The sequence below is a fragment of the Streptomyces rapamycinicus NRRL 5491 genome, assembly GCF_024298965.1.
Classification (GTDB): domain Bacteria; phylum Actinomycetota; class Actinomycetes; order Streptomycetales; family Streptomycetaceae; genus Streptomyces; species Streptomyces rapamycinicus.
Map to the genome: position 1 here is coordinate 1663663 of NZ_CP085193.1, position 228911 is coordinate 1892573.

At 72.0% G+C, this 228911-nt stretch carries 199 protein-coding genes and 2 pseudogenes (2 of these 201 only partly in view); 102 read left to right on the top strand and 99 right to left on the bottom strand.

Translation table 11 applies throughout. From position 1 onward, the window contains the following. Positions 1-1063, top strand: partial view of a precorrin-2 C(20)-methyltransferase gene (locus LIV37_RS06700; RefSeq protein WP_020866339.1) — the 3' portion only. The gene continues 536 nt to the left of window position 1, outside the view; only the last 1063 of its 1599 coding nucleotides appear in the window; its start codon lies beyond the left edge, outside the window; it ends in the stop codon at positions 1061-1063. Positions 1064-1096: 33 nt separating this feature from the next. On the opposite strand, the gene LIV37_RS06705 is transcribed toward LIV37_RS06700, so the two are convergent. After that, on the bottom strand, positions 1097-1855 hold the full coding sequence (locus LIV37_RS06705) for a cobalt-precorrin-6A reductase (protein WP_020866340.1): 759 nt from the start codon (positions 1853-1855) through the stop codon (positions 1097-1099). Positions 1856-1914: 59 nt separating this feature from the next. Between LIV37_RS06705 and LIV37_RS06710 the strand changes: the two genes are divergently transcribed. After that, on the top strand, positions 1915-3063 hold the full coding sequence (locus tag LIV37_RS06710) for a cobalt-precorrin-5B (C(1))-methyltransferase (protein ID WP_020866341.1): 1149 nt from the start codon (positions 1915-1917) through the stop codon (positions 3061-3063). A gap of 192 nt (positions 3064-3255) precedes the next feature. On the opposite strand, the gene cobM is transcribed toward LIV37_RS06710, so the two are convergent. From cobM to LIV37_RS06775, 13 genes are all read right to left on the bottom strand, one after another. Continuing rightward, positions 3256-4026, bottom strand: coding sequence for a precorrin-4 C(11)-methyltransferase (gene cobM, locus LIV37_RS06715; RefSeq protein WP_020866342.1), 771 nt, complete (start codon positions 4024-4026; stop codon positions 3256-3258). After that, positions 4023-5318, bottom strand: a complete 1296-nt coding sequence (gene cbiE, locus LIV37_RS06720) for a precorrin-6y C5,15-methyltransferase (decarboxylating) subunit CbiE (protein ID WP_243146390.1) — start codon at positions 5316-5318, stop codon at positions 4023-4025. Before cbiE ends, cobM begins: the two co-directional genes overlap by 4 nt. A gap of 85 nt (positions 5319-5403) precedes the next feature. Continuing rightward, positions 5404-6228: an acyltransferase gene (locus tag LIV37_RS06725; RefSeq protein ID WP_020866343.1), complete on the bottom strand. Its 825-nt coding sequence runs from the start codon at positions 6226-6228 to the stop codon at positions 5404-5406. Between the two features lie 136 nt (positions 6229-6364). Next, complete coding sequence (locus tag LIV37_RS06730) at positions 6365-7123, bottom strand: (2Fe-2S)-binding protein (RefSeq protein ID WP_020866344.1); 759 nt, start codon at positions 7121-7123, stop codon at positions 6365-6367. Beyond that, complete coding sequence (meaB, locus tag LIV37_RS06735; RefSeq protein WP_020866345.1) at positions 7116-8114, bottom strand: methylmalonyl Co-A mutase-associated GTPase MeaB; 999 nt, start codon at positions 8112-8114, stop codon at positions 7116-7118. Before meaB ends, LIV37_RS06730 begins: the two co-directional genes overlap by 8 nt. Continuing rightward, the gene (gene scpA, locus LIV37_RS06740; protein ID WP_121825751.1) at positions 8114-10342 is read right to left on the bottom strand and encodes a methylmalonyl-CoA mutase; all 2229 of its coding nucleotides are present in this window, start codon (positions 10340-10342) and stop codon (positions 8114-8116) included. Before scpA ends, meaB begins: the two co-directional genes overlap by 1 nt. Next, positions 10339-12225 carry a methylmalonyl-CoA mutase small subunit gene (mutA, locus tag LIV37_RS06745; protein ID WP_121825750.1) on the bottom strand — a complete coding sequence of 629 codons (1887 nt, stop codon included), beginning with the start codon at positions 12223-12225 and terminating at the stop codon, positions 10339-10341. The genes scpA and mutA overlap by 4 nt, the downstream gene beginning before the upstream one ends. A 231-nt stretch (positions 12226-12456) precedes the next feature. Continuing rightward, entirely contained in the window at positions 12457-13692 is a 1236-nt protein-coding gene (locus LIV37_RS06750) for a cytochrome P450 family protein (protein ID WP_020866348.1), read from the bottom strand. 194 nt (positions 13693-13886) lie between these two features. Beyond that, a complete protein-coding gene (locus tag LIV37_RS06755) occupies positions 13887-15104 on the bottom strand; it encodes an MAB_1171c family putative transporter (RefSeq protein WP_020866349.1) in 1218 nt (405 codons plus the stop codon). Then, positions 15064-15726 carry an ImmA/IrrE family metallo-endopeptidase gene (locus LIV37_RS06760; RefSeq protein ID WP_020866350.1) on the bottom strand — a complete coding sequence of 221 codons (663 nt, stop codon included), beginning with the start codon at positions 15724-15726 and terminating at the stop codon, positions 15064-15066. The genes LIV37_RS06755 and LIV37_RS06760 overlap by 41 nt, the downstream gene beginning before the upstream one ends. Then, the gene (locus LIV37_RS06765; protein WP_020866351.1) at positions 15713-16240 is read right to left on the bottom strand and encodes a helix-turn-helix domain-containing protein; all 528 of its coding nucleotides are present in this window, start codon (positions 16238-16240) and stop codon (positions 15713-15715) included. The genes LIV37_RS06760 and LIV37_RS06765 overlap by 14 nt, the downstream gene beginning before the upstream one ends. Positions 16241-16519: 279 nt before the next feature. Then, positions 16520-16690, bottom strand: coding sequence for a hypothetical protein (locus LIV37_RS06770; protein WP_020866352.1), 171 nt, complete (start codon positions 16688-16690; stop codon positions 16520-16522). 181 nt (positions 16691-16871) lie between these two features. Beyond that, positions 16872-18491, bottom strand: coding sequence for an FAD-dependent monooxygenase (locus LIV37_RS06775; protein ID WP_251983272.1), 1620 nt, complete (start codon positions 18489-18491; stop codon positions 16872-16874). A gap of 115 nt (positions 18492-18606) precedes the next feature. Here LIV37_RS06775 and LIV37_RS06780 point away from each other — a divergent pair, with 115 nt between their 5' ends. The 4 genes from LIV37_RS06780 (at position 18607) to LIV37_RS06795 (ending at position 24727) form a co-directional block, all read left to right on the top strand. Next, positions 18607-19203 (top strand): TetR/AcrR family transcriptional regulator C-terminal domain-containing protein, encoded by a 597-nt coding sequence (locus LIV37_RS06780; protein ID WP_020866354.1) that lies wholly within the window; start codon positions 18607-18609, stop codon positions 19201-19203. Positions 19204-19453: 250 nt separating this feature from the next. Beyond that, positions 19454-21778, top strand: coding sequence for a glycosyl hydrolase family 95 catalytic domain-containing protein (locus LIV37_RS06785; RefSeq protein WP_121825749.1), 2325 nt, complete (start codon positions 19454-19456; stop codon positions 21776-21778). A 119-nt stretch (positions 21779-21897) separates the two neighbouring features. Continuing rightward, entirely contained in the window at positions 21898-23457 is a 1560-nt protein-coding gene (locus LIV37_RS06790; protein WP_020866356.1) for a bifunctional phosphatase PAP2/diacylglycerol kinase family protein, read from the top strand. 97 nt (positions 23458-23554) lie between these two features. Then, positions 23555-24727, top strand: coding sequence for a DMT family transporter (locus tag LIV37_RS06795; RefSeq protein WP_121825748.1), 1173 nt, complete (start codon positions 23555-23557; stop codon positions 24725-24727). Between the two features lie 37 nt (positions 24728-24764). Here the strand turns inward: LIV37_RS06795 and LIV37_RS06800 are convergent, their stop codons facing one another. Then, on the bottom strand, positions 24765-25031 hold the full coding sequence (locus LIV37_RS06800) for an Lrp/AsnC ligand binding domain-containing protein (RefSeq protein ID WP_274596689.1): 267 nt from the start codon (positions 25029-25031) through the stop codon (positions 24765-24767). 211 nt (positions 25032-25242) lie between these two features. On the opposite strand from LIV37_RS06800, the gene LIV37_RS06805 reads away from it, so the two are divergent. Further along, positions 25243-26019 (top strand): Rossmann-fold NAD(P)-binding domain-containing protein, encoded by a 777-nt coding sequence (locus LIV37_RS06805; RefSeq protein WP_148717867.1) that lies wholly within the window; start codon positions 25243-25245, stop codon positions 26017-26019. On the opposite strand, the gene LIV37_RS06810 is transcribed toward LIV37_RS06805, so the two are convergent. Further along, positions 25925-26812 (bottom strand): NAD(P)-dependent oxidoreductase, encoded by an 888-nt coding sequence (locus tag LIV37_RS06810; protein WP_020866360.1) that lies wholly within the window; start codon positions 26810-26812, stop codon positions 25925-25927. The two genes, LIV37_RS06805 and LIV37_RS06810, sit on opposite strands and share 95 nt — an antisense overlap. Before the next feature lie 142 nt (positions 26813-26954). On the opposite strand from LIV37_RS06810, the gene LIV37_RS06815 reads away from it, so the two are divergent. After that, a complete protein-coding gene (locus LIV37_RS06815; protein ID WP_121825746.1) occupies positions 26955-27290 on the top strand; it encodes a winged helix-turn-helix transcriptional regulator in 336 nt (111 codons plus the stop codon). Between the two features lie 98 nt (positions 27291-27388). After that, the gene (locus tag LIV37_RS06820; RefSeq protein WP_121825745.1) at positions 27389-28729 is read left to right on the top strand and encodes an MFS transporter; all 1341 of its coding nucleotides are present in this window, start codon (positions 27389-27391) and stop codon (positions 28727-28729) included. A gap of 24 nt (positions 28730-28753) precedes the next feature. On the opposite strand, the gene LIV37_RS06825 is transcribed toward LIV37_RS06820, so the two are convergent. Then, a complete protein-coding gene (locus tag LIV37_RS06825; RefSeq protein WP_020866363.1) occupies positions 28754-29221 on the bottom strand; it encodes an ATP-binding protein in 468 nt (155 codons plus the stop codon). A gap of 225 nt (positions 29222-29446) precedes the next feature. On the opposite strand from LIV37_RS06825, the gene LIV37_RS06830 reads away from it, so the two are divergent. The 3 genes from LIV37_RS06830 to LIV37_RS06840 are packed head-to-tail and all read left to right on the top strand — an operon-like array spanning position 29447 to position 31418. Next, on the top strand, positions 29447-30304 hold the full coding sequence (locus LIV37_RS06830) for a helix-turn-helix domain-containing protein (protein ID WP_020866364.1): 858 nt from the start codon (positions 29447-29449) through the stop codon (positions 30302-30304). Positions 30305-30306: 2 nt separating this feature from the next. After that, positions 30307-30603, top strand: coding sequence for a DUF397 domain-containing protein (locus LIV37_RS06835; RefSeq protein ID WP_020866365.1), 297 nt, complete (start codon positions 30307-30309; stop codon positions 30601-30603). Continuing rightward, positions 30600-31418: an SAM-dependent methyltransferase gene (locus tag LIV37_RS06840; RefSeq protein ID WP_020866366.1), complete on the top strand. Its 819-nt coding sequence runs from the start codon at positions 30600-30602 to the stop codon at positions 31416-31418. The genes LIV37_RS06835 and LIV37_RS06840 overlap by 4 nt, the downstream gene beginning before the upstream one ends. Positions 31419-31466: 48 nt before the next feature. Here the strand turns inward: LIV37_RS06840 and LIV37_RS06845 are convergent, their stop codons facing one another. Beyond that, on the bottom strand, positions 31467-32879 hold the full coding sequence (locus LIV37_RS06845) for a sensor histidine kinase (protein WP_020866367.1): 1413 nt from the start codon (positions 32877-32879) through the stop codon (positions 31467-31469). Continuing rightward, positions 32879-33583 (bottom strand): response regulator transcription factor, encoded by a 705-nt coding sequence (locus LIV37_RS06850; protein WP_020866368.1) that lies wholly within the window; start codon positions 33581-33583, stop codon positions 32879-32881. Before LIV37_RS06850 ends, LIV37_RS06845 begins: the two co-directional genes overlap by 1 nt. A 174-nt stretch (positions 33584-33757) precedes the next feature. On the opposite strand from LIV37_RS06850, the gene LIV37_RS06855 reads away from it, so the two are divergent. Continuing rightward, entirely contained in the window at positions 33758-35020 is a 1263-nt protein-coding gene (locus LIV37_RS06855; protein WP_020866369.1) for a glycosyltransferase family 4 protein, read from the top strand. Between the two features lie 28 nt (positions 35021-35048). Here LIV37_RS06855 and LIV37_RS06860 read toward each other — a convergent pair whose 3' ends face one another. The 7 genes from LIV37_RS06860 to LIV37_RS06890 form a co-directional block, all read right to left on the bottom strand. Further along, complete coding sequence (locus LIV37_RS06860; protein WP_020866370.1) at positions 35049-36527, bottom strand: SDR family NAD(P)-dependent oxidoreductase; 1479 nt, start codon at positions 36525-36527, stop codon at positions 35049-35051. A gap of 90 nt (positions 36528-36617) precedes the next feature. Continuing rightward, positions 36618-37724, bottom strand: coding sequence for a pyrroloquinoline quinone biosynthesis protein PqqE (gene pqqE, locus LIV37_RS06865; RefSeq protein WP_020866371.1), 1107 nt, complete (start codon positions 37722-37724; stop codon positions 36618-36620). After that, on the bottom strand, positions 37721-38008 hold the full coding sequence (gene pqqD / locus LIV37_RS06870; RefSeq protein WP_020866372.1) for a pyrroloquinoline quinone biosynthesis peptide chaperone PqqD: 288 nt from the start codon (positions 38006-38008) through the stop codon (positions 37721-37723). Before pqqD ends, pqqE begins: the two co-directional genes overlap by 4 nt. Further along, on the bottom strand, positions 38005-38736 hold the full coding sequence (pqqC, locus tag LIV37_RS06875) for a pyrroloquinoline-quinone synthase PqqC (protein WP_020866373.1): 732 nt from the start codon (positions 38734-38736) through the stop codon (positions 38005-38007). Before pqqC ends, pqqD begins: the two co-directional genes overlap by 4 nt. Beyond that, entirely contained in the window at positions 38733-39632 is a 900-nt protein-coding gene (gene pqqB / locus LIV37_RS06880) for a pyrroloquinoline quinone biosynthesis protein PqqB (protein WP_020866374.1), read from the bottom strand. The genes pqqC and pqqB overlap by 4 nt, the downstream gene beginning before the upstream one ends. A 10-nt stretch (positions 39633-39642) precedes the next feature. Beyond that, complete coding sequence (gene pqqA, locus LIV37_RS06885) at positions 39643-39786, bottom strand: pyrroloquinoline quinone precursor peptide PqqA (protein ID WP_020866375.1); 144 nt, start codon at positions 39784-39786, stop codon at positions 39643-39645. A gap of 61 nt (positions 39787-39847) precedes the next feature. Next, positions 39848-41683: a discoidin domain-containing protein gene (locus LIV37_RS06890; RefSeq protein ID WP_020866376.1), complete on the bottom strand. Its 1836-nt coding sequence runs from the start codon at positions 41681-41683 to the stop codon at positions 39848-39850. Positions 41684-41966: 283 nt separating this feature from the next. Between LIV37_RS06890 and LIV37_RS06895 the strand changes: the two are divergent. The 3 genes and pseudogenes from LIV37_RS06895 to LIV37_RS06905 all read left to right on the top strand — a co-directional run. After that, positions 41967-43187, top strand: a pseudogene (locus LIV37_RS06895) (glycoside hydrolase family 27 protein); the annotation flags it as partial. 80 nt (positions 43188-43267) lie between these two features. Further along, positions 43268-44074: a hypothetical protein gene (locus LIV37_RS06900; protein WP_020866378.1), complete on the top strand. Its 807-nt coding sequence runs from the start codon at positions 43268-43270 to the stop codon at positions 44072-44074. 11 nt (positions 44075-44085) lie between these two features. Then, positions 44086-45168: a PQQ-dependent sugar dehydrogenase gene (locus LIV37_RS06905; RefSeq protein WP_020866379.1), complete on the top strand. Its 1083-nt coding sequence runs from the start codon at positions 44086-44088 to the stop codon at positions 45166-45168. 55 nt (positions 45169-45223) lie between these two features. Here LIV37_RS06905 and LIV37_RS06910 read toward each other — a convergent pair whose 3' ends face one another. Genes LIV37_RS06910 through LIV37_RS06920 form a run of 3 tightly spaced genes read right to left on the bottom strand, consistent with a single transcriptional unit; the run spans position 45224 to position 49077 of the window. Then, a complete protein-coding gene (locus LIV37_RS06910; RefSeq protein ID WP_020866380.1) occupies positions 45224-46369 on the bottom strand; it encodes a glycoside hydrolase family 88/105 protein in 1146 nt (381 codons plus the stop codon). Positions 46370-46396: 27 nt separating this feature from the next. Then, entirely contained in the window at positions 46397-47683 is a 1287-nt protein-coding gene (locus LIV37_RS06915; protein WP_020866381.1) for an NAD(P)/FAD-dependent oxidoreductase, read from the bottom strand. Next, positions 47680-49077, bottom strand: coding sequence for an MFS transporter (locus LIV37_RS06920; RefSeq protein ID WP_020866382.1), 1398 nt, complete (start codon positions 49075-49077; stop codon positions 47680-47682). The genes LIV37_RS06915 and LIV37_RS06920 overlap by 4 nt, the downstream gene beginning before the upstream one ends. Before the next feature lie 167 nt (positions 49078-49244). Here LIV37_RS06920 and LIV37_RS06925 point away from each other — a divergent pair, with 167 nt between their 5' ends. The 9 genes from LIV37_RS06925 (at position 49245) to LIV37_RS06965 (ending at position 59215) form a co-directional block, all read left to right on the top strand. Then, positions 49245-50459, top strand: a complete 1215-nt coding sequence (locus LIV37_RS06925; protein ID WP_020866383.1) for a CdaR family transcriptional regulator — start codon at positions 49245-49247, stop codon at positions 50457-50459. Between the two features lie 199 nt (positions 50460-50658). Then, the gene (locus LIV37_RS06930) at positions 50659-52017 is read left to right on the top strand and encodes a glutamine synthetase (RefSeq protein WP_020866384.1); all 1359 of its coding nucleotides are present in this window, start codon (positions 50659-50661) and stop codon (positions 52015-52017) included. A 3-nt stretch (positions 52018-52020) separates the two neighbouring features. Continuing rightward, on the top strand, positions 52021-53199 hold the full coding sequence (locus LIV37_RS06935; RefSeq protein WP_020866385.1) for an amidohydrolase family protein: 1179 nt from the start codon (positions 52021-52023) through the stop codon (positions 53197-53199). 270 nt (positions 53200-53469) lie between these two features. After that, positions 53470-54261, top strand: coding sequence for an SDR family NAD(P)-dependent oxidoreductase (locus tag LIV37_RS06940; RefSeq protein ID WP_020866386.1), 792 nt, complete (start codon positions 53470-53472; stop codon positions 54259-54261). 386 nt (positions 54262-54647) lie between these two features. Beyond that, complete coding sequence (locus LIV37_RS06945; RefSeq protein ID WP_020866387.1) at positions 54648-57053, top strand: GH92 family glycosyl hydrolase; 2406 nt, start codon at positions 54648-54650, stop codon at positions 57051-57053. Positions 57054-57137: 84 nt separating this feature from the next. Further along, positions 57138-58202, top strand: a complete 1065-nt coding sequence (locus LIV37_RS06950) for a zinc-dependent alcohol dehydrogenase family protein (protein WP_121825744.1) — start codon at positions 57138-57140, stop codon at positions 58200-58202. A gap of 101 nt (positions 58203-58303) precedes the next feature. Next, positions 58304-58561: a GntR family transcriptional regulator gene (locus tag LIV37_RS52035; protein ID WP_243146389.1), complete on the top strand. Its 258-nt coding sequence runs from the start codon at positions 58304-58306 to the stop codon at positions 58559-58561. A 103-nt stretch (positions 58562-58664) separates the two neighbouring features. Then, on the top strand, positions 58665-58976 hold the full coding sequence (locus LIV37_RS06960; protein WP_020866389.1) for a GntR family transcriptional regulator: 312 nt from the start codon (positions 58665-58667) through the stop codon (positions 58974-58976). Further along, the gene (locus tag LIV37_RS06965; RefSeq protein ID WP_243146387.1) at positions 58973-59215 is read left to right on the top strand and encodes a hypothetical protein; all 243 of its coding nucleotides are present in this window, start codon (positions 58973-58975) and stop codon (positions 59213-59215) included. The genes LIV37_RS06960 and LIV37_RS06965 overlap by 4 nt, the downstream gene beginning before the upstream one ends. Before the next feature lie 16 nt (positions 59216-59231). Here LIV37_RS06965 and LIV37_RS06970 read toward each other — a convergent pair whose 3' ends face one another. Both LIV37_RS06970 and LIV37_RS06975 read right to left on the bottom strand, forming a co-directional pair. Next, positions 59232-61325 carry a 3-hydroxybutyrate oligomer hydrolase family protein gene (locus LIV37_RS06970; RefSeq protein ID WP_020866391.1) on the bottom strand — a complete coding sequence of 698 codons (2094 nt, stop codon included), beginning with the start codon at positions 61323-61325 and terminating at the stop codon, positions 59232-59234. 225 nt (positions 61326-61550) lie between these two features. Beyond that, positions 61551-62858, bottom strand: a complete 1308-nt coding sequence (locus tag LIV37_RS06975) for a CitMHS family transporter (RefSeq protein ID WP_020866392.1) — start codon at positions 62856-62858, stop codon at positions 61551-61553. A 144-nt stretch (positions 62859-63002) separates the two neighbouring features. Here LIV37_RS06975 and LIV37_RS06980 point away from each other — a divergent pair, with 144 nt between their 5' ends. The 4 genes from LIV37_RS06980 (at position 63003) to LIV37_RS06995 (ending at position 66880) form a co-directional block, all read left to right on the top strand. Then, on the top strand, positions 63003-63944 hold the full coding sequence (locus tag LIV37_RS06980) for a LysR family transcriptional regulator (RefSeq protein WP_020866393.1): 942 nt from the start codon (positions 63003-63005) through the stop codon (positions 63942-63944). A 123-nt stretch (positions 63945-64067) separates the two neighbouring features. Further along, complete coding sequence (locus LIV37_RS06985; protein ID WP_020866394.1) at positions 64068-65282, top strand: CaiB/BaiF CoA transferase family protein; 1215 nt, start codon at positions 64068-64070, stop codon at positions 65280-65282. Then, on the top strand, positions 65272-66192 hold the full coding sequence (locus LIV37_RS06990; RefSeq protein WP_020866395.1) for an HpcH/HpaI aldolase/citrate lyase family protein: 921 nt from the start codon (positions 65272-65274) through the stop codon (positions 66190-66192). The genes LIV37_RS06985 and LIV37_RS06990 overlap by 11 nt, the downstream gene beginning before the upstream one ends. Before the next feature lie 103 nt (positions 66193-66295). Continuing rightward, a complete protein-coding gene (locus LIV37_RS06995) occupies positions 66296-66880 on the top strand; it encodes a dihydrofolate reductase family protein (RefSeq protein ID WP_020866396.1) in 585 nt (194 codons plus the stop codon). A gap of 586 nt (positions 66881-67466) precedes the next feature. On the opposite strand, the gene LIV37_RS07000 is transcribed toward LIV37_RS06995, so the two are convergent. Together LIV37_RS07000 and LIV37_RS07005 are read right to left on the bottom strand one after the other, a co-directional pair. Further along, positions 67467-68105, bottom strand: coding sequence for a TRADD-N-associated membrane domain-containing protein (locus LIV37_RS07000; RefSeq protein ID WP_020866397.1), 639 nt, complete (start codon positions 68103-68105; stop codon positions 67467-67469). Between the two features lie 96 nt (positions 68106-68201). Then, complete coding sequence (locus LIV37_RS07005) at positions 68202-69371, bottom strand: helix-turn-helix domain-containing protein (protein ID WP_121826196.1); 1170 nt, start codon at positions 69369-69371, stop codon at positions 68202-68204. A 403-nt stretch (positions 69372-69774) separates the two neighbouring features. Between LIV37_RS07005 and LIV37_RS07010 the strand changes: the two genes are divergently transcribed. Then, positions 69775-69933: a hypothetical protein gene (locus tag LIV37_RS07010; RefSeq protein WP_020866399.1), complete on the top strand. Its 159-nt coding sequence runs from the start codon at positions 69775-69777 to the stop codon at positions 69931-69933. 70 nt (positions 69934-70003) lie between these two features. On the opposite strand, the gene LIV37_RS07015 is transcribed toward LIV37_RS07010, so the two are convergent. After that, positions 70004-71560 carry a serine hydrolase domain-containing protein gene (locus LIV37_RS07015; RefSeq protein WP_020866400.1) on the bottom strand — a complete coding sequence of 519 codons (1557 nt, stop codon included), beginning with the start codon at positions 71558-71560 and terminating at the stop codon, positions 70004-70006. 109 nt (positions 71561-71669) lie between these two features. On the opposite strand from LIV37_RS07015, the gene LIV37_RS07020 reads away from it, so the two are divergent. Continuing rightward, the gene (locus LIV37_RS07020; RefSeq protein WP_121825741.1) at positions 71670-72890 is read left to right on the top strand and encodes a sensor histidine kinase; all 1221 of its coding nucleotides are present in this window, start codon (positions 71670-71672) and stop codon (positions 72888-72890) included. Continuing rightward, positions 72881-73528, top strand: coding sequence for a response regulator (locus LIV37_RS07025; RefSeq protein ID WP_020866402.1), 648 nt, complete (start codon positions 72881-72883; stop codon positions 73526-73528). Before LIV37_RS07020 ends, LIV37_RS07025 begins: the two co-directional genes overlap by 10 nt. Positions 73529-73533: 5 nt before the next feature. Here the strand turns inward: LIV37_RS07025 and LIV37_RS07030 are convergent, their stop codons facing one another. Then, positions 73534-74745 (bottom strand): glycosyltransferase, encoded by a 1212-nt coding sequence (locus tag LIV37_RS07030; protein ID WP_020866403.1) that lies wholly within the window; start codon positions 74743-74745, stop codon positions 73534-73536. Between the two features lie 224 nt (positions 74746-74969). Further along, the gene (sigJ, locus tag LIV37_RS07035; protein WP_020866404.1) at positions 74970-75860 is read right to left on the bottom strand and encodes an RNA polymerase sigma factor SigJ; all 891 of its coding nucleotides are present in this window, start codon (positions 75858-75860) and stop codon (positions 74970-74972) included. 186 nt (positions 75861-76046) lie between these two features. Between sigJ and LIV37_RS07040 the strand changes: the two genes are divergently transcribed. The 4 genes from LIV37_RS07040 to LIV37_RS07055 all read left to right on the top strand — a co-directional run bounded on the left by LIV37_RS07040 (position 76047) and on the right by LIV37_RS07055 (position 80609). Next, positions 76047-77882 carry a glycoside hydrolase family 9 protein gene (locus tag LIV37_RS07040; RefSeq protein WP_254807091.1) on the top strand — a complete coding sequence of 612 codons (1836 nt, stop codon included), beginning with the start codon at positions 76047-76049 and terminating at the stop codon, positions 77880-77882. 115 nt (positions 77883-77997) lie between these two features. Next, positions 77998-78333, top strand: coding sequence for an ArsR/SmtB family transcription factor (locus tag LIV37_RS07045; RefSeq protein ID WP_121826195.1), 336 nt, complete (start codon positions 77998-78000; stop codon positions 78331-78333). Between the two features lies 1 nt (position 78334). Beyond that, positions 78335-79039: a cation efflux transmembrane domain-containing protein gene (locus tag LIV37_RS07050; RefSeq protein WP_020866407.1), complete on the top strand. Its 705-nt coding sequence runs from the start codon at positions 78335-78337 to the stop codon at positions 79037-79039. A gap of 148 nt (positions 79040-79187) precedes the next feature. Further along, positions 79188-80609: an IS4 family transposase gene (locus LIV37_RS07055; protein ID WP_121825740.1), complete on the top strand. Its 1422-nt coding sequence runs from the start codon at positions 79188-79190 to the stop codon at positions 80607-80609. A gap of 51 nt (positions 80610-80660) precedes the next feature. On the opposite strand, the gene LIV37_RS07060 is transcribed toward LIV37_RS07055, so the two are convergent. Further along, entirely contained in the window at positions 80661-81149 is a 489-nt protein-coding gene (locus LIV37_RS07060) for a glutathione peroxidase (RefSeq protein ID WP_020866409.1), read from the bottom strand. 159 nt (positions 81150-81308) lie between these two features. Between LIV37_RS07060 and LIV37_RS07065 the strand changes: the two genes are divergently transcribed. Beyond that, positions 81309-82076 (top strand): DUF3761 domain-containing protein, encoded by a 768-nt coding sequence (locus tag LIV37_RS07065; RefSeq protein ID WP_243146386.1) that lies wholly within the window; start codon positions 81309-81311, stop codon positions 82074-82076. A gap of 61 nt (positions 82077-82137) precedes the next feature. On the opposite strand, the gene LIV37_RS07070 is transcribed toward LIV37_RS07065, so the two are convergent. Next, positions 82138-83052, bottom strand: a complete 915-nt coding sequence (locus LIV37_RS07070; protein ID WP_020866411.1) for a YceI family protein — start codon at positions 83050-83052, stop codon at positions 82138-82140. A 408-nt stretch (positions 83053-83460) separates the two neighbouring features. Between LIV37_RS07070 and LIV37_RS07075 the strand changes: the two genes are divergently transcribed. The 6 genes from LIV37_RS07075 (at position 83461) to fxsT (ending at position 94657) form a co-directional block, all read left to right on the top strand. Next, entirely contained in the window at positions 83461-85362 is a 1902-nt protein-coding gene (locus tag LIV37_RS07075) for a sigma-54-dependent Fis family transcriptional regulator (RefSeq protein ID WP_020866412.1), read from the top strand. 66 nt (positions 85363-85428) lie between these two features. Beyond that, a complete protein-coding gene (locus LIV37_RS07080) occupies positions 85429-85986 on the top strand; it encodes a hypothetical protein (protein ID WP_020866413.1) in 558 nt (185 codons plus the stop codon). Positions 85987-86055: 69 nt separating this feature from the next. Further along, positions 86056-87237 carry a phosphorylase family protein gene (locus LIV37_RS07085; protein ID WP_121825739.1) on the top strand — a complete coding sequence of 394 codons (1182 nt, stop codon included), beginning with the start codon at positions 86056-86058 and terminating at the stop codon, positions 87235-87237. 384 nt (positions 87238-87621) lie between these two features. Further along, on the top strand, positions 87622-89118 hold the full coding sequence (locus tag LIV37_RS07090; RefSeq protein WP_020866415.1) for a VMAP-C domain-containing protein: 1497 nt from the start codon (positions 87622-87624) through the stop codon (positions 89116-89118). After that, positions 89115-90296, top strand: a complete 1182-nt coding sequence (locus tag LIV37_RS07095; protein WP_020866416.1) for an AAA family ATPase — start codon at positions 89115-89117, stop codon at positions 90294-90296. The genes LIV37_RS07090 and LIV37_RS07095 overlap by 4 nt, the downstream gene beginning before the upstream one ends. Further along, positions 90293-94657 (top strand): FxSxx-COOH system tetratricopeptide repeat protein, encoded by a 4365-nt coding sequence (fxsT, locus tag LIV37_RS07100; RefSeq protein ID WP_121825738.1) that lies wholly within the window; start codon positions 90293-90295, stop codon positions 94655-94657. The genes LIV37_RS07095 and fxsT overlap by 4 nt, the downstream gene beginning before the upstream one ends. Positions 94658-94746: 89 nt before the next feature. On the opposite strand, the gene LIV37_RS07105 is transcribed toward fxsT, so the two are convergent. From LIV37_RS07105 to LIV37_RS07115, 3 genes are all read right to left on the bottom strand, one after another. Continuing rightward, a complete protein-coding gene (locus LIV37_RS07105; protein ID WP_121825737.1) occupies positions 94747-96597 on the bottom strand; it encodes an HEXXH motif domain-containing protein in 1851 nt (616 codons plus the stop codon). A gap of 6 nt (positions 96598-96603) precedes the next feature. Then, on the bottom strand, positions 96604-96777 hold the full coding sequence (locus LIV37_RS07110) for a hypothetical protein (RefSeq protein ID WP_020866419.1): 174 nt from the start codon (positions 96775-96777) through the stop codon (positions 96604-96606). 162 nt (positions 96778-96939) lie between these two features. Further along, on the bottom strand, positions 96940-97284 hold the full coding sequence (locus LIV37_RS07115) for a DUF4232 domain-containing protein (protein WP_020866420.1): 345 nt from the start codon (positions 97282-97284) through the stop codon (positions 96940-96942). A 49-nt stretch (positions 97285-97333) separates the two neighbouring features. Here LIV37_RS07115 and LIV37_RS07120 point away from each other — a divergent pair, with 49 nt between their 5' ends. Further along, positions 97334-97687 (top strand): hypothetical protein, encoded by a 354-nt coding sequence (locus tag LIV37_RS07120; protein ID WP_243146385.1) that lies wholly within the window; start codon positions 97334-97336, stop codon positions 97685-97687. A 284-nt stretch (positions 97688-97971) separates the two neighbouring features. Continuing rightward, a complete protein-coding gene (locus tag LIV37_RS07125) occupies positions 97972-98391 on the top strand; it encodes a LysM peptidoglycan-binding domain-containing protein (RefSeq protein ID WP_020866422.1) in 420 nt (139 codons plus the stop codon). 88 nt (positions 98392-98479) lie between these two features. Here the strand turns inward: LIV37_RS07125 and LIV37_RS07130 are convergent, their stop codons facing one another. Further along, a complete protein-coding gene (locus LIV37_RS07130; protein ID WP_037952439.1) occupies positions 98480-98749 on the bottom strand; it encodes a DUF1876 domain-containing protein in 270 nt (89 codons plus the stop codon). Positions 98750-98781: 32 nt separating this feature from the next. After that, a pseudogene (locus LIV37_RS07135) lies at positions 98782-99429 on the bottom strand (phosphoribosyltransferase); the annotation flags it as partial. A 79-nt stretch (positions 99430-99508) separates the two neighbouring features. Here LIV37_RS07135 and LIV37_RS07140 point away from each other — a divergent pair. Together LIV37_RS07140 and LIV37_RS07145 are read left to right on the top strand one after the other, a co-directional pair. After that, a complete protein-coding gene (locus LIV37_RS07140) occupies positions 99509-99748 on the top strand; it encodes a hypothetical protein (protein WP_020866425.1) in 240 nt (79 codons plus the stop codon). After that, positions 99745-100503, top strand: coding sequence for a DUF72 domain-containing protein (locus LIV37_RS07145; protein ID WP_121826193.1), 759 nt, complete (start codon positions 99745-99747; stop codon positions 100501-100503). The genes LIV37_RS07140 and LIV37_RS07145 overlap by 4 nt, the downstream gene beginning before the upstream one ends. A 56-nt stretch (positions 100504-100559) precedes the next feature. On the opposite strand, the gene LIV37_RS07150 is transcribed toward LIV37_RS07145, so the two are convergent. The 4 genes from LIV37_RS07150 to LIV37_RS07165 are packed head-to-tail and all read right to left on the bottom strand — an operon-like array spanning position 100560 to position 104876. Continuing rightward, positions 100560-101384: a carbohydrate ABC transporter permease gene (locus LIV37_RS07150; protein WP_020866427.1), complete on the bottom strand. Its 825-nt coding sequence runs from the start codon at positions 101382-101384 to the stop codon at positions 100560-100562. Continuing rightward, on the bottom strand, positions 101381-102289 hold the full coding sequence (locus LIV37_RS07155; protein WP_020866428.1) for a carbohydrate ABC transporter permease: 909 nt from the start codon (positions 102287-102289) through the stop codon (positions 101381-101383). Before LIV37_RS07155 ends, LIV37_RS07150 begins: the two co-directional genes overlap by 4 nt. Continuing rightward, positions 102286-103716: an extracellular solute-binding protein gene (locus LIV37_RS07160; RefSeq protein ID WP_020866429.1), complete on the bottom strand. Its 1431-nt coding sequence runs from the start codon at positions 103714-103716 to the stop codon at positions 102286-102288. Before LIV37_RS07160 ends, LIV37_RS07155 begins: the two co-directional genes overlap by 4 nt. 32 nt (positions 103717-103748) lie before the next feature. Then, the gene (locus tag LIV37_RS07165; RefSeq protein ID WP_020866430.1) at positions 103749-104876 is read right to left on the bottom strand and encodes a carbohydrate kinase family protein; all 1128 of its coding nucleotides are present in this window, start codon (positions 104874-104876) and stop codon (positions 103749-103751) included. A 126-nt stretch (positions 104877-105002) separates the two neighbouring features. Between LIV37_RS07165 and LIV37_RS07170 the strand changes: the two genes are divergently transcribed. The 8 genes from LIV37_RS07170 to LIV37_RS07205 all read left to right on the top strand — a co-directional run bounded on the left by LIV37_RS07170 (position 105003) and on the right by LIV37_RS07205 (position 113829). Beyond that, complete coding sequence (locus LIV37_RS07170) at positions 105003-105764, top strand: DeoR/GlpR family DNA-binding transcription regulator (RefSeq protein ID WP_020866431.1); 762 nt, start codon at positions 105003-105005, stop codon at positions 105762-105764. Further along, a complete protein-coding gene (locus LIV37_RS07175) occupies positions 105761-107113 on the top strand; it encodes a 6-phospho-beta-glucosidase (protein WP_020866432.1) in 1353 nt (450 codons plus the stop codon). Before LIV37_RS07170 ends, LIV37_RS07175 begins: the two co-directional genes overlap by 4 nt. Before the next feature lie 278 nt (positions 107114-107391). Then, positions 107392-108153 carry a DeoR/GlpR family DNA-binding transcription regulator gene (locus LIV37_RS07180; RefSeq protein WP_020866433.1) on the top strand — a complete coding sequence of 254 codons (762 nt, stop codon included), beginning with the start codon at positions 107392-107394 and terminating at the stop codon, positions 108151-108153. Positions 108154-108206: 53 nt separating this feature from the next. Beyond that, on the top strand, positions 108207-109556 hold the full coding sequence (locus LIV37_RS07185; protein ID WP_121825735.1) for an ABC transporter substrate-binding protein: 1350 nt from the start codon (positions 108207-108209) through the stop codon (positions 109554-109556). Next, entirely contained in the window at positions 109553-110518 is a 966-nt protein-coding gene (locus LIV37_RS07190; RefSeq protein ID WP_185057950.1) for a carbohydrate ABC transporter permease, read from the top strand. Before LIV37_RS07185 ends, LIV37_RS07190 begins: the two co-directional genes overlap by 4 nt. Continuing rightward, positions 110515-111393: a carbohydrate ABC transporter permease gene (locus LIV37_RS07195; protein WP_020866436.1), complete on the top strand. Its 879-nt coding sequence runs from the start codon at positions 110515-110517 to the stop codon at positions 111391-111393. Before LIV37_RS07190 ends, LIV37_RS07195 begins: the two co-directional genes overlap by 4 nt. Next, a complete protein-coding gene (locus tag LIV37_RS07200; protein ID WP_020866437.1) occupies positions 111390-112379 on the top strand; it encodes a zinc-dependent alcohol dehydrogenase family protein in 990 nt (329 codons plus the stop codon). Before LIV37_RS07195 ends, LIV37_RS07200 begins: the two co-directional genes overlap by 4 nt. A gap of 79 nt (positions 112380-112458) precedes the next feature. Next, positions 112459-113829, top strand: coding sequence for an NAD(P)/FAD-dependent oxidoreductase (locus tag LIV37_RS07205; protein WP_020866438.1), 1371 nt, complete (start codon positions 112459-112461; stop codon positions 113827-113829). 27 nt (positions 113830-113856) lie between these two features. Here the strand turns inward: LIV37_RS07205 and LIV37_RS07210 are convergent, their stop codons facing one another. Then, a complete protein-coding gene (locus LIV37_RS07210; RefSeq protein ID WP_020866439.1) occupies positions 113857-114624 on the bottom strand; it encodes an HpcH/HpaI aldolase family protein in 768 nt (255 codons plus the stop codon). A gap of 213 nt (positions 114625-114837) precedes the next feature. On the opposite strand from LIV37_RS07210, the gene LIV37_RS07215 reads away from it, so the two are divergent. Beyond that, positions 114838-115635, top strand: a complete 798-nt coding sequence (locus tag LIV37_RS07215; RefSeq protein WP_243146384.1) for a DeoR/GlpR family DNA-binding transcription regulator — start codon at positions 114838-114840, stop codon at positions 115633-115635. A gap of 140 nt (positions 115636-115775) precedes the next feature. Here LIV37_RS07215 and LIV37_RS07220 read toward each other — a convergent pair whose 3' ends face one another. Further along, positions 115776-116339, bottom strand: a complete 564-nt coding sequence (locus tag LIV37_RS07220) for a snapalysin family zinc-dependent metalloprotease (protein ID WP_020866441.1) — start codon at positions 116337-116339, stop codon at positions 115776-115778. Positions 116340-116497: 158 nt separating this feature from the next. Here LIV37_RS07220 and recQ point away from each other — a divergent pair, with 158 nt between their 5' ends. After that, on the top strand, positions 116498-118378 hold the full coding sequence (gene recQ / locus LIV37_RS07225) for a DNA helicase RecQ (RefSeq protein ID WP_020866442.1): 1881 nt from the start codon (positions 116498-116500) through the stop codon (positions 118376-118378). Between the two features lie 213 nt (positions 118379-118591). On the opposite strand, the gene LIV37_RS07230 is transcribed toward recQ, so the two are convergent. Both LIV37_RS07230 and LIV37_RS07235 read right to left on the bottom strand, forming a co-directional pair. Then, positions 118592-120745 (bottom strand): OmpL47-type beta-barrel domain-containing protein, encoded by a 2154-nt coding sequence (locus LIV37_RS07230; RefSeq protein ID WP_243146476.1) that lies wholly within the window; start codon positions 120743-120745, stop codon positions 118592-118594. A 62-nt stretch (positions 120746-120807) separates the two neighbouring features. Further along, positions 120808-123285, bottom strand: a complete 2478-nt coding sequence (locus LIV37_RS07235; protein WP_373920597.1) for a ThuA domain-containing protein — start codon at positions 123283-123285, stop codon at positions 120808-120810. 223 nt (positions 123286-123508) lie between these two features. Between LIV37_RS07235 and LIV37_RS07240 the strand changes: the two genes are divergently transcribed. Beyond that, entirely contained in the window at positions 123509-124522 is a 1014-nt protein-coding gene (locus LIV37_RS07240) for a multicopper oxidase domain-containing protein (protein WP_020866445.1), read from the top strand. Positions 124523-124588: 66 nt separating this feature from the next. Here the strand turns inward: LIV37_RS07240 and LIV37_RS07245 are convergent, their stop codons facing one another. Further along, the gene (locus tag LIV37_RS07245) at positions 124589-125782 is read right to left on the bottom strand and encodes a S1 family peptidase (protein ID WP_020866446.1); all 1194 of its coding nucleotides are present in this window, start codon (positions 125780-125782) and stop codon (positions 124589-124591) included. Between the two features lie 142 nt (positions 125783-125924). Next, positions 125925-126635, bottom strand: a complete 711-nt coding sequence (locus LIV37_RS07250) for a FadR/GntR family transcriptional regulator (RefSeq protein WP_020866447.1) — start codon at positions 126633-126635, stop codon at positions 125925-125927. A 232-nt stretch (positions 126636-126867) separates the two neighbouring features. On the opposite strand from LIV37_RS07250, the gene LIV37_RS07255 reads away from it, so the two are divergent. Next, positions 126868-128142, top strand: a complete 1275-nt coding sequence (locus LIV37_RS07255) for an SLC13 family permease (protein ID WP_020866448.1) — start codon at positions 126868-126870, stop codon at positions 128140-128142. Positions 128143-128181: 39 nt separating this feature from the next. Here LIV37_RS07255 and LIV37_RS07260 read toward each other — a convergent pair whose 3' ends face one another. The 3 genes from LIV37_RS07260 to LIV37_RS07270 form a co-directional block, all read right to left on the bottom strand. Further along, the gene (locus LIV37_RS07260; RefSeq protein WP_121826189.1) at positions 128182-130608 is read right to left on the bottom strand and encodes a glycoside hydrolase family 65 protein; all 2427 of its coding nucleotides are present in this window, start codon (positions 130606-130608) and stop codon (positions 128182-128184) included. A gap of 91 nt (positions 130609-130699) precedes the next feature. Further along, complete coding sequence (locus LIV37_RS07265; RefSeq protein WP_020866450.1) at positions 130700-131155, bottom strand: lamin tail domain-containing protein; 456 nt, start codon at positions 131153-131155, stop codon at positions 130700-130702. 273 nt (positions 131156-131428) lie between these two features. After that, positions 131429-132172, bottom strand: coding sequence for an SDR family NAD(P)-dependent oxidoreductase (locus LIV37_RS07270; protein WP_020866451.1), 744 nt, complete (start codon positions 132170-132172; stop codon positions 131429-131431). A gap of 151 nt (positions 132173-132323) precedes the next feature. Here LIV37_RS07270 and LIV37_RS07275 point away from each other — a divergent pair, with 151 nt between their 5' ends. After that, entirely contained in the window at positions 132324-134987 is a 2664-nt protein-coding gene (locus tag LIV37_RS07275; RefSeq protein ID WP_252505465.1) for a PA14 domain-containing protein, read from the top strand. A gap of 57 nt (positions 134988-135044) precedes the next feature. On the opposite strand, the gene LIV37_RS07280 is transcribed toward LIV37_RS07275, so the two are convergent. Continuing rightward, positions 135045-135710: a TetR/AcrR family transcriptional regulator gene (locus LIV37_RS07280; RefSeq protein ID WP_020866453.1), complete on the bottom strand. Its 666-nt coding sequence runs from the start codon at positions 135708-135710 to the stop codon at positions 135045-135047. A 229-nt stretch (positions 135711-135939) separates the two neighbouring features. Between LIV37_RS07280 and LIV37_RS07285 the strand changes: the two genes are divergently transcribed. The 9 genes from LIV37_RS07285 (at position 135940) to LIV37_RS07325 (ending at position 147446) form a co-directional block, all read left to right on the top strand. Beyond that, positions 135940-137550 carry a fatty acyl-CoA synthetase gene (locus tag LIV37_RS07285; protein WP_020866455.1) on the top strand — a complete coding sequence of 537 codons (1611 nt, stop codon included), beginning with the start codon at positions 135940-135942 and terminating at the stop codon, positions 137548-137550. Between the two features lie 55 nt (positions 137551-137605). After that, positions 137606-139111, top strand: a complete 1506-nt coding sequence (locus LIV37_RS07290) for an MFS transporter (protein ID WP_214662980.1) — start codon at positions 137606-137608, stop codon at positions 139109-139111. A 634-nt stretch (positions 139112-139745) separates the two neighbouring features. Beyond that, on the top strand, positions 139746-140894 hold the full coding sequence (locus tag LIV37_RS07295; protein ID WP_020866457.1) for an LLM class flavin-dependent oxidoreductase: 1149 nt from the start codon (positions 139746-139748) through the stop codon (positions 140892-140894). Then, positions 140894-141415 carry a GNAT family N-acetyltransferase gene (locus LIV37_RS07300; protein ID WP_121825732.1) on the top strand — a complete coding sequence of 174 codons (522 nt, stop codon included), beginning with the start codon at positions 140894-140896 and terminating at the stop codon, positions 141413-141415. The genes LIV37_RS07295 and LIV37_RS07300 overlap by 1 nt, the downstream gene beginning before the upstream one ends. 179 nt (positions 141416-141594) lie before the next feature. Further along, positions 141595-142503 (top strand): amino acid ABC transporter permease, encoded by a 909-nt coding sequence (locus LIV37_RS07305; protein ID WP_121825731.1) that lies wholly within the window; start codon positions 141595-141597, stop codon positions 142501-142503. Then, complete coding sequence (locus LIV37_RS07310; RefSeq protein WP_121825730.1) at positions 142500-143288, top strand: amino acid ABC transporter ATP-binding protein; 789 nt, start codon at positions 142500-142502, stop codon at positions 143286-143288. Before LIV37_RS07305 ends, LIV37_RS07310 begins: the two co-directional genes overlap by 4 nt. Further along, entirely contained in the window at positions 143285-144538 is a 1254-nt protein-coding gene (locus LIV37_RS07315; RefSeq protein ID WP_020866461.1) for a dipeptidase, read from the top strand. Before LIV37_RS07310 ends, LIV37_RS07315 begins: the two co-directional genes overlap by 4 nt. A 53-nt stretch (positions 144539-144591) precedes the next feature. Beyond that, entirely contained in the window at positions 144592-145536 is a 945-nt protein-coding gene (locus LIV37_RS07320; RefSeq protein ID WP_020866462.1) for a transporter substrate-binding domain-containing protein, read from the top strand. 8 nt (positions 145537-145544) lie between these two features. After that, positions 145545-147446 carry a CocE/NonD family hydrolase gene (locus LIV37_RS07325; RefSeq protein ID WP_020866463.1) on the top strand — a complete coding sequence of 634 codons (1902 nt, stop codon included), beginning with the start codon at positions 145545-145547 and terminating at the stop codon, positions 147444-147446. Positions 147447-147467: 21 nt separating this feature from the next. On the opposite strand, the gene LIV37_RS07330 is transcribed toward LIV37_RS07325, so the two are convergent. The 14 genes from LIV37_RS07330 to LIV37_RS07395 all read right to left on the bottom strand — a co-directional run bounded on the left by LIV37_RS07330 (position 147468) and on the right by LIV37_RS07395 (position 157693). Beyond that, on the bottom strand, positions 147468-148559 hold the full coding sequence (locus LIV37_RS07330; protein WP_020866464.1) for a helix-turn-helix domain-containing protein: 1092 nt from the start codon (positions 148557-148559) through the stop codon (positions 147468-147470). Between the two features lie 122 nt (positions 148560-148681). Further along, on the bottom strand, positions 148682-148987 hold the full coding sequence (locus tag LIV37_RS07335) for a gas vesicle protein K (RefSeq protein ID WP_020866465.1): 306 nt from the start codon (positions 148985-148987) through the stop codon (positions 148682-148684). Continuing rightward, positions 148984-149211, bottom strand: a complete 228-nt coding sequence (locus tag LIV37_RS07340) for a gas vesicle protein (protein WP_020866466.1) — start codon at positions 149209-149211, stop codon at positions 148984-148986. Before LIV37_RS07340 ends, LIV37_RS07335 begins: the two co-directional genes overlap by 4 nt. Beyond that, a complete protein-coding gene (locus LIV37_RS07345; protein ID WP_020866467.1) occupies positions 149208-150017 on the bottom strand; it encodes a GvpL/GvpF family gas vesicle protein in 810 nt (269 codons plus the stop codon). The genes LIV37_RS07340 and LIV37_RS07345 overlap by 4 nt, the downstream gene beginning before the upstream one ends. After that, positions 150014-150409, bottom strand: coding sequence for a gas vesicle protein (locus LIV37_RS07350; RefSeq protein ID WP_020866468.1), 396 nt, complete (start codon positions 150407-150409; stop codon positions 150014-150016). Before LIV37_RS07350 ends, LIV37_RS07345 begins: the two co-directional genes overlap by 4 nt. Beyond that, positions 150406-150876: a gas vesicle protein GvpO gene (locus LIV37_RS07355; protein WP_020866469.1), complete on the bottom strand. Its 471-nt coding sequence runs from the start codon at positions 150874-150876 to the stop codon at positions 150406-150408. The genes LIV37_RS07350 and LIV37_RS07355 overlap by 4 nt, the downstream gene beginning before the upstream one ends. 3 nt (positions 150877-150879) lie before the next feature. Beyond that, a complete protein-coding gene (locus LIV37_RS07360; RefSeq protein ID WP_020866470.1) occupies positions 150880-151131 on the bottom strand; it encodes a gas vesicle protein GvpG in 252 nt (83 codons plus the stop codon). A 2-nt stretch (positions 151132-151133) separates the two neighbouring features. Further along, positions 151134-151919 carry a GvpL/GvpF family gas vesicle protein gene (locus tag LIV37_RS07365; protein ID WP_020866471.1) on the bottom strand — a complete coding sequence of 262 codons (786 nt, stop codon included), beginning with the start codon at positions 151917-151919 and terminating at the stop codon, positions 151134-151136. Then, complete coding sequence (gene gvpJ, locus LIV37_RS07370) at positions 151919-152362, bottom strand: gas vesicle protein GvpJ (protein ID WP_121826188.1); 444 nt, start codon at positions 152360-152362, stop codon at positions 151919-151921. The genes LIV37_RS07365 and gvpJ overlap by 1 nt, the downstream gene beginning before the upstream one ends. 30 nt (positions 152363-152392) lie before the next feature. Then, the gene (locus LIV37_RS07375) at positions 152393-153433 is read right to left on the bottom strand and encodes an SRPBCC family protein (protein ID WP_020866473.1); all 1041 of its coding nucleotides are present in this window, start codon (positions 153431-153433) and stop codon (positions 152393-152395) included. Positions 153434-153438: 5 nt separating this feature from the next. After that, positions 153439-153900 carry a hypothetical protein gene (locus tag LIV37_RS07380; protein WP_020866474.1) on the bottom strand — a complete coding sequence of 154 codons (462 nt, stop codon included), beginning with the start codon at positions 153898-153900 and terminating at the stop codon, positions 153439-153441. Positions 153901-153987: 87 nt separating this feature from the next. After that, positions 153988-155133, bottom strand: coding sequence for a glutathione-independent formaldehyde dehydrogenase (locus LIV37_RS07385; RefSeq protein ID WP_121826187.1), 1146 nt, complete (start codon positions 155131-155133; stop codon positions 153988-153990). Positions 155134-155294: 161 nt separating this feature from the next. Continuing rightward, the gene (glpK, locus tag LIV37_RS07390) at positions 155295-156812 is read right to left on the bottom strand and encodes a glycerol kinase GlpK (protein ID WP_020866476.1); all 1518 of its coding nucleotides are present in this window, start codon (positions 156810-156812) and stop codon (positions 155295-155297) included. A 38-nt stretch (positions 156813-156850) separates the two neighbouring features. Then, a complete protein-coding gene (locus LIV37_RS07395; protein ID WP_121825729.1) occupies positions 156851-157693 on the bottom strand; it encodes an MIP/aquaporin family protein in 843 nt (280 codons plus the stop codon). A gap of 188 nt (positions 157694-157881) precedes the next feature. On the opposite strand from LIV37_RS07395, the gene LIV37_RS07400 reads away from it, so the two are divergent. Next, complete coding sequence (locus tag LIV37_RS07400) at positions 157882-159153, top strand: FAD-binding protein (protein WP_020866478.1); 1272 nt, start codon at positions 157882-157884, stop codon at positions 159151-159153. A 237-nt stretch (positions 159154-159390) separates the two neighbouring features. Here LIV37_RS07400 and LIV37_RS07405 read toward each other — a convergent pair whose 3' ends face one another. Together LIV37_RS07405 and LIV37_RS07410 are read right to left on the bottom strand one after the other, a co-directional pair. Then, a complete protein-coding gene (locus tag LIV37_RS07405; RefSeq protein ID WP_020866479.1) occupies positions 159391-161784 on the bottom strand; it encodes a phosphoketolase family protein in 2394 nt (797 codons plus the stop codon). Between the two features lie 93 nt (positions 161785-161877). Continuing rightward, entirely contained in the window at positions 161878-162765 is an 888-nt protein-coding gene (locus LIV37_RS07410) for a universal stress protein (protein WP_121826186.1), read from the bottom strand. A 242-nt stretch (positions 162766-163007) separates the two neighbouring features. Between LIV37_RS07410 and LIV37_RS07415 the strand changes: the two genes are divergently transcribed. From LIV37_RS07415 to LIV37_RS07445, 7 genes are all read left to right on the top strand, one after another. Beyond that, positions 163008-163610 (top strand): CBS domain-containing protein, encoded by a 603-nt coding sequence (locus LIV37_RS07415; RefSeq protein WP_020866480.1) that lies wholly within the window; start codon positions 163008-163010, stop codon positions 163608-163610. After that, positions 163607-164512: a universal stress protein gene (locus tag LIV37_RS07420; RefSeq protein ID WP_020866481.1), complete on the top strand. Its 906-nt coding sequence runs from the start codon at positions 163607-163609 to the stop codon at positions 164510-164512. The genes LIV37_RS07415 and LIV37_RS07420 overlap by 4 nt, the downstream gene beginning before the upstream one ends. Positions 164513-164969: 457 nt before the next feature. Beyond that, the gene (locus tag LIV37_RS07425; protein ID WP_020866482.1) at positions 164970-165818 is read left to right on the top strand and encodes a universal stress protein; all 849 of its coding nucleotides are present in this window, start codon (positions 164970-164972) and stop codon (positions 165816-165818) included. A 42-nt stretch (positions 165819-165860) separates the two neighbouring features. Continuing rightward, positions 165861-166928: an alcohol dehydrogenase catalytic domain-containing protein gene (locus tag LIV37_RS07430; RefSeq protein ID WP_020866483.1), complete on the top strand. Its 1068-nt coding sequence runs from the start codon at positions 165861-165863 to the stop codon at positions 166926-166928. 17 nt (positions 166929-166945) lie between these two features. Then, positions 166946-167779 (top strand): universal stress protein, encoded by an 834-nt coding sequence (locus LIV37_RS07435; protein ID WP_158634939.1) that lies wholly within the window; start codon positions 166946-166948, stop codon positions 167777-167779. Between the two features lie 45 nt (positions 167780-167824). Then, on the top strand, positions 167825-169183 hold the full coding sequence (locus LIV37_RS07440) for a nicotinate phosphoribosyltransferase (protein ID WP_020866485.1): 1359 nt from the start codon (positions 167825-167827) through the stop codon (positions 169181-169183). 14 nt (positions 169184-169197) lie between these two features. Beyond that, positions 169198-169863, top strand: coding sequence for a CBS domain-containing protein (locus tag LIV37_RS07445; protein WP_254807092.1), 666 nt, complete (start codon positions 169198-169200; stop codon positions 169861-169863). Between the two features lie 109 nt (positions 169864-169972). Here the strand turns inward: LIV37_RS07445 and LIV37_RS07450 are convergent, their stop codons facing one another. After that, complete coding sequence (locus tag LIV37_RS07450; protein WP_243146383.1) at positions 169973-170554, bottom strand: Rv1733c family protein; 582 nt, start codon at positions 170552-170554, stop codon at positions 169973-169975. A 154-nt stretch (positions 170555-170708) separates the two neighbouring features. On the opposite strand from LIV37_RS07450, the gene LIV37_RS07455 reads away from it, so the two are divergent. Together LIV37_RS07455 and LIV37_RS07460 are read left to right on the top strand one after the other, a co-directional pair. Next, positions 170709-171413, top strand: a complete 705-nt coding sequence (locus LIV37_RS07455) for a response regulator (protein WP_020866488.1) — start codon at positions 170709-170711, stop codon at positions 171411-171413. Positions 171414-171536: 123 nt separating this feature from the next. Further along, a complete protein-coding gene (locus LIV37_RS07460; RefSeq protein WP_121825728.1) occupies positions 171537-172538 on the top strand; it encodes an Acg family FMN-binding oxidoreductase in 1002 nt (333 codons plus the stop codon). Between the two features lie 42 nt (positions 172539-172580). On the opposite strand, the gene LIV37_RS07465 is transcribed toward LIV37_RS07460, so the two are convergent. Continuing rightward, positions 172581-174293, bottom strand: a complete 1713-nt coding sequence (locus LIV37_RS07465; protein ID WP_020866490.1) for a sensor histidine kinase — start codon at positions 174291-174293, stop codon at positions 172581-172583. A 192-nt stretch (positions 174294-174485) separates the two neighbouring features. Here LIV37_RS07465 and LIV37_RS07470 point away from each other — a divergent pair, with 192 nt between their 5' ends. Next, complete coding sequence (locus LIV37_RS07470) at positions 174486-179093, top strand: glycoside hydrolase family 2 TIM barrel-domain containing protein (RefSeq protein WP_121826183.1); 4608 nt, start codon at positions 174486-174488, stop codon at positions 179091-179093. 28 nt (positions 179094-179121) lie between these two features. Here LIV37_RS07470 and LIV37_RS07475 read toward each other — a convergent pair whose 3' ends face one another. Both LIV37_RS07475 and LIV37_RS07480 read right to left on the bottom strand, forming a co-directional pair. Beyond that, entirely contained in the window at positions 179122-179634 is a 513-nt protein-coding gene (locus tag LIV37_RS07475) for an NUDIX hydrolase (RefSeq protein WP_185057951.1), read from the bottom strand. 50 nt (positions 179635-179684) lie between these two features. Further along, positions 179685-180455, bottom strand: a complete 771-nt coding sequence (locus LIV37_RS07480) for a class I SAM-dependent methyltransferase (RefSeq protein WP_020866493.1) — start codon at positions 180453-180455, stop codon at positions 179685-179687. Between the two features lie 130 nt (positions 180456-180585). Between LIV37_RS07480 and LIV37_RS07485 the strand changes: the two genes are divergently transcribed. From LIV37_RS07485 to LIV37_RS07505, 5 genes are all read left to right on the top strand, one after another. Then, complete coding sequence (locus tag LIV37_RS07485) at positions 180586-181155, top strand: winged helix-turn-helix transcriptional regulator (protein ID WP_020866494.1); 570 nt, start codon at positions 180586-180588, stop codon at positions 181153-181155. 100 nt (positions 181156-181255) lie between these two features. Next, positions 181256-181702 carry a DUF2267 domain-containing protein gene (locus LIV37_RS07490; protein WP_020866495.1) on the top strand — a complete coding sequence of 149 codons (447 nt, stop codon included), beginning with the start codon at positions 181256-181258 and terminating at the stop codon, positions 181700-181702. Between the two features lie 356 nt (positions 181703-182058). Then, positions 182059-182742: a peptide deformylase gene (locus LIV37_RS07495; RefSeq protein WP_020866496.1), complete on the top strand. Its 684-nt coding sequence runs from the start codon at positions 182059-182061 to the stop codon at positions 182740-182742. Positions 182743-182944: 202 nt separating this feature from the next. After that, positions 182945-183700: a GNAT family N-acetyltransferase gene (locus LIV37_RS07500; RefSeq protein WP_020866497.1), complete on the top strand. Its 756-nt coding sequence runs from the start codon at positions 182945-182947 to the stop codon at positions 183698-183700. A 14-nt stretch (positions 183701-183714) separates the two neighbouring features. Next, a complete protein-coding gene (locus tag LIV37_RS07505) occupies positions 183715-184554 on the top strand; it encodes a lysophospholipid acyltransferase family protein (protein ID WP_121826182.1) in 840 nt (279 codons plus the stop codon). 132 nt (positions 184555-184686) lie between these two features. Here LIV37_RS07505 and paaK read toward each other — a convergent pair whose 3' ends face one another. After that, positions 184687-185994: a phenylacetate--CoA ligase PaaK gene (paaK, locus tag LIV37_RS07510; protein ID WP_020866499.1), complete on the bottom strand. Its 1308-nt coding sequence runs from the start codon at positions 185992-185994 to the stop codon at positions 184687-184689. A 246-nt stretch (positions 185995-186240) separates the two neighbouring features. On the opposite strand from paaK, the gene LIV37_RS07515 reads away from it, so the two are divergent. After that, positions 186241-186768 (top strand): hypothetical protein, encoded by a 528-nt coding sequence (locus tag LIV37_RS07515; RefSeq protein WP_020866500.1) that lies wholly within the window; start codon positions 186241-186243, stop codon positions 186766-186768. A 303-nt stretch (positions 186769-187071) separates the two neighbouring features. Here LIV37_RS07515 and LIV37_RS07520 read toward each other — a convergent pair whose 3' ends face one another. From LIV37_RS07520 to LIV37_RS07555, 8 genes are all read right to left on the bottom strand, one after another. After that, on the bottom strand, positions 187072-187848 hold the full coding sequence (locus LIV37_RS07520) for a sugar phosphate isomerase/epimerase family protein (RefSeq protein ID WP_020866501.1): 777 nt from the start codon (positions 187846-187848) through the stop codon (positions 187072-187074). Beyond that, complete coding sequence (locus LIV37_RS07525) at positions 187845-189788, bottom strand: DUF2264 domain-containing protein (RefSeq protein WP_121825726.1); 1944 nt, start codon at positions 189786-189788, stop codon at positions 187845-187847. The genes LIV37_RS07520 and LIV37_RS07525 overlap by 4 nt, the downstream gene beginning before the upstream one ends. A gap of 63 nt (positions 189789-189851) precedes the next feature. Then, positions 189852-190832, bottom strand: coding sequence for a hydroxyacid dehydrogenase (locus tag LIV37_RS07530; protein ID WP_167525921.1), 981 nt, complete (start codon positions 190830-190832; stop codon positions 189852-189854). 47 nt (positions 190833-190879) lie between these two features. After that, the gene (locus LIV37_RS07535) at positions 190880-191791 is read right to left on the bottom strand and encodes a carbohydrate ABC transporter permease (protein WP_020866503.1); all 912 of its coding nucleotides are present in this window, start codon (positions 191789-191791) and stop codon (positions 190880-190882) included. After that, complete coding sequence (locus LIV37_RS07540) at positions 191791-192750, bottom strand: carbohydrate ABC transporter permease (RefSeq protein ID WP_020866504.1); 960 nt, start codon at positions 192748-192750, stop codon at positions 191791-191793. Before LIV37_RS07540 ends, LIV37_RS07535 begins: the two co-directional genes overlap by 1 nt. Before the next feature lie 67 nt (positions 192751-192817). Further along, a complete protein-coding gene (locus LIV37_RS07545) occupies positions 192818-194137 on the bottom strand; it encodes an ABC transporter substrate-binding protein (RefSeq protein WP_020866505.1) in 1320 nt (439 codons plus the stop codon). A gap of 131 nt (positions 194138-194268) precedes the next feature. Next, positions 194269-195351, bottom strand: a complete 1083-nt coding sequence (locus tag LIV37_RS07550; RefSeq protein ID WP_121825724.1) for a LacI family DNA-binding transcriptional regulator — start codon at positions 195349-195351, stop codon at positions 194269-194271. 99 nt (positions 195352-195450) lie between these two features. Further along, a complete protein-coding gene (locus tag LIV37_RS07555) occupies positions 195451-196002 on the bottom strand; it encodes a sigma-70 family RNA polymerase sigma factor (protein ID WP_020866508.1) in 552 nt (183 codons plus the stop codon). A 140-nt stretch (positions 196003-196142) separates the two neighbouring features. Between LIV37_RS07555 and LIV37_RS07560 the strand changes: the two genes are divergently transcribed. The 4 genes from LIV37_RS07560 to LIV37_RS07575 all read left to right on the top strand — a co-directional run bounded on the left by LIV37_RS07560 (position 196143) and on the right by LIV37_RS07575 (position 202423). Beyond that, on the top strand, positions 196143-199007 hold the full coding sequence (locus LIV37_RS07560) for an AfsR/SARP family transcriptional regulator (RefSeq protein WP_243146382.1): 2865 nt from the start codon (positions 196143-196145) through the stop codon (positions 199005-199007). A 310-nt stretch (positions 199008-199317) separates the two neighbouring features. Further along, positions 199318-199959, top strand: coding sequence for a DUF4142 domain-containing protein (locus LIV37_RS07565; protein ID WP_020866510.1), 642 nt, complete (start codon positions 199318-199320; stop codon positions 199957-199959). A gap of 20 nt (positions 199960-199979) precedes the next feature. Next, positions 199980-201488, top strand: coding sequence for a DUF1996 domain-containing protein (locus LIV37_RS07570; RefSeq protein WP_020866511.1), 1509 nt, complete (start codon positions 199980-199982; stop codon positions 201486-201488). Continuing rightward, positions 201488-202423: an RNA polymerase sigma factor gene (locus LIV37_RS07575; RefSeq protein ID WP_121826180.1), complete on the top strand. Its 936-nt coding sequence runs from the start codon at positions 201488-201490 to the stop codon at positions 202421-202423. Before LIV37_RS07570 ends, LIV37_RS07575 begins: the two co-directional genes overlap by 1 nt. Positions 202424-202534: 111 nt before the next feature. Here the strand turns inward: LIV37_RS07575 and LIV37_RS07580 are convergent, their stop codons facing one another. Beyond that, positions 202535-203707, bottom strand: a complete 1173-nt coding sequence (locus LIV37_RS07580) for a PucR family transcriptional regulator (RefSeq protein ID WP_121825722.1) — start codon at positions 203705-203707, stop codon at positions 202535-202537. A gap of 517 nt (positions 203708-204224) precedes the next feature. Between LIV37_RS07580 and LIV37_RS07585 the strand changes: the two genes are divergently transcribed. The 4 genes from LIV37_RS07585 (at position 204225) to LIV37_RS07600 (ending at position 208271) form a co-directional block, all read left to right on the top strand. Continuing rightward, positions 204225-204950: a ferric reductase-like transmembrane domain-containing protein gene (locus LIV37_RS07585; RefSeq protein WP_243146381.1), complete on the top strand. Its 726-nt coding sequence runs from the start codon at positions 204225-204227 to the stop codon at positions 204948-204950. Next, a complete protein-coding gene (locus LIV37_RS07590) occupies positions 204947-206461 on the top strand; it encodes an NADH-quinone oxidoreductase subunit NuoF family protein (protein ID WP_121826179.1) in 1515 nt (504 codons plus the stop codon). Before LIV37_RS07585 ends, LIV37_RS07590 begins: the two co-directional genes overlap by 4 nt. A gap of 197 nt (positions 206462-206658) precedes the next feature. Then, positions 206659-207639: an SCO0930 family lipoprotein gene (locus LIV37_RS07595; protein WP_020866516.1), complete on the top strand. Its 981-nt coding sequence runs from the start codon at positions 206659-206661 to the stop codon at positions 207637-207639. A 92-nt stretch (positions 207640-207731) separates the two neighbouring features. After that, on the top strand, positions 207732-208271 hold the full coding sequence (locus LIV37_RS07600) for a hypothetical protein (protein ID WP_020866517.1): 540 nt from the start codon (positions 207732-207734) through the stop codon (positions 208269-208271). A gap of 45 nt (positions 208272-208316) precedes the next feature. On the opposite strand, the gene LIV37_RS07605 is transcribed toward LIV37_RS07600, so the two are convergent. Further along, complete coding sequence (locus tag LIV37_RS07605; protein ID WP_020866518.1) at positions 208317-208994, bottom strand: HAD family hydrolase; 678 nt, start codon at positions 208992-208994, stop codon at positions 208317-208319. A gap of 273 nt (positions 208995-209267) precedes the next feature. Further along, positions 209268-210200 carry a ScbA/BarX family gamma-butyrolactone biosynthesis protein gene (locus LIV37_RS07610; RefSeq protein ID WP_020866519.1) on the bottom strand — a complete coding sequence of 311 codons (933 nt, stop codon included), beginning with the start codon at positions 210198-210200 and terminating at the stop codon, positions 209268-209270. Between the two features lie 105 nt (positions 210201-210305). On the opposite strand from LIV37_RS07610, the gene LIV37_RS07615 reads away from it, so the two are divergent. Further along, positions 210306-210947, top strand: a complete 642-nt coding sequence (locus tag LIV37_RS07615) for a ScbR family autoregulator-binding transcription factor (RefSeq protein WP_020866520.1) — start codon at positions 210306-210308, stop codon at positions 210945-210947. Here the strand turns inward: LIV37_RS07615 and LIV37_RS07620 are convergent. The 8 genes from LIV37_RS07620 to LIV37_RS07655 form a co-directional block, all read right to left on the bottom strand. Next, positions 210939-211622, bottom strand: coding sequence for an SDR family NAD(P)-dependent oxidoreductase (locus LIV37_RS07620; RefSeq protein ID WP_020866521.1), 684 nt, complete (start codon positions 211620-211622; stop codon positions 210939-210941). The genes LIV37_RS07615 and LIV37_RS07620 overlap by 9 nt on opposite strands. Further along, entirely contained in the window at positions 211615-212820 is a 1206-nt protein-coding gene (locus LIV37_RS07625) for a sialidase family protein (RefSeq protein ID WP_020866522.1), read from the bottom strand. Before LIV37_RS07625 ends, LIV37_RS07620 begins: the two co-directional genes overlap by 8 nt. 63 nt (positions 212821-212883) lie before the next feature. Continuing rightward, entirely contained in the window at positions 212884-213903 is a 1020-nt protein-coding gene (locus LIV37_RS07630; protein WP_020866523.1) for an aldo/keto reductase, read from the bottom strand. After that, positions 213900-214829 (bottom strand): ATP-binding cassette domain-containing protein, encoded by a 930-nt coding sequence (locus tag LIV37_RS07635; protein ID WP_020866524.1) that lies wholly within the window; start codon positions 214827-214829, stop codon positions 213900-213902. Before LIV37_RS07635 ends, LIV37_RS07630 begins: the two co-directional genes overlap by 4 nt. After that, a complete protein-coding gene (locus LIV37_RS07640; RefSeq protein WP_020866525.1) occupies positions 214826-215686 on the bottom strand; it encodes an ABC transporter ATP-binding protein in 861 nt (286 codons plus the stop codon). The genes LIV37_RS07635 and LIV37_RS07640 overlap by 4 nt, the downstream gene beginning before the upstream one ends. Beyond that, positions 215683-216612 (bottom strand): ABC transporter permease, encoded by a 930-nt coding sequence (locus LIV37_RS07645; protein ID WP_020866526.1) that lies wholly within the window; start codon positions 216610-216612, stop codon positions 215683-215685. The genes LIV37_RS07640 and LIV37_RS07645 overlap by 4 nt, the downstream gene beginning before the upstream one ends. Before the next feature lies 1 nt (position 216613). Continuing rightward, complete coding sequence (locus LIV37_RS07650; RefSeq protein ID WP_020866527.1) at positions 216614-217543, bottom strand: ABC transporter permease; 930 nt, start codon at positions 217541-217543, stop codon at positions 216614-216616. A 3-nt stretch (positions 217544-217546) separates the two neighbouring features. Beyond that, positions 217547-219121, bottom strand: a complete 1575-nt coding sequence (locus LIV37_RS07655; RefSeq protein WP_121825719.1) for an ABC transporter substrate-binding protein — start codon at positions 219119-219121, stop codon at positions 217547-217549. A 252-nt stretch (positions 219122-219373) separates the two neighbouring features. On the opposite strand from LIV37_RS07655, the gene LIV37_RS07660 reads away from it, so the two are divergent. The 4 genes from LIV37_RS07660 to LIV37_RS07675 all read left to right on the top strand — a co-directional run bounded on the left by LIV37_RS07660 (position 219374) and on the right by LIV37_RS07675 (position 224516). Beyond that, positions 219374-220945, top strand: coding sequence for a four-carbon acid sugar kinase family protein (locus LIV37_RS07660; RefSeq protein ID WP_243146475.1), 1572 nt, complete (start codon positions 219374-219376; stop codon positions 220943-220945). After that, positions 220942-221997: a 4-hydroxythreonine-4-phosphate dehydrogenase PdxA gene (gene pdxA, locus LIV37_RS07665; RefSeq protein ID WP_121825717.1), complete on the top strand. Its 1056-nt coding sequence runs from the start codon at positions 220942-220944 to the stop codon at positions 221995-221997. The genes LIV37_RS07660 and pdxA overlap by 4 nt, the downstream gene beginning before the upstream one ends. 58 nt (positions 221998-222055) lie before the next feature. Beyond that, entirely contained in the window at positions 222056-222832 is a 777-nt protein-coding gene (locus LIV37_RS07670) for a DeoR/GlpR family DNA-binding transcription regulator (RefSeq protein WP_121826178.1), read from the top strand. A 715-nt stretch (positions 222833-223547) separates the two neighbouring features. Further along, a complete protein-coding gene (locus tag LIV37_RS07675) occupies positions 223548-224516 on the top strand; it encodes an alpha/beta hydrolase (protein ID WP_020866530.1) in 969 nt (322 codons plus the stop codon). Here the strand turns inward: LIV37_RS07675 and LIV37_RS07680 are convergent. Further along, on the bottom strand, positions 224499-225089 hold the full coding sequence (locus LIV37_RS07680; RefSeq protein WP_020866531.1) for an HhH-GPD-type base excision DNA repair protein: 591 nt from the start codon (positions 225087-225089) through the stop codon (positions 224499-224501). The two genes, LIV37_RS07675 and LIV37_RS07680, sit on opposite strands and share 18 nt — an antisense overlap. Positions 225090-225250: 161 nt before the next feature. Here LIV37_RS07680 and LIV37_RS07685 point away from each other — a divergent pair, with 161 nt between their 5' ends. Together LIV37_RS07685 and LIV37_RS07690 are read left to right on the top strand one after the other, a co-directional pair. Then, a complete protein-coding gene (locus tag LIV37_RS07685; RefSeq protein ID WP_121825716.1) occupies positions 225251-226036 on the top strand; it encodes a SigB/SigF/SigG family RNA polymerase sigma factor in 786 nt (261 codons plus the stop codon). A 90-nt stretch (positions 226037-226126) separates the two neighbouring features. Continuing rightward, a complete protein-coding gene (locus LIV37_RS07690; protein ID WP_020866533.1) occupies positions 226127-226795 on the top strand; it encodes a dienelactone hydrolase family protein in 669 nt (222 codons plus the stop codon). 200 nt (positions 226796-226995) lie between these two features. Here the strand turns inward: LIV37_RS07690 and LIV37_RS07695 are convergent, their stop codons facing one another. Beyond that, positions 226996-228069, bottom strand: coding sequence for an ATP-dependent DNA ligase (locus LIV37_RS07695; RefSeq protein WP_020866534.1), 1074 nt, complete (start codon positions 228067-228069; stop codon positions 226996-226998). A gap of 78 nt (positions 228070-228147) precedes the next feature. Between LIV37_RS07695 and ligD the strand changes: the two genes are divergently transcribed. Next, positions 228148-228911: the 5' portion of a non-homologous end-joining DNA ligase gene (gene ligD, locus LIV37_RS07700; RefSeq protein WP_020866535.1), read on the top strand. 241 nt of this gene lie beyond the right edge of the window; the window shows 764 of its 1005 coding nt (coding positions 1-764); the start codon lies at positions 228148-228150; its stop codon lies off the right edge, out of view.

A 228911-nucleotide genomic window follows, 5' to 3' on the forward strand; every position in this document is an offset into this window, starting at 1 on the left:
CGCGGCGGCCGTGATGAAGCTCGGCCGGACCTTCCCGACGGTGCGCCGGGCGCTGGAGCGGTCGGGACGGCTCGCGGACGCGCGCTATGTGGAGCGCGCCACGATGAACGCGGAGCGGACCGCCCCGCTGGCCGAGGTCGACCCGGAGTCGGTGCCGTACTTCTCGATGGCGGTGCTGCCGAGCCGCGTGGACGCGACGCGCGGTGACGGCGGTGACGCGCCGCACGGCGACCGCGGCGACGCACCGCACGGCGACCGCGTGGACGCGCCGCGCGGTGACCACGCGGACGCGCCGCGCGGTGCGTCCGGCGGCCTGGGCGAAGTCGTGGTCGTCGGCCTCGGCCCGGCCGGTCCGCTGTGGCTCACCCCCGAGGCGCGCGGCGAGCTGGCCGCCGCCGGGGACCTCGTCGGCTACACCACGTACCTGGACCGGGTGCCCGTACGGCCGGGCCAGCGGCGCCACGCCTCCGACAACAAGGTCGAGGCCGTACGCGCCGAGTTCGCCCTCGACCTCGCCCGGCGGGGCCGGCGTGTCGCCGTGGTCTCCTCGGGCGACCCGGGCGTGTTCGCGATGGCCACCGCCGTCCTGGAGGCCGCCTGCGAGGACCCCTATCGCGAGGTCCCGGTGCGGATCGTCCCCGGTATGACGGCGGCCCACGCGGCCGCCGCCCGGGCCGGTGCCCCGCTCGGCCACGACTACGCGGTGATCTCCCTCTCCGACCGGCTCAAGCCCTGGGAGGTCATCGCCGAGCGGCTGCGCGCCGCAGCGGCGGCCGACCTGGTGCTCGCCCTCTACAACCCCGGCTCCCGCAGCCGTGTCTGGCAGGTGGGCAAGGCCCGCGAACTCCTGCTGGAGCACCGCGCCCCGGACACGCCCGTGGTGCTGGGCCGCGACATCGGCGGCCCCGGGGAACGCGTGCGAATCGTCCGGCTGGCCGACCTCGACCCGGCCCAGGTCGACATGCGCACGATCCTCCTGGTCGGCTCCACCCAGACCCGCACGGTCCGCCGCGGCGACGGCACCGACGTCGTCTGGACCCCGCGCCGCTATCCGGAGGCTTAAGCCCGGAGGGCTCCCGGCGCGGAGCGCCCCGGCTCAGGCCAGGGCCGTCCGCAGCCAGGCGGCGGCTTCGGCCGGGGTTTCGGCCACCGGGATGCCCTGGGGGGCGGGTGGGCGGCGGATGACGACGACCGGGAGGGCGGCGGCGCGGGCCGCGGCGAGTTTGGCGGCGGTGGCGTGGGCGCCGCTGTCCTTGGTGACCAGCACCTCGACGCGATGGCGGCGCAGCAGCTCCGCCTCGCCCTCGAAGGTGAACGGGCCGCGGTCGAGGATCACCTCCATCCGGGGCGGTACCGGCGGCTCGGGCGCGTCGACCGAGCGGACCAGGAACCACTGCCCGGTCAGATGGGCGAAGGCGGCCAGGCCCATCCGACCCGTGGTGAGGAAGACCCGCTCCCCCAGGCCCGGCAGCAGCCGCGCGGCCTCGGCCAGAGAGCCGGCCGGGTGCCAGCGGTCGCCCGGACCGGGTACCCAGCCGGGGCGGCGCAGGGCGAGCAGGGGAACATGGACGTCGGCGGCCGCCCGGGCCGCGTGGGAACTGATCGTGTCGGCGAAAGGATGGGTGGCGTCGATGAGCGCGTCCACCTGGTGCTCGCGGAGCCAGCTGGCCATGCCCTCGGCACCGCCGAACCCGCCGATCCGCACCTGCCCCACCGGCAGCCGCGGCGCGGCGACCCGGCCCGCGAGGGAGCTGGTGACGCGCAGCGCGGGCGTGTCGGCGAGCTCCTCGGCGAGGCGGCGCGCCTCGGTGGTGCCGCCGAGGATGAGCACATGGCGCGCCGGTGCGCTGTTCATCGGGATCGGGTGCCTTTCGTCGTCCGTGCGCCCGTCATCGTACGCACGGCGGCCCGCCCATGGCTGAGGCGGAGACGACGGCCGAGGCGACCGGGGGGCGGGGCGCGCAGCTGGAGCGGTCGGGGCTGCGGCACGGCTGGACCACCGGGGCGTGTGCCACCGCCGCGACCACGGCCGCGTACACCGCGCTGCTGGGCGCGGAGTTCCCCGACCCGGTGACCATCGAACTGCCCAAGGGGCAGCGGCCCGCGTTCGCGCTCGCCGCCGAGGAACTGACGGCGGACCGCGCCATGGCCGCGGTCGTCAAGGACGCGGGGGACGATCCGGATGTGACCCACGGCGCGCTGGTCAGGGCCACGGTACGGGTTCTGCCGCCCGGCAGCGGAGTGGTCTTCCGGGCCGGTCCGGGCGTCGGCACGGTGACCCGGCCCGGGCTGCCGCTCGACGTGGGCGAACCGGCCATCAACCCCGTGCCGCGCCAGATGATGCGCGACCACATCGCCTCGGTCGCGGCCCGGTACGGCGGAACCGGCGACGTCGAGATCGAGATCTCGGTGGACCACGGCGAGGAGATCGCCCGCTCCACCTGGAATCCCCGTCTGGGCATCCTCGGCGGGCTGTCCATCCTCGGCACGACGGGCATCGTGGTGCCCTACTCCTGCTCGGCCTGGATCGACAGCATCCGGCGCGGGGTGGACGTCGCCCGCGCGGCGGGGCGCACGCATGTCGCGGGCTGTACGGGCTCGACGTCCGAGAAGGTGGCGGTGGCCGTGCACGGGCTGCCGCAGGACGCGCTCCTGGACATGGGCGACTTCGCGGGCGCGGTCCTGAAGTATCTGCGCCGCCACCCGGTCGACCGGCTGACGGTCGCCGGCGGCTTCGCCAAGCTCTCCAAACTGGCCGCGGGCCATCTGGACCTGCACTCCTCCCGGTCCCAGGTGGACAAGGGCTTCCTCGCGGAACTGGCCCTCCGGGGAGGGGCCGACGAGGAACTGGCGGAGGCGGTGGCCACGGCCAACACGGGCCTGGAGACCGTACAGCTGTGCACCGCCCGCGGCGTCCCCCTCGGCGACCTGGTCGCGGCGGCGGCCCGCGACACGGCCCTCGGGGTGCTGCGCGGGGCGCCGGTGGCGGTGGACGTCATCTGCATCGACCGCGCCGGGACGATCGTGGGCCGCGCCGACCCCCGCGGTCCCGGCGGTGGCTGACCCCCGTCCCCGTGCGGCATCCGCCGGTGCCGACAGCCTCGGCGGCCCGCGCGACACTGCCCGGGTGATGCCACCCGCGAGCCCGCCGTACGCCGCGCGTGGCGTCGACGCCATCGCCACCACGGACATGGCGCGCCGTGCGCGGCACGACACACGCGAAACCACGCACGGACACCCGCCGGGGCGAGGGCCTCAGATCGTGGGCGGGGAGCCGGGGGCGCCGAGGCGGGTCCTGTCCGGGGAGTAGAGGTGGCTGTCGGGGAACTGGGCGGCGGCCAGGGTTCGGCCGACGATGATGACCGCTGTGCGGACCACGCCTGCCGCCTTCACCCGGGTCGCGATGTCGTCCAGGGTGCCGCGCAGGACCAGTTCGTCGGGGCGGCTGGCCATGGCGACGACGGCGGCCGGGCAGGCGGCTCCGTAGTGCGGGAGGAGCTCGGCGACGACGCGGTCCACATAGCGGGCGGCGAGGTGCAGGACAAGCAGGGCGCCGCTGCGGCCGAGGGTGGCGAGATCCTCGCCGTCCGGCATGGGGGTGGCCTGCTGGGCGATGCGGGTGAGGATGACGGTCTGGCCGACGGTCGGGATCGTCAGTTCGCGCTTCAGCGCGGCGGCCGCGGCGGCGAACGCGGGGACGCCCGGAACCACGTCGTACGGAACGCCGGCCGCGTCGAGGCGGCGCATCTGCTCGGCGACGGCGCTGAAGACCGACGGATCGCCGGAGTGGAGCCGGGCCACATCGTGGCCCGCCTCATGGGCGGCGACCAGCTCGGCGGTGATCTGGTCCAGGTCGAGCTGGGCGGTGTCGACGAGGCGGGCGTCCGGCGGGCATTCGGCGAGGAGTTCACGGGGCACCAGGCTGCCCGCGTACAGACACACCTGGCAGCGGGCCAGGGTCCGGGCGCCGCGCACCGTGATCAGGTCGGCGGCGCCGGGGCCCGCGCCGATGAAGTACACCGTCATCGTGTTTCTCCTTGTGCGGCTTCGACGGATCCCTCGGGATCGGCGGCGTCCCCGCCAGGGCCTCGGGAAGCGAGCGTTTTGGTGGCGGACCACTGGGTGACCGGCATCGCCTGCCGCCAGCCGGTGAACGCCCCGACCGGGGTGGCGTGGGAGACGGCGAGGCGGACGAGTTCGCCGCCGTGGCGGCGGTACCAGTCGGCGAGCAGCGCCTCGGACTCCAGGGTCACGGTGTTGGCCACGATCCGGCCGCCCGGCGGCAGGGCCGCCCAGCACGCCGCCAGCACGCCGGGGGCGGTCAGCCCGCCGCCGATGAACACCGCGTCGGGGGTGGGCAGTCCGGCCAGCGCGGCCGGGGCGGCGCCGGTGACGACGGTCAGCGCGGGCACACCGAGCGCGGCGGCGTTGCGGCCGATGCGCTCGGCGCGCACCGCGTCGCGTTCGACCGAGACCGCCCGGCAGGTGCGGTGGGCACGCATCCACTCCACGGCGATGGAGCCCGAGCCGCCGCCGACGTCCCACAGCAGTTCCCCGGGGGCGGGCGCGAGCGCGGCGAGGGTGGCGGCCCGCACATGGCGCTTGGTCAGCTGGCCGTCGTGGTCGTACGCCGCGTCGGGCAGCCCCGGCGTGAGCGACAGCGGCCGGGCGCCGTCCGCCGGGGCGCAGTCGACGGCGATGACGTTGAGGGGGTCGCCGGGCGGATGGGGCCACGCCTCGGCCGTGCCCTCCGCGCACCGCTCCCCCGCGCTCCCCAGTCGCTCCAGCACCCGCAGCCGACTCGGGCCGAAGCCACGCTCCCCGAGCAGCCCGGCCACCTCGGCGGGGGTGTCCGCGCCCGCGCTGAGCACGAGGAGCCGCCGGCCGGCGTACAGCTCACGGTTCAGCGTGGTCAGGGGGCGGCCGACGAGGCTGACCACCTCGGTCTCCTCCAGCGCCCAGCCGAGCCGCGCGCAGGCCAGGGAGACGGACGACGGATGGGGCAGCACCCGCAGCCGCTCGGCGCCCAGCAGCTCGGCCAGGGTGCGGCCGATGCCGAAGAACATGGGGTCGCCGCTGGCCAGCACCGAGATCCGCCGCCCGGTGTGCGCGGCGAACAGCCCGGGGACGGCGGGGCGCAGCGGGGACGGCCAGGGCACCCGTTCGCCGGGGCACTCCGGCGGCAGCAGGCCCAGATGACGCCGTCCGCCGATGACCACCTCGGCCGTGCGCAGCGCCTCGCGGGCGGCGGGGCCGAGCCCCTCCCAGCCGTCGGCGCCGATGCCGATGACGGTCACGGGGGGAGGCGGCGGGCTCACGGTGGTCACCTTCGGGGTCGGGGACAGCTTCAGGGGCGGGGACGGCTTCGGGGTCGGGGACGGTCCACGAAACTCTACTGACCTGCTACGACGCCCCGGCCCCCGGCTCCCGCTCCAGCCCGCGCTCCTCATGCTCCAGGTTCCGCTCCCCCGTCTGTTCCCGTGCCTGTTCCCGTTCGCGCTCCAGCTCCGCCAGCGCGAGCAGTTGCTGGACGGTCATGTCCTCGGGGATCGGCACCGGCGCCGGGGTGCGCAGCGGCGGCTGCCAGCCCTCGTCCGGGGCCCAGCGCCGTATGACCCGGGCCGGCGCCCCGGCCACCACGGCGTGGTCGGGCACCTCGCCCCGTACGACCGCGCCCGCCGCGACCACGACATTGCGGCCCAGCCGCGCCCCCGGCAGGATCACCGCGCCCGCGCCCAGCCAGCTGCCGGGGCCGATGCGGACGGGCGCGGAGCGTGGCCACTGGCGGCCGATGGGCTGGTCCGGATCGTCGTAGGAGTGGTTGTCGCTGGTCACATAGACGTACGGAGCGCAGAAGACATCGTCGCCGAACTCCACACTGACGGAGGCGATCACATGGCTGCCCCGGCCCAGCACCACGCCGTTGCCGATGCGCAGCACCGGTTCGGGGCCGAGGTCCACATCGGGCATCATGCCGGCGGTGAGGGTCACCTGCTCGCCGATGACGCAGTGCTCGCCGAGCTCGATCCACGGTTCGCCGAAGAGGGTGCCCTGGGGGAACGCCAGCCGGGTGCCGACGCCGATGCGGCCGAAGCGGTACGGGCCGGGGCGCTCCGCGGTCACCGCGCCGGCCCGCTGTACGGCGCGCCATCCACGGTGGACCAGACGGGAAGTGACACGTCCGCACCAGCCCCGCCAGGATGAGAACACGTTCTCGTTCTTCGGCATCCGCCCACCGTATCGACCCATCGGGGGAGCGTCTCCACCGGGAGACCGTCCCCCTCGGGAGACCGTCCCCTCGGGAGACCGTCCGCCTCGGGAGGCCGCCTGCCTCGGAAGGCCGTCCCCTGGGAGGTCGTCCGCCTCACCCCGGCGTGCCGCGCCCACTCCCCCGCCCCGGCGCCTCGCGCAAGACGCAGTCGCCGCACAACCCGCCACCCGGCACCCGGTAGTAGAGACAGCAGGTGCGGCGCCGATAGCCGAGGGGCGCGGTGCTCAGGGTGCCCGCGTCACTCAGCGGCGGGTGGTCGAGTTGGGCGCGCGCCAGCTCGACGGCCCGGTCCGCCGCCTCGGCGAGGCCGCGCGCCCGGCACCAGTCGTGCAGCACCCGCAGCGAACCGGTCAGCGCCGAGGCCGCGTTGCCCCACAGCAGCCGCCCCGAGACCCGGTACGCCCGCTCGATGGCGTGGTGCAGCGGCATCAGATGGACGAACGCCGCGGTGCCCAGCTGACCGGCGAGTCCTCCCGGTTCGCCCATCACGGACGGCGCGCCGGGCCACCACAGGTCGTCGGGGGCGACACACCCGGGGTTCCACCACAGCCGGTCGGGCCGGAGGTGGGGCACCGCGCCGGAGAGGGCCGCCGGGCCGAGCGCGAGCGACCACACCCGGGCGGCGAGCCCCTGGAAGACGAGCGACGCCGCGACCCTCGGCTCATCGGTGCGCAGGCTCGCGGCGACCGCCTCGACACGGGCGCGCAGCACCGGTCCGGCGGCGCCCGTGCCGGTCAGCCGGTACGCCTCGCCGATCCGCGCGTACCCCTCCGCGCTCGGATCGCCGCTGCCGGTGCGCAGCGCGAAGAACGGCCCGGCCCGTGCCGCGTCCGGCAGCGGCGCCTCATCCACCGTCAGCCGGGGGCTGGAACGCCGCCAGCAGCCGGTCCGCCGCCAGCGTGGCCGTCAGCGTGCCCTCGCGGACCCGCTGCTCCAGCTCGGGCCCGAGCCGCCGCACCTCGGGGTGGGCGTGCAGCCGCGCGAGCAGCTGGTCGCGCACCATGGACCAGGTCCAGTCCACCTGCTGGTCGCGCCGCTTGGCGTGCAGCGCGCCCGTGGCCTCCAGCACCCGGCGGTGCTGCTCCAGGCGCTCCCACACCACGTCGAGCCCGGTGGACTCGCGGGCGCTGCAGGTGAGCACGGGCGGGTTCCAGGGCGCGTCCGGCGGCTGCAACAGCCGTAGCGCGCCCGCCAGTTCACGGGCCGCCGACTTGGCGTCCCGAGCGTGCGGTCCGTCGGCCTTGTTGATGGCGACCACGTCGGCCAGTTCCAGGACGCCCTTCTTGATGCCCTGGAGCTGATCGCCGGTGCGGGCCAGGGAGAGCAGCAGGAAGGAGTCGACCATGTTGGCCACCGCGGTCTCGGACTGGCCCACGCCCACGGTCTCCACCAGCACCACGTCATAGCCCGCGGCCTCCATGACGACCATGGACTCGCGGGTGGCGCGGGCGACCCCGCCCAGCGTCCCGGCGCTGGGCGAGGGCCGTACGAAGGCGTCGGGGTCCACCGCCAGCCGCTCCATCCGGGTCTTGTCGCCCAGGATGGAGCCGCCGGTGCGGGTCGACGAGGGGTCGACGGCCAGCACCGCGACCTTGTGGCCGGCCCCGGTGAGCATGGTGCCCAGGGCGTCGATGAAGGTGGACTTGCCGACACCGGGCACCCCGCTGATGCCGATCCGACGGGCCCCGCCGGTGTGCGGAAGCAGCTCGACCAGCAGCCGCTGTGCGAGGTCGTGGTGGTCGGGGCGGGTGGACTCGACAAGCGTGATGGCACGCGCGATGTACGCGCGCTTGCCGTCGAGTACGCCCTTGGCATACTCCTCGATGTCGATCGTCCGTGGCATTACAGCTCGTGGCCGAGGTCGGCGGCCAGCTTCCGCACCAGGTCGTGGGCGGCGTCGGGGATGACCGTGCCCGGCAGGAAGACGGCGGCCGCACCGGCCTCGTGCAGGGTCTGGACGTCCTGCGGCGGGATGACTCCGCCGACCACGATCGTGATGTCCTCGCGCCCCGCCTCGGCCAGCTGCTCGCGCAGCGCGGGCACCAGCGTGAGGTGGCCGGCCGCGAGCGACGACACGCCGACGATGTGCACATCGGCCTCCACCGCCTGCCGCGCGACCTCCTCGGGGGTCTGGAACAGCGGGCCGACGTCCACGTCGAAGCCCAGGTCGGCGAAGGCGGTGGCGATCACCTTCTGGCCGCGGTCATGCCCGTCCTGGCCCATCTTGGCGACCAGGATGCGCGGGCGGCGACCCTCCTCGCGCTCGAACGCCTCGACCAGCGTGCGGGTGCGGTCCACGCCGGACGACGGTCCGGCCTCGTCTCGGTACACACCGGAGATCGTACGGATCTGGCCGGAGTGGCGGCCATAGACCTTCTCCAGCGCGTCGGAGATCTCGCCGACGGTGGCCTTGGCGCGCGCGGCGTCCACGGCCAGCGCCAGCAGATTGCCCTCCAGACCGGTGCCGGGACCGGATTCGGCGGCCGCGGTCAGGGCGCGCAGCGCGTCCTGGCAGACGGCCTCGTCGCGCTCGGCGCGCAGCCGCCGCAGCTTCTCGATCTGCTGCGCGCGCACCACGGAGTTGTCGACCGCGCGGACCTCGATCGTCTCATCGCTGTCCACCCGGTACTTGTTGACGCCGATCACCGGCTGGCGGCCGGAGTCGATGCGCGCCTGGGTGCGGGCCGCGGCCTCCTCGACGCGCAGCTTGGGGATGCCCGCGTCGATGGCCTTGGCCATGCCACCGGCCGCCTCGACCTCCTCGATGTGCTGCCAGGCCCGCCGCGCCAGGTCGTACGTCAGCTTCTCGACGTACGCGCTGCCGCCCCACGGGTCGATGACCCGGGTGGTGCCCGACTCCTGCTGGAGCAGGATCTGGGTGTTGCGGGCGATGCGCGCGGAGAAGTCGGTGGGCAGCGCGAGCGCCTCGTCCAGGGCGTTGGTGTGCAGCGACTGGGTGTGGCCCTGGGTGGCGGCCATGGCCTCCACACAGGTGCGCGCCACGTTGTTGTAGACGTCCTGGGCGGTCAGCGACCAGCCGGAGGTCTGCGAATGGGTGCGCAGGCTGAGCGACTTGGGGTTCTTCGGGTCGAACTGCTTGACCAGCTTGGCCCACAGCAGCCGCGCCGCCCGCAGCTTGGCGACCTCCATGAAGAAGTTCATGCCGATGGCCCAGAAGAACGACAGCCGGGGAGCGAAGGCGTCCACGTCCATCCCGGCGTCCATACCGGCCCGCAGGTACTCCACACCGTCGGCGAGGGTGTACGCCAGCTCCAGATCGGCCGTGGCCCCGGCCTCCTGGATGTGGTAGCCGGAGATGGAGATGGAGTTGTAGCGCGGCATCCGCTGCGAGGTGAAGGCGAAGATGTCGGAGATGATCCGCATCGACGGCTGCGGCGGATAGATGTAGGTGTTGCGGACCATGAACTCCTTGAGGATGTCGTTCTGAATGGTCCCGGCCAGCTTCTCGGGCAGTACGCCCTGTTCCTCGGCGGCCACGATGTAGAGCGCGAGCACGGGCAGCACCGCGCCGTTCATCGTCATCGACACGCTCATCCGGTCCAGCGGGATGCCGTCGAAGAGCTGCCGCATGTCGTAGATGGAGTCGATGGCCACACCCGCCATGCCGACGTCACCGGTCACCCGGGGGTGGTCGCTGTCGTAGCCCCGGTGGGTGGGCAGGTCGAAGGCGACCGACAGGCCCTTCTGACCGGCCGCGAGGTTGCGGCGGTAGAAGGCGTTGGACTCCTCGGCGGTGGAGAAGCCCGCGTACTGCCGGATGGTCCAGGGCTGGTTGACGTACATCGTCGGGTACGGGCCGCGCAGATAGGGCGCGGCGCCGGGGTAGGTGCCCAGGAAGTCGACGCCCTCGAGGTCCTCGGTGGTGTAGAGCGGTTTGACCCCGATGCCCTCGGGGGTGTCCCACACCAGGTCCTCCACGCCCTTGCCCGCGCCGTTCTGGAACGCGGCGGCCCAGTCACCGGTGCTGGGCACCGGGCCTTCGGCCGGTCCGTCCAGATCGACCGCCGAGAAGTCCGGGATCTTCCCGGGCTCCACCGGAGAGCCCGTCATCGCGCCACCCCCATGGTGTCCAGAGCCGAGGTGAGCACCTCGACCGCGTCGCAGCCCGCGAAGACGTATCCGTCCACTCCGGCCCGCTCGTACTCGTCCTGTTGTGCCCCCGGCCGGCCGGCCAGGTAGACCCGGACCGCCCCGGCCGCCTTCAGCCGCTCGGCCACGGCGGCCGCCTCCTCCGCGTACAGCTTGTCGCTGGAGCACAGGCAGGCCACGCGGGCGCCGCTGGCGGTGAACGCCTCGGCGACCGTCTCAGCGGTCACGGTGACCGGCTCGTGAACCGCCTCGATGCCGCCCGCCTGGAAGAGGTTGGCGGTGAAGGAGGCGCGGGCGGTGTGCGCGGCGGCGGGGCCCAGCGCGGCCAGGAAGATCCTGGGCCGGCCGCCCTCGGCTGCCAGATGGGCGTCGGAGCGGGTGCGCAGCGCCTCGTACGCCTCGTCGCGGCGCACCCTCGGCAGTCCGCCGCCGGGCTGCTCGGGCGCGGGCTCGCGTTCGACGGGCCGCTCGGCGAGGTCCGGGAACTCGCTGACGCCGGTGATCGGCTCCTTGCGGCGGGCGAGGGCGCGGCCGCGGCGGGCCCAGGTCTCCGCGAGCCGGTCGCGGACCAGCCCGGAGGCGAGGGCCTCGGCCATGCCCCCGGCGCGCTCGATCTCCTGGAACCAGGCCCAGGCTGCGCGGGCGACGTCGTCGGTGAGCTTCTCGACGTACCAGGAGCCGCCGGCCGGGTCGATCACCCGGGCCAGATGCGACTCCTCCAGCAGGATCGTGGAGGTGTTGCGGGCGATGCGCCGGGCGAAGTCGTCGGGGAGGCCGATCGCGCTGTCGAAGGGCAGCACGGTGACCGCGTCCGCGCCGCCGACGCCCGCGGCGAGGGTGGCCACGGTGGTGCGCAGCATGTTCACCCAGGGGTCGCGCCGGGTCATCATCACCGGCGAGGTCACCGCGTGCTGGCGCTGGGCGCGCGCCTCGGCGGGCGCGCCGCACGCCTGCGCCACACGCGCCCACAGGCGCCGGGCGGCCCGGAGCTTGGCGATGGTGAGGAACTGGTCGGCGGTGGCCGCGTAGCGGAACTCCAGTTGCGCGCAGGCGGCTTCGACGCTCAGCCCCTCCCCGGTGAGGGTGCGCAGATACGCCACGGCGGCGGCGAGGGAGCAGCCGAGCTCCTCGGCGGCTCCGGCGCCCGCCTCGTGGTACGGCAGCGCGTCCACGGCGAAGGCCCGCACCCCCGGGTGGTCACGGTCGCAGGTCAGCGCGAGGTCGGCGGCGGCGGCCAGCTGCCCGGCCAGGCCCTCGTCGCGTCCGGTACGGGCCGCGAGGCCCAGCGGGTCCGCGCCGAGGTTGCCGAGCGCGGCACCGGGCGGCACCTCACGGCCGGCGTAGAGCCGCAGCAGGGCGCGGGCGGCCTCCTCGAAGTCCGCGCCCGCGTCGAGGGCGACGGTGGCGAGGTCGAGATAGACCCCCTTCAGCGCCTCGGGCAGGGCGTCCACGGGCACCCCGGCCGCGCCGACGGCGAGCCAGACCGAACCGGCGCCGTTCTCCAGGTCGGCGAGGATCGCCTGGTTGGTGCGCGCCGGATCGGGGTGGGCGTGGCGCTGGCGCACGTCCCAGCCGGATACGGCGGAGCCCTCGGCCCGGCCGCCGCGCACGAAGGGCGCGAAGCCGGGGAATCCGGCGTCCTCGGGGGCGTCGTCGGCGGTGTAGAGGGGCTGGACGGTGATTCCGTCCTCGAGTGCGGTCGCGAGGGCCTCTTCGGCCTCGGCGCCCACAGCGTCCGAAGTGCCGGTTTTACGCAGCACGCCTTCGACGAGGTGGCGCCATTGGTCTCGCGTCACTTCCGGGAAATCGTCGGCTAGGGGAAGCCCGTCGGGCAGGACCGTCATAGGAGGAGGCTAATGCGGTCCGCTAAAGCCGGAGCAGTGGTTTGGGCTGTGAGCTTACTCTCTAGTGATCTATGAGGTGAGTCCTAGGGATTTCAGGGGTAGCGCCGCATGGCACCCCGGGCACACAGAGGCCCGCCCGGTGCGACGGGGGATGCACACCGGGCGGGCTCGAAGACCTTTTTACCGCATCGGCGGGGGGTTATGCATCAAAAACCTGTTCGCTTCCCCCGATCACCATGCGACAGGCAGCGAGATCAGGCCACGCGCGCGGATCGTCGGCCGCCACTGGAGCCGCTCCCTCGGGACGTCCAGCCGCAGCGCCGGGAAACGGCGAAGCAGCGCGGCCAGAGCGGTTTCCATCTCCATTCGGGCCAGCGGCGCGCCGAGGCAGTAGTGGATGCCATGGCCGAGCGCAAGGTGACCGGACCGGCCAAGATGTGGATTGAACTCGTCCGGATCCTTGAACTGGGCCGGGTCACGGTGGGCCGAGGCCACCGACAGCAGCACGGTCTCCCCGGCGGGGATGGTCACACCGCCGATCTCGATGTCCTCCAGCGGGAAGCGGCGGATCCCCAGCGACACCGGGCCCTCGCACCGTGCCAGCTCGTCGAAGGCGGCCGCGAGACCGCTCGGATCATCGCGCAGCTCCTGGAGGACCGTGGGGTGGTCGAGCAGGGTGAGCACCGAATTGGCGATGAGATGGACGGTGTTCTCGTAGCCCGCGAGGAGGATGAGGAAGGCGAGCGAGGTCAGTTCGTCCTCGCTGAGCCTGCCGTCGCCGTCCCCGTCCCCCGCCTCGTCGTCACGGACCCGGATCAGATCAGAGAGCAGATCGTCCGCGGGTTCGGCGCGCTTCTTCGCGATCAGCTCGGTGTAGAAGCGCAGCATGCTGCCGACCGCTTCCTTCGCCGCCCGCGGCCGCGCCGGATCGGGCGTGATCAGGGCGTCGCTCCAGGCCCGGAAGTCGCGCCGGTCGCGCTGCGGGACGCCGAGCAGATCGCAGATGACGATGATGGGCAACTGCCCGGCGTAGACGGCCAGGAGATCCGCGCGGCCCTCGGGCTCGATCGCGTCGAGCAGTTCCTCGGCGACCCGCCGGACCGGTTCGCGCATCTTCTCCACGCGGCCGGGGGTGAACGCCTTGACCACCAGCCGGCGCACCCGGGTGTGGTCCGGCGGGTCCATGTTGAGCAGATTGGCGTCGAGGGCGGGCGGCAGGGAGAAGCCGCTGTAGTTCCCCGGTGCGGCGTGGCGCTTGTCCAGGGCGAGGCGCGGATCGGCGAACAGCCGCCGCACATCCTCGTAACGGGTCACCAGCCAGGCGGGGCGTCCGTCGGTGCCGGCGATCCGGTGGACCGGGCCGGCCTCGCGCAGCTTGGCCAGGGCCGGGTAGAGGTCCTCGATCAGCGGGGCGGTGTCAACGAGCTCCGGGCCGTCCGTTCCGGCGGCGTTCGCGGTGTTCTGCATGGATCCCGACTCTAGGCCGTGGCGTCCCCGGTGCCTGGACGGGTGGGCCATTCCAGCCCGTCCAGGCGATGTGCACGCCGGTGGTGAATGGTGGTGGCCGGGAGGCGGCGCCGGGGCTGAATCTCCCCGGCGCCGCCTGTGCCACGGGCGGCCCCGACCCCCGTCCAGGGCCACCTCGTCTGTGATCCCCCCGTTCACCGCCGCTGGGCGGCGGTCCCCTCTCTCAGTTCCGCGAGCACCTCGTCCACCAGCGGCAGGTGGTAGACGTCGGCGACGCGGGCCAGATGCTCGTGCTCCTCCACCAGTTCGGCCCCTGTCGTCACCACCACGCTGTCCGCCGCGGACTCCGGCACATGTCCTGCCGCTTGATTCAGCAAACCGCGTCTGAGCGCCGCTGCTTCCACTACGGCAGCAAGTTGCCAATCGTCGAGTCGCGCCGCGCCGCCCTTGACATGCGCGATCTCCAGCGCGCGGGCCTCCACATGACGCCGTACGCCGCGCTGGACGTCCCGGATCTCCGCCATCTGACGGTTGGCCCGCCACTCCAGATCCGCGAACGGCCACCAGCCGGTCCAGCGGGCCTGCCCCATGGACACCTCGGGGGCCTGTTCGGTGACCTCCCGCCACAGTGGCCGCAGCCTCCGGAAGCGGCGCCACGCGGAGGCCCGCGGGCCCACGGCGGGGATGGCGAAACCGGCCAGCACCAGGAGCGCGGCGACCGACGCGGTCAGCGGGGCCACTCCGTTGGAGAGCCAGTACAGCTCGTGGCCCGCCCAGGAGAAGACGAAACCGATCAGCTTGCAGGCGCAGTACGCCAGTCCCAGCCAGCATCCGGCGGCCAGCACCCGCAGCCCCCGGGCCAGCCATGAGCCGCGCAGGCTGGCGGCGTAGCGCGGGCACAGGATGCCGAGCCCCGCCAGACCGGCTCCGAAAATGGCCAGATACAGCGCCAGGAAGAGGACCACTCCGGGGGCGTCGGCGTAGGCGGTGCTGAAGTCGCGGGGGTGCTCCACGGCGTCCGGGCGGCCCACCGCGAAGCCGACGACGGCCACCGTCCACGCCACCGCCACGGCGGCGACCACCGCGCGGGGCGGCACCGCGGAGCCCGTCCAGCGCAGCAGCAGCACCAAGGCGCCGGTGGCGAACACCACGACGGAGGAGTAGAGGAAGACCATGGCGAGATTGGCGACGCCCACCAGCCCGTCGAACCAGCGGTAGACGCTGGGCGCGGAGAGCAGGAACACGTTCGCCACGGCCGCGGTCATCACACACGCCAGGCCGAGATCGGCGTTGGCACGGTCGCGGAACCAGGCGCGGGCCTTGTAACCGGCCATTGCCCAGGCGGCGGCGCCGAAGCACAGATAGACGAGGTCAAACACCGGCGTCACCGCCCGGTTCACCGCGTACGCCATCGGTACGGTCGGCCCCGTCGGTGCGCACATGGCGCAGCGCCGGGCCCAGCGCCGCGGCGAGTTCGGCCGCCCGGCCCTCGAGCGGCAGCCCGTGGTCCGGCGAGGTCGGCACCACACGCTCCATCAGGAGGGTGCCGAGCACCTCGGTCTCGCGCTCGGTGAGGTTGTCGTAGCAGTGGTGGCGGGCGAAGTCCGGGGTCATCCCCAGCCGGCGCATCGCGGTGGTCACGTCGACCGACGGCGTCCACATCCGCAGCGCGTCCTCGGTGACCGCCGGGTCCTGCTCGTGTCCGAGCAGCAGATGGCCGATTTCATGCAGCACGATATGGATCTGGTGCCAGGGGGACGTCCTGAGCTCGTAGAAGATCCAGTAGTCCTCGTCGGTGGAGGCGGTCATGCCCGAGACCACACCACCCAGGCTCATCGGCACCAGATGGACGGGGCGTCCGACGCGGCGGGCCACGAGGTCGCACAGACCGGGCAGGTCGGTCGAGGCGGGCAGCCCGAGCTCCTTGATGAGCTGCTTGCACCGCCGCCGTATCCGGCCCACTCGCATGCCTGTACCACCCTCGTTTCCGGTCCGCTGCCAGGAGGAGAACAGTTCCGGGTCATCGGCGGCCATTCGTCGCCCCGCCGTCCGGACCGCCCGAACCGTCCGCCTCTCCAACGCCGTTCGTACCGGGCGGCTCGGGCGGAAGGTTCATCTGCTGCCGGAACTGGGAGATGATCGTGGTGAGACTGTCCTGGACCTCTGGCGGGAGGCCCACGGAGCGCAGCGCGATGCTGCGGACCCGCTTGTCGCGCATGGCGACGAGGAACCGTACCTCCTCCTCGACCCGCTCCGCCTGCGAAGGCGACAGATCGCCCAGCAGATAACCGACGGGCACGGCGAAGAACTTGGCGAGCGCCCGCAGCACATCCGGGCTGGGGTTGGTGCGCCTGCCGTTGCGCAGCATCGACAGATACTGCTCGGTCAGGCTCACCCCGCCGTACTCCTCGCCGCCGCTGATCTCCTCGGCGACATACGCGTTGGTGTACGGCGCGCCCGGCGGGTGCATGGTGGTGAACAGGTAGTTGAGCCGGTCCGCCAGCGGGCTGCCGGCCGCGTCCGGTGACCTGTCTCCACCCGCTGCCATCTGCGCCCCCTCACGGCTGCTCCCGGGCTCGCACACCCTCACGGTTGGTTAAGGCGTACGACGCCGCCCGATGCATCCTGCCATGTGCCGCGCGGGGCACACCAGCCCGGCGCCGCATCGCGGGGGTGGAGGACTTAACTACCAGTTGGTAGCTGAGCCGGAAGGGTGATCCGTCGGGCGAGGGAGGCGACCGGCCGACGGCCGCGATGTCCGCTTGTTGCCAGCGGCCGCGGCCGGCGACCGGTGTCCTCCCTCGCTCTCAGCGCGTGCGCCGGGCCATCAGTCCACGCTCTGGAGGATGTGCGGCTCGGCGAGGTCGTCCTCGTAACCGGCGAGCCGGATGGGCGCGGAACGCGCCCATACCTCCAGACTGCCCACCTCGGCGGCCTGCACGAACCGCCCGCTGTTATCGGCGCGTGCGTCGTCGCTCTGCGTTTGTTCGGGGGTCACCGCACACTCCCTCGTGTCGGCCGAACCGGATCTGTCGTCAGATTAACCAGCGCCTGAACGCTCCGCGCGTCGATTCTCAGGGTGTGGACAACGAGCCGCCGCCGGGACCGCGTCCCGCGCCCGGTGGCCGCGGGGGGCCATCCGTGGTGAGCTGGTACGTACGAGACCCACCGAACACGTCTCACTTGGTGGACAGCGCGGTATCCCAGGCGACATGGCCGTCGGGGCGCACCAGGACCGTACGCCGCCCCGCCCAGCCGTCGTGGGTGGTGGTGGGGCGCGCGGTCACGGCCCGTATCCGGTCCGGGCTCCCGGCGATCGCCCCGGCGGCGGCGCGGGCGGCGGCGGCATCGGGGCCGTCGCCGCCGGAGCCGAGGTGGAGCAGTACGAAGCGCCCGTCGGCCAGGAGCGGATACAGGCTGGGCCCGGGCGCCCCGTCCAGCCCGAGGTCGGGGGCGCGGGTGCCGGTGAGAGCCTGTGTCATATCCCCGGTCGGATCAGCGTGCGGCGTCTGGTGCGTGCGATCGCAAGGCGCCGGAGCGTCCTCGTGGCGGAGCCACGTGGGCGTTTCGGCAACGCGGCGAGCGTGCGTGCCAGGCGTCGCACGCCCGGCCGGGGATATGACACAGGCTCTGAGCCGGCCGGCCGCCGGGTCCGCCGGGTAGGCCACGTCCAGCGCGGAGAGCTCCCCGGCGAACTGCCGGTTCACCGCCGGATGGGCGGCCAGGAGCCGGCCGAACACCGAGCGCAGGGCCTGTACGTCGGGCGTGCGCGTGGCGCCGAGCACGGTCTGGGCCTGGGTGTTCTCCAGCAGCGCGGTCCCCACGGGGTGGCGCTCGGCGTGGTAGGTGTCCAGGAGCCCGTCGGGCGCGCGGCCCTGGCACACCGCGGCCAGCTTCCACCCGAGGTTGAAGGCGTCCTGGAGCCCCACATTGAGGCCCTGGCCGCCCATGGGCATGTGCATATGCGCCGCGTCCCCGGCGAGCAGGACGCGGCCGTCGCGGTAGCGGGCGGCCTGCCGGGCGGCGTTGCCGAACCGGGACAGCCAGCGGGGTGCCCGCATCCCGAAGTCCGTGCCCGCGACCTGGCGCACATATCCGCGCAGTTCCTCGAAGGTGAGCGGCCGGTCGGCGGGGATGGTGAGGGAGTCCCTGGTGGAGCCCGCGATGCGGTGGTGCCCGTCGGCCAGCGGGACGATCAGGAAGCCCCCGTACTCGCTGTCGACCGAGGGGACCGACGGTGGCGCGTCGAGCACCACATCGCCGAGGAAACCGGTGACCGTGGTCCCGGTGCCGGGGAAGTCGATCCCGGCGGAGGTCCGTACGGCGCTCCCGGCCCCGTCGCAGCCCACCACCCACGCCGTGCGCAGGGTGTACGTCCCGTCCGGGCCCGCCACGTCCACCTCGGCGCCGTCCGCGTCCTGGCGCACCTCCAGCGCCCGGTGCCGCCAGCGGATCTCCCCGCCCAGCGCCCGCAGCCGCTCCTCCAGCAGTTGCTCGGTGCGGAGCTGCGGCAGGACCAGCGTGTACGGGAAGCGGGTGTCCAGTACGGAGAAGTCCAGCCGGACCGGCAGCCCGCCGTAGTGCCCGGTGGGTACGGGCGCGCCCTCGCGGACGAACGGCTCGGCGAGACCGCGCATCGCCAGCACCTCCAGGCTGCGCGGATGCAGGGTCAGCGCCTTGGAGTGCGGGCTGCGGGCGGCCGCGCGCTCGATCACGGTGACGTCCACGCCCACCAGCCGCAGCTCGGCGGCGAGCAGCAGCCCCACGGGTCCGGCCCCCACCACGACGACGTCGTTCACCACACCATCTCCCTCGCTCTTCTTTTCCGATCCCGGCCTCTTGATCCAGGATCAATGATCCGGCCCCAGTAGACTTGATCCCGGATCAAGACGCAAGCGGAGGGAGAGCGACGGCATGGGCCTGGACCGCACGGCCGTGGTGACGGCGGCGCTGGAACTGCTCGACGAGGCGGGGCTGGACAAGCTCACGATGCGCAAGGTCGCCGAGCGGCTGGGCGTGCAGCTCAACACCGTCTACTGGCACGCCTCCAGCAAGCCCCGGCTGCTGGAGCTGATGGCCGACGCGATGCTCGAGGGATGCGCCGCCGCGCCGCTCCCGGAGCCCTGGGACGAACGGGCGCAGACGCTCGCCCACCGCTATCGCGCCGCGCTGCTCTCCCGCCGCGACGGCGCCCGGGTCGTGGCCGGGACGTATGTCGCCGAGGAGCACACCCTGCGCTTCGCGGACGCCATGGCGGGCGCGTTCCTCAGCGGTGGCCACGGCCCCGCCGAGGCGGGCTGGCGGACCTGGTCGCTGGTGTACTTCACGCTCGGCCTGACCCAGGAGGAGCAGGCCGCCCAGGGCATCGGCGGCATGGAGTCGCTGCTGCGGGCGGCCGCCGCCGAGCGCTTCCCCTCCCTCGCCGCGGTCACGGAACACTTCGGCGACTTCGAGCACCGCTTCCGGCATGGCGTCGGGCTGATCGTCAGGGGCCGGGAAGCGAGCGCGTAACCCGCCCGCCTCCGGACCAGGAGATCCGAGGTCTTGCCGCGCCCGCCCGCGTGCGGGCGCCATTTTCGCCTGCCACCCCCGTCGTCCATCCGATGTTTATGACTCCCGAGGGGTTCCGGTTCCGCCACAGGGGCTGCATCATGCCCGAGGGGTTCAGATCGAGGAACCTCAGGCATGTACGTGACCGCCGCCGCGCCCCGCCGCCCCCGCCGAAGAACACCCGCACCCCGGTTCACACCCCTGGAGCGTCATGTCATCCGCACCCACCAGAAGGACCGTCGTCGGCACCGCCATGGCCGCGGGCGCCGCCGCCGGACTCGCCGGCCCGGCCACCGCGTACGCCGACGGGCCGCAGACCCCCGCCGCGGCCGCCCACCCCGCGGGGGACCCCTGGGCCACGGTCCTCGCCGACGCCGACATGGTGTGGCAGAAGATGCCGCAGACCTGGTACGAGGGCCCCTTCCTCGGAAACGCCCTGCTCGGCTCGGGCATTTACGCCGAGCCGGGCGACGGACACGCGGTGCGCTTCAATGTGCAGCACAGCGAGGTCCAGGACCACCGGCCGGAGTTCGGCTCCCTCTTCGGGCTCGCGCGGCTGCCCATCGGGTACTTCACCCTGGAGCCGGTCGGCGCCATCACCGCCGTCGACTGGCGGCTGCGGCTGCGCGACGCCGAGCTGACCGGGACCATCACCACCGACAAGGGCACGCTCAGCCTCCGCGCCCTGGTGCACAACTCACGCTCCGTCATGGCCGTCGAGGTGACCCCGAGCGCCGGTGAGGCCGCGTTCCGCTGGGTGTTCCACCCCGCCGAGGCCATCAGCCCGCGGGTCGACTTCAAACCCGTGCCCGACGGCTACACCGGCAACCCCCCGGCCGTCGTCGAGGACCACCACGGCGTCCAGGCCGCCGTGCAGCCGCTGCTCGCCGGCGGACAGCATGTGACGGCCTGGCGGGAGCGGACCCGCGCCGGGCGGCGGACGCTGTACGTCACCGTGGCCCACTCCCACCCCAGGCGCACCGCGCGCGACCGCGCGCTCAAGGACATCGGGTCCGCCTCGGCGCTCCCCTACGACGCCCTCGCCCCCACCCATCGCGCCTGGTGGCACGCCTACTACCGGAAGAGCTTCCTCTCCCTACCCGACGCCCGGCTCCAGCGCTTCTACTGGATCCAGCTGTACAAGGTGGCCGCGGCCGCGCGCGCCGACGCCCCCGTGATGGCCACCTCGGGGCCCTGGCTGGAGTCCACCCCGTGGCCCGCCACCTGGTGGAACCTCAATGTGCAGCTGGAGTACTGGCTGATCCACGGCTCCAACCACCTCGAACTCGACGCGGTGACACGGGCGCTCGGCGAATTCCGCGACAACCTCTCCAACCAGCTCGACGCCCCGTACCGCAAGGACTCGGCGGGCATCCCCCGCACCACCGACATCCATCTGATCAACGGCGGCGCGGTGGCCAACGGCGGCTTCGCGGTCGGCATCCCCGGCCAGGACCCGCCCACCCCCGAGGTCGGCAACCTCACCTGGGCGCTGCACAACGTATGGCTGACGTACCGCCACACCATGGACGAGTCGGTGCTGCGCGAGGTGGTCTATCCGCTGCTGCGCAAGGCCATCGCCTACTACCTCCACTTCCTCACCCCCGGCAGCGACGGCAAGCTGCATCTGCCCGCCACCTTCTCGCCCGAGTACGGCGTCAACGCGCCCGACTGCAACTACGACCTGATGCTGCTGCGCTGGGGCTGCGCCACCCTCCTGGACTCGGCCCGGATCCTCGGCGTCAAGGACCCCTCCGCGCCGCGCTGGCGGGAGGTGCTGGCCAAGCTCACGCCGTACCCCGTCGACGAGAACGGCTTCATGATCGGCGCGGGGGTGCCCTTCGCCAAGTCCCACCGCCACTACTCCCATATGCTCGCCGTCTATCCGCTGTACGAGGTCACCTGGGAGGACCCGGCCAAGCGCGAGCTGATCGAGACCTCCCTCAACCACTGGGTCGGCTTCGAGGGCGCGCTCCAGGGTTACACCTTCACCGGCGCCGCCTCGATGTCCGCGCAGATGGGGCGCGGTGAGGACGCGCTGAAGTACCTGGGCGAGCTGATGCGCCGCTTCATCCAGCCGAACACCATGTACAAGGAGTCCGGCCCGGTCATCGAGACGCCGCTGTCCGCCGCGCAGTCGCTGCACGACATGGTGTGCCAGAGCTGGGGCGGGGTGATCCGGGTCTTCCCCGCGCTGCCCGCCGCCTGGGATGAGCTGATGGTCCACGACTTCCGCACCCAGGGCGCCTTCCTGCTGAGCGCCGCCCGCGAGGGCGGCCGGACCCGTTGGGTGCGGCTGCGCAGCGAGGCGGGCGCGCCCTGTGTCGTACGGCACTCCCTGGACGGACCCATCGAGGTGCGGGACGGGCGCGGGCGGCGGCTGCCGTACGAGACCGTGGGCGCGGGCACGATCCGGATCGCGCTCACCAGGGGCCAGGAGGCGATCATCACCGCCCGCGGCGACCGCCCGGACCTGACGGTCCGCCCGGTCGAGGCGGGCGAGCCCGCGCCGCCCTGGGGCCTCCCCGCGTCCTGAACCGAGTGCCGAACCGCGTGCCGAAACGCGTCCCGAAACGCGCCCACGGTCTCCCGGCCTGGGCCCCGGCCGCCCACGGATGACGCGTGCCGACCGCCGTTCCGGGATACCCATCACGCATGAGACGCATCAGTGACTTCGACCGCCGGCTGTTCGCGCGGGTCGCGGACAGCCGGCTCCGCGGCGCCCATCCGCTGCTGCCCCGGCTCAGCCGGGCCGCCGACCACGGCCGGCTGTGGTTCGGCACGGCCGGAGTGCTCGCCACGGTCGGCGGCCGCACCGCGCGGCGGGCCGCGCTGCGCGGTGTGGGCTCGCTCGCCGCCGCCTCGCTCGTGTCGAACGTCGTGGTCAAGTGGACCGTGGAACGCAAGCGTCCGGTCCTCGACTCGGTGCCCCTGGTGCGCCGGCTGCGCCGGCAGCCATGGACCAGCTCCTTCCCCTCCGGGCACTCGGCCTCCGCCGCCGCCTTCGCCACCGGAGTGGCCCTGGAGTCCTCGCGGTACGGCCTGCTGGTCGCCCCGCTCGCCGCCGCCGTCGCCGCCTCCCGGGTGTACGTGGGCGTCCACTACCCCAGCGATGTGCTGGCCGGTATCGCCCTCGGCGCCGGGGCCGCCGCGCTGACCTGCCGCTACTGGCCGCCGCGCCCCGAGGTCCCGGCGCAGGCCCGGCCGCGGATCTCGGCACCCGCGCTGCCCAAGGGCGACGGTCTGGTCGTCATGGTCAACCAGCGGGCCGGTACGGGAACCCCCACCGGCGCGTTCACGGTCGCCGAACAGCTGCGGGTGCTGCTGCCCGCCGCGGACATCGTGGAGTGCGGGCCCGACGACGACTTCATGGGCCTGCTCCGGCAGGCCGCCCAGCGCGCCGCCGAGCGGGCCGGGGCGCTGGGCATCTGCGGCGGGGACGGCAGCGTCAACGCGGCCGCCACGATCGCGGCCGAACGCGGGCTGCCGCTCGCCGTGTTCCCCGGCGGCACCCTCGACCACTTCGCGCTGGACCTCGGCGTACCGGCCTTCGAGGACACCGCGCACGCCGTGGCCGAGGGCGACGCGGTGGCCGTGGACCTCGGCCGCGCCACGCCCCTCGCCGGCGGCGGCGAGACCAGCCACTTCGTCAACACCTTCAGCCTCGGCTTCTACCCGGAACTGGTGCGGATCCGGGAGAGCCTGCAAGGCCGGCTCGGCAAGTGGCCCGCGGCCACCGTCGCGCTCACCCGGGTGCTGCGCACCGCGCGCCCCATGGCGGTCGAGGTCAACGGGCGGCCGCGGCGGCTGTGGATGCTGTTCGCCGGCAACGGCGTCTACTCCCCGGAGGGTTTCGCGCCCACCTACCGTCAGCAGCTCGACGACGGGCTGCTCGACGTGCGGGCGATCGACGGCGAGGAGCGGCTGGCCCGCACCCGGCTGCTGTTCGCGGCGCTCACCGGCACGCTCGGCCGGTCACACGTCTATACGACGCGGCGAATGCGCCAACTGCGCCTGTCGGGCCTCCACGGCGTGGACAGCCGTGCCTACGACGGAGAGGTGGCCGCCGACCCCGCGGAGCAGCTGCTCATCGACAAGTGGCCGGGGGCGCTCACCGTCTACCGCCCCGCCGAGCCGCAGAACGAGCTGCTCCAAAGGGCCCGTACGGCGGCCGCGAAGGCACCCCATCGGTGGAGGGCCCTACTACGCAAGTAGTACGCACAAGTCTGTGCTCAAGGACGACGACGGGGGCACACCCCACCGTCAAGGATGAGGGCATGGACGAAGACCGATCGGCCCAGGGGGCCGCGACGTGACCTCCCTCGCGCTGTCTGTGCTGCTGGCCCTGGCCTCGGCGGTCTGCTACGCCGCCGGAGCCATACTCCAGGAGCATGTCGCGGCCACGACGCCGCGCCTCGCGTCCGCTCCGCTGCGGCGCGGGAGTTGGTGGACCGCGGTGACCCTCAACGGGACGGGCGCGGTCCTCCATGTGATCGCCCTGGCCTACGGCCCGCTGAGCGTGGTGCAACCCCTAGGGGCTCTCACGATCGTCTTCGCCCTCCCGATGGCGGCCTTGTTCGTCCGCCGCCGGGTCGGCGCGGCCGGCTGGCGGGGCGCGCTGCTGGCGACCGCGGGGCTCGCCGGGCTGCTCTCGCTGACCGGCTCCTCGCGGGCCCAGGCGCTGGCCGAGCGGGACGGCTTCTGGCTGATCGTGATCACGGTCTCCGTCATCGCCGTGCTCATCGGGGCGGCTCGTCTGATGCGGTCGCCCGGGATCCGCAGCGTGCTGCTGGCGGCGGCCGCGGGGACGGCCTTCGGCGTCTCGTCGGTGGTCACCAAGAACGTGGCCGTGGAATGGACCTGGGACGCCTGGCAGGACGCCCTGCCCGGCCTGGTCACGATCGGGCTGCTGGCCTCGGGCGGGGTGCTGCTGTCCCAGGCGTCGTACCGGGGCGCCGGGCTGGCCTCGCCGCTGGCGACGGCGACCGTGGTCAACCCCGTGGTGGCCACCGCCGTCGGCATCGCCGCGCTGGGCGAGCACTTCCGGCACGGCGCGCCCGGCACGCTGCTGGCCCTGGTGGCGGCCCTCGTCGCGAGCACCGGCCTGGTGATGCTGACGGTGCACAACGCCGAGGCGGAGGCCGAATCGGAAGCGGCCGCCAAGGACGCCGAGGACGCCGAGGTCACGGTCGTCGAGGAGCCGGGCGCCCCCGGCCACAACGGTCGCGACGCCGCGGACGGAGCCGGTGGAGCCGGTGGAGCCGGCGGGCCGGGGGTTCCGGAGGGGCCCGGCGGACCCGGCCCGCACGAGGTGCCGGTCGGCCCCGACGTGCCCGCCGAGCCCGGCCCCTCGCTCCGTCTCCCCCACCCGATCCCCCGCCAGCCCACCGGCGACGAGGAGCCCGACCCCCACCTGTCCGACCCGCGCCTGCCCGACCCGCGCCTGCCCGACTGCGGCGAGGCCGTCCTGCAGCACCACGCCTAGTGCCGTGACCGCATAGGGGGATCATGCGGTCACGGCGTCAGCCGGGCGTGCCAAGGCGTGCGGGGGCGGTGTTGCTCACCTGCTGAAAGATGACCGACGTGCGGAAGCCGGTGATTTCACCGCGCTTGCTGAGCCGGTCGGTCAGGAAGGCATGCAGGTGGTCGAGGTCCTGCACCGCCACGTGCAGCGGGAAGTCGTCGCCTCCGGGGAGGACGAACACATGGTGGACTTCCGGCAGGCCGCTGGCGAAGCCCTTGAAGGCATCGATGACCACGCGGCTGAGGGGACGTACCTGAACTGACACGAGCGCCTGAACCCCGCGGTTGAGGGCCGCGGGGTCGATATCGGCGTGGTAGCCGCGGATGACGCCCCGTCGATGGAGCGCCCGAACCCGCTCCAGGCACGTCGCACTACCCGGACTGGCGGGACGGCCTCACCGACGCCCTTCGCCTGTCCGCCGCCATGACCTCCAAGTTCGCCGTGGCGGGCTGCCCAGCGGCGGAGGGAAGGCCGTCGTGGCCCTGCCGGAGGGGACGGCACTCGATGCCGGCCGACGTCGCGAGGTGCTGCGCGACGTGGCAGACGTCATCGACTCGTTCGGCGGGGCGTACGCCACCGGACCGGATGTCCGGACCGGCCCCGCCGACATGGCGCTGATCGGCGAAACCGCCCCCCACGTGTTCTGCCGGCCGACGCATCTGGGCGGCAGCGGCGACTCGTCCCCGCACACCGCGTGGGGGACGCTCGCCGCGCTGCGGGCCGTCAGCCGACGGCTGTACGACACCGCGAGTCCGAAGGGCCGCGGTCTCGCCGTGATGGGTCTGGGCCGCGTCGGCGCCGGCCTCGCCCGCCTCCTGGCCGCTGAAGGCGCCGCCCTGAGGGTCACCGACATCGACCCGGAGAAGCGGAGGATCGGCGATGAGCTCGGCGCTGTGTGGCGGGCGCCCGACGAGATCCTCACCGCGGACGTGGACATCCTCGTCCCTTCGGCGCTCGGCTCCGTCCTGACCGGGCAGAACGTCGCGGAGCTACGCTGCCGGGCCGTGGCCGGACCGGCGAACCGTCAACGACCTGCTGGAGACGGCGCGGCGCCTCGGCCAGACCCCGGCACAGGCGGCCGCCGAGCCGGCCGCACGCCGTCTGAGCGCCGCCTCGCCCCCGGCGGGGTCACCGGCACCGAGCGGTCGATGACCCCGGTCACCGGGGTGCGCCGGGCCGCCCCTGGCCGAGCAGCTCCACCAGCCCCGAGAGGCCCTCATGGCCATGGCCGCCGGCCACCCGGCGGGCCATGAGGTGGCCGATCGGGGCGATCAGTTCGGGGCTGATGCCCTGGTCCCGTGCGGAGCTGGTGAAGTTGGCATACGCGGCCGACTGCATGGCGAGGTTGGAGACCACCCCCGTGGCGTGGTCACCGGAGTCGATCTGCCGCGCGTAGCCGTCCACCGCCCCGGACATGGCGGTCAGCCAGCGCCCCACCAGCGGGGCGACATCGGCCGCCGCGACGCCGTCCGACCGTACGAGGGCGTAGGCGTGCAGCACGCCGGAGAACATCCCGTACATCGCGCTGAGCAGGGCGATGTCGTACAGCGGGGCACGGCCGGGGTCCTCGCCGAGGTGGTGGCTCTCGCCGAAGAGGTCCAGCACGGGCCGGTGGTCCGCGAAGGCGGCGGGCGAGCCGCTGTAGAGGAGGAAGGCGGCGGGTGACCCGATCATCGGCGGGACGGCCATGATGCCGCCGTCGAGGTACTGGGCACCGTGTCCGGCCGCCCACGCGGCCAGCTCGCGGGCCTGCCGCGGAGTGCCGTTGGTGAGGTTGACGACGGCCTTGCCGAACAGGGCGTCCCCGAGGGGGGCCAGCACCTGCCGTACGGAGTCGTAGTCGAGCAGACAGACCACCACCAGGGGGCTCGCCGCGACGGCCGCACCGGCCGTGGCGGCCGTCAGCGCGCCCTCGGCGGCGAGCGCCTCGGCCTTGGCCGCCGTACGGTTCCACACCGTCGTCCGGTGCCCGGCCCGCAGAAGGGCGCGGGCCAGGGCGGTGCCCATGTCGCCGAGGCCCAGCACCGTCACGGGGAAATCGCTCATTTCGGATGCTCCAGGGTTTCGATACCGCTTGGTCTCAGGGGTCCGGCGCGCCGATCACAGGCTCGTTCCCCGGCGGTAGTGTGGGCAAGTACGCACTAAATAGTGCGTACTTACCTTGAGGTCAGTGGGGGCGGGCGGGGCTTTGGGAAAGCAGCCTTATGTCTGTGGTCTGGACGCGGCCGTGGATGTGATCGACGGAAAGTGGAAAGTCCTGATCATCTGGGCGCTCAATCACCAACGGTGCCGTTTCGGGGAGTTACGGCGGCTGGTTCCGGGTGTGACCGAGAAGGTGCTGACGCAGCAGCTCAGGGAGTTGGAGGCGGACGGAATCGTCCACCGGGAGAGCTACGACATGAAGCCGCCGAAGGTGGAGTATTCGCTGACCGGGCTGGGCGACGAGCTGAATACGGCGCTGGGCCCGCTGGGCGCGTGGGGCAAGCGACGGATGGCGGCGCTGGAGGAGGCGGGGCAGGGCTGACTTCCGGGCCGGATGGGCACCCCGCCGCGGAAAGTCTTTTCCAACCTGCCCTCCGCGGGGTAGGGGTGTGGAGTTCACCCCGCTCACTTGGAGGCCCCGTGACCGACAGCGCTCCCCGGAGCCAACCACGCACTCCCTGGCGAGCCGTGTTCGGCGGCTCGATCGGAAATCTCGTCGAGTGGTACGACTGGTTCGTCTACGCCAGTTTCGCCACCTACTTCGCCGGAGCCTTCTTCCCCAAGGGCAACGACACGGCGCAGCTCCTCAACACCGCCGGGATCTTCGCGGTGGGCTTCTTCATGCGTCCCGTCGGCGGCTGGCTGCTGGGCCGGTTCGCCGACCGGCGCGGCCGCAAGGCGGCGCTCACCCTGACGGTGACGCTGATGTCGGCCAGCGCGCTGCTCATCGCCATCGCCCCGACCTATGACCAGGTCGGCTACTTCGGCGCGTTCGTGCTGCTGGTGGCGCGGCTGCTGCAGGGCCTGTCGGTGGGCGGTGAGTACGCGGCCAGCGCCACCTATCTCACCGAGGCGTCCCGGCCCGGCGGCCGCGGCTTCGTCTCCAGCTTCCAGTACGTGTCGATGACGGCGGGTCAGCTGATCGGCCTGGGCTTGCAGATCCTGCTGCAGCACACCATGTCCGACGACGCGCTGCACTCCTACGGCTGGCGCATTCCGTTCGTCGTCGGCGCCGTGGGCGCGGCCGTGGTCTTCTGGCTGCGGCGCAATCTGCTGGAGACCGAGGTCTACACCGAGGAGGAGGACCACCAGGGCCAGGAGCGGGGGACGATCGCCGAGCTGCTGCGCCACCGCAAGGAGGCGGCGCTGGTCATCGCGCTGACCATGGGCGGCACGGTCGCGTACTACACGTACACCACCTATCTCACCAAGTACCTGTCGAACACGGCCGGGATGAGCAAGTCCGACGCCTCGCTGGTGAGCTTCTGCGCCCTGTTCCTGTTCATGCTGTTGCAGCCGCTGGCCGGATCGCTCTCGGACCGGATCGGGCGCCGCCCGCTGCTGATCACCTTCGGTATCGGCTCGATGCTCTGCACCGTCCCCATCATGACCGCGCTCTCGCACGCCGACAGCTTCGCCGGGGCGCTGCTGCTCTCGCTCGCGGCGCTGGTCATCGTCACCGGCTACACCTCGATCAACGCCGTGGTGAAGGCCGAGCTGTTCCCCACCCATGTCCGGGCGCTCGGGGTGGCCCTGCCGTACGCGCTGGCCAACGCGCTGTTCGGCGGCACCGCCGAGTATGTGGCGCTGTGGTTCAAGAAGGGCGGCGTGGAGTCCGGCTACTACTGGTACGTCTCGGCATGTGCCGCGGTCTCGCTCGTCGTCTACCTGACCATGCGGGAGACCCGCGACGCCGCCCTCTCCCGGGGCCGCGCCGACGACCCGGCCGCCCCCGGGAAGCAGCGGACGACGGCGGTGTGACCGGCCGAGGGGCCGGTCCCGGCGTCAGCGGCCGGTGGTCACGCTCATCTGGGCCCAGACCACCCGTCCGCCGTTCACGCCCGGCCGGTCCCCCCACGCGTCGGCCAGGGCGCGGACCAGCGCGAGTCCGCGCCCGCACTCATCCTCCAGGCCGGCCTCCCGCGGTGTGGGGACGGCCGGTCCGCCGCCCTGGTCGGCGACCTCGACATAGAGCATCCGCCGCTCATGGGCGCGCAGTACACAGAGGATCTGCTCGCTCCCGGTGTGTACCAGGGCATTGGTGAACAGCTCGGACATCACCAGCTCGGCGGCCTCGCAGAGGTCCTCCGCGAAGCCCCACTCCGGCGCCCGGGACCGCACCCGGTGCCGGGCGATCGCGACCGAGGCGCCTCTGGCGGGCAGCTGGAACCTCTCCTGACGGAGGGCGGAGTCAACGCTCCCGGAGCTCGGGTGGTGGGCCATCGTCGAGCGCTGACGCAATGCCACGGCCATGTGCCTTCCGTCCGTCCTACCTGTGGGGGCGTGAATGCCGTACGTGAATGCCGCAAGTGCACGACACAGCAGCCACGTTGGACTGGTCACACCCGTCACTATCGTTGCTGCGAGCATCAGTTGGCAAGGCGCGATCTGCAAAATGCAGAATAGCCAGCGCACTCTGTTGCCCCCACCTCGTACGTGGCACACTGATCCTGACAAGACCGTCCCAGGAGGTACGACGTGGGTGAAGCGCGGTCTGCCCCGACCGTCGGGCAGATGGTCCTCGGCATGCGGCTGAGGGACCTTCGCGAAAAAGCCGGCGTCAGTTACGACGTGGCTGCCAGGGCGCTGCACGTCAACCAGACCACGGTGCGCAGGATGGAGAAGGCCGAAGTCGGCCTGAAACTGCCCTACGTAGAGAAGCTGTTGCAGACCTACGGCGCCGAGCAGCAGGAGATCGACTCCTTCCTCGCACTCGCCGAGGAGGCCAACCGGCCCGGCTGGTGGCACCGGTTCCGCGATGTGCTGCCGGACTGGTTCAGCCTCTATGTGAGCCTCGAGGGCGCCGCGAGCCGGATCCGCGCCTATGAGCCGCACTTCATACCCGGACTGCTGCAGACCGAGGACTACGCCCGCGCGCTGCTCTCCATCGGCTTCCCGCACGGGTCCGACCAGGAGCTCGAGCGCCGTGTGGCGCTGCGGATGGAGCGCCAGGAGCTGCTCAGCCGCCCGGACGCACCGCATCTGTGGGTCGTGATGGACGAGACGGTGCTCCGTCTGTCCATCGGCGGTCCCTCGGTGATGCGCGCCCAGGTCGACCGTCTGATCGAAACGGTGCAAAGACCGAACATCACCCTTCAGGTGGTGCCGTTCTCCGCCGGCCCCCACCCGGGCATGGGCGGACCCTTCCAGCTCTTCCGGTTCCAGATCCCGGAACTGCCGGACATCGTCTACGCCGAGGGCCTGACCGGCGCCGGCTATCTCGACCAACGTTCCGATGTGGTCGCCTATCTGGAAGCCCTGGACCGCATGGGCACCCAGGCCACACCGGCGCGGCGGACGGAGAACTTTCTCCGTGGGATTCGCAAGGAGCTCTGACTGTGGATCAGGTACATGTGTACAACGGCATGCCCGCCAAACATCTGGGAACCGAAGGCTGGGCCAAGCCCTGGAGCGGCCCCAACGGCGGTGCCTGCGTGGAGGTCATGCGGCTGAACGACGGGCGGGTGGCCCTGCGTCAGTCGACCGATCCGGACGGCCCCGCCCTGATCTACACCCATCACGAAATCGAGAAGTTCATCCAGGGCGCCAAGGCCGGCGCCGCGGACTTCCTGCTCACACGCCCAGAAAACCTGACCACCTCGGCGGGTACCGCACCGGAACGGAGGGCCGCGTGACCGACAACGGGCTCGCCCCTGACCAGATCGACACCACCAAGCCGCACCCGGCTCGGATGTACGACTTCTACCTCAACGGCAAGGACCACTACGAGGTCGACGCGGAGGCCGCCGGGCGGGTGCTGGAGGTCTATCCGACCGTCCGGCTCAACGCCACCGTCAACCGGGCCTTCATCCACCGCGCCACCCGCTGGCTGGCCCGGGAGGCCGGGGTCCGGCAGTTCCTCGACATAGGCACCGGCATACCCACCGAGCCCAACCTCCACCAGGTGGCCCAGTCGGTCACCCCGGATGCCCGGGTGGTCTACACCGACTACGACCCGATCGTGCTGGCCTACGCCCAAGCGCTGCTCGTCGGCACCCCCGAGGGCCGTACGGCCTATGTGCAGTCGGATGTGCGCGATCCCCAGCGGATCATGAGCGCCCCCGAACTGCATGAGACGCTGGACCTGGACCAGCCGGTGGCGGTCTCCGTGAACGCGCTCTTCCACTTCATTCCGGAGGAGGACAAGCCGTACGAGATCATCCGCGAGCTGATGGCGCCGCTGGCCCCGGGCAGCTTTCTGATGCTGACCCATTCCACGCATGACTTCTCCGAGGAGACCTGGCGGAACGTCATCCGGGTCTACAAGGAGAGCGGTATCTCCTTCATCACCCGCTCCCAGAGCGAGGTCGGGGCCTTCTTCGACGGTCTGGAGCTGATCGACCCGGGGGTGTCGGAGCCCCACCACTGGAATCCGGACCCCGAGGACCGGCCGGAGGACATCCGCAGCGCGGACATCAACATGTGGGCGGGAGTGGCCCGCAAGCCGTGACGCCTGCGGCGGGCCACGCGTGGCGGCCGGGGACTTCGCGGCGCCGTGTTACGGGGCCTCGGTGGCGTCGCCGACCGTGAAGCCCAGTATCGCGCCCCCGCCCGGGCGCGGCCGGGCGAAGACGGTGCCCCCGTGGGCGAGGGCGACCTCGCGCACGATGGCCAGGCCCAGCCCCGAACCGGGCAGGCTGCGGGCGCCGGGCGCGCGGTAGAAGCGGTCGAAGACCCGTTCGCGGTCCTCCTCGGCGATGCCCGGGCCCCGGTCGAGGACCTCCACCCGGCGGCCGCTGATCACCACCTCGACGGGTTCGGTGCCGCCCTGGTCGAACTTGGCGGCGTTCTCCACCAGATTGGAGACCGCGCGCTGCAGGGTGGCCGGGTGACCCGTCAGCCGGGTGTCGCCCTCGGCCCGTACGGTGATCTCGCGGCCCGTCCGGCGCCGGGCGAGGGTCACGGCGGTGGTGGCCGCCTCCTCCAGCGAGACCTCGGTGCGGGGTTCGTCGTCCCGCTGCCCGGCCGCCAGGTCCACCAGCTCGTTGACGAGGTCGGTCAGCTCCCGGGTCTCCCCCGCCAGATCGGCCAGCAGATCCTCGCGCGCGGGCCCCGGCAGCTCCTCGAAGCGGCGCAGCAGGGAGATGTTGGTGCGCAGCGAGGTGAGCGGGGTGCGCAGTTCGTGCCCGGCGTCCTGGACCAGCCGCCGCTGGTCGTCCTTGGAGCGCGCGAGCTGTCCGAGCATGCCGTCGAAGGCCCGGCCGAGGCGGCCCACCTCGTCGTCCCCGGCGACCGGCACCGCCACCTCCATCCGGCCGGTGGCGGCCACGCTCTCGGCGACCCGGGTCAGTCGCACCAGCCGCCGGGTGATCCGCCCGGCCAGCCACCAGCCGGCCAGTCCGGCGGCCAGGATGACGGCGACCACGAACAGCGCGGTGCGCTTCTGGAGCTCGCGCAGCAGATCCTCGGTGTCGCTGATCTGCTGGGCCACCTGGATCGCGCCGGTGCCGTCGCCCACGGCGACCGTGGCCATCCGGTACTGCTCCCCGCCGATGCCGATCTCGCGCCGTACGACGGTGCCCGGGGTGGCGGAGGCGGCGGTCGTCCGGTCGTCGTCGGCCACCGGCAGCGGGGGCTTGCCCGCGTCGTAGACCGTACCCCGGCCGTTGATCACCTGGACGTCCATCCGGCTGATCCGGCGCAGATCGTCCCGCAGGTCGTACGGGACGGGCACGGCGGACTCCGAGGGGTACTGCCGCAGGATCACCTTGTCGCCGCGGACCTCGCCGCGCAGATCGCGGATGATGTCGTCGAACGCCGACTGCTGGTCCACCCGCACCAGCCCGGCCGCCGCGTCATAGCTGAGCCCGCCGACCAGGAGGGTGACCACGGTGGCGGCCGCCGAGAACGAGAGCGCGAAGGTGGTCCGCAGGCTGGGCCGGCCACGGCGGAGCAGGGGGAGCCGCACCATCACTCCTCCCGCAGGGAGTATCCGACCCCGCGCACGGTGTGGATCAGCGGGGCGCGCCCCTCCGGATCGACCTTGCGGCGCAGATAGCCGATGTAGACGGCGAGGTTCTTCGAGCCGGGGCCGAAGTCGTAGCCCCAGATGCGGGCGTAGATGGTGGTGTGGTCCAGGACGATGCCCGCGTTGCGGGCCAGCAGCTCCAGCAGGTCGAATTCGGTGCGGGTCAGCTCCAGCTCCGTACCGCCGCGCCAGACCCGCCGGGCCGAGGAGTCCAGGCGCAGATCGGCGACCTCCAGCACCCCGTCGATGGCGGTGTCCTCCGGCGCGGCCGGTTCGGCGGGGGCGGCGCGGCGCAGCAGCGCGCGCAGCCGGGCGAAGACCTCCTCGATCTCGAAGGGCTTGGCCACATAGTCGTCCGCGCCGGCGTCAAGACCCTCGATCCGGTCGGCGGTCTCGACCCGCGCGGTGAGCATGAGGACGGGGGTGCGGTCCCCCTCGGCGCGCAGCACCCGGCACACCTGGAGCCCGTCCACGCCCGGCATCATCACGTCCAGCACGACCACGTCCGGGCGCTCGCGGTGGATGGCCGCCAGCGCCTCTATCCCGTCGGGCACGGCGGTGACGCGGTACCCCTCCAGGGTCAGGGCGCGTTCCAGGGCCTGGCGGATGGCACGGTCGTCCTCGGCGAGCAGCACGGTGTTGGTCACACCCCGAGTCTGCCAAGGCCACAGCGGTGCCCGCGGCGGGCGGGGGTCCTGAGCGGGGCTTCTTACCCCGCTCTCACCTTCTTCACGCGGTGGACTTACCGGGCCTCGACAAGGTGTCGACCAGCTTCCGGGGGAACTCGCCCCGGGGACGCACCCGGCCGGAGAAAATACCGCATGAAGATCGCATTCCTGCTGCACAACGCCTACGGGATCGGCGGAACGATCCGGACGACCATGAACCTCGCGACGGCGCTCGCCGACCGCCATGAGGTCGAGATCGTCTCGATGATGCGGCACCGCGAGACGCCGCGTTTCGCCCTCGACCCGCAGGTGCGGCTGGTCCCCCTGGTGGACACGCGTCCGGAGGGCGCGGACGCGAAGGACCCGCTGTTCTTCGAGGCCAGCCGGGACTTTCCGGCCGCCGAGAAGCGGATCAAGCAGTACAACCGGCTGATGGACACGCGGGCCGCGGAGTATCTGCGCGGCTGCGACGCCGATGTGATCGTCGGCACCCGGCCGGGGGTGAACGTCTACATCTCCCGCTTCGCCCCGCGTCGTGCCCTGCGCATCGCCCAGGAGCATCTGCGGTACGAGGCGCACAGCAAGAAGCTGCGGGCGGAGCTGGCCCCGTTCTACCGGGCGCTGGACGCCGTGGTCACCACGACGGAGGCGGACGCCGCGGTCTACCGCAAGAAGATGCCGATGCCGGGGGTGCGGACCCTGGCGATACCCAACAGCGTCCCCGAGCCCGACGTGGCACCCTCCGAGGGCACCGAGCCGGTGATCGCGGCGGCCGGGCGGCTGGTCCGCGGCAAGCGCTTCGACCTGCTGATCGACGCCTTCGCGGAGATCTCGGTGAAGTTCCCGGCCTGGCGGCTGCGGATCTACGGCGGGGGCGCGGAGAAGGAGCGGCTCGCGGAGCACATCGAGCGGCTGGGCCTGTCCGGGAGCGCGGAGCTGATGGGGTCCCGCTCCCCCATCGAGGCGGAGTTCGCCAAGGCGTCGCTGGTCGCGGTCGCCTCGGACGCCGAATCGTTCGGGATGACGATCGTGGAGGCCATGCGCTGCGGGGTGCCGGTGGTGAGCACCGACTGCCCGCTCGGCCCCGCCGAGATCATCAAGGACGGGCTCACCGGACGGCTCGTCCCCACCGGGGACAAGCACGCGCTGGCGAGTGCCCTGATGGAGCTGATGGGCGATGCCCCGGCCCGGCGGGCGATGGGCGCGGCCGCCCTGGAGAGCTCCCGGGTCTATGACCCGGAGCCGATCGCCCGGCGCTACGACCAGCTCTTCGAGGAGCTGCGCGCGAGCCGGTTCACCCGCCTCTGGGAGCGCTACCGGACCGCCACCCGCGCCCGCCTGCGGCGGCTGGCCCGGCGCTTCGGCTTCTCCCCCGGCCGCCGTGCCCCGGCGGCGGGCCACAAGGCGAGCGCGTGACCCGACGCCGGACCGCGGCGCCCCGCCGTCACCAGGACGTCGGGGCGTAGTCCTTCAGGAAGCAGCCGAAGAGGTCCTCGCCGTGCTCGCCCCGGACGATCGGGTCGTAGACCCGGGCCGCGCCGTCCACCAGGTCGAGGGGGGCGTGGAAGCCCTCGGCCGCCAGCCGCATCTTCTCCGGGTGCGGGCGCTCGTCGGTGATCCATCCGGTGTCGACGCTCGTCATCAGGATGGCGTCGGACTCGAACATCTCGCGTGCGCTGGTGCGGGTCAGCATGTTCAGCGCGGCCTTGGCCATATTGGTGTGCGGATGGCCCGCGCCCTTGTAGCCCCGGCCGAACTTGCCCTCCATCGCGGAGACGTTGACCACGTACTTGCGCCGGGCGGGCGAGGCGGCCATCGCCGGGCGCAACCGGCTCACCAGGATGAACGGCGCCGTCTCATTGCACAGCTGGACCTCGAGCATCTCGACCGGGTCCACCTCGTTGATCCGCTGCACCCAGGTGTTGCTCGGGTCCAGGTCCGGCACCAGACCGCCCGCGTCGATCGCGGTCCCGGCCTCGATCCGGGCCGGTGAGGCGGAGCCGCTGGTGAGGGCGAGGGCGGTGAGGTCCTGCGGGGTGAGGGCGCCGTCCCGGGGCGCGCGGGGCGCCGGCAGGGCCGCCTGGGCGCCGCTGCCGAAGGCGCCGAGGACCACGGACTCGGGGAGCTCCCCGGCGGGGAGCGGCGCCGACTCGCCCGCTATCAGCTCCGCGTACGCCTGCGGGGTGCGGCGGACGGTCTGGGCGGCGTTGTTGATCAGTATGTCCAGCGGGCCCGCGGCGCTCACCGCGTCGGCCAGCGCGATCACCTGGGCCGGGTCGCGCAGGTCGATGCCGACGACCTTGAGCCGGTGCAGCCACTCCCCGCTGTCCGGCATGGCCTTGAAGCGGCGGATGGCGTCGACCGGGAAGCGGGTGGTGACGGTGGTGTGCGCGCCGTCGCGCAGCAGCCGCAGCGCGATGTACATGCCGATCTTCGCCCGGCCGCCGGTGAGCAGGGCACGGCGCCCGGTGAGATCGGTGCGGGCGTCGCGGCGGGCCCGGTTCTCGGCGGCGCAGTCGCGGCACAGCTGGTGGTAGAAGGCGTCGACCTCGACATACCGGGTCTTGCAGACGTAGCAGGAGCGGGGGCGCTCCAGGATGCCCGCGATCTCCGTGGTGACGGAGCTGGTGAGCGCGCGGCCCAGCGTCTCGTCGTCGATCCGGTCGGCGGCGCCGGTGGCGGTGGCCTCGGTCACGGCCTTGTCGTTCGCGGTCTTCGCGGCCCGCCGCTCCTGGCGCCTGCGCTGCTTCACACTGCGGTAGATCCCGGAGGTGGCCCGGCGCACCATGACCGCGTCGGGGTGGTCGACCGGCAGCCGGTCGAGTTCCGCGAGGACGCTCAGACAGGTCGCCAGCCGCTCCGGGTCGATGCCCGGCCCCTCGGCCGGGGCACGCTCGGCCCGGCCTTCGTCAATCACCGTCATCGCCGCTGCCGCTTTCTGGTTCGCCTGTTCCCCTGGACAACGGCGAAACTTTACGGAAGCGGGGGCGTATGCGCCAAACCGCGCCCGGCCTCACCCTCCGGGCTTGCGGTACGCATAGCCGCCGGTCGGCGCCGGGGCCCCCGCTCCGGCCGGGTGCCCTTGGTCCGTCGTCAGCGCGCGGATCACACCGTGGTCCGGGGAGAGCGCACAGGCCGGGTCGGTGCGGGCGGCGTCGCCGGTGAGGGCGTACGCCTGGCAGCGGCAGCCGCCGAAGTCCTCCGCTCGGCGGGAGCAGGTGCGGCACGGCTCGCGCATCCAGTCCTCGCCCCGGTAGCGGTTGAAGGCGCCCGAGTGGTCCCAGATCCACTCCAGGGGATGGTCGCGGACGTTGGGCGGGTCCAGGTCCGGCAGGCTCGCGGCGGCGGGGCAGGGCAGCACGGTGCCGTCGGGAGCGACGGCCAGCGAGACCGCGCCCCACCCGCCCATACAGGGCTTGGCCACGCCGTCGAAGTAGTCGGGCACCACCCACACCAGATCGGTTGCGCCGCCCAGCCGGTCCCGCCACCGCTGGACCGTGTCCCGCGCCCGGGCGAGCTGGTAGCGGGTGGGCAGCAGGGCGTCGCGGTTGCGCAGCGCCCAGCCGTAGAACTGGGTGTTGGCCAGCTCGATCCGGTCGGCGCCCCAGTCCAGGCCGCGGCGGATGATGGCGTCGAGCGCGTCGAGGTTGTCGCGGTGCAGGACGACGTTGATCCCGAGCGGCAGCCCGGCCGCGCGCACCAGGGCGGCGGCCCGTTCCTTGGCGGCGTACGAGCGGTGTCCGGCGATCCGGTCGGAGGCGGCCGGGTCGGCGTGTTGCAGGGACAGCTGGACACTGCGCAGCCCGGCGGCGGTCAGCGTGGCCAGCCGGGCGCCGTCCAGGCCCACTCCGCTGGTGACGAGCTGGGTGTAGATCCCGGCGGACTCGGCGGCGGTGACGATCTCGGCGAGATCGCCGCGCAACAGCGGTTCCCCGCCGGAGAGATGGGTGTGCACCACGCCCAGCTCTCCCGCCTGGCGCAGCACTTCGGTCCACTCGGCGGTGGACAGCTCACGGGAGCGGCGGACCAGCTCCAGGGGGTTGGAGCAGTAGGGGCAGTGCAGCGGGCAGCCGTGGGTGAGCTCGGCGAGCAGGGCCCAGGGGCGGGGCACGGCGGTCATCGGACCCAGCCCTCCCCACGCATCCGGTCGAGGAAGGCGGGCACGTCCTCGGCGACGGGCGCGCCGGGGAAGCGGCTCCGAAGTTCCGCCACGATGGCGTCGAGGTCGCGGTCGCCGTCGCACAGCCGAAGGATCTTCGCGGCGCTGCCGCGCAGCACCACCACCCGCTCGGGCAGCAGCAGCAGGTCGGCGTCCCGCACCCGGTCGTGGCGCAGGCTCACGGCGGGGGACAGCGCGGGCCGCCATCCGGCCGGGGCGGGCCCGGTGCCGGGTCCGGTCGTCATGTCCCCTCCCCCGGGCCGTCCTTGGTGTCGGCCTCCGGGCCGTCCTTGGTGTCGGCGTGGTCGACCGCGTCCAGCAGCGACCACAGCACATCGCATTTGAAGGCGAGCGCCGCCACCGCGCGGTCCTCGTCCTCGGGGGTCCGCGCCCAGGTCAGGACCAGGTCGAGGGCCTCGGTGCTGTCCCGGCGCCCCTGGCCGACCCGGTTGCGGAAGTAGGCCAGGCCCGCGCGCTCGATCCAGGGGTAGTACCGCTCGAAGGCGTCGATCCGGGTGAGCATGATGCCGGGCGCGGACAGTTCGGTGAGCGAGGCGGCGACGGCTTCCAGCGGGTCGCGCAGCCGGCAGAAGTTGACATAGCCGTCGACCGCGAGCCGCACCCCGGGCACCACCTCATCACCCGACAGCAGCCGGTCCCGGTCCAGCCCCGCGGCCTCGCCGAGCCGCAGCCATCGCTCGATCCCGCCCTCGCCGTCGGTGGCGCCGTCGTGGTCCTGGATGCGCCGCAGCCACATCCGGCGCAGCCGTGAGGTGTCGAGCTTGGCGGTGATCAGCGCGTCCTTGACGGGGATGTGGCGCTGGTAGTGGAAGCGGTTGAGGATCCAGCGGCGCAGTTCGGCGGGGGTGAGCTCGCCCGCGTGCATCCGTACGTTGAAGGGGTGGCGGTCGTGGTAGCGCTCCTGCGCGACCGCGCGCAGCCGCTCCTCGAGCCGTGTCCGTGGGGTGCTCACAGGTCGATCACCATCCCGTCGGCGGCCACCTCGACGCCCAGCCTCGCCAAGCCCGAGTGCTGGGGCGCGGCCGGGTCGTTGAGGGGGTTGGTGTTGTTGAGGTGGGTGTACAGGGTGCGCGCTCCGAGTGCGGCGAGCCGGTGCGCCGTGCCGTCCGGTCCATCGATCGGCAGATGGCCCATGGCGGTGGCGGTACGCGAGCCGAAGCCGCAGGTGAGGGGCTCGTCATCGGACCAGAAGGTGCCGTCGACGATCACACAGTCGGCTTCTTCGGCGGCGCGCTGGAAGGCGTCGGGCCAGGCGGCGAGCGCGGGGGCGTAGAGGAGGGAGCGGCCGGTGGCGCGGTCGGTCAGCCGCAGGGCGACCACCCAGGCGTCGTCGTCCGGGGCGCCCCGTCCGGCCGCGTAGCGGGGGCGTTTGGCGGAGACGGGGACGGCGCCGACGGCGATGGACGAGCCCTCGTCGAGCGGCCGGTCCCCGGGGCCGAGGGGGCGCCAGTCCAGCCGGGCGTAGGGGGTGAGGATCTCGCCCAGGTGGAGCCCGGTCAGCAGGGCGTGCCGCACCGGGGCGGTGGCCACGATCTCGATGGCGTCCGCCTCGCGCAGCCGGGCGATGCCGAGGGTGTGGTCGAGTTCGGCGTCGGTGAGGATCACCCCGGCCAGCGGGGTCCGGCGCGGTTCGGGCCCGGGGTGGAGTTCGGGGCAGTCCTCGACCTGGTCGCCGAGGTCGGGGGTGGCGTTGACCAGATACCAGTGACCTTCACCGGCCTGGACGGCGAGCGAGGCATGGCGGCGGCGCCACCCCGGGTGGGCGCGTGCCCCGGAGCATCCGGGGCACGCGCAGTTCCACTGGGGTACGCCGCCACCCGCCGCGGTGCCGAGCACGCGCACGCGCATGGCGGGGAGCTCAGCGGGCGTTCAGCGAGTAGGCGGTGACCTCCAGCGCGGTCTCCACGACCACGTAGTCGGGCGTCTGCCAGGCAGTCTCGCCGGCCTCCGTACGGGTGCGGTCCGCCGCCTCGGGTGCCGTGCGCGGTGTGGTCTCGTTCATGGCTTCGACCTGCCTTCCATCTCGGTGGGGGATGAATCAACGGGACGGGGCGGACGGGCCGTCAGCGGGCGGTCCGGATCCGCGGTGCCCCGCCGTCGGTGGTGGTGCGGCCGCTCCCGGGGTAGGCGGATCCGATGCGCACCTCGTCCAGCAGCAGCTTGCGATGGTGCTTGGTGTCGGTGGCCGCGGCCCAGGTGCTGTTCACCGTGAGCCGGAGATAGCGCTTGGTGGTGGCGGGGATGTCGATAAACCGCACACCGCGGGCGCTGGGCAGCGTTCCGGACGCCACCGGGCCGCCCCAGTCGCGGCCGTTGTCGGAGACGTGCACCTGGTAGTCGCGGATGCGGGCGGACTGCTCGGTGTCGGAGCGGGCGTAGGAGACCGACCACTCCCGCTGGTTCACGGCCAGATAGCGGACGCTCTTGGCGGAGCGCAGATCGAGGGTGACCGAGGCGGGCAGGGTGGTGTCGTTGTCCCAGTACGTCCGCGGATCGCCGTCGAGTACGGCGGAGGCGGGGTGTCCGTTCGCGGAGACGCTGGCGCTCGCGGTGAGCGAACCGGGCGGGACGATGCCCTGACGGCCGTCGGTGCGGACGGCGAGGACGGTGTCGTACGGATCCCAGTCGGTGATGCCGGAGATGGTGATCCGGCCGTCGCTCTGGCGGAAGCTGAGCTTCTTCCCGGTGCGGTAGTCGGTGACGCCGGTCGCCTGGTAGCCGTTGTCCCGCAACGTCAGCGTGGAGCCCGAGGGCCGGGTGAGGACGTGGACGAAGTGGCGGTCGGGGTCGGCCGTGCTCACCGTGGTCACCCCGTGGGCGCCGTCGTTCCAGGTGCCGGGCTGGAGCCCGCCGTAGGAGTAGCCACCGCCCTCGGTGCCGCCCAGCGATCCCCAGATTTTGTCGAGATAGGTCTTGGCGTAGTTGTTGAACGCCTCCTGCTTGCTGGGGAACCGCCCGTTCACCTGGGCGGTCTCGGCCATGAGGGATTTGACGGAGGATCCGGAGTCGCTGATCAGCCGGCCGAGGGTGAGTCCCTGGTCCACCGCCGAATCGGTGCCGCTGTACCACCAGGCCCCGCTGCTGGGCAGCTTGAAGCAGGCCTCGGTGAGCCGGGGCTGTGGGGTCCAGATGGCCTGGGGGTAGTCATAGGCCGGGGTCATCCCGGTCTTCTGCTCATTGCTGACCGTGTCCATGATCGGCGTGTCTTCGTTGTTGTTGCTCAGCAGCCAGCCGGGACGGTCGGCTCGGATCTTCTCGTAGAGCCCGTGGTCGAGCCAGTAGTCGTTGTCGTTGTCGATCCAGAACCCGGACAGCTCGGGGTACTTCCGCAGCACTTCCACGAAGTTGTCGTAGGAGTACTCGCCGAAGCCGTCGCGTGTGGTCAGGTCGACGTCATGGCCCTTGTAGGCCGAGTAGGCCGCCGAGTCGAGCCATTCGTGGCCGCCCTCGGCGTGCCACTGCGGATCGTCGGTCATATAGAGCATGACCTTCAGCCCCTGGGCGCTCGCCGCGTCGATCAGCTCGCCGAGGAAGTCCCGCTTGGTGGAGCAGCTTCCGGGGATGGCGGACGGCCAGGCCCGCGCATAGCCCAGACGGCTGTGGAAGGAGGCGAGCACCAGATAGGAGGCGTGCAGCTTCTTGGCCTCGGCCACCCAGTAGCCGGCGTCCCAGCCGCCGTCGGTGACCGCCTTCTCCCAGGCGGAGCAGCTGGTGTAGCCGGGCGAGGTGCGCATGCCCCAGTGCAGGAAGAGCCCCGCCTGGGACTGGCGCAGCCACTGCTGCCGGGGGTTGGTGACCTCGGCCCGTGCCGGGGTGGGGCCGGTGAGGGTGAGGGTGACGACGGCCGACAGCACGGCGGCCAGCCAGGCGCCGGGGCGGCGGCGCGATCTGCGGCCCATGAGGGCTCCTTCTCGGGGGGGGGAGTACGGTCATGTGCCGTTCTGTTGCAGCGTCACCGGCTGTTGGGGTCCGGTCAATAAGCGTGCGTCAAAAATCCTCCGATCTCTCCAGCTGTACATTCGCTGTGTACTACCAAGAAGCAAGCGGAATCCGCTGGCAGTTGGCTAATTTCCGCCGATCGTCACCCACACCGCCACCGTCTTGGTCCACACCATTCCTTGACTCATCGCGTCACACCTCCTACCTTCCGCGAAGCACTGTCCGCGCTCAAGGGAGATGATCATGCAAAGATCCACACGATTACGCAGTCTTCGCTCCTGCCTCGCGGCCGTCACCGCGGCCACCACGGTCGCCACCGGCGCCCTCACCGTGAGTCTCACCACCGCGGCGCCACAGGCCGTCGCACTCGACAACGGCGTGGCCCGTACGCCCCCGATGGGCTTCAACAACTGGAACGCCACGCACTGCGACGCCTCCTTCAACGAGTCCATGGTCAAGGGCATCGCCGACGCGTTCATCAGGCTCGGCCTCAAGGACGCCGGCTACACGTACGTCAACATCGACGACTGCTGGGCCGAGCCCACCCGGGACCCGGACGGCGATCTGGTGCCCAACCGCACCCGCTTCCCCAACGGCATCAAGGCCGTAGCGGACTATGTGCACGCCAAGGGGCTGAAGTTCGGGATCTACACCAGCGCCGGCACCAAGACCTGCAACGCGGCCGGCGGCTTCCCGGGCGGACTGAACCACGAGAAGCAGGACGCCAAACTGTTCGCCTCCTGGGGTGTGGATTACCTCAAGTACGACAACTGCAACAACCAGGGCGTCGACGCCCAGCAGCGCTACAAGGCCATGCGCGACGCGCTCGCCGCCACCGGCCGCCCGATCGTCTACTCGCTGTGCGAATGGGGTCAGACCAACCCCAAGGTATGGACCTGGGGCGAGCCGGTCGGCAACTCCTGGCGGACCACCGGCGACATCAGCGACAAGTGGTCCAGCATGATCGACAAGCTGCACATCAACGACGACCTCGCACAGTACGCGGGCCCCGGCCACTGGAACGACCCCGACATGCTGGAGGTCGGCAACGGCGGGATGACCACCACCGAGTACCGCACCCACTTCAGCCTGTGGGCGATGATGGCGGCGCCGCTGCTGATCGGCAGCGACATCCGCAACGCCTCCGCCACCACCCAGTCCATCCTGAAGAACACCGACATCATCGCGCTCGACCAGGACACCCTGGGCAAGCAGGCCACCATCGTTTCCTCCAGCGGCGGAAAGACCGTGTACGCCAAGCAACTGGCGAACGGTGACCGCGCCGTGGCGCTGCTCAACGAGAACTCATCCAGCAAGACGATCTCGACGACGGCGAGCGCGATCGGTCTCGGCGGCTCCTCCTCGTACCGCCTGAAGGACCTGTGGTCGAAGGCCACCTCCACCACGAGCGGCTCGATCAGCGCCTCGGTGCCCGCGCACGGCACGGTCGTCCTCCGCGTCACCCGCGGCTGAACTGTTGACGCGTTAGGAACCTTTCCTTACTGTCCCTCGATGTGAACAAGGATCAGACAGGAGAATCCTTGATGGAGCGCCCACCGCTCTTACCGCGCACCGTCCTGACCCTCGCGGCCACGGCCGCGCTGATCGCCCCGGCCGCGGTCGTCTACGGCGCCGAGCGGTCCCCGCAGGCGCCGGCCGCGTCCTGGAGCCTCAAGTGGAACCCCGCGTCGGGGGCGAGCGTCGCTTCCGCGTTCGAGGGTGCCGAGGACGACCGCGCCGACTCCCATCCCGGCGTCACCCACATCTATCCCTACCAGGATGGTTTCCGCACTGACATCCACTACCCCAAGGACGTCGACACCAGCACCGACCGCCAGCGCCAAGAGGTCAGGGGCATGAAGCAGGACGGATCCGCCGTCAAGATCCTCAAGAACGAGACCTGGCGGATCCAGTACCAGATGTATGTGCCGGACACCCTCGACGCGACCACCGGCTTCACCCACATCATGCAGATCAAGGTGGGGGACGTGGCCGCCCCGCTGTTCACCATGTCGCTGCACCAGCACAGCGACGGCCCGAAGGTCGAGATGCGGACGTCGGACGACGACGACAATCTCACCGAGGCCGGCGCCGCGAACATGGCGCCGGTCCAGGGCAAATGGAGCGATGTATCGGTCGAGGTCAAGGCGGCCGACTCGGGTGCGTACGCCGACTGGTCGGTGACCACCGACGGCAGAGAAGTCGCCTCGTACAAGCGCACCGGCCTGGACCTGTGGCGCGGCAAGAACTACCTGCGGCCCAAGTGGGGCATCTACCGGAGCCTGAACAGCAGCGGCCTCCAGAACACGTATCTGCTCACCCGAAACTTCAAGGCGTACAAGCTCCAGTAGGAGGGCGCGCGATGAAGAGTCACCGGAACACCCTCGTGGCCGCGGCCGCGACCACCGCACTCGCGGCCGGGCTGCTGCTCACCCAGACCGGCGCGGGCAACGCCGCACCGGCGCGGGCCGATTCGGCTCCCTCGGACATCAAGACCGTCTCATCCGGCTGGAGCATCCCCTGGGGGCTCAGCTGGCTGCCCGACGGCTCGGCGCTGATCACCGAGCGCGACTCGTTCAAGCTCTACAAGCTCACCCAGTCGGGCACCAGGACGCAGGTCGGCACGGTGCCCAATGTGGTGACCACGGACGGTGAGGGCGGGCTGCTGGGCATCGCGGTCTCCCCGAACTGGAACACCGACCACGCCATCTACCTGATGCACACCGCGTCCGACGGCAACCGCATCGCCCGGATGACCTACGACGGCTCCTCGCTCGGCGGCTACAAGGCGATCGTCACCGGCATCAAGAAGAACAAGTACCACAACGGCGGACGCCTCAAGTTCGGCCCGGACGGCTATCTCTACGCCACCACCGGCGAGGCGCAGACACCCGACCTCGCCCAGGACAAGAACTCCCTCAACGGGAAGATCCTGCGGATGACCACGGACGGCAAACCCGCCCCGGGCAATCCGTTCGGCACGCTCGTCTACTCCTACGGCCACCGCAATCCGCAGGGCATCACCTGGGACCCGCAGGGCCGACTGTGGGAGGCCGAGTTCGGCAACAGCAAGTACGACGAGCTCAACCTCATCGAAGCGGGCAAGAACTACGGCTGGCCGATCTGCGAGGGCGAGTGCTCCACCTCGGGGATGACCAGCCCCAAGCGCCAGTGGGCGACCGGCGACGCCTCGCCCAGCGGGGTCACCTACGCCGACGGCGCGATGTACCTGGCCGCGCTGCGCGGGGAGCGGCTGTGGCGGATCCCGGTGGACGGCACGAGCGCGGGCACCCCGAAGGCGTACTACACCAGCTCCTACGGGCGGCTGCGCACCGTGGAGACCGTGCCGGGCAAGAACACCCTGTGGCTGTCCACGACGAACGCGGACAACAACGGCGGGGAGCCGGACGGCGCGGACAAGGTCTTCCAGGTCGAGTTGAAGTAGCGCCTTCGCGGGTGGGTACGGTCGCGGTCCGCCGGACCGCGACCGTACGCCCGTGTCAGTGCGCGAGCCGCTCGTTCATCAGCAGGAAGGCGCCCAGACCGTGGAGGTCGTTCGTATTGCGCTTGCGGCCGAGGTAGTAGGCCAGGTCCCCGACGTTGGTGCCCTCGCTGATGTCGGTGATGTTCGTCAGCCCGTCGGAGCCGACCGACACCTTCTTCAGCACGCCCTGATAGCCCCTGCGGACCGCCGAGGCGTAGCCGCCGCCGCTGATCCAGCCGTGTTCCAGGGCGGCGTGCAGCATCAGGGTGTACATGCTGGAGGCGGAGGTCTCGGTCCAGTTGCCGGGGTCGCTCGACTTGTCGACGACCTGGAACCAGCGGCCGGTGGCCGGGTCCTGGTAGCGCGTGAAGCCCTTCGCCAAGTGCCTTATGTTGCCGATCAGTTCGGCGCGGCGCGGGTGTTTCGCGGGGAGCAGTTCCAGCACCTCGATGTGGGTCATCGCGGTCCAGCCGATGGCCCGTGCCCAGAAGTGGGCGGAGGTGCCGGTGGTGGGGTCGGGCTTCCAGGGGGCGTCGCCGTCGGCGTCGTAGGCGTGGTAGATCAGCCCGTTGGCCGCCTTGAGGTGGCGGAAGTACACCGAGAGGTTCCTGGTGACCTCCTCGTACGCGAACGTCTCGTCGCCGTAGGCGATGCCGTAGCGCAGCAGGAACGGCTGGGCCATGAAGACCCCGTCGCCCCACAGTTCGTTGGTCTTGCCGGTGGCGTGCCACATCCCGCCGTCGGCGGTGCGCGGATAGGTGGTGATCCGGTCCCGGATCTGGTCGGCGGCGGTCCGGTAGCGCGGATCGCCGGTCTCCTGGTGGAGGATCAGCAGCAGATTGCCGGACTGCATCGCGTCCAGGTTGTCGAAGGTCCGGCTCATATGGCCGTCGGCGTCGACGAAGTTGTCCACCCACCCCTTGATGTACGCCAGGTACGAGGGCTCCTTGACCCGCTGGTAGACGCGGTAGGCGCCGAGCAGGAAGAGACCTTGGGTGTAGCCCCAGCCGCCGAGGGTCTTGGGGTCCGGTTTGCGGGCGATGGTGGAGTCCACCACCGCCCGGGACCAGTCGGCGGGCGCCGCGCCGGCGCCCGCCGTCGGGAGGAGAAGGCCGCCGGTGATGCCCAGTGTGCTCGTGAGCAGGGTTCTGCGACTGACCACTGCAAGCTCCTTGGGTGTCAGGGCGCTTCAATGAGCGCCATGTACACACCAAGAGTACCGACGAATGCTCCGTACCGGGGCGAAAGTGGAGGAAAGCCCAGGATCCGCCGTCCCCGTCAGCAGTCCGGCCACCAGCCGGCCGGTGGCGGGCGCGAGCATCAGCCCGAGCATGTTGTGGCCGGTGGCCAGCAGCACCCGGGGGTGGCCCGGCACCGGGCCGATCAGCGGCAGCCCGTCGGGGGTCATGGGCCGCGGCCCCACCCACTCCTCCTGGCGGTCGTCCCAGTCCGCATGGCGCAGATACGGGCGCGCGGCGGCCACGATGGCCTCGATGCGCCGCTGCCGGAACCGGTCGGCGTCGCGCTCGAACTCCATCGTCCCGGCGACCCGGACCCGCTTGCCCATCGGCGTGAGCACCACCTTGGCCGCGCCGAGGTGGACCAGGCGGGAGGGCGGCGGTTCGGCCGCCACCGAGAAGCTGTAGCCCTTGCCCGCCACCAGGTCGACGTCCTTGCCGAGCCCCCGCACCAGCTCCCGCGAGCCGATGCCCGCCGCGATGACCACCGTGTCGGCGCGGAAGGTGCCCGCCGAGGTCCGGACCTCGGTCCGGCCGGAGCGGTCCACGATGGATGAGACACGCGCGCCCTCGACCAGCTCCACCCCGTCGCTCCGCAGCCGCTCGGCGAGCCGGTCCACGAAGAGCGAGGGGTCCAGGGACCACTGACGCTCCACCACGAACCCCGCCCGCGCGCCCTCGGTGAGCGACGGCTCCGCCGCCGCGAGGCGGGCTCCCTCCAGCACACCACCGGGCGCGATGGGCGCGTCCAGCCGGCGGAAGGCGGCGAGCGCCTCGGCGGCGTACTCCCGGGAGGGGAAGGCGAACAGGAAGCCGTCCTTGTGCGCCGCCCCGTCCACACCGGCCGCCTCCAGTTCCTCGAAGAGCCCGAAGGTGCCCCTCGCGAGGGCGCCGAGGGCGGCGGCCCCCCGCGCATACTGGCGCGAAGTGGCCCGCATCCCGAACCGGACCAGGAACCGCAGCAGTTCGGCACCGGCCGGGGGGTGGATCGCCAGCGCGCCGTCCCGGCGGTGCAGCCCGCGCAGCGCCGTACCGATGACACCGGGCGCGGCCAGCGGTTCGACCAGGTCGGGGCAGACCTCCCCGGCGTTGCCGCGGGACGCGCCGCTGCCCAGCCGGTCGCGCTCGATGACGGTCACCCGCAGCCCGGCGCCACTGAGGTAGTGGGCACAGGCCAGGCCGACTACTCCGCCGCCGACGATCGTGACCGTGGCGGGCGGGGTGTCCGGAAAGGTCATGAGGGCTCCTTCACCGCGGGGGACGGTGGGGTCGAAGAGGTGTCACGGCGGGCACGCGGCCCCCCGCGGGGGCTGTGGTCCGTATCCGCCGCGCTGGCGTCGGCGAGGGTGAGCCCGCTGGTCTCCGGGGCGAGGACGTACGACGTTCCCCAGCCGATGGCGCAGATCACCGCGCCGAGGAGCATGGCCAGCCGGGTGCTGTGGTCGAGGACGACGGGCGCTCCCCAGGTGCCGATGGCGGCGCCGACCCGGCTGATGCCGGTGGCGAAGCCGTTGGCGGTGGCCCGGACCCCGGTCGGGAACAGCTCGGAGGGGTAGACGGCCTGGAGGCACTGGCTGGAGAAGCACGCCACCCCGAAGGCCGCGAAGAGGACGATCACGACGGCCGGTGAGGGGTGGGCGAGGGCGGCGAGGCCGAGCAGGGGGATCGCGGAGAGGCCGAAGCTCCACAGGAGCAGGGTGCGCCGCCCCTTGTTGATGACCAGGATCCCCGAGAGCGAACCGACCACGAAGAAGATCTGCACCACGACCGAGCCGAGGTAGGAGTCGTTACCGTCGGCCAGTCCGAAGGAGGACAGGATGGTGGGTTCGTAGGTGGTGATGGCGTAGATCGGCAGCAGCTGACACGCCCAGAAGACGCTGACGAAAACGGTCCGCCGCAGATAGGCGCCGCGGAAGATGTCGCCGTAGCGGGTGCGCGAGGCGGTGTCGGCCTCCAGGTCGTCCAGGCTCGCGTCCGGGCCGAGCATCTGCTTCAGCACGGCCTCCGCCTCCTGGCCGCGGCCCTTGCTGAGCAGCCAGCGCGGGGACTCGGGGGTGCCGAAGCGCAGCAGGAGGATGAGGACGGCGGGTATCGCACTGCTCGCGAGCATCCAGCGCCAGTCGTCGTGGCCGGAGGACAGCATCGCCCAGCCGACGACGTACGCGACGGCGGCGCCGACCGACCACATGGTGACCATGATGACCAGCAGCGGTCCCCGGGAGTCGCGCGGCGCGAACTCGGAGGCGATGGTGCCCGCGATCGCGAAGTCGGCACCGATGGCGATGCCCATGAGGAAGCGCAACACGGTGAGCTGCCAGGGATCGGTGACGAAGAACTGGGCCGCGGAGAGCAGGATGAAGGCGGCGATGTCGAAGAGATAGACCTTCTGCCGCCCGACCCGGTCGGTGACATAGCCGAAGACCAAGCCACCGGCGAACATGCCGACCAGGGAGGCCGAGCCGACCACTCCGGCGTCGAAGGAGTTGAGGTGGTAGTCGGCGGTGAGGAGCGGAAGCGCGACGCCGACGATGCTGAGGATGTAGCCGTCGCAGAACTCGCCGCCGCCTGCGTACAGCGTGATGAGCCAGTGAGTGCGGGTGGGACGGGACTTCTCCAGGGATGCTGTGCTCATGGCCGTCTCCTGAGGAGGGCTCCTGGGGAGGAGGGGACGGATGGCCGGGCGGTGCGGGGCGCCCGGTGGTGTTGACGGAAGACGGTAGGCAGCGACGAGCTCCCGGTCATCGTTCGAAACGTACGAAGACATCGACCCGAGAACGGTCACGTCTGTACGATCCGCCCATGGACCACCTTGGCGGCCCGCTCGGCAGCCCTCCCGTACTGACGCCGGAGCTGGCGCAGGAGATCGCCCGCGACATCGGGCGGATCACCGGTTTCAATGTACTGATCACCGATCCCGGGGCGGTCGTCATCGGCTGTGGCGACCTCGCGCGCGTCGGCACCGTCCACGAGGCGTCCCTTGAGGTGGTGCGCACCGGGCGGCCCGCCACCCACAGCGCCGAGCAGGCGGGCCGGATGCGGGGCGTACGGCCCGGGATGAGCCTGCCGATCACCGTCGGGGAGGAGGTGATCGGCACCGTCTGTCTGACCGGGGTGCCCGAGGAGGTGCACCGCTTCGGCCTGGTGGTGCGGCGGCAGACCGAGATCCTGCTGGAGGAGGCGGCGCTGCTGCGCTCGCGGATGCTCCATGAGCGGGCGGTCGACGACTTCGTCCGGGACATCGCGCTCTACGACCCCGAGGTGGTCGGCCCGGAGGCGGTGGCCGCCCGCGCGGTCGAGCTGGGGCTTATCCCCGGGGTGGCCCGGAGCGCGGTACTGCTGGAGGTGCGTTCGGCGGGCGCACCGGACCTGGCGGACGAGGGCCCCGCGCCGGTGTCCCGGCTGACGGTGCTGCGGACGGTGCGGGAGGTGTTCCGCGACCGCCAGGACGTGGCGGGCGAACAGACCGCGGGACGGTACGCGGTGCTGGCCGCCGCGCACGAGGGGCGCGCGGCCCCGGAGCGGCTTCCCGAACGGTGTGAGCACCTGCTGGCGCTGCTCGCGGAGCGCCATGGTCTGGACGGCCGGATGGCCGTCGGCGAGCCGGCGGCCGGGGCGACCGGGATGCACGACTCCTATCGCGACGCGGCGACGGCGCTGCGCACCGGACCGGCGGTCTTCCCCGGCGAGCGGGTCTTCATCGCCTCGGAGCTGCGGGTGCCGCAGCTGCTCGGCTCGATACCGCCCCACGACCGGGCCCGGTTCACCGAGGCGGTGCTGGGGCGGCTGCGCGAGCAGCCGGACTGGCCGACGCTGCGGGAGACGCTGATCGGCTGGGCGGAAGGCGGCCTGTCGCTGGTCCGGGTCGCCGAGCGGCTGCACATCCACCGGAACACCCTGCTGTACCGGCTGGAGAAGATCGGGAAGTTGTCGGGCCGCCGGGTGCGCGAGCCCGGTCAGGCCATCGAGATGTATCTCGCCTCCCTCACCGACACCCTCCGGGAGGGGGTCAGGTGACGTAGGCCGTCTCCGCTACGTGGCCGAAACCGGACGCCTCGGCGGGCGGGCCGACCCCCTCGACGCCCCGGCCGGTCGTGTCAACCACCGACCGGCATAAGCCACCGTCACACCCCGTATGCGATCGGGACAATGCGTCACCACCAAACCGTCCGCAGGCAATAGTCTCGGCGTACAGGACGTGGCTGAGGAGGCGCCCATGGGGACCGGGGAACGCGAGCAGGCATACGCACGGGCACGGCAGGAGGCCGAGCGGCTCACCGCGAACGGCATCCAGGCGATCGCGCTGACCTGGGTGGACAACGCGGGTCTGACCCGGGTGAAGTCCGTGCCCGCCGCGCGGCTGCCCCATGCGGCGCGGCGCGGGGTCGGGATGTCCCCCGTCTTCGACGTCTATCTCGTGGACGACTCCATGACCACCAGCCGCCATGTCGGCGGCCCGGACGGGGATCTGCGGCTCCTCCCCGACCTGGACCGGCTCACCCCGCTGGCCGCGCAGCCCGGCTGGGCCTGGGCCCCGGTCGACCGGTACGACCAGGGGGGCCGGGCGCACCCCGTCTGCCAGCGGCTGTTCGCCCGGCGGATGGCCGAGCGGGCGCGGGAGCGGGGACTGACCGTGCGCATGGGGTTCGAGACCGAGTGGGTCGTCACCACGGGCGACCCGGACCAGGACCCGCCGCGGTACCCCACCGCGGGCCCCGCCTACGGCATGGCGCGGGTGGTCGACCTCGCCGACTACCTCGCCGATCTGCTCGGCGCGCTGGACGCGCAGCAGGCCGAGGTGCACCAGCTCCACCCCGAGTACTCCCCCGGGCAGTTCGAGGTGTCCCTGGCGCCCGCCGATCCGGTCGGCGCCGCCGATCTGGCCGTACTGGTACGGGAGACGATCCGGGCGTGCTCCGGGCGCGCCGGGCTCAACCCGATGTTCGGCCCGGTGGTGGACCCGGGCGGGGTCGGCAACGGCGCCCATCTCCATCTGAGCCTGTGGCAGGGGGACCGCAATCTGTGCCGGGACGGCGACGGGCCCAACGGCATGACCGCGACGGCCGAGGCGTTCCTCGCCGGGGTGCTGCGCGAGCTCCCCGCCCTGCTCGCCATCGGCGCCCCCACCCCCGCGAGCTACCTCCGGCTCGAACCCTCCCGCTGGGCCGGGGCGTACCAGTGCTGGGGCCTGGAGAACCGGGAGGCCGCGGTGCGCTTCATCACCGGCGCACCGGACGACCCGGGCGCATCCAACGCCGAGATCAAGTCCTTCGACCCGGCGGCCAACCCCTACCTGGTGGTGGGCGCGGTCATCGCCGCGGGCCTCGGCGGGATGGACTCCGGGCTCTCCCTGCCCCCACCCGTCTCCGGGGACCCGGCCGTCGAGGGGCGCGAGCGGCGGCTGCCCACCTCGCTGCTGACGGCGCTGGAGCACTTCGAGGACTCGACCGTGCTGCGCGAGGCGCTGGGCGATCCGCTCTTCGAGTCCATCGCCGCGGTGCGCCGGGCGGAGTCCGCCCTGTTCGAGAAGTCGTCCCCGCGTGAGATCGCCATCGCGACCCGGAGGCGGTACTGACCGATGGAGGCCGCCGAGCAGACGGATCCGACCGAGCCGCCGCTGCCGCCCCTGGTGGACCACCACTGCCATGGGGTGGCCCGCTCCGAGCTGGGCTCGGCCGAATTCGAGGCGTTCCTGACCGAATCCGACGCGCCCGCCGCGCTCGGCACCACCTTCTTCGACAGCCAGCTGGGGTTCGCGGTGCGCCGCTGGTGTCCGCCGCTGCTGGACCTCGAACCGCACTGCCCGCCCGCCCCCTACCTCGCCCGGCGGCGCGAACTGGGCGCGCGGGAGGTGACCCGGCGGCTGCTGAGCGCCGCCGGGATCAGCGAGTTCCTGGTGGACACCGGGCTGCCGGGCAATCTGACCACCCCTCAGGAGCTGGCCCTCGCGGCGGGCGGCACCGCCCATGAGATCGTCCGGCTGGAGCAGCTGGCGGAGCGGATCGCGGACACCTCGCTGACCGCCGATGACTTCCTGACGGGGATGGCGGACGGAATCCGGGAGGCGGCCCGTACGGCGACCGGTTTCAAGTCGGTGGCCGCCTACCGCTACGGCCTGGACTTCGAGCCCGATCCGCCGGGCCCCGGCGCCGTCCACACCGCCGCCGAACACTGGCTCGCCCGGCGCGCCCAGGGCGGCACCGCCGCCGCCCGGGTCACCGACCCCGTGCTGCTGCGCCATCTGCTGTGGTCGGCGGCGTACACCGGGCTGCCGCTGCAACTGCACACCGGGTTCGGCGATCCCGATCTGCGGCTGGACCGCTGCGATCCGCTCGCCCTCACCGACTTCATCCGCGCCGTGCGCCCCACGGGCTGCACGCTGATCCTGCTGCACGGCTATCCGTACCACCGCGGCGCCGCCTATCTGGCCGCCGTCTTCCCGCATGTGTACGCCGACGTGGGGCTGGCCCTGTCGCACACCGGGGCGCGGGCCGGGGCGGTGCTCGCCGAGATGCTGGAGCTCGCCCCGTTCGGCAAGGTGCTCTTCTCGACCGACGCCTACGGGCTGCCCGAACTGTATGTGGTGGGGGCGCGGCTCTTCCGGGAGGCGCTGACCGGGCTGCTGACCCACTGGGTGGCGGAGGGCGCCTGGTCGCGCCGCGACGCCCGCCGGGTGGCCGCGCTGCTGGGCGCGGACAACGCCCGCCGCGTCTACGGCCTGGGCACCCCGGCCCCCCGCGACGCTCAAGGATCCTGACGCCTGCGGCGGGCCGTTCCCCTCCCGCCCCTTCCTTCGCGGCATCGATATGCGGCTCCGCCGCGTGGGGGGCTCCGCCCCAGACCCCGCTCCTCAAGCGCCGGAGGGGCTGATTTCAGCCCGTCAGGGGGCACCTCCCAGCGGTAGCTGGGGGAGATTGAGGACACGCCCGAAGGGCGTCCGGGGCCCAGGGCGGGGCCCATGCCATGCGCGGAGCGCATACGCAGTACCGTGCCCGGAACGTACTCGACCGTAACCGGAGGAGATCGCATGCGGATCGCCGGCACGACCGTCCTGCTCACCGGGGCCACCGGCGGCATCGGCCAGACACTGGCCCGCGCGTTCGCGGCCAAGGGCGCCAAGCTGCTGCTCACCGGGCGCCGTGAGGAGGTGCTGCGGCCGCTGGCCGAGCGGCTGGGCGGCCGGGTGATCGTCGCCGATCTGGCCGAACGGTCCGATGTGGAGCGGCTCGTCGAGGAGGCGGCGAACGCCCGGATCCTCATCGCCAACGCCGCGCTGCCCTCCAGCGGCCCGGTCCTGGACTACCGGCCCGAGGAGCTGGACCGCGCCCTCGATGTCAATCTGCGCGCGCCGATCCTGCTGTCCCGGCTGATGGCGCCGCGCATGGTGGAGGCGGGCTCCGGCCACCTGGTGATGATCGGCTCGCTGTCGGGCCGTACGGCCTCCCCCGGCGCGGCGCTCTACAACGCGGCCAAGTTCGGGCTGCGCGGTTTCGCCCTCGGGCTGCGGCAGGACCTGCACGGCACGGGGGTCGGGGTCTCGCTGGTGCAGCCCGGATTCGTGGGCGACGCCGGGATGTTCGCCGACGCGGGCACGTCCCTGCCCACCGGGGTCCGTACGATTTCCTCCCGGCGGGTGGCGGCCGCGACGATCCGGGCGATCGAGCGGAACCGGGCGGAGGTGAACGTGGCGCCGCTGGAGCTGCGACTGGGCAGCGCCATCGGCGGGCTGTTCCCGAGCATCGCCGAGCGGGCCCAGCGGGGCTCGGGCGCCGGTGAGACGTCCCGTCAGCTCGCCGACGGGCAGCGCGACAAGCGATAGCGCCACCCGCGTGCCCGGACGCCACGGGCCCGTGCCCGGACGCCACGGCCCCGTGTGCGGGCCGGGGCTTCGCCCCCGCCCCCTGCTGTCCGTGGTCCCAGGTTCACCCACACCATCTCGTTCGACGGCTCGAGATCCGGTGTGTGCTCGGCGGCGCCGAGCTGCTCGGTGGCCCAGCGGCGCGCGCGGTGAACCAGAAGGCCGGCGCGCCCTCGACCCGCACCCCCGATCCGTCCGGCGCGGTTCGGCCGCACCCAGCGGACATCGCGGTGTCATCGGCCTGTCCGTCAATGGCCCGCCCGCGCACGGGTCATTGACACCGCCCAGCCTCCGTGTCAAAGTTTCGCGACCCTGGTCGACAACGTTGTCAGACGGAGGTGCGTCCCATGCGGTCGCTGATCGGTGGAATCCGTGCGCGCGCTGCGGGCACGGTCGCGGGCGTGATGACGGCGGCGCTGCTGGGCGGCGGTCTGCTGGGACCACCGGGCGCCGCGGCCGCCGCCTCGGCCGCGCCCCCTCCGGCCGACCCCACCTCGCTGGTCCATCCGTTCGTGGGCACCGAGAACTTCGGCAACACCTTCCCCGGGGCGAGCGCCCCGTTCGGCATGGTCCAGGTCAGCCCGGACACCGGCGGCCAGGGCGGCTACGACTACGACCAGAACGCCATCCACGGCTTCAGCCAGACCCATCTGTCCGGGGTCGGCTGCGGGGTGGCGGGCGAGCTGCCCATCATGCCGACGACCGGCGCGGTCAGCGACGTCGACCCGGAGCACTACCGCTCCACCTACAGCCATGACGACGAGGAGGCCGCCCCGGGCTACTACCGGGTGGGCCTGAAGTCGTACGGCATCGACGCCGAGCTGACCGCCACCCAGCGCACCGGGTGGCAGCGCTACACCTTCCCCGCCACCGGCGCGGCCAATGTGCTGTTCAACACCGGCAAGGCCAATCAGAAGGTCTTCGGCTCCGAGGTCCGCGTGGTCGGCGACCGGACCGTCGAGGGCCGGGTGGAGGCCGGGAACTTCTGCGCCGGGAAGGACCGCCACACCGTCTACTTCACCGCCACCTTCGACCGCCCCTTCGCCGCCTACGGCACCTGGCGCGGCACCACCCCCACCCCCGGCTCCCGCGAGGCGGCGGGAGAGGGCGGCAACGGCGCCTGGGCCACCTTCGACGCGGCCCAGGACCGGGATGTGGTGGTCAAGGTCGGGCTGTCGTACACCGGCCCCGAGGGCGCGCGGAAGAACCTCACGGCCGAGACCGGCGACTCCTACGACTTCGACGCCACCCGCGCCGCGCTGCACGACACCTGGCGGAAGAAGCTCGACGCGATCCGGGTCGGCGGCGGCACCGAGGAGCGGCAGCGCGCCTTCTACACCGCGCTGTACCACGCCCAGTTGCACCCCAATGTGGCGGGCGACGTGGACGGCCGCTACACCGGCTTCGACGGCGCGACCCACACCGCCTCCGGCTACACCCCGTACCAGAACTTCTCGCTGTGGGACACCTACCGGCCGCAGAACCAGCTGCTGGAGATGGTCGAGCCGGGGGTGGCCCGCGATGTCGCGCTGTCGGTGGTCGCCATCGGCCGGGACGGCGGCTGGCTGCCGCGCTGGGCGCTGGCCAACAGCGAGACCAACATCATGACCGGTGACCCGGTGACCCCCTTCCTCGTCGAGGCGTGGTCCAAGGGCCTGCTGGCCGGGCACGAGGACGAGGCGTACGCGCTGCTGAAGAAGAACGCCACCAGCACCCCGCCCGCCGACTCGCCCTACAACGGCCGCTCCGGAGTGGACTATTACCGCGAGCTGGGCTACGTCCCCTCGGGGCTGGAGCTCGGCACCGACTGCGCCGACAAGGGCGGCGACAACGACTGCGTCCACCCCGCCTCGGCCACCCTGGAGTACTCGGCAGCGGACGCCGCGCTCGCCCTGATGGCGCGCGGGCTCGGACACCGCGCCGACGCCCGGATGTTCGCCGAGCGCGGCCAGACCTACCGCACTCTGTGGGACGCCTCGATCGGGCAGTTCCGGCCGCGTACGGCCGACGGCGCGTGGGTGACCCCGTACGACCCGGTGGAGGCGGGCCGGCAGTTCCACGAGGGCGGCGCCTACCAGTACCAGTGGCTGGTGCCGCAGGACCCGGCCGGACTCGTGGGGCTGATGGGCGGCAGGAGCGCGACCGAGAAGCGGCTCGACGACTTCTTCGCCTACGGCAAGCTGCTCACCGACCCGGCGGGCACCGCCCGTAAGGACTGGATCTCCGCCCCGTACGACTACTACGGCAAGCCCACCTACAACCCCAACAACGAGCCCGATCTGCACGCCCCGTACATGTATCTGTGGGCGGGCGCGCCCGCGAAGGCGACGACCGTGGTGCGGGCGGCGATGACCCTGTTCACCACCGGGCCGGACGGGATGACCGGCAATGACGACCTCGGCACCATGTCGGCCTGGTACGTCTTCTCCTCGCTGGGCCTGTACCCGACGATGAGCGGCGGGGACTTCCTCGCCCTGTCCAGCCCGCAGTTCTCCTCGGCCGTGGTCCGCGTCGGGCACTACGGCACCCGGCAGGGCGGCACGCTCACGGTCACCGCGCCGGGCGCGAGCGACGCCAAGCGCTATGTCCGGAGTGTGTCACTGAACGGCCGGAACATGGCGCGGACTTGGCTGGACTGGGGCCAGGTGGCCCACGGCGGGAAGCTGGTCCACCGGCTGTCCACCGAGCCGTCGTCCTGGGGCACCGGCCGGGGCGCGGAACCGCCGTCGGTGGGCGCCACCCGCAAGGGCTGATACCGGCCGGTTGTGGTGTAGGTTCTATGGCCCGCCTGGACACACGGGCCATGGGGGATGTGGTCGAGCGAGGGAGCGGTGTCCATGCGTGCTGTGGTGTTCGACGAGTTCGGGCGCCGGCCCGAGGTCCGGAGCGTCGAGGACCCCGCTCCCTCCCCGCGCGGTGCGGTGATCCGCGTCGAGGCCACCGGACTGTGCCGCAGCGACTGGCACGGCTGGATGGGGCACGACCCGGACATCCGGCTGCCGCACGTCCCCGGCCATGAGCTGGCGGGGGTGATAGAGGAGGTCGGCCCCGACGTCCTCAACTGGCGCCCGGGGCAGCGGGTCACCGTGCCGTTCGTATGCGCCTGCGGGCGCTGTGCCGCCTGTGCGGAGGGCGCCCAGCAGGTGTGCGAGCGGCAGACGCAGCCGGGGTTCACCCACTGGGGCTCGTTCGCCGAGTACGTGGGGATCGGACACGCCGATGTGAACCTGGTCGGGATACGCAACGAGCTGTCGTTCGCCACCGCCGCCGGTCTGGGCTGCCGCTTCGCGACCGCCTTCCGCGCCGTCGTCGCCCAGGGCCGGGTGGCGCCGGGCGAATGGGTCGCGGTGCACGGCTGCGGTGGGGTGGGGCTCTCCGCGGTGATGATCGCCGCCGCGGCCGGGGCCCGGGTGGTGGCGGTGGACATCTCGCCGCAGGCGCTCGCCCTCGCCGCCCGGTTCGGCGCGGCGGTGTGCGTGGACGTGGCGTCCACCCTGGGCTCGGTGGCGGAGGCGGTCGCGGACGCGACGGGCGGCGGCGCCCATGTCTCGCTCGACGCACTGGGCTCCCCGCGGACCTGCGCGGCGTCCATCCAGAGCCTGCGCCGCCACGGCCGCCATGTCCAGGTCGGGCTGCTGCCCCCGGCCGCCGGTACCCCGATGATCCCGATGGACCGGGTCATCGCGCTGGAGCTGCGGCTGCTGGGCAGCCATGGCATGGCCGCCCACGACTACGGTCCGATGATGGAGATGGTCGAGGCCGGTTCGCTGCGGCCGGATCTGCTGGTCACCGATGTGATCGGGCTGGACGCGGTCCCGGAGGCGCTGTCCACGATGGCCTCCGGGGGCAGGGGCGGGGTCACGGTCATCGAACCGCACCGCCCGCCCCTGGCGGGGAGCTGACCCCGCGCCCCCGCGTCCGCACCGCGGGTCCGCGCCACGACCTCTGACCGGAGTACTGGGATTTCCGAGGGGCGGGGCCGGGAGCAGGCAAGGAGTTCGTCGTGGGTGAACCGCGGTACGTGGTGATCACCGGCGACCTCCTGAAGAAGATCGCCGCCGGTCGGTGGGGTGTGGGCGAGCTGCTGCCCACCGAGCCGGAGCTGGCCGCCGAGTACGGCGTCTCGCGACACTGCGGCGGTCGCTGCGGCGTCTGGAAGTGGCCGGTCTCATCTCCCGGCATCCCGGGACCGGTACCCGGGTGGAACGCTCGACGCCGGTCGCCGCGTTCACCGCACAGCTCGGGACCGTCGGGGATCTGACGCAGTACGGCGAGGCCGCCGTGCGGAGCGTCCTGTCGGTGGAGCCCGTGACGGTGGACGCCGCGCTCTCCGCCGTCACCGGCCTGGCCGAGGGGCCAGGCAGGTGTGCATCACCTCCACCCGGCGGGACCCCGGGAGTCCCGATGAGGTCGTGTCCTGGGCGCGGGTGTACCTGGAGCCGGGAGACGCCAAGGCGGTTGCCGGGGATCTGGAGGAGAGCCGCCGGCTGATCGCCGACTCGATCGAAGCCCGCACGGGGCGTGCCGTGAAGCGGGTGGTGCAGCAGGTGCGGGCGGTGGGCGTGCCCGTGGAGGCGGCGACGCACCTCGGGGTGGAGCCGGGAAGCCCGGGGCTGGCCAGGAGCGCCAGAACACCCACATCACCGGAGGTCTCATCGTCGCCGAAGCCGTCATGATGGACATCGCACCCGTCCTGGGCCGCCAGCGGGCCCACGACGTCGTCCATGAAGCCTGCCGCGCCGCCATCGAGACCGGCACCACGTTGGAAGCGGAACTCCACCGCCACGCCGAGCTGGTGAAGCGACTCGGCGCCGAACGGATCAGCGAGCTGTGCGATCCCGCCCGATACCTGGGGAGCGCGACCACGATGGCGCGCGGTGTGGCCCGCACGCATCGTCGCAGCACACGGCCGTAGTCCGTGAAAGATCCGGTCAGGGCACCCGCACCGTCCCGCCCGTCACCCGGATCCGGTCCCCCGCCGCCGGGTCGGCCGCGATGGGGGGCACATTGGCCGGGGTCAGCTCGGGGGCGTGCCCCGGCTCACCACCGCGCGGCACCGTGCGCACGACCTGACTGGGCGGCAGTTCGCCCCGCCCTTGGAGCCGCTCCCACATCAGGTCGAGGGCCTGCTGGTAGTAGTAGCCGAGCGGGACGTACCGGTTGTCGAACCCGGCGGCCTGGGAGTCGCTGTGGTGGGCGTGGGTGATCTCGGCGTAGCTGACGGAGCCCGGCCCGTGGTCCGCGCGCGAGGTGAGCCCCAGATACGGCCGCGAGCTGTGGTTGACCGGCACCCTGGTGTCGTCGCGGCCCTGCACGATCAGCGCGGGCTTGCCGTGCAGATCGCCGTCGCGCCGGGTGGCGTCCAGGCCCTCGGCGAGCCGGGCGGCCCAGTCCCGCTCGGCGCGCGGCGCCCCGGGCCGGGGGAAGGCGAGCCGGTAGACGCAAGCCTCACCCCGCAGGTTGTAGTCGTGCCCGCCGCCGGGTCCGACGGAGCGGGCGTCGGCCACGGGCCCGCCGGGCGAGTTCTCGTCGATCAGCACGCCCGGGGCGGGCGCCCGGCCGGAGCTGGTGCCGAAGGCCCCGGCCAGCTCCGCCGTGCGGTACGGCGCGGGGGAACCGGAGGAGTCGGTGCGGGCCCAGCCGTAACCGCACAGCCCGTCGGCGACCGAGGCGCGGGCGAGGCTCATCGCGTAGGAGGCGGGCGTCTGCGGGTCGTAGTGGGAGATCTGCAGATACCCCGACTGGGGCTGGAATCCGGCGCGTACCAGGGCCTGTTGGGCGAGGCGCGGCAGCCCGTCCGGACCCGCCCGTTCGGCGTCCCGGCGCGGGATCAGCCGGAGGTCGTCCCCGACGAGGGCGGCACAGCGGCGGCGGGCGGCCGGCACGTCCAGGGCGGCGTAGCCGGGGGCGGTGGGCTCGGTGAGCGCGGCACACGGCTGGAGCAGCGAGGCCAGCGCGTTGTAGCGGATCAGCGGCAGCCCCGCGGCGGGCACCAACCGCCCGCCCTGGCGGACCCGGACGCCGTTCAGCGGGGCCAGGTTCAGCTGCGGTTCGGAGGCCACGACGGCGTCGACGAGCCCGCCGCGGTCGTCCTCGCCCGCGGCGATGGCCGCACCCCCGCCATTGGAGACACCGGTGGCCAGGACCGTGGTGGAGGCCGGGGTGTAGCCGCCCCCGGGGGCTCCGGCTCGCCAGTCGCGGTTCAGCACGGCGAGGGCGAGCCGTATCGAGCGCAGCCCATCGCGCCCCCAGGTGGCCTGCGGGTTCATCCCCGAGTGGGCCATCTTGTAGGCGACGCGGTACGGGTGCTCCGCGTCGAAGCGGGCGCGCTCGGCGTCGCTCAGCCCGGCGTCGAAGGCGGTGCGGCCGTGGAGTTCGGCGCGCGGACCGGTCGTTCCGTCGTAGCCCATGACGGTGCCCGAGTGCGGATCGTCGAAGGCCGGGCCCATCCCCTTGTCGGTGTAGGCGACCGCGCAGCGGTGGTGCAGACCCCAGGCCCCGGCGGTGCCGACCATGCTGTAGACCCCGCCGAGTCCGGTGGCGGGCGCGGCGACGACACACGGCCGGGCACGGTCGAAGCCGTCCGGTACCTGCACCACGAAGCTGACGCTGCGGGCCCCGCGGCCCGCCACGGCCCGGTACTCCACCCCCGCGATCTTCCCGTCGCCGGGCACGGGGCGGCCCCGGTCCACATCGGGTCCGTACAGCCTCCCGAGGCCGCCGCCGGATCCGGCGGACAGCCCGGCCGAGGCCCAGACGGCCTGGCGGCGCAACTCGGCGGCGGTGGGCCGGTCGGGGTCGGCGGCCCGTGGCATGGGCCCGCGCAGCCCCGCGAAGCCGAGCCCGGCGGTGAGCAGATCGTCGCTCCGCCCGTCGTACCGCCGCTCGGTCAGCTCGCTGATGAACGAGGGAAGCGCGGAGCGGGCGGACCCGGTCCGGTCGGCGGCATGGGCGAGCGGGGAGACGAGGGCCGCGGTGAGGGCGAGGGCCAGGGACAGGGCGGGCAGGCGGCCGGCGGATGGCATGGGCGGTCCTACCTTTCAGATGTGGGTCTGACCTGGTCGTTCGTAAGATCGGAGGGCCCAGGGGTTCTGGGTATGGCTGGCATGGTGGAGACCGTTCGATGGCTCAAGGAACTTGGCCGCCCGGAGCCCCGCGACGACTCGACCGCCAATTGGGAGATGCGACTCCGATCGCTGCTGTAGGACAACGTCGGCGAGGTCGTCGGTGGGATCGATGTTCCTTCCGGGTCAGAGCGGCACGGCGCCCGTCGCCAGAGCCGCGGCGGTCATCACGAGCGTCGTCCCGAATGCCCAGCGGAAGAGGAAGCGCTGGTGCTCCCCGAGCTGTACGCCGCTCATGCTCAGGAGGATGAAGGTCGCGGCGGTGAGCGGGCTCAGCGGGAAGCCGGTGGTCATCTGGCCGAGGACGGCGGCGCGGGCGATCTCGGCGTGGTCGGTGCCGAAGGCGTCGGCGGTCCCGGCGAGCACCGGCAGCACCCCGAAGTAGTAGGCGTCCGGGGTGAGGACGAGGCTCAGCGGCATGCTGGTGATGGCCACGAGCACCGGCAGATGGCCGCCGAGCCCGTCGGGGATGATGTCGACCAGCGCCTCGGCCATCTTCCCGATCATCCCCGTGCCGCCGAGGATGCCGGTGAACACCCCGGCCGCGAAGATCATGGTGATGACGAGCACCACGCTCTTGCCGTGCTTCTCCAGCAGCTCCTGCTGCTCCTCCCAGCGGGGGTGGTTGACCAGCAGCGCGAGGACGAAGGCGAAGACGAAGAGCACGGGCAGCGGCATGGCCTCCAGCACCAGGCAGACCAGCAGGGCCACGGTGAGCAGCAGATTGAAGAGGGTGAGCGCGAGACCGGGGCGGGCGGCGACCCGCGGTGTGCCGGGGCCGTCCCCGGCCGCCACCTCGGCGCGCGGGGCGGGCCCGAGGTCGCCGAGCCGCCGCCGCTCACGGCGTCCGATGAGATACGCGGCGAGCAGCACCCAGGCGATACCGGCGGCGAGGGCGGGCAGCAGCGGTGTGATGATGTCGGAGGTGTCGATCTTCAGGGCCGCGGCGGCGCGGGCCGTCGGCCCGCCCCACGGGATCATGTTCATCACGCCCGCGCCCAGGCCGACCACCCCGGCGAGCACCAACCGGCTCATGCCCAGCCGCTGATAGACGGGGAGCAGCGCGGAGATGGTGATGAGGAAGGTGGAGGCGCCGTCGCCGTCGAGCCCGACGCATACGGTCAGCACGGCGGTGCCGACCGTGATCCGCACCGGGTCGTTCCTGGTGGCGCGGAGGATGCCGCGGATCAGTGGTTCGAAGAGGCCCGCGTCGATCATCAGGCTGAAATAGAGCACCGCGAAGGCGATCATGATGCCGGTCGGGGCGACCTTGGACAGCCCGTCGAGCGCCATCGGGCCCAAGTCGTCGCCGTATCCGCCGATGACCGCGGTGGCCACGGGCGTGAGGACGAGGGCCACCAGCACCGAGACCCGTTTGAACATGGTGAGCAGCAGGAAGCCGCCGATCGTGCAGAACCCCAGTGCTGCCAGCATGGCCGCTCGCTTCCTCGTCCGGTCGGGTGCTGCCGAAGAGTTTCCGAGCGGGGAAAGATCCGCGTCCAGCATCGAACACAGATCTATCCATGCGTTTCGCGCAACAGTTCCCCCGCCCGGCCGCCGCGCCTACGCTCACGGACCATGGACGTCACCCTGCGCCAGCTGACCGCGTACGCCGCGGTCGCGCGCGCCGTGAGCTTCACCGCGGCCGCCGCCGAACTGCATGTGTCCCAGTCGTCGCTGAGCCGTGCGGTCGCCGATCTGGAACGGACGCTGGGGATGCGGCTGCTGGAACGGGACACCCGCAATGTGCGGCTCACCCCGGCGGGCGCCGAGGCGCTGCGCATCGCCGACCAGATCCTCTCCGCGCACCGCGCGGGCCTGGCCCAGCTGGGTCGCTACGGCGCCGGTGAGCGCGGCGCGGTGGCCCTGGCGACCCTGCCCTCGGTCGCGGCCGTGCTGCTGCCGCCGGTGATCTCCGCCTTCCGCGCCCGGCGCCCGGAGATGACCGTACGGCTGCTGGACGGGCTGGAGCGCTCGGTGCTGGACCGGGTGATCGACGGGGACGCCGACTTCGCGGTCAGCACGGTGGCCCGGCGCGCCCCGGGCATCACACTGCGGCCGCTGGTGCGGGACCGCTTCGACGCGGTGCTCCCGGAGCACCATCCGCTGGCCGAGCGGGCGGACGTGACCTGGGAGGAGCTGGGCCGGGAGCCGTTCCTCGCGGTGGGCACCGACTCCAGCGTGCGCCGGATGACCGACGCGGCCTTCGCCCAGACGGGGATGGAGGCGACCCCGGCGGCCGAGGCGTCGAACGTGGCCACGGTGGGCGGTCTGGTGGCGGCCGGGCTCGGCGTCTCCGCGCTGCCCGCCCTGGTCCATCCGCTGGTGGGGCCGGGCCGACTGGTGCGGCGCCCACTGGTGGAGCCGGTGGTGGAGCGCCGGCTGTACGTCGTCCTGCCGACGCGCCGCACGCTTCCGCCGGGGGCGCGTCGCTTCCTGGAGCAGCTGGAGGAGTTCCGCTCCGCGGCGGACGCCTTGCCGACGGGGGTGGTGTGGGAGGAGGCGGGCGAGGACCGGTGAGGGCGCCGGGGGCACACCGCCGGGCGGCGATGGCGGCGATGGCGGCGACCCTTGCGAGATCCGCATGAATTGATCCCCTTTCATTGCTGGACGTGCATACGCCCCGCCCCGCAGCCTGGCCGCATGGAGGACCAGACCAGCACAGGGCAGGGACAGCTCACAGGGCTGAAGGTGGTGGAGTTCGCTCATGTGGTGGCGGGCCCCCTCGCCGGGGGGATGCTCGCCGACCAGGGCGCGGACGTCGTCCACGTGGAGCCGCCGGGTTCCGGTGACGCGGCGCGGGCGATGGGCCCGCGACGTGACGGCGTACCGCTCTGGTTCAAGGTTGCGGGCCGCAACAAGCGCTCGGTGACCCTGGATCTGCACCACGAGGAGGGCCGGGAGGTCGCCCGGGAGCTGATCGCCTGGGCGGATGTGGTGATCGTGACGCTGCGGGCGGGCCGGCTGCGCGCCTGGGGACTGGACTGGGAGGCCGTCCACGCGCTCAACCCCACCGCGATCCTGCTCCAGATCTCCGGTTTCGGCGCCACCTCCTCGCGGGCCGACGCCCCGGGCTTCGGGAAGATGGGCGAGGCCCGCAGCGGGGTGGTGCATCTGACCGGCTTCCCCGAAGGCCCGCCCGTGCACACCGGCTTCTCGCACGGCGACGCGGTCACCGGGCTGATGGGCGCGTTCGCGGTCCTGGCCGCGCTGCACCGCCGTGACACCGATCCGGACTCCTTCGACGGCGAGTGGATCGACCTGGCGCTGTTCGAGCCGCTGTACCGCCTGGTGGAGTGGCAGATCATCGCGTACGACCAGCTCGGTACGGCCCCCGAGCGGGCCGGCAACCAGTTGGCCGTCGCCCCGGCCGCCGTCATCAACACCTACCGCAGCGCCGACGGCGACTGGCTCACCGTCACCTCCGCCACCACCCGCTCGGTGCGCAATGTGGTGCGGCTGCTGGGCCTGCCCGACGAGGAGTTCACCACCGTGGAGCAGCAGCACGCGGGACGCGAGCGGCTCGACGCGGCGCTGCGGGAGTGGGTGGCGGCGCGCCCGGCGGCCGAGTGCCTGGCGGCGTTCGAGCGGGCCGAGGTGGTGGCCTCACGCGTGTTCACCGCCGCCGACATCGTCGCCGACCCGGTCTACGCCGAACGCGAGGACATCATCACGGTGGACGACCCCGACCTCGGCCCGGTGCGGATGCAGGCAGTGATCCCGCGCTTCCACCGCTCCCCCGGCGCGGTGTGGCGGACCGGCCCCGCGCTCGGCGCGGACAACGCGCTGGTCTACGGGGAGTGGCTGGGCATCGACGGCGGACGGCTGGCGAAGCTGGAGGCAGAGGGTGTCATCTGACGGCGCGACGACTCCCCGTATCCCCCTGCGCTCCCTGCTCTTCGTGCCCGGCAGCCGCACCGGCTGGCTGCCCAAGGCGGAGGCGGCGGGCGCCGACGCGGCCATCCTCGACCTGGAGGACGCCGTCCCGGAGGACGGCAAGGCGGCGGCGCGCGAGGCGGTGGCCGCGGCCGTCGACCGGGCGGCCGGGGCGCCCCCCGGTCCGATGCGGCTGCTGGTACGGATCAACGCGCTGGACCGCGCGGCGGGCTGGCAGGGCGCCGACGAGCTGCGGGCGGTCGCCCGGCCCGGGCTCTACGGCATCGTGCTGCCCAAGGTGAGCGGCCCCGAGGACGTGACCACCGCCGACCGGCTGCTGGCCTGGTGCGAGCGCGAACACGGCCTGCCCGAGGGCCATTTCGCCCTGCTGCCGCTGCTGGAGACGGCACGCGGGCTGCGCGAGGCGTACGCCATCGGCCGGGCCGCCGCCCGGATCGCCCATCTGGGCGCGGTGGCCGCGCCTGACGGGGATGTGGAACGCGCGGTCGGCTACCGCTGGAGCCCGGGGGGCGAGGAGACCCGCGAGCTACGGGCCCGGGTGCTGCTCGACGCCCGCGCCGCGGACCGCCCCCATCCGGTGGCCGGGCTGTGGACGGACGTGGCGGACCTCGCGGGACTACGGCGCTTCGCGGAGCAGAACCGTGCGCTGGGGTACGAGGGGATGGCGGTGATCCACCCGTCGCATGTGCCGGTGGTCAACGAGGTGTTCTCGCCGGACGCGGAGGAGCTGGCCCGCTGCCGGCGGCTGATCGCGGCGGTGGAGCGGGCGCAGGCGGAAGGGACCGGGGCGGTGCGCTTCGAGGGGCGGATGGTGGACGAGGCGATGGCGGCCACGGCCCGCCGGACCCTGGCCCGCCACGACCGGGGCTGAGGGCCGCCGCCCCCCATGCGCCCCGGCCGGAGCCGATGAGTTTCGCCGTGGTCCGGAGTCATAGGCAGAGAGGTAAGAAGCGATGCCGCCGGACGGGAGTGCCATGAGGATCGTCGTCATCAACCACGTCACCCTGGACGGTGTCACACAAGGGCCCGGCCGGGCCGATGAGGACACTCGCGAGGGGTTCGCCCAGGGCGGCTGGGCCGCCGAGCGGGGCGGGGACGAGGCCGTCGGGCGGGAGTGGGGGCGGCGGCTGGCCGCCAGCAGTGGGTATCTGCTGGGGCGCCGCACGTACCAGGAGGTTCTGGGCCACTGGAATACCCAAGGCGGCCCGTTCCGCGACGCCCTCAACAACGCCCCCAAGTACGTCGCGTCCAACACCCTGGCCGAGCCCCTGCCGTGGCCCAACTCCACACTGCTCAGTGGCGACATCCCCGCGGCGGTCGCCGAGCTCAAGCAGACCCCCGGCGACGACCTGCACATCATGGGCAGCGGCGCGCTGATCCAGTCACTTTCCCCGCTGGGCCTCATCGACGAATACCTGCTCTGCGTCCACCCGCTCGTCCTGGGCACCGGGCGCCGCCTGTTCGCCGACGGCTTCGGTCCCATCGCGTTCGGTCTCGCCGACGCGACCCCGACGGCCACCGGCGTCATCATCGCCACCTATCGGCCCCTCGCAGGGTAGAACGCGGGTCCTCCGAGTCAGGAGCACAGCGAGCGACCGCGCTGTGATCACCACGGTGGAGGCCAGGGCGGCCACGGAAGCTCGACCTCCGCCTGGACGGCCACGGACACCGGCGCGTCCTCGCGGTGCTCACCTACCTGCGCGCCTGACCGTCCGATGCCCCGGGTCGAGGAGCAGCTTCGCGGCCACCGTCGTCCCGTCGGTGCGCATTCTGGCCGCCACGGACCTCGCCCGGGCCCTTGGGGCCGCACCGCCGAAGCGGGGCCCTGGCCGAGGGCTGTGCCACTCGGCTACTTCCAGGAGAGCGCCCAGGTCGAGCACTACACAATTTGCGTCTGGCGCAAGGTCCGTGGAGGCCGCCGACTCTCCGCGGCTGTCACGAGAAGTATTGAGGCCGATCACGGGAAGTAAGGCCAGCGAGCCCCGGGGCCTCAACATGACGCCCGGCAATCCGGCGCTCCGGCCAGCGGGCACGGGCATACATCGCCCGGGTCTCCGGTGGGGTCTCCGGCGGACTCTCGTACCCGCCCGGGGCGTCCGGCCGTACCCGCCAGCACGAGGCCCCCGGAGGCGCAGTCCCGGGCCTTCAGTTCGTCGAACCGCCCGGCTCTATCTCCTTAGGCTGCTCCGGAAGCAGCCGGTTGACCATCATTTCCGGGGCCGCGTCCATGCCGAGTGCTTTCATGGCGGCAGCAGAGTTGAGATCGTCCCTCTGCTTCGAGTCTGCAACCCGCTCGATGAACGTCGTCGCGATTTCGAGCTTGTGATCGATGTCGATCTTCTTCTCGTTGTCCTCGGCCGCCTTCGTCAGATTGGCCATGGTCCGCTTCGAGTGGAGCGCCAGCGCACCACCGCCGATCGTGATCAATGCACCCGTCAGGCTCGTCATCAACGGCAGGTAGCTGAGGTCAGGATTACCGGCGTGAACCAGCGCCAGCACTCCCCCCGCAAGGATGATTAGGGAGCCGCCGGTCATGAACAACACGCTCAGGCGGAACGTCCACTCTGCCTGCTTCAGCGTGTGGTTCAGGAAGTCGAAGTGGAACTTCTGTCGCCGTTCGGGAAGGCTTAGACCGCGAGAAGCCTGATAAACACGCCCGCTATTGACACTTCCATTGATGTGGATGTTGCTGATGACGCCCGACTGCACCACCGAACCGTGCATCATCCCACCAGAGATCTCGGACTCAGGGATGCTGTCATCGTCGTCTGTGGTGTCCGCCATCTTCAGCCCCCGTTCACAACAGCTGACGTAAAGCCAACTCACACCAGCATAACGGGAGTCACCGGAGTGGGTGCCTGCTCTCGATGACGGCTGACCTCAGAAGGGCACGCCAGCGCGCTTGGCCAGCCGCGTAAGCCTCGGGTTGCTGCGTCGGTGCAGCGACGTGAGCACACGCATCAGCTCTTGGCTGGTCGGATGGACACGGGCCATCTCCGGTGCGACGTCCCAAGCCGCTTCGAGCGATTCGAGAGCCCCGTCACGGTCCCCCAGGGCGAGCTTTGACCGGCTGATGTTCATGTGCAGCGGGCCAACGCGCGTGGCCGGAAGCGTCACCCCGCCCCGGATCAGATCGTCCGCCGTATTGAGAGACTCGCGGTAGTCCTCCATGTCAGAGGCCGTCGAAATGGCATGCACAGCGGTGTTCTCGGGCCCGAAGTGGATGCCATGGTCTTCGACGTCCTCAGGGAACTCCTCGGCCACCTGCCACGCTGCCGCGATGTGCCGTTGGGCGGTTGCCTTGTCCTTGATCCGACCAGCCAGCGTCAGCCCGCGCAGGTGCAGGATGCCCAGACCATAGGCGCGGTCATGGCCTCGCAAGGTCGACTCGGCCTCAACAACGGCACGGTCCACAATCGCCAACCCGCCCGCGAAGTCTCCAAAGTTCAGGAAGGCTCCGGCCTCGTCCCGGGCGGCCACCGTGGCCGCGATGGGGTGCGCACGCTCGGCGGCCAGCCGCTGTTTCATGACGGCCAGCTCGGCGAGGTGCATCCAGCGGTGTCGGGCGGCCAGCCAGTAGACCACCGAGTATGTATCGGCGACACGGGTCCAGGCATCGGGCGACTGGGTGGCGTGCGCGTAGTTCGTCGCGTCTGCCAGCACGCCCGGGAGCTTCTGCAACACCGCCGACAGCTCGGTCCGGTACCGGTGCTCGTTCAGCTCGGCCAGCTCGCGAGGAAGGTCCTCAGGGTGTGACGGCGGCGTGTCGGGAATGTCGAACCGCCGAATGGCGTAATTGAGGGCAGCAAGACTCTTCTCGTCGGTGCGCTCGACGGGGGCCGTGCCCAGCAGCTCATCCAGCGTCAGCCCCATTGCCTGAGCGAGAGCGGCAGCAATGCCCTGGGTCAGCGCGCGGTCGCCCACCTCAATCTTGCTGAGCAGCGAAACCGACATGCCCGCACGTCGGGCAAGGGCAACCTGACTGAAGCCGCGCGCCTTGCGGCAAACGGCCACATTCGCACCTGGTCCGGGAATCTTGGTCACGCTCATGGTGTGCGTCTTCCCCACTCGACTGGCGTTATCTCTGATCCATCGTCGCACTCTCAGCACTCACGCGCTTGCGCCTTGTGCAAGAGGTGTGCAAGTTCCCTTTGCACAGCGGCAGTTCTGACACAGACAGAACAGAAGCCGCCGACGGTGCTCAGCCACGGCGATCTGCCGTATCCAAAAGGCACACTCGTCGAAGACGCCGAGACCGGTCATACGGGCGAGCTGCAAGGCGTGATCGAGGAGCGCGTCAAGGGCACCGGAAAGCTTTTCAGCCAAACGCGTACATGCGGCCGAGGGGAGGTGGCTTTGAGTGGGAAGCCCCTTTGGACCGCATCAAGCCCACCGACGACAAGAACGGTTAAGCCTGCCCACCAAGTGCGCTGCCCTGATCGGCCCGGGTGACGTGATCGGCTACGACGGCGAGTGGCGCACGGTCAAGGAGGCATCGACCGCCCAAGGGCCGATGGGCGGGTTAGCCGTCGTGGTCATCTGGGAGGAAGGGGGCGCGGCGCGCTTTCCCGCTGGTGACGAACTCCTCCTGGGAAAACCGGACTCCGCCTGACCAGCGCCTGAGCCCCACCCCGTTCACAATTGGGGTGGGGCTCAGATCGTGCTCTTCGCCCTCAAGGGCTTCATCGATCAGTTGCCCGACCGACGAATACCTGCTCTGCGTCCGTCCGCTCGTCCGGGACGCCGGGCGCCGTCAGAACACGGCTCCTCCGGGTCAGGAGCACGGCGAGCGACCGTGCGGTGATCACCACGGTCGAGGCCAGGGCGGCCACGGCCGACCAGATGACGAGGGCGGGCCAGACGTAGCCGAGCTGGGCCAGGGTTCCCTCGCGGTTCATGAACAGAGCTGCCAGATCGGTGAGTTGGGCGAACAGGACGATCGGTACGGCACAGGGCAGCATGCGCAATCCCACTCGCCACAGTGGCCGGTCCGCGGTGCGCCGCGCCCAGCGGCGTGCCCGAACGGCCCCGAGCACGCCCAAGGCGATCGCCAGCAGGGTCAGCGCCGCGAGGACGTAATCGGCCTTCATCGTGAACGGAGTGCGCACCGTCGGAGACTTGCCCTGGGCCAGGTCGACCAGTCCGCCGAGCATGACGGCGGCGTCGTCCCCGGAGATCATGCCGGTGTTGGCCACGATCGCGATGCCGGTCCGGCTGTCGGGCAGCAGCGTCTGGATGGCGTTGTGGGTCAGGAGTTGCCCGGTGTGCCGGATCTGCCGGGGCTCCTCCCCGGACGGGCTGAGCGACCAGCCCATCGCGTACTCGCCGCCCTTCGGCGGGGTGTGCATGACGTCGACGCTCCGCGCGGAGACGACGCGCCGCCCCGCCGCGGACACGCCCTGGTTGTTCTGGGCGATCAGCCACTGGGAGAGGTCGTCCGCCGTGGTCACGACGCCGTGGCCGCCGGCCGTGAACCAGCGGGGGTGGGAGCGCGGGAACAGCATGCCGTAGGCGCGGACGTAGCCCCGGGCGTGATCGGGCATGTCATCGGTGGAGTCGACCGACTCGGTGTGGGTCATGCCCACGGGCCGGAACACCTGGCCGGCCAGGTAGTCCGCGAAGGGCCGTCCGCTGACGACCTCGACCAGCCGTGCGGCGACGAAGTAGTTGGGGTTGTGGTAGTTCCACTCGGTGCCCGGCCGCGCGGCGAGCCGGGCGCCGCGCATGTCCGCGACCGCCTCGGTGAGCGTACGTGCCTGGGGCCGGGTGAGGTCGGGGTAGGCGGAGTCGGCCATGCCCGATGTCTGGTTCAGCAGCTGCCGTACGGTGATCTTCCCGGCCCGCCGGTCGGCCATCGTGAACTCGGGCAGATAGCGATGGACCGGCTGGTCCAGGTCGACTCGGCCCGCCTCGACCAGCCGCATGACGGCCAGCGCGGTCATGGACTTGGAGAGCGAGGCCACGGGCACCGGTGTCCGCGCGGTCATGGCCTTCCCGGCCGCGGTGTGCCCGTATCCGGCCGCGTGGACGACCCGGTCGCCCCGGGTGACCGCCACCACGGCGCCCGGCAGATCGGTCCGCTCCATATAGGCCTTGACGTAGGCGTCGATCGAGGCGGCGTTCAGCGTGGGGTGGGAGGGGGTGGCGGCGTGCGCGGTCGTCGGACGACCCACCGCCGTCGAGGCGATGAGCAGGGCGATCGCCAGGCGGAAGAGACGTCTGTATCCATGGATCGGCATGGCGCTCATCCCACCGGGGCGGGGTGGGCGCCGCATTGGTGTGCGTACGAGTTCAGAGGTAGTGCGCGCACTACCGACCGGGGACGGACGGCTCGCATATCTTCTGCGGGTGTCTTCTCGAACAGCCTGGCAGGCTCTCGCTCAGCATCCGTTGGGGTTCCTGGCCTCGGCCTGGCCCTGGCGGGCGTTGGCCTATCTGCTGTCCGGGGTCGTCTTCGGCGCGATCGCCATGGTCACGCTGCTGACCATGGCCCTGGCCGGGCTGGTGTCGCTGATCGTGGGGGTGGGCGCCGTCCTCCTCCTCGCCGTGGCGCTGTCCGGCATCGTCGTCACCCGGATCGAACGCCGGCGGCTGCGGCTGGTGGACCCGGACCCGGCGCCGGATCCGCACCGGGCCCCTGAGCGCCCCGGGCCGCGGGGCTGGCTGGAGACCCGGCTGCGGGAGCCCGCGACCTGGCGGGAGCTGAGCTTCACGGCGGTGTCGATGACCGCCCTGTGGTGGATGGACCTGCTCGTCCTGGCTTTCGCCCTCGCCCTGCCCGTCCTGCTCATGACGTCGCCGATGGATGACCCCAGCGCCTGGCCGTGGGTGGTCATCGGCCTGTGTCTGCTGCCGGCGGCGCCGTACACCATCACCGCCTGGGCCGGCGCCCGCGCCGCGCTGACCCGTCTGATCCTGGCGCCGCGCGACGGTGAACTGGGCCGGGAGCTCACCGAGGTCCGGGCCTCCCGGGCACGTCTGGTGGACGCCTTCGACGCGGAGCGCCGACGGATCGAACGGGACCTGCACGACGGCGCCCAGCAGCGGCTGGTCTCCATCAATGTCATGCTCGGCCTGGCCGGTCTGGACGCGGAGCCGGGCTCGCCGGTGGCCCGGCAGCTCGCGCTGGCCCAGGGCGAAGTCACCCTCGCCGTGGACGAGTTGCGCGAGCTCAGCCGGGGTGTGCACCCCAAGGCCCTCACCGACCATGGCCTCGCCGCGGCCGTCGGCAACCTCACCACCCGCTCCGCCCTCCCCGTCACCGTCGACATCCGGCTCCCGTACCGGCTGCCCGCCACCGTGGAGAGCACGGGGTACTTCGTCGTCGCCGAGTCCCTGGCCAACGCCACCAAGCACAGCCGGGCCACCCGGGCCGAGGTCCACGCCCGGCTGGACGCGGATGTCCTGACCCTGTCGGTCCGGGACGACGGCGTCGGCGGGGCGGACCCGGCCGCGGGCACCGGTCTTGTCGGCCTGGCCGACCGCGTCGCCGCGGCGGACGGCAGACTGCGGATATCCAGCCCGGCGGGCGGCCCTACACTGCTGCGCGTGGAGCTCCCGTGCCGCTGAACATCGTGCTCGCCGAAGACTCACCGCTGTTGCGGGACGGCCTGGTCAGCGTGCTCACCCGCTTCGGCCACCGGGTGTCGGCGGCCGTCGGCGACGCCGACGCGCTGATCGCCGCGGCCCATGAGCACGACCCCGACATCGTCATCACCGATGTGCGGATGCCACCGGGCAACGCCGACGACGGCCTCCGCGCCGCGGTCGCGCTGCGCGGCCACCGCGCCGGTCTGCCCATTCTGGTGCTCAGCCAGTACATCGAGCAGTCCTACGCCACCCACCTGCTCGACCTGGGCAGCGAGAGCGGCATCGGCTATCTGCTCAAGGACCGGGTCAGCGCCGTCACCCACTTCGCGGGCGCGGTCGAGCAGGTGGCCGCCGGGGCGACGGTCATGGACCCCGAGGTGGTGCGCCAGCTCCTGCGACGGCGGCAGGACCCCCTGCGGCGGCTCACGCCCCGGGAGCGCGAGGTCCTCTCGCTCATGGCCGAGGGACGGTCCAATGCCGAGATCGCCCGCGACCTCTATGTCACCGAGGCCGCGGTCAACAAGCATGTCAGCTCCATCCTCCAGAAGCTCGACCTCCGCCTGGACGGCCACGGACACCGGCGCGTCCTCGCGGTGCTCACCTATCTGCGCGCCTGACCGTCCTACGCCCCGGCGTCGAGGAGCAGCTTCGCGGCCACCGTCGTCCCGTCGGTGGGCATCATGCCCGCCACGGCCCTCGCCCGTGCCCGGCTCTCGGGGGTCAGGGCCGCTTTCAGCGCGGCCGACAGGGAGTCGAGGGTCGGGGCCGGACCGTCGTGTGCCGTGCCGATGCCCAGCTCGGCCACCCGGGCGGCCCAGTGCGGCTGGTCCGCGATCTGGGGGACCACCACCTGAGGCGCGCCGGCCCGCGCGGCCGTCGTCGTGGTGCCCGCGCCACCGTGGTGGACGACGGCCGCCACCCGGCCGAACAGCGACTGATGGTTGACCTCGCCCACGGCGAGGCAGTCGTCCCGGTCGTCGATCGGGGCCAGATCGGCCCAGCCGCGGGCGAGGAGCACCCGGTGGCCCTGCGCGCGGACCGCCTCGACGGCCACCCGGGCGAGGTCGGTCGAGGTGTGCATGGCCATGCTGCCGAAGCCCACGTACACCGGCGGTGCGCCCGCCTCCAGGAACGCCTCCAGCTCGGCCGGGAGCGGACGTTCGTCCGGCAGGATCCACGCGCCGGTCTGGACGAGGTCGAGTTCCGTCAGGTCCTGCCACGGGCCCAGGACCGGGTCCGCCGCCAGCAACGCCCGGTCGGTGAAGACGTAGTCGCGGACGTTGTCCACCGGCGGCAGGCCGATCGCCGCCCGGTGGCGGTTCTCCGCCTCGCCGTACAGCTCGTTCACGCGCTGGGCGTCCTGCTCCCACAGCACCTTGAGGTCCGTCTCCTCCTGCGGGGACGGCGTGCCGGGCCGCCGTCCCGGACGGAAGTGCCGCGAGGGCAGCCCGAACGGATGGAAGCACGCGAACACATAGCGGATGCCCAGCTTCTCGGCCACCGAGCGGGCGCCGGCCGGCATCAGGCCGGTCGCGAGGAGTACGTCGCTTCCCTCGGCCGCCGTGGTGAGCGTGTCGAACCGCGCGGCGACCAGCTCGGGCGCGAGCCGGAACGCGGCCTGCGCCGACGGCGGCCGCTCACCGGTCACCACCGAGCGCACCGTCGGGCCGAGCGGCACCAGTTCCACGCCGACACCGGCGAGCAGCGCCGCGAACTCCTCGTCCGGCGGGGCGCACACCCGCGCCTCCGCACCGAGCTCCCGCAGCCGCACCGCGAGTCCCGCCAGCGGTTCGACATCCCCGCGCGACCCCCATGTCGACAACACCACACGCATATCGCAAACTCCCCGTTTCCCCAGGTACTGGCATCGGCCGCCCATCCTGAGGCACACCCCGGGTCTTGCCGCAAGCCCCCCGGTGCGCTATAGGTTGATAGTGGCAGGGAGAGTAATTCCCTGCCTTTGCTGTGTCGTCGGCCCAGGCCCCTCGGGGCAGGCCCGTCAGCCCGGGTCCGGTCAGTGCGGGCCCGTCAGCCCAGGTCCGGTCACTCCATGTCCGGTCAGTCCAGGTCCGCCAGATCGAGCCCGCTCAGCCGCTCGGGGTCGGCCAGGATGTCGATCGCCACGATCCTGCCGTCCGCGACCGTGAAGGCCAGCACCGAGTACGGCCGCCCCTCCCGCGAACTGACCACGCCCACGGCCCCGTTGACGAGCGCGGGCCGGGCGTGCAGCCCCGGGCCGCTGAGGCGGGAGAAGGTGAGCGCCTGGTCCGCCACGGCCGCGGCGCCACGCACCTCGCGCGGGGCGGGGGCGGGCGCGGGGCCGTAGTCGGCGCGCAGCACGACATCCGGGTCGAGCACGGCGATCAGCCCCTCCAAATCGCCGTCGCGCGCGGCGGCGAGGAAGGCGCCCACGACCTCGCGCTGCCGGGCGAGGTCCGCGTCGGGGACCGGGGCCGCTCCCCGCACCCGGCGGCGGGCGCGGCTGGCGAGCTGACGGGCGGCGGCCGGGGTGCGGTCGACGATGGGGGCGATCTCGTCGAACGGCACGGCGAACAGATCGTGCAGTACGAAGGCCAGCCGTTCGGCGGGGGCCAGCGTCTCCAGGACGACCAGCAGGGCGAGGCCGACCGAGTCGGCGAGCAGCGCCTGGTCCTCGGGGCCGGGCCCGCTCGCACGGCTGATGACCGGGTCGGGGAGGCGCACCCCCAGGGGCTCCTCGCGCCGGGCGGTGCGCGAGCGCAGCATGTCCAGGCAGACCCGGCCGACGACGGTGGTCAGCCAGCCGCCCAGGTTCTCCACCGCGCCGGTGTCGGAGCGGCTGAGCCGCAGCCATGCCTCCTGGACGGCGTCGTCCGCCTCGCTCAGTGAGCCGAGCATGCGGTAGGCAACCGCGCGCAGATGGCCGCGGTGGGCCTCGAAGCCCTCCGCCAGAAGGTGGTTCTCGTCCATCGTTCACATCCCCTTGTCCGGACCGCACCGTCGCAGGCCACACCGTGCTGACGGATGGGCCGGGCGCGATGTGACAGAGGGGGCGGGATGGACCGTGCACCCGTCCAGTCCCTTGACGCACTGCGATCACATCATTACACAAGTTGGGAGCGCTCCCATGCCTCCCACTCCCCAGGAGGGTCCCTCATGTCCCTGCCCCTGTTAGGCCGTCCGCGCGGTGCGCGGGCCGCCACCGCGCTGCTCACCGGTGCGCTGCTGCTGATCGCCGCCCAGTCCGCGCCCGCCGGGGCGGACTCCCCCGCCGCGCCCGCGGCCTCCGCCGCGCCCTCCACCGTCCAGGTCAATCAGCTGGGATATCTGCCGGACGGCCCCAAACGGGCCACCGTCGTCAGCGCGAGCACCACCGCCCTGCCCTGGCAGCTGCGCGACGCCGCGGGGCGGACGGCCGCCTCGGGCACCACCGCCGTACGGGGCGCGGACGCCGCCTCCGGGCAGTCGGCCCATCTGGTGGACTTCTCCTCGTACCCGGGGACGGGCACCGGCTACACCCTCACCGTGGACGGGCGGACCAGCCACCCCTTCGACATCCGCGCGAACCTCTACGACGGGCTGCGCGCCGACGCGATGTCCTTCTTCTACCAGCAGCGCAGCGGTATCCCCATCGAGGCGTCACTCGCCGGTTCCCCCTACGCGCGCCCGGCGGGCCATCTGGGTGTCGCCCCCACCCGGGGCGACACCGCCGTGCCCTGCGCCAGCGGGGTGTGCGACTATGCCCGGGATGTGCGTGGCGGCTGGTACGACGCCGGTGACCAGGGCAAATACGTGGTCAACGGCGGACTCGCGGTCTGGCAGCTGGTCAACTCCTTCGAGCGCGCGAAGCGTACGGGGCACGCGGCCGCCCTCGGGGATTCCACGCTGCGCGTCCCCGAGCGCGGCAACCGGATCCCCGATGTGCTCGACGAGGCGCGCTGGGAGCTCGAATTCCTGATGCGCATGCAGATCCCGGAGGGCAAGCCGCGGGCGGGCATGGCCTTCCACAAGGTCCATGACGCCGCCTGGACCGGACTGCCCACCCGGCCGGAGCAGGACGCCGAGCCGCGTGAGCTGCACGCGCCGTCCACCGCCGCCACCCTCAACCTGGCCGCCGCGGCGGCCCAGTGCGCCCGGGTCTACGCGCCGTACGACGCCGCCTTCGCCGCCCGCTGCCTGGACTCCGCGCGCCGCGCCTGGGCCGCCGCACGGGCGAACCCCGATGTGCTCGCACCGGCCTCCGACTCCACCGGCGGCGGGGCGTACGACGACAGCGAGGTGGGCGACGAGTTCTACTGGGCGGCGGCTGAGCTGTACGCGACCACCGGGGAGGCGCCGTACCGGGACGCGGTCACCTCCTCGCCATACCACACCGCGAGCGATGTGTTCACCCCGCACGGCTTCAGCTGGCAGGACACCGGGCCGCTCGGGCGGCTCGTCCTGGCCACCGTCCCCAACGGCCTGCCCGCCGCCGACCTCGCCCGCGTCCGCGCCTCCGTGGTGTCCGCGGCCGACGCCCGCTTGAGCACGATGGCCGGCCAGGGCTACGCGGTGCCGCTGCCGACGGACGGCTACGTATGGGGCTCCAACGGCCAGGTGGCCAACAACGGCACCGTCATGGCCGTCGCCTACGAGCTCACCAAGCAACGGCGGTACCGCACCGGGGCGCTGGAGACACTGGACTATCTGCTCGGCCGGAACGCGCTCGGCCAGTCGTATGTCACCGGCTACGGCGAGCACGCCGCCCAGAACCAGCACCACCGCTTCTGGGCGCACCAGTACGACGCCTCGCTGCCGAACCCGCCCGCCGGTTCGATCGCGGGCGGCGCGAACTCGGGGCTGCAGGATCCGGTGGCGCAGGAGAAGCTCCCGGGCTGCGCGCCCGCGGCCTGCTACATCGACGACATCGGCTCGTACTCCACGAACGAGGTGGCGATCAACTGGAACGCGCCGCTGGCGTGGCTGGCCGCGTTCGCCGCGGAACGCGGCTGACCGGGTGGGCGAGGGGCCTCCTCCGGCCAATGCAGTTGCGTTAAGGCGTCCGCAGGGCCCCACCAACCCGGAGTTCACGTTTCCCTGAATTCATGAATCCGTGTACTGTCTCGGTGTGTTGACTGTTGCCTCCGACATCGAGGTGCTGGCCCGGTTCGGCCGCGCGCTCGCGGACCCGATCCGCTGCCGCATCCTGCTCGCCCTACACGACGCCCCTGCCTATCCGGCCGATCTCGCCGACGCCCTCGGCGTCTCCCGCACCCGTCTGTCGAACCACCTGGCGTGCCTGCGCGACTGCGGGCTAGTCGTCACCCTCCCCGACGGGCGCCGCACCCGTTACGAGCTGGCCGACAAACGCCTCGGCCACGCGCTGGACGACCTGCGCACCGCCGTGGTGGCGGTGGAGACCGACCGCACGTGCGTCGATGCCGACGAGAAGGGGTGCTGCTGACATGACCGCGGAGATATCCATATCCCTCGGCCCCGGCCCGGCCCGCCGCGACGCGCTCGCCAAGCGGATACGGCTGCTGGTCGCCGCCACGATCACGTACAACGTCATCGAGGGGATCGTCGCCACCACCGCCGGCGCCCTCGCTTCCTCCACCGCGCTGATCGGCTTCGGCCTGGACTCGGCCATCGAGGTGTCCTCCGCGACCGCGGTTGCCTGGCAGTTCTCCGCCCGTGACCACTCCGTGCGCGAGGCCCGCGAGCAGCGCACCCTGCGGATCATCGCCATCTCGTTCTTCGCGCTCGCCGCGTACGTCACCGTCGACGCCGTACGGGCGCTGACCGGCACCGGCGAGGCCGAACGCTCCATCCCTGGCATCATCATCGCCGCCCTGTCCCTGGCCGTGATGCCGTTCCTGTCCGCCGCCCAGCGCCACGCCGGCCGCGAACTCGGCTCCGCCAGCGCGGTCGCCGACTCCAAGCAGACGCTGCTGTGCACGTACCTGTCCGCCGTGCTGCTCGTGGGCTTGGTCCTCAACGCCACGCTCGGCTGGTCCTGGGCCGACCCACTCGCCGCCCTGGTCATCGCCGCCATCGCGGTGAAGGAGGGCCGCGACGCCTGGCAGGGTAAGGGCTGCTGCGCGGTCCCGGCCGCCGGTGCCGAGACCGACGCATGCGGTTGCCGGCCCGGATGCGACTGCTGCGACTGAACTGCGCGCACGGCAGGGCCCCGGTTGACACTGGGGCCCTCTGCCGTGCGGTACCCAGCCACTCCGCCGGGGCACCGCAAGCCAGGGCTGAGGAGCTACCGACTCGGTGCACCCGTGCCCGGAGAGCGTCAAACGGCGTTGACCTTGAGTGGAGGGGCAGAGCAGCGCTGGGCAGCGAGTACGAATCGGCATCCTGACGAAGGTGTTCACCGCCGAGCTGGTCGACGCGGCGATAGCCAAGCATGACCGAGTGGAACGACGGCGCCGCCTGCTACCGGCCCGGCTTGTCGTGTACTTCGTCCTGGCCTTGTGCCTGTTCGCCCGAGAGTCGTACGAAGAGGTGCTGCGCGTGCTGACCAGCGGCATACCGGGCAGCCGTGCCCTGGCCAGGGTGAACCGGTCCTCGTTATGCCGAGCGCGGTCCCGGCTCGGTGAGGACGTGCTGGAGAGCGTGTTCAGAGAGGTAGCCGGTCGGCTCGCCACGCCGGACACGCCCGGGGCATGGTGGCGCGGGCTACGGCTGCTTGCTCTGGACGGCACCCAGTTCGACCTTCCCGACTCAGTGAGTAACGGCGACACCTTCGACGGCCCTTCGACCACGGGCGGCCTCCCCTTCGGCTTTCCGCAGGTGAGGGCTGTGGTTCTCGCGGAGATCGGGACACACGGAGTGCTCGACGTCCGCCTCGGCGGCTATCGAGACGGCGAACGCAGCCTCGCTTACCCGCTGGCCGGCTCCACCGGTTCTGGGGACCTGGTGATCGCCGACCGCGGCTTCTGGTCGGTCGAGTTCGCCCACGCTTTCACCGTGACCGGCGCGGACCTGCTGGTCAGGCTCCAGTCCAACCACCTCGGCACCCTCCAGGAAGAGCTTCCCGACGGCTCGTACTTGTCGATAGCGCGCCCGGGCAAGGACGTCCGGCTCCGAGCCGCGCGGGAAGGCCGGACCTTGCCCAAGCACACGATCTACCGCGTCATCACCTTCACGAAGGACGACAAGGTCGCCTTCCTCGGCACGACACTGCTGGACCCCGCGCAGTACCCGGCAGCCGAGCTGATCGCGCTCTACCGAGAACGCTGGGAGATCGAGCTGGCCTTCGACGAGATCAAGAACCATCTCGGCCCCGGCGGGCCGATCCGGTCCCGTACGCCGGAAGGCGTCCGGCAGGAGCTGTGGGCCTACCTCGCCGTCCACCACGCGATCCGCCAGTTCGCTCACGCCGCAGCACTCGCCGGCCCCGCCGTCGACGCGGACCGCGTCTCCTACCTCAAGTGCGTCCGCATCATCCGCCGAAGCGTTCCTTCCCAGCTCGGAGCCACCACCGCCAAGCTCACGCGTTCCCTCACCGAGGCTGGGCAGGAGGCACGCAGCCGCTTACTCCCGGTCCGCCGGAACCGGAACTGCCCACGAGCGATCAAGAAGCCCAACCGGTGGCCCGTGCTGCGGACCCGCGCCAAACGAGGGGCGGTCGAGCCGGGCCGCTGGGCCTTCAACCAGACGAAGAAGCACAAGAGCAATCGACGGGCGGGGAGACCAGTGCTCAAGCCGTCCCCGACCCCGTCACCGCCCTAACGCAACTGCATTGGCCTCCTCCGGCCCCTCGCCCACCCGCTTCCCGTTACGTCACCGGGGCAGCTGCGCCTCGATCGCCGCGACGACATCGTCCGCCTCCGGCTCGGTCCGCGGCCGGAACCGGCCCACGACCTCCCCGTCCGGCGAGATCAGGAACTTCTCGAAGTTCCACTGCACATCCCCCGCCTCGCCCTGCGCGTCCGGCGTCCCCGTCAGCTCGGCGTAGAGCGGATGCCGCTGCTCGCCGTTGACATCGACCTTCTCCAGCAGCGGGAAGGACACCCCGTAGGTCGTCGAGCAGAACGTCTGGATCTCCTCGCTCGTCCCCGGCTCCTGCCCCGCGAACTGGTTGCACGGAACCCCCAGCACGGTGAACCCGCGCCCGGCATAGCGCTGCTGCAGCCGCTCCAGCCCCTCGTACTGCGGGGTCAGCCCGCACTTGGACGCCACATTGACCACCAGCAGCGCCGCACCCCGATGCTCACCGAGCGAGGTCGGCTCGCCGGTGAGGGTGCGCAGGGGGATGTCGTACAGGCTCATGGGATCTACCGCCTTCGTCGTTCGATGGGTGAGCCCAATCTATGCGCTGCCCACCGCCCCTCACTTCATCACAACTTGACCACATCTCCCACACAGACTCTTCAGCTTTCAACGAGCACGGTTACGGTCAACGTTCCGTGTATCACTCAAGGGGGGATCATGTCTCGGAATAACCACCCATCACCCGGTGAGGGTCGAAACAAGAAGAAGACGGCACTTGGCTGTGGATGTCTCAGTCTGCTGGGACTGCTCGTAATCGGAGGGATCGGAGCGGCGTTCGACGACGGCGACTCGTCGAAGAAGGACGACAAGCCGACCACCGTCGTCGCCAAGAGCGGCTCACCGTCGACATCCCCCAGCCCCTCCCCCACCCCGGTGCACACCACCGCGTCCCCGGCCGCGCGGAAGACCTCCGCTCCGACCGTGGTGAAGGTGAAGCTGCCCGACTTCACCGGCCGGGGCCTGCAGGACGCCCAGGACGCGGCGCAGGAGCTGGGGCTATACCGTCTGCGCAGCCACGACCTGACCGGGCGCGGCCGATTTCAGGTCTGGGACCGCAACTGGCGAGTGTGCTCACAGGACCCCAGCCCCGGCCGCGTTGACGAGGACAGCACGATCACCTTCAACGTGGTGAAGAACGACGAATCGTGCTCCTATCGGGCCGGCGCCTCGACAGGCGGCACCGATGGCGCAGACGGCTTGTCCTCCTCCGCCAGCGGTGGCGGATCGTCTTCCGGCGGATCGTCATCCGGTGGGACTTCCGGCGGATCGTCATCCGGTGGGACTTCCGGCGGATCGTCGTCCAGCAGCACGGGTGGATCGAGCAGCGGGGCCACGGCGCGCTGCAACGACGGCACCTACTCCTACGCCGCCCACCACCAGGGCGCGTGCTCGCATCACGGCGGTGTCGCCGTCTTCTACCGGTGATCTGACACGGCGATGGGGGCGGGGCCGCGGGCCCCGCCCCCATCGGTTACCGAGTGGCCGTCTACTCCGGCGGCGTCGGCGTGTCGTGGTTGCGGTACATCGCCTGGATGTCGAGCTCCAGCTTGACCGTGGGGCCGACCACCGCGATGCCGCGGGCGAGCATATTGCGCCAGTTCAGGGTGTAGTCCTCGCGGTGGAGTTCGGCCGTGGCGAGGGCGGCGCAGCGCAGTTCCTGTTCGTAACCGCCGTTGACGGCGCCGAGGTACGTGGTGTCCAGGGTCACCGAGCGGCTCACGCCGTGCATCGTGAGGGGGCCCTGGAGGGTCCACTTGGGGCCGCTGCGCCAGGTGAAGCGGTTGCTGGCGAAGTGGATCTCCGGGAAGTTGTCGACGTCGAGGAAGTCGGCCGAGCGCAGGTGGGCGTCGCGCGTGTTGTTGCCGGTGTTGATGCTGGAGGCGTCGATGACGACCTCGACGCGGGAGTCCTCCATCCGCTCGGCGATGTGGATACCGCCCCGGAAGCGGGTGAAGCGGCCGTGCACATTGGCCATGCCGACGTGGCGGGCGATGAAGCGGATCGCGGTGTGCGGCGGGTCGAAGAGCCAGGTGCCGGGCGGGGGGAGTTCGAGCTGCTGGGAGGGTTCCATCTGCACCCGGCGGGGAGGTTCGCTCTGGCCGGGGACGATGTCGACGGTGAGGCGGTTGGGCTGCAGACCGCTTCCGGTGAGCAGCACCGTGTACTGCCCGGGCTCGAGCGTGGCGAGGAACAGTCCATGCGGATCGGTGGTCGCTCTGGCCACCGTACGGGCGGCGCCACGCGTCTCGGTGACGGTGACCTCCACGCCGCCCAGGGCCTGGCCGACGGGGTCCAGGACCTCGCAGCTGAAGGCTCCGGCACCCACGGGCAGGTGGATCCTGAGTCCTGATCCGCGGTCCGGACGCTTGGTGCGCATGCGCCGGAGCAGTGCGAGGGGCATTGCAGTCATCTCACTAACGGTTTCTCTGGGGATGGGGGCGTGTCCATGATGAAGCCCCAGGTCGGGCTCCGGACGCCTGGGGGGTGGGTGTCAGCCGTGGCCGAGGATCTTCCGTAGCGCGCCGAGCAGCAACTGGCCGGGGCCGGCACCGGTTCCTCGCCCGCGAGGCTGGTGCAGAAGGCGGTGTTCCCATCAGCGGCCGCGGGGTGGCCAGGGCGGTGACCTGGTCCTCGACTGTATCCACTGCTTAAGGGCTCCTCTCGGTCCTCTCCCCGTCCTCTCCCCCGCGATGGCCGGTCGCGCGGCCCGATCGGTGATCGACGGCCGGCCATTGATGATCTTGTTCCAGAACCTGGACCCCGAGGTGTCTCATTTCGAAACAGTGGCGACGTATACGGTGGAGGCGTTGTGACGACCACCGACGACACCCCCGCCGACCCGGCCCTCTCGTCGCTGCGCCGGGCGCGCGACCGGTTCCTCAGCGGACGGCCACCGGGCGACGGGATCCCCGAGGATCTCGCCCAAGCCTGGCGGCGGGCGCGGTTCTTCGGCGTACCGCGCGATCTGGCGGCCCCGCCCAGGGTCCGGCCGCCGGTGGACTCACCGCTGCTGGCCGCGGCGCGCCCCGTGCTGGACCGGGTGGCGCCCACGCTGAGCGGTGCGATGGGGCTGGTGCTGGTCGACTCCCGCGGCCGGGCGCTGTGGTCGGGCGGCGGCCGTTACGCCGGTACGCCCGCGCCCGACGGGATGGCCGGTCTCGAACTGATGGCCGGTCTTGATCTGTCGGAGAAGGCGGTCGGGCACAACAGCGCCGCGCTCGCGCTGCGTACGGGACGCCGGGCCGAGGTCCACGGCCCCGAGCACTTCCTCGACCTGTGGCAGGAGGTGTCGGCGGTCAGCGTTCCGCTGTACGAGCCGGCGGCGGGCCGCCCGGCCGGCACCGTCACCGTGGTGGCACCGTTGGGCGAGGGCCGCACCGCCCACCCGGGCGCGGCGCTCGCCGAGGCCACCGCGTACGCGGTCGAGACTGAGCTACGGGGCCGGGCACGCCCGCCGGAGCGGGTGCTGCTCGACGCGTATCTGCGGCAGCGGGCCGAGGGGGCGGCGGTGGTGGCGCTCGACGGCAGCAGCCGCCTCGTCAGCCCGGAGGCCGCGCGGCTGCTGTCGCACGAGACGCTGGCATGGCTGGAGCGGCATGCCACGGCCCTCCGCAGGGACGCGGATACGGGACCGGCGGCGGGGCCGGATACGGGACCGGCCACGGGGCCGGAGGAGCACGCACCGGAGGAGATCCCCGTACCGGACGGCGGGATCCCCCTACCGGGCGACGAGATCCCCGTGCCGGACGGCGCCGGGCTCACCGTAAGGATGACGCGCCTGGTGCACGGAGACGAGGTCATCGGGGCCGTGGCCACGGTGTGCACGGCGGCCCGGCGGGCGCGGTCGGCGGAGCGGCGGCGGGGTCATGACCGGCTCCCGGGGCTCGTGGGCACGTCCCGGCCCTGGCGGCTGACCGTCTCCCGGGCGACGGAGCTGGCACGGGCCGTGGAGCCGCTGCTGCTCATCGGCGAGCCGGGCGTGGGCAAGACCGCGCTGGCCCGCGCCCTGCTCGGCCCGCGGGGCACGGCCGCGCCGCGGATCGTCGACGCCGCCGAGCAGGTGCCCGGCGAGGTCCCGCGCTGGTGTCACGCGCTCGCGGAACTCCCGGAGCCGGAGGGGGACGGCGGCGCGCCGCCGCTGCTCCTGCGCCACGCCGAGCGGCTGGGCCAGTCCGATGTGGCGGCGCTGCTGTCGCTGCTGGCGGAGCGGCCCGCGGTGCCGCTGGTGGCGACGCACACCCCGGGCGCGCCCACCGGTCCGTGTCTGAGCCGGCTGCTGGGCATCCTCGCGGCCCGGTCGGTGACGCTGCCGCCGCTGCGGGAACGGGTGGAGGACATCCCGGCGCTGCTGGCGGGCCTCGCCCGGCGCCCCTCCCCCGGACGTCCGCCGCTGACGTGGAGCCTGGACGCCCGCCGGGCGCTGGAGCAGCACACCTGGCCGGGCAATGTGGCCGAACTCGCCCATGTCGTACGGGAGGTGACCGAGCGCCGCCGCGCCACCGGGCCGGTGCGGCGCGAGGAGCTGCCGTACGGACTGCGGGTGCCACCGGCCACCCGCCGGCTGAGCGGTATCGAACGGGCGGAGCGCACCGCGATCCTGGAGGCACTGCGCCGGCACGGTGACAACAAGGCGCGGGCCGCCGAGTCCCTGGGCATCGGCCGGGCCACGTTGTACCGGAAGTTGCGGGCGTACGGAATGGACCAGGCGTAGCGGCGGAAACAGTCACCAGGGGGGCCGGTCACACCGCAGCCGGTCATGGGCCACGGAGGGGGCACGGTGACGCGAGACAACAGCACCGAGAGCGAGGCGGTCACGGGCAGGCTGCTGATCCTGGAGTACGAGCAGGTGAAGGAGGAGCAGCGGGCACGGATCGGGTTCCGCGACAATCTGCTCTACGCGACGCTGGCCGCGATGGCCGCCATCATCACCTTCTCCCTGCAGAGCCATGGGCGCCCGGAGCTGCTGTTGCTGCTGCCCCCGGCGTCGGCGCTGCTGGGCTGGGCGTATCTGGTCAACGACGAGAAGATATCGGCCATCGGACGGTATGTCCGGCAGGATCTGGGGCCCCGGCTGACGGCGCTCGCCCCGGGTCGGCCACCGGTGTTCGGCTGGGAGCGGGCGCACCGCGACGACGGCCGCCGGGTCTCCCGCAAGCGGCTGCAGCTCGCGGCGGATCTGCTGCTGTTCACGGTGGCGCCGATCGCCGCGCTCATCGTGTACTGGACGTCGGAGCCGGTGCGGGCGGTGCTGCTGGGGGTGTCGGTGGCGGAGGTGGCGCTGGTCGTCGTGCTGGCGGTGCAGATCGTGCTGTACGCGGATCTGCACCGGCCGTGATGTGGGATGACCCGTGGGAGCTCGTCGGGCTCCGTAAGGTGTCGGCAAGGGCAGTCCTAGGGGGTATCCGTGGGCGCTGGGGGCAATGGGGGTGCGGGGCGGGCCGATGTGGTGGTCCTGACCGCGCTGGAGGTCGAGTACCGGGCGGTGCGCGCCCATCTGGAGGATCCGCGTCCGGTCCAGGCGGAGCGAGGCGCCGTGTTCGAGCTGGGGGTGTTCCGCGAGGAGTGCACGGAGCGGACGGTCGCCATCCATATGACGGGTCCGGGGAATCCGGGTGCCGGGGTCTCGGTCGAGCGGGCGGCGGCGCTCTTCGCGCCCCGGGCGGTACTGTTCGTGGGGGTGGCGGGCGGCCGCAAGGATGTCGTGCTGGGCGATGTGGTGGCCGCGGACGCGGTGTACGACTACGAGACCGGCAAGGACACCGAGGCGGGGTTCCTGCCCCGGCAGAAGACCTATCAGTCGACGTACGGGCTGGTGCAGCTGGCCCGGCTGGTGGCGGCGGCCGACGCGTGGCAGCGCCGGATCCGCCCGGGGGACGACGCGCCGCGCCCCCGGGCCCATGTGAAGCCCCTCGCGGCGGGCGGCCGGGTGGTGGCGCACCACCGCTCGGACGTCGGGCTCAGGCTCGCGGCCGGTGCGGGTGACGCGCTCGCGGTGGACATGGAGGGCTTCGGCTTCCTCGCCGGCGCGTATGCCAATCAGCAGCTGGACGCCCTGGTGATCCGCGGCATCTCGGATCTGCTCGGGGACAAGGGCGAGGCACACGACGAGCGCTGGCAGCCGGTGGCCTCCCGCAACGCGGCCGCCTTCGCCTTCGAACTGATCGGCCGCATCCCGGCGGCAGACCCTGTGGCGTCCCGGCCACTCGCCGCCGGTACGCGATCCCTCGCCGCCGGCACGCGATCCCTCGCCGCCGGCACGCGGCCCCTCGCCACCGGTACAACGCCCGCGGGCTCCCGGCGGCGCAGGCTGACCATCCGTGACCTCGGCGTACTCGCGGACACCCTGCTGGCCGTGGACGGGATGACCTCCCCCGCGCGCTGGCAGCAGCTGCTCGACGAACTGCCCACCGTCGGCACCGCGGTGGGCCGTCAGTCGGCGAGCCGCGCGGAGGCCCTGTCCCTGCTGCGCGTCTGTGAGGCGCGGCGGGCGATGGGCGAACTGGTGGAGGTGGTCGCGGTGCTCGCGCCGGACGACCCGGCGGCCGCCGAACTCGCCCGGCGTGTCGAGGAACTCGGATTGGAGTGACCCTCCTCACCCTGCCGTCCCGGCGGGCGAGGGCCCCGGGCCACCGTCCCCCGCACCCTCCCCGAGCCGCCCAGGGGCGGCGTCCCCCGCGCGAGCTCACCACAACCGTCCAGGTGGGCCCCTGAGGAGGACGGCCCTCCGCCTCGCGGTCGCCGCGGGCGCGGGCTCCCCGCTCCGCCGCCGGGAGGTGTCCCGGCGGCGGCGGGGCCCGCCCCGGGCGCGGGGGACGGTGCCACGGACATACTCGCCAGGGGTGTCACGAGAGGCTTGCGGGGCATACAAGTTGTCCCGGAGTCCCGGCGGGTGGCACCCGTGTGTGGCAGGGTCTCCGGCGGGATCATCGGCGGCGGGGACCGATGATGCGGCCTCGGGGGAGGGCACGGCATGGCGGCCATGGGGGAAGGTGGCCTGAAATCGGTCGGCAACCTCGTCACGGCGTTGAAGGAGTTCCGCTGTCTGACGGATCCGGATCTGCGCACGCTGTGTCTGGATCTGGTCGCCATGGAGCTGGAGATGACCAGCGTCCCCGTGCGGGCCCACCGGGTGACCGACTACTTCCTGGTGGAGCTGGCCCGCGAATGCCTGGAAAACGTGCGGATCATGCACGCGCTACGCGCGTCCCTCGCGGTGATGGCGGCGGCGGACGAGGACGCGATCAAGCGGCTCGACTCGGTCATGGAGCAGATGACGGCCCGTCCGGCGCTGCCCGAGACCGCCATCGCGAAACTGCGGTCGCTGCTGGAGGAGCTGGAGATCGAGCAGCTGGGCCAGTTGTGCCGTACGGCGGCGGGCCCGCTGCAGGACGTTCCCGCGGTCACCGGCCCCTGGCACGCCTTCGAGGTGCTCAGCCGGATGAACGCGCAGCCGGGCGGGCTGCCGCCGGGGCTCGCCCTCGTGGAGTACCTCGCGGCGGCGGCGCGTCCGCTGCAGAGGGCCGACGCGCTGCGCGACTGGGCCGATGAGCGGGCGCGCGAGCTGGGCCTGACGCCCCAGCTGCGGTCGCTGCGGCAGCAGGTGGGGCATGCCGCCCCGGCCGGTCCGGTGGACGCCTATCTGGTGATCCGGCTGCTGCCGCAGGAGGAGGCCGGGGCCTACGAGCTCTCGTCCTGGCACCAGTACGACCCCACCGGCTGGCATCCGGTCCGCGGCCCGGTCACCCGGGTCACCGCGGAGACCGCGGAGCGGGCGGTCCAGACGCTGGTGTACCAGGCGGCCGAGGACTGGGAAGACGCCCGCGCGGTCCACATCGAGTTCATGCTCGGCCCGGATGACCTGAATCTGCCGGTCCACCGCTGGCGTCTGGAGCTCGACAGCGAGCTGCCCATCCCGCTGTACATGCACTACCCGGTGGTCGTACGGAGCCTGGAGCGCAGCCGGACCAAGCGCTGGCACCGGGAGTGGAAGCACCGCTGGAACCTCCTCGACCAGCAGCCCGAGCGCGCCAAGCAGCTCGTCGTGGACGGCGAGGACCCGGACAGCCCGCGCTCCGGCGACCCCACCGCCCTGCTGGCCCGGCTCAAGGCCGATCCGCAGGTGGTCGCCCTGGTCCTGACCTCGCCCCCGGGCGTCACGCCCGAGGGCACCTCGGAGGCGCTGACCGCCTGGCGGGCCGGGATTCCGCTGGTCGCCTGGGACGGCCGGGCGACCCGAGCCCCCGGCTTCGTCCAGCAGCTGAGACAAAATCAGGCCGACGCCAGCGGGAACCTGGCACGGCTCCGCGAAGCCGTGACAGAGTTACGTCTGGACGCCCATACGATCGACTCCGCGGAGCGGGAGCATCACCTGGGGCAGCACGTGGTGCTCGTTTGGGACGACCCGACCCGTCCCGTGGAACCGCAAGGGCGCATTACGGGGCCGGACGAGGGGGTGGGTGGTCGATGAGCGACGAAGAGCCTGCGCGACGCCACAACGGACGGATCCACCAGGATTCCGGTTCCGCCTCGGCCGCCCTGCCGTCCGGGATACCGCGCCCCTGGTGGATCTACCAGGGCACCGGGCGCCCGCTGCACGATGTGAGCCTGGAGGAAATCCTTCCGCCGCCGCCCCCGTGGCGCGCCTTCGGCGGGGTCTCGGCCTGCCCGGTCGAGGGCAACGGCCGGTCCGGCGCGTTATCGGACGCGGACGACGCCCCGACCGAGCCCCCGGCGCCGCCGGAGGACGAGCACGACGCCGCCCGGCGGCTGGGCGCGGCTCCCCTCGGGGTGCGCTCCGACCCGGAGGAGGCCGACCTCGTCAACGCGGCGCTGATCCTCAGGCGTCCCCTTCTGGTGACCGGCCGCCCGGGCACCGGCAAGTCCACGCTGGCGTACCGCATCAGCCGGGAGTTGGGCCTGGGCCGGGTGCTGCGCTGGCCGATCACCACGCGTTCGACCCTGCGGTCCGGGCTTTACGGCTACGATGCCGTCGGCCGTGTGCACGCCGCCGCGGCCGGCCAGGCTTCGGAGGGGGACACGCACGAACCCGGACCGGAGGACATCGGCGACTTCCTCCAACTCGGGCCGCTGGGCACGGCGATGCTCCCGCACCGCCTGCCGCGCGTCCTGCTCATCGACGAATTCGACAAGAGCGATATCGATCTGCCCAATGACCTCCTCGACATCTTCGAGGCCGGCGAGTACGCCATCCCCGAGCTGGTGCGCGTCCGCAGGCGCCGCCCAGCCGTATCGGTCCTCACCGACGACCCGGAGCGCAGTACCGTCATCGCCTCGGGGCGGGTGCGCTGCCGCGCCTTCCCCGTCGTCGTCATCACCAGCAACGGCGAGCGGGAGTTCCCGCCCGCGTTCCTGCGGCGCTGTCTCCAGCTGCGGCTGCCCGACCCGGACGCGGACCGGCTCGCCGCGATCGTGGCCGCGCATCTGGGGCGGGCCGACGATCCGCGTGCGCGGGAGCTGATCCAGATGTTCCTCGAGCGCAGCGAGCGCGAAGGTGGCCTCGCCGCCGACCAGTTGCTCAACGCGGTGTATCTGGTGACGTCCCAGTCACATGTTCCGGGGCCCGAGTGGGAGGAGCTACTGCAGGCCGTCTGGCATCGGCTGGACAGCGCAGCGGGCTCGACATGACACACGACCCAGGCGGCAGGTCCACCGGGCCGGGCCCACGGGACCTCGACTGGCGGCAGCTCGCCGACGCCCTGTGGCTGGCGGTCTGCAAGGCCGAGACGGACCGTGGCCCCGGACCGCCGGACCCCGGCCCCCTCCCCGGGACACCGGAGGCGGACGCCCCGCCGCCCGGTGACGAGCCGTCGGACGAGCCGCGGCAGGACCGGCGGGGGGAGCGCCCCTCGTCCGGACCCGAGGCGGCGCCCCCGGTGCCGGAGCCGCCGCTCCCCGCGGAGCTGGTCGGCGTCTCCGCGCCGCCCGGCGAGGCGGAGCCGACGACCGTCGCGGAGGCCTTCGTGCCCGCGCGCCGGCCGTCCGCCGACGGGCCGCCGCTGCCCGAGCGCGCCCTGTCCCGGGCGCTGCGGCCGCTCAAGCGCACCGCGCCCTCGCCGGTCGAGACGGAGGTCGACGAGGAGGCCACGGCCGAGCGCGCGGCGCGCGATGGGCTGTGGGTGCCCGACCTGGTGCCCGTGCGCGAGCGCTGGATGGACGCCGTCCTGGTGGTGGACGGCGGCAGTTCGATGGTGGTGTGGCGGCGGACGGCCGCGCATCTGGTCACCGTGTTGCGACGCACCGGCGCCTTCCGGGATGTGCGGGTGCACCGGGTGAACACCGACCATCCGTTACCCGAGGAGGACCGGTCGCCGGTGGCGGGGATGGCGCCGCGCGGCAAGCGGACGGTGCTGGTGCTGACCGACGGCATCGGCGCGGCCTGGGGCGATGAGAGCGCCCAGCGCGCGCTGGCCGGCTGGGCGCGGCACGCGTCGGTCGCGGTTCTGCACGTCTTACGGCAGGGCCGCTGGCACCACACCGGGGTGGCGCCGGAGCGGGTGCGGGTGCGGATCCCGGAACCGGGCGCCCCCAACGGCACCTGGCGGCGGGCGGACGGCGGCTCCTGGCCGGGCGGCGCACCGCCGGTCCCGGTGCTGGAGCTGGACGCGCGGTGGATGGCCAACTGGGCGCGGCTGGTGGCCCGCCCGCCGGCGCGCGGCCAGGACACGATGGCGCTGCTGCCCGGGGCGCCCGCCGAGCGCTGGGATCCCGAACCTGAGCCGAGCGCCTGGGACCGCGTCTTCCGGTTCCGCGCCACCGCCTCCCCGAGCGCCTTCCGGCTGGCGTCCCGGCTGGCCGCGGCCCCGTTGAACATTCCCGTGATGGAGTTCGTGCAGGGCATCCACCAGCCGGAGGGCAGTCCGGGCGATCTGGCCGAGGTTCTGCTGGGCGGGCTGCTGCGCAAGGTGGGGACCGCCGACCCGCTGGACGAGACGGGCATCGGCTACGAGTTCCACGACGGGGTGCGCGAACTGCTGCTGTCGGCCGGGATGCGGGACGAGTCGCTGTACATCCTCGGCAGCGTCCTGGACCGGCTGGGCCGCCGCTGGAAGCCGCTGCTGATGCTGCGGGATCTGCTCAACCACCCCTCGGGCTCGGTGGGGGACCTTCCCAGGACGGAGCGGCTGCTGCCGTACATCCGCCTGCAGGAGCAGGTCTACCAGGCTCTTTCGGGGCCGTACCTGGAGGGTGCGCGCTCCTTTCGCGCCCTTGTCCTGGCCCATCAGGCGCTCGCCCGCTCGGGGGAAAGCCCGCCCGATCCAGTTGAAGACGCATCACACAGGGGAAAATATGTGGTCTCCGAGGCGGTTGCGGCCATGACTGACTCCACGACTCCCCGACCAGACCCGCTGTCCCAGGCCGACGATTCACCATCCCCGCCGGCGCACGGCTCGCCGGGCCCGGCGGGGGAGCATCTGAGAGGAACATTTGTGTCCGTGACCGCTGCCCGGACCCTGCCCACCGTGGAGGAGCGCCAGCCCGGGGAACCCCCGTCCATTTGGGGAAATGTACCGCCCCGGAACAACAACTTCACCGGGCGGCAGACGTTGCTCGACACTCTCCACGAACGGCTGAAGAGCGAGGGCACCGCCGCCGTGCTGCCCGAGGCCCTGCACGGGCTGGGCGGGGTGGGCAAGTCACAGATCGCCCTGGAGTACGTCCATCAGCACGCCGCCGACTACGACGCGGTGTGGTGGATCCCGGCCGAGCGCCCCGAGCAGATCCGCCAGGCGCTGGTCCAGCTGGCCGACCGGCTCGGGCTGCACGCGGGCATGGAGGCCAACACGGCCGTGCCCAGCGTGCTCGACGCGCTGCGCACCGGGCGCCCGTGCCGCAACTGGCTGCTGGTCTTCGACAACGCCGAGGAGCTGGAGACGGTCCGGCCGTTCTTCCCCGCGGGCGGGCCGGGCCGGATCCTGGTCACGTCGAGGAACGCCCAGTGGTCGCGCGCCGCCCGCACCGTCGAAGTGGACGTCTTCGAGCGGGAGGAGAGCATCGAGCTGCTGCGCCGCCGGGGGCCGGAGCTGCCGCGCGAACAGGCGGACCGGGTCGCCGACGCCCTGGGGGACCTTCCGCTGGCCATCGAGCAGGCGGCCGCGTGGCTCACCGAGACGGGAATGCCGGTCGACGAGTATCTCCAGGTCTTCGAGGACGAGCGGGCCGATGTCTCCACCCGCCGCAATGAACTGCTGGCGGCGGGCGTTCCGGTGGACTACCCCGAACCGGTCGCCGCCGCCTGGAACATGTCGCTGCGGCGGCTGGCCGAAACCCATCCGGGTGCGCTCCAACTCCTCCAGATGTGCTCGTTCTTCGCGCCCGAGCCGGTCTCCCGCCGGCTCTTCTCGGGCGTGCGCGGGGTGTCCCTCTCCCCCGAGCTCTCGGAGGTGCTGCAGGATCCGATCAAGCTCGGTCACGCGATCCGTGAGATCAACCGCTACGCCCTGATCAAGATCAATCACCGCAGCAACACGATCGAGATGCACCGGCTGGTGCAGGCCGTGCTGATCGGCCAGATGTCCACCCAGCAGCAGGCGGACATGCGGCACAGCGCCCATGTGCTGCTGGCCTTCGGCGACCCCAACGACGTGGCACCCCCGAACTGGGGGCGGTACGCCGACCTCCTCTCCCATGTCCGGGCGTCGCGCGCGATGGAGTGCGATGACAAATGGGTGCGGCAGATGGTCCGGAACCTGGCCCGCTTCCTCCATGTCTGGGGCGACCACGAGGGCGCGCTGGAGCTCGCCACCCAGGTGCGCCGGCAGTGGGTGGAGAGGCTCGGCGAGGACAGCGCGGAGACGCTGGCCATCTCCCGGACCCTGGGCCACGTCCTGACCGTGCTCGGCCACTTCGACGAGGCCTGGGAGCTCAACCGCCGGACGCTGGAGCTCCAGCGCGCCAAAGACGGCGACGACCACGAGAACACCCTGGTGACTCAGGGAGCGGTCGCCGTCGACACCCGCTACCAGGGTGACTACGCGCGCTATGTGGAGCTGGAGAAGGACCGCTGGACCAGGACCCTGCGGCTCGCCGGGGACGAGGACCCGTACTCCATCGCCGCGACGAACGACTACGCCGTGGCGCTGCGCGCGGCGGGGGACTACGAGCGCGCCCGGCAGCTGGACGAGAGCGCCCGGCGCACCGCTGGTCTGGTGCTCGGCGAGGACGCCCTGCTCACCATCCTGGTGGAGGCCAACCTCAGCGTCGACGTCCGCGAGGGCGGGGACTACCTGGCCGCCCGCGACATGCTGGAGCAGACCTGCGCCCGCGCCCGCCAATTGTTCCCGCCGAACACGCCCACCGTGGTCTACGCCCTGCGCAACCTCGCCGTGGCGCGGCGTAAGGCGGGCGACCACGAGGGCGCGCTGGACCTCAGCCGGGAGGTGCTGGAGCGCTACCGGCTGCGCTACACCGAGCCCAACCTCCACATCACCACCACGGCCTTGGCCCTCTCGATGGATCTGCGGCAGACCGCCGATCTGGAGGGTGCCCGTGAGCTCGGCCGGAAATGTCTCGACGATATGCGCGTCCTGCTGGGGGAACGGCATCCGGCGGCCCTGGGCGCGGCGATCGACCTCGCCGTGACGCTGCGGCTGCTGGGCGAGACGGACGAGGCTCTGGCGCTGAACAAGGAGACGCTGCCGGTGCTCGTCGAGCGGCTGTCGGCCGACCATCCCACGGCGCTGGCCTGTGCCATCAACATGGCCAGCGACCACTACACCCTCGCGGACTACCAGGAGGCCCACGACCTGGACTCCGAGACCCTGGCGGCCTGCCGGTCCGGGCTCGGTGAGGACCACCCCACCACGCTCGCGTGTGCGGTCAATCTGTCGGGGGATCTGCGCGCGCTGGGCGAGGGCAGGCGGGCGGAGGAGCTGCACCAGGACGCGCTCGGCCGGCTGCGCCGGGTGCTGACGGCCAACCACCCGGCGACGGTCGCGGCGGCCCGGGGCATCCGGGCGGACTGCGATGCCGAGTCGATCTCCATCTGAACCGGCGTCCTCCAGCTGAACCGGCGTCCGCGTCGCCGTCGCGGGGCCCGTGCCGCGCGCCGTTCGCGGGGCCCCGTACCGCGCGCCGTTCACCCGCGTGTACGGGTCCCGATCCACCGCGCCAGCGCCACCGGATCGGGACCCGTGCCCGGCGCGGTGCGCAGCTCACGGTGGACGGCCAGGGCCAGTTCGGGGTGGTTGAGCAGGGTCGTCCTGGCCGCGCCGTCCGGCAGGGCGAGCGCGAGCCCCGCCCATGCCGCGATGTCGTCCGGGTCCGCTTCCAGGCGGGCCCGGTAGCCGCACAGCGCGGCCGTGGTGTCCCCCGCGGCCCACTGGAGGTCGGCCCGGTCGATGGCGTCACCGCCCCCGGGCAGCCCCGCTCCCCCGGACAGCCCCCCGGACAACTCCGCTCCCCCGCTCTCGCACAGCCGGTCGAAGCCCGCCGGGTCCGCGAGCCGGAGCCGGGCGAGCGCGGGGCGCGCCGGCGCCTCGGGGCGGGTCGGCCGGACCGAGGTCCCGGGCGGCTCCCCGGGAGGGTCGGTCCGCTCCCGCCAGGCCCGCGCCCAAGCGGCGGTCGGCTCCGGGTCCGCCGCCAGGTGGCGCATGCGGTGGACGAGCCGGTGGTCGTGGATCAGATCCGCCGCCAGGCGCGCCGGTACGGAGGGCACCCGCTGCGCGAGCCACAGGGTCAGCCGCTCCTCCAGCCGGCGGAGGAACTCCTCGCCCCTGCGCGGCAGTTCGGCGTGGGTGAGGAGCGTGCGCAGCCCCGCCGCGGTCTGTGCCCGGCGCAGGGCGAACTCGAACGCGGCGGTGTCCCGGGCCGGGCCGGGCTCGGCGCGCCGCAGCCGGTCCCACCAGAATCCGGTCACGCCCAGGAACGCGTACACCCCCTGGAGGAGCCCGCGCAGCGGTCGCGGATCCAGCCGCCAGGGCGCGTAGTGGATCTCCTCCAGGCCCCCTTCGATCAGGGGCACCAGGTCCATCAGGGCGCTGAGTTTGATGTGCTGGGCCTCGTGCACCAGCGCGGCGGCGAGGGTCAGCGGGTCCGTGGCCCCGCTGAGCAGCACGCAGCCGTACGCCTCCGGCGATGAGGCGCTGAACGGTTCGGGCCAGGCGGCGTACGGCACGGGCACGACGGAGGACAGGCAGGCGGCGATTCCCCGCGGGTCCACCTGACGCTGCTCCGAGACCAGCCGCCACGCATTGCCGAAGCTCTCCTGCCAGCCCCGCCACTCTTCGTCGCCGAGCCGCTCGGGCTCCCGGATCCGGAGAAAGTCGCGATAGGGGTCGAGGTCGTCGACAAGGGGGGCGCACACAATCCCCTCGTGTTCTCCGCGCAGCCGCCGCAGTCCGTGCCAACTGGGAGCGTCCTCGGAGAAGTCGGCGGGCAGTATCACCGAATACGGGCCGGATAACACCGCCGCCTTACGGCCGTTCACGACGACCTCGGCGACATCGGTGGTGTCCGGAATGCGGGCGAATCCCAGGGCCGGCAATATCACCCCGCCCTCGCGCACCGGAACGGTGCCGCGAAAGTCGATTCCGGCGAGAAGAGCGGCCGAGGCGGCTATGGCATGCAGATGACCCACCGCGCTCCACAGTGGCCCGTCCCCCGATTCCAGACCGCGCAGCCTGCGCAGACAGCGGTTGAGCCACACCCCCACGGAAGGGTGCAGCAGCAGCGTCTCCGTGGCGGCCGGGGAGCGGTGCTCGGCCCTGATCAGCAGGTGCCAGGCGTCCCGGGGCGGGGGAAGGGGGCCGGGCAGGGCGGGGTGCGCGGAGGCGATGTCCACCAGGGCGCGCAGCAGGAGCATGGCCCGGCTGCGCTGCCCCGACCTCAGTTCGGCGATGGCCGCGGGGCCGCCGGAACCCCGCGCCAACTCGGCGAAACCCTCCGCCGATAAACGATGGTTGAGGCCCCGCGTGGCGGAGGACGTCATAGCCGCCTAACTCACACAGGGTTCCGACGTCGACGAGTTGCCGATCGTCGGCGGGCGCTGGACGATGTCGAGCAGCCGCTCCGTCACCGCGGAAATCCCTTCGTGCCGCTCGAGGTCTTCGAGTGTCGCCCCCGAAAGGTCCAGTAGCTCCGTCTCGACCTCGGTCGCGACTCGCTCCATGACACCGTCCCCCTCCGGACGCTCCCTAACGGCTCATATGAGGCATCCCTATGGTGGCCTACCCCTAATGATTGCGAAAGGGTGAACACGGCCAGTCGACGCCTGCGTTGTCAAGATTTTCGGACACTTTCGCGCGCCCGGGAGCCCCCCGATATGCCGGTGTCATCCACCCGTTCCGGATCGCGTCGTCTCGACCTCGAACACGCCTCCGCACACCCGGAACGACCGGGCCGAGACGTTCATCGCGTCGAAGGAATCCGGCGGGTAGACCCGGATCCGGGCCGCGGTGCGCCGGCACGGGGTGTCGTTCATGCCCTCGTTGAGCGTGTGCAGACTGCTCGAGGCGCTGCCGCCGGGCGGCAGGGAGACCGGGGAGCGGGTGGGTCCGCGCCGGGTGGCGGGATCGCCGATCACCGCACCGGTGGAGTCGAGCAGCGAGACACCGGGGTATCCGGTGAGGGTGCAGGTCGTGGCGGACTTGTTGGTGAACACCAGGGGCAGGTACACATTCCCGGCACCTGTGTCCATCCGGCCGGCCGCCAGCGTCAGCTGCGCCTTGGAGCAGACACGGCGCACCCCGGACGCGGCGGCGGGACGTGAGGAGGACGGGCGCGAGGGCCCCGCCGAGGGCGGAGGGGACTGCGCGGTCCGCGAGGTGGGCCGTTCGTTCCGGGAGGAGCCGCTCCCGGCGGAGGCCGAGGAGGCGGCCGAAGGGGAGGAGGGTGGCGCGGCGGAGGAGGCGGAGGTGACGGACGAGGCGCGCCGCGCGGAGTCCCCGTCCCCGGTGTCGCTGCCGCACGCGGTGACCGTGGCCAGCGCGCCGAGCAGCAGGGCGCATAAGACGGGTGGCCGGGACCGCGCCGCCGCCGTGCGCCGAGTCGTCCGCCGAGGAGCCGAACCGTTCCGTTGACTCATGTGACTCATGAGCGACCTCCCGAGGTCAGCCGTCTGCCGGGTGCCACCGGCATCGAGGGCGGGTGCCCCGATGCCTCCCGTGCATCCCCCCTGGGACTCCCTTCCCCGCGCGCGGGCTCTTATGTACGGGGCACATTGATCGCGTCGGCGCTCAAATTCCTCACATTGGATTCTCTACCGCAAACATCCGAACACCTTGTCCAAGCCAGAACCCTGGGATTACTGTTCGGCAGCCATCGCACTCGCCAACTGCCGCACCAGGACAGGAAGAAGGACTCCATGGCCGCACGCGGACGTCATCGCCGGCCCCGGCCCCACCGTGTCTCCCGCACCTCGCTCGCGATCACGGCGGGCGGCGCCGGCGTCGCCCTGCCGCTCATCGGCATCGGCCAGGCGAACGCCGCCTCAGCCCCCACGCCCACCTCGCCCACCCCGACCGCCACCACCGTCTCGGCGGTCACGACCACGAGGGCCGAACCGCTGCTCATCGTCCCGAAGGCCGTGCCCGAACCACCGTCCAAGGCGCAGCCCCGGGCCGGGTCGTACACCGTCGTCCGCGGCGACACCCTCTCCCGGATCGCGGACCGGGAGAGAGTGGCGGGCGGCTGGGAACAGCTCTACGAGATCAACCGCCAGGTCATCGGCGCCGACCCGGATCTGATCCGGCCCGGCCAGCAGCTCACCCTCGGCCACCGCTGAACGACCCCGCACCCCGGGCAGCGCATACGCACAGGAGCCTCCGCCCGCGGTGGGCCACCGCGGCGGACGCTCCTTCGCCGGGGCGGCCTTACATCACCAAATGCGCCTTGGAATGGGTGACTTCCTCAATGTCGCCGCCCGCCTTGCCGATCAGCCGGTGCGCCAGATTGGTCAGTGCCCGCGCCGCCGCGATCTCCTCGCCGACCCTCGGCTGTGCCGGGTCGTCGGGGTTGCGGTTGGCACGGCCCTGGGCCAGCATCTCCGTGCCGTCGTGCATCCTCAGCCGGACGACCGCTTCGGTCAGCGGACCGATCTCACGGAACTCCATCTGAATGTCGCATCCCACGATCGTCTCCATCGCGCTCACCTCCTGCATCACCTTCCAGGATGCGCCTCACCGGTCTCTCCGGTCGACCGGGACAGCAACTCCACCACCTCGTCGTCCGCGGTCTGCGAGAAGTCCTCGTACCACTCCCCCACCGCCGCGAAGTCCGAGGGGGTGGAGAGTGCCACCACCTCGTCCGCGTCCGCGCGCAGCGCGGCGACCGCGTCCGGCGGCGCCACCGGCACGGCGAGGACCACTCGCGCGGCGCCCTGGGCCCGTGCCACCCGGCAGGCGGCCTGGGCCGTGGCGCCGGTCGCGATGCCGTCGTCCACGATGATCACGGTGTGGCCCTCGGCCGCGATCCGCGAGCGGCCCTGCCGGAACCGGCGCGCCTTACGGGCCAGCTCCTCCCGCTCGGTCCGCTCCACCTCGGCGAGGTCCTCCTCATCGGCCCTGCTCATCCGGACGATCGCCTCATGGATGACCCGTACGTCGCCCTCGCCGATGGCGCCGAACCCCAGCTCCCGGTGGTAGGGGACGCCGAGCTTACGGACGATGATCACATCCAGGGGCGCATGAAGCGCCCGGGCCACCTCGAAGGCCACCGGCACCCCGCCCCGCGGCAGCCCGAGCACGACCGGTTTCTCATCCGCCAAGGGGCGCAGCGCCTCGCCGAGGCGCCGCCCGGCGTCCGTCCGGTCGGTGAAGATCATGGCTCGCCCCCGCTTCTGGAGGATTCGTACGGCCGGTGGCCGGGGCGCGCGGATACCGGAGACCCGGCACCCTGGAGGTATGGAGAACGCCACAGGCCCGGACGAGTCCGGTTACCCCGTCTTCGTCGAGTCAATCGAGGCCGACGGCCGCTACCGGCTGGTGCGGCTGCGTGGCCTGGGGTGCGAACCGCTGGAACGGGAGGAGTTCGAGCCGCGCGTCCGGCAGGTCTTCCCCGGCATCGACCTCGACGACCCGGCCCAGGTGCACTGGGAGGACCGGCCCGGGCAGTGGCCGCCCTGGCATCCGGGCGAGGCATGACCGTCCTGATCGGCACCTCGGGGTGGCAGTACCGGGACTGGCGCGGCCGGCTCTACCCCGAAGGCTGTCCGCAGCGGCTGTGGCTGGAGGAGTACACCCGCGCCTTCGCCACGGTGGAGAGCAACAACGCCTTCTACCGGCTGCCCTCGTACGACCAGTTCGCCACCTGGCGGGAGCGGCTGCCGGAGGGCTTTGTGATGGCGCTCAAGGCGAGCCGCTACCTCACCCACATCAAGCGGCTGCGCGATCCCGAGGAGCCGGTGGAGCGGCTGATGTCCCATGCTGCCGGGCTCGGCGACCGGCTGGGCCCGGTGCTGGTGCAGCTGCCGCCCACCCTGCGGGCCGACGGCGAGCTACTGGACCGCTGTCTGGGCTGCTTCCCCTCCGGGACGCGGGTGGCCGTCGAACCGCGGCACGCCTCCTGGTGGACCGAGGAGATCCGCGCGGTGCTGGAACGCCGCTCGGCCGCACTGTGCTGGGCCGACTCCGGCTCCCGACCGGTCACCCCGCTGTGGCGGACCACCGGCTGGGGGTATCTGCGCTTCCACGGCGGTCTCGCCCGCCCGGCCCCGCGCTACGGGCGCCAGGCGCTGACCACCTGGGCACGGCGGATCGGGGACACCTGGCCGGCCGACGCGGAGGTCTACGCGTACTTCAACAACGACACGGGCGGGGCGGCGGTGCACGACGCGGCCGTCTTCGCCCGCGCCGTGGCCCGCCTCGGCCGCCCGGTCAGCCGCACCCCCTCGGCTTAGGGTCCTTCTGGCGGATCTCCGTGGAAGAAGGACCCTGAGCCCGGTGCCCGCCGGGCTCACTCCTTCACCGCCCCGCCCAGCATGCCCTCGATGAACCGGCGCTGCAGTGCCACATAGACCACGACCACCGGCAGGGCGATGAGCACCGAGGCCGCCGCGAGCAGCGCCGCGTCGGAGCTGTGCTGGCCCTGGAAGAAGGCGAGGCCGAGGGGGACCGTGCGATGGGCCTCGTCGCTGACCATCACCAGGGCCATCAGGAACTCGTTCCAGGTCCACATGAAGGTGATCACGACCATGGTGGAGATCGCCGGGCGGCCCATCGGGACCAGCACGCGCCACAGCGTGGTCCAGGTGTTCGCCCCGTCGATCCGGGCCGCCTCGATGACCGCCCGGGCGCTGCCGCGGAAGTACGTGCGCATCCAGAAGACCCCGAAGGCCAGGGACTGCGCGGTCTGCGGCAGGATCAACGCCCAGTAGCTGTCGGTGAGTTCGGCGTAGCGCAGATCGAAGTAGAGCGGGACGATCAGCGCCTCCTGGGGCAGCGTCAGCCCGATCACGAAGAGGTGGAACAGCACCGTGGAGCCGGGGAAGCGCATCACCCCGAAGGCGTACGCGGCGAGGATGGCCAGCACGGTGGTGGCGGCCACCACGACCGCCGTGACCAGCACCGAGTTCCCCAGATAGGTGCCGAAGTGGCCACGGCTCCAGGCGTCGGTGAAGTTGCTCCAGTGCAGACCGTCCTTGGGAGTTGAGAAGCCGGTGTCCAGGGAGCTCTGTGAGCCGAAGGCCGTGGAGAGGATGCCGATCACGGGGGTGAGGGCGATGACGGTGAAGAGGGCGAGGATGCCGTAGGTGACGTTGCGTTCCAGGCGTGTGGTCATGCCCGCCGCCCTTCCACGAGCCGGGAGACCGTGACGGTCAGGACGAAGATCAGGACCGTGAGGGCCACGCCGACGGCGGCGGCCGAGCCGACCTGGTTGCTCTCGAAGGCCCGGTGGTAGACCTCGTAGGCGGGGACGGAGGTGGCGTTTCCGGGGCCGCCGCTGGTGGTGATGTAGATCAGATCGAAGTTGCGCAGCCCCGCCACGATGGTCAGGGTCAGCGCCACCGCGATCTGTGGCCGCAGACCGGGCAGGGTGACGGTGCGGAACTCGCGCAGCGGTCCGGCGCCGTCCATCCGCGCGGCCTCGTACAGCTCGCGCGGGATGCGCTGGGCTCCGGCGAGGAAGAGGACCATGCACAGCCCGGTGCCGACCCAGGTGCCGACGACGCCGACGGCGGGCAGCGCCCAGGTGTAGTCGCCGAGCCAGGGGCGGGCGAGGCCGCCGAGGCCGACGGCGCGGAGGACGTCGTTGAGCAGCCCGTCGGGGGCGAGGATCGAGCGCCAGGCCACGCCGACCACGATCAGCGCCAGGACCTGCGGCAGGAACAGGACCGTACGGAAGAAGGTCATCCCCCGGACCCGGGCCCGGGTCATCACGGCGGCCAGCAGCAGCCCGATGGCCACCGGCAGGGCCGCGTAGAAGACGAGCAGCAGCAGCGCGTGGAGGAAGGGAGCGCGCAGGCTCGGATCGGTGAACAGCGCGCGGTAGTTGTCGAATCCGGCGGGGGTGGCGACCGTCAGCCCGTCCCAGTGCACGAAGGACAGCCACACCGACTGCCCGAAGGGGTAGAGCAGGAAGACGGCGTACACGATCAGCGCGGGCAGGATGTAGAGGTAGCCGATGGCGCGCGGCTCACCGGGTGCGCGGCGGCGGTATGCCCTGGTCAGGGCGGCGAGCCTCATCGGGGCCCCGCCGAGGCGTGCTGCTCGCGCTGCTTCTTCCGATACGCGCCGTAGTCCTTCTGAAGGGTCGCGGCGAAGCTGTCCGGGGAGGTCTTGCCGCTGACCACGCCCTGGAGGGCGGCCGAGAGGGTGTCGTAGAAGGTGGGGGTGGAGTAGTCCAGGTACGGGACGAGTCCATCGGCGGCGCTCAGCCGCTTCCACCCGGCGATCATCTGGCCGTCGGCGCTGTCCGGGCTCACGCCCGCCGCGGCCTTCGCGGGGACGGCGGGCAGCACTCCGTGCCGGGTCATCACGTCCGCGGCGTGCGCGTCGGTGAGGAAGTCCAGATAGGCGGCGGCCACCTCCGGGTGGCGGGAGCGGGAGGTGATGGACCAGGCCAGGCCCTGGCCGCCGGTGGTGACGGGGTCGCCGCCGGCCTTGGCGGGCGGGGGCGGCACGATGCCCAGCTTGTCCCCCATGGGCTTCTTCAGGTCGGCCAGCTGCCAGGTGCCGGTCAGCAGATACGCGCCGTCGCCGGAGGCGAACTTCTTGGCCGCGTCGTCGTAGCCGAGGCCGTTGGCGCCGCCGGGCAGATAGCCGCGCTTCGCCCAGTCGGCGAGGGTGGCCGCGGCGTTCTTGGTGGCGGCGTTGTCGAAGCCGTCGCCGCGGCCGAGGACGGTGTCGCGGGCGTCGGCGGCGCCGAGCTGGTCCTGCAGCACCCCGAAGGTGTGGATGGCGGGGTACTTGTCGAGGTTGCCGAACTGGATCGGCAGCTCGCCGCGGTCCTTGAGCCGGGCCAGGCCGTCGGTGAACTCACCCCAGGTGCGCGGCGGCTGGAGCCCCGCCTTCTGCAGCACGTCCTTGTTGTAGTAGAGGCCGATGTACTCGCCGGTCTGGGAGATGCCGTACAGCCGCCCCCTGCCGAAGTCGTTGCCGTCGGCTGAGACCCGGTTGAGGCCCAGCAGGGTGGCGGGGTAGCGGGTGTTCCAGTCGTAGATCCCGGCGTAGTTGTCCAGCGGGGCGAGCAGCCCGGCCCGGACGAAGGCCACCATGTCGGGGTAGCCCTGATTGGCCTGGATGACATCGGGCGGATGGTTGCCGGAGACGGCCAGCTTCAGGGTGGTCTTCAGATCGGTGAAGCTCCGGGCGACCCGCTTGATCCGCACATTGGGGTACTTCCGCTCGAACTCCCGGTTCAGCTGCTGTATCTCGCCGTTGGTCCCGCCGCGTATCTCCTGGTCCCACACGGTCAGCGTGGTCTTTCCGGCCTTCGCCGGATCGGGTATGGCGGTGGCCGCGCCGGTCCCGGCACCGGCGGCCCCCGAGCCGTCGGTGCCGGGGACACACCCCGCGGCGAGCAGGACGACGCCGATGGCGAGCGCGGCCGGGACGACTCTGCCGCGTGTCCGGCGCGCCCCGGTACGGGCCAGTTCCATGGGGTTCTCCATGGGGTTTCTCCTCGATGCGGTGATCAGGACCGTCAGGACCGTTGGGCACTGTCATGCACCCGGAAACCGATGGTGGGCAGGGCCCGCAGCCGTGGGCAGCCGCGCACCCGGTCCGGGATCAGATCGCCCAGGAAGGCGTAGCGGCGGGCGAGTCCGGCCGCGTCCGCCCCGCCACCGGCCGCCCCGCGCGCACGGTTCCACCAGGCGGCCACCTCCGGCCAGCCGGGCGCGGCCAGGGAGCCGCCGAAGTGCTGGACGGAAAGGGCGGCGGTGAGGTTGGCGAAGGCGAGCCGGTCGGCGAGCGGCCAGCCCGCGAGCGTGCCGGTCATGAATCCGGCCACGAAGACATCGCCCGCCCCGGTCGGGTCCAGCGCGTCCACGGGCAACCCGGGCACCTCGGCGCGCTCCCCGGTGAGCGAGTCGATGGCCACGGCGCCCTCGGCGCCCCGGGTGACGACGGCGATCGGCACCAGCTCCGCCAGCGCGCGCACCGCCCGCTCGGGGCTGTCGGTGCGGGTGTAGCGCTGGGCCTCTGCGGCATTGGGCAGGAAGGCGTGGGCGTAGGGCAGATCGGGGAGCGCGGCGGGGTCCCAGCGGCCGGTTTCGTCCCAGCCGACATCGGCGAAGATCTTGCTGCCCCGGGCGTGCGCCCGGCGCACCCAGTCCTCCTGGCGCCCCGGTTCGAAGGTGGCCACACAGGCGCGGGAGCGGGGCGGCGCGCCCCGGACGGCGGGCGGCGGCGCCGGGTGCTCATGGGTGACCATGGTGCGCTCGCCCTCGTACGCCATGGAGACGGTGACCGGGGAGTGCCAGCCGGGGACGCGGCGGGAGGGGGTGAGGTCCACGCCCTCGCCGAGGGCCAGACTCTCCCAGCAGTAGTCGCCGTAGACATCGGTGCCGAAGGCGGCGGCGAGCGTGGTGTGCAGGCCCAGCCGGGCCAGGGCGGTGGCCATGTTGGCGATGCCGCCGGGGCTCGATCCCATACCGCGCGCCCAGGACTCGGTGCCGCGGACGGGGGCGTGGTCGAGCCCGGTGAAGATGATGTCCAGGAACACGGTGCCGGTGAGGTAGACGTCGTGCTCGGGGTCCGTGGAGGCGCGCAGCGCCGCGAGCGGGTCGATCGGGTGGATCGGATCGGGGGTTCCGGCCGTGGTGCTCACCGACGTGCCTTTCCTTGTGCGGCAGGGCCTGATGTGGCGTGAGCGAAACCTTGCACCTCACCCGGGATGAATGCAAGAGGTCGATCAGAGTCGCGCACACTCGCTCATCTGCAGTACGTTGCCACCATGCTGCGAGAGAGCCGCCACGAGAAGCTGCTGAGCATCCTCGGTGAGGAGGGCGTGCTGCCCATCGGGGAGATCGCCACGCGTCTCGGCGTCAGCGGGGCCACGGCCCGGCGGGACATCACCGAACTGGGCCGGGCGGGGCGGCTCACCCGGGTCTACGGCGGCGCGGTGGCGGCGCCCACTCAGGACGAGGAGCGCCCGTTCAGCGAGGTGGTGGTCGACGACCTGGCGGACAAGGAGGCCGTGGCCCGCGCCGCCGCCGAACTGGTCGCGGACGGCGATGTGCTGCTGCTGGACATCGGCACCACCACCCTCCAGCTCGCCAAGCTGCTGCGCGGCCGCCCGGTCACCGTGGTGACCAGCAATCTCGCGGTCTACGACGAGCTGCGCGACGACCCAGAGGTGACCCTGATCCTTTTGGGCGGGCAGGTGCGCGCCAACTACCGCTCCGTGGTCGGCTTCCTCACCGAGTCCAACATCCGCCAGCTGCGGGTCGGCCGGCTCTTCCTCGGCGCGAGCGGAGTGCTCCCCGACGGCAGCGTGCTGGACAGCACCCATGTGGAGGTGCCGGTCAAACGGGCCATGCTCGGCGCGGCCCGGGAGGTGGTGCTGCTGGTCACCGCGGGGAAGTTCCCCGGTGACACGGGCCTCGCCCGGATCTGCGGACCGGAGGGCATCGACACCCTGATCACCAACAAGACCTCCGACCCGGCGACGCTCGCCGTGTTCCGCGAGGGCGATGTGGAGGTAGTGACCGTATGAGGCTGACCGTGCTGGGCGGCGGAGGGTTCCGTATGCCCCTGGTGTACCGGGCGCTGCTCGATGACACCGGGGACGCGGCGGGACGCTGCACCGAACTGGTGCTGTACGACACCGACCAGCGTCGGCTGGACGCGATCCGCGCGGTCCTGGCCGAACAGGCCACGGGCCGCCCCACCGCCCCCGCGGTCCGGGCCACCACCGATCTCGACCAGGCGCTGCGCGGCGCCGACTTCGTCTTCTCGGCCATCCGCGTCGGCGGTCTGGAGGGCCGGGCGAACGACGAGCGGATCCCGCTCGGCGAGGGGGTGCTGGGGCAGGAGACCGTCGGCGCGGGCGGGGTGCTCTACGGGCTGCGCACCCTGCCGGTGGCGCTGCGGATCGCCGAGCGGATCGCCGCCGTGGCCCCGGACGCCTGGGTCATCAACTTCACCAACCCGGCGGGCATGGTCACCGAGGCGATGCAGCGGGTGCTCGGCGACCGGGTGATCGGCATCTGCGACTCCCCGGTCGGCCTGTGCCGCCGCGCCGCGCGGGCGGTCGGCGCCGATCCGGACCGGGCCACGTACGACTATGTGGGCCTGAACCATCTGGGCTGGCTGCGCCGGGTGGTGGTGGACGGCCGGGACCGGCTGCCGGAGCTGCTCGGCGACACCGGCGCCCTGGAGTCGTTCGAGGAGGGCAAGCTCTTCGGCGCCGAGTGGCTGCGGGCGCTGGGCGCGCTGCCCAACGAGTATCTGCACTACTACTACTTCAACCGGGAGGCGGTGGCCTCGATCCGGCAGGCCCCGGCCACCCGTGGCGAGTTCCTCCGCGACCAGCAGGCCCGGTTCTACGAGACGGCGGGCTCGGGCGCGCCCGGGGCGCTCAGGGAGTGGGAGCGCACCCGGCTGGAGCGCGAGGCCACGTACATGGCGGAGAGCCGCGAGGCCACCGGCGGCTGGGAGCGCGACTCCTGCGATCTGGACGGCGGCGGCTACGACCGGATCGCGCTGGCCATCATGCGGGCCATCGCACGCGACGAGCGCGCCACGCTGATCCTCAATGTGCGCAACCGGACGGCCGTCCCCGGTCTTGACGAGGACGCCGTGGTGGAGGTGCCCTGTCTGGTGGACGCGGGCGGGGCGCGGCCGCTGGCGACCGGCGCGGTGGCGCCGGACCAGCTCGGCCTGATGCTGTCGATCAAGGCGGTGGAGCGCTCGGCCATCGAGGCGGCCACGACCGAAGCGGGCAGCGATTCGGGCATCGCCCGCAATGCGGCCCTGCGGGCCCTGGCGCTCCACCCGCTGGTGGACTCGGTCAAGGTCGCGGGCCGGATTCTCGACGCCTCCGGGGCGCTGACCTCCTCTTAGCACATGTCCGTTCGGGCATTCCCCAGTATCTGAACCCGCCCGGACGGGCTCCGTTCACGCCCTTTTTCGGAGAACGGGCGAGAAACGGGCCCGCCGGGTGGACAATCAGGCAGCCGGGTTCCTCACCGTCCGTTGCGCCATCCGCCATGACCTGCTCTTGTAACGTTTGTGAAACGGGCGCATACGGTCACGATCTCTGTGGTGCCAAGACTGGCTTCCCCTGTTGCACGCTTGTAAAACTGCCACGCAAGCCGAAAGACCTAGGCAGGAGGTGCGGCGTGGACGCGGAGGAACGCCGTCGGGAGATCCTCGACACGGCTCGCCGTGCCGGCGTCGTCGACGTCGGCAAGCTCGCCGCCGACCTCGGGGTGTCCAAGGAGACGGTCCGTCGCGACCTGCGGGTCCTGGAACAGCACGGACTGGTGCGGCGCACCCACGGCGGCGCCTACCCCGTGGAGAGCGCCGGTTTCGAGACCACCCTCGCCTTCCGCACCACCATGCACGTGCCGGAGAAGTCGCGGATCGCGACCGCGGCGGCCGATCTGCTGGGCGATGCCGAGACGGTCTTCATCGACGAGGGATTCACCCCGCAGCTGATCGCGGAGGCCCTGCCCAGGGACCGGCCGCTCACCGTGATCACCGCCTCCCTCACGACCGCCACCGGCCTCGCCACCCGTGACAACACCACCGTGCTGCTCCTCGGCGGACGGGTCCGCGGGGGCACGATGGCCACCGTCGACCACTGGGCGACGCATATGCTCTCGGGCTTCGTCATCGACCTGGCGTTCATCGGCGCCAACGGCATCTCCCGCCAGTACGGCCTGACCACCCCGGATCCGGCGGTCAGCGAGGTCAAGGCGCAGGTGGTGCGGGTGTCCCGGCGGAAGATCTTCTCCGGGGTGCACACCAAATTCGGAGCCGTCAGCTTCTGCCGGTTCGCAGATGTCTCGGACTTCGAAACGATCGTGACCGATACGGGTCTACCGCTGACCGAGGCACACCGCTATTCGCTGCTGGGCCCCCAGATCGTCAGGGTCTGACGCCCTTCCCCCCGCTGTTTTTCCTTCCCCACGTCCCTTCGATTGGACCCGTTATGCCAGTCCTGACTCTTCGTGCTGCCCGGATACCGGTGGTGGCCCTGACCGCGGGCGCGCTCCTGACCGGTTGCGCCGGTATGGGGGGCGGCAGCTCAGGCGACAAGACCATCAATGTCCTGATGGTGAACAACCCCCAGATGGTGGACCTGCAGAAGCTCACCAAGAAATACTTCACCAAGGAAACGGGCATCACGGTCAAATTCACGATGATGCCCGAGAACGAGGTCCGCGACAAGATCAGTCAGGACTTCGCCAATCAGGCGCGCCAGTACGACGTGGCCACCATCAGCAATTTCGAGGTGCCGTTCTACGCGAAGAACGACTGGCTGATGCCGCTCGACGGCTACGCCGCCAAGGACAAGGCATTCGACCAGAAGGACGTCCTCCCCTCGATGCGGCAGTCGCTGACCGCCGAGGACGGCAAGCTCTACGCCGAGCCCTTCTACGGTGAGTCGTCGTTCCTGATGTACCGCAAGGACGTCCTGGCCGAGAAGCATCTGAAGATGCCCGAGCGGCCCACCTGGCAGCAGGTCGCGGACATCGCGGCCAAGGTGGACGGCTCCCGCAAGGGGATGAACGGCATCTGCCTGCGCGGACTGCCCGGCTGGGGTGAGCTCATGGCCCCGCTGACCACGGTGGTCAACACCTTCGGCGGCACCTGGTTCACCAAGGACTGGAAGGCGCGGCTGGACTCGCCGGAATTCACCAAGGCGACCAAGTTCTATGTCGACCTGGTGCGCAAGCACGGTGAGGCCGGTGCGGCCCAGTCGGGCTTCGCCGAGTGCCTGAACAACCTCACCCAGGGCAAGAGCGCCATGTGGTACGACGCCACCTCGGCCGCCGGGTCGCTGGAGGCGAGCAAGTCCCCGGTCAAGGGCAAGATCGGATATGTCCAGGCACCGGTGGTGAAGACCCAGAGCTCGGGCTGGCTCTACACCTGGGCGTGGGGCGTCCAGAAGGCATCGCGCCACCCCGACAACGCGTGGAAGTTCATCTCCTGGGCATCCAGCAAGAAGTACGAGGCCCTGGTCGGCAAGACCTTCGGCTGGTCCAACGTACCCGCGGGAAAGCGGTCGTCGACGTACACCACTCCGGAGTACCGCGAGACCGCCGGCAGCTTTTCCGAGGAGACCCGCAAGGCGATCCTCAGCGCCAAGCCGCGTGATCCGGGAGTGCAGCCGCGGCCGACCATCGGCATCCAGTTCGTCGACATTCCCGAATTCGCCGATCTCGGCACCAAGGTCGCCCAGGAGATCAGCGCCGCCATCGCCGGAAAGCAGTCCGTCGAGACGGCATTGAAGAATTCGCAGAAGCTGGCCGAGAAGGTCGGCGAGGAGTACCGATGAGTAATCCGACGACGGCAGTACCCGTGAGTGGCCAGCGGCCACCGAGCGCGACCCCCACCTCCGCGGGGCGCCCCAAGGCGACCCGGAACCGGGCCCGGGAGTGGGCCACCCGGGCACCGCTGCTGCCCGCGCTGATCTTCCTGATCGTGGTCACCCAGCTGCCGTTCGTGGCCACGCTGGTGATCTCGCTCTTCGACTGGAACTCCTTCCGGCCCGACCGCCGTGCGTTCGCGGGGCTGGAGAACTACAAGACGGTGCTCAGCGACGAGTCGCTGCGCGAGTCCATCGTCACCACCGTGCTGCTGACCGCCTCCGTGGTGATCGTCAGTGTGGTGCTGGGGCTGCTGCTGGCGCTGCTGCTGGACCGCAAGTTCCGCGGCCGGGGCCTGGTCCGCACCATGCTCATCGCGCCGTTCCTGCTGGTGCCGGTGGCCTCGGCGCTGCTGTGGAAGCACGCGCTGTACAACCCCGAGTACGGCCTGTTCAACGGCGTGCTCAACTGGCTGGGCGGGCCCCAGCCGGAGTGGCTCACCGATACGCCGCTGATCGCGGTGGAGGCGTCGCTGATCTGGCAGTGGACGCCGTTCATGATGCTCATCCTGCTGGCCGGGCTGCAGAGCAAGCCGCTGGACATGGTCGAGGCGGCCCGGCTGGACGGGGCCGGCAGCTGGCAGATCTTCCGCTTTCTGACGCTTCCGCATCTGCGCCGCTATCTGGAGCTCGGCACCCTGCTGGGGTCCATCTACATCGTGCAGAACTTCGACGCCGTCTTCACCATGACCCGCGGTGGCCTGGACACCGCGAACCTCCCTTACACCATCTACGAAACCTTCTACAACGCCCACGAGTACGGGCTGGCATCGGCGGCGGGAGTCGTGGTGGTGATCGGCACGATCATCATCGCCACCTTCGCGCTGCGTGTGGTGTCGTCCCTCTTCCGTGAGGAGGCGTCCCGCGCATGACCGCCGTGAGCACCCCGGTGCCCATCACATCCGTTCCGGAAGCCACCCGCCGGGCCAAGCGGCGCGGTGCCGCGCTCGGCGTGCTGGCCTGGTTCGTCGGCATCGTCTTCGTACTGCCCGTGCTGTGGATGCTGCTGACCTCGTTCCACTCCGAGGCCGACGCCGCCACCAACCCGCCGTCGCTGGCCGCTCCGCTGACCCTCGACGGGTACAAGGACTTCTTCGGTGTGGGCGGCGGGGCGAGCCCCTGGCCCGCGCTGCTCAACTCGGTGGGCACATCCCTCTTCTCCACCTGCTTCGTGCTGCTGCTGGCGCTTCCGGCGGCGTTCGCGCTGTCGATCCGGCCGGTGCGCAAGTGGACGGATGTGATGTTCTTCTTCCTGTCCACGAAGATGCTGCCGGTGGTGGCCGGACTGCTGCCGGTGTTCCTGTTCGCCAGGGACATCAACTTCCTGGACAACGTCTGGCTGCTGGTCATCCTCTACACCTCGATGAACCTGCCGATCGCGGTGTGGATGATGCAGTCCTTCCTCGCCGACATCCCGGTGTCGATCATCGAGGCCGCGCAGATGGACGGGGCTCGGCTGCCCACCATCCTGTGGCGGGTCGTGGCCCCGATCGCGGGCCCGGGCATCGCCGCCACCTCGCTGATCTGTTTCATCTTCAGCTGGAACGAGATGCTCTTCGCCCAAGTGCTCACCGGTGTGGTCGCCCAGACCGCCCCGGCGTTCCTGACCACCTTCGTCACCAGCCAGGGGCTGTTCCTGGCCAAGGTGTGCGCCGCGTCGATGGTCATTTCCCTGCCGGTGCTCGCCGCCGGTTTCGCCGCCCAGGACAAGCTGGTCCAGGGCCTGTCGCTAGGAGCCGTCAAATGAGGGCCGCAGTCATCGAAGCCCCGGGGAAGGTCACCGTCGCCACTGTCGCGGACCCCACCCCGGGCCCCCGTGAGGTCGTGGTGGATGTGGCGGCCTGCGGGCTGTGCGGCACCGATCTGCACATCCTGCAAGGGGAGTTCGCGCCCACGCTGCCGATCGTCCCCGGGCATGAGTTCGCCGGTGAGGTCGTCGGTCTGGGCAGCGATGTCACCGAGTTGGCGGTGGGCGACCGGGTCGCCGTGGACCCGTCCCTGCACTGCCACGAGTGCCGCTACTGCCGGATCGGCCGGGGCAACCTGTGCGACAACTGGAACGCGATCGGGGTCAGCGTCCCCGGCGGGGCCGCCGAGTTCGCGGTGGCCCCGGTGGCCAACTGCGTCAAGCTGCCCGAGCAGGTGGACGTGGCCGACGCGGCCCTCATCGAGCCGCTGTCCTGCGCGGTGCGCGGCTATGACGTGCTCAACGGCAACCTGGGCGCCGAGGTGCTCATCTACGGCTCCGGCACCATGGGGCTGATGATGCTGGAGCTGGCCAAGCGGACCGGCGCCACCAGCGTGGACATGCTCGATGTCAACGCCGAGCGGCTGTCCACCGCCACCACCCTCGGCTGCTCCCGGTCCGCCGCCTCGGCGGACGAGCTGGACCAGCCGCGGGGCTGGGACGTGGTCATCGACGCCACCGGCAACCAGGCCGCCATTCAGGACGGCCTGGGCCGGGTGGCCAAGGCCGGAACGTTCCTGCAGTTCGGTGTCTCCGACTACGCGACGCGGGCCACCATCGAGCCGTACAAGATCTACAACCAGGAGATCACCATCACCGGCTCGATGGCCGTGCTGCACAGCTATGAGCGTGCCGCCGGGCTGTTCGCGAGCGGGGTGCTGGACCCGAAGATCTTCATCAGCCACCGGATGCCGCTGGACGAGTACCCCAAGGCGCTCGAACAGTTCAAGGCGGGTGTGGGCCGGAAGATCGTGGTCGTCCCGTAACCGTGTGTGGTTGACGGCCCAAGCCCGGGGTACCAGGCTTGGGCCGTTATCGATCACGGTCGGCGGGAGGGGCGGGCATATGGGCAAGGGCGACGCGGTGGTGGTGGGTGGGGGCCTCGCGGGCACGCTGGCGGCGGGCGCGCTCCTCGGCCACGTCGACACGGTCACCCTGGTGGAGCGCGACCGCTACCCGGACCGGCCCGCCTTCCGCAAGGGCGTGCCCCAGGGCCGCCATCTGCATGTCTTCCTCAGCGGCGGGCGGCGCGCCCTGGAGGAGCTGTTCCCCGGGCTGAACGGCGAGTTGGAGGCGGCGGGCGCGCACCGTCTGGAGGCGCCGCGCGATGTGATCACCAAGGGCGGCAACGGCTGGCAGCGCCGCTTCCACGAGGGCAGACACGCCACCACCAGCTGCACCCGGGCGCTGTTCGACGCCACCGTACGGGCGCGGGTGCTCGCCGAGGCCGAGGGGTCCGGGACCCGGGTGGAGGTGCTCCAGGGCACCGAGGCCACCGGGCTGCTCGGCGGCGCGGACCGGGTCACCGGCGTACGGGTGCGGGCGCGGGACGCCGGGCGCGCCGAGCGGGAGTTACCGGCCGATCTGGTCGTCGACGCCTCGGGGCGCGGCTCGCGCGCCCCCAAGTGGCTGGCGGAGCTGGGCGCTCCGGTGCCGCGCGAGGAGGTCGTCGACGCCGGGATCGGCTACTGCACGCAAGAGTTCCGGCCCGCCGAGCCGCTGGACATGGTGATGGTCATCCAGCCGCGCCCGGACTGTCCGCGTGGCGCGGCCTGGTCCCCGGTCGAGGGCGGCCACTGGCTGCTGACGCTGTCGGGGGTGCGCGGTCAGCATCCGCCGACCGAGGGCTCGGAGGTGCCCGGCTTCGTCAAGTCCCTGGGCGAGCCCGCGCTGTACCAGCATCTGCTGACCTGTGAGCCGGTGTCCCCGCCGTACGGGTTCCGCGACACCTCCAACCGCCGCCGCCACTACGACGCCCCGGGCGGGGTGCCCGAGGGGTTTCTCGCGCTCTCGGACGCCGCCTGCACCTTCAACCCGATCTACGGTCAGGGCATGGCGGTGGCCGCCCTCAGCGGGCTGGCCCTGCGCGGCTGCCTGGCCGAGGGGGGCCTGCGGCCCGGTTTCGCGGCCGCGGCGCAGCGCGCCGTGGCCAGGGCGAGCGACACCGCCTGGCTGACCGCCGTCGGCGCGGACCGCCCGTACGCCACGGACGCGGACGCCACGCCGCCGGGGGCGGCCGAGCGGCTGCGGAGCTGGTACTTCGGGCGGCTCGCGGACCGGGCGGCGATCGACCCGGTGGTCGGCGCGGCGTTCCGCGATGTCACCTATCTCGCGGCGGGCCCGTCCCGGCTGCTGTCCCCTTCGGTCACCCTGCGAACGGTGCTGCTGCCGAGGGCCCGGGGCCTGACGGACCCGCCCCTGCGGGTGGAGAGCTGACCCGGGACGGCGCCCGGGAGGATGTGCTCAGCCGTTCGCGTCACGCAGATGCGCGGCCGCCGCCTGCTCCAGGTGGGCCAGGTCGCTGCTGACCGTGGCGAAGGTGAAGCCCTGGGCCAGGCGCCCCGCGGCGGTGGCCCCGTCGGGGCAGTGGATACCGGCGGCGATGCCCGCGGTCCTTGCCTCCTCGGCGACCTTCGCCAGCGCCGCCTCGAACTCCTCCGCCACCGACGTGTCCGTCGAAGTGCGGCCGCCGAGCGCGATGGTGAGGTCGGAGGGGCCGATGTAGACGCCGTCGAGCCCGTCCGTGGCGCAGATCTCCGCGGCGTTGGCCAGCCCCTGGGCCGTCTCGATCATCACGACGCAGGCCACTTGCCGGTTGGACTCGGCCGGGGCGGGGCCGACGCGCAGACCCGAGCGCATCGGGCCGTAGGAGCGCACTCCGAGCGGGGGGTAGCGGCAGTAGCTCACCGCGGCGGCCGCCTCCTCGGCGGTGTTGACCAGCGGGACGATCACCCCGCGGGCGCCGGCGTCGAGGGCCTGGCCGATCCAGAAGCCGTCGTTGCCCGGGACGCGCACCATCCCGGCGGCGGTGCCACGGGCGTCGATTGCGGTCATCGCGCCGAGGGTGCCCTTGTAGTCGAGGAGGCCGTGCTGGGCGTCGACGCAGATGTAGTCGTAGCCGAGCCCGGCCAGGCGCTCGGTGCCGACGGGATTGTCGAGGACGACCCAGTAGCCGATGATCCGCCTGCGGGCGCGCAGCCGGGCCGCGAAGTCGGCGGGGGAAGTGTTCATGCTGTCAGCTTCTCTCCTTCGGCGAGTTGCGTTCGGCGAGTTGCGCGACCTTTTCGCTCCATGCGCGTTGTGAGCGGCACGTTCGCATGATTGCACGTAACGCGCAATACTCTCCCCCGCGCTTGCGGTGAAACAGCGCGAAATGCGCAGACTGATAGGGTTGCTCAGGGCTGCGCAGAGTCGCGCAGAGTTACGGAAGGGATGGGGGCCGCGATGCGTCAGGAGGTCGGAGCGGAGGAGCGCAGGCGGCTGCGCGCCGGGGACCGCCGGGAACTGATCGCCCGGATGATCCAGACCGATGGCACGGTCGTCGTGGAGGAGCTGGCCCGCTCGCTGGAGGTGACGCCCTCCACCATCCGCCGGGATCTCGCGCTCCTCACCGAACAGGGCACCATCGCCCGGACCTACGGCGGTGCGATGAGCGCGGGTCACACCGCCGAGCCCACCCTGGGACAGCGCAGCGGACTCGCGGTCGCCGAGAAGGACCGCATAGGACGCTGGGCGGCCGCGCGGATCGGACCGGGCGACACCGTCGTCCTGGACGCCGGCACCACCACCGGACGGCTCGCCCACCATCTGCGCGCCCGCGCCGAACTGACCGTGATCACCTGCGGGCTCACCGCGCTGCGCGAGCTGGCCGAGTCGGACGGCATCGAGCTGATCACCCTCGGCGGGACCCTGCGCCATGTCAGCCAGGGGTTCGTCGGGCCGCTCGCCGAGCTGGCCCTGTCCCGGCTGACCGCGGACAAGGTGTTCCTCGGCGCCGACGGGCTGGACGCGCGGCTGGGGATATGCGAGGCGAGCCTCCAGCAGACCTCGCTCAAGGAGATGATGGCCGACCGCGGCAAGGAGGTGTACGTCCTCGCCGACAGCAGCAAGCTGGGCCAGTCCCCGTTCACCGCCTGGGCCCCGCTGGACCGGCCGTGGACGCTGGTCACCGACAGCGGGGCCACCGATGACCAGCTCGGTCCGTTCCGGGCGCTGCCCGACACCGAAGTGATCACCGTCTGACGGCGCACCACCACGGTGGCGGTGAGGGTGACGGGGTGAGTGACGGGCGGAGCGGGCCGGGAGCCTGGCTCCCGGCCCGCTCCGCCCCGGTGCGTCGGGTCAGTCCCGGCCCGATGCGGGTCAGCCCCGGCCCGCTCCGGTCAGTCCCGGTACATCCGCGGCGTCGCGGCGGCCGTCGCGCCCGCGCCCACGAGGCCGAAGCTGTCCTCGACCTCGGCCTTCTCGGCGGCGTTCGGGTTGGGGTTGGTGCAGGAGACCCCGGCGGTGGAGCCGGACATCAGGCTCGAGCACGGCCCCGGCTTCATGTCCGGCAGACCGAGGATGTGGCCCAGCTCGTGCGAGGAGATCCGCACCGTGTTGTAGCCCTCGTCGACGGCCTCGCGGCCGAAGTAGATCGTGCCGCTGCCCAGACCGGTCGAGAGGGTACGGGGCCAGCCGTTGTCCGCGATGATGCGGACGTTGGCCCGCTGTCCGGACGCGACCGGCTTCAGCTGGACGTTGACCACGCTCTCGTTCCAGACCGCCGCGCCCTTGGCCACGGCGTCCTTGAACTCGGCGGCCCCGCTGGCGTCGTACGTCACCGTCCGCGCGGCGGCGGTGTGCTCCGCCGGGGCGGCGGGGGCGGCCACGGCCTGTCCGGCCGTCAGGGCGAGCACCGCTGTCACCGCGGCGGGTAAGGCACGTATGAACTTGCTGGATCTCACGATCGGCCTCCTCGTGGGGGAAGGATGGACGGAGCAAGTGGGCATGAGCATGGCATGTCGCCGTCTCATCGGCCACTGTGCCCACCCACCTTCTCTCATCCGGCCGGTTGTCCACAGGCGGTCACCGCGAGTACCTCCCGGCACCCTAGAATCGCCGGATGGCTCTCCCCGACACCGGCACCGGCCCCGACACGAGCGACGACGCGCCCGGCCCCGAGACGAGCGAGGCGCTCGGCGTTCTGCACCGCGTCTTCGGTTACGACTCGTTCCGGGGAGGGCAGCAGGAGATCATCGACCATGTGGTGGCCGGTGGTGACGCGCTCGTCCTCATGCCGACCGGCGGTGGCAAATCGCTGTGCTACCAGATCCCGGCGCTGGTGCGGAAGGGCGTCGGCGTCGTCGTCTCCCCCCTGATCGCGCTGATGCAGGACCAGGTCGACGCGTTGCGGAACCTCGGGGTGCGGGCCGGGTTCCTCAACTCCACCCAGGACTTGGACGAGCGGCGGATGGTCGAGGCCGAGTTCCTCGCGGGCGAGCTGGACCTGCTCTATCTCGCCCCGGAGCGGCTGCGGGTCGAGCACACGCTGCGGCTGCTGGACCGGGGCCAGATCTCGCTGTTCGCCATCGACGAGGCGCACTGCGTGGCCCAGTGGGGGCACGATTTCCGGCCCGACTATCTGGCCCTGTCCGAGCTGCACGAGCGCTGGCCCACCGTGCCCCGGATCGCGCTGACCGCGACCGCCACCGAGGCCACCCACACCGAGATCGCGTCCCGGCTGAAGCTCCAGGACGCACTGCACTTCGTGGCCAGCTTCGACCGCCCGAACATCCAGTACCGGATCGCTCCCAAGAACGAGCCGAAGAAGCAGCTGCTGGAGCTGTTGCGCACCGAGCACCCGGGCGAGGCGGGGATCGTCTACTGCCTGTCCCGCTCCTCGGTCGAGAAGACGGCCGAGTTCCTGGTGGCCCAGGGCATCGACGCGGTGCCGTACCACGCGGGGCTGGACGCGCGGACCCGCGCCGAGCACCAGGCGCGCTTCCTGCGCGAGGACGGTCTGGTCGTGGTGGCCACGATCGCGTTCGGCATGGGGATCGACAAGCCCGATGTGCGGTTCGTGGCCCATCTGGACCTGCCCAAGTCCGTGGAGGGCTACTACCAGGAGACCGGCCGGGCCGGGCGTGATGGACAGCCCTCCACCGCATGGCTGGCGTACGGGCTCCAGGACGTGGTCCAGCAGCGGAAGATGATCGACACCTCCGAGGGCGACGACACCCATCGGCGCCGCCTCGGCGCCCATCTCGACGCGATGCTGGCGCTGTGCGAGACGGTGGAGTGCCGCCGGGTGGGGCTGCTGGCGTACTTCGGCCAGCAGTCCACCCCCTGTGGCAACTGCGACACCTGCCTCACGCCCCCGGAGTCCTGGGACGGCACCATCCCCGCGCAGAAGCTGCTGTCCACGGTGGTGCGGCTCAAGCGGGAGCGCAACCAGAAGTTCGGCGCGGGGCAGATCATCGACATCCTGCTCGGCAAGAAGACGGCCAAGGTCATCCAGTTCGACCATGACGCGCTGTCGGTGTTCGGCATCGGGACCGAGCTGCGCGAGGCCGAATGGCGAGGGGTGGCACGGCAGTTGCTGGCCCAGGGCGTGCTCGGCGTCGAGGGGGACTACGGCACGCTGGTGCTCACCGACGCGAGCTCGGAGGTGCTGAACCGGCAGCGCGAGGTCAGGCTGCGGCGCGAGCCGGAGAAGGCCTCGCGCACCGCGAAGGCGAAGACGGGGGGCTCGGGGAAGGCCAAGAAGGCCCCGGTGGATCTGCCCGAGGAGGCCGTGCCGGTCTTCGAGCGGCTGCGCGCCTGGCGGGCGGCGACCGCGAAGGAGCAGGGCGTCCCCGCGTATGTGGTCTTCCACGACGCCACCCTGCGCGAGATCGCGACCCGCGCCCCGGCCACGCTCGAGGAGCTCGGCACGGTGAGCGGGGTCGGCGAGAACAAGCTGGTGAAGTACGGGCAGGGGATTCTGGACACCCTGGCGTCCTGACCGCGCTCTCCGCAACCTACTGACGGTACGTCAAACCCCCGCTTCCGCAAGCCGGAAGCGGGGGTTTGGCAGGTCTGGAGCACAGGGGTTACCGATGAGTGTTACCTGAGGTAACGTCAGGGCCCGTGCCCCATGGTCCGTGGCCGCCGGGGACTGGGGTGCTCCGGCGGCCACTCACCCTCGCGCCGTTCCTCATGCCGTACGCGGCGGTTCCTACAGCTCCTTGATGCGGATGTCGCGGTACGAGATCACATCGTCGGTGCTGTGGACCTGGAGACCGATGTACCCGGAGGAGTACCGACGGCCGTCCGTGCCGGGGTCGTCCGAGCGCGGCGGGGTGAACTCCTGGCCGCCGGTGTTCTCGAACTCATTGAGCAGCACACCGTTGCGGTAGATCGAGTAGTGCTGACCCACCACCCGGATCTCGTAGTCGTTCCAGCTGCCCTTGGGGGTGACCCCCGCCCCGGCCAGCCCGACCCGGTCGAATCCGTAGATCGATCCGGTCTTGTACATATCGCCGTCCGGACGGTCGAGGATCTGCACCTCGTGCCCGTACTTGATGGCGACCCACTCCGGACGGGACTCCTCGGGGTGGTCATGGACGTACGGGAAGCGCACGAAGACACCTCCGTTGGCGTTGCCCGTCCCGGGTGCGTCATCGCGGAACTGCAGCTTCAGCGAGAAGTCGTCGTACGTCCGCTGCGGGAACCACAGCATGCCCATGCCCTCGACCGAGGTGTCGCTGGTCATGCTGCCGTCGTCATTGAGACCGAAGGCCCCGCCACCCACATGCTGCCACTTGTCGAAGGACTTCCTGGTGCCGTCGAACAGCGGGCGGTAGCCCTCGTCCTGACCGGGCTTGCCGATCCCGGACTGCTTGGCCGCCTTGTTGATCAACCGGTACTCGCGCTGGTCGACGACGCCGTCGGCGAGCAGCTTGTCGGTGACGGCGGTGACGTGCTTGAGGAAGAGGGCGTGGGAGGACCAGTCCTTCTCGTCCTCGATCAGCTCATTGATGGTGCAGCGGCTGCGGGTGATGCGGTTGGGGACGCCGGTGTCCACCGTGCCGACGATCACCGTGAGGCGCTCGTCCCACTCCGGACACGCGGGTGCGGGCACCCCGCCGCCCTCGGCCACGGTGAAGGCGATCGCCTGCGCCTCCGAGGTGTTCCCCGCCTTGTCGGTGGCGCGGTACGCCACGGTGTGACGGCCCACCCGGTCCACCACCACGGGGGTGGCGTAGGCGAGATACGGACCGCTGTCCAGGGAGTACTCGACCTTCTCCACCCCGGAGTCGTCGTCCGCGGCGGTGAGCGTGACCTTGGCGCTGCCCACATAGGCGCCGTCGGAGTTCTTGGTGCCGTCGACCTGCGCGGAGGTCACCGGCGGGATGGTGTCCTCGGCCGGCGGTACCACCACCGTGAAGTCCACCGACTTCACCTCCGACACGTTCCCCGCCTTGTCCGCCGCCCGGAAGCGCACCGTGTGCGCGCCCGCGTCATGGACCATCACCGGACCGGTGTAGGGCTGGAACTCCCCCTGGCCCAGGGCGTAGTCGATCCGGTTGACCCCGGAGCCGGTGTCGGAGGCGGTGACGGTCACGGTGGCCATCCCGATGTACGCGCCGGACGGGTCCTTCTCACCGGAGACGGTGGCGGAGGTCTCCGGCGGTGTGGAGTCGTCCGTCGGCGGCGCCACCACGGTGAAGTCCACCGACTTCACCTCCGACACGTTCCCCGCCTTGTCCACGGCCCGGTAACGGATGGTGTGCTGCCCGACCTGGTGGACCATCACCGGGGCGGTGTACGGCTGGAACGCGCCGTCGCCCTCGGCGAACTCGATCCGGTCCACGCCGGAGCCCTCGTCGGTGGCGGACACGGTGACGGTGGCCATCCCGATGTAGGCGCCGTCCGCGTTCTTCTCGCCCTCGACCTTCGCAGTGGTCTCGGGCCCGGTGGTGTCCTCGCCCCCGCCGCCGTCGGTGACCACCAGGATGCCCTGCATCTGGCCGTGGCCGGGGATGGTGCAGTGGTAGCGGTAGCGGCCGGGGCTGAGGGTGACCTCGGCGGTGTGCTTGCCGCCGCTGTCGTCCGAGGGGTTGGCGAGGATGTTCAGCGGGACGTCGTTGTTGTACTCGGGGTCGGAGACATCGAACGTCAGGGTGTGCGGCATCCCCATGGTGTTGCCGGTGGCCGTGCTGTTCTCGAAGACGATGGTGGCCTTGCCGGCGACCGCGGTGGTGGGCGCCGAGGCGTACTTGGTGATGTCGTCACCCGCGGTCCAGGTGAGGGTCTGCTGGGCGGCCTGCCGGGTGTCGTCCTGCCCGTAGGCCACCGTCGCCGTCCCCGAGCTCAGCCCGAGGACCATGAGCAGCGCGGCGAGCAGCGGCAGCCAGGGTCTGATGGGTTTGGGGCGCCTTCGTTTCACGGTCACTCCGCCTTCCTGGCCAGATCCTGGGCGAGCGGAGTGGGCTCGCCGCCGTTGTACGTGATGTGCCACAGCGCCGACTTGGAGTCGGAGGTGAAGAAGCCGCGCCCGTAGTCGAGGACGTAGAGCGAGCCGTCCGGGGCGAACTTCCAGTCCATGAGGTTGCGGATGCCGTCGGCGCCCACCGGGATGATCTTCTTGAGGGATTCGGCGTGCACCGGCAGCCCGCCCTTGCCGACGGTCTTGGGGTCGGTCAGCACCGCGTGGCGCGGCTGGTCGGCGTCGTAGAAGTCGCCGACGAACCACTTGCCGTCCCAGTACTGGGGCCATTTGGTGGTGCTGTCACTGGTGGCGTCGTACCGGTAGACCGGGCCGTTCATGGTGGCCTGGCCGCCGCCCTTGAGCCACGGCAGCAGGTACTTGGCCTCCGACGTCTTGTAGCTGGGGATGCCGTTCGCGTCCCGCGGATAGTCGGGGGCGCCGCCCTGGGGCGAGTACCAGATGGTGTTCCCGGTGATGGGCGGCAGGTTCACCAGGCCGTCGTTGTTGGGCGACTCGTTCTTGGGGTGGTCGCAGTCGTACCAGCCCAGGGGCTTGCTCGGGTCGGGCAGATTGCGGTCCCGGTACGGCTGCTTGTTGCCCATGCAGAACGGCCAGCCGTGGTTGCCCGCCTTGGTGATGGCGGCGAAGGTGTCGTACTTGGCCGGGCCCCAGGTGGTGCTGGGCTCGCCCGCGTCCGGGCCGACCCAGCCCGCGTAGAGGATGTCGGTCTTCTGGTCCACGAAGATCCGGGCCGGGTTGCGCACCCCCATCACATAGATCTCGCCACGGGTCTTGCCGCCGCCCTCGTCGGGCTCCTTGCCGGTGAAGAGATTGCCCTCGGGGAGGGTGTAGGTGCCGTCGTCCTCGGGGTGGATCCGCAGGATCTTGCCGTTGAGGTTGTGGGTGTTGCCCGCGGTGCGGCGGGCGTCGGCGAAGGAGACGCCCTTGTAGTTCGGCTGCGGATTGTTGCCGGAGTAGCCGTCGCTGAACTGGGAGGAGTTGTTGTCCCCGGTGGCGATGTAGAGATTGCCCTTGGAGTCCCAGCTCATCCCGCCACCCGCGTGGCAGCAGCTGTGGATCTGGACCGGCCAGGAGAGCAGGACCTTCTCCGAGCCCAGGTCCAGCTTGTCGGTCTTCAGGTCCAGGGTGAACCGGGAGACGCGGCGCTCGGCCATCTGGGTGTCCCGGTTGATCCGCGAGTGCGGGGTGTAGTGCAGATACACCCAGCCGTTGGTGAGGAAGTCCGGGTCCAGCTCGATGCCGAGCAGCCCCTCCTCGACCTTGATCAGCTCATCGCCGCCGCCCTTGTTGCCGAAGACGGTCAGGGCGCCCGCGAGCGTCACCTTGCCGGTGGCCGGGTCGTAGACATGGATCTGGCCCTGGCCCTTGCCGATGTCCGGGTCGTTCCAGTCGGTGACCACGGGCGCGCTGTTGTCGCCGCCGCCCCGGCCGATGTACAGCACCCGGCCGTCCTTGGCGACGACGAGGCCGTGCGGCTCGCCGATCTGGTCGGACTGGCCCGGCTGATTGGGCTTGGTGACGCGCTCGGCCTTGTAGTTCGCGTTGATGGTGGCCTTGCAGTCGGCGCGGGAGAGCCGGGTGGTCCACAGCAGCGCGCCGCGCAGATGGGCGCGGAAGTCGGTCTCCTGGAAGGTGGACACCGTGCCGCCCATGCCGGTGTAGAAGGAGCGGCCGCCGTCGTAGTCACGGCACCAGGAGATCGGGTGGTCCGCGCCGTTGGCGCCGGCGCCCGGCTGGTAGCTGGACTCGCGGACCCGGGCCACGGTGTGCACGGTGCCGGAGGGATTGTCCTTCCAGTTGGTCCAGGTGTCGGTGCGCTTCCACTCCAGCGGCAGCTCCTTGGTGGCCGGGTGGACGCGGTCGCCGACCTCCACCACGGCCCGCTGGGCGGTGGCCGGGCTGGTGGTGGCCGGGCGGGCGCCGATCAGCCCGCTGTACCAGTCGGAGTACGGCTCGTTGCGGGCCGCGTCATGGATGCCGAGGAACCCACCGCCCGCCTCCATGTACGACTCGAGCCCCGCCTCCTGCTCGGGGTCGAGCACATCGCCGGAACCGGTCAGGAAGACCACGGCGTTGTACTTGCCGAGCCGGGGCTTGGTGAAGACCGAGGCGTCGGCGGTGGCGTCGACGGTGAACCGGGTCGCCGCGGGGCCCTGGTTGCCGATCCGCTCGATGGCCTCGATGCCCGCGTTCACCGTGGCCGGCTCGTCCCCGGCCGAACCGTGGAACACCAGGACCCGGACGTTGTCACCGCCGGGCGGCGACGGCAGCGTGAGTGGCGCACGATCCTCGGGCCGGGCGCTGGCGGGGGTCCCGCCGAGCAGGGTCGCGGTGAGGGCGCCGAAGAGCAGTGCCGCCATCCCCGCGCGTCTCCTTCGCAGCCGACCGACTGTCAGTCCTCTCCTCTTTGAGGGCATTTGGTACGGTATGTCCCGCATTGGTCACCCATCCCTCTCACGTACCGATAACACCGCTGAAGGAAGCTAGACGGCTTTTCGCAAGTCGCCAATAGCTATGACCGCAACTCAACGAACTTTGTCCTGAGTGTGGATGAACGAGCATCCCCCGGCTACCGTGAAAGCACCCCGGGGCATCTGCGCATCGTCAACGGCAGGGGATCCACAGCGATTTGGGAGAACGATGAGCGACGCACCCGGCTTCACCTCCAGACGCGGTCTCAGCAGACGGCTCTTCACCGGCGGCGCGGCCGCCGCGGCCGTCGGACCGCTGGCCCTCACCTCCCCCGCCGCCGCGAAGGCGCCGAAGGCCCCGGCGGCCGGGTCCGGCGGAGTCGACACGGCGGCCGCGGGCGGTACGGTCCGCCGTCTCAAGCTCTACGCGGAGAAGCTGCCGGACGGATCGATGGGGTACGGACTCGAGAAGGGCAAGGCCAGCATCCCCGGTCCGCTGATCGAGCTGACCGAGGGCGACACCCTGCACATCGAGTTCGAGAACACCATGGACGTCACGGCCAGCCTCCATGTGCACGGCCTGGACTACGACGTCGCCAGCGACGGCACCCAGCTCAACCGCAGCGCCGTGGAACCGGGCGGCACCCGCACCTACACCTGGCGCACCCACGCCCCGGGCAAGCGCGCCGACGGCACCTGGCGGCCGGGCAGCGCGGGCTACTGGCACTACCACGACCACGCGGTGGGCACCCCGCACGGCACCGGTGGCCTGCGGAAGGGGCTGTACGGACCGGTGGTGGTGCGGCGGGCGGGCGATATCCTGCCGGACAAGCAGTTCACGATCGTCTTCAACGACATGACGATCAACAACAAGGCGGGGCATGACGCCCCCGAGTTCCGGGCCACGGTGGGCGATCGCGTCGAGATCATCATGATCACCCACGGCGAGTACTACCACACCTTCCATATGCACGGGCACCGGTGGGCGGACAACCGCACCGGGCTGCTGGAGGGCCCGGACGATGTGAGCCGGGTCATCGACAACAAGATCACCGGGCCCGCCGACTCCTTCGGCTTCCAGGTGATCGCCGGGGAGAACGTCGGCGCGGGCGCCTGGATGTACCACTGCCACGTCCAGAGCCACTCCGACATGGGCATGGCCGGGCTGTTCCTGGTCGCCAAGGCCGATGGCACCATCCCCGGCTACGACCCGCACCGGCTGTCGGCGCACCGCCCGGGGTAGCCGCCGGAGCGATACGACGGGGCGGGCCGCCGGGCCCGCCCCGTCGCCTTGTCGCCGTATCGCCCGTCAGGCGGTGTGCAGCCGCAGGCCGTACACCGAGAGGATCTCGTTGACCGGCTGGTACCAGGTCTCGCCGCCGCTGGAGCAGTTGCCCCAACCGCCCGAGGTCACACCCTGGGCCTGGTCGCCGCTGATGAACGAGCCGCCGGAGTCGCCGCCCTCGGCGCACACACTGGTCTTGGTCATCTGGTACACCGCGCCCTGGCTGTAGTTCACCGTCTCGTTCTTGGCCAGGACCGTGCCGCAGTGCCAGTGGGTGGTGGAGCCGGACCGGCAGATGGAGGCGCCGACCGGGGCCTCGGCGGAGCCGCGGACCAGCTGGTCGGGAACGGTGCCCCAGCCGAGCACCACCGGCACGGTCCACCAGCCGCTGCCGACGCTGACGTAGGCGTAGTCGTTGCCGGGGAAGGAGGAGCCCTGGAAGTTGCCGATGTACGAGCCGTCCCAGCCGCTGACGGAGCCCCCCGCCTGGCCGCAGTGCCCGGCCGTGACGAAGCCGCCCTGGACCGAGAAGCCTATGGAACAGCGGACGTTGCCGGTGTAGTACGGGTCGCCGCCGACCGTGCCCGCGGCGAAGGTCGTCGGCGCCTGGGCCGGGGCCTTCTCGACGGTGACCGGGACGGCGGCCGAGCGCTTCGCCTCGCGGAGGAACGCGCGCACGGCGGCGTCGCCTTCGCTGCCCTGCCGGACCCGGACCACGACGGCGCCCGCGCGGGGGTCGGTGCTCCAGCTGCTCACCCCGGCCGGGGCGGACTGCTTCCGGGCCTTCTCATCGAGGCGCGTCTTGGCCGCGTCGAGCGCGTCGGCGCTGTGCTCGACGATCCGGGTGGTGGCGCCCGTGGCCCGTACCGACGCGGCCCGCTCGGCGCTGGTGACGCCGACGACCAGCTTCCCGCTGCCCGTGTCGAACCACGAGCCGCCGTAGGAGGCGCCCGCGGCGCGCTTGGCCTTGGGCTCCAGCCGCATGGCGGCGGCCTCCTGGCCCAGCCGTTCCCGCGCCTGGTCCGCGGTCAGGCCGAGGTCCCGGCCGAGCGCGCGGACGAGGGTGGCGGATGGCGCCGGCGCGGCGGCGGGCTTCGCCGCGGGGGCGTCGGCCCCGGATGCCGCGGCGGCGGTCGAGAAGGCCCCGCCGGCGCCCGAGAGGGCGCCGAGGACGAGGAGTGCGGACAGTCCGGCACGGACAACGGGCTTCCGTCTCATGGAAGTTCCCCTTCTGCTCAGCAGGTGAGAGCGCTTTCACGTGTCGATCGCGCAGAGCCTAGCGAGCCACCGGGGAAAGTCCAGACCAAAGCCATGATCGGTCACGGTCGGGCAGGAGGTCGGGCAGGATGCCGCCGCGGAATCAAGGGGCCTCGTCCGGATTCCAGTTGAGCAGCCGCACCTGGGCGACCGTGCGGACATGGCGGCGCATGGCCGCGGCGGCGGCCTTGGGACGGCGCTCGGCGATGGCGTCCAGGATGTGCTGGTGCTGGGCGAGCGAGCGCCTGGGGCGGTCGGGCTGGCGCAGCGACTCCTCGCGGCTCTCGGCGATCTGGTCGGCGATCGAGCGCATGAACTCGGCGAGCAGCGGGCTGTGCGCGGCGGCGGTGACGGCCGCGTGGAAGCGGCGGTCACCCTCGACGCCGTGGCGGTCGGACTCGATCTCGTCCTCCATCCAGTGCAGGGCCTGCTGGAGGGCGAAGAGATCGTCGTCGGTGCGGCGCTCGGCGGCGAGTTCGGCCAGTTTGGTCTCCAACGCCTCGCGGGCGTCGAGCACATCGGGCAGCCGGCGGCGGCGCTCCACCAGCCGCTCGACGGGCTCGGTGTCGAGGCTGTCGCGCAACAGGCACATCCCGCCGCCCTGGCGCACCTCGACGAGCCCCTGTACCTCGAGGACGACGATGGCCTGTTTGACGGAGGCGCGGCTGATGCCGAGGCGCTGGGCCAGCTCGCGCTCGGTGGGCAGCCGGTCGCCCGCCTTCAGCCCGCCCTCCTCGACGTAGGCGCGCAGCCTCTCCAGCACCTGCTCGTACAGGCGCTGACGGTTCATCGGGCGCAGCGCGTCCTCGACCATACGGGCTCCCCCCATCGCGGTTTGTGATGGCCCCGATTCGCAGCGTAGCACCGGGTGGCCGGACGGTGTGGTGGTTGTGCGGTCCGGTGGAGCATTGGTCAATTGGCTGAGCCAATCTGCCACCGATGTCTTGACGGCCGAACCGCCCGGCCCTCAACGTGAGTCAGCCAGCAGGCCACTTGGCCCGACCGTCCCCGGTCCGCCGACCGGGTCCCCGTGACGGGAGCGCTCGATGTCCGACGAATTGATCTCGATACTCGTGCTGGTGGTGGTCTTCGTCATCGCCACCACCCGGTCGATCAACATGGGCGCCCTGTCCTTCGCCGCCGCCTTCGGCGTGGGCGAGCTGGTCGCCGACTTCAGCGCGGACCACATCTTCGCCGGGTTCCCGGGCGATCTGTTCGTGGTGCTGGTGGGGGTGACGTATCTGTTCGCCCTCGCCCGGGCCAACGGCACCACGGACTGGCTGGTGCACGCCTCGATCCGGCTGGTGGGCGGGCGGGTCGCACTGATCCCGTGGGTGATGTTCGCGATCAGCGGGGCGCTGACCGCGATCGGGGCGGTGAGCCCGGCGGCGGTGGCGATCGTCGCCCCGCTCGCGCTCTCCTTCGCCGCGCGGTACCAGATCAGCCCGCTGCTGATGGGTGCCATGGTGGTGCACGGCTCCCAGGGCGGTGGCTTCTCCCCCATCAGCATCTACGGATCGATCGTCAACGGCATCGTGGACCGGGAGAAGCTCCCCGGCAACGAGATCACGCTGTTCCTCGCGAGCCTGGTGGTCAACCTGATCATCGCCGCCGTCGTCTTCGTCGTCTGCGGCGGGCTGAAGCTCCCCAGGACCGCCGTCGCCGCCGCTGGGGAGGAGCGGGAAGCCGGGGCGGAGGAGGCACCGGCCGACGCGGAGGGCCGTCTCACCCCCGCCCGTATCGCCACCCTGGCCGCGCTGGTGGCGCTGGTGGTCGCGGTGCTCGCCTTCGACCTGGACGCCGGGCTCACCTCGATCAGCCTCGCCGTGGCCCTGAGCGTCTTCTGGCCGGACCACGGCAAGAAGGCGGTGAACGAGGTCACCTGGCCCACCGTGCTGCTGATCTGCGGTGTGCTCACCTATGTCGGGGTGCTGGACGAGATGGGCACCATCGACTACGCGGGCAAGGCGGTCAGCGACATCGGGATTCCGCTGCTCGCCGCCCTGCTGCTCTGCTACATCGGCGCGATCGTCTCCGCCTTCGCCTCCTCGGTGGGCATCATGGGCGCGCTGATCCCGCTCGCCGTTCCCTTCCTCGCCCAGGGCGACATCGGCGCGGTGGGCATGATCGCGGCCCTCGCGGTGTCGGCGACCGTCGTCGACGTCAGCCCCTTCTCGACCAACGGGGCGCTGGTGCTGGCCAACGCGCCGGACGTGGACCGGGACCGGTTCTTCCGGCAGCTGATGATCTACGGCGGGATCATGGTGGTGGCGGTGCCGCCGGTCGTCTGGCTGGCGATGGTGGTCCCCGGCCTGGGCTGAGAGCCTGTGTCATATCCCCGGCCGGGCGGCAAGGCGAGTTCAGCCCGGTGGCAGCGGAACCCAGTGGGATTCGCCCGGGGCCACGGTCAGCGAACGGTCGGCGAGCCGTACCTCGATCGGGCACTCCTCCGAGTCCGGCACGCTGATCCACAGCCGCCCGGCCCGCACCCGCAGGGCGACGCCCCAGTGGCCGCGATAGCGCATCGAGAACCGGTACTCCGACAACCCTGGCAGCCCGGCCGGCTCGGGCAGCGGCACCGGGTCCAGCCACAGGGCGTCCTCGCGGGTCTCGAGACCGGTCAGCCCGCGCTGCACCAGATCGAGGGTGCCGCCCATGGCGCCGAGGTGGATGCCCTCGCCGGTGGTGCCGCCCTGGACGTCCGCCACATCGCCGAGCAGCGCCTCCTGGCAGTGCCGCCACGCCTCGGTCCGGCGCGCCCGCGCCAGCACCCAGCCGTGCACCAGCTCGCTGAGGGTCGAGCCGTGGCTGGTCCGGGAGAGGTAGTACTCCACGGTGGCCCGCCAGATGTCGTCGTCCAGGGCGTAGCCGAGCCGCCGGAAGAGGCCGGACAGTTCGGCGGGGCCGAAGAGATAGCCGAGCATCAGCGCGTCGGCCTGCTTGGAGACCTGGTAGCGGTTGACGGAGTCGCCCTCGGACTCCAGGATCCGGTCCATCCGGCGGATGTCGCCGTAGCGGGCGCGGTAGCCGTCCCAGTCCAGCTCGGCCAGCTCCCCGTAGCCGTCGAACTGGCTGATGACGCCCTGGTGGAAGGGGACCAGCAGCCGCCGTGAGACGTCCTCCCAGCGCTCCGGCTCCGCGCGGTCCAGGCCCACCCGCTCGAACAGTTCGCGGCGGCGCGGCTCGGGCAGGGTGCGGGCGAGCTCCAGGGCCCGGTCGAGCACCCAGGCGGCGGTGACGTTGGTGTACGCGTTGTCGTCGATCCCGGGGCGGCCGGCGCCGGGGTAGCCGTCGTGGTACTCGTCGGGCCCGACCACCCCGCGGATGCGGTACCGACCCCGCTCCGGATCGGACACGGCGGTGTCCGCCCAGAAGCGGGCGATCTGCAGCAGCATCTCCGCGCCCTTGGTGTGCAGGAACTCGGTGTCGCCGCTGGCCTGGCAGTACTGCCACACGTTGTACGCCACCGCCGAGCCCACATGGTGCTGCAGCCGGGAGTTGTCCGGCAGCCAGCGGCCGGAGCGCGGGTTCAGATGCAGGGTCTGGGTCTCCTCGCGCCCGTCGCTGCCGCTCTGCCAGGGGTACATCGCCCCGACGCGCCCGGCGTCCGCGGCGGCGCGGCACGCCTGGGGCAGCCGCCGGTGGCGGTAGTGCAGCAGGGCCCGGGACACCTCGGGGAAGTGGAGGTTCAGATACGGCAGCACGAACAGCTCGTCCCAGAAGACATGGCCGCGGTATGCCTCGCCGTGCAGGCCCCGGGCGGGGACGCCCACGTCCAGCTCCGCGGTGTGCGGGGAGAGCGTCTGGAGGATGTGGAACAGGTGCAGCCGCAGGATGCGGCCCGGCTCGCCGGAGACCTCCAACGCCGCCTCGCGCCACAGGTGTTCCCATGCGGTGCGGTGGGAGGCGAGCAGTTTCCCGAACTCCGGCGCCCGGGCCACCCCGTCCAGGGCGGCCTGGGCCGGATCGCTGACCGCGGGGTCCTTGGAGGTGTACAGCGCCACGGTCTTCTCGACGGTGACGGGGGTGTCCGGCGCGAGCGGCACGCCCAGGGTGCGCATCGCCGCGCCGTGGGTGAGCCGCTGCCCGGTGCCGGTGGGCGTCCCGCCGCGCACGGCGAGGGTGCGCGCGGCCATGGCCACCCGCACCTCGGAGCTGGTGGTGCGGCAGCTCAGCCATACGGTGTCGGGGCCCGCGGCGCCGGTGCGGTGGTCGACGAGGTGGCGGCCGGCCAGCGCGTCGTAGCGGGCCACGCCGGTGTTGGCCACGGCACCGTCGAGCCCCGACTCCAGCTCGACGGTGCCGGACCAGCCCTCGGCCCGGAAGGTGGTGCGCAGGGCCGCCAGATGCGGATCCCCCATGTGGACGAGGCGCTGCTGCTCGACGTGGAGCACCCGGCCGCGGCCGCAGGTGAACCGCAGCCGCCGCATGAGGGTGCCGTGCCGGAGGTCGAGGGTCTGCCGGTAGCCGGTGAGCTCGTCCCCGTCGGGGGTGAGCCAGCCGCCGGGGCCCGCGGACCGGTCCGGGTCGCGGACGCGGTAGCGCAGCGGCAGCCAGTTCGGCAGGTTGACCATGTCCTCGTTCTCGACCTGGCGTCCGCCGGCCACCGAGGTCAGCCGGTTGTAGCAGCCCGCCACATAGGTGCCGGGGTAGTGGGCGTCATCGGCGGCGGTCTCGGGGGCCGCGCCCCGAGTGGCGGCATAGCCGTTGCCGAGCGTGCACAGCGACTCCCGCAACCGCTCCTGGCCGGGCTCGTAGCCCTCGTACTCCCACACCCAGTCCGACACGGCCGACCACCGGCTCTCCTCCTCGACACCCCCATTGTGGTCCGGGCCGGAGGACTTCACCGGCTGCGCCGCGCCCCCGCGCGGCGCGCGCTCAGCAGTTCGTGTAGTCGACCCGGCTGTTGTTGTACGAGCAGGTGTCGACCGTGGAGCCGCCGGTCTTGCGGAGGGTGGCCTTGTCGCGGTCGTTGTTCCAGACGTACGCCCGGCGGTCCTGGTACTTGGTGGCCGAGGTGTCGGAGCCGGAGCCGGTCCGGACGGTCACCGTCTTGCCCGCGCCGAGGGTGTAGCCGGGGAAGGTGTACTTGTGGTTGCTCGCGTCGACGAGCACCCAGCCCTTGAGGCTGACCCCGCGCGAGGTGGAGTTCTTGATCTGGACGTACTCGCCGTTGAGGCTGGAGTTGCTCCGGTTGTCCGTGCCGGGCGAGTCGTAGTAGATCTTGGAAAGGTGTACGGAGCCCGCGGCCCCGGCGGGTGTGGCCGGGTACAGCAGGGCGAGCGCGCAGCCGGCGGCGAGCGCCGCGCCGATGCGGACGGTGTGTGCGGACATGAGTCCCCCCTTGCGTTGGTGCGTGGTGAAGCAGCGTTGGTGCGTGAAGCAGCGGTAACGCAGGACGGACGGGCGGCCGCGTCCGAAGATGGTTTGGAGTCAGCGAGCTGACTCCTTCGGTGCGGCCGTCCGTCCGTCTTCCCCCCACCTGTGTGGAGGACCAGAGTGGACCATGGCCGGAACGCGGCGGCAGGGCTGCGCGGCCCTTGCTCCAGGGCCGTACGGCCCTAGCGCGGACCCGGTTCCCCGCCCCCGGCCGGGGGTGTGGCGGGGTCAGCGGCCGTACTGCGCCCCGCCGTTGATGTGCAGCACCTGGCCGGTGACGTACGCGGCCTCGGGGGAGGCCAGATAGCGGATGGCGGCCGCGATCTCGGTGGGCGTCCCGGGCTGGCCGGTGAGCGTCTGCCCGATCTGCTGGGCGATGAACTCGGGGGTGCCGCGCTCGCCGAAGAACTCGGTGTCCTCGACATAGCCGGGCGCCACCGCGTTGGCGGTGACACCCTCCGGGCCGAGCCGCCTGGCCAGCTCGAAGGTGTAGGTGTGCAGCGCGGCCTTGGTGCCGCCGTACGATCCGGGGCCGCGCAGCGACGCGACCGAGGACAGGTGGACGATACGGCCGCCGGGCCGGGTGAGGTGGGGCAGCAGCGCCTCGGTGAGCAGCACGGCGGTCAGCACGTTGGCCTCGAAGTTCCGCTGGTACTGACCGGCGATGCCTTCGAGGGAGCCGTCGTTGGCGGGCGCGACATTGCCGCCGGCGTTGGTGACGACGACGTCAACCCCACCGTCCGCGGTGATGAACTCGGCGGCGCGCCGGGTCTGCTCCGGGTCGCTGAGGTCCGCGCTGGTCCAGGTGACCAGGTCGGCGCCGTGGGCGGCGTTGAGCTTGTCCGCCGCGGCGCGCAGCACCTCGGCGCGGCGCCCGAGGATGACCACCCGGTCGCCTTCGGCGGCGAAGGTCTCCGCGGTCGCCAGTCCTATGCCGGTACCGCCGCCCGACACCACGATCCGTCGCCCCATTACGGGCCTCCTCAGTGCAGCTTGTTGAATATCGGTCACATCTATGAACAAGCACGCTAGGAAGAAAGCGCATTCCCGTCAAGGCTCAGCACCCAACACCCGGGCTGTTGCCTTGCGTTCACTATTGACAGGTTCTGTTGGAGATGGCGCAATGGCGGCGCCCCACTTGTCCCAGCAGCAGCCACAAAGGCTGCTCCAGCAAGGAGGACATGTGCGTTTTCGTTCATCTTTCGCCAGATCCGTGGTCGCGACCGTGACCTTGGCGCTTGGCGCGCTCGGTCTGCTGACCGCTCCCGGTCCGGCCGCGGCCGACACCCGCTCCGACGACCCCTCGATCGTCCATGGCCTCCGCGGCGACTACTACCTGCAGTCCGCCCCGGGGGCCTTCGACTTCCACGAGCTGAAGGCCACCAGCCTCGACCCCGCCCTCGACTTCGGCAATCTCGAGCCGCGGCTGCAGGCCACCACCGGACGGGCCGACGACGTCAGCGTCCGCTGGACCGGCCAGATCACACCGGAGCGCTCCGGTGCGCACACCTTCTCGATCACCGCCGACAACGGCTTCCGGCTGTGGATCGACGGCAAACCGGTCATCGACCACTGGGTGGACGACTGGGACAAGGAGCAGACCTCCCAGCCCGTCGAGCTCACCGCGGGCAAGGCCTACGACATCAAGGTCGAGTACTTCGAGCACTACGGCGGCTCCAACTTCCACCTGTCCTGGACCCCGCCGGGCGCGGCCAAGGCGCCCGTGCCCGCGTCCGCCTTCCAGCTGCCCGCCGACTTCGACTACGACGGCCCGGTGGCCAGCGCCGTCCAGCCCGACGGCCGGACGCTGCTGCTGGACTTCGCCCGGCCCCTGACCACTCCCCCGGCCGATCTGACGTCGCATCTGTCCGCCGTCATCGGCGGCGCGCAGTGGCCGCTCGGGCGCGCCCGGCTGGACGCGGCCGATCCGTCCCGGCTGCTGCTCTCCCTGAAGGAGCCGGTGGTCGGCCGCGGCGGCGAGGCCGTCGTGCGCTACGACGGCGAGGGCGGTCTCGAGGACGGCGACGGCGCCATCGACCCGTATGTCTCCTTCGGTGGCAACAAGTCGACGTATCAGCTGAGCACGCCCTGGGCCAAGGACGTCGGCCCGGACAACGCCCACCCCGAGTACCCGCGCCCCCAGCTGACCCGCGATCAGTGGCGCAACCTCAACGGCAGCTGGGAGTTCGCCGCCGCCAAGGAGGGCCAGAAGCCCCCGGTCGGGCAGAAGCTCAAGGAGCGGATCCTGGTGCCGTACCCGGTGGAGTCGAAGCTCTCCGGTGTGGAGCGCCATGAGGACCGCATGTGGTACCGGCGGACCTTCACCGTCCCGGCCGACTGGAAGGTCGGCCAGGACAAGCGGTTGCGGCTGAACTTCGACGCCGTCGACTGGCAGGCCGAGGTGTATGTGAACGGCACCCGGGTGGCCGACCACCGCGGCGGCTACGACCGGTTCAGCGCCGATGTCACCGACGCCCTGCGGCCGGGCCGCACCCAGGAGCTGATCGTCGGCGTCTACGACCCGACGGACGCGGCCGACGGCGAGAACCCGCCGATGGGCAAGCAACGCCTCGACCCGAGCGGCATCTTCTACACCCCCTCCTCCGGGATCTGGCAGACCGTCTGGATGGAGCCGGTCGCCACCGACCACGTGGACACCCTCAAGCTCACCCCGGACGTCCCCGGTAAGGCCCTCACCGCCGAGGTCCGCGGGGTGCGGGACGGCGTCCCGGTCACCGCGACCGCCTACGACGGACGGCGCGTGGTCGGCACCGCCACCGGGCACACCGGGAAGCCGCTGACCGTCCCCGTGCCCTCCCCGCACCTGTGGTCCCCCGACGATCCGCATCTCTACCAGCTGAAGGTGACGGTCGGGCGGGGCGCCTCGGCGGACCGGGTGGAGAGCTACTTCGGCATGCGGAGCATCGCCGTCAAGGAGGTGGACGGCAAGCGGCGCACCGTGCTCAACGGAAAGCCGATCTTCTCGATGGCCACCCTCGACCAGGGGTTCTGGCCCGACGGACTGCACACCGCGCCGACCGACGAGGCCCTCGCGTACGACCTGAAGATGCACAAGAGCATGGGCTTCAACTCGGTGCGCAAGCACATCAAGGTCGAGCCCGACCGCTGGTACTACTGGGCCGACCGGCTGGGCCTGATGGTGTGGCAGGACATGCCCGCCATGAACACGGTCACCCCGTCCGAGAAGGCGCAGGCGCAGTACGAGCACGAGATGAAGCGGATGATCGACCAGCACGTCAGCAGTCCGTCGATCGTCATCTGGGTGACCTTCAACGAGGGCTGGGGCCAGTACGGCGGCCCGAAGGTACCGGCGCTCGCGAAGGGCTGGGACCCCAGCCGGCTCATCAACGGCGCCAGCGGCTGGAACGACACCGGCAACGGCGACCTCGCCGACATCCACGCCTACCCCGGCCCGGGCGATCCGCGCCCGGACGCCTCACGGGCGGGGGTCACCGGCGAGTACGGCGGTCTTGGCCTGGCCGTCCCGGGGCACGCCTGGCCCGTGCAGCACACCTATGTCGGCGTGGACAAGGACCAGTACACCGACGAGTACCTGAAGCTGCTGGACAAGGTGCGCGGGCTGGTCGCGTGCAACGGCAGCAGCGGAGCCGTCTACACCCAGATCACGGATGTGGAGGGCGAGCTCAACGGGCTGCTCACCTATGACCGCAAGGAGATCAAGCCCGATGTGAAGCGGCTGCGCCAGGCCCATCAGGCGCTGATCCGCGACGCGGCGGACCCGGCGTCCATGGAGTGCACCGGCTAGCCGCACGGCCCGGCCATCGGTGCTGACCCGTTCCGGGGCGCGCGGCCCCGGGGCGGGTCATTCCGCCGCCAGCGCCTCCACGACGGCCACCGTACGGTCCACCACCACGTCGTACAGCCTGCTGTGGGCCCGCGGCAGCCGCGCCAGCAGCGGGGCCACCGCCGCCCGCTCATCCGGGGGGTAGAGGGCCAGCGCCTCGCTCAGGGCGTCCAGCTTGCGGGCGGAGACCGGGCCGCGGTGGGTCTCGTAGACCGCGTGGCCGATGACGGTGGAGCCGATGAGGGTCACGGCCAGCGCGAGATCGTCCTCGGTCAGCTTCAAGGGGCGCAGCATCCGGGTGAGGGTCACCAGGGAGGAGATCCGGGCGGGCTGCTGGGTGGCGGCCATATAGGGGAGCAGCTGGCGGTAGGGCAGCAGATAGTCGCGGCTGTCGTGCATCCAGGCGCGCAGCCGCTCCTGCCAGGTGTCCCCCGGCGGGTTTTTGTGCTGGGCCTCGGCCAGGACGCGGTCGGCCACGGCCTGGAGGAGGTCGTCGCGGTCGGGGAAGTAGCGGTAGAGCGCCATGGGGGCGGAGCCGACCGCCTCGGCGACCCTCTTGACGGTCAGCGCGGTCTCCGGCTCGCGGACCGCGAGCTCCGCGGCGCTGCGGACGATCTGCTCGCGCGACAGACGGGGCGGGCGCCCACGTCCTCTGCGGACGGTCCCCTCCGCGGTCCCGGCCATCCGGTGTCCTTTCGCTCGCCCCCGTCGTACCAGGCCCCAAGGCTACGCAAGGTCGCTCGGGCGCCGCTCGTGGCCGCCGACGCCGTGCACCTCGTGGCCGTCCGACGCCGTGCACCTCGTGGCCGCCGACGCCTCGAGCCCCATGGCCGTCCCAGGCCTTGAACGCCGCCCCACGCCGTGCCAGCGTGACGCCCTGTCCGGCCCGTCCGAGCCCCCGGGAGACCTGACGATGACCGCATCCGACCTGCCCGAGGACATCGTGCGCGCCCGCCGCCACGGCATCGCCGATCTGCTGGCCCGCACCGCGGCCCGGCTGCCCGCCAGGACGGCGGTCGTCGAAGGACCGCTGCGCCAGACCTACGCCGAGCTGGACGCGCTGGTGAGCCGGACGGCCGGGGCCCTGGCGGCGCGGGGCGTCGCCCAGGGCGATCGGGTGGTGCTCTTCGCCCGCAACTCCCACGGCTTCGTGGTGGCGTACTTCGCACTGGCCCGGCTGGGCGCGGTGTCGGTACCGGTCAACTTCATGCTGACCACGTCCGAAGTGGCGTATGTCCTGGATCATTCGGGAGCGGTCGGGATCATCGCGGGCACGGATCTGCTGGATGTCGCCGAGGGCGCGCTGGCCGAGGCCGCACCGCCCCGGGTCGCGCTGCGCGCGGCGCTGGGAGAGGGGCAGCGCGAGGGGTGGGAGGACTTCGCCGCGCTGGGCGCGGAGCGGGGGCATCCGGTGCCCGATCCCGCCCTGGAGGACGACGATCCGGTGCAGCTGATGTACACCTCGGGGACCGAGTCGCGGCCCAAGGGCGCGATCATGACGAGCCGCAATCTGATCGCGCAGTATCAGACGGCGATCGTGGACGGCGGGATGTCGGCCGACGATGTCGAGATCCATGCGCTGCCGCTCTACCACTGCGCCCAGTTGCACGCCTTCCTCACCCCCGACATCCAACTGGGCGCCACCTGTCTGGTGCTGCCGGGTCCGGACCCGGCGACGCTGCTGGCCACGATCGAGGCCGAGCGGGTGACCAAGCTGTTCGCCCCGCCCACGGTGTGGATCGCGCTGCTGCGCCATCCGGAGTTCGAGACCCGCGATCTGTCGTCGCTGCGGAAGGGGTACTACGGGGCGGCGCCGATGCCGGTCGCGGTGCTGGCCGAACTGCGCCGGCGGCTGCCGGGGCTGGCGCTGTACAACTTCTACGGGCAGACCGAGATGTCCCCGATCGCGACCGTACTGGGCCCGGCCGACCAGGAGCGCAAGGCCGGTTCCGCGGGGCGGGCCGCGCTGAACGTCGAGACGCGGGTGGTGGACGAGGCGGACCGGCCGGTGGAGCCGGGCACGGTCGGCGAGATCGTCCACCGGGGCCCGCACACCATGCTCGGCTACTGGCGGGACCCGGAGCGCACCGCGGCGGCGTTCCGCGGCGGCTGGTTCCACAGCGGTGATCTGGGGGTGCTGGACGAGGAGGGGTGCCTGACGATCGTCGACCGCAAGAAGGACATGGTCAACAGCGGTGGGGAGAACGTCTCGGGGCGCGAGGTGGAGGAGGCCGTCCACGCCCATCCGGCGGTCGCGGAGGTCGCGGTGTTCGGGGTGCCGCATCCGTACTGGATCGAGGCGGTGACCGCGGTGGTGGTGGCCAAACCGGGCCATGAGGTGACGGCGGAGCAGATCCTCACGCACTGCCGGGCGCGGCTCGCGGGGTTCAAGGTGCCCAAGTTCGTCCGGCTCACCGAGGCGCTGCCGAAGAATCCCAGCGGCAAGATCCTCAAGCGTGAACTGCGCGAGATCTACCGCGACATGGCCGAGGAGCCGAGCGGCGACCGGGGCGGCCATATTTGACGTACCCGTTACACAAAATTGTGCGACACTGCTGCGGCACTGATGTGAATCGGCCATGCCCCGACGAAGGACCACCGTGACTTCCTCACCTCCGACCCCCGATGCCCCCGAAGCGGCGACGACCGCCCACCCGCCGCGCTCCGGCCCGGTGGTCGCCGTCCTGGCGTTCGGCGGGATCGTCGTCTCCCTGATGCAGACCCTGGTGGTGCCGCTGGTCCCGGACCTTCCGGAACTGCTGCACACCTCGGCCTCGGACGCCTCCTGGGCGATCACCGCCACCCTGCTCGCCGGTGCCGTGGCCACTCCGGTACTGGGCCGGCTCGGCGACATGTACGGCAAGCGGCGGACGCTGCTGCTCAGCCTGTCGATGCTGGTGGTCGGATCGGTGGTGTGCGCGCTCTCCGACACGCTCGCGCCGATGATCGTCGGCCGTGCGCTCCAGGGCTTCTCCGCGGGCGTGATCCCGCTGGGCATCAGCATCATGCGCGATGAACTGCCCGCCGAACGGCTCGGCTCGGCGATGGCCCTGATGAGCTCCTCGCTGGGCGTCGGCGGCGCCCTCGGCCTGCCCGGCGCCGCGGCGCTGGCCGAACACGCCGACTGGCACGTGCTGTTCTGGGTCTCGGCGAGCCTGGGCGTGGTGGTGATCGCGCTGGTGCTGGCGCTCGTACCGGAGTCCCCGGTGCGCGGCGGCGGGCGGTTCGACCTGGTGGGCGCCGTCGGGCTGTCGGCCGGACTGCTCTGCCTGCTGCTGGCCATCTCCAAGGGCGCCGACTGGGGCTGGGCCAGCGGTGTCACCACCGGGCTGTTCGCCGCGGCGGTGGCCGTACTGCTGCTGTGGAGCCGGTGGGAGCTGCGGGTGCGCGGGCCGCTGGTGGATCTGCGCACCACTGTGCGCCGTCAGGTGTTGCTGACCAACCTGGCCTCCATCGTCATCGGCTTCGCGATGTTCGGGATGTCGCTGGTGCTGCCGCAGCTGCTGCAGATGCCCGAGGCCACGGGGTACGGACTGGGCCAGTCGATGATGACCGCCGGTCTCTGCCTGGGCCCGTCCGGTCTGGTGATGATGGCGATCTCCCCGCTGTCCGCGCGGATCACGGCCACCTCGGGCCCCAAGACCTCGCTGATGCTCGGCGCCGGGGTGATCGCCGTCGGCTACGGCATGGGCATCTTCCTGATGGACGCCGTATGGCAGATCGTGGTCATCTCGTGTGTGATCGGCGCCGGGATCGGCCTCGCGTACTCCGCCATGCCCGCGCTGATCATGTCGGCGGTGCCGGTGTCCGAGACGGGCGCGGCCAACGGGCTCAACACCCTGATGCGGTCCATCGGCACCTCGACCGCCAGTGCGGTGGTCGGCGTCGTCCTCGCCCATATGACCACCGCGTTCGGGCCCGTCGCGCTCCCGTCCCTGGACGGCTTCCGCACCGCCTTCGCGATCGGCGGCGGCGCCGCGCTGGTGGCGCTCGCGGTCGCCTCACTGCTGCCGGGCCGCGGTCCGGACCGGCTCACGACCAGTTCGGAACGACCCGGCACCCCGGAGCCGGTGGGGGGCCGCTGAACGAGGGCCTAGGGGTGTCCGCGCACCACGCGGCGGAGCCGCAGGTCGGTACTTTCCCCTCCCCGCCCCTTCCCGACACCTGACGATATGCGGCTCCGCCGCGTGGGGGGCTTCGCCCCTGGACCCCGGACGCCCTTCGGGCGTGTCCGCAATCTCCCCCAGCTACCGCTGGGAGGTGCCCCCTGACGGGCTGAAATCAGCCCCTCCGGCGATTGAGGAGCGGGGTCTGGGGCGGAGCCCCAGTTGAGGGACGTATCCCCCGCCCGCCTCCACCACGGCGAGGGGGATACGGGCGGCTTTGCCGCGACAGGGCGCATACGGGCCATCATGTGGACAGCGGTTGACGGAACACGCCCCTGAGGTGCTGAATGATGCGAGTGAGGACTGAGCTGCCCCTGGTCACCCGCGACCACATCGACTTCGGTCGGGTGTGGTCCGCCTCCTGTTCCGGCTGACCCGGCAGCGGGCCGCCCGACCGGCCGCCGCCCTCCTCTGATCCATCCCGGGCCCTCGCCCGCCGCTTCCCGCGCCTGACGCGCCATCACCCCCGGTAGGCCAACGCCGCCTTCCGGGTCCGTGGCGCTTCCCGCTTTCTCACCTTCCTCGGCTTCTCCGCCTTCCGAAAGGTCACCCCATGCCCGTGGAGTTCCTCGGCATCGCCGCCACCAACGACGGCTCCGAGACCGGGCCGCGCTCCGGCGCGGCCTTCGACAAGGAGTACACCCTGCGGCTCGCCCGGGCCCATGAGGACCACGGCTGGGACCGGGTGCTGTTCGCCTACGGCTCCGGCTCGCCCGATCCCGCGCCCGCCGCCGCGTACATCGCCGCCCGGCTGGACCGGCTCCGGCTCCTGCTGGCCCACCGGCCCAACGTCTCCTATCCGACGTACGCCGCGAAGACGTTCGCCACGCTCGACCAGATCAGCGACGGACGGCTGACGGTGCACTTCATCACCGGCGGCAACGACCACGAGCAGCGGCGTGAGGGCGACACCCTCTCCAAGGACGAGCGCTACGCGCGCACCCGCGAGTACATACGGATCGTCAAGAAGATCTGGACCACCCAGGAGCCCTTCGACCACGAGGGCGAGCACTACCGCTTCCATGACTTCGTCAGCGATGTCTTCCCGGTCCAGCAGCCGCGCCCGGGCGTCTCCTTCGGCGGCTCCTCCCCCGCGGCCTACGCGGCCGGCGGGGCCGAGGCCGACGTCTACTGCCTGTGGGGCGAGCCGCTGGAGCGGACCGCCGAGCAGATCGCGGCGGTGAGGGCGGCCGCCGCCGCGGCCGGGCGGAGCGACGTACCGAGGATCCAGGTGGCGTTCCGGCCGATCATCGCCCCGACCGAGGAGCTGGCCTGGGAGAAGGCGCACCGCACGGTGGACGCCATCCGCGCCCGCAAGGAGCGGGGCGAGGCGACGAACGTGCGCCACCACCCCAGGGGCGTCCCAGAAGCCGCGTCTCCTCAAAACGTCGGCTCAAAGCGGCTGATCTCCATCGCCGAGGCGGGCGAGCGCTACGACCGGGCGCTGTGGACCCCGACCGCCGCCGCCACCGGTGGCGCGGGCAACTCCAACGCCCTGGTGGGCACGCCGGAGACGGTGGCGCAGGCGCTGCTGGACTACTACGACCTGGGCGTGGACATCCTCTCCGCACGCGGGTACGACCTGCTGGGCGACGCGATCGACTTCGGCCGCCATGTCATCCCGATCGTCCGCGAAGAGGTCGCCAAGCGGGACGCCGAGCGCGCGGCCCGGGGCCCGCAGACCCTCGCGGCGGTGCGCTGATGACCTCCGTGGCCGAGCCACAGCCACATCCACAGCCACAGAAGTCACAGCCACAGCCACAGCTGACGGTGGTCCGGGTGGCCGTGGACGACCCGCGGGTCGAACCGCTGCTGCGTGAGCTGGCGCATGAGTACTCCACCCGCTACGGCAGGGCGGCCGACCGTGAGCTGAACCGCTATCCGGCCGAGGAGTTCGCCCCGCCGCGCGGGGAGCTGCTCCTGCTGCTGGACGGCGGTGAGCCGGTCGCCGGGGGCGCGTACCGGCGGTACGACGAGCGGACGGCCGAGCTCAAGCGGATCTGGACGCACTCGGGCCACCGGCGGCGCGGGCTGGCCCGCCGGGTGGTGGCGGAGCTGGAGCGGTCGGCCGCCGAGCGCGGCTACCGCCGGATCTACCTCACCACCGGGCCCCGCCAGCCGGAGGCGCGCGGACTGTATCTGGCCACCGGCTACACCCCGCTGTTCGATGTCTCGGCCGATCCGGAGAGCATCGGTCCGCTCCCGTTCGAAAAGGGGCTTTAGGCGCGGCGCAGCGCCCTCCGCCAACGCGTGTCCGTCTCCGTCCGCCCGGCCGCTCCGGGCGGACGGACGCATTCCCCCGTTTACGGTTGACTGTTCTGTGTCAACTGTTGCCGGGCTCCCGTGGGTGCGGTTTTAGGATGCGGTAATTCTGCCGCGACCCGACCGTCCGAAGGCATGCCATGACCAAAGTCCTGAACGTCGATGCACTACCCGAGCCATCCGTGCTCAAACGCGCGAAGCGACGGCGTCCCGGACTTCTGGTGGCCAATGCGATCGTGCTGGTACTGGCCGCGATGGCGGTGACCACAATATTCACCAACCCTCGTTTCGAGTGGGAAACCGTCGGCAAATACTTCTTCGAGATCCGGGTGATGAAGGGCATCGGGGTCAGTATTGGAATGACCGCGGCGACCATGGTGCTCTCTTTGGTGTGCGGCACTTTGGTCGCCTTGATGCGCATGGGCGGTTCCCGGCTCATGTCCACGGTCGCGGCCGCCTTCATCTGGGTTTTCCGCTCCATTCCGATGCTGGTGCAGCTGCTTTTCTGGTACAATCTCGCGGCCCTCTTTCCGACGCTGTCCCTCGGCATTCCCTGGGGGCCGCGTTTCGTCACCTTCGATTCGAACAGCGTCATCGGCCCGCTGACCGCCGCGATCATCGGCCTGACCCTCCACGAGACCGCCTACATCGCGGAGTTGATCCGGTCCGGGCTGCTGGCCGTGCCCGATGGCCAGCGTCAGGCGGCGTCCGCACTGGGTTTGACGCCGGCTCAGATCTTCTTCCGCATCACCCTCCCCCAGGCCCTGCGGGTGATCGTCCCTCCGATGGGAAATGAGCTGATATCTCTCCTCAAGGCCACCTCCCTGGTCAGCGTGATCACCCTGGCCGACCTGCTCTACTCGGTCCAGCTGATTTACGCCAAGAACTTCCAGACCGTTCCACTGTTGATCGTGGCCGCCATTTGGTACATGATCATCACTGGCGTCATTACTCTTCTTCAGCAGCGCCTGGAGCGACGTCTGGGACGACACACCCTGATTTCGGCCGACAAGGCCGGGAAAGTGAAGAGGATCGAGCACTCGGTATGACCGCGGCATCGCAAATGGAATCGCAGGCCATCGTCTCCCTGCGCGGGATCCGTAAGTCGTTCCGCGGCACCGAGGTGCTGCACGGCATCTCCCTGGATATCCACCGAGGTGAGACGGTCTGCCTGATCGGCCCCTCGGGATCCGGGAAGAGCACACTCCTGCGCTGTGTCAACCACCTCGAAGTGCCCGACCAGGGCGTGGTGGTGGTCGACGGCAGCGTGATCGGCTATCAGCTGCGCGGGCGCACCCTGCATGACCTCGGCGCCCGGGAGCTGGCCGCCCAGCGCTCGGCGATGGGCATGGTGTTCCAGAGCTTCAATCTGTTCCCGCACCTCACCGCCCGCGAGAACATCGTGGAGGCCCCGCGCCGGGTGCTCGGGCTCTCCAAGGCCGCGGCCGACGCACGGGCCGTGGAGCTGATGACCCGGGTGGGGCTCGCCCACAAGCTGGACAGCTATCCGGACAAGCTCTCCGGCGGCCAGCAGCAGCGGGTGGCCATCGCCCGCGCCCTGGCGATGCGCCCCAAGGTGATGCTCTTCGACGAGCCCACCTCCGCCCTGGACCCCGAGATGGTGCAGGAGGTCCTCAGCGTCATCAAGGATCTGGCCCGCGACGGCATGACGCTGGTCGTCGTCACCCATGAGATGCGCTTCGCCGCCGATGTGGCCGACCGGATCGTCTTCATGGACGACGGCCGGATCGTCGAGGAGGGCACCCCGGACGCGCTGCTGCGCGCTCCCTCACACGACCGCACCCGCATGTTCCTGTCGAAGGTCAGCCCATGAGCACCGAACTGCCCCTGCCCGCCAAGACCGCCCGGCGCCTGAAGCTGTGGGACTCCTACCGCTCGTACCAGTACCTGGCGGCCGGGGCGGACTACCGCGCCTTCGAGCTGGCGCCCGCGCGCGGACGGGTCCCCGGGGCCGCGCTGGAGTGGAGCGAGGACGTCGAGGTCCGCGCGCGGGACTTCGAGGAGCGCCATCTGGTGGTCTCCGCCCATGACCACCTCTCGCTGCGCCCAGCCGATCCGGGCGACTTCGCCGCATACCGCCGCCAGGGCCGGGAGTCGATCCCCTACGAGGGCATCGCCCACTCGGGGGTGGACCTGTTCTTCGACGGCGGCCCGGCCGCGGTGAGCATGATCCGCTCCCATGCCCCCTGGGACTGGGACGACGCGGTCAGCGATCTGGCCATGCGCCAGGCGGACCTCGCCCATCAGCGGCTGGTGGCGCCCGTCCGCACCCTCGAGGACGCCGACCGGGCCCGGGCCGGCGACCAGGTGGGGGTGGTGCTGACCCTGGAGTCCGCCTCCCCCATCGGCAATGACATCGACCGGCTCGATCTGCTCTACGGTCTGGGCGTACGGCTGCTCGGCCTGGTCTACAGCGAGAGCAACCAGCTGGGTTCGGGGCTCGCCGACGCCGGGGACACCGGTCTGACCCTGCTCGGCCGCCGGGCGCTGCGCCGGATGACCGACCTCGGGATCATCGTCGATGTCTCGCACAGCGGGGACGCGACGGCCCTGGACGCCGTGCGCCGCTCCACCGCCCCCGTGGTGATCACCCATGCCGGATCCCGGGCGCTGTGGCCGACCCCGAGGATGAAGCCCGACGACGTGATCCGGGCCTGCGCCGGATCCGGCGGGTTCATCGGCGTCGAGGCGGCGCCGCATACGACCATCACCGCCCGGCACCCCCGGCACGATCTGGACTCGGTGATGGAGCACATCGAGCGGTGCATCGATCTGGTCGGCATCGACCACGTGGCCTTCGGGCCGGACACCAACTTCGGCGATCACACGGCCTGGCACCGGACGTTCGCCCCGCTCTTCGGCAAGGACGACGCGCACGACGGCAAGGCCCCCGAACTGCCGCCGCACGAGGAGGTCGAGTACGTACGGGGCTGTGAGAACCCCGCGGAGGCCGTCGGCAACATGATCCGGTGGCTGTTCGACCGCGGCTACTCCGAAGCGGACGTGGCCAAGCTGGCCGGGGGTAACGTACGGCGCGTCGCCGAGACCGTCTGGGGCCGCTGACCGGTCCCGTACTTCCGCATCCGCCACCCCCCACCTCCCGGAATGGAGCACCCATGCGCAACCGTCCCCATGTCGCCGCATGCGCCCTGCTGGCCTGTCTGACCCTCGGCCTGTCGGCCTGTTCGGTGGACGACACCCCCGAGGACGGCAAGGACAGCAAGAGCCGTCCGGCGGTCACGCTCGCCCCTGAGCCCAAGGACAGCGCGCTGGCCGCCGAGGTGCCCCGGGCCTACACCAAGAAGACGCTGGTCATGGGCGTCAGCGAGTACGCGCCGTATGTCACCTTCGAGTCCGACGGGAAGATCACCGGGCTGGTCCCCGAACTGGCCGCGCAGCTCTCCTCGTTGCTCGACATAAAGATCAAGGTGGAGCGGACCAACTTCGACGCGGTCATCCCGGGGCTGAAGTCCGGCCGGATCGACCTCAGCGCGCCCTCCGGTGACTTCACCGAGCGCCAGAAGGAGGTGGACTTCGCCGACTTCGCGCAGAGCAGTGTGACGATGATGGTGCTCTCGGACGGCTCCTTCCGCCCCAAGAACGGCCTCGAGGTCTGCGGCCACAAGGTCGGCGTCGAGAAGGGCGCCGGAACGCAGAACGTGCTCGCGGCGCAGAACAAGCGCTGTGCCGCGAAGGGCAAGCCGTCGGTGGACGTGAAGCTCTACACCGATCTGCCCGCCGCCTCGCTGGCGCTGCAGAGCAAGCGGGTGGAGGCGGTGGCCGCGCCCAGCGCCTCCAACACCTCGGTGAGCCAGAACTCGCACGACCGCTTCGAGACGCTCGAGCTGAAGGACATGCTGGACCTGCCCGCGGCGACGGCCATCTACGGCATCCAGGCCAAGAAGGACTCCGGGCTCGCGCCCGTGATCGTCAAGGGGCTGCGGAAGCTGTACGAATCGGGCACCTACGCCAAGCTCTTCGGCCAGTGGGGGCTGCCGCTGTCCACCGTCACCCGGGACCAGATCGCCCTCAACGGCTCCAAGCAATCCCAGACCCAGTGAGATCTTCCATGGCACGAACCAGTCAGACCGAAACGACCGGCGACAGAGGGCGGGCGGCCCGCGAGGAGTCCGCCCGCCGGCTGGACGAGCGGGTGTGGCGACGCACTCTGCGCGTCCCGATGCGGGACGGGATCGTCCTGGCCGCCGATCTCTTCACCGACCGGGAGCGGCCGGGGCCCCGCCCGGTAATCCTGGAGCGGACCCCCTACGGCCGCCGGCAGATGCGCGACTCCGACCGCAGCCGCCACGACGAGCCGGTACCGACGCCCGAGGAGACCTCGGCGTTCTTCGTCCGCGCGGGGTACCACGTGGTGCGGCAGGACTGCCGGGGCCGCGGGGACTCCGAGGGCACCTTCGTGAAGTACCTCGGCGAGGGGCCGGACGGGGCGGACACCATCGACTGGATCGCCGCTCAGCCCTGGTGCGACGGCCGGGTGGCCATGATGGGCGTGTCCTACTCGGCCCACGCCCAGACGGCCGCCGCGGCCGAGTCCCCCGCCGGGCTGTCCGCGATGTTCATGGACTCCGGCGGCTTCGCCAGCGCCTACGAGGCCGGGATGCGGATGGGCGGCGCCTTCGAGCTCAAGCAGATCACCTGGGCCTTCCGGCACGGTGAGGAGAGCCCGGAGGCGGAGCGGGACCCGCTGGTGCGCAAGGCGTTCGCGGGGACGGATCTGCGCGACTGGTTCACCGTGCTGCCGTGGCGGACCGGCGTCTCACCGCTGCGCCAGGTGGACAGTTACGAGCGCTATCTGCTGGACCAGTGGCGCCATGACGCCTTCGGGGCGTACTGGCGCCAGCCGGCCATCTACGGGCGCGGCCACTACGACCGCTTCCCGGACGTGCCGACGCTGCACATGTCGAGCTGGTACGACCCGTATGTCCGCTCCACCATCGAGAACTTCACCGCCATGGGCCGGCTCAAGCGGTCCCCGGCGTATCTGGTGATGGGGCCGTGGAAACACGGGCTGCGCTGTGTCACCTTCGCCGGTGATGTGGACTTCGGGCCCGCCGCCACCCTCAGTGGCAATGTGGACACCTCGTATCTGTCGTTCCGGCAGCGGTGGTTCGACGCGGTGCTGGGGGGCGGCGACCCGGACTCGATCCCGCGGGTCCAGTACTTCCTGATGGGCGGCGGGGACGGCCGGCGGGACGGGGCCGGGCGGATGCGGCACGGCGGCCGCTGGCACACCGACACCCAGTGGCCCCCGGCCGGGACCCGGGAGACCGCGTACTACTGCCACCCATCGGGCGAGCTGAGCCGGGAGCGGCCGACGGCGGCACGGGCCTGGGTGGAGTACGACTTCGACCCGAACGACCCGGTGCCCACGCTCGGCGGCCAGGTCACCTCGGGTGAGCCGGTGATGGTCGGCGGCGCCTTCGACCAGGTGCCGGACGAGCGGTTCTACGGTGCCCGCCCGCCGTATCTGCCGCTGAACTCCCGGCCCGATGTGATCTCGCTGGCCACCCCGCCGCTGGAGGAGCCGCTGGTGGTGGCCGGGCCGGTCACCGCGCGCCTGTTCATCTCCTCGTCCGCGCCGGACACCGACTTCACGGTGAAGCTGGTCGATGTGCATCCGCCGAACGAGGACTATCCGCACGGCTTCGCGATGAACCTCACCGAGGGCATCTTCCGCTGCCGCTTCCACAAGTCCTTCGAGCGCCCGGAGCCGCTGGAGCCGGGTGAGGTCTACGAGATCGAGATCCCGGCGCCGGACACGGCCAACCGCTTCGAGGCCGGTCACCGGCTGCGGGTGGACATCTCCTCGAGCGACTTCCCCCGGTTCGACGTCAATTCCAACACGGGGGTGCCGGAGGCGGTGAGCCGCCGCAAGGTGGTGGCGACCAACCGCGTCCACATGGACGCGGACCACCCCTCGGCGGTGCTGCTGTGGACCCAGCCGGGCTGATCGGCGGTCGGCGTACGGCCGTCACCGCATGATGGTCGTCAGCACGTCCTGCCCCAGCCGGAGCAGGGTGCTGGTGGCCAGCCGGTGGTAGACGTACTTGCCCTCGCGCTCGGACTCGATGAGCCCGGCGTCCCTGAGCTGGCGCAGGGTGCGGGAGACCTGGGTATCGGCGAGCCCCAGCCGCTGGGCCAGCTCCGAGGTGGTGATGGGCTCGCCCAGCAGATGGCGGCACAGCTCCATCCGGCCCAGGGACGCCAGCGCGGACATCCGGGCCCGCAGCTCGGCCTGGGTCAGCTGATCGGTTGTGCCGCCCTCCTGGGCGGCGAACTGGAGCACCACGGGGTGGCACTCCTCGTCCTTGACGGTCAGATGCGGCCAGACATGGACGGAGGGGAGCAGGAAGAGCGGGCGCGGGCCGATCTCGATCTCGGCGACGGCCAGCTTGTCGTAGCGCACCCGCGAGCCGCCCCGGGAGACCACCGCGGTCGGGCTGAGCCCGGCCAGCACCTCGGCCAGACCGCGCCGCCGGATGTCGGCACGGACCCGGGCGGCGGCCGACTCCAGCCGGTCGCGGACCGTGCGCCACTCGGAGGCGAAGAACGCCTCGGCGCAGGAGTCCAGGAAGCTCAGGAGCCGGTCGCGCAGCCCCTCGGGCGAGCCCACCAGGTCGTGGGCCAGCTCGCCCCGCCGGAAGGAGCGCCGCTCGCACTGCTCCACATAGCGCTCGGCGGCCTCCGGGTCGGTGAGCAGCCTTCTGGCCGGGGGCACGGCCTCACGGAAGCCGAGCACCCCTTGGGAGCACAGGCCCACGAACTCCTCGAGCGGCAGCTTCTCCAGATGGCGCAGCTCGTCCTCGAAGGGCTGGTCCAGCGGGAGCTCCAGCGGGAACAGCAGCCGGCAGCGGAGCCGGGCCCACAGCGGGGACAGGGCGCTCATCTCATGGGCGAGGGAGGGGGCGAGCGCCGTCCCGAGCCGCCGCGTCCAGCGCTGGGCCTCGGGGTGGTGGTCGGGCTCGGCCATGATGTGCAGCGTTGACATGAGCTCGGCCAGCGGTGACCGGCCGACGTGCACGTCGGCCGGTTGGGCGCGCTGGAGGTTGAGCGTGATCCCCACACCCGCACATTACTCGGCGGCTGCCGGACCCGGCCCGGGTGTCTCGCGAATCGGCATCGGACTGCCTGGTCAGCGGCGGGTCAGGGGCTGTGTTCGGGACTGGCCGGGGGTTTCTGGGCCGGTCAGCGGTCGCGGGGCAGCAGGGGGCCCAGCGGGCCCAGGTCCAGGTTGAGGTCGTCCTCGGTCAGCCCGAAGTGCTCCCGCAGCTCGGCCATGTTCCGCTCCAGGGCCATCAGCGTCAGCCCGAGCTCCTCGATCTGCTCATCGCTGATGCCGCCCTGCTCGACGCGGCGCAGCGCCTGCCGCTCCATGAGCTGCCGCAGCAGTTCGACGATGGTGAGCACCAGACCGGCCAGGCTCCTGCGGACCGACTCCTCGTCCACCTCGATCCGCCGCCCGGGCCGCCGGGGAGCGCGGTCATCGGTCATGGCGGCCCCCCTTCACGGCGTTCACGGCGGTCATGGCGGTCTCCCTCCCGCCCCTCCTCGTTCTCCACCCGTACGGAGGCGATCAGGGCGCGCAGCGAGATCCGCACCAGGTCGATGTCGGCGATGCTCAGGGTGATCTCCCCCGCGATCACCACGCCTCCGGCGAGCACCCGGTCGAGCAGGTCGACCAGGGCCACCTCCCGCCGCTCGATCGCCCGGGTCACGACGGCGTCTCCTCCGGCTGGGCCTCTTCCACCCGGTTCGGCGGGGCGGTGAAGGAGTACGGCGGCCAGGGGCCGCTGACCTCCAGGGTGATGGCGGGGTAGCGCTCCCCCAGGTCGGTCACCAGGGCGGTGAACTCCGCACCGAGGGCGTCGGGCACCAGATAGGAGTTGTTCAGCACCATCCACCCCTCGTACGCGGCCAGCGCGGTGTCCTGCGGTGGATGGGCGGCCGTGGCCACCGCCAGCGCGGCGAGCGAGGCGTGGACCTCCTCCGCCCGCTCGGTCGCGCGCAGATGCGCGGTCTCCTGGTCCTGCCGCTGGGCCCGCCGCCGCAGCAGATAGGCGGTTCCGGGGCTCTCCCCGGCGTCGGTGGGCTCGTCCGGGTCGGGCAGGAAGGACCTGGGGTCGACATACCCCTTGACGCCCCACTCGGTGCGGCCCGCCACCCGCCGCAGCGTGGCCGTGAAGTCGTCCCGGCGCTCCTGGAGCATCGCGCGGACCCGGTCGTCGTCGTGGTAGAGCGTGGCGAAGCGCAGCGGGATGACCTGGCCGTGGCGGGCCGCGCCGTTGATCACCCGGTGGTGGGCGCGGGCGGTGCGCTCCAGCCACTCCAGGTCCTCCAGATGGTCGCGCAGCGCGTCCTCGCCGAAGTCCTCCAGCGGTACGGAGCCCACGACGGCGGCCAGCCCGGCGGCCTCCACCAGGCGCACCGGCTCGTCCGCCACTCCGGTGAGCTCCCGTGGCGGGGTGCCGTCCTCCGGGACGGCCGTCACCGCGTACAGCCAGGTGGCGAGGGAACCGTTCACCGTTCGTCCTCCCGCTCCACGCCGTGGTCCTCGTGGTCGTCGTCCTCCCGGCGCGCGCCGCGGCCGTCCTCCAGCTCGCCGACGCGCCGCCGCAGCCGCTCGTTCTCCTCCAGGACGTCCCGGGCGCCGGAGGACAGCGAGGGGTCGTGCTCCCACCAGTCGATGCCCATCTCCTTGGCCCGGTCGACGGAGGCGACCAGCAGCCGGATCTTGATCGTCAGCAGTTCGATGTCCAGCAGATTGATCTGGATGTCGCCCGCGATGACGATGCCCTTGTCGAGCACCCGCTCCAGGATGTCGGCCAGGCTGGACGGCTCGGCGCCCCGGCGGTCGGGTTCGCGTGCGGCGCCGGTGCGCCGGACCGGTGGGTTCCAGTCGGAGCTCTGGTTCATGTCTCCGCCCTGCCCCGGTAGTAGCGCTCGGTGCGGCGGTAGGAGACGAGTTCGCCGCGGTCGTCCAGCTCGACCTGGTACTCGGCGAGGAGGTCGGTGGAGTCCGGGATCCGGTGGGTCTCGACGACCTCGATACCGATGGTCCAGCCGTCCTCCGTGCGCTCCAGCGAGGTGACGCCCTCCGGGGTCCGCCCGGTCAGCCCCTGCACATGGCGGGCCGCGCTGCGCGCGGCGTCGCGGGCCACGAGGGCGGGACGCCGGGCGCGGGGGCGCTCCCGCTCGGGCTCGCGCCGCTCCCGTTCCGGCTCGCCCTCGCGCCGGTCCCGCTCGGGCTCATGCTCGCGCCGGGCGCGCTCCTCGCGGGACCGTTCCTCGCGCGGCCGTTCCTCACGGGACCGTTCCTCACGGGACCGGGGGCGCGGCCTCTCCTCGCGGTGGCGTTCCTCGCGGGGACGTTCGCGGGGCACGGCTCATACCTCCAGGCCCCCGCCGGGCGGCCCCTGGGACATCAGTCTGCGGACCAACTCGTCCTCCTCCCGGGCCGCCTCCTCCTCGGTGAGCTCCCCGTTCTCCCGGGCCTCCGCGACCTCCTCCAGCCGCTGCTTGATCACCTCGGGGTCGTACAGCTGCCGATGGGCCTCGTCATGGATCCGCTCGGCGATCCAGACGACTCCCCGCACCGGGGCCAGCGGCATCGTGGCCAGGCCGGTGAACAGTCCCATGGCTACTCGTCGCCTTCCTTCCCTTCGAGCGTCGCGTCGGCCACGAAGTCGTACGGCGCCAGCGGGCCGAGCAGTCGCATCCGGACCCGGCCGTGCCAGTGCGCGGCGAGCTCCTCCGCCGCCTCCTCGAACGCCTGCCGTTTCGCGTCCTCCACCAGGAACGAGGCGTTGACCAGCCCTTCGGAGGACGCCGGCTCCTCCGACACCGAGCCCAGCGCGTACGGCGCGAGCCGCCGGTCGAGCTCCAGCGCGTCCACGCTCCGCTTCGCGGCGATGCTGTCCATGACGAGCTGGCCGAGCTCGACCCGCTGCTCGTAGCCGGCCTCCTCGGGCAGCCCCCGCAGCTCGTCGCGGAGCCGTCTGGCCTCCGGCTGTTCGGTCACCACCTCGCGCAGCACGGCGTCCTGGTCATAGCGGGCCCGCACGGTGAGCTGCGTACGGCCGCGGAGCCGGTCGAGGCCGCGGGCGAAGTCGTCGTGCCCCTCGGCCAGCAGCTCGTCCGCCACCGCCGCGGTGTCGCGCACCACGGTGCCGAAGCGGAACGGCAGCACCGGTGAGCCCTGCGCGGCCAGGTGGTCCAGCACCCTGGCGTGGGTGCGCAGGTCCTCGGGGGTGCCCAGCGGCTTGTCGACGGGCACCTCGCTGACCACGGCGGCCTGGCCGCCGTGGCGGACCAGGGTCACCGGGGCCTCCGGGTCCCCGACGGCGGGCAGGTCCTTGACCGACTCATCGGGCCGGTCGTCCGTGACGACCCCGTAGACGTAGCAGGCACGTTCGTCCTCGGCCATCACCGCTCGCGCTCCCTGTGGCTGTGGGAACCCCTGGTGCGCCGGGGCCGCTCGCGCTCCTCGGCCTCGGGTTCCCGGTCCTCGTCGTCATCGTCCCGCAGCAGGTCCGAGACCGATTCCTTGACGCCCTCCAGCGCGCCCTTGGTCTTCTTCTTGCCGCCGCTCTCCTGGATCTCGTCCATGAGGCCGGGCAGACCATGGGTTTCGGTGCCGCTGCGGGCGAGGTCGAGCCGGTTGGTCGCCTCCGCGAACCGCAGATACGTGTCCACGCTGGCGACGACGATACGGGCGTCGATGGTCAGGATCTCGATGCCCACCAGGGACACCCGCACATACACATCGATGACCAGGCCCTTGTCCAGGATGAGGTCGACCACGTCGACCAGGGCGCTGGAACTCGCCCGGTCCAGATACTGACTCTGCTGCTGCCGTGCAACGGTCACCGCGCTCACCCGTTCCGCGGGCGGGGTCCGTCAGCGGCGCGCGCGGCGCCGTGCGGGCTCCTCCTCGTACTCCTCTTCGTCTTCGTCCCGGGGCTCTTCGTCCTCGTACTCCTCGGGCTCCTCGTCCTCGTATTCGCCGTGGCGCTCGTCGTCCTCCTCGGGCTCCTCGCGCTCCTCGGGCTCTTCCTCCTCTTCCTCCCGCCCCTCTCGCTCGTCGTCCTCCACGATCTCGCCGTCGCGCACCACGCCGCGCCAGCCCACGACCTCGTCGGGATCGAGCAGCACCTCGCGCATGAGGTGACGGCGGAAGTGCTTCATCTCCAGGCGCACCCGGCGGCCCTGGGCGCGCCAGAGATTGCCGGTGCGCTCCATGAAGCCCTGCGGCCAGTACTCCAGGACGAACAGGATGCGGGTGAGGTCGGGGGCCAGCTCGTGGAAGGTGATCGTGCCGTCGACATGGCCCTTGTCGGCCCGCGACTTCCAGATGATGCGCTTGTCCGGCACCTGCTCGATGACCTCGGCGCGCCACTTGCGGTGCGACCAGAAGACCTGGGCCTTCCACTCGGATTCCGTCCCGGCCTCGTCCTCGCGGTCCTCGTCGGCCTCGTTCTGGACGTCCTCGACCTTCTTCATGTACGAGGGGAAGTTCTCCCACTCCGTCCAGAGGTTGTAGGTGAGGGAGAGGGGCGCGCCGACGTCCATCTGCTCCACGATGTTGGTGACCTTGAGCTTCTTGCCGCCCTTGCCGCCGCCGTCACCGCCGCCGCCGAGGCCCGGGATGATGCTCTTGGCCTTGTCGACGACCTTCTCCTTGACCTGCTCCTTGATCTTCCCCTTGACCTGGTCCTTCATCTGTTCCTTGGCCGTGTCGACGACCTTGTCCTTCACCTGCTCCAGACCGCCCTTCAGCGCGCCCGTGCCGGGGTTGCCCACTGGGTTGCCCAGGTGGGTGACCGATTCCAGGGCCCGTTCGCCCAGCGCCGCCAGCAGGCCCTGCGCCTCCTTCAGCAGGCGGTCGGTGGGCAGATCCTGGGCGAACTCTCCGGCCCGCCCCTTGGTTTCCTCAGCCATGGCCCTCACCTCTGGCTTCGCCGCGCGGGATTTTCGGAGCCGGTCCGCTTCCTGGTCTGCGCCGGACGGTCGGCCGGTTTGCGCTGTCTGCCGGTGCGCTCGCGCTCGCCGCGCTCCCCGTTCTCCTCCGGTTCCCCGTGCTCCCCGGCCTCCGGCTCCCGGTCCCCCGCGCCACCGGTGCGCAGGGTCGCGGCGCGCTGCTCCAGCCGGTCACTCAGGGCGTCCATGCGGTTACTGACCGCCGACATGGCCGCTTCCCGGCCCGCGGAGACCAGGCGGCTCCCGATCTCCTGGCCGAGCCTGCCGAGCTCGGAGGACTTCAGTTGCTGGGCGCCCGGTGGGCTGATACCGGAGCTGATGCGCTTGCCCGCGGCGAGACCGGCGAGGCCGAGGACCAAGGTCCCCCTGTGGCCGCGCCCGAAGAGATAGCCACTGACGAAGGCCAGTGCCACCCGGGAGTTCTTCATGATCGCTCCTCCTCCCGGAGCTGAACGAGACAGCCGTTCGGGTGCACAGAACCAATTATGGTGCATATCACCCTATTCAGTGATGTGTCAGGCAGCGAGCGCCGGATGCAACACCACTTTGGTGTAGCCCTCGACCCGCTTGTCGAACTTCTCGTACGCCTGCGGGGCCTGGTCCAGCGGCAGTTCGTGCGAGACCACGAAGCTGGGCCGGGCGCGCCCAGCGATGATCATGTCGCGCAGCTGGCGGTTGTAGCGCTTGACGTTGCACTGGCCCGTGCCCATGCGCTGGCCCTTCTCGAACATCCGGCCGATGGAGACCAGCAGCTGACCGCGTTTGGCGTGCTCATCGGGGCCGCCGGGGTCGGACGGGACGTACAGCCCCGGCACGCCGAGCCGACCGGTCGGCCGCACGGTGTCGACCAGCGAGTTGAGCACCGACGCGGGCTCCTCATGGCTGGCGTCGTGCGCCTGGGCCTGGTAGCCCACCGCGTCGATGCCCTTGTCGGTGCCCTCGCCGCCGGTGCGGTCCACGATCTGCGGCACCGGGTCGCCCTTGCTGAAGTCGATGGGGACGGCGCCGATCTCCGTGGCCTTCGCCAGCCGCTCGGGGACCCGGTCGACCACGAACACCGTGGCGGCGCCGCGCAGCAGCGCGGAGTAGGCGGCCATCAGCCCCACCGGGCCGGCGCCGTAGACGGCCACGCTCTCGCCCGGGGAGACCTGGGCCAGCTCACAGCCGTGGTAGCCGGTCGGGAAGATGTCGGCGAGCAGGATGAAGTCGGTCTCGAGCTCATCGCCCTGGGGCAGCTTCAGGCAGTTGAAGTCGGCGAAGGGCACCCGCAGCCGATCGGCCTGGCCGCCCTTGTACGGGCCCATCGCCACATAGCCGTAGGCGCCGCCCGCGAAGCCCGGGTTGACGGTGAGACAGAAGCCGGTGTCGCCCGCGAGGCAGTTCTTGCAGAATCCGCAGGCCACGTTGAACGGCATGACCACGCGGTCGCCCTTGGAGAGCGAGACGACGCCGGAACCGGTCTCCTCGACCACACCGAGGTTCTCGTGCCCGAAGACGATGCCGGGCTCGGCCGCCGTCCGGCCCTCGTACATATGCAGATCGGAGCCGCAGATCGCGCTGGAGGTGACGCGCACGATTACATCGTTCGGATGCTCGATCCGAGGATCGTCGACGTCCCTCACCGCCACCGAGTAGGGCTTCTCATAGACGACGGCTTTCACCTGGATCACCTCCGCGTCGATCGCTGACAGGCGGCGGTGGTGGCGGACACGGAACGTTCCCAGGGTGTCTCGGCCACCACCGGGTACTTCCAGCGAACCGCCATGGGACGCCCGGCGCAACCGGGTCCGGCGCGGCCGTCTCGCCCCGCGCCCCGCCGGGCCTACTCGACGGTGACCCAGTCCAGGGTGCGCTGGACGGCCTTCTTCCAGCCCGTGTACCCCTCCTTCCTGGTCCTCTCGTCCCACTGGGGCTCCCACCGTCTGGACTCGCTCCAGTGGGAGCGCAGCTCATCGGTGTCCCGCCAGTACCCCGTGGCCAGCCCCGCGGCGTAGGCGGCGCCCAGCGCGGTGGTCTCGGCGATAACCGGGCGGCTGACCGGTACGCCCAGCACATCGGCCTGGATCTGCATGCACAGATCGTTGTCGGTGACCCCGCCGTCCACCCGCAGAACGTCCATGTGGATGTCGGCGTCCCGCTCCATGGCCTCGACCACGTCCCGGCTCTGGTAGCAGATGGCCTCCAGGGTGGCGCGCGCGATATGGCCGTTGGTGTTGAAGCGGGTGAGGCCGACGATCGCGCCGCGGGCGTCGGAGCGCCAGTACGGGGCGAAGAGCCCGGAGAAGGCGGGCACGAAGTACACCCCGCCGTTGTCCTCGACGGTGCGGGCGAGCCGCTCGCTGCCCGGGGCGTCGTCGATCATCTTCATCTGGTCGCGCAGCCACTGGACGGCCGAGCCGGTGACGGCGATCGAGCCCTCCAGGGCGTAGACGGGAGGGCTGTCGCCGAACTGGTACGCCACGGTGGTGAGCAGCCCGCTGGCCGAGCGGATCAGCTCCGCTCCGGTGTTGAGCAGCAGGAAGTTGCCGGTGCCATAGGTGTTCTTGGCCTCGCCGGGGGCGAAGCAGACCTGGCCGACCGTGGCCGCCTGCTGGTCGCCGAGGACGCCGGTGATGGGCGTCGCGGTGCGCAGCGGGCGGGAGGTGCGGGCCTGGCCGTACGCCTCGGGGTGGGAGGAGGGGTTGATCGTCGGCAGCATGGCCCGCGGAATGCCGAAGATCTCCAGCAGTTCGTCGTCCCAGTCCAGCGTCTCCAGGTCCATCAGCATGGTGCGGCTGGCGTTGGTGACATCGGTGGCGTGGATGCCGGCACCGGGACCGCCGGTGAGGTTCCACAGCACCCAGGCGTCGGTGTTGCCGAAGAGGGCATGGCCGGCCTCCGCGGCCTCGCGGACGCCCTCGACGTTGTCCAGGATCCACTTGATCTTGCCGCCGGAGAAGTAGGTGGCGGGCGGCAGCCCCGCCTTGCGGCGGATCACCTCGCCCTTGCCGTTCCGTTCCAGCGCGGCCGCGATGGTGTCGGTGCGGGTGTCCTGCCAGACGATGGCGTTGTAGTACGGGCGGCCGTTGCGCGGATCCCAGATCACCGTGGTCTCGCGCTGATTGGTGATGCCGATCGCGGCCAGGTCGGCGGGGGACAGCCCGCCCGCGCGGAGGGCGTTCTGCATCACCGAGTTGGTGCGCTCGTAGATCTCCACCGGGTCGTGCTCGACCCACCCCGCGCGCGGCAGGATCTGGCGGTGCTCCAGCTGGTACCGCGCCACCTCGTCACCGTCGTGGTTGAAGATCATGAAACGGGTGCTGGTGGTTCCCTGGTCCACCGCACCGATGAATTCCGGCATGCTGCCGCCTCTCGTGGGTGGGGTACGGCCCGGATCGGCTACTCGGGGGTCGGGGTGCGGCCCACCTCCGTTTCGGCCGCCGGGAGGAAGCGGCTGATCAGCACCTTGTAGAGGGCGGCGCCGACAAGTCCGCCGAGCAGCGGGCCCACGATCGGCACCCAGAAGTACAGATCCCCGTACTGGTCCCGCCACGCGCTGCGGTATCCGGTGAGATAGCTGGCCAGCCGGGGGCCCAAGTCACGGGCCGGGTTGATGGCGTACCCCGCGTCGGCCCCCCACGCCATGCCGATCGCGACCACGATCAGCCCGATGACGAAGGGCCCCAGATTGGCCTTCGGGGCCGAGTTCAGCACATCGGTGACGGCGAAGATGAGCAGCACCAGGATCGCGGTGCCGATGATCTGGTCGCGCAGCGCGCCCCATTCGCTGACCGGAAGGACTCCGTTGCCGGGGAGGGTGGAGAAGACGAACTGGGTCTTGAAGGTGTGCCCCGGGTCGGCGTGGCCCAGCGCCTCGGTGTAGTTCCAGCGCACCAGCAGGGCCCCGACGAACGCGCCGACCGTCTGCGCCACGGCGTACGGCAGGACCTTGCTCCAGGGGAAGCCCTTGAAGGCCGCCAGGGAGAGGGTGACCGCCGGGTTGATGTGGGCCCCGCTGAGCCGCGCCGCCACATACACACCGAGGGTGACGCCCAGCCCCCAGGCCCAGGCGATGGAGTCGTGATCGCCGAGTGCGCCCGGGGGCTTGGTGAGGTCACCGCCCGCCACGACCTGCGCCACCACACCGCAGCCGAAGAGGATCAGCACCATGGTGCCCGCGAACTCCGCACAGAGCTCGCCGAGCAGTGCCGACCTCGGGCGTTGTGGTTTCGGGGCAGTCATGGGCCCATCGTCGGGGCGCTCCGGCACGGCGGCCCGTCCTGCTGGGCCGTCCGGGTCATGGACGGCGAAACCGGGTCTGTACGGATCAGGGTGCGGACCTGTACGAAGGTGCTGACAACATCGCCCATCGCCCTCCCATCGCCCCTCGCCCCCGCCCCTCGCCCTCCAGCCGAAACAGGACGACACGGATGCCGACCACCCAAGCCCCGACGAACTGGGCCGGGAACATCACCTTCTCCGCCGCCCGGCTGCACCACCCGGACAGCGTCGACGAGCTGCGGCGGATCGTCAGCTCCGCCGACCGGGTACGGGTACTGGGCACGGGCCACTCCTTCAACCGCATCGCCGACACCGAGGGCGATCTGGTGAACCTGGACCGGCTACCGCACCGGGTGGAGGTGGACCCCGGGAAGGGCACCGCGACCATCGCGGCGGGCATGCGGTACGCACATGTGGCCCAGGCCCTGCACGCGGAGGGCTTCGCGCTGGCCAACCTCGCCTCGCTGCCGCACATCACGGTCGCGGGGGCCTGCACCACCGCCACCCATGGCTCGGGGAGCGACCAGCGCTGTCTGGCGGCGGCGGTCGCGGGTCTTGAGATCGTCGGCCCCGGCGGCGAGGTGACCCGGATCGGCCGGGACGAGGACCCGGACCGGCTGAACGGGGCCGTGGTCGGGCTCGGCGGTCTTGGCGTGGTCACCGCCATGACGCTGGACATCGAGCCCACCTTCGACGTGGCCCAGTGGGTGTGGACCGGGCTGCCGCTGGACCGGCTGGACGACAGCTTCGAGGAGATCTTCGGCGCCGCCTACAGCGTCAGCGTCTTCACCGACTGGCGCTCGGGCGAGGGCGTGGTGTGGCTGAAGTGCCGCACCGACCTGCCCGATCCCCCCGACCCCGGGCAGCCGTGGCTGGGGGCCCATCCGGCCGACCGCCACCACCACCCGGTGCCCGCGATGCCGCCGCTGCACTGCACCGAGCAGCTGGGCGCGCCGGGGCCGTGGCATGAGCGGCTGCCGCACTTCCGCCCGGACTTCACTCCCAGCAACGGCGATGAGCTGCAGTCGGAGCTGCTGCTGCCGCGCGAGGCGGCCTCGGCGGCGTTCGCCGCGCTGCGCGGCCTCGGGGACCGGATCGCGCCCGTGGTGCAGGTGTCCGAGGTCCGTACGATCGCGGCGGACGAGCTGTGGCTGAGCCCCGCGTACGGCCGGGACAGCGTGGCCTTCCACTTCACCTGGGTCCCCGATCACGACGCGGTGATCGAGGTGGTGGCCGCGATGGAGGAGGCGCTGCTGCCGCTGGGGGCGCGGCCGCACTGGTCCAAACTGACCACGGCCGCGCCGGAGCGGATCCTCTCCTCGTACGACCGGGCCGGCGACTTCGCGCGGCTGCTGGCCGAGCACGACCCGGCGGGGAAGTTCCGCAACGCCTATCTGGAGGGCTACTTCCCCACCGGGTGAGAGCCTGTGTCATATCCCCGGCCGGATCAGCGTGCGGCGTCAGGGGGCACCTCCCAGCGGTAGCTGGGGGAGCGTGCGATCGCAAGGCGCCGGAGCGCCCTCGTGGCGGAGCCACTTGGGCGTTTCGGCAACGCGGCGAGAGGGGGCACCTCCCAGCGGTAGCTGGGGGAGCGTGCCAGACGTCGCACGCCCGGCCGGGGATATGACACAGGCTCTGCGAGCGGCACCGGCCTCTGTTCAGCCGGTCCAGGACCATTCGGCGACCTCGGGCATATCGGTGCCGTGCTCGCGGATCCAGGCCTGGTGGCGGCTGCGGGCGTCCTGCATCCGCTGCCGTACGGCCGTGGCGCGCACCGCGAGCCCGGGGGTCCGGTCGATGACGTCCATCACCAGCCGGTAGCGGTCCAGGTCGTTGCGGACCACCATGTCGAACGGCGTGGTGGTGGTGCCCATCTCCAGGTAGCCGCGCACATGGAGGTTGGGGTGGACGGCCCGGCGGTAGGACAGCCGGTGCACCAGCCACGGATAGCCGTGGTACGCGAAGATGACCGGCCGGTCGCGGGTGAACAGGGCGTCGAACTCGTGGTCCGTCATCCCGTGCGGATGCTCCTCCTTCGGCAGCAGCCGGGTCATGTCGACGACATTGACCACCCGCACGGCCACATCGGGCAGATGGCGGCGGAGGATCCCGGCGGCCGCGATGACCTCCTGGGTGGGCACGTCGCCCGCGGCGGCCAGCACCACGTCCGGCTCCCCCGCGCCGTTCTCGGTACCGGCCCAGTCCCAGGTCCCGGCGCCGCGGGCACAGTGGGCGCGCGCCTGGTCGAGATCGAGCCAGTCGAAGCAGGGCTGTTTGCCCGCGACGACCACATTCACGTAGTCGCGGCTGCGCAGGACGTGGTCGGCCACGCTGAGCAGGGTGTTGGTGTCCGGCGGCAGATAGACGCGCACCACCTCCGGGCTCTTGTTGAGCACATGGTCGACGAAGCCGGGGTCCTGGTGCGAGAAGCCGTTGTGGTCCTGGCGCCACACATGGGAGGTCAGCAGGTAGTTGAGGGAGGCCACCGGGCGCCGCCAGGGCAGTGAGCGGGACACCTTCAGCCATTTGATGTGCTGGTTGACCATGGAGTCCACGATGTGCACGAACGCCTCGTAGCAGGAGAAGAGGCCGTGCCGCCCGGTCAGCAGATAGCCCTCCAGCCAGCCCTGGCAGAGGTGCTCGGAGAGGATCTCCATGACCCGGCCGTTGCGGCTGAGGTGCTCGTCGGTGGGCACGATGGACTCCTGCCACGCCTTGCCGGTGGCGCGGTAGAGGGCCTCCAGCCGGTTGGAGGCGGTCTCGTCGGGGCCGACCACCCTGAAGTCGCGGCGGTCGGCGGTGTCCTCCATGACCTTCTCCAGCAGCCCGCCGAGGACCCGGGTCGGCTCGTGCAGGGTCGCGCCGGGCTTGTCCACGGGGACCGCGTACCGCTCCAGGTCGGGCACGGGCAGCGAGCGCAGCAGCAGTCCGCCGTTGGCGTGCGGATTGGCGCCCAGGCGGCGGTCGCCCTCCGGGACCTCGGCCAGGAGGTCCGCCCGGGGCCGCCCGTCGGCGTCGAAGAGCTCCTCGGGGCGGTACGAACGCAGCCAGCGCTCCAGCTGCCGCAGATGCTCCGGGTTCTCCCGGACGCCCGGCAGGGGGACCTGGTGGGCGCGCCAGGTGCCCTCCACCGGGAGCCCGTCGACCTCCTCGGGACCGGTCCAGCCCTTGGGCGTGCGGAGCACGATGACGGGCCAGCGGGGCCGCTCGGTGATGCCCTCCTCGCGGGCGGTGCGCTGGAGCAGGGCGATCCGGTCCAGCGCCTCGTCCAGGGCGTGCGCCATGGACCGGTGCACCTGAAGCGGTTCGTCCCCGGCGACGTGGATCGGCTCGTGACCGTACCCCCGCAGCAGGTCGTCGAGTTCGGGCTCCGGGAGCCGGGCGAGCACCGTGGGGTTGGCGATCTTGTATCCGTTGAGGTGGAGGATCGGCAGCACGGCGCCGTCGTGGACCGGGTCCAGGAACTTGTTGGCGTGCCAGGAGCCGGCCAGCGGGCCGGTCTCGGCCTCGCCGTCGCCGATGACGCAGGCGACCAGCAGCCCGGGGTTGTCCAGCGCGGCCCCGTAGGCGTGGGCGAGCGAGTAGCCGAGCTCACCGCCCTCGTGGATCGAGCCGGGGGTCTCGGGGGCCACATGGCTGGGCACCCCGCCGGGGAAGGAGAACTGCCGGAAGAGCCGGGCCATGCCCGCCGCGTCCCGGCTGACGTCCGGGTAGACCTCGGAGTAGCTGCCGTCCAGCCAGGAGCCGGCGAGCACCGCGGGGCCGCCGTGACCGGGGCCCCAGACGCAGATGGCGTCAAGGTCGCGGTCCTTGATGACGCGGTTGAGATGGGTGTGGACGAGGTTGAGTCCGGGTGAGGTGCCCCAGTGGCCCAGCAGCCGGGGCTTGATGTGGTCCGGGCGCAGCGGCTCGGTCAGCAGCGGGTTGGCCAGCAGATAGATCTGGCCCGCCGCCAGGTAGTTGGCGGCGCGCCAGTGGGCGTCCAGGGCGCGGATCCGGTCGTCGGCGAGCCCGCCGCCCGGCGAGCCCGTCGTGGTCGGTGCGTCTGGCATGGACCTCTCCCTCGTGGTCTGCGGTGACGTGCCCGTCTCGTGGTGTCCAGTTGTGTACCCGTCGGCCGCGCCGTCCGCCGTGCCGCCTGCCGTTCAGTCCCGCTCCGGCACGATCACCACCGGGCAGGGCGCGTGGTGCAGGGCCGCGTGGGCGATGCGGCCGAGTTGCAGCCCGGCGATGTGACCATGGCCGCGGCGGGCGCCGAGGACCAGCAGATCGGCGGTGGCGGCCGCGTGGAGGAGCGCCTTGCGGGCCGTGCCCTCGACCGTCGCGCGGTGCACGGTGACCTCGGGGTGGTCCCGTCGGGCGGTCCGCAGGGCGTCCTCCAGCATCCGCTCCGCCCGTGCCCAGTGGGCACGCACCGGGTCCCCCTCCAGCAGCAGATCATCCGTCACCTCGCCGGCGGGCGCGCGCCAGGCCCGTACGGCCTCCAGCGTGCGGCCGCCCGCCCCGGCCTCGTGGAAGGCGAACCGGGCCGCGGCCGACGGACCGCCCGCCTCGCCGGGCTCGCCCACGCCGAGCACGATCCGGCCGAAGGCGCCGCCCCGGTTGGGCTCGCCGCCCCGTACGACGGTCACCGGGCAGCTGGCGCGGGCGGCGACCGCGAGGCTCACCGAGCCGAGCAGCAGCCCGGCGAGTTCACCGCGGCCGCGGGAGCCGACGACCACGCCCGAGGCGTCCCGCCCGGCGCGCAGCAGCGCGTCCACCGGGTCCTCCGGCAGGATTTCGGCGGCGACCTTCACATCGGGGCCGCGGCGGCGGGCGCGCTCCGCGGCGGACGCGGCGATCTCCTCGTCCCTGATCTGCTCCCAGGGGCGCTCGGGGTCGGCGGCGGGCGCGATGCCCTCGTACCGCTCCCACAGCGAGGCGTGCACCAGCCGCAGCGGCACCGCGTGCCGGGCGGCGGCGTCCACCGCCCAGTCCACCGCCTGGAGGCTGTGGTGCGAGCCGTCGACGCCCACCACGAGGGGGAGCTCCACCATTCCCACCACCTTCCGCGCGGCGGCCCCGCGCTCGTGCCGAACGCCTTCGCCCCCCCTGTGGCCTGACGCCTTCACCCTCGCGTCCGTGCGGGATTTCGCGCGAGGGGCGTTTCGGCCCTGTCAGGGGTCGTTCGGCCCAGGGCGCCCGTGCGGGCCGAACGGACCCGAGCGCACCCCGGGCAGCCCAAGAAGGGGGCCGGAGCGCCGTCCCACGCTGGGAGCGGACCGGGGAGGCACGGATGAAGCACCGCAAGATCGGCAATGTGATGACCGACGACGTCGTCCGGGTGAGTTCCAAGACGTCGTTCGACGAGGTCGGTGCGCTGCTCTCCCGGCACCGCTTCAACGGGCTGCCCGTGGTGGACGAGGACGACAAGGTGGTCGGCATGATCACCGGGACCGATCTCAGCGAACCCGCCCGGACGGCCGGAGAGCTGATGTCGCGCCCCGCGGTCACCGTGCGCCCCCAGGACAGCATCGTGGACGCGGCCCGCGCGATGGACCGCCATCGCGTCGAGCGGCTGCCCGTCGTCGACGAGGAGGACCGGTTGATCGGCATCGTCACCCGCCGGGACCTGCTGCGGGTCTTCCTCCGCCCGGACGACGAGATCCGCACCGAGGTGATCGACGAGGTGCTGGTCCGGTCGCTGTGGCTCGGCCCGCAGTCGGTCGCGGTCACCGTGACCGACGGGGTCGTACGGCTGGAGGGGCGGCTGGACCGGCACAGCGAGATCCCCATCGCGGTCCGGATGACCGGGCAGGTGGACGGCGTGGTGGCCGTGGTCGACCGGCTCAGCTACCGGGTCGACGACTCCGCGGGCCGGGGAGGTGCGCGGCGATGACCCGCCCGGCCGGCAAGCCGCTGCGGGACGGCCGGGTGGTGGTGGGCCTGGACGGCTCCGACAGCGCCTGGGCCGCGCTGGACCGGGCGGTCGCCGAGGCGCGGCGGCGTGACGCCACGCTGGAGATCGTGCACGCCTGGCCGTGGGCCCGGACCGACCCGCTCGCCTTCGACCCGGACAGCGAGCCGCGGCGGCCCGGGGTGGAGATCGCCAGGACCGTGCTGCGGCTGGCCATGTCGCGGGCCCAGGAGCAGGATCCGCATCTGCGCATCGTGCCCACCCTGACGGCCCAGGACGCGGTGCCCGAACTGCTGCGGATCGGCGAGGACGCCTCGCTGATCGTCATCGGCACCCGGGGGCTCGGCGGTTTCACCGGGCTGCTGCTCGGTTCGGTCGGGCTGCGGCTGGCCACGCATACCAGGCGCCCGCTGCTGGTGGTGCGCGGCGGGTCCACGAGGGCGTACGGGCCCGAGGGCCACGGCAAGGTGCTGGTCGGGGTGGAGAGCGGCGCGGACGCGGCGGCGGCCCGCTTCGCCTTCGAGGAGGCCGCCCGGCGCCGGGCCCGGCTGCGGGTGCTCTACGCCTGGCCCAAGTCGCGGGTCTTCGCGGGCGATCACGCCCTGCCCGCACGGGAGGTGGTGGCGCTGCGCGCCGAGCGGGAGCAGACGGTGGCGCACGGAATGGTGGCCGGGCTGCGCGAGGAGTTCGGGCACATCCGGGTGCGGGAGCACACCACTCACAGCGCCCCCGCGCAGGCCCTGGTGGAGGCGTCGCGGGCGGCGGACGTCCTGGTGCTGGCCGTGCACCGGCGGACGCCCCGGCTCGGCATGCAGCTCGGTCCCGTCACGCATGCGGCACTGCATCATGCGCACTGTCCGGTGGTGCTGGTGCCGGTCGAGTAGGCACGGACAGGCCTTGGGGGGCGGGTTTCGTTTCGCGCCTTCGGCGCCATTGAGCAGCGGGGCAGGGGGCGGGGCGCGCGGGCCTCGCCGCCGGCCGCCGGGCCGGTGGGGGCGAGGGCCGGCGGCGGCTTCCGTGCTCGGTGGCCAGAAGCCTCTCCGGACTGCGGGTCGGCGGGGTCCGGCACCCTCTCCGAAAAATGCTTGATCTGGCGCAACTAGTTCATCAAGCGATCTCCAGGGGACGCCGGGAAAGGGCCGTAAGACCTGGTCGCCGGGACCACCCCGGGACCGGTCGGCCCTGTCGGCGGGCGCCCGGTCATGGTCCGCTGGAGTTGGCACCGGGGGCAATCAGCAGACGCGGAGAAGCGGATGTCCCACTACCGCGCACCGCGCAATCAGGGCCCGCGAGAAGTGGGCGCCCCCGGCGCCGCGCACGTGCGCCGGGAAGGAGGCAGCGATGGCGCGCCCCGTCACCGTCGGACTGGACGGTTCCGACGAGAGTCTGGCCGCCGCCGGCTGGGCGGCCCATGAGGCCCGTTCGCGCGGCGCGCCGCTGCGGCTGGTGAACGCGTGGCCCGGGCCCGAGCAGAAGGATCTGACCCCGGGCCGGGAGGCCGCCTGGCAGTACTGGTCCGAGCGCGCCCTGCGCTCGGCACACGCCGAGCTGGACGACCCGGAGACGACGATCCTCACCGCCCAGATCTCCGGCCGGCCCGCGCCCGTCCTGCTGGCCGAGGCGGAGCGGGCCCAGCTGCTGGTGGTGGGGTCCCGTTCGATCGGCGTGGTCGCGGGCTTCTTCCTGGGCTCGGTCGGCCTGGAGCTCGCCGCGCGCTCCATGACCCCCGTGGTCCTGGTGCGGGCGGACGGGCACGAGGAGCGGCACGGCGATGTGGTGGTCGGCGTGGAGCCGCGCGAGCCGTGCGACGACATCCTGGAGTTCGCCTTCGACGCCGCGGCCCGGCGCGACGGTGTGCTGCGGGCCGTCTACACCAACCGGGTCCCCGCCATCCGGGGCGACGCCCCCTGGGTGGTGGACGTGGGGCTGAGCGACGCGCGCAAGGAGGCGGAGCACGCGCTGGGCGAGGTGCTGGCGCCGTGGCGGGACAAGTTCCCCGAGGTGCGGATCTTCGAGGAGGTCGCGTCCGACAGCCCGGCCCGGCGGCTGGTGGCCGCGGCGGCGGGGACGGCGCTGATGGTCGTGGGCCGCGGTCCGCGCCGGGTGGGGTTCGGCCCCCGGCTGGGGCCGGTCACCCAGGCGGTGGCACACCACGCCGCCTGCCCGGTCGCGGTCGTGCCCCAGCGATGAGCCCCCGTTAATCGGAGGAAACCGGAGGAAAGGGAAACGGCCATGAAAGCACTCGTCTTCCACGGGCCGGAACGGTCCTCCTGGCAGGAGGTGCCCGACCCCGAACTCGAGGCCGCCACCGACGCGATCGTCCGGATCGACACCACGACCATCTGCGGCACCGATCTGCACATCCTCCGCGGCGAGGTGCCGGACGTCGAGCCCGGCCGGGTGCTCGGTCACGAGGGGGTCGGCGAGGTCGTCGAGACCGGTGCCGACGTCCGCGGGATCCGTCCCGGCGACCGGGTGCTGATCTCCTGTATCTCGGCCTGCGGCCACTGCCGCTTCTGCCGGGAGCGCGGCTACGGGCAGTGCCGTGACGGCGGTGGCTGGATCCTGGGCCGTACGGTCGACGGCACCCAGGCCGAGTATGTGCGGGTGCCGTTCGCCGATCTGTCCACGCATCCGCTGACGGGGTCCGCCGAGGGCCATGACGCCGTGCTGCTGGCGGATGTCTTCCCCACCGCGTACGAGGTGGGCGTCCTCAACGGCCGGGTGGGGCCGGGCGATACGGTCGCGGTGGTGGGCGCCGGGCCGGTCGGGCTGGCCTCGATCGCCGCGGCGCAGTTCTTCTCCCCCGGCCGGACCATCGCCGTCGATCCGGACACGGCCCGGCTGGACGCCGCCAAGCGGGTCGGCGCCGACGCGGTGGCGGACTCCGCCGAGGATCCGGAGCGGCTGGTCGACGATCTCACCGAGGGGCTCGGCGCCGATGTGGTGATCGAGGCCGTGGGGAGCCCGCGGTCCTTCGAGACCTGCACCCGGATGGTGCGGCCGGGCGGCCGGATCGCCAACGTGGGTGTGCACGCCCAGCCCGCGACGCTGCATCTCGAAGAGCTGTGGATCAAGAACGTGACGATCACCACCGGGCTGGTCGACACCTACTCGACCCCCACCCTGCTCTCCCTGCTGTGCGCCGGGCGGCTGCCCACGTCCACGCTGATCACCCATCTGTTCGAACTGGACCAGATGGAGGAGGCGTACGACGTCTTCGCCCACGCCGCCGACACCGGCGCGATCAAGATCGCGCTCGGCGAGGCCGCCCGTCCGCTGGTGGCCCGGGGGACGTGAGCGGAGAGGCGATGCGCATGGGAGCACCCATCACCGTCGGGGTCGACGGTTTCGCCGAGAGCCCGCCCGCCGCACACTGGGCGGCGCGCGAGGCGCTGCTGCGCGATCTGCGGGTGCGTCTGATCCACGCCTGGAACCCGCCGTCGCCCCCAGCCCCGGCCCTCCCCCACGAGGACGACCAGAGCTACTGGTCGCAGCGGCTGCTGACCGACCTGGTGGGCGAGTTGCGCGACACCCATCCGGGGCTGCGGGTCTCGGCCGAGCTGGTGCCGCGCGAGACCGTGCCGGCCCTGCTGGACGCGGCCCGGGACGCGGAGATGCTGGTGCTGGGCTCGCGCGGGCGCGGCACCCCCGGCGGCTTCCTCCTCGGATCGACCGGCCGGCAGATCCTCGCGCACGGGGTACACCCGGTGATCATGGTGCACGCCGACGACAAACCGCTGACCGCCGATGTGGCCGTCGGAGTGTCCCTGCGACGGCCGAACGAGGAGGCGCTGCGGTTCGCCTTCGACGCCGCCGCCCGGCGCGGCGGTGTGCTGCGGGCCGTGCACGCGGGCACGAACCGCCCGGAGGACGAGGAGGCTGCGGGGGACGAGGAGGAGCCGGGGGCGGAGGGCGCGCTGGACGCGGCGCTGCGCCCCTGGCGGGAGCAGTACCCCGGAGTGCCGGTGGCGGAGGCGTTCACCGCGGAGCGCCCGGCGCTCGGCGTGGTGCACACCGCGCCGGGCTCGGGGCTGCTCGTGCTGGGCCGCGACGAGACGGAGCCGGGCCCCGTCCCCCATCTCGGTTCGGTGATCCACGCGGCGGTGCACCACGCGCCGTGCCCGGTGGCGGTCGTCCCGCGCGGCTGATGCCCGGAGGGAGACGAGTGATGCCCGGAGGGAGGCGAGAGTGACGTGTCGGAGGCGATGACCACCGACCTCTACGAGGTGACGATGGCCCTGTCGTATGTGCGCGAGGGCATGACCGCCCCGGCCACCTTCGACCTCTACGTCCGCGATCTGCCGCCCGAGCGGGGCTTCCTGGTCGCCGCGGGCCTGGAGCCCGCGCTGGACTTCCTGTCCGGCTTCCGCGTGGAGCACGAGGACGTGGCGGCGTACGCCGCGGCGATGGGCCGTCCGTACGAGGACCTCGAACCGCTGCTGGGGCTCGGCTTCGACGGCGAGGTGCGGGCGGTGCCCGAGGGGCGGATCGCCCTCGCCGGGGAGCCGCTGCTGGAGCTGACCGCGCCGCTGCCGCAGGCCCAGCTGGTCGAGACGTATCTGCTGGGGCAGCTGAGCCACCAGACCACCATCGCCTCCAAGGCGGCCCGGTGTGTGGTGGCCGCGGAAGGGCGCCCGGTGGTGGACTTCTCGCTGCGCCGCACCCACGGCCCGTGGTCCGGGCTCCAGTCGGCGCGGCTGGCCGCGATGACCGGTTTCACGGCGACCAGCAACGTGGCGGCGGCCACGGCCTACGGGATCGAGGCCACCGGGACGATGGCGCACTCGTACATCGAGGCGTTCCCGGACGAGGAGACCGCGTTCCGCGCGTTCGCCCGTACCCATCCCAACCCGGTCACCTTCCTGGTGGACACCTATGACACGGCGACCGGCGTGGCCACCGCGGCGCGGGTGCTGCGCGAGCTGGCGTCCGGGCCGCTCGGCGCGATCCGGCTGGACAGCGGCGACCTGGGCGAAGAGGCGGCACGGGCCCGGGAGATCCTCGACGCGGCGGGGCTGCCGGAGGTGCGGATCGTGGCGAGCGGCGGGCTCGACGAGTACGCCGTCGAGGAGCTGATCCACTCGGGCGCGCCGATCGACGTCTACGCCGTGGGCACCCGGATGGGCGTGTCGGCCGACGCCGCCTCCCTCGACACCGCGTACAAGCTGGTCGCCTACGACGGGCGGCCGGTGATGAAACTGTCCTCGGCCAAGGCCACGGCCCCGGGCAGCAAGCAGGTGTGGCGGCGCCCCGGCTTCGCCGATGTGATCGGCGAGCGCGACGAACTCCCGCCCCACGGCGGCGCGCCGCTGCTGGAGACCGTGATGCGGGAGGGCGTACGGACCGCGGCCCCCGACACCCTCGACCGCGCCCGGCGGCGGTTCGACACCGATCTCGCCGGGCTGCCGCCGCACGCCCGGCGGATCCGCCACCCGGCCCCGCCCCGGCCCGCCACCTCAGCCGGACTGGCCCGGCTGGCGGGTCAGGTGCGCCGCCGGATCGAGGTCCGGCTGGCGGCCGGGGACGAGGCGGGTGGAAGACAGGCAGCGTGACGAAGGAGGATGCCGTGCCCCGGAGTGCGCACATCGTGAGCGATGTGATGACCCATACCGTCGTCGCCGTCGGCCGCGAAGCGCCGTTCAAGGAGATCGTCAGAACCCTGGAGCAGTGGAGGGTGAGTGCCATGCCGGTGCTGGAGGGCGAGGGCCGTGTCATCGGCGTCGTCTCCGAGGCGGACCTGCTGCCCAAAGAGGAGTTCCGGGACAGCGATCCCGCCCGGGTGGCGCAACTGCGCGACCTCCCCGGCGTCGCCAAGGCGGGCGCGGTGACGGCCGATGAGCTGATGACGTCCCCCGCCATCACCGTGCACGCGCGCGCCACCCTCGCCGAGGCCGCGCGGATCATGACCCACAAGCGGGTCAAGCGGCTCCCGGTGGTGGACGAGGAGGGCCGCCTGGAGGGCATCGTCAGCCGCGCCGACCTGCTGAAGGTGTTCCTGCGGCCGGACGAGGACATCGAGGACGAGGTACGCCGCGAGGTGGTGACCCATCTCTTCCCGGCCCAGGGCGAAACCGTCCGGGTGAGCGTGAACGAGGGCGTGGTCACCCTGACCGGACGGGTCAAGGAGGCCGTCCTCATCCCGGCGGCGGCCCGGCTCATCCGCGCGATCGAGGGCGTGGTCGACTTCGACAACCAGCTCACGGCGGCGCCCCATACGACCCAGCGGCGGTAGGAACGGCGTACGACAGCGGCGGTAGGAGCGCCGCTGTCCGGCGGGCCCGGCGAGAGGCCGAACAAACGGCACCGCGCCGGGGTCCTGGGCCGCCGGGCCCGGCCCTGCGTCATCGGATGTGGCGGCTCCAGCGGGGGCCGACCTCGGCCCAGGCGCGGCCCCACTCCCGGGTGCGGGCGCGGTCCAGGCGCCAGCGCGCCACGCCGCGTCCGGCCAGCGACACCGCGCCCACGCCCGCCGCGGCGGACGTCCCGGCGAGCACCGCGCGGGTGGCGATCTGCTCGGGGGTGGGCGGCCGCTGGACCATGCGGCCCCGGTCGTCGGTCCAGATCTCGGTGGCGGTGCCCGCCTTGCTCCCGTCGTGGACCCGTGCCGTACCGGTGTGGACGGCGCCGTCCGGGCCGGTCCAGCGGACGATCGCGCGCACCTGGCCGGTGGCGGAGCCGTCGGCGGCGGGCTGTGCGACGGGCGCGTCCTCCTTGAGCACCGCGGGCACCCGGTGCCGGTCCGCCCGCTCCTGCCGCAGCGACGCGTCCACGGCGGTGCCCGCGGCCACTCCGGCCACCGGGCCGCCGACCGCCATCACCAGGCCGGTCACCAGCACGACCCACGCCTCGATCACGTCCGAGCGGCGTCTGAGCGGATTGTGCCGCCACCGCCACATCCGCCGCCCCCGCACTTGCGTGCCCATGCCGTGACCGTCGCACGCGCGGGGAGGGCGGGACGAGGGCCGGGCAGCCCCCTTGGGGGCCCGTTCGGCCCTGGTACCGCGCTGACCTGCTGCGCCAGGATTCCCACCGGGGGCCGGGCGGACGGCGGACGGCGGACGAACGGTGCGAGAGCCCATGACGGAGACCGAAGCGACACGAGCGACACCGGCGACGCCCATCAGGGTGTTCGTCCTCGACGACCATGAGGTCGTCCGGCGCGGACTGCACGATCTGCTGGACGCCGAACCGGACATCGAGGTGGTCGGCGACGCCGGGACCGTGGACCACGCGTTGGCCCGGGGCCCGGCGCTGCGGCCCGACGTGGCCATCCTCGACGTCCGGCTGCCGGACGGGGACGGCATCACGGTCTGCCGTGAGCTGCGCTCCCGTATGCCGGGTCTGGCCTGTCTGATGCTGACCTCGTTCGACGACGACGATGCCCTGCTGGACGCGATCATGGCCGGGGCGGCGGGCTATGTGCTCAAGCAGATCAAGGGGTCGGACCTGGTCTCGGCGGTGCGCACCGTGGCGTCCGGCCAGTCGATGCTGGACCCGGCCACCACCGCCCGGCTGATGAGCACCCTGCGGGGCGACACCGCCCCGCAGGAGCCCAGGGACGAGGTGCTGGCCGGGCTGTCCCCGCGCGAGCGGGAGATCCTGGTGCTGATCGGGGACGGGCTCACCAACCGGCAGATCGGCAAGCGGCTCTTCCTGTCCGAGAAGACGGTCAAGAACCACATCTCCCGGCTGCTGGCCAAGCTGGGCGTGGAGCGCCGCATCCAGGCGGCGGTGCTGGCGACCCACTCGTCCCCGCGCCCCGACGACGGCCATCCGGGATAACCCCGAATGGCCCGGGACGGCCCGGGGCCGGGGCCGTACGGCCCTGCCCGTACCGCTGACGGCTCGGCCACCCTGATTGACGGCCCGCCACCACTGACGGCCCACCGGCGAGGAGAGGACCCCATGCAGCCCGCAATGCTCGACGCGGCGATCCTGGAGAAGCTCATCTCCGCGGCCGTGGCCGCTCCCTCGATCCACAACACCCAGCCCTGGCGCTACCGGCTGAACCCCGACACCGTCACCCTGGAGGTCCGGGCCGCCCCCGAGCGGGCGCTGCGGTACGCCGATCCGATGGGCCGGGCGCTGAGCGTCTCCGCCGGGGCCGCCGTGTTCAACCTTCGGGTCGCCGTGGCCCACTTCGGCTGGGACCCGGTGGTCCGGCTGCTGCCGTACCGGTCGCAGCCCGATCTGCTGGCCACGGTGCGCCTGGCCGCGTCGCCCGCCGACCGCGCCGGGCGCCATGACGACGGGCACGACGACCTGTACGACGTCATCTGGCGGCGGCACAGCAGCCGCTCCCCGTACTCCGCCCGTCGGCTGCCCGCGCGGGTGCTGTGCGACCTGACGGAGGCCGCCCGCCAAGACGGGGCCACGCTGCGGCTGGCGGACCCCGAGGAGACCGCGTGGCTGCTGCGGCTGACCGCCGAGGCGGAGCGGCGCGTCTCCGGGGACCCGCGCCGGCTCGCCGAGAGCCGTACCTGGATCCGCGACACCGGGTCGTACGGAATCCCCCCGGACGCCCTCGGCTCACGGGACGCCACCGGACGGCTGCCGATGCGCGACTACCTCGGCCCGCGGCCCGACGGCCGCCGGGGCGACGATCGGCCCGCCGCCCCGTTCGAGCCCCATCCGACCATCGCCGTGCTGACCACGGACCAGGACCGGCGCACCGACTGGCTGGGGTCCGGGCAGGCGCTGGAACACGTCCTGCTGCTGGCGACCTCGCACGCGGTCCGGGCCTCCCTGCTGCACCAGGCGCTGGAGTGGTCGGACCTGCGGTGGTCGCTGAGCGACGCCAATCCGGCGGCCGGCCATGTGCAGATGCTGATCCGGCTGGGTTACGGGCCGGTGGGCCCGGCCACGCCGCGCAACGAAGCGGCCGAGGCGCTGGACCGGCACGGCTGACGCACCACGGGCCACCGCCCATCACCGCGGCCCGGCCACCGCCTACCGCTCCGGCAGCGGCACCGCCCACACCAGGCGGGTGCCGCCACCCGGTGGCTCGCCGAGTTCCAGCTCACCGCCGAGCTTCTCGGCGCGCTCGGCCATGTTCCGCAGCCCGCTGCGCCGGCCGCCCTCGGGGATGCCCACCCCGTCGTCCGTGACCGTGAGGGTCAGCCGCCCGGACGCCACGATCAGGGAGATCTCGGCGGCGTCGGCCTCCGCGTGCCGGGCGATGTTCGACAGCGCCTCGGCCAGCACGGCGACCATGTCGTCCGCGACCGAGCGGGGCACATCGGTGTCGACCAGGCCCTCGGTGCGCAGCGAGGGGGTGAAGCCGAGCGCGGGCACGGCCTCCTCGATGGTCTTGGCGGTACGGACCCGCAGCCCCTGGACGGCGGGGCCCGCCTCGTGCGAGCGCAGCCCGAAGATCGTCGAGCGGATGATCTTGATGGTGTCGTCCAGGTCGTCCACCACCCGCAGCAGCCGTTCGGAGCCCTCCGGGTGCTGGACGAACCGCAAGGTGGACTGCAGCGTCATCCCGGCGGCGAAGAGCCGCTGGATGGCCAGGTCGTGCAGATCGCGGGCGATCCGGTCGCGGTCCTCGAGCAGGGCGAGCTGCTCGGCGTCGCGCCGCCGCTCGGCCAGTTTCATCGCGATCGCCGCCTGGCCCGCGAAGCCCAGCAGGGTGTCGGTCTCGAACTGGGTGAAGACGGGGCTGTCCGCCACCCGGGCCAGCGAGAGCACCCCGCCCACCCCGTCCCTCGTCCGCATCGGCACCGCGACGGCCGGGCCGAGCCCGTCCCAGCGCTGCGGGCCGACCGTGATCCGCGGGTCGTTCTGGACATCGGTGCTGGTGACCGGCTCGGAGGCGGTGAAGGCCGCGCCGCCGAAGGTGCCCCGGCGGGGCAGCACCAGACCGCGGTGGGCCTCGGCGTCGGTGCCCGCCGCCAGCGCGACCTGAAGTTCGTCGGTGCCGGCCACCGGCAGCATCAGCACACCGAGGTCGGCGGAGAGGATCCGGCGGGCGTGCTCGACGATCAGCTCCAGGACCCTGGTCTCGTCCACTCCGGACAGCAGGCTTTGGGTGACCTCGGCGTTCGCCTCCAGCCAGCGCTGGCGGTGCCGGGCCTCCTCGTACAGCCGGGCGTTCTCGATGGCCACCCCGGCGGCCACGGCGAGGGTGGACAGCACCGTCTCGTCCTCGCCGTCGAACTCCTTACCGCCGCGCTTCTCGGTGAGGTAGAGGTTGCCGAAGACCTCGTCGCGCACCCGGATGGGCACTCCGAGGAAGGAGCGCATCGGCGAGTGGTTCGGCGGAAAGCCGTAGGAGGCCGGATGCTCGGAGAGCTCAGCCAGCCGCAGCGGCTGGGGGTGGCGGATCAGCTCGCCGAGCAGCCCGTGGCCCGACGGCAGCCGCCCGATCGCCTCGGCCCGCTCCTTGCCGATGCCCACCGGGAGGAATTCGGCCAGCCGCTGGTCCTCGCCGATGACGCCCAGCGCCCCGTATTCGGCGTCCACCAGTACCACCGCGGCCTCGACGATCCTCCGCAGCACATGCGACAGATCCAGCTCACGGCCGACCGAGAGCACCGCTTCCAGCAGGCTGTGCACCCGGTCCTGGGTGCCACGCACCCCGTCGATGCGCACCTGCAGCTCTTCCAGCAACTCGTCCAGCCGCAGCCGGGGCAGGTACTCCGTACTCCTCGCGCTCTCCATACCCACGGTGCCTCCGTCGGCCCCACCGCGCTCGGCACGGCATTCCGCACGGCCCTCACTCCTTTCACGGTAGCCGCGCCGGGCCGACGGTGAGTGCTGCGGGACATCTTGGCGCGAGGGGGCGCGTTGGCTAATGTTCGGGCCTGTTCATTCTGGAGCGTTTCCACACCCCACAGAAGGGTGGACCACCAGATGCCCCGACGCCCCCGACGTCGCCTCCCCCTCCCCCGTTTCCCCTCGTTCTCCCGGCTCCCCCGGCTCTCCCGGCTCCCCCGGCTCGCCGCCGTCGCCCTGGCCCTCGCGCTCGCCGTCCCCGCCGCCCCGGCGACAGCGGCGGATACCCCCGATCCCCCCGCGGATGTGTACAAGCTGCTGGAGGACCCCGAGGTCACCGCGGTCGGGCAGGAGCCCGCGCACGCCCGGCTGACCCCGTACGCCGACACCGCCGAGGCCCTCGGAGGCGGTACCAGGAGCCGCTGGACCGCCTCGCTGGACGGCACCTGGAAGCTCCACATGTCCGACCGCCCCGAGGAGGTGCCGAAGGACTTCTTCACCGAGGGCTACGACACCTCCAAGGGCGGCTGGCGCAGCGTGAGCGTGCCGCACACCTGGCAGACGGACGGCCTGGACCATCCGGTGTTCCGGAACATCCCCACCGAGATGTATCCGGACGACCCCCCGAAGGTCCCGCACGACGTCAATCCGACCGGTGCCTACGTCAAGACCTTCGAGCTGCCGAAGAGCTGGGAGAAGCGGCGGACGTTCCTCCGCTTCGAGGGTGTCACCAGCGGCTATCCGGTGTGGGTCAACGGCTCCTACGCGGGCTATGACCAGGGCGGCTACACCCCCGCCGAGTTCGACATCAGCGACCGGCTGCACCCGGGCCGCAACACCATCGCGGTGCAGGTCCACCGCTGGGGTTCGGGGTCGCATCTGGAGGACTACGACCAGTGGCGGTTCTCGGGCATCTTCCGCTCGGTCGGGCTGTACTCCACCCCGGCCGAATATCTGCGGGACATCACCGTCAAGACCGATCTGGACAGCCAGTACCGCGACGCCCGGCTGACCGCCGAGGTCGAGGTGGCCGCCAAGGGCCCGGAGCGCGCCGCGGACGACCGCAAGGTCCTCGGCACCCTCTACGACGAGCGCGGACGCAAGGTGACAACGATGTCGGGGACGGTGGGCGGCGACGGTGGCTCCACCACCCTCACCGCCGATGTGGCCAACCCGGCCAAGTGGACCGACGAGACGCCCCACCTCTACTCCCTCGTCGTCCGGCTCACCGGCGCCGACGGCTCGGTCACCCACACCACCGCCCAGCCCGTGGGGTTCCGCGAGATCGAGATCAAGGACAGACAGCTCCTCGTCAACGGGAAACGCATCCTCGTCAAGGGCGTCAACCGCTCCGAGACCGACCCCGACACCGGCCGCCACGCCACCCGGGAGCGCACCGCCTCGGACGTCTCGCTGATGAAGCAGCTCAACATCAACTCCGTGCGCACCTCGCACTACCCCTCGGATCCTTACCTCTACGAGCTGGCCGACGCCCGTGGCCTGTGGATCGACGACGAGGTGGACATCGAGACCCATCACCACGACGCCTGCCCGGACGACTGCCTGGCGGAACGGCCCGAGTGGCAGGCGGCGTTCATGGACCGCCTCACCGCGATGTACGAACGGGACAAGAACCATCCCAGCGTGCTGATGTGGGACACCGGCAACGAGGCCGGACTGGGCAAGGCCCACTACGCGATGGCCGACTTCCTGGACCGCGAGGACCCGGCCCGGCCGGTCTACCACCAGCCCAACAGCCCCGACGGCGACGCCCCGTTCGCCGATGTCTGGGGCCCGCGCTACCCCTCCCCCTCGGGGCTCGAGGAGAAGGCGAAGGCCACCACCAAGCCGATCATCATGGGCGAGTACGCCCACGCCATGGGCAACTCGCTCGGCAACTTCCGGGAGTTCTGGGATGTGGTGCGGAAGTACCCCCAGGTCCAGGGCGGCTACATCTGGGACTGGGCGGAGCAGAACATCACCCAGCCGCTGCTGACCACCCCCGACACCTCCGGCAACGACATCCTGTCGTACGCCTCCGGAAAACCCGGTCTGGTGGCGGGCCACCAGGGCAAGGCGCTGGAGCTGTCCGGTCTTGACGACTTCGTGGAGGTCTACCGCGACCCGAAGCTGGACGCGGTGTCGGACGCGCTCACCCTGGACGCCTGGGTGAAGCCCGCCGACTGGACCGGCTCCTTCACCGTGATCGCCAAGGGCGACCACAGCTATGCGCTGAAGATGCGCGACAAGGACACCCTGGAGTTCTCCGTCTACGGCGACGGGGACTGGCACACCGTGTCGGCGGAGGTCCCAGAGGGCTGGTACGGCTCATGGCATCGCGTCTCCGCCACCTTCGACGGCCGGACGCTCCGGCTGCTCGTCGACGGCGAGCAGACCGCGTCGGCCGACTGGACCGGCAGCGTGGGCTACTCCGCGCAGCCGGTGAACGTCGGCCGCAACCCGGAGACCGACCAGGAGAACATCCGCACCCGGATGGCACACGGCACCATCGACCAGGTCCGCGTCTACCACCAGGCGCTGAGCCCCGATCAGCTGGCCGCCAACCCCAGCGGGGACGCGGTGCTCGCGCTCGACTTCGACCGGTTCGACCGTAAGGGGGACTTCCTGTCCTACGGCGCCGGAACCGGCGGGGTCGACGGGGTGGTCTCCTCCGACCGCACCGTCCAGCCCGAGGCCCGCACCATGGCGGCCGTCCACGCCCCGATCCGGATCTCGGGCGACGAGGCCCGCGCGGGGCGGGTCGAGGTGCGCAACGAGCGGTCCTTCACCGGCACCGGCGACCTCCGGCTGCGCTGGCGCGTCACCGAGGGCGCCCGCACCCTCGCCCAGGGCAGCCGCGGCCTCGGCCTCGCCCCCGGTGAGCGGAGCACCCTCCAGCTGCCCAAACCGCCCGCCAACCCCAGGGACGCCGACCGGCAGCTGACCGTGGAGGCGGTCCAGGCGGCGGACACGGCCTGGGCGAAGGCCGGACACCGGGTGGCGGTCGAGCAGTTCGACATCGGCGGCCGACAGCTCGCGGGCACGACACCCGCGCGGGCACCGGGGAAGGTGCGGGCCACCACCTCCGGCGACCGCCTCACCGTCACCGGCGACGGCTTCTCGTACGGCTTCGACCGGGCCGGTGGCGAGCTCGTCTCCATGAAGTCCGGTGGCCGGGAGCTGCTCGGCTCCGGCCCCGAACTGGACGCCTGGCGCGCCCCGGTCAGCAATGAGATCGGCTCCGAGGAGGGGCCCTGGCGCGAGGCGGGTCTTGACCGGCTGCGCACGAGGCCGGGCAAGGTCACGGTGGACGAGCGGAACGGCGAGGTCGTCGTCACCGTGCCCTCCTCCGCCGCCGCGCCCGGCGTCAAGGACTCCTCGTTCGCCCAGACCCTGCGGTACACCGTCAGCGGCTCCGGGGAGCTGCGCCTCGACCACCGGGTGGAGGCCCGGGGCGCGGCGCGCAAGGTGCCCTATCTGCCCCGGATCGGGCTCTCGCTGCGCATACCCGACCGCTACGACCGGTTCAGCTGGTACGGGCGCGGGCCGCAGGAGAACTACGACGACCGTAAGGACGGCGCCCCGGTGGGGGTGTACTCCACGGACGTGGCCGAGCAGTTCGCCGGATACACCAAGCCGCAGGACTACGGGAACCACGAGGACGTCCGCTGGGCCTCGCTGTCCGACGGCAGCGGCGGGCTCCTGGTGTCCGGGGACTTCTCGGCCGGGGTGACCCCCTACACCGGGATCGACCGCGCCGCCTACCCGTTCGCCCTCCGCGAGGACCCGGGAGGCAACACCCTGCACCTGGACCACGCGGTGAGCGGGGTGAGCGAGACGTTCCACACCGTGCTGCCCGAGTACCAGGTGCGGCCCGCCAGGGAGTACGCCTACACCCTGCGGCTGCGCCCGCTGAGCGGCGCCGAGGCCCGTACCGGTGCTCCGCGCGGCCCGGTGGTCTGCGCCCCCGAGGCGAAGCTCACCGCCGCCGACACCACGGTCCCGGCGGGCGGCTCCACCTCGGCCGAGCTGACCGTCACCAACCCCTGCGACACCCCGCTGCGCGATGTCACCGCCGCCTTCGGCCTGGCCGAGGGGTGGACCGCCGAGCCCGGCACCTTCGACCTCGGCGATCTCGCGGCGGGCCGGACCGCGACCGTACGGACCACGATCGGCCGTGGTGAGGGCAGCCCGGACGGTTTGCGGCCCGCCGTGGCCGATGTCCGCGCGACCTCGGCCGGTGGCGCGCGGGTCAGCGGCTCGGCGTCGGCCGAGATCGACGGCACACCTCCCCCGCCACGCGGCGAGGCGGCGGTGTCCACGCTCGACTTCATCACCGCGGACAACGGCTGGGGCCCGGTCGAACGCGACCGCAGCAACGGCGAGTCCGCGCCGGGCGACGGCAAGACCCTCACCATCGACGGCACGTCCTACGAGCGCGGTCTCGGCACCCACGCCGACTCCACGGTCGAGGTCTTCCTGGGCGGCAACTGCTCGACGTTCACCGCGAAGACGGGCGTGGACGACGAGGTGGGGGCCGACGGCAGTGTCGTCTTCGAGGTCTACGCCGACGGCGAGCGGGTGTACCGGGGCGAGACGGTGCGCGGCTCGGACGCGGCCGTGCCAGTGGAGGCGCGGGTCGGGGGGGCGCAGCGGCTCCGGCTGCGGGTCACCGACGGCGGCGACGGCGACGCGCATGACCACGCCGACTGGGGAGCGGCCACGGTGCACTGCGGAACGCGATGACATGACGTCCGGCAGGCGCGGGTCCCGGTCATTCCCCGCCGGGGCCCGCGCCCTCGGCGTCCTCCGCGTCCTGCGCACTCCGGAGCCGCTCCTCCAGCCGGTCCAGGAACACCCGCTGCTTCGTCACCAGCTTCCGGCGGGCCTCGTCCAGGCCGAACCAGCCGACCCGGTCGATCTCGGGGAACTCCCGCATCCGGCCGGAGCCCTTCGGCCACTCCATGGCGAACGTGCCGGGGGTGATGCCCGCCGGATCCAGTTCCCCCCGCAGCGCCCAGGCGATGACCACCTTGCCCCCGGTCTGGGTCACCGAGCCCAGCGGAACCGGCTCCCCGCCGGGCGGGGCCACTCCGAGCTCCTCCTGGAACTCCCGGCGCGCGGCGGCCTCCGGGGTCTCGTCCTCGTCGTACTCGCCCTTGGGCACCGTCCAGGCGCCCTCGTCCCTGGTGGCCCAGAACGGGCCTCCCATATGGGCGAGCAGAACCTCAACGGCCGGGCCCGCGTCCCGGTACAGCAGGAGTCCGGCGCTGCGCTTACGAGTCACGGTGCCCAGTGTGCGCCCAGGCGGCCGGGGCGGGGCAGCGGGCTCACCGCTCAGCCCTTACGGGCGTGGCCGAGGTAGGTGACCAGCGGCCGGGCGTCCGGGGCGAGAACGAAGTCGACGATCGGCGGGATCTGCTCATCGGTGATCCGCCCCCGGCGGCGCGCCATGGTGGCCTTGACCAGGCTGCGCGGATCCTTGGGCTTGAAGTCGCAGATGTCCTCGTTGCACAGCCCCTGCCGCTCCAGGGCGGCGGTCAGCTCGGCGGGGGTGCGCAGCCGGGCCGCCGTGTAGCGGCCGGCGGGCATGATCCGGGTCATCGGGACGCGCTGGAACGCGCCGAGGTAGATCAGCCGGGAGAGCAGGGTGCGGTTGACGGTGTCGTAGATCAGCACTCCGCCGGGCCGCAGCACCCGGGCGGCCTCCGCCAGCACCCGGTCGAGATCCGGGGTGATCTCGAAGGTGTCCGCGTAGTAGGCGAGGTCGAACGCGCCGTCGGCGAGGCCGAGTCGCTCGGCGGGCGCGGTGCGGTAGTCGATCCCGGGGTGCTCGCGCCCGCCCGCCTCGCGCGCCATCTCGGTCGCGGTGGCGGAGGGGTCGACGGCGACGACGTCGAAGCCGAGACCGGCCACCCCGCGGGCCAGCAGCCCGCGGCCGCTGCCCACGACCACGGCGCGGCTTCCGGACGCGGGGAGGTCCACGCTCTTGAGCGTGGTGCGGATGTACTCCAGACGGCTGTCCTGGAAGGTGACGGCCCTGATCTGACGGCCGTCGACGGCCTCGGGCGACCGTGAGTCCAGTTCGATGTGCGGGGCGGCGGCCATCGTCTTCTCCCTCACGGGTGCGCGGATTCGCGGATTCACCGGTGCCTGGGGCGCCCGGACGGGTCGCCGGGTTCCCCGAAGAAACCTAACACCCTTAAGTTCCCTCGGGGAACTCGGGTAGGGTCGGGTCATGACCCGTACTCCGCTCGCCGACGTGGCCTGTTCGATCGCCCGCGCCACCGATCTGTTCGGCGACGCCTGGACGGCACTGATCATGCGGGATGTGCTCACCGGGGTCACCCGCTTCGACGATCTCGCCCATGACCTGGGCATATCGCGTAAGGTCCTGGCCGCCCGGCTGTCCCGGCTGGTCGAGGAGGGGGTGCTGATCCGGGAGCGTTACCAGGAGCGGCCGCCGCGTGAGCACTATCGCGCCACTCCCAAGGGCGAGGAGCTCTACCCGGTGCTGCTCGCGCTGATGGAGTGGGGCGACCGCTGGTACGCGGGCCCCACCGGGCCCCCGGCCCGGATCCGCCATCTGGGCTGCGGGCGGGACACCACGCCGGTGTCCGCGTGCGCCCACTGCGGAGAGCCCCTGACGGTCGGCAACACCACCCAGCTCCCGGGCCCCGGCGGGCGCACCGGCCCCGGCACCCGGGTGCTGGGCCCGCTGCTCGCCGCGCGTGAGGACGGGCGGGGAGACAGGCGGGGAGACAGGCGGGAGGACACCCCGGAGGCCGGGCGCCCGGCGGCGGTTTGAGCCAACGGCACGGGGCGCTGGCGCCCGGTGGCGGTTTGAGCCAACGGCACGGGGCACTCGGCACAGCAAGCCGGGCACCCGACCACGAGGAGCGCCGACCATGCGCTACGAAGAAATGACGGGCCTGGTCCAGGCCCGGGCCCAGCTCCCCGACCGGCAGTCCGCCGAACGGGCGGTACGGGCGACGCTCGAAACGCTCGCCGAGCGCATCCCGGACGGGCTGGCGGACCATATGGCGGCCCAGCTGCCGCACGAGGCGGCGGAGCCGCTGCGGCGCGTCGCCGCCTCCCATGAGGGCTCGCCCGAGGAGCGGGCGTACCGGCGGGACCACGGCGAGCGGTTCGACCTCACCGGTTTCGCGGGCCGGATCGCCTGGCGCACCGAGCACACCGAGGAGGAGGCGCTGCGCGAGGCGGCCGCCTTCTTCGAGGTGCTGGACTCGGCCGTGGACCCGGAGCTGATGGAGAAGCTGTACGGGGTGCTGCCGAACGACATCCGGGAACTGCTGCCGGAGTCACGGGCCGAGCAGAGCGCGCCGCCCGAGTAGGGCCAGGGGAGTCCGACGGATCTTGACGCCTGCGCCGGGCTCCGCCGGACACTCCCCGCGGCCGGGAGCGTCGCCGCCCCACCGCGCGGGACCGGGAAGGCTGCCGCCCCGCGTGCACAACGGGGAGAGCACCGCGGAGCGGCAGCGGCCGAGCCGGGAGACTCGGCCGAGCCGCGGGGGCGTGGGATGTTCCCCGGCGGCTCCTCAGCGTCTACGGACCCCATCGATGCCCTGTTCACCTTTGTCCGATGGTGAGCACCCGGAGCACCCGTACCCGAGGGTGCCCGAACCCCGGCCCCCGCCCCGGCCCCGCCCCCGAATTGCCGTGGCGTGATCGTCTTGCCAGGCTGTCCCCCATGCCGACCACCACCCTGTCCGAGCTCGTCGACGAACTGCTCTCCGGGACCCGCCCGCTGCCGATCCTCTCCGCGGGCATCCCCGTACTCCGGCGACCGGCCCTGCCGTACGAGGGCCAGCTGGCCGCGGACCAGCTGGACCGGCTGCTGACGGCGATGCGGGAAGCCATGCACTCCGCGCCCGGAGTGGGGCTCGCGGCCCCGCAGATCGGTGTGCCGCTGCGGCTGGCGGTGATCGAGGACCCGGCGGAGGTGACGGCCGAGGTGCGCGAGGCGCGCGGCCGGGTGCCGCAGCCGTACCGGGTGCTGGTCAACCCCCGCTACGAACCGGTCGGCGACGGCCGGGCGGCGTTCTTCGAGGGATGTCTGAGCATCCCCGGCTGGCAGGCCGTGGTCGGCCGACCGGACCGGATCCGGCTGCGCGGGCAGGACGAGACGGGGCGGGAGCTGGACGAGGAGTTCACCGGCTGGCCCGCGCGGATCGTCCAGCACGAGACCGACCACCTCGACGGCGTCCTCTATCTGGATCTGGCCGAAACCCGCTCCCTGTCCTCGGCCGAGGCGGTAAACGACTACTGGTCCCAGCCCACCCCCGCCACCGCGGCCCATTCGCTGGGGTTCCCGCTCCCGAGCGCCACCGGCGCCGGGGATGACGGCGGCGGCACCGGCGCTACCGCTCCGTAACCACGGCCGACCTGCGGCATGTTTTCGTCATCGACTGGCAGTCGCCGAATCACCGCACGGACACTGTGACGTACGTCGCCACGGCAAGACTGGTGACCGCCCCGGTACGCGCCGCCTCCGCGTACCGCGCGGCGAGTGAGGCGTTTCTTCCGCTCTTCCCCAGTCCCCACCGCTCCTGACTTCCCTCGAACGGAGAACAGGAATGCCCGTGCTCACGACGTCCACGACGGCGCCCACCAGCTCGTACGTCACCTCGATCGCCCACACCCGGGAGCAGATCCACGCCGCGCAGCGGCTGCGCTACCAGGTGTTCGGCGAGGAGAGGGGCGGCCGGCTGGACGCGGCGGTCGACGGCCGCGACGTGGACGAGTTCGACGCGGTCATGGACCACCTGATCGTCACGGACACGGCGACGGACACCGTGGTCGGCACCTACCGGCTGCTTCCCCCGGGACGCAGTGAGCGGCTCTACTCGGACACCGAGTTCAATCTGCACGGGCTTCCGGCCGAGGTCCGCTCGTCCATGGTCGAGGCCGGCCGCGCCTGCGTGCACGCCGACCACCGCTCGGGTGCCGTCATCAACCTGATGTGGGCCGGTCTGGCCCGCTACGTACTGCTGTCCGGCCACCGCTATCTCGCGGGCTGCGCCTCGGTGCCGCTGGCCGAGGGCGAGCAGGCCGCCGCCAACGCCTGGCTGCTCGGCACCACCAAACACGCCGCCCCGCCGGAGATGCGGGTCCACCCGCTCGACCCCTGGATACCCTCGCGGCCGCTGGACGGCGAGCCCGCTTACGCCGATCTGCCGCCGCTGCTGCGCGGATATCTGCGGGTCGGCGCCTGGATGTGCGGCTCCCCGCAGCACGACCGGGCCTTCAACGACGCCGACTTCTTCGTGCTGCTGGACACCGAGCGGATGAACGACCGCTACCGCCGCTACTTCCTGGGTGAATCCCAGTGACCGTCCCGGCCGCGATGAGTCTGCCCGCACACGCCTGGGCGGCCTGGTCGCCGTGCACCACCGGCTGTGTCGCCCACGCCGCCGACCGCGTCCCGGCCACCCGGGTCGCCCGGCGGGCCGCGGTCTTCGGCCGGGCGGTACTGGGCGCGCTGGTGTCCGGCCGGCGGATCGCCGAGCCCGAGACGCTGCGGGCGCGGGCCGCGACACTGCTGGACTCCCTGGGCATCCGGCTGGAGGTCGCGGGCGACAGCGCGCTCAGCGCCCCGGGGACCACCGGCACGCTGATCGTGGCGAACCACATCTCCTGGATCGACAGCATCGCGCTGCTGTCGATGGAACCCGTCGTGATGCTGGCCAAGCGGGAGATCGCGGGCTGGCCGCTGATCGGCCCGATGGTCACCCGCGCGGGGACGCTGTACATCGACCGCGACTCGCTGCGCGAACTCCCCGCGACCGTACGGGAGATGGCGGCCCGGCTGCGCGACGGCCAGTCGGTGATGGCCTTCCCGCAGGGCATCACCTGGTGTGCGGGCACCGGCGGCAGCTTCCGCCGGGCCACTTTCCAGGCCGCGCTGGACGCGGGCGCGCCGGTGCGCCCGGTGACCCTGGACTACGTCCAGCACGGCGCCCCGACCACGGTGGCCGCCTTCGTCGGCGAGGACGACTTCGGCCACTCGCTGCGCCGGGTGATCCGCGCCGACGGGCTCACGGTACGGGTGAACGTGCACCGGCCGCTGCGGCCGCTGCGGGACGTCGACACCCGGCGCCGGGTCGCGGCGCAGGCCCAGGCGACCGTGTGCGGGGCGCGGCTGCCCCTCCATCACGAGGTCGCCGCCCTCGGGCCGGCACGCTGAGAAGCCCTCGGGCCGACACGCCGAGCCCATGCGCCCCGGGTCCCGTCCGGTCCACTGCTGGCGCCCGGGGCGGCTCGGCCTGGCGTCCGCCCAGCCCTCTCTTGCCTCCGCCCAGCCCGCCCTCGCGTCCGCTCAGCCCTCCGTCCGCAGGTCCTTGACCCGGCGGATCTTGCCCACGGAGCGCTCAAGCGTCTCCGGGTCCACGACCTCCACCTCGACCGTGAGCCCCACCCCGTCCTTGACCCCCCGGGCGATCGCCGTGGCGGCGTCCGCGCGCCGCTCGGGGCCGGCCCCGGGGCGTGCCTCGATCCGCACCGCCATATGGTCCATCCGGCCGCGCCGGGTCAGCTCCAGCTGGAAGTGCGGCGCCACCGACGGGACCCGCAGCACGATCTCCTCGATCTGGCTGGGGAAGACATTGACCCCGCGCACGATGAGCATGTCGTCACAACGGCCGGTGATCTTCTGGATGCGCCGGAAGGCGGGGCGGGCGGTGCCGGGCAGCAGCCGGGTCAGATCCCGGGTGCGGTAGCGGATGACGGGGAGCGCCTCCTTGGTGAGGGTGGTGAAGGTCAGCTCGCCCTCCTCGCCGCCGGGCAGCACCTCGTCGGTGAGCGGGTCCACGATCTCGGGATAGAAGTGGTCCTCCCAGACGTGCAGCCCGTCCTTGGTCTCCACGCACTCCTGGGCCACCCCCGGGCCCACCACCTCCGAGAGCCCGTAGATGTCCACCGCGTGGATGTCCATGCGCTCCTCTATCTCCCGGCGCATCTCCTCCGTCCAGGGCTCGGCACCGAAGATGCCGACCTGGAGGGAGGTGGAACGGGGATCCACGCCCTGCCGCTCGAACTCGTCCAGGAGCGCCAGCAGATAGGAGGGCGTGATCATGATGATCTCGGGCCTGAGGTCCTGGATGAGCCGCACCTGGCGGGCGGTCATCCCCCCGGAGGCGGGGATGACGGTGCAGCCGAGCCGCTCGGCGCCGTAGTGGGCGCCGAGGCCGCCGGTGAACAGGCCGTAGCCGTAGGAGATGTGCACCTTGTGGCCGGGGCGGCCGCCGGCCGCGCGGATCGAGCGGGCGATCACCTCCGCCCAGACCGACAGGTCGTGCTCGGTGTAGCCGACGAGCGTGGGGCGGCCGGTGGTGCCACTGGAGGCGTGGAGCCGCCGCACCTCGCTCTGCTCGACGGCGAACATCCCGAAGGGGTAGCTGTCACGCAGATCGGCCTTGGTGGTGAAGGGGAACCGGGCCAGGTCCTCCAGGGTGCGGCAGTCCTCGGGGCCGACCCCGGCCGCACGGAACTTCTTGCGGTACACCTCGACATGGTCGTACGCATGGCGCAAGGTGGCGCGCAGCCGGGTGAGCTGAAGCGCCCTCAGCTCCTCGGGGCTCATCCGCTCGGCGTCGTCGAGCGGAGCCGCGCTCAGCGATTCCACCATGGGCCGTCCACCACCTCCGGTTGCCGACCGAACATTCGGTTACCGTTCGGGCGCGGTCCAGTAATCCAGCATCCGACCTGGCTGTCAAGGGTTCGGCCACCCCCGTACGCGCCCGGCCCGGCAGAGAACGGCGCGGCACGGCGCGGAACGGCACGAGGGCGGTGAACGGTCGGCGCCCTCCATCCGTACCCGTAGGCACGAGGAACACAGCCGCACCCCGGATCCGACGATGCGAGAGGGCCTTTCATGTACGACGCCGCCGATGCCGACGCCGCCGACGCTCCGCACCCCGTCCGGACCCCGCGCCGCCACGGCCCGCGCGCGGTGGCGGTCGTGGCGGCCGTGGGCGCGCTGCTCGCCATCGCGGGATGCGGCGGCGGGGACGGGGGCGGTAAGGCGGACGCCAAGGCGGAGACCGGGGGGAACGCCACCCGGCCGAGCGCGAGCGCCGACCCCACGCCCAAGGCCGCGCGAGTGGAGCAACTCGCCTCGGCCGCCGGCTGCAAGCCCGAGTTCACCACCAAGGTGGACGACTACCGCCAGGCCGTCTGCAAGAACTCCAAGGGCAAGTTCCTCTTCCTCGACTTCGTCACCGCCAAGAACCAGCGCGACTGGCTGGAGACGGCGCAGATGTACGGCGGGGTCTATCTGGTCGGCAACCGCTGGGTGCTGTCGTCCTCGCCGCGGAAGAACATGGAGAAGTTCCGGGAGCGGTTCGGCGGCACCATCGAGGAGGGCACCTCCTACGGGGGTGCCTCCGGCACCCCCAAGTGATCACCCGTCCATTACTCGCCGCCGATCCCGTGTCCGGCGGCTCTCTCCCCTCCCCGCCCCTTCCCGAACCAGGGGCTTCGCCCCTGGACCCCGGGTTAAGCGGCGGAGCCCCAGCACGCGGCGGAGCCGCATATCGATCCGGCGGGAAGAGGCGGAACCCCAGTCCGAGGTCTGGGGCGAAGCCCCGGCCGGGGTCTGGGGCGCAACCCCGACTCGAGGCCCGGAGCCCAACCCCGACCCGGGGTCTGGGGCGGAGCCCCAGTTTCGGGAAGGGGCGGGGAGGGGAGCAGCCCGCCGTAGGCGCTAGACGTCGGCGAGCGCCCGCAGCGTGGCGGCCTCACGGGGCAGCAGCCGTTCGTCGTCCTCGGGTACGAACTCCAGCAGGACATCCAGCGGCGGGCCGTCGGCGGACATCTCGGCGCGGTGGGCGAGCAGCCGCTCGAAGGCGCTGCGCCACAGCGGCGCGCGGGCGGTGAGCGGCAGCCGGGTGGTCCCGGGCCACCAGGAGAAGGCGTGCACCGCGGCGATCCGGTCCCCCAGCGCGTCCAGCCCCTTCAGCGCCTCGGCGTCGGGCATGTCGACGGGCGGCTGCCAGTAGGTGGCGACGTCGGCGCGGTCCACCTCGTCCAGCAGCCGGAGGGTGTGGTCCGCGCCGTCGGTAAGGGTGTTGCGGTGGAACTCATAGGCGAGTTCCACCCCCGCGTCCGCGGCGAGCGCGGCGGCGCGCCGGGTAGCCTCGACCACCGCGCGGCGCCCCTCGGGCGAGGTTTCCTCCGTGCCGGTGGTGCCCGCCCAGATCCGGACGCGCGGGGCGCCGAGCGCCACGGCGGAGCGGAGCACGGCGTCGAACTCCTCCGGATCACTGTGCCCGGCACGGTAGTAGGAGCCGTACGAGGCGACGGCGAGCCCGGCGTCCAGGGTGGCGTCGCGGACCCGCCGGGCGGTGGCCTCGTCGCCGGGCGGCACATGGACGTCACCGCCCCATTCGACGCACTCCAGGCCCGCTCCGGCCACGGCGGCGATCACCCGGTCCGGGTCGAGCCGGCGCAGGGTCACCGAGCAGATGCCGAGCCGTGTCACGCCCCCACCTCCGTGACGGTGGGCGCGTCGCCCGCGCCGAAGTCCACCACGAAGGCCCCGCCGTCCGCCGGCCGTACGGTGACCGCGAGCCCGTTCACCTCGGCGGTGGCGAGGTCGGCGAGCGGGGCCGGGTCGCGTTCCCCGGTGAGCGAGGCCAGCGCGACGAAGAGGGTGCCGGACGGGTCCTCGCCGACGGTGCCGGTGAGTTCGGGGACCAGGGCCCACGGGCCGTACGCGGTGCCCTGCGGCGCCCGGACCGCGGTGGCGGTCTCCCAGCCGTGCAGTCCGAGGAGCTGACCGGTGACCTCTCCCCCGTCCAGCCGTATCTCGGCGCCCTCCTCGGTCTCCGCGGGGGTTCCCGGGGGCAGCGCGACGGCCCAGCCGCTGTGGTGGATCCGGGTCCCGGCGGGGACGCCCACGGCGCGGTGGACGCGCACTTCGAGGCGGCCGCGGACGAGGGTCAGGCTGTCGATGCGGATCGAGGGCACCTTGGGGCCGCCGTCGGGGAAGGCGGGGGTGTGGGAGGAGGCGAGCCAGTCGGGGCCCGCGGCCAGCGGGTGGATGCGCAGCCGGGCGGTGCGCACGCCGCGGTCTTCGAGGGCGATGTGGTTGTCGGGGGCGTTGTCCGCGCTGGTGGGGCCGGTGCGGGTGGAGTAGGCGAGCCGGGCGTAGAGCGGATCGGCGGGCGCGTGTTCGGCCTCCCAGGGGCGGAGCTTGTAGCTGCCGTGGTTGTGCAGCCGCACCAGCCCGTCCCGGCCCGTGGTCTGGACGAGGAACCCGGCGGCGGGCAGCGCCAGCGCCCGGTCGGGCCCCTCGACGGGCGCGGCCTCCTCGGTCGCGGTCCACACCGGGTGGTCGGGCGGGAGCAGCAGGGCGAGGAACCCCTTGGAGGCCCAGTAGGGCGAGCCGGGCCCGGAGTAGCGCTGGAGGGTGGCGGCGTGCGGCCCGTACCAGCCCAGGCTCAGCACCCCGTCCTCGGTCAGCGCGCCGCGGTCCAGGAAGTGGCGCAGCGCTCCGCTGAGGAGGCGGCGGGTGGCGCCGGGGACGAGGGGGGTGTGGCCGGTGAGGGCGCCGAGTGCCACCGAGGCTCCGGCGGCGAAGCGGTAGGTGAGGGAGCGGCCGTGGTGGATGGGCGCGCCGTCGGCGTCGAAGAGCAGCGAGAAGCCTTCGAGGAAGGTGCGCAGCCGGGGGCCGAGCCGGTCCAGGAGCTCCCCGTCGCCCGCGAGATGGGCGTGGAGCAGCGGGTACATGTGCAGCGCCCAGCCGTTGTAGTGGTCGAACGACCGCCCGTCGCCGTCGGAGTACCAGCCCTGACCCTGGTACCAGCCCTCCAGCAGGCCGAGCCCCCGCTCGATGGCGCGGGCCGTCTCGGCGTCGCCGCGTCCGACGTCGTCAAGGAATCCGGCCACGGTGAGGGGGAAGAGGTACCAGTTGTTGGGGGCGGGCTGGTGGCGCAGCGCCCCGCGCAGCCACTCCTCGGTGCGGTCCTGGGCGTCGGACGGCAGGGCCTCCCAGGTCCACGGCGCGGTCAGCCGCAGGCCCAGGGCGACGGACGCGGACTCCACCATGGGCTGGCCCTGGGCCCCGTGATGGCCGATCACCGGCCAGGACTCGGCGTCCCCGCGCCCGGGGGTGAGGGTGCCGCGGGCGATTCCCTCGGTGTAGCGCTCCAGGATGCCGTGCTGGTCCTTGCCCGAGGCCCCGGCGGCGCGAAAGGCGGCGAGGAGGAAGGTGCGGGCGAACCCTTCGAGCCCGTCGGAGCGCACCCCGGACCTGGACGGCGGACCTGGCAGGTCGATCAGGGCCTGGCCGGGGGTGGCGTAGCGGAGGGCGGCGTGCAGCATGCCGTCCGCGGCGGCCTCCCAGTGGGCGCGGGTGTAGCCGGTGTGGGGGCTGAGGGTGCGGTCGTCGGCGGGGAGGAGGAAGGGGAGCTCGGGCATGGTGGGGTGGGCCTCCTGGGGGTCGCGGGACGTTGGAGGGCGCGCGGACGGCCGCGCGCCCTCTTATGCCGAGCGGTCGAGGATCTCCGGTCGTACGGGGTGGGCGAAGGGGCGGCCGGTGACGTAGTGCTCGATCTCGCCGATGGCGAGGTCGGCCAGGCGCCGCAGCTCACCGCTCTTGGATCCGGCGATATGCGGGGTGATGAGCGCGTTGTCGCAGTCGTACAGCGGGGAGTCGGCGGGCAGCAGCTCCGGCACGGTGACGTCGAGGACGGCGCGGATCCGCCCGGCCACCACCTCCTCGGTCAGCGCCTCCTGGTCCACCACCGCCCCGCGCGCGGTGTTGATGAGCGTGGCGCCGTCCGGCATGGCGGCCAGCAGCTCCCGGCTGACCAGGCCCTGGGTGGCGGGCAGCAGGGGGGTGTGGACGCTGATGACGTCGCTGCCGGCGAAGAGTTCCCGCAGGGGCACCTGGCGCGCCCCGAGTTCCTTCGCCTCCTGAGCGGTGACGTACGGGTCGTACAGCAGGAGGTCGAGGTCGTAGGGGCGCAGCAGCTCCATCACCCGGCGGCCGATGGCGGAGGCGCTGAGGATGCCCACCGTCCGGCGGTAGTTGCCCGCGTCCGGATAGCGCTCGTTCCAGTCGATCGTGCGCCGCTCGGCGCGGTAGTCCCGGGCGATGTCCAGGACGCGCTTGTTGGACAGCAGGATCATGGCGACGGTGTACTCGGCGACGGGCACGGCGTTGGCCGCGGCCGCCGAGGAGACCGCGATGCCGCGCTCCCAGCAGGCGTCGGTGATGTGGTGGCGCACGGTGCCCGCGGTGTGCACCACGGCGCGCAGCCGGGGCGCGGCGTCGAGCGTGCGGCGGTCCAGGGGCGGGCAGCCCCAGCCGGTGACCAGCAGTTCGGTGTCGGCGAGTGCGCGGCGGGCGGCCGGGGTGGTGAAGTCGTCGAGGACGAGGCCGGGCTCGAGGTCGAGGAGGTCGATGAGCCGGTCCAGGCTTCCGGGCCCGAGCACCTGCCGGGCGGACCGCTCGGCCATGGCCAGGGCGGCGCGGGGGCGGCGGCGGGCGGAGAGGTGCGGTGGGGTCACTTGACGCTCCCTGCGGTCAGTCCGGACTTCCAGTAGCGCTGCAACAGGACGAACGCCAGGATCAGCGGCACGACGGCGAGCAGTGAGCCGATGACCACGAGGGGGTAGTACTCGGGCGAGACGGTGGCGGCGCTGTTCCAGGTGTAGAGGCCGAGGCTGAGCGGGTACAGGTGCTGGTCGGAGAGCATCACCATCGGAAGGAAGAAGTTGTTCCAGATGGCCGTGAGCTGAAAGAGGAAGACGGTCACGAATCCGGGGCCGAGCATCCGCAGGCTGACCCGCACATAGGTCTGCAGTTCGCCCGCGCCGTCGACCCGGGACGCCTCCAGCACCTCGTTGGGCACATAGCCGCTGCTGAGCAGGCGGGCGAGATAGACGCCGAAGGGGTTGAAGAGCACCGGGATGAAGACCGCCCAGAAGGTGTTGACCATCCCGATCTCGGAGGCCACCAGATAGAGCGGAAGGGCCAGCACGGTCGGCGGCACCATGACGCCGGTGAGGACGAGCCCGAAGAACTTCTCCTTGTGCCGGAACTCGTACTTGTCGAAGGCGTAGCCCGCGGCGACGCTGATGAGCGAGCCGACCAGGGCCCCGACGACGGCGTACAGCAGGCTGTTGACGTACCACTCGCCGTAGAGGCCGCCGTCCATGGAGAACAGGTCGGAGAGGTTGCGGGCGAAGGAGAAGTCGCCGAGCGAGAAGATGTCGCTGCCGAAGAGGGCGTCGGCGTTCTTGGTGGACGCCAGTACCAGCCACAGCGCGGGCAGCATGGTGTAGAGGGCGGCGATCAGGACCACGGCGTTGGCGATGCCGCGGCTGGTCAGCTTGGAGCCGCCGAAGGGCTTGCCGAGCGGCCTGGACGGTCCCCGGGAGGGGTTCACGGGGGTGGTGGGTGTGGTCGTGGTCATCACGCTCTCCGTTCCCGGCGGCCCGACCAGCGCGTCACGGCGTACGACAGGACGCAGGTGACGATCAGGAGGATGACGGAGGCCGCGGAGGCGAGTCCGTAGTTGTTGCGGCGGAAGGCCGCGTCGTAGATGTACATGTTCGGGGTGAAGCGGGAGTTGACCATCGGGGTGGCCTGGTTCATCAGCATGGGCTCGGTGAACAGTTGCAGCGCGCCGATCAGGGAGAACATGCACACCATCACCACGGAGCCCCTGATGATGGGCACCTTGACCTGGAGCGCGGTGCGGATGCCGCCGGCGCCGTCGATGGTCGCCGCCTCGATCACCTCGCGCGGCAGCGCCTGGAGCGCGGCATAGAAGATGATCATGTTGTAGCCGAGGCCGCTCCACAGGGCGATGTTGACGATCGACGGGAGCACGGTGTGCAGGCCGAGGAAGTCGACGGTGATGTCGGCCTGCGCGAACAGCTTGATCACCGGGCTGAGCCCCGGGGTGTAGAGGTACAGCCAGATGACGGCCGCGATGATGCCGGGGACGGCGTGCGGCAGGTAGAGCAGCATCTGCGAGGTCCGGCGCAGCCGGATGAGGCCCGAGTCGAGCAGCAGGGCGAGCGCGAGTGCGCTGACGACCACGGTGGGAACGAAGATCACGCAGTAGAGGGCGATGGTGCCGAACCCGGAGAGGAAGCTGGGGTCCTGCAGCACCGCGAGATAGCTGCGCAGTCCGGTGAAGACGGTCTCCCCGCCGCCGAAGCCGAGCCCGCTGTGGTCCTCGCCGAAGAGGCTGAGGTAGATGGCGTAGCCGACGGGGACGAGGAACACGGCGATGAGCAGTGCCGTGAAGGGAGTCAGCAGGACGGTGGCGGCGATCCGCTGCTGGCGCCGTCCGGTTCTGCGGGGCGGGTCGGCGGCGGCCGCCTTTGGCGGCGCCGTCCGTCTTGAGGACGTGACTGTGCTCACGGGGTACCTCGGCTCAGGCGTGGTGAGTACGGCTTTTGAAGGTGCGGTGGGAGGTGGCGGGGCGGGCTCAGTCGGTGGTGACCGACAGGCCGAGGCTCTTCAGGTCGGGCATGGTTCTGCTCTGGGCTTCGCGCAGGGCCCCCAGGACGGTGCCGCTGCCGGCTCCGGCCCGGGCGAGCCCGTCGTCGCCGGAGGTGGTGGTCGAGACCATCCGCGGTCCCCACTTCCAGCTGGACGTGATCATCTCGGCCTGCTTCCCGAAGAGGTCGAAGATGTCCTGTCCGGAGTAGTAGCTGGTGTCCATCTCCTTGCGGGCCACCGGGACCAGGCTTGGCACGGACGGGAAGGCGCTGCTGACACCGCTGGCGAGCTTGGCGCGCAGGGCGTCGGGGCTGGTCACCATCCAGGAGATGAACTCCATGGCCTCCTTGGGGTGCCGGCTGTCCTTGGTGACCATGAAGGTCGACCCGCCCTGCGTGCTCACCTTGGGCTTCGCCGGATCCCACTGCGGCATGGGCGCGATGGCCCATTTGCCCTTGCCGTCGGGGGTGGACGCCATCATGGAGCCCGCGGCCCAGGCGCCCGCCAGATAACCGGCCGTCTCACCGCTGCGCAGATGGGCCCGCCACTGCTGGCTGGAGCCGGGTTCGACGCGCACCAGGTCGTCGTCCTTCAGCCGCTGCCAGTAGCCGGCGACCTTGCGGGTGGGGGCGTCGTCCATGGAGACGCGCCAGGTGTCGTTGGAGGTCTGGTACCACTGGGCCCCGGCCTGCCAGGCGTACCCGGCCATGTAGAGGGTGCCGCCGGTGGTGAAGAGGCTGGCGATCCGCGACCGGGGCTGTTCCTTCTTGAGCTTGCGGGCCGAACTCTCGAACTCCGCCCAGGTCTTGGGGACCGGGATGTGGTTCTTGGTGAAGATGTCCTTGCGGTACAGGAAGACCATCGGCTCGATGTCCACCGGTACGGCGTAGGTGCGCCCGTCGAAGGTGGTGAGGTCCAGCGCCTGCGGCAGGATCTTGCGGCGCACCGAGTCGGGCAGCAGCTTGGAGATGTCCCGGGGTACGCCGTCGATGGTGAAGCTGGGCAGCTGGGGGTATTCGATGGTGGCGACATCGGGGGCGTTGCCCGCGCGGGCGGCGTTGCTGAGCTTGGCCCAGCCGCCCTGTTCCCCGGAGGGGACCTGCTGGAAGTTCACCTTGATGTCGGTGTGGGTGCGGTTGAACTCGTCGACGACCTCCTGACTGCCGCGCAGCGCCGACCAGAAGGTGAGGCGCACGGGGCCGTCACCGGCGGTGTCGGACCCGCGGCTTGTGGAGCAGCCCGCCAGGACGAGGACGAGCAGCGTGAGCAGTGCGGTGGTGCCCGCCGTAGCCCGGTGTCCGGGCATCGGGCGTCCTGGGCGTCTATGACCAGGCATGGACCCTCCCCTGATTCAACGGTGGAGTCAGAGGGAATCCTGAGCGCTTGACTGAAATTCCGTCAATACATCGAACAGTAGAAACTAAAGCGGTCAAACGCTCAGAGGAGCTGGGCGGTGGAATCCCGGACCACCAGGTCCGGCAGCAGCTCCAGATGGCGGGCGGCACCGGCCCACCGCCCGGCCCGGGTCCGCTCCAGCTGGCGGGTCAGCAGCTCCAGCGCCGCCTGCCCGACCTCCCCCTTGGGCGGGGCCACCGCCGTCAGCGCGATCTGCCCCATGTCGGCGACCACGTCGTTGTAGGCCACCACCGAGCAGTCGCGCGGCACCTCGATACCCGCCTCGCGCAGCCGCTGGACCAGCACCAGCGCGTCCATGTCGCCGTGGATCAGCGCGGCGGTGGCCCCGGCGCGGCGCACCGCGGCGGCCAGGTCGGCCTCCCGCTCGTCGCGCGGGCGGGGATCGGGCCCCGCGGTGCGCGAGCTGAGCATCACCGGGCACCCCTCGCTGATGGCGCGGGCCGCGGTCTGCGCGGCGAACTCCGACCGGATCACCCGTGCGGTGGGGCTGTCGTCGCGCGCCGCCAGCACGATCCGCAGGTGCCCCAGCGAGATCAGGTGCTCCAGCGCCAGATGCACCCCGTAGGCGTGGTCGGAGCGCACACAGTCCAGCCCGTAGATCGCGCTGCCCCGGTGGGGCCGGCGCTCCACCAGCACCACGGGGACCTCCAGGGCGGCGAGCCAGGCGTGGTCCGCCCGCGCCTCCGCCTCGGTGCGCCAGCGCGGGGCGAGCAGCAGCCCGCGCGCGCCCGCGTCCAGCGCCTGGCGGACCGCGCGCTCGGTCCCGCGCTCGTCCGCGGCGATGTGCAGCGCGAGCCGCAGCCCGGCCTTCTCGGCGGCCTCGCGCGCCGCCTGGACGACCTCGGTGAGGTAGGTGTTGCGCTCCGGGACCACCATGCCGATGGTGTCGCCGGTGGCGGTGGACTCCGTGGGCATCGGCCGCAGCGAGCGCGCCACCCCGTGGCCGCGGCGCAGTTCCCCGCGCTGGGCCAGCTCCTCCACGTCCCGCCGTACGGTGACGACGGACACCGCCAGCTCATCCGCTAGATCGGTGATCCGGGCGCTGCCCCGGGCCTCCACGAGGGCCGCGATCCGTGCCTGCCGCTTCTGCGCCGGCTCCCGCATGTTCCCACCTCCGACGCGATCGGCTTTCGTCTTCATATCGAAACACCGCCATAGTAGCGATCATTCGATCAGAAAACAGTCGGCGAGCGGCCTGGGTGGTCAGCAGTCGGTGATCCCCCTCGCCCGCAGGGCCGACCGCAGCGCCCGAGTCGCGTAGTACGTCCGCGACTTGACGGTTCCGGGAGGCACCCCGAGCGCCCGGGCCGCCTGGCTCACACTGCGGTCCAGATAGTGCAGCTGCAGCAGCACCTCCCGCTGCGGGGGCGCCAGGTCCGCCAGGGCGTCCCACACCACCCGGGCGGTGAGCGTCTGATCGACCGTGTCCGGCGCGGCCGGCATCGCCAGATCGGCCTCACCGGCCATCTCCATCCGCGGCTCCACCTGGTCCTGGTGGGCGTCGCGGACCAGATCGCCGACCAGATCGTCCACCACCGTGAACAGCCGGTGACGGACGGTGGCGTCCATGGGGCCGACGTCCATCGGCCGCTGCCAGGCCCGGATCGCCACCTCCTGCACGATGTCCTGGGCCCGGTGCCAGTCCCCGCCCAGCAGCCGGGCCGCCAGCCGGAGCAGCGCCGAACCGTGGCGCCGGTACAGCGTCGTTAAGAAAGTGTCGGCGTCGGTCATGACGGCCGCCGCGTTGATGTCCATCGTCCCGTTCCCCCCGAGGCGAATGTGTTGATGGCGGGAGCGTAAGAGAAGGGGGCGCCGATTGAGTGACGAAAGTCTGACGACACACCACGGCCGGAAGAGCACGGTGCCCGAAACGGGCTCGACTAAGATCCCTAGTTGTGCGATTTACGGTGTTAGGCCCGGTCAGGGCGTGGCGCGAGGACGCCGAATTGGAGCTGGGCCCGCCCAAACAGCGAGCGCTGCTGGCGCTGTTGTTGGTGCGGGCGGGGCAGCCGGTGGCGCTCAGCGAGATCGTCGACGTCCTGTGGGCACAGGATCCGCCGAGCACCGCGGTGAATGTGGTGCACCGCCATGTGGGCTCGGTGCGCCGGCTGCTGGAACCGGGCCTGGCGGCGCGGGCGGAGGGCAGCCGGCTGGTGCGCAGCTCCGGCGGCTACCGGCTGAACGCCGACCCGGACGCGCTGGATCTGCTGCGCTTCCGGCACCTGAGCGAATCGGCCCGGCGCACCGCCGCCGAGGGGGAGCCGGAGCGGGGGGCCGAGCTCTTCGCCCGGGCGCTCGCCCTATGGCAGGGGCCGACCGCCACCGGAGTCCCCTCAGACATCCAGACCCATCCTGTCTTCTCCGGTGTCGACCGTGAACTTCTGGCCATCGCGAAGGAGGCCGCCACCACGGCGCTCGCCTCCGGGGTCCCGGAGCAACTGCCCACCGTGCTGCAGCAGTTCGCCGCCCACCACGCGCTGGACGAGACCCTCCAGGCCCAGCTGATCCGGGTGCTCGCCACCACCGGGCGGCGGGCCGAGGCGCTGGAGGTCTTCTCCTCGGCGCGGGACCGGCTGGCGGACCAGCTCGGTGTGGCGCCGGGCCCGGAGTTGCGCGCCGCCCACCGCGAGGTGGTGCCCCGGTCGACCCCGGCCCCCGCCGAGCCGGTCCAGCCCACCCCTCCGGCGACGCCGCCCGCCCCGGCGGTCCGCCCGGCCCAACTGCCGCCCGATCTGCCCGCGTTCAGCGGACGCCACGGCGAACTCGCCGGTATCCACGCGCTGCTGCCCGAGGGCGCCGGGATCGCCCCACCGGCCCCGCTGGTGATCAGCGCGATCGACGGGATGGCCGGGATCGGCAAGACCGCGCTGGCCGTGCACTGGGCGCACCGGATCGCCCACCGCTTCCCGGACGGACAGCTCTACGCCAATCTGCGCGGCTTCGATCCGACCGGTTCGATGATGTCGCCGAACGAGGCGCTGCGCGGATTCCTCCACGCTCTGGGGACCCCGCCGAGCCGGGTGCCCACGGGTCTGGACGCCAAGACCGCGCTGTACCGCAGTCTGCTGGCGGGGCGGCGGATGCTGGTCCTGCTGGACAATGTGGTGGACTCGCAGCACGTACGCCCGCTGCTGCCCGGCTCCCCCGGCTGTCTGACCATCGTCACCAGCCGCAATCAGCTGCACGGTCTGATAGCGAGCGAGGGGGCCCGTCCTCTTACTCTGGGGCCGCTGTCCCCGGCCGAGTCCCATGAGGCGCTCGTCCGGCGGCTGGGTACGGACCGGGTCGCCGCGGAGCCGCAGGCGGTGGCGACCATCATCCGGCTGTGCGGGCGGCTGCCGCTCGCGCTGGCGGTGGTGGCCGCCCGCGCCGCGACCCGTCCCTCCTTTCCCCTTTCTTCTGTCGCCGCCGAGTTGCGCGAGAGCCAGGGCAACCTCGACGCGTTCGCGGGCGCCGATCCGAGCACCGACGCGCGGAGCGTCTTCTCCTGGTCCTACCGGGCGCTGGAGCCGGAGGCCGCCCGGCTGTTCCGGCTGCTCGCCCTGCACCCCGGGCCCGAGGTCTCCACCGCGGCGGCCGCGAGCCTGGCCGGGCTGCCGCTCCGGGTCACCCGGGCCCTGCTGGCCGCGCTCACCCGAGCCCATCTGCTGATGGAGCCCGACCCGGGCCGCTACACCTTCCACGATCTGCTGCGGGCGTACGCCATGGAGCTGGTCCAGGACCATGAGGCGGAGGAGATCCGCCAGGACGCCCGGCACCGGATGTTCGACCACTATCTGCACACCGCGCGCACCGCCGCCACGCGGCTCGCCCCGCACCGGACCGAACCGCTGCCGGTGTCCCCGGCCCGGCCCGACGCGGCGCCCGAGCACCTCGGCGGCCAGGAGCGCGCCGAGGCATGGCTCTCGGCCGAGCGCCGCGTACTGCTGTCGGTCGTCGAGCACGCGCGGGACCACGGATTCCCGGCCCACGCCTGGCAGTTGGCCGTGACACTGGAGCTCTTCCTGGACCGGTGCGGCCACTGGCAGGAGCAGACCGCCGTCCAGCGCACCGCGCTGGGGGCGGCCCGCGCTCTGTCCGACCGGCTCGGTCAGGCGCACGGCCACCGCACCCTGGGCTTCGCCGAGGGACGGCTGGGCCGGTACGAGGAGGCGTACGGCCATCTGGAGCGGGCGCTGGAGCTGTTCACGGAGCTCGGCGAGCGGGCCGGGCAGTCCCGCACCCTGCGCGCCCTGGCCTTCCTGGCCAACTGTCAGGGCCGCTACCAGGAGGCGCTGGACCACTACCGGCCCGCGCTCGGCCACTATGTCGCCCTGGACCACATCAGCGGACAGGCCAGCGTGCTCAACGAGATCGGCTGGACCCATATCCTGCTCGGTGAGTACGAACACGCCCTGGCCCGTTGCCGGGAGGCCGTCGAACTGCACCGGCGGATCGGCGACGCGTCCGGCGAGGCCGCCGCGCTGGACAGCCTGGGGTACGCGTACCACCACCTCGGACGGTACGAGCAGGCCCTCACCTCGTACGGCCGGGCGCTCGCCGTCTACCGCGAGATCAGCGACCGGTATCTGGAGGCCGACACCCTGCACCACCAGGGGGACACCCGGTTGGCCCAGGGCGATGTGGCCACCGCCCTCACCGACTGGCGGCGGGCCCTGGAAATCCTCCAGGAGCTGAACCACCCCGATGCCCGGGTCCTCGACGGCAAACTGGGGCAGTACCGGCAGTCGCCGCATCCGGCCTCGGCTCTGAGCGGATGACGGGGCCTGGTGGGCGTGGTCTTCCGCGCTGTCGCATTCACGGCGGGGCGCCTCCGGGTCGTCGGGACGGTGTGCGGCCGGGCCGCCAGGGCGCGGCCGTGCACCGGGTTCTCCCTGCCGTACGTACGGGCCCGGTGAGTTGCTCAACCGGGTGGGAAAAATCTTTGTGAGCGCCCTCCGGAGGCGGGTCGCGCAGGGTACCAGCAGGTAATGATCTCTGTCCCGGCTTTATTCACTAGTGATGAGGTCTCCACGACCGAGCCACACGAGGTACTAGCGTCCGGTGTCACTCCGAACCAAGGAGGGCGCTGTGCCATCAGCAAACCTCACCAGATCCATCGCCTCCAGCCGTACCATCGGCACCGGTCTCATCATCGGGGCGCTCGCCGTCACCCTGGCGGCGATCCTCATTCCGGTGTCGTTGTTCGGTGAGAGCAGCGTGGCCCTGCCGCGCAATGGCGTCACGGACGACGGCGGTGGGACGGTCAGCACCCAGTACGGGCCGCTCACGGCCACTGACCGGGACTTTGTCCGCAAAGTCAGGCTCGCCGGAACGTGGGAGCTTCCCGCCGGGCAGCTAGCCGAGGAGCGCGGCAGCCGGGAGGCCGTGAAGACCGCCGGTGAGCACCTCCTCGAAGGACACACCGAGCTCAACCGCCGGTCCGAGGAGGTCGGGCGGGCACTCGGAATCCAGGTGCCCAATCAGCCCAACGCACAGCAGCAGGGCTGGCTCAACGAGATGACCAACGCCGGTAGCAGCGCGGAGTTTGAGCGAGTGTTCGCGAACCGGTTGCGCGCCGCCCACGGCAAGGTGTTCAACCTTATTGCGCAAGTGCGAGCCGAGAGCCGCAACTCCATGGTCAGATCTCTGGCCACCAGGGCCAATGCCATCGTTCTCGACCACATCACGGTCCTCGAGGACACCGGGCTCGTCGACTTCGACGCCCTCTAACGACTAAGTGAAGTGATCTCATGAGGCAACAGACCCACAAACGCGGGCGGTTCACTAACAAGACCGTCGCCATCGTCGCCGCGCTGGCGCTCGGCGGCGGTGGGGCCGCGATCATCGCCGCCAACGCGTCCGCCCACGGCGACAAGAGCGGCTCAGAGCAGAACAACACCGTGGCCGCGAAGGCGGGGACGATCCAGTGCCCCGACGTGGGGCAGCAGCTGAGTGACGTGCCGTCGAAGGCCCAGCCCGAGGTCGACAAGAACCTGGCCGAGCTGGACAACCAGGTGGCCAAGGCGTACCAGCAGATGAACCAGCAGCAGGGTTCGAACGACGCCGTGCTCTCCAAGCTCAACGACGACCGCTCCCAGACGCTGAACAACATCGGCTCGGCCATGGGCGGCGACAACTCCCAGCTGCAGGGCATGGCCAACTGCAAGTGGCAGGAGGTCGCCAACCAGGCCGGCCAGGGCCAGGACGGTCAACAGCAGGGCGGCCAACAGCAGGGCGGCGACCAGCAAGGTGGTCAGCAGCAAGGCGGCGACCAGCAAGGTGGTCAGCAGGGCGGCGACCAGCAAGGTGGCGACCAGCAGGGCGGCGAGGGCGCCAACGAGGTGCCCGGCAACGCCGGCGGCCAGGCCGGCAACGGCCCGTCGCAGGACGACTTCGTCGACATCACCAAGGTGCAGCCGAACGTCCAGCAGCCGCCGGAGGCCCAGGGGAACGGCTCCAGCGGCACCTTCTCCTCGGAGTGCGGCGTCGGCGACCCCCAGCTGCGCAACAGTGACAACGTCATCGTCGCGCCCGGTGTCGGCAACGGCGCCCACCACACCCACGACTACGTGGGCAACGACAAGAACGACGCCTTCGCCAACAACCAGACCTTCGAGCAGGGCGGCACCTCCTGCGAGAACCAGGACGACAAGTCGACCTACTACTGGCCCGTGGTCCGTGCCCAGGACGGCAAGGACGAGGCGGACGCCAACGAGCTCGGCGGCGGCCAGGAGGGCAACGTCGGCACGATCCTGACCCCCAAGAGCTCCAAGATCGAGTTCAAGGGCAACGCACAGAGCAAGGTCACGGCGATGCCGAAGTTCCTGCGCATCATCACCGGTGACGCCAAGGCGTTCACCAACGGCGACAAGAACGCCAACGCCTCCTGGAGCTGCACCGGCTTCGAGGACCGTCAGCTGACCGACAAGTACCCGCTCTGCCCCGAGGGCAGCTCGGTCACCCGGACCTTCGACTTCCAGAGCTGCTGGGACGGCCAGAACATCGACAGCGCCAACCACCGTGACCACGTGGCGTTCGCGGGCGAGGACGGCTCCTGCCCCAACGGCTTCAAGGCCATCCCCCAGCTGGTGAACACCATCACCTACGACGTGCCGGCCAACACCCCGTTCGCCGTCGACGGCTTCCCCGAGCAGTTGCACAAGCCCATCACGGACCACGACGACTTCATCAACGTGATGTCGGAGGACCTGATGAACGAGGCGGTGGACTGCATCAACAGCGGCAAGCAGTGCGGCTGATGGAACACACTCACCAGGCGCGCGTCGGCCGGAAGGCCGGCGCGCGCCGCGCTGTCACCGGACACTTACGCCAGGCCGCGGACGACGAGGCGGCCGCCGAACCTCCGGCGGTGGAGCATCCGGACACCGAGGGGTTCCCGGGACCGGAACATACCGACCGACCGGTCCGTCCCCCCTCGGACCACGAGCTCACCCGGCGGCTGGTCGAGGGCTACCGGTCGGGCAGCAGCAGCCCGGCCGCGGCCGACCTGCTCTACCGCCGCCACCACCCGGCGACCCTTCGCTACGCCCGGACCTGCTGCCGTGACCCCCATGACGCCGAGGACCTGGCCTCCGAGGCGTTCTTCCGCACCTTCCAGGCCGTTCGCGCCGGGGGCGGTCCGCGGGGTCCCTGGCGGCCGTATCTGCTCACCGTGGTACGCCATACGGCGATGGAGTGGAGCGCCGGGGAGCGCCGGGTGCTGCTCACCGCCGACTTCGAGTCCTGGCGGCAGCACGCGCCCACGGCCGACCCCCAGCAGCATCTGGTGGCCCGGGAGGACCGCCGGCTGCTCATCCGCAGCTTCCGGGGACTCCCCGAGCGCTGGCAGACCGTGCTGTGGCTGACCCTCGTCGAGGAGGAACCCCCGCACCGGGCGGCCATGGTCCTGGGCATCTCCCCCAGCGGGGTGACCTCGCTGGCCTTCCGGGCCCGGGAAGGGCTGCGGGAGTCATATCTGCGGGCCCATCTGGAGTCGGCGCGCGACGACCGGTGCCGGCACTACAGCGGCCAGCTCGGCGCCTCGGTGCGCCGCGGCGGGGGGCGCGGCCGGGCGCTGGCGCGCCATCTCGCCGAATGCGCCTTCTGCTCCCACGCCTACCGCGAACTCCTCGGTCTCAACGCCGCGATGCGCACGGCCCCGCGTACGGCGGCGCCCGCCGGGGCCAGGGGCTGAACCACCCCGCTCCGGCGGCCCCGGCGGGCTCCCCGAGCCGCCGGGGGCAGCGAAAACCGCCGACCGCGTGGGTGCGGCCGGCGGTTCGCCTCCTGTCGGCATGAGTTCTGGTCAGAGTCCGTTGACGCGCGCCTCCCTGGCGATGCCCAGTGGCCGGACACCGGGGGGTGCGCCGGTACGGGTCCGGCGGCTCACCCGGGACGCGTGCCGCCGTATCCGGTCAACCTGCGCCATCAGCCTGCGGCCGCGCAGCGCCATCTCCAGCTCGAAGCGTATTCGGGGGTCCCGGAGGCCGGGCCCGAAGAGCTTCTCGATCTGGCGCAGCCGGTAGCGCACGGTCTGCGGATGCACCTTGAGGGCCTTGGCCGCCTCGGGCGCGCCACCGCCCTCGAGCCAGGCCAGCAGCGTCATCTGCAGGCGCTCGCTCTGCCGGGGGGTCAGCCCGACCAGCGGCTTGAGCCACCGGGCGGCCAGCGCCCGGACCAGCGACTCGTCCTGAAGGAGCAGCAGCATCGACAGATGGTCGTCGACGAAGAGCACCCGGGCCTCGGGGCCGGAGCGGGCGGGCGCCAGGGTCAGCAGGCGCCGGGCCCAACGCACCGAGGAGGAGGCGTCGTTGAGCGGCACCACATGGCCCACGGCCGCGGTACGGCCGCGCAGCGCGGTCTCCAGCGCCGCCCGGGTGCCGGGCTCGGCCGGAGTGGGTTCCCGCTCCGGGTCCTTCTCGCCCTCCTGGGCAGCGGCGGTGCCGGTGTCCGGGGTGGGCCCCGGGTCCGCGTCCGGGTCGGGGATCAGCAGGCACAGCTCGTCGCCGACCGCGCCGATGAGGGTGTCTCCCAACACGGCGGCCAGCTGCGGGGCCTCGCCCGGGGTGGGCAGGGCGATGGCCTGCACCGTCTCGGGAAGCGGCCAGCGGGCGGCCCGGGAGAGCTCCACCAGGGTGCGCTCGGAGACCGCCACCTCGCCGATGAGGGCCTCGAACAGATCGCGCCGGGCCCGCTCGGGCGGCACCTCGGCCAGTGCCTCCTCACCGGAGGCGGCGCCCGGTTCGCCCGCGCCGTCCTCGCCCGCCTTGCGGTGGCCGAGTGCGGTCAGGAGAGCCTGCTCGACTCCCCATCGGACCTTGTCTCGCTCAGAGTCCTCCAGGAGTTCGGCGAATCCCGGGATTCTGTGCCGAAGGTTCTCAACCACCTCGTCGGCCAGGGACGGGAGTTCATTGCGCAGCACGCGGGTCCACTCGCCACGGGGGCGGGACCAGATGCGGTTCACGAGTTCGCCCATCATTACCTCGTTCTTGCCGGGGGGAGACCTGGCCGTTGGGGGGTCGGTCAGGTCCGTGGAGGTTGCCTCCGTCACCGGTTCGTCCAGTACCGGTCAGGGAGTCGAGGGTCCTCCGCTACGTCATAGAGGACCCCGCCCCCTCCCGGTCCCGGCACTTTGCCGGTTCTTTGCCATTGAGACGACAGTGGATCAGCCGGGAACGGTGTGGGCACGGTTCGTCCACTAGAAGTTGTCACGTTACGACAAATCTTATGGAGATCAGGTGTACTTCCGAGAAGCTGCTGCCCCCAAGACGACTTTGACGTATCTCGTCACCCGCGCGAATCCGCGCGATCGGGAGGCTCCAATGTCCATGTCCCAAACGCCGCTCCCCTCCTCGCAGGGGCGTCACGGGGGACGCCGAGCTCGTGGCGGACGACGAGCCGCTCGCCGGACCCAGCAGCGTGATCCATCCGGACTGGGATGGCCACGCCATATCCGGATCTATGCCGTCGTCGGCTCCATCGCACTGTCCTTGTACGTGACATGGAGCGCCGGCGCGTTCTCGAAGATGTTCGTGTTCCTCGACTTCGGCGCGGGTGTGCTCGCGCTGGTCTGTCTCACTTCGGCGGTGCTGTGGGGGCTCGCCGCGACCGACCAGATGATCCTGCACACCAAGCAGCGGCTGCTGGCCCAGGCCATCCACCGGGCGGCCGCGGTAGCCGGACTGCTCTTCCTGGCCGTTCACATCTGGGTCAAGGTCGCGGAGAGCCACACCAACACCGCGTCCATCGCGATACCGTTCGCTGACGCAAATCAGCCGGTGCTGATCGGGCTCGGCACCATCGCCGGCTATCTCTTCGTGATCGCCGCGGTGACCGGTGCGGCCCGCAGCTCGTTCGCCTCCAGGGGCAACTCCCGCTGGCGCTACCGCTGGTGGCGGGCGCTGCATGTGGGTGCCTACCCCGCGTGGTGCGCCGCGCTGATCCACGGTCTGAAGGCGGGACGCGCCGCCAAGATCTGGGCGACCTACGGTTACATCGCGGCGCTCGCCGGGGTGGCCATCGCGCTGTGGCTGCGGCTGGTGCAGCGGCGGCGCCAGGACATCGACCGGGCGGACGGCATCGAGGTCAGGAACCCTCCGGCCCGCAGCATGCAGGAGGGCCGGACCGGACGGTCCGATCCCACCGTGCCGCGCCCCCGTTCGGCCGAGCCCGGCCGGTATGACAGCCAGCCGCTCGGTGCCTCTCGTGGGTGGGACCGGTGATCACGACCAAACCCAGGCTCGCCTGTGTCGATCCGCCCCGGCTGCTGGCCGGGCTCGACGAGGTGTACCGGCTCGACCGCGTCGGCCATCTGACCGTCCATGGCACCATGCCGGCCCTCCGGGCGGACGAACTCGTGGCGCTCGCGGAGAACATCGATCTGCGCGGGCGCGGCGGCGCCGGTTTCCCCTTCGCCAAGAAGGTCCAGGCCGTCGTGGAGTCGGCCGGCCGGCGCGAGGGCCGCTGCACCGTGGTGGTCAACGGCAGTGAGGGCGAGCCCAGTTGCCTCAAGGACACCGCGCTGCTGCTGCACACCCCGCATCTGGTGATCGACGGCGCCGTGCTGGCCGCCGAGGCACTCGGCGCCGAGGAGGTGGCCATCGCGGTGCACCGCCAGGACGTCGAGGAGTCCGTGGCCGCCGCGATCGCCGAACGCGGCCCCAGTGGCGTCCCGGTGGGGGTGAGCCGCACCCCGGACCGGTTCGTGGCCGGTGAGGGCGGCGCGGTCATCAACGGCATCAGCGGCGCCCCGGCCATCCCCAACGGCCGGAAGATCCGGACCAGCGACAGCGGGCTCAGCGGGCTGCCCACCCTGCTGTCCAACACCGAGACCTTCGCCCAGCTCGCGGTGGCCGCGCGGATGGGCGCCCTGCCGTACCGCTCGGTGGGGCTGCCCACCGAACCGGGCACCACGCTGCTCACGGTCGGTGGCAAGTACGTGATGGAGACACCCACCGGGGTGCCGCTGACCTACGTCCTGGAGCTGTGCGGCCTCACCCCCGGACAGGCGGTGCTGGTGGGCGGCTACCACGGCAAGTGGCTGGACCCCAAGAGCATCAACGCCGCCACCATCTCCCGGGAGTCCATGAAGAAGTACGGCGCCCGGCTGGGCGCGGGTGCGGTGCTGCCCATCCCCGAGAACACCTGCCCGCTCGGCGAGACCGCGCGGATCGCGCGCTGGCTGGCCGCCGAGACGGCCGGTCAGTGCGGGCCCTGCTTCATCGGGCTGCCCGCGCTCGCGGACGCCATCGGCCAGGTGGAGCGCGGCGGCGGCCGGTCCTCGATCGACAATGTGCGCGCCTACGTCAACTCGGTGAAGAAGCGCGGGGCCTGCAGCCATCCCGATGGCACCGCCGGTTTCGTGACCACCGCGCTGGACGCGTTCCCCGAGGAGTTCGAGGCGCATGCGCTCGGGGCCGGCTGCGGACGGCCCACGATGGGGGTGCTGCCGCTGCCGGAGGACGCCCTGCCGCTCGCCCTGCCGCCCGCCCCGCTGAACCCCGCGGTGCGCGACGAGCGCCGCCAGCGAGGGCCGACGGAGAAGCTCCTGGTGGACTGGTCGCTGTGCCAGGGCCATGGGCTGTGCGCGGACATCCTGCCGCCCGAGGTGCTGACGCTCGGGATCGACGGCTATCCGTCCTCGGCCACCATGGAAGTGCCCCGGCAACTGCGGGCGCAGGCGGTCCGCGCGGTCCGCCGCTGCCCCGCCCTGGCGCTGCGCATCGAGGAGTAGGGGGACGATCCAGCCGCACCACCGACACCGCGACGGCCGTGAGGAACGGCCGTCGACTGCTGTGTGCTCAGCGATCCGGCGAATTTTGCGTCCGGTGACAAATTCGCAAGCCGCTGAACGCCGGTCCGCACGGGCTCCGTATGGACCGGCGTCGGCGCAATCACCGCCGGACCGATCGAGATTGCAGAGGAATGGCCATGGAGAAGCGGCGTCACATCGCATTCGCCGGGGTGTCGGTAGCGATGGTTCTGCTGACGGCGGCTTGCGGCAGCAGCAAGGACAACAGCGCGGGCAGCGCCAATGTGCAGCCGGCGGGTGGCAGCCAGACCGTGGGTGCGGGGGCCTCCGCGTCGGCGGGCGCGGGGGCCGCGGCCGGTACCGGCGGCGGGTACGAGGCGGGCGGTGACACCGGGGCCGGCGCGGGCGGCGAGGCCGAGCGCACCGGTCCGGCGAAGCAGCTGGCGGTCAAGGAGGACGCCAAGCTGGGCAAGTTCGTCACCGACAGCAAGGGCTGGACGCTCTACCGGTTCGACGAGGACACCCCCAAGCCGGCCAAGTCCAACTGCAACGACGACTGCGCCACCAAGTGGCCCGCGGTGCCCGCTGACGACGCCGCGGCCACCACCGGTATCGAGTCCGGCAAGCTGGGCTCGGTCACCCGCGCCGACGGCACCAAGCAGCTGACGCTGGCGGGCTGGCCGGTCTACCGCTTCGCGGGCGACAACAAGCCCGGTGACACCAAGGGCCAGGGCGTGGGCGGCACCTGGAACGCGCTGGCGCCCGACGGCAAGCCGGCCGGCAAGACGGCGGCCGCGGACGACAGCCTCCAGCTGATGGTCAACAACAACGCCGAGCTGGGCAAGATCATCGTGGACGGCAAGGGCATGACCGTCTACCGGTTCAACAAGGACAGCGCCTGGCCGATGAAGACCGGCTGCCTCGGTGCCTGCCTGGACACCTGGAAGCCCGTCAAGGCCGTGGACACCACCAAGGTCGCCGGGCTCGACGCGGCGAAGGTCACCTCCTTCAAGCGCCCCGACGGCACCAAGCAGGCGGCGTTCGACTGCTGGCTGCTGTACACCTTCACCGGGGACAAGAAGCCCGGTGACATCAACGGCCAGGGCGTGAAGGGCACCTGGTTCGCGGTCACCGACAAGGGCAAGAAGGCGGGCCAGTAAGGGAGACAACCACTACTTTTGGTCCACCGCGGCGGGTGGCCCGAGGCGTCAGAGCCCGGGCCGCCCCGCCGGATTTTCTACGGGAGGTTGTTGTGTCACTCGCTCTCCGTGCCACCGCGGTCGGCGCGGCCCTGCTGTTCCTGGCCGGCTGCGGTGGAGGCGATCGGGCACATGGCTCCGGCCACGAGCAGAAGAAGGTGTCCCCCGCCACCAAGGAGTTCGCCCAGCCCGGGAAGCCCGCGCCGCTGACGAAGATCGCCGACGCCATCGGGTGCAAGGCCACGATCATCACCGAGGCGGAGGAGCTGCGTCAGGGCTCCTGCGGGTCCGGTCAGAAGCGGTTCACGATGGTCACCTTCGCCACCGACAAGGGCCAGCACGACTGGCTGACCACGTCGAAGGACTACGGAGGCATGTACCTGGTCGGCAAGCGCTGGTCGGTCACCGGCCTGTCCATGGGCTCACTGGAGCCCCTGCGCGAGAAGATCGGCGGATCGCTCGAGAAGGGGATGTCCATGTCCCACGGCGGGTCCCGGGGCGGGACCAAGACCGGGGGCGGCATGGACGGGATGGACGGCATGGAGGGCATGGACGGCTCGGCGAGCCATGCGGGTCACGACGGGAAGAAGTGACCCGCGGCGCCCGCCGGCCAGGGCGGTGAGCGTGGTTTGCGCCCCTCAGGCCGCCCGGGAGTCCGCCCACTTGACCAGGTCCGGGTCGGCGAGGGTGGAGACCCACACATCGACCGGCGGGGGCTCGTCCACGGGCTTCCGCGGGCCCACGCCGAGCACTCTCAGCCCGGCGCGCGAGGCGGACAGAAACCCGCAGTGGGAGTCCTCCACCGCGAGGGCGTCCTCGGGAGCCGCCCCGCACAGCCGGGCGGCCTCCAGGTAGACGTCGGGGTACGGTTTGGGCCGCACGTCCCCCTCGGGGACCAGCACATGGCCGAAGTACCGCAGCAGCCCGGCCTTGGCGAGCCCGTCCTCGACGACGTCCCGCGGGCAGTTGCTGGCCACGGCCAGCGGTGCGAAGGCGGCCGCCTTCGCGACCAGTTGGGGCGCCCCCGGCATGGTGACCGGGTCGTCGGCCACCAGCCGGCGGAAGGCGTCCAGGAGTTGCCCGGTCATTTCGTCGGCGAGTTCGGGGCGACCGGCGAATTCGGCCAGCATTCGGCCGCATTCGGTGTAGTGGAGCCCCTTCGTGCGCCGTGCGAACTCCTCGTCGGGGGCGGTTCCATGGCTTCTGAGGACCACTTCGCGCGCCTCCACCCAGTGTCGTTCGGAATCCATCAGGGTGCCGTCACAGTCGAAGACGATGGCGGCTGGGGTCCATCCGAGAAACTTTTCGGCTGTCATCTGTCTGCCGTTCCATGGGAGGTGGAGGAATCGGCGCAGGGGATGCCTGTACCTGCGGGAGCCGCGCGGTGGAAAACGTCCTGGCGGCTCGTGAGGGCGCTGGGCGCCGACCGCTGTCGTCGTACAGGCCGTGGGGTTCGCCTGCCCGAAACATAACGATCACTACGTTAGTTTGATGACCTGCAGTAAGCAAGAGGCTACTCAGTGTCGGCGTTTTGTTCGTCGTTCAGCCTGTTCGTCGTCATATTGTTCGTCGCACGGCGTGTTCGCCGCTCAGAGGTACTGGAGCACGCCGACCGCCGTGCAGATACCGGCCTGGCGCAGCCGGAAGACACACGTCCGGCCGTGGGAGGTGCACTCGACCACGGCCGGCGGATACGACTCGGTGAAGCGGATCGCCTTCATCCGGCAGGCGACGGGCCGGGTCAGCGCCCCGCCGGTGGCCAGCGCCGCGGCCTGCCGGGCGCCCTCCAGCAGCACCAGGCCCGGCATATGGTCGCTCCAGTGGTCGAAGAAGAACGGATGGCGGGGGTCGGCGGGGTCGAGGTAGACCACTCCCCCGTCCCGCACCACCAGGACGTCCCGGGCCGCCGGAACGGCCAGTTGCGCAGGTGAGGGCCGTACGGCGGCACGCAATCTGCGGCGCGCGGTGTGCCCGTGGACGGCGGCCCGGGTCTCCGCGTAGGTCGTGCCGTCGAGGAAGCGCGCGGTGCCCCCGGCCCATGCGAAGAGCTTGCCGCCCGCCGACAGCACCACATCCAGCCGCATCCCGGTGACGAAGCGTCCGCAGGGGCTGGTGCGGACGTCGGTGACGGCGGCCAGGCAGGTGATGTCGGAGGCCCCGTACGGCGCCCGGGGCTCGGTCTCGGGGTCCAGCCGGTAGGAGATGTCCCGGATCAGGAAGTGCGCCCCCGCGGGCACCGCGTAGTACCGCGTGGGGATGTAGATCCCCAGCTCGCGCAGGGTTTCCGCGATCATCAGCGGATGATGGCGGCCGTCTCCGCCGTGCGGGAAGGTGGGGTGGGACCTCGGCCACTGGGCCGCGGCCTCGAACCGGTTGTCACCGTGCGTACGCACATCGGTGAGCAGCACCTCGGCCACCGAGACCCGGTGCACCGCCTCCCGCGCCACCGTGCGGGACCAGCTGAGCGGCCGCCCGGCGGGACCGGACGGCTCCGAAAGGCCATGAGCCTCACGAACGATCACCTTAAAATACTAATAATGTTTGACCTGTCTCGCCTCATCACCATCTCAGGCCGAAAGTCCGCTAAGTTCTCCCCGTCACATCCGACGGGGAAGGACGGCGAACACGTGCAAGAACGGGCCGAACAAACACGCCGATCCCTTCTGGAGGCCGCAGCGTTCCTTTTCGACGAGCGGGGATACGCGGGAACGAGCATCAGCGACATCACCTCCCGGTCCGGCCACACCAGCGGCGCGATCTATTTCCACTACACGAGCAAGGAACGGCTCGCCCTCGCCGTGGTGGAGGAGCACTTCGCCACCTGGCCCCCGCTGATCGAACGCTTCGCCACCCTCGACACGCCGCCCCTGGAGCAACTCGTCCGGCTCAGCTTCGCGGTGGCCCGCGCCTTCCGCGACGACATCGTGGTGCGGGCCGGAGCCCGGCTGTGGGCCGAGCGCACCCTGATCGAGGCACCCATGCCGCCGCCCTTCGTGGGGTGGATCGACGCGGTGGGGGAGCTGATGGAGAAGGCGCGCGCCGAGGGCGATCTGGCCACGCATGTCGACCCGCTGCCCGCCGCCCGGACCGTCGTGTGCGCCTTCTTCGGGCTGCACACCGTCTCCGAGGCGCTCGACGGGCGGCGGCTGGTCGAGGACCGGCTGGCCGATCTGTGGACCCTGCTGCTGCCCTCGCTCCAGGCCCGGCCCGGGGACACGCCGGGGCTGCTGGCGCTCGCCCGTGGCGACGCCGCGCCGCCGTCAGAGTGAGGCGCCCGCGCACATCACCAGCGTCTGGCCGGTGACCGCGCCGCCCTCCGGGCCCAGCAGGAACGAGGTCAGCCCCGCCACCTCCTCCGCGCGGACCAGCCGCCCCAGCGGTGGCATCACGGGCGGGGTGCGGCTGCGGCCGGGGTCCCGCAGCATGGGGGTGTCCGTCGGCCCGGGCGCCACCACGTTGACCGTGACCGCCCTTGGCGCCAGCTCGGCCGCCCAGGACCGGGCCAGCGCGGGCAGCGCCGCCTTGGTGGCCGCGTACTGGCTCTTGCCGGGGACACCCGTCATCGTCCGGCTGCCCACCAGCACCACCCGGCCACCGTCCGCGACCCGGTCCACCAGCGTGTCCACCAGGACGCCCGCCGCCTGCACATGGATCCGCCACATGAGGGATCCGTCCTCGGGGTCGAGCTCCCCCAGCCGCGCCGAGCGCTGAACGCCCGCCGCGTGCACGATCGCGTCCACCCCGGACACCGGGGCCAGCACCTCGGGGAGGCCCTCCGGCCGGGACAGATCGGCCGGAATCCAGTGCAGCCGCGTCACCGCGTGCGCGGGGGCCGTACGGCTGAGCCCGGTGATCCGCCACCCCTCGTCCAGCAGCCGGGCGGCGATCGCGGCGCCGATACCGGAGCTGACACCGGTGACCACGGCGTGCCGGGACTCAGCCATCGGCCGCCCAATCCGGTGTGACGCGGACGTACTTGATGGCCTGGCGGTGGTAGGTGTACGCGATGTGCAACGTGCCGTCGGGGCCCTGCCGGATGGTGGGGTAGGACAGCTCGCGGTTGAGCCGGTCGCGTGAGTTGTTGGTCAGGCAGTGGCCGTCGCCGGTGTCCAGATCGCGCCGTACCGGCCAGGTCAGGCCGTGGTCGGAGGACAGCGCGAGGGTCATCGGGGCGCGGGGCGCGCCCCAGAAGGCGCCGGGCGCGGAGTCGTCCGGCGTGGCGGCCGGGGCCGGTGTCTCTCCGGTCTGCCCCTCATCGTCGATCTCGTCGTAGAGGGACACCCGGCGGGCCGTGGCGTCCGCGCGGCTGCTGTGGTTGTAGACCAGCGCGAGCCGTCCGTCGGCGAGCGGGACGTACTGCACGGAGGAGTTGTTGTTGGGCAGTTCGGTGCGGACCGGCTCGCTCCAGGTCTCCCCGCCGTCGGTGCTGTGCGAGCGGTACACCGCGTCCGCCCAGCGGCTGCGGAAGAGGGCCAGCAGGGTGGTGTCCGGCAGTTGGTGGACGTTCATGTGCACACAGCCGGTCGAGCCCGGCACCGGCCGCTCGCGCCAGGTGCGCCCCTGGTCGTCACTGATCATCACCGCGCTGGTGTCGCGGTCGCCGACCCATTTGACACCGGGTGTGGCCACGCAGTGGAACACCGGCAACAGCCACCGCCCGGAGTCCAGGACGGCCACCGGCTGACGGATGAACACCCCGCCCGCCTCCGTGGCCGGGAACAGCGTACGCGGCGCGCCCCAGGTGACACCCGCGTCGGCGGACACCCGCAGCCGGACCTCGGCGGTGTCCTGATCGCCCGCCCGCTGGGCGGTGTACAGCAACCACAGCTCCCCGTCGGGGGTCGGGAACAGCAGCGGGTTCTGCTCCGAGCGGGTGTCGTCGTCCGAGAGCCGGACCGGCTCGGTCCAGGTGCCGGCCCCCGGGGCGAGCCGCGAGAACCACACGGAGATGTCCGGCACGCCCTCCTGCGTGCCCCCGAACCACACACATCCGAGGTCCCCTCCGGGCAGCACGGTGAGGTTGGCGGCATGGTTCTGCACGGCGGGCGCGGGCAAGAACGCCTCCCGCAGCCCCGGGTCCCCCGGGCGCGCCCGAAGCCGCCCGTCCGTCAGCGGTATCGCGGTGTCATCGTCGGCGGTCATGTTCGCCGGGCTCCTCAAGGTTGTGGTGATACGGGTTCGGGGGGTGCGGAAGAACCCACGGACCTACCGGTTGTACGCGGGCATCGGCCCCCGTAGCCGCGCCCCCACCTCGTCGCACGCCGCCGCCACCTCCGCCGGGAGCGGCCCCGCCGCCGCGGCGGCCAGGTTGGCGCGGAGGTGCTCCACACGGGAGCCGCCGAGCAGCAGCGCGTCCACCCCGTCCCGCCCGAGCAGCCAGCGCAGCGAGAGGTCGACCAGCGGGATGCCCGCCTCCTCGGCGATCCGCGACAGGCTCCGTACGCCCTCGAAGAGCCCGGCGTCCCAGTAGCGCCGCCGGTACATCTCCGCCACCCGCGAGTCGCCGAAGCGCCCCGACTCCGGCTGCTCCTCAAAGGCATGACGGCCCGTCAGCAGGCCGCCGCCCAGCGGGTTGTAGACCATGGTGCGCAGCCCGCTGGTGGCCGCGTACTCCCGGTACTCCTCCTCGATCCGCCGTGCCAGCAGGTTGTACAGCTGCTGGGCCACCACCGGGCGCGGCGCGCCGACCCGGTCGGCGGTGTGGGTGACCTCGGCGATCTGCCAGGCGGCGTAGTTGGAGACGCCGAGTGCGAGGATCTTGCCCTCGGTGACGAACTCGGCGACCGTGCCGAGGGTCTCCTCCAGCGGCGTCGCCCGGTCGGGCTGGTGCAGATAGAACAGGTCGACACGGTCGGTGCCCAGGCGGCGCAGGCTGCCCTCGAGGGCCGCGCGCATCCCGCGCGCGGACAGCGGTGAGTGGCCGCCGGCGTCGGGGTGCGGCATACCGGCCTTGGTGGCGAGCACTATCCGGTCGCGGCGGCCGGGCAGCAGCTCGGCCAGGATCGTCTCGGTGGTGCCGCCCGCGTAGGCGTTCGCGGTGTCCACCCCCGTCACCCCGGCGTCCAGCGCGGTGTCCAGCATCGCGGCGGCGCCCGCCCGGTCCACCGTGTCACCGAAGGTCATGGTGCCGAGCACCAGCCGCGAGAGCCGCACCGGGACGCCCGGCAGGGCGACCCCTCCGGGAGACGCCTGGCTGGTGGTGTGGGTGTGCGCATGCGCGTTCACTGCGTCGCTCCTGGTTCCTGGCCGGCCCCGACGGGTGCCTGGTCGGCCGCGACGGGTGCCTGGTCGGCCGCGACGGGTGCCTGGTCGGCCGCGACGGGTGCCTGGTCGGCCGCGATCGCGGACACGAGGGCGCGCGGTTTGCGTCCCCGCATGGTCGTCGGGTCGAGCGCCGCCCGTCGCAGCGCCCGGGTGTAGGGCTCGACGGGCGCGGAGAGCACCGTTCCGGTGGGCCCGGATTCGATGATCCGCCCGGCGCGCATCACCACCACCTCGGAGCTGATCTCGCGGACCACGCCGAGGTTGTGGGAGATGACGATGTAGGCGAGCCCCCGTTCGGTCTGGAGCTCCCGCAGCAGCTGGAGCACCTGGGCCTGTACGGAGACGTCCAGCGCGGAGGTGGCCTCGTCGCACACCAGCAGCTCGGGGCCGCTGGCCAGGGCGCGGGCGATGCCGATCCGCTGCCGCTGGCCGCCGGAGAACTCGGCCGGGCGGCGCTGGAGCGCACCGGCGGGCAGCCCGACCTGGTCGATGAGGGCGGCGGCGCGGCGGGCGCGTTCGGCCCCGGAGCGCATGCCGTTCAGCCGCAGCGGTTCGGCCACGATCTCCTCGGCCGTCAGATGCGGGTCCAGGGAGCCGTACGGATCCTGGAAGACCATCTGCACCCGCTTGCGCAGCGGACGCAGCCGCCGTTCGGGCAGGCCCGCGATGTCGGTTCCGTCGAGCAGGATCCGGCCCCGGGTGGGGCGCAGCAGCCGGACGATGGAGCGTGCGATGGTGGACTTGCCGCAGCCGGACTCGCCGACGACGCCGAGCGCGCCGCCGGGCGGGACGGCGAAGCTGACGCCGTCCACCGCGCGGAAGACACCGCCGGCGACCGGGTATTCGACCACCAGGTCCTCGACGGCCAGCAGGGGTGTGGGGGTCACAGCGCCTCCTCGGTGACGGCGGCCGCGGGGGTCTCGTCCCAGGGGCCCAGGGTGGGCACGGCGGCGAGCAGATCGCGGGTGTACCGCTCGCGGGGGTGGTCCACGATCTGTTCCACCGGCCCCGACTCCACGAAACGGCCGTCGCGCATGACGTGGATGCGGTCGGAGACCAGCCGGGCCACCCCCAGGTCGTGGGTGATCATCAGGATGCCGATGCCGGTGCGCTCCTGCAGCTCCATCAGCAGGTCCAGGACGCCCGCCTGGACGGTGACGTCGAGCGCCGAGGTCGGCTCGTCGGCCACCAGCAGCCGGGGCTCGGCGGCCAGGGCGATGGCGATGAGGACGCGCTGGAGCATGCCGCCGGAGAACTGGTGCGGGTAGGCGCCCCAGCGGGTCTCGGGGCGGGGGATCCGCACCCGGCCGAGCAGTTCGACGCCCTTGGCACGGGCGTCGGCGCGGGACATCCCCGGGTGGCGCAGCCGGAGTGCCTCGCCCAGCTGTCGGCCGATGGTGTGCACCGGGCTGAGCGCGGTCATCGGGTCCTGGGGGATCAGGGACACCCCGCGGCCGCGGATCCGCCCGGCGGCGGTGGCGTCGGCGATGACGTCGGCGCCGAAGATCCGGGCCGTTCCGGAGAGGACGGCGAGCCCTTCGGGCAGCAGCCGCAGCAGCCCCATCGCGGTGGTGGACTTGCCGGAGCCGGACTCGCCGATGATGGTGACCGTCTCGCCGGGGCCGATGGTGAAGCCGACCCCGTCGACCGCGCGCACCACACCGCGGTCGGTGATCAGCTCGATCTGCAGGTCCTCGACCTCCAGCAGCGGGGTGTTCGTCGGATCGCTCGTGGTGTCGCTCATCGGGAGCCCTCCGTCGTACGCCGTCGGGTGCGGTCGCGCAGTCCGTCGCCCAGCAGGTTGACCCCGACCACCAGCAGCACGATGACGAGGCCGGGCAGGGTCACCAGCCACCAGGAGGTGGTGATGTAGTCCTGGCCGTCGGAGATGATCCGGCCCCAGGTGGCGAACGGCCGCTGGGGGCCCGCGCCGAGGTAGCTGAGCGCGCTCTCCAGCAGCACCGCCTGGGCGAGCAGCAGCAGGACCACGAGCGATGCCTGGCGGACGATGTTGGGGATGACATGGCGGGCCAGGATGGCGATCCGGGGCAGCCCCAGCACCTGCGCGGCGGCCACATACGGCTTCTCCCGCTCGACCAGCACCAGGGACCGGGTCAGCCGGGCCACCTCGGGCCACTGGGCGATGGCGATGACGCAGGTGATGACGGTGACGGAGGGGCCGAAGAGGGCCACGACGAGCAGCAGCATCATCAGCAGCGGCAGCGACATCTGGGCCTCCAGCAGCCGGGAGACGACGGCGTCCACCCAGCGGCCGTAGTACCCGGCGGCCGCGCCCGCGACGATGCCGATGAGACCGGAGACGACGACGGCGAGCACCCCGACCGTCAGGGACACCTGGCCGCCGTGCAGCACCCGGGAGAGCACATCGCGGCCGAGCTGGTCGGTGCCGAAGAGATGGCCGTCGGTCAGCGGGGCGAGCCGGCGCCGGGAGAGGTCCTGGTCGCCCGCGCCGGGCAGGGGCAGCACCTGGGCGAGTGCCACCGGCACCACGACCAGCAGGGTGCACACCGCGCCCGTCCACAGCTTGAGGCTCGCGCTGCGGCGGCGCCGGGTGGCGGTGGCGCGGGCCAGATCCCTGGCGGTGACCGCGCTGGGGCGGGTCCCGGGGCCGGCCTTCGCGGGGGCCGGGGGTTCGAGGGCGCCTTGCATCTCAGGCCGCCTTTCCCAGGCGTACCCGCGGGTCGAGCAGCGGGTACGCCAGGTCGATGAGGAGTTGGACGAGGACCGCCAGCGCGGCGGTGACCAGCACGGTCGCCTGGATCAGCGGATAGTCGCGGGTCTCCAGGGCGCGGACGACCAGCGAGCCGACCCCGGGCCAGCCGAACACCACCTCGACCACCACGACACCGTTGAGCATCGCGGCGAACCGGGTGCCGAGCGCGGTGAGCACCGGGATGGCGGAGTTGCCCATGGCGTAGCGCCAGGTCAGTACGCGGTTCGAGACCCCGCGGGAACGGGCGACGGTGACGTACGGCGAGGCGAGGGCCGCCACCATCTCCCGGCGGACCAGCCGGGAGATCAGCGCCATCTGGAGGATCGCCACGGTGACGGTGGGCAGGATCAGTCCGCCCCAGGTGGTGAAGCCGGATGCGGGCAGCACCGGGACGGCCACGGCGAAGAGGGTCAGCAGCATCACGCCGATCCAGAAGTCCGGCATGGACTGCCCGGCGATGGTCAGCACATTGGCGCCCAGCTCCCGCTTGGTGTCGGCGCGGCGGGCCATCCACACGCCGAGCGGCACGGCCACCACGGTGGTGAGGGCGATCGCGGAGAGGGAGAGGGTGATGGTGTACGGCACCCGGTCCAGCACCACGTCCAGGGCGGGCGCGTGGAAGGAGTAGCTGGTGCCGAGGTCGCCGGTGAACAGATCGCGCAGGAAGAGCCCGTACTGGGTGAGCAGTCCGCGGTCCAGGCCGAACTGCTCCCGGATCCGGGCGAGGTCCGCGCTGGAGGGGTTGGGCCCGGCCAGGGCGGCGGCGGGGTCGCCCGGGGCCATGCGGACCAGGACGAAGACGGTGGAGAGGGTCAGGAAGACGGTCAGGACGCTCTGGCCCAGGCGGCGTATCAGATAGCGCGGCACGGCTCAGCCCTCCAGACGCACGGCGGCGAGGTCGTAGGAGTTGAGCTGGAGCAGGCCCACATCGCGCACCCGGGTGCGGCGGGCCAGCACCACATCGGGGACGAACGCCCACAGGCAGGGGCGGGTGTCCCAAATCTGCTTCTGGACGGCGGCGAGCCGCTCGTTCCGCGTCTTCTCGTCGGTCTCGGCGGAGGCGTCGGCCAGCCGGGTGGCGATCCGGGGGAAGACATAGCCCTGGTAGGTGTCCCGGCTCCGCTCCTTCTCCGGCGTGCCGCCGTACATGCCCTGGAGGCTGGTGGAGGCGTGGCCGGTGGGGACGGAGAAGCCGTTGCCGAGGACGTCCCAGTCGCCGCGGCGGCCCTGCCGCCACTGCTGGATGTCGCCGCCCGGTTCGAACTGCTGGAGGCTGGCGCGGACGCCGGCCCCGCGCAGCATCTCCAGCACGGCCTCCATCACCGAGGTGTCCGCGGGGAACTCGCCCGACTCCCAGATGATCTTCACCTTGAGATCGCTCGCGCCCAGCGCGGCGAGGCGCTTGCGGGCCTCGCCGGGGTCGTGGACGTAACGCCCGGTGCGTACGGCCCCCTTGAGGGCGAGCGGGACGACGCCCTCGGCCTGCTGGGCCGAGTCGGTGAGCACATCGCGCACCAGGGCCTCGCCGTCGATGGCGTAGCTGAGCGCCTCGCGCACCCGGGCGTCGGCCAGCGGATGTCCGCGTGGCTTGCGGAAGTTGAAGAACAGCTGGTTGACGCGGGTGCCCGAGGTGCGGTCCAGGCGCACCCCCGGCAGGCCCTTGAGCTGCTCGGCGGAGTCGGGGGTGATCGTGTCGATGACGTCCAGCTCACCGCTGCGCACGGCGACGACACGGCTGGACTCCTCGGGCACGAAGCGCACCCGGACCCGGTCCACGGTGGGGCGGCGGCCCCAGTACCGGGGGTTGACGGCGAGGGTGTACTCGCCGGTGCCGGAGTTGGCCGAGGTGACCACGTACGGGCCGGAGCCCGCCCCGCCGGACAGCTCCTCGGGCCGGTTCCCGGCGGCCGGGCTGATCAGGATGTTGGCCATCAGCTGGTCGAGGATGGGCACCGGGCGCTTGGTGTGCAGCCGGAAGGTGCGCTCGTCGACCGGCTCGACGGTGGGCATCTCGGGGAAGAGGCCGACGATGAACGAGCCGTTGACGCCCGCGTACATCTTCAGCGCGGTCGAGACGTCCTTGACGGTGACCGGAGTTCCGTCGGAGTAGCGGACCCCCTCACGGAGCCGCACCGTCCAGGCGGTGGGCTCGGTCATCTCGAAGCGGTCGGCGAGCACGAGTTCGGGGCGGAGCCCCTTGCCGATCCGGGTCAGCGCCTGGCGCACCGCGCGCTGCACCGTCACCGCCGCGTCGAACTGGTTGAGCTTGTTGTCCAGGCTGACCAGCGAGCGGTTCAGCCCGAGACTGATGGCGCCGGGCCCGGGGGCGCCGGTGGGCCCCGCGCACCCGGTGAGCGGGGCGAGGGCCATACCTGCTGAGGCGCCTGCTCCGAGGCGCAGCACGGACCGGCGGCTGAGGGCCGGAGCGTAGGGGATACGGGTCATCGTTGACCTCTCGGCGTTCCTGAGGCGAGCGACGTTCTGTGCGAGCTACCGGCTCGTTCGACTCGTGCGGCGCCCGGATGGGGGCCGTACGGGTCGAAGTGTCGCGGCGGTCACCGTGACATGGCTGCGCGCTTTACGCAATACTTCTCGCGCAGTTCGCGCAACGTATGTCATCATCGGGGCCACGGAGACGATGCCCACGGCGTGGGGCCGCTCCGCCTGTCATGGTCATTCGAGGAGGTACCGGTGGACATGACACCCAGCCGGAGACTGCTGGCCATCGCGGATGACCTGTCGGGCGCCGCGGAGGTGGCGGCCGCGGTTTGCTCGCGCACAACACGCAGTCGGGTACTGCTCTTCGGGGGGCCGGGCGCCGTCGGCATGGCAACGGCCCTTCGCCCCCGCCATGCCGGCGAGGCGACCGTCCTGGACCTGGACTCCCGCTACCGCCCGGCGGCGGAGGCGGCGGAGGCGGTCCGCGGGGCGCTGCGGATGTCCTGGCCGGACGGGGGCGGCCAGGACGCCGTGGCCGCCCCGGGCCCCTCGGACACCCTGGAAGCGCTGGACACCTTCGTCCTGAAGAAGATCGACTCGCTGCTGCGGGGCAATGTCGCCGCCGAGATCGCCGCACTCGCGGAGGGCGGTGCGGGGGTGGTGCTCGCCCCGGCACTGCCGATCGCCGGGCGCGTGGTGCGCTCGGGGGTGGTCCACATCGGCGGAGTGCCGCTCCACGAGGGCGACGCATGGCGCGCCGAGGCCGTCCCCCCGCCCGCCTCGGTGGCCCAGGCGCTGGGCGGCCTGCCCACCGCCCCGATCCCGCTCGCGACCGTACGGTCCTCCCGCCCCACCCTGCTCACCGCCCTGCGCGCGGCCGCGACGGCGGGACGGGTGGCCATCTGCGACGCGGAGACGGACGCGGATCTCGACGCGATCGTCGAGGCATCACTCGCGGACGGCCCCGGAATGCGACTGGTCGGCTCGGGCGGCCTGGCCCTGGCCCTGGGCCGCCACCTGACGACGGCCTCCCCGGCCACGGGGGCGCGGGCCGCACCGGGCACTGGGAGCCCGGCCGCCGCGGGCCCGGCCGCCCCTGGCGCCACGGGCTCGGCCGTCCCTGGCGCCACGGGCTCGGTTGCCACCGCCGTCGGGGGCCCGGCCGTCTCGGACAGCTGGGGCCGGGGCGCCGCCGACGCCACCCGGGCTGCGGTCCTCGCGTCGGCGGCCGGAACGGCCGCGTCCTCGGCGCAGACCGGGCGGCCGGTGCTGGTCGTCGTGGGTACGGCCGAGCCTGCCGCCGTTGAACAGGTGCGGCGGCTGGTCGAGGACGGGGCCAGCCACCACCCGCTTCCGCTTGCGGCGCTGTTGGCGGACGGGTCCCCGGTACGGCTGCCCGCGCTGACCGCCGCCGTCACCGTCGTCTCCCTCAGCGCCTCGCCCGAATCTCCGGGCCCGGCACCCGCGTACGAGGCGGTGGCCCTCCCCTCCCCCCGACCGGCGCCATCCTCCGTCGGCGGAGCCGAGCCGGTCTCCGGGCGGCGGCTGGTGCTCGGGCTTGCCCGGGCCGTCGGCGCGGCCGTCGCCGCGCACGACGGGGCCGTCGACCTCGTGCTGACCGGCGGTGAGACGGCGCGCCGGGTGCTGGACGCCCTGGCGGTGGCCGAGCTCGACCCGGTCGGCCAGGTGCACCACGGCGCCGTCCATCTCCGCACGCCCGACGGGCGATCCGTCGTTACCCGACCGGGCAGCTTCGGCGATCCCGACTCCCTGCGCCACATCGTCCGGGCACTGCGCCCCCACTCGACCGAACGGAAGGTCACCTCATGAACTCCTCCCCCCACCTCGCCCCCACCGGGGCCGCTGGTGCGGACACCGGTCCCGCCCCGCTCCCGCTGATCGCGGTCACCATGGGCGACGGCTCCGGCATCGGACCCGAGGTGGTCGTCCCCGCGCTGCTCGACCCGGACACCCTGCGGCGCTGCCGTCCGGTGGTCGTCGGGGACGCGGAGCGGCTGCGGGAGGCCGCCCGGCTGCGCGACATCGCGTGCGAGGTCGTCACCGTGGCCGCGCCCGGCGAGGCGGTGTTCAGCCCGGGCCGGATCAACGTCATCGACCTCGGGCTGCTCCCCGCCGATCTGCCCTGGGGCCGACTCTCCCCCATCGCCGGGGACGCGGCGTACCAGTACATACGGACCGCCGCCGAACTGGCCATGAACGGTGAGGTGCAAGGCATCTGCACCGCGCCGCTCAACAAGAAGGCGCTGCACGCGGGCGGCCATGTCTTCCCCGGCCACACCGAGCTGCTGGCCCATCTCACCGGGGTCGAGGAGGTGTCGATGATGCTGGCCACCCCCACGGTGAAAGTCATCCACGTCACCACCCACATCGGGCTCATCGACGCGGTGCGGAGGATCGAGCCCGGCCTGGTCGAGCGCACCGTGCGCCGCGGCCATGAGGCGATGGTCCGCGCCGGCACCCCGGAGCCGGTCATCGGGGTGTGCGGGATCAATCCGCACGCCGGTGAGAACGGGCTGTTCGGCTACGGCGAGGAGGAGGAGAAGATCGTGCCCGCGCTGGAGGTGCTGCGCGCGGACGGCATCGACGCCCGCGGCCCACTCCCCGCCGACACCGCCTTCTTCCTGGCCGGGCGCGGGGACTACGACCTGATCGTGGCGATGTATCACGACCAGGGGCACGGCCCGGTCAAGGTGCTGGGCCTGGAGGCCGGGGTCAACCTGACCGTCGGTCTGCCCGTCATCCGCACCTCCGTCGACCACGGCACCGCCTTCGACATCGCGGGTACGGGCACGGCCGACGCCGGTAGCATGATCGAGGCGCTGCGGCAGGCCGCCGAGATGTCGCCGTCCCCCGCCCGCTGACGCGGGGAGCCACGTTGAGGAACGCGAGGCCGAGTCCACGGTGAAGAACGCGAAAGACATGCCGGTGAACGGAGCGCGGGCCCGGCGCGACCGGATCGTCCACCTGGCCACGACCACGGGCCTGACCAGCGTGGAGGAGCTGTCCCGCACCTTCGGGGTCACCGCCTCCACCATCCGCCGCGACCTCGCCCAGCTCACCGCGGACGGTCGGCTGGCGCGGACGTACGGCGGGGCGATGGCCCTGGTGGCCCACCCGGAGGCGTCACTGCGCCAGCGCACGGGCGAGGCGTTCGAGGCCAAGCGGGCCATCGCGCTCTGGGCGGCGTCGACGGTGCGCGCCGGGGAGACGGTGCTGCTCGACGCCGGTTCGACCGTCGGCGCCCTCGCGCATGAACTGCGCACCGCCGAGGGGCTCACGGTCGCCACGACCGGGCTCACCGCGCTGCAGGAGCTCGCCGATGTGGAGACCGTGCAGGTGGAATGTATCGGCGGTACGCTCCGTCCGCTGAGCCAGAGCTTCCTCGGCCCGCTCGCCGAGGCCGCCCTGGAGCGCATGACCTTCGACCGGGTCTTCCTGGGCGCCGACGGGGTGACGGCCGAACACGGCATCTGCGAGGCGGATCTGCGCCAGACCCGTCTGAAGGAGCTGATGGCCCGCCGAGCGGAGGCGGTGTACGTCCTGGCCCATTCGGCGAAGATCGGCCGCCGCCCCTTCCACACCTGGGTGCGGCTGCCGCCCGGCTGGACACTGGTGACCGACGCCGACGCGGACCCCGGGGAGATCCGGGCACTGCGCGCCCAGGGGGTCGAGGTCACGATCGTCGGGGACGAGTAGCCGCCGCCTGCCCGGGCCGCGTACCCATCGCGCGTGAGCCGCGCACATCATGCGCGATCCGCGCACCCGTCGTACGTACGATGTGGGTGAGCGATGGTCCGGATTTTCGCGATCCGGATCAGGCAGACGTCGCATGCCGACAGCGACCGCCGAGACCATGCGTATATCCCGGGGGACCGGGGCACCCGCCCCCGGAGTGACGTGGCCACCAGCCCAAGAGCTTTGGAGGACACCGTGGCACGGCAGACCGACCCGACCCCCATCCACCCGACGCTGCGAGATCCCGGGCCGCCGTCTCCGACCCCGTCGCCCGGTCCGGGCGGACCCGAACCGGGTCCCGCGCCGGGCCCCGTGCCCGGACCGCCCCCGGGTCCGCCGCCCGATCCGATTCCCTCCCCTCCGCCCGAGCCGCCGCCGAATCCCACGCCCGGCCCGCCACCGGACCCGTCCCCCGACCCGGTGCCCAAGCCGCCGGGCCCGGATCCGGTCCCGGACCCCTCACCGGCGCCCGGCCCCTTGACCCGGTGAGCCGGTTGACCGGGTGACCCCGTTGACCGGGTGACCCCGTTGACCCGGTAAGCCCGTTGACCCGGTAAGCCCGTTGACCCGGTGAACTCACCGGCTCGGTGAGCGCCCGGGTGGCGTAACAGCGGTGGGTGCCGCGGCGGCCGGGGTGAGATCGTCGGACGGAACCGGACCGGCAAAGGAGAAGCAGATGGCCACCACCGCTCCGGCCCGCCCCGTCCTCGAACCCGCCGCCGCGGCGTTCGCCGAGGCCACCGCCAAACCGCCGTATCCGTACCAGATGACGCCCGCCGAGGGCCGTCGCACGCTCGACGAGGTGCAGTCGGGCGAGGTGCCCAAACCCGAGGTGGACGAGGAGTGGATCAGCGTCGGGGGCGTCCCGGCGGGCGGTGTCAGGGCGCGGATCGTGCGCCCTCCGAAGGCCGTCGGCACCCTCCCGGCGATCCTCTACATCCACGGCGCGGGCTGGGTGTTCGGCAACGCCCACACCCATGACCGGCTGGTCCGGGAGCTGGCGGTCCGGGTGGGCGCCGCGGTCGTCTTCCCCGAGTACGACCTCTCCCCCGAGGCCCACTACCCGGTGGCGGTGGAGCAGAGTTACGCGGTGGGCCAGTGGATCGTGGCCCACGGCGAGGGCGCGGGGCTCGACACCTCCCGGATCGCGGTGGCCGGGGACTCGGTGGGCGGCAACATGGCCATCGCCCTCACCCTGCTCGCCAAGGAGCGCGGCGATCTGCCGCTGGTGCGGCAGGTGCTCTTCTACCCGGTGACCGACGCCGCCTTCGACACCGGCTCCTACGAGCAGTTCGCCGAGGGTTACTTCCTCACCCGTGAGGCGATGAAGTGGTTCTGGGACCAGTACACCACCGACCCGGTGCGGCGCTCCGAGATCACCGCCTCCCCGCTGCGCGCCACCCCCGACCAGCTCGCCGGGCTGCCGCCCGCCCTGGTCATCACCGGCGAGGCGGATGTGCTGCGCGACGAGGGCGAGGCGTACGCGGCCAGACTGCGGGAGGCCGGGGTGCCGGTCACCGCCCTGCGGATGCAGGGGATCATCCATGACTTCCTGATGCTGGACGCGCTGCGCGACACCCGGGCCGCACGGGCGGCGCTCACCCTTGCCGTGGACACCCTGCGGGACTCACTGGGCACCGCCTGACTTCTTCGCCTGCCGCTTGAGCTCCTGCTTGTGGGCGCGGACCTTGTCCAGCGACTCGGGCCCGGTGATGTCGGCCACCGAGCGATACGCGCCCTCCTCGCCGTACGCCCCGGCCGCCTCGCGCCAGCCCTCCGGCCGCACCCCCATCCGCTTGCCCAGCAGCGCCAGGAAGATCTGCGCCTTCTGCTTGCCGAAGCCGGGCAGCTCGTTCAGCCGCCGGAGCAGCTCCTGGCCGGAGGGGGCATCGCGCCACAGGGCGGTCGGATCGCCCCCGTAGTGCTCGGCCAGATACCGGCACAGCAGCTGGACGCGCCCCGCCATCGAGCCCGGGTAGCGATGCACGGCGGGCTTCTCCGACAGCAGCGCGGCGAACCCCTCGGGGTCGTGGGCGGCGATCTCCTGGGCGTCCAGGTCGTCCCTGCCCAGGCGCCGCGCGATGGTGTACGGACCGGAGAACGCCCATTCCATGGGCACCTGCTGATCGAGCAGCATCCCGATCATCAGGGCCAGCGGGTCGCGCTCGAGCAGGGCGTCCGCCTCGGGCTGCTGGGCGAGACGAAGGCGTGCGTTCATCCCGTGTGGATACCCCGCCACGACCCGAACGAAGCAGCTGAAAACCGCATACCACCCAAAGGCGCTCACACCATCACCAATTTGGTCGAATTGCGAGGTGTTAGGGCCCATGCGAATCTGGTGGCGACCGCCGTGACATCGGACCACGGAGGCGAGTGACCATGTCAGCAACCGCGACTCGCCAACGACGCCATGACGACACTCCCGACACCGGCGGTGCCTTCCTGCGTCTGTCCCGGCTCCCGTCCGGGCCCGAACGCGACGCGCTGCGCGAGGCGATCATCTGCGCCTGGCTGCCCGTCGCCAAACGCCTGGCGCTGCGCTTCCGCAACAAGGGCGAGAACATGGAGGATCTCACCCAGGTCGCGTCGCTGGCCCTGGTGAAGGCCGTCGACCGCTACGACCCCGACCTCGGCCACGCCTTCCCCTCCTATGCGATCCCCGTCATCACGGGCGAGCTCAAGCGCCACTTCCGCGACTATCTGTGGACCCTGCACATCCCCCGCAACATCCAGGAGGTCCGCTCCCGCACCCGCTCCGCGCGCGACGCGCTGGAGCAGGAGCTCGGCGGGCGCACCCCCACCATCCACGAGATCTGCCTGCGCACCGGTATGCCCCAGGAGGATGTGAAGGCCGGCCTGGAGGCCAGCGCCTCGTGCACCCCGCTCTCCCTCAACGCCGCCGTACAGGGCGCCGAGGAGCGGCTGCTCGCCGAGACGGTGGGCGCGGACGACGCCGCGATCGAACGCGTCGTCAACCGCGAGGCGCTGCGGGTGCTGATCGCCGAACTGTCGGAGCAGGACCGTTACGTGCTCTATCTGAGGTTCTTCGCGGGGCTTTCGCAGAGCCAGATCGGTGAGATCCTGGGCTTCTCCCAAATGCACATATCCCGCAGGCTCTCCCGGCTCTACAGCGAGCTGCGGCAAGGGCTCATGGCCTACGCCTAGCGACGGCGGCAGCGACAGCCCGCCGCCCGGCGGCGGCCCGTCCGCCCAGCCGCGGCACCAGCCCGCGCAACCCCCGGCAGGAGGTGGCCGATGCGCTCCGAGACCGCCCGTATCGCCGCGGACGACGCCATGCTCGTGGGCGATCTGGCCCTTCCCGAGCAGCCCATCGGCGTCGTCGCGTTCGCCCACGGCAGCGGCAGCTCCCGGCACAGCCCGCGCAACCGCGCGGTGGCCCGGGTGCTGCAGGACGCGGATCTGGCCACCCTGCTGTTCGATCTGCTCACCGAGGCCGAGGAGCGGGTGGACGCGATCACCGCCGAACTGCGCTTCGACATCCCGCTGCTGGGCCGCCGGCTGGGGGCCGCGGTGAACTGGCTCGACGGGCACCCGGCCACCTCCGGGCTGCCGGTGGGGCTGTTCGGCGCCAGTACGGGCGCGGCGGCGGCACTGACGGCCGCCGCGGAGCGGCCGGAGCGGGTGGCGGCCGTGGTCTCCCGCGGCGGGCGGCCCGATCTCGCGGGCGGCGCGCTGAACCGGGTGCGGGCGCCGGTACTGCTCATCGTGGGCGGTGACGACCACGAGGTGCTGCGGCTCAATCAGCAGGCGGCCGCCATGCTCGCCGCCCCGCAGGAGATGCATGTGGTGCCCGGGGCGAGCCATCTGTTCGAGGAGCCCGGCACCCTGGAGCAGGCCGCCGAGGCGGCGCGCGACTGGTTCGCACGGATGGCCAAGCGCCCGGCCCGGGGCGGCAAGCGCTGACGCGCGTGGCGCGGCTGGGGGGACGCCTGCGGCGGGCTGTTCCCCTACCCGCCCCTTCCCGCAACTGGGGCTCCGCCCCAGACCCCGCTCCTCAAGCGCCGGAGGGGCTGATTTCAGCCCCTCCGGGGTCCAGGAACGGAGCCTCTGGTAACGGGAAGGGGCGGGTAGGGGAACAGCCCACCGGCAGGCGTCAAGCGCGGCTACGGATCCGGGGCGAGCCCCAGCACCTGCCGCAGATCGTAGGAGACCGGCTCCTCCAGCTGGTCGTAGGTGCACTGCACCGGCTCCCGGTCCGGCCGCCAGCGCCGGAATCGGGCGGTGTGCCGGAAGCGGCGGCTCTGCATGTGGTCGTAGGCCACCTCGCACACCCGCTCCGGGCGCAGCGGCACCCACGACAGGTCCTTGACCCCGGTCCAGCGGCTGGGCGCGCCCGGCATCCGGCCCTGGGCATGGGCCTCCTCGCGCGCCCAGTCGGCCCATGGGTGGCCCTCGACGGTCGCCATGCGCAGCGGCTCCAGCTCGGCCATCAGCTCCTGGCGGCGGCGTGCGGTGAAGGCGGCGCTGACGCCCACGTGCTGGAGGCGGCCGGTGTCGTCGTACAGGCCGAGCAGCAGGGAGCCGATGCCCTGGCCGGACTTGTGGACGCGGTAGCCGGCCACCACACAGTCCGCCGTGCGCTCGTGCTTGACCTTGACCATCACGCGTTCACCGGGGCGGTAGCGGAGCTCGGGGCTCTTGGCCACGACGCCGTCGAGCCCCGCCCCCTCGTAGCTCTCGAACCACTGCCTGGCCACCTCGAGATCGTCGGTGCAGGGGGCCAGGTGCACCGGGTCCTCGGCGTGGCGCAGCGCCTCGGTGAGGGCCGCGCGGCGCTCGCGCTGCGGGGTGTCCAGCAGCGAGGCGTCGCCGAGGGCGAGGAGGTCGAAGGCGACAAAGCTGGCCGGGGTGTGCTCCGCCAGCATCCGCACCCGGGAGTCGGCGGGGTGGATCCGCTCCAGCAGGGCGTCGAAGTCCAGCCGCCCCTCCCGCACGATGACGATCTCGCCGTCCAGGACGCAGCGCGGCGGGAGGTTGGCGAGCAGCGCCTCGGCCAGTTCGGGGAAGTAGCGGGTGAGCGGCTTGGTGGTGCGGCTGCCGATCTCGATCTCGTCCCCGTCGCGGAAGACGACGGCCCGGAAGCCGTCCCATTTGCCCTCGTAGACCATCCCGGGCGGGATGGTGGCCACGGCCTTGGCCAGCATCGGCTCGACGGGAGGCATCACCGGAAGGTCCATGACGTCCGATTGTGCTCCTGTGGCGGGCCGGGCGCCCGCCGGGAGGCGGCCCCGGGCGGGCGGGCCTAGCGTGTCCGTATGGGAGAGTCGGTGGAGCTCACGGTCGGCGGTCGCACGGTGCGGGTGACCAACCCCGGGAAGGTGTACTTCCCGGAGCGCGGGTTCACCAAGCTGGACCTCGCCCGCTACTACCTGGCGGTCGGCGAGGGCGCGCTGCGGGCGCTGCGGGACCGGCCGACGACGCTGGAGCGCTATCCGGACGGGGTGGACGGGGAGTCGTTCTTCCAGAAGCGGGCCCCGAAGAACCTCCCGGAGTGGATTCCGACCGGCCGGATCTCCTTCCCCAGCGGGCGGCACGCGGACGAGATCTGCCCCACCGAGACGGCCGCCGTGGTGTGGGCGGCGAACCTGGGCAGCCTGACCTTCCATCCGTGGCCGGTGCGGCGCGGGGACACCGAACACCCCGATGAGCTGCGGATCGACCTCGACCCGCAGCCGGGCACCGACTACCAGGACGCGGTGCGGGCGGCGGGGGAACTGCGCGAGGTGCTGGACGAGCTGGGGCTGCGCGGATGGCCCAAGACCTCGGGCGGCCGGGGGCTGCACGTCTTCGTCCCGATCGCGCCGGAGTGGACCTTCACCCAGGTGCGGCGGTCCGCGATCGCGATCGCGCGGGAGCTGGAGCGGCGGGCTCCGGAGCGGGTGACCACCAAGTGGTGGAAGGAGGAGCGCGGCGAGAAGATCTTCGTGGACTACAACCAGACGGCCCGCGACCGCACCATCGCCAGCGCCTATTCGGTGCGCCCCCGCCCCCACGCCCCGGTCTCCGCGCCGCTGCGCTG

What these genes read in the sequence shown, in the direction of transcription:
- LIV37_RS07350 (WP_020866468.1), bottom strand. Translation starts at nt 150,409, where the DNA reads ATGAACCAGAGCTCCGACTGGAACCCACCGGTCCGGCGCACCGGCGCC.
- recQ (WP_020866442.1), top strand. Translation starts at nt 116,498, where the DNA reads ATGGCTCTCCCCGACACCGGCACCGGCCCCGACACGAGCGACGACGCG.
- LIV37_RS07090 (WP_020866415.1), top strand. Translation starts at nt 87,622, where the DNA reads ATGGCGGCCATGGGGGAAGGTGGCCTGAAATCGGTCGGCAACCTCGTC.
- LIV37_RS07255 (WP_020866448.1), top strand. Translation starts at nt 126,868, where the DNA reads ATGTCCGACGAATTGATCTCGATACTCGTGCTGGTGGTGGTCTTCGTC.
- LIV37_RS07395 (WP_121825729.1), bottom strand. Translation starts at nt 157,693, where the DNA reads ATGACTGCCCCGAAACCACAACGCCCGAGGTCGGCACTGCTCGGCGAG.
- LIV37_RS07425 (WP_020866482.1), top strand. Translation starts at nt 164,970, where the DNA reads ATGGCGCGCCCCGTCACCGTCGGACTGGACGGTTCCGACGAGAGTCTG.
- LIV37_RS06970 (WP_020866391.1), bottom strand. Translation starts at nt 61,325, where the DNA reads ATGCCATCCGCCGGCCGCCTGCCCGCCCTGTCCCTGGCCCTCGCCCTC.
- LIV37_RS07430 (WP_020866483.1), top strand. Translation starts at nt 165,861, where the DNA reads ATGAAAGCACTCGTCTTCCACGGGCCGGAACGGTCCTCCTGGCAGGAG.
- LIV37_RS07525 (WP_121825726.1), bottom strand. Translation starts at nt 189,788, where the DNA reads ATGCCCGAGCTCCCCTTCCTCCTCCCCGCCGACGACCGCACCCTCAGC.
- LIV37_RS07335 (WP_020866465.1), bottom strand. Translation starts at nt 148,987, where the DNA reads ATGACCGATGACCGCGCTCCCCGGCGGCCCGGGCGGCGGATCGAGGTG.
- LIV37_RS07145 (WP_121826193.1), top strand. Translation starts at nt 99,745, where the DNA reads ATGACCGTCCTGATCGGCACCTCGGGGTGGCAGTACCGGGACTGGCGC.
- LIV37_RS07245 (WP_020866446.1), bottom strand. Translation starts at nt 125,782, where the DNA reads ATGAGACGGAAGCCCGTTGTCCGTGCCGGACTGTCCGCACTCCTCGTC.
- LIV37_RS07320 (WP_020866462.1), top strand. Translation starts at nt 144,592, where the DNA reads ATGCGCAACCGTCCCCATGTCGCCGCATGCGCCCTGCTGGCCTGTCTG.
- glpK (WP_020866476.1), bottom strand. Translation starts at nt 156,812, where the DNA reads ATGCCGGAATTCATCGGTGCGGTGGACCAGGGAACCACCAGCACCCGT.
- LIV37_RS07595 (WP_020866516.1), top strand. Translation starts at nt 206,659, where the DNA reads ATGGAGAAGCGGCGTCACATCGCATTCGCCGGGGTGTCGGTAGCGATG.
- LIV37_RS07435 (WP_158634939.1), top strand. Translation starts at nt 166,946, where the DNA reads ATGGGAGCACCCATCACCGTCGGGGTCGACGGTTTCGCCGAGAGCCCG.
- LIV37_RS07620 (WP_020866521.1), bottom strand. Translation starts at nt 211,622, where the DNA reads ATGGCTGAGTCCCGGCACGCCGTGGTCACCGGTGTCAGCTCCGGTATC.
- LIV37_RS07365 (WP_020866471.1), bottom strand. Translation starts at nt 151,919, where the DNA reads ATGGCCGAGGACGAACGTGCCTGCTACGTCTACGGGGTCGTCACGGAC.
- LIV37_RS07310 (WP_121825730.1), top strand. Translation starts at nt 142,500, where the DNA reads ATGACCGCGGCATCGCAAATGGAATCGCAGGCCATCGTCTCCCTGCGC.
- LIV37_RS07195 (WP_020866436.1), top strand. Translation starts at nt 110,515, where the DNA reads ATGACCGCCGTGAGCACCCCGGTGCCCATCACATCCGTTCCGGAAGCC.
- LIV37_RS07095 (WP_020866416.1), top strand. Translation starts at nt 89,115, where the DNA reads ATGAGCGACGAAGAGCCTGCGCGACGCCACAACGGACGGATCCACCAG.
- LIV37_RS06930 (WP_020866384.1), top strand. Translation starts at nt 50,659, where the DNA reads ATGGGGACCGGGGAACGCGAGCAGGCATACGCACGGGCACGGCAGGAG.
- LIV37_RS07070 (WP_020866411.1), bottom strand. Translation starts at nt 83,052, where the DNA reads ATGCCCCTCGCACTGCTCCGGCGCATGCGCACCAAGCGTCCGGACCGC.
- LIV37_RS06935 (WP_020866385.1), top strand. Translation starts at nt 52,021, where the DNA reads ATGGAGGCCGCCGAGCAGACGGATCCGACCGAGCCGCCGCTGCCGCCC.
- LIV37_RS07675 (WP_020866530.1), top strand. Translation starts at nt 223,548, where the DNA reads ATGGCCACCACCGCTCCGGCCCGCCCCGTCCTCGAACCCGCCGCCGCG.
- LIV37_RS06780 (WP_020866354.1), top strand. Translation starts at nt 18,607, where the DNA reads ATGGGCCTGGACCGCACGGCCGTGGTGACGGCGGCGCTGGAACTGCTC.
- LIV37_RS06985 (WP_020866394.1), top strand. Translation starts at nt 64,068, where the DNA reads ATGGAGGACCAGACCAGCACAGGGCAGGGACAGCTCACAGGGCTGAAG.
- pdxA (WP_121825717.1), top strand. Translation starts at nt 220,942, where the DNA reads ATGAACTCCTCCCCCCACCTCGCCCCCACCGGGGCCGCTGGTGCGGAC.
- LIV37_RS06790 (WP_020866356.1), top strand. Translation starts at nt 21,898, where the DNA reads ATGAGACGCATCAGTGACTTCGACCGCCGGCTGTTCGCGCGGGTCGCG.
- LIV37_RS07460 (WP_121825728.1), top strand. Translation starts at nt 171,537, where the DNA reads ATGCAGCCCGCAATGCTCGACGCGGCGATCCTGGAGAAGCTCATCTCC.
- LIV37_RS07065 (WP_243146386.1), top strand. Translation starts at nt 81,309, where the DNA reads ATGTCTCGGAATAACCACCCATCACCCGGTGAGGGTCGAAACAAGAAG.
- LIV37_RS07695 (WP_020866534.1), bottom strand. Translation starts at nt 228,069, where the DNA reads ATGGACCTTCCGGTGATGCCTCCCGTCGAGCCGATGCTGGCCAAGGCC.
- LIV37_RS07200 (WP_020866437.1), top strand. Translation starts at nt 111,390, where the DNA reads ATGAGGGCCGCAGTCATCGAAGCCCCGGGGAAGGTCACCGTCGCCACT.
- LIV37_RS07575 (WP_121826180.1), top strand. Translation starts at nt 201,488, where the DNA reads ATGGAACACACTCACCAGGCGCGCGTCGGCCGGAAGGCCGGCGCGCGC.
- LIV37_RS06710 (WP_020866341.1), top strand. Translation starts at nt 1,915, where the DNA reads ATGGCTGAGGCGGAGACGACGGCCGAGGCGACCGGGGGGCGGGGCGCG.
- LIV37_RS07110 (WP_020866419.1), bottom strand. Translation starts at nt 96,777, where the DNA reads ATGGAGCGAGTCGCGACCGAGGTCGAGACGGAGCTACTGGACCTTTCG.
- LIV37_RS07295 (WP_020866457.1), top strand. Translation starts at nt 139,746, where the DNA reads ATGCCCGTGGAGTTCCTCGGCATCGCCGCCACCAACGACGGCTCCGAG.
- LIV37_RS06845 (WP_020866367.1), bottom strand. Translation starts at nt 32,879, where the DNA reads ATGGTGCGGCTCCCCCTGCTCCGCCGTGGCCGGCCCAGCCTGCGGACC.
- LIV37_RS07150 (WP_020866427.1), bottom strand. Translation starts at nt 101,384, where the DNA reads ATGACCACACGCCTGGAACGCAACGTCACCTACGGCATCCTCGCCCTC.
- LIV37_RS07605 (WP_020866518.1), bottom strand. Translation starts at nt 208,994, where the DNA reads ATGACAGCCGAAAAGTTTCTCGGATGGACCCCAGCCGCCATCGTCTTC.
- LIV37_RS06980 (WP_020866393.1), top strand. Translation starts at nt 63,003, where the DNA reads ATGGACGTCACCCTGCGCCAGCTGACCGCGTACGCCGCGGTCGCGCGC.
- LIV37_RS07105 (WP_121825737.1), bottom strand. Translation starts at nt 96,597, where the DNA reads ATGACGTCCTCCGCCACGCGGGGCCTCAACCATCGTTTATCGGCGGAG.
- LIV37_RS06965 (WP_243146387.1), top strand. Translation starts at nt 58,973, where the DNA reads ATGATGGACATCGCACCCGTCCTGGGCCGCCAGCGGGCCCACGACGTC.
- LIV37_RS07580 (WP_121825722.1), bottom strand. Translation starts at nt 203,707, where the DNA reads ATGATGGGCGAACTCGTGAACCGCATCTGGTCCCGCCCCCGTGGCGAG.
- LIV37_RS06760 (WP_020866350.1), bottom strand. Translation starts at nt 15,726, where the DNA reads ATGGCCGCCGATGACCCGGAACTGTTCTCCTCCTGGCAGCGGACCGGA.
- LIV37_RS06905 (WP_020866379.1), top strand. Translation starts at nt 44,086, where the DNA reads ATGAAGAGTCACCGGAACACCCTCGTGGCCGCGGCCGCGACCACCGCA.
- LIV37_RS07570 (WP_020866511.1), top strand. Translation starts at nt 199,980, where the DNA reads ATGAGGCAACAGACCCACAAACGCGGGCGGTTCACTAACAAGACCGTC.
- LIV37_RS07005 (WP_121826196.1), bottom strand. Translation starts at nt 69,371, where the DNA reads ATGAGCGTGACCAAGATTCCCGGACCAGGTGCGAATGTGGCCGTTTGC.
- LIV37_RS07015 (WP_020866400.1), bottom strand. Translation starts at nt 71,560, where the DNA reads ATGCCGATCCATGGATACAGACGTCTCTTCCGCCTGGCGATCGCCCTG.
- LIV37_RS07500 (WP_020866497.1), top strand. Translation starts at nt 182,945, where the DNA reads ATGCCCGTGCTCACGACGTCCACGACGGCGCCCACCAGCTCGTACGTC.
- LIV37_RS07275 (WP_252505465.1), top strand. Translation starts at nt 132,324, where the DNA reads ATGGCGGCGCCCCACTTGTCCCAGCAGCAGCCACAAAGGCTGCTCCAG.
- LIV37_RS07230 (WP_243146476.1), bottom strand. Translation starts at nt 120,745, where the DNA reads ATGGTCCTCGGGCTGAGCTCGGGGACGGCGACGGTGGCCTACGGGCAG.
- LIV37_RS07270 (WP_020866451.1), bottom strand. Translation starts at nt 132,172, where the DNA reads ATGGGGCGACGGATCGTGGTGTCGGGCGGCGGTACCGGCATAGGACTG.
- LIV37_RS07505 (WP_121826182.1), top strand. Translation starts at nt 183,715, where the DNA reads ATGAGTCTGCCCGCACACGCCTGGGCGGCCTGGTCGCCGTGCACCACC.
- LIV37_RS06925 (WP_020866383.1), top strand. Translation starts at nt 49,245, where the DNA reads ATGGACCACCTTGGCGGCCCGCTCGGCAGCCCTCCCGTACTGACGCCG.
- LIV37_RS07515 (WP_020866500.1), top strand. Translation starts at nt 186,241, where the DNA reads ATGTACGACGCCGCCGATGCCGACGCCGCCGACGCTCCGCACCCCGTC.
- LIV37_RS07325 (WP_020866463.1), top strand. Translation starts at nt 145,545, where the DNA reads ATGGCACGAACCAGTCAGACCGAAACGACCGGCGACAGAGGGCGGGCG.
- LIV37_RS07405 (WP_020866479.1), bottom strand. Translation starts at nt 161,784, where the DNA reads ATGCCAGACGCACCGACCACGACGGGCTCGCCGGGCGGCGGGCTCGCC.
- LIV37_RS06855 (WP_020866369.1), top strand. Translation starts at nt 33,758, where the DNA reads ATGAAGATCGCATTCCTGCTGCACAACGCCTACGGGATCGGCGGAACG.
- LIV37_RS07480 (WP_020866493.1), bottom strand. Translation starts at nt 180,455, where the DNA reads ATGGCCGCCGCCCCGCACATCGAACTGGACTCACGGTCGCCCGAGGCC.
- LIV37_RS07125 (WP_020866422.1), top strand. Translation starts at nt 97,972, where the DNA reads ATGGCCGCACGCGGACGTCATCGCCGGCCCCGGCCCCACCGTGTCTCC.
- LIV37_RS06900 (WP_020866378.1), top strand. Translation starts at nt 43,268, where the DNA reads ATGGAGCGCCCACCGCTCTTACCGCGCACCGTCCTGACCCTCGCGGCC.
- scpA (WP_121825751.1), bottom strand. Translation starts at nt 10,342, where the DNA reads ATGACGGGCTCTCCGGTGGAGCCCGGGAAGATCCCGGACTTCTCGGCG.
- LIV37_RS07030 (WP_020866403.1), bottom strand. Translation starts at nt 74,745, where the DNA reads ATGCGTGTGGTGTTGTCGACATGGGGGTCGCGCGGGGATGTCGAACCG.
- mutA (WP_121825750.1), bottom strand. Translation starts at nt 12,225, where the DNA reads ATGACGGTCCTGCCCGACGGGCTTCCCCTAGCCGACGATTTCCCGGAA.
- LIV37_RS07690 (WP_020866533.1), top strand. Translation starts at nt 226,127, where the DNA reads ATGCGCTCCGAGACCGCCCGTATCGCCGCGGACGACGCCATGCTCGTG.
- LIV37_RS07235 (WP_373920597.1), bottom strand. Translation starts at nt 123,285, where the DNA reads ATGCCCTCAAAGAGGAGAGGACTGACAGTCGGTCGGCTGCGAAGGAGA.
- LIV37_RS07285 (WP_020866455.1), top strand. Translation starts at nt 135,940, where the DNA reads ATGACCGCATCCGACCTGCCCGAGGACATCGTGCGCGCCCGCCGCCAC.
- LIV37_RS07555 (WP_020866508.1), bottom strand. Translation starts at nt 196,002, where the DNA reads ATGGACATCAACGCGGCGGCCGTCATGACCGACGCCGACACTTTCTTA.
- LIV37_RS07175 (WP_020866432.1), top strand. Translation starts at nt 105,761, where the DNA reads ATGAGGCTGACCGTGCTGGGCGGCGGAGGGTTCCGTATGCCCCTGGTG.
- LIV37_RS07060 (WP_020866409.1), bottom strand. Translation starts at nt 81,149, where the DNA reads ATGAGCCTGTACGACATCCCCCTGCGCACCCTCACCGGCGAGCCGACC.
- LIV37_RS06755 (WP_020866349.1), bottom strand. Translation starts at nt 15,104, where the DNA reads ATGGCGTACGCGGTGAACCGGGCGGTGACGCCGGTGTTTGACCTCGTC.
- LIV37_RS07645 (WP_020866526.1), bottom strand. Translation starts at nt 216,612, where the DNA reads ATGCAAGGCGCCCTCGAACCCCCGGCCCCCGCGAAGGCCGGCCCCGGG.
- LIV37_RS07400 (WP_020866478.1), top strand. Translation starts at nt 157,882, where the DNA reads ATGCCGACCACCCAAGCCCCGACGAACTGGGCCGGGAACATCACCTTC.
- LIV37_RS06785 (WP_121825749.1), top strand. Translation starts at nt 19,454, where the DNA reads ATGTCATCCGCACCCACCAGAAGGACCGTCGTCGGCACCGCCATGGCC.
- LIV37_RS07280 (WP_020866453.1), bottom strand. Translation starts at nt 135,710, where the DNA reads ATGGCCGGGACCGCGGAGGGGACCGTCCGCAGAGGACGTGGGCGCCCG.
- LIV37_RS07455 (WP_020866488.1), top strand. Translation starts at nt 170,709, where the DNA reads ATGACGGAGACCGAAGCGACACGAGCGACACCGGCGACGCCCATCAGG.
- LIV37_RS07000 (WP_020866397.1), bottom strand. Translation starts at nt 68,105, where the DNA reads ATGGCGGACACCACAGACGACGATGACAGCATCCCTGAGTCCGAGATC.
- pqqD (WP_020866372.1), bottom strand. Translation starts at nt 38,008, where the DNA reads ATGACGACCGGACCCGGCACCGGGCCCGCCCCGGCCGGATGGCGGCCC.
- LIV37_RS06940 (WP_020866386.1), top strand. Translation starts at nt 53,470, where the DNA reads ATGCGGATCGCCGGCACGACCGTCCTGCTCACCGGGGCCACCGGCGGC.
- LIV37_RS06705 (WP_020866340.1), bottom strand. Translation starts at nt 1,855, where the DNA reads ATGAACAGCGCACCGGCGCGCCATGTGCTCATCCTCGGCGGCACCACC.
- LIV37_RS07040 (WP_254807091.1), top strand. Translation starts at nt 76,047, where the DNA reads ATGTCCCTGCCCCTGTTAGGCCGTCCGCGCGGTGCGCGGGCCGCCACC.
- LIV37_RS07300 (WP_121825732.1), top strand. Translation starts at nt 140,894, where the DNA reads ATGACCTCCGTGGCCGAGCCACAGCCACATCCACAGCCACAGAAGTCA.
- LIV37_RS06995 (WP_020866396.1), top strand. Translation starts at nt 66,296, where the DNA reads ATGAGGATCGTCGTCATCAACCACGTCACCCTGGACGGTGTCACACAA.
- LIV37_RS07655 (WP_121825719.1), bottom strand. Translation starts at nt 219,121, where the DNA reads ATGACCCGTATCCCCTACGCTCCGGCCCTCAGCCGCCGGTCCGTGCTG.
- LIV37_RS06975 (WP_020866392.1), bottom strand. Translation starts at nt 62,858, where the DNA reads ATGCTGGCAGCACTGGGGTTCTGCACGATCGGCGGCTTCCTGCTGCTC.
- LIV37_RS07140 (WP_020866425.1), top strand. Translation starts at nt 99,509, where the DNA reads ATGGAGAACGCCACAGGCCCGGACGAGTCCGGTTACCCCGTCTTCGTC.
- LIV37_RS06765 (WP_020866351.1), bottom strand. Translation starts at nt 16,240, where the DNA reads ATGGCAGCGGGTGGAGACAGGTCACCGGACGCGGCCGGCAGCCCGCTG.
- LIV37_RS06750 (WP_020866348.1), bottom strand. Translation starts at nt 13,692, where the DNA reads ATGCAGAACACCGCGAACGCCGCCGGAACGGACGGCCCGGAGCTCGTT.
- pqqA (WP_020866375.1), bottom strand. Translation starts at nt 39,786, where the DNA reads ATGAACGAGACCACACCGCGCACGGCACCCGAGGCGGCGGACCGCACC.
- LIV37_RS07305 (WP_121825731.1), top strand. Translation starts at nt 141,595, where the DNA reads ATGACCAAAGTCCTGAACGTCGATGCACTACCCGAGCCATCCGTGCTC.
- paaK (WP_020866499.1), bottom strand. Translation starts at nt 185,994, where the DNA reads ATGGTGGAATCGCTGAGCGCGGCTCCGCTCGACGACGCCGAGCGGATG.
- LIV37_RS07160 (WP_020866429.1), bottom strand. Translation starts at nt 103,716, where the DNA reads ATGGAGAACCCCATGGAACTGGCCCGTACCGGGGCGCGCCGGACACGC.
- LIV37_RS07240 (WP_020866445.1), top strand. Translation starts at nt 123,509, where the DNA reads ATGAGCGACGCACCCGGCTTCACCTCCAGACGCGGTCTCAGCAGACGG.
- LIV37_RS07190 (WP_185057950.1), top strand. Translation starts at nt 109,553, where the DNA reads ATGAGTAATCCGACGACGGCAGTACCCGTGAGTGGCCAGCGGCCACCG.
- LIV37_RS07130 (WP_037952439.1), bottom strand. Translation starts at nt 98,749, where the DNA reads ATGGAGACGATCGTGGGATGCGACATTCAGATGGAGTTCCGTGAGATC.
- LIV37_RS07450 (WP_243146383.1), bottom strand. Translation starts at nt 170,554, where the DNA reads ATGGGCACGCAAGTGCGGGGGCGGCGGATGTGGCGGTGGCGGCACAAT.
- LIV37_RS07685 (WP_121825716.1), top strand. Translation starts at nt 225,251, where the DNA reads ATGTCAGCAACCGCGACTCGCCAACGACGCCATGACGACACTCCCGAC.
- LIV37_RS06810 (WP_020866360.1), bottom strand. Translation starts at nt 26,812, where the DNA reads ATGAGCGATTTCCCCGTGACGGTGCTGGGCCTCGGCGACATGGGCACC.
- LIV37_RS07050 (WP_020866407.1), top strand. Translation starts at nt 78,335, where the DNA reads ATGACCGCGGAGATATCCATATCCCTCGGCCCCGGCCCGGCCCGCCGC.
- LIV37_RS06725 (WP_020866343.1), bottom strand. Translation starts at nt 6,228, where the DNA reads ATGCCGAAGAACGAGAACGTGTTCTCATCCTGGCGGGGCTGGTGCGGA.
- LIV37_RS07250 (WP_020866447.1), bottom strand. Translation starts at nt 126,635, where the DNA reads ATGGTCGAGGACGCGCTGCGCCCGATGAACCGTCAGCGCCTGTACGAG.
- LIV37_RS06890 (WP_020866376.1), bottom strand. Translation starts at nt 41,683, where the DNA reads ATGGGCCGCAGATCGCGCCGCCGCCCCGGCGCCTGGCTGGCCGCCGTG.
- LIV37_RS07205 (WP_020866438.1), top strand. Translation starts at nt 112,459, where the DNA reads ATGGGCAAGGGCGACGCGGTGGTGGTGGGTGGGGGCCTCGCGGGCACG.
- LIV37_RS07415 (WP_020866480.1), top strand. Translation starts at nt 163,008, where the DNA reads ATGAAGCACCGCAAGATCGGCAATGTGATGACCGACGACGTCGTCCGG.
- LIV37_RS06920 (WP_020866382.1), bottom strand. Translation starts at nt 49,077, where the DNA reads ATGAGCACAGCATCCCTGGAGAAGTCCCGTCCCACCCGCACTCACTGG.
- LIV37_RS07545 (WP_020866505.1), bottom strand. Translation starts at nt 194,137, where the DNA reads ATGCCCGGACACCGGGCTACGGCGGGCACCACCGCACTGCTCACGCTG.
- LIV37_RS06950 (WP_121825744.1), top strand. Translation starts at nt 57,138, where the DNA reads ATGCGTGCTGTGGTGTTCGACGAGTTCGGGCGCCGGCCCGAGGTCCGG.
- meaB (WP_020866345.1), bottom strand. Translation starts at nt 8,114, where the DNA reads ATGCCACGGACGATCGACATCGAGGAGTATGCCAAGGGCGTACTCGAC.
- LIV37_RS07625 (WP_020866522.1), bottom strand. Translation starts at nt 212,820, where the DNA reads ATGACCGCCGACGATGACACCGCGATACCGCTGACGGACGGGCGGCTT.
- LIV37_RS07670 (WP_121826178.1), top strand. Translation starts at nt 222,056, where the DNA reads ATGCCGGTGAACGGAGCGCGGGCCCGGCGCGACCGGATCGTCCACCTG.
- LIV37_RS07215 (WP_243146384.1), top strand. Translation starts at nt 114,838, where the DNA reads ATGCGTCAGGAGGTCGGAGCGGAGGAGCGCAGGCGGCTGCGCGCCGGG.
- LIV37_RS07490 (WP_020866495.1), top strand. Translation starts at nt 181,256, where the DNA reads ATGCGCTACGAAGAAATGACGGGCCTGGTCCAGGCCCGGGCCCAGCTC.
- LIV37_RS07470 (WP_121826183.1), top strand. Translation starts at nt 174,486, where the DNA reads ATGCCCCGACGCCCCCGACGTCGCCTCCCCCTCCCCCGTTTCCCCTCG.
- sigJ (WP_020866404.1), bottom strand. Translation starts at nt 75,860, where the DNA reads ATGGACGAGAACCACCTTCTGGCGGAGGGCTTCGAGGCCCACCGCGGC.
- LIV37_RS07375 (WP_020866473.1), bottom strand. Translation starts at nt 153,433, where the DNA reads ATGGCTGAGGAAACCAAGGGGCGGGCCGGAGAGTTCGCCCAGGATCTG.
- LIV37_RS07315 (WP_020866461.1), top strand. Translation starts at nt 143,285, where the DNA reads ATGAGCACCGAACTGCCCCTGCCCGCCAAGACCGCCCGGCGCCTGAAG.
- LIV37_RS07420 (WP_020866481.1), top strand. Translation starts at nt 163,607, where the DNA reads ATGACCCGCCCGGCCGGCAAGCCGCTGCGGGACGGCCGGGTGGTGGTG.
- LIV37_RS07380 (WP_020866474.1), bottom strand. Translation starts at nt 153,900, where the DNA reads ATGAAGAACTCCCGGGTGGCACTGGCCTTCGTCAGTGGCTATCTCTTC.
- cobM (WP_020866342.1), bottom strand. Translation starts at nt 4,026, where the DNA reads ATGACGGTGTACTTCATCGGCGCGGGCCCCGGCGCCGCCGACCTGATC.
- LIV37_RS06915 (WP_020866381.1), bottom strand. Translation starts at nt 47,683, where the DNA reads ATGACCTTTCCGGACACCCCGCCCGCCACGGTCACGATCGTCGGCGGC.
- LIV37_RS07185 (WP_121825735.1), top strand. Translation starts at nt 108,207, where the DNA reads ATGCCAGTCCTGACTCTTCGTGCTGCCCGGATACCGGTGGTGGCCCTG.
- LIV37_RS07495 (WP_020866496.1), top strand. Translation starts at nt 182,059, where the DNA reads ATGCCGACCACCACCCTGTCCGAGCTCGTCGACGAACTGCTCTCCGGG.
- LIV37_RS07290 (WP_214662980.1), top strand. Translation starts at nt 137,606, where the DNA reads ATGCCCCGACGAAGGACCACCGTGACTTCCTCACCTCCGACCCCCGAT.
- LIV37_RS07535 (WP_020866503.1), bottom strand. Translation starts at nt 191,791, where the DNA reads ATGACCACGACCACACCCACCACCCCCGTGAACCCCTCCCGGGGACCG.
- pqqB (WP_020866374.1), bottom strand. Translation starts at nt 39,632, where the DNA reads ATGCGCGTGCGCGTGCTCGGCACCGCGGCGGGTGGCGGCGTACCCCAG.
- LIV37_RS07210 (WP_020866439.1), bottom strand. Translation starts at nt 114,624, where the DNA reads ATGAACACTTCCCCCGCCGACTTCGCGGCCCGGCTGCGCGCCCGCAGG.
- LIV37_RS06860 (WP_020866370.1), bottom strand. Translation starts at nt 36,527, where the DNA reads ATGACGGTGATTGACGAAGGCCGGGCCGAGCGTGCCCCGGCCGAGGGG.
- pqqE (WP_020866371.1), bottom strand. Translation starts at nt 37,724, where the DNA reads ATGACCGCCGTGCCCCGCCCCTGGGCCCTGCTCGCCGAGCTCACCCAC.
- LIV37_RS07640 (WP_020866525.1), bottom strand. Translation starts at nt 215,686, where the DNA reads ATGAGCGACACCACGAGCGATCCGACGAACACCCCGCTGCTGGAGGTC.
- LIV37_RS07465 (WP_020866490.1), bottom strand. Translation starts at nt 174,293, where the DNA reads ATGGAGAGCGCGAGGAGTACGGAGTACCTGCCCCGGCTGCGGCTGGAC.
- LIV37_RS07360 (WP_020866470.1), bottom strand. Translation starts at nt 151,131, where the DNA reads ATGGGACTGTTCACCGGCCTGGCCACGATGCCGCTGGCCCCGGTGCGG.
- LIV37_RS07660 (WP_243146475.1), top strand. Translation starts at nt 219,374, where the DNA reads ATGACACCCAGCCGGAGACTGCTGGCCATCGCGGATGACCTGTCGGGC.
- LIV37_RS07550 (WP_121825724.1), bottom strand. Translation starts at nt 195,351, where the DNA reads ATGCGGGAGCCGGCGCAGAAGCGGCAGGCACGGATCGCGGCCCTCGTG.
- LIV37_RS07265 (WP_020866450.1), bottom strand. Translation starts at nt 131,155, where the DNA reads ATGTCCGCACACACCGTCCGCATCGGCGCGGCGCTCGCCGCCGGCTGC.
- LIV37_RS07170 (WP_020866431.1), top strand. Translation starts at nt 105,003, where the DNA reads ATGCTGCGAGAGAGCCGCCACGAGAAGCTGCTGAGCATCCTCGGTGAG.
- LIV37_RS06945 (WP_020866387.1), top strand. Translation starts at nt 54,648, where the DNA reads ATGCGGTCGCTGATCGGTGGAATCCGTGCGCGCGCTGCGGGCACGGTC.
- LIV37_RS06825 (WP_020866363.1), bottom strand. Translation starts at nt 29,221, where the DNA reads ATGGCCGTGGCATTGCGTCAGCGCTCGACGATGGCCCACCACCCGAGC.
- LIV37_RS07680 (WP_020866531.1), bottom strand. Translation starts at nt 225,089, where the DNA reads ATGAACGCACGCCTTCGTCTCGCCCAGCAGCCCGAGGCGGACGCCCTG.
- LIV37_RS07530 (WP_167525921.1), bottom strand. Translation starts at nt 190,832, where the DNA reads ATGGCCGAGCGGTCCGCCCGGCAGGTGCTCGGGCCCGGAAGCCTGGAC.
- LIV37_RS07155 (WP_020866428.1), bottom strand. Translation starts at nt 102,289, where the DNA reads ATGAGGCTCGCCGCCCTGACCAGGGCATACCGCCGCCGCGCACCCGGT.
- fxsT (WP_121825738.1), top strand. Translation starts at nt 90,293, where the DNA reads ATGACACACGACCCAGGCGGCAGGTCCACCGGGCCGGGCCCACGGGAC.
- LIV37_RS07485 (WP_020866494.1), top strand. Translation starts at nt 180,586, where the DNA reads ATGACCCGTACTCCGCTCGCCGACGTGGCCTGTTCGATCGCCCGCGCC.